The 172,486-nt window shown below is 43.5% G+C and carries 160 protein-coding genes, 6 pseudogenes and 1 riboswitch; of the genes and pseudogenes, 126 read left to right on the forward strand and 40 right to left on the reverse strand.

The window, feature by feature from the left end; translation table 11 throughout:
- The 17 genes and pseudogenes from ACHBIF_RS02395 to ACHBIF_RS02475 form a co-directional block, all read left to right on the forward strand.
- A pseudogene (locus ACHBIF_RS02395) lies at positions 1 to 82 on the forward strand (IS6 family transposase); the annotation flags it as partial.
- A 77-nt stretch (positions 83 to 159) separates the two neighbouring features.
- Entirely contained in the window at positions 160 to 450 is a 291-nt protein-coding gene (locus ACHBIF_RS02400; RefSeq protein ID WP_050573140.1) for a PadR family transcriptional regulator, read from the forward strand.
- Positions 440 to 937, forward strand: coding sequence for a DUF2812 domain-containing protein (locus ACHBIF_RS02405; protein WP_029187636.1), 498 nt, complete (start codon positions 440 to 442; stop codon positions 935 to 937). Before ACHBIF_RS02400 ends, ACHBIF_RS02405 begins: the two co-directional genes overlap by 11 nt.
- 266 nt (positions 938 to 1,203) lie before the next feature.
- A complete protein-coding gene (gene hrcA, locus ACHBIF_RS02410; protein WP_105106491.1) occupies positions 1,204 to 2,238 on the forward strand; it encodes a heat-inducible transcriptional repressor HrcA in 1,035 nt (344 codons plus the stop codon).
- A 12-nt stretch (positions 2,239 to 2,250) separates the two neighbouring features.
- Positions 2,251 to 2,763, forward strand: coding sequence for a nucleotide exchange factor GrpE (grpE, locus tag ACHBIF_RS02415; RefSeq protein ID WP_002937516.1), 513 nt, complete (start codon positions 2,251 to 2,253; stop codon positions 2,761 to 2,763).
- A complete protein-coding gene (locus ACHBIF_RS02420; RefSeq protein ID WP_238719219.1) occupies positions 2,764 to 3,195 on the forward strand; it encodes a GNAT family N-acetyltransferase in 432 nt (143 codons plus the stop codon).
- 224 nt (positions 3,196 to 3,419) lie between these two features.
- Positions 3,420 to 5,243 (forward strand): molecular chaperone DnaK, encoded by a 1,824-nt coding sequence (gene dnaK, locus ACHBIF_RS02425; RefSeq protein ID WP_394718421.1) that lies wholly within the window; start codon positions 3,420 to 3,422, stop codon positions 5,241 to 5,243.
- 452 nt (positions 5,244 to 5,695) lie between these two features.
- Entirely contained in the window at positions 5,696 to 6,826 is a 1,131-nt protein-coding gene (gene dnaJ / locus ACHBIF_RS02430; RefSeq protein WP_172079324.1) for a molecular chaperone DnaJ, read from the forward strand.
- Positions 6,827 to 7,048: 222 nt separating this feature from the next.
- On the forward strand, positions 7,049 to 7,876 hold the full coding sequence (locus tag ACHBIF_RS02435) for a lipoate--protein ligase family protein (protein ID WP_394718423.1): 828 nt from the start codon (positions 7,049 to 7,051) through the stop codon (positions 7,874 to 7,876).
- Between the two features lie 66 nt (positions 7,877 to 7,942).
- Positions 7,943 to 9,391 carry an amidase gene (locus tag ACHBIF_RS02440; RefSeq protein ID WP_394718427.1) on the forward strand — a complete coding sequence of 483 codons (1,449 nt, stop codon included), beginning with the start codon at positions 7,943 to 7,945 and terminating at the stop codon, positions 9,389 to 9,391.
- Positions 9,392 to 9,515: 124 nt separating this feature from the next.
- Positions 9,516 to 10,391, forward strand: coding sequence for a transporter substrate-binding domain-containing protein (locus ACHBIF_RS02445; protein WP_394718429.1), 876 nt, complete (start codon positions 9,516 to 9,518; stop codon positions 10,389 to 10,391).
- Positions 10,392 to 10,482: 91 nt separating this feature from the next.
- Positions 10,483 to 11,154: an amino acid ABC transporter permease gene (locus ACHBIF_RS02450; protein ID WP_105123055.1), complete on the forward strand. Its 672-nt coding sequence runs from the start codon at positions 10,483 to 10,485 to the stop codon at positions 11,152 to 11,154.
- Positions 11,155 to 11,323: 169 nt separating this feature from the next.
- Positions 11,324 to 13,201, forward strand: coding sequence for an Eco57I restriction-modification methylase domain-containing protein (locus tag ACHBIF_RS02455; RefSeq protein ID WP_394718432.1), 1,878 nt, complete (start codon positions 11,324 to 11,326; stop codon positions 13,199 to 13,201).
- On the forward strand, positions 13,201 to 14,505 hold the full coding sequence (locus ACHBIF_RS02460; RefSeq protein ID WP_394718434.1) for an AbiH family protein: 1,305 nt from the start codon (positions 13,201 to 13,203) through the stop codon (positions 14,503 to 14,505). Before ACHBIF_RS02455 ends, ACHBIF_RS02460 begins: the two co-directional genes overlap by 1 nt.
- A gap of 19 nt (positions 14,506 to 14,524) precedes the next feature.
- Positions 14,525 to 17,785 carry a DEAD/DEAH box helicase family protein gene (locus ACHBIF_RS02465; RefSeq protein ID WP_394718436.1) on the forward strand — a complete coding sequence of 1,087 codons (3,261 nt, stop codon included), beginning with the start codon at positions 14,525 to 14,527 and terminating at the stop codon, positions 17,783 to 17,785.
- An 82-nt stretch (positions 17,786 to 17,867) separates the two neighbouring features.
- Entirely contained in the window at positions 17,868 to 18,410 is a 543-nt protein-coding gene (locus ACHBIF_RS02470; protein WP_153048448.1) for a hypothetical protein, read from the forward strand.
- 19 nt (positions 18,411 to 18,429) lie between these two features.
- Positions 18,430 to 20,121 carry a hypothetical protein gene (locus ACHBIF_RS02475; protein WP_394718439.1) on the forward strand — a complete coding sequence of 564 codons (1,692 nt, stop codon included), beginning with the start codon at positions 18,430 to 18,432 and terminating at the stop codon, positions 20,119 to 20,121.
- Positions 20,122 to 20,249: 128 nt separating this feature from the next.
- Here the strand turns inward: ACHBIF_RS02475 and ACHBIF_RS02480 are convergent, their stop codons facing one another.
- Together ACHBIF_RS02480 and ACHBIF_RS02485 are read right to left on the reverse strand one after the other, a co-directional pair.
- Positions 20,250 to 22,118: a heavy metal translocating P-type ATPase gene (locus ACHBIF_RS02480; protein WP_394718441.1), complete on the reverse strand. Its 1,869-nt coding sequence runs from the start codon at positions 22,116 to 22,118 to the stop codon at positions 20,250 to 20,252.
- Positions 22,119 to 22,268: 150 nt separating this feature from the next.
- Complete coding sequence (locus ACHBIF_RS02485; protein WP_158455813.1) at positions 22,269 to 22,730, reverse strand: Fur family transcriptional regulator; 462 nt, start codon at positions 22,728 to 22,730, stop codon at positions 22,269 to 22,271.
- Between the two features lie 225 nt (positions 22,731 to 22,955).
- On the opposite strand from ACHBIF_RS02485, the gene truA reads away from it, so the two are divergent.
- The 11 genes from truA (at position 22,956) to ACHBIF_RS02540 (ending at position 31,726) form a co-directional block, all read left to right on the forward strand.
- Positions 22,956 to 23,705 (forward strand): tRNA pseudouridine(38-40) synthase TruA, encoded by a 750-nt coding sequence (gene truA / locus ACHBIF_RS02490; protein ID WP_105123586.1) that lies wholly within the window; start codon positions 22,956 to 22,958, stop codon positions 23,703 to 23,705.
- On the forward strand, positions 23,695 to 24,456 hold the full coding sequence (locus ACHBIF_RS02495) for a bifunctional hydroxymethylpyrimidine kinase/phosphomethylpyrimidine kinase (RefSeq protein ID WP_394718444.1): 762 nt from the start codon (positions 23,695 to 23,697) through the stop codon (positions 24,454 to 24,456). Before truA ends, ACHBIF_RS02495 begins: the two co-directional genes overlap by 11 nt.
- Complete coding sequence (locus tag ACHBIF_RS02500) at positions 24,446 to 24,931, forward strand: ECF transporter S component (protein ID WP_394718446.1); 486 nt, start codon at positions 24,446 to 24,448, stop codon at positions 24,929 to 24,931. The genes ACHBIF_RS02495 and ACHBIF_RS02500 overlap by 11 nt, the downstream gene beginning before the upstream one ends.
- On the forward strand, positions 24,912 to 25,475 hold the full coding sequence (locus ACHBIF_RS02505; RefSeq protein ID WP_024406459.1) for a TIGR01440 family protein: 564 nt from the start codon (positions 24,912 to 24,914) through the stop codon (positions 25,473 to 25,475). Before ACHBIF_RS02500 ends, ACHBIF_RS02505 begins: the two co-directional genes overlap by 20 nt.
- Positions 25,476 to 25,583: 108 nt before the next feature.
- The gene (locus ACHBIF_RS02510) at positions 25,584 to 26,012 is read left to right on the forward strand and encodes an Rrf2 family transcriptional regulator (protein WP_172066956.1); all 429 of its coding nucleotides are present in this window, start codon (positions 25,584 to 25,586) and stop codon (positions 26,010 to 26,012) included.
- A gap of 76 nt (positions 26,013 to 26,088) precedes the next feature.
- Positions 26,089 to 27,090 (forward strand): NADP-dependent oxidoreductase, encoded by a 1,002-nt coding sequence (locus tag ACHBIF_RS02515; RefSeq protein WP_105111371.1) that lies wholly within the window; start codon positions 26,089 to 26,091, stop codon positions 27,088 to 27,090.
- Positions 27,091 to 27,101: 11 nt separating this feature from the next.
- Positions 27,102 to 27,938, forward strand: coding sequence for an alpha/beta fold hydrolase (locus ACHBIF_RS02520; protein ID WP_394718449.1), 837 nt, complete (start codon positions 27,102 to 27,104; stop codon positions 27,936 to 27,938).
- 134 nt (positions 27,939 to 28,072) lie between these two features.
- Positions 28,073 to 28,672, forward strand: coding sequence for a DUF1349 domain-containing protein (locus ACHBIF_RS02525; protein WP_394718451.1), 600 nt, complete (start codon positions 28,073 to 28,075; stop codon positions 28,670 to 28,672).
- Positions 28,673 to 28,787: 115 nt separating this feature from the next.
- A complete protein-coding gene (tig, locus tag ACHBIF_RS02530) occupies positions 28,788 to 30,071 on the forward strand; it encodes a trigger factor (protein ID WP_394718453.1) in 1,284 nt (427 codons plus the stop codon).
- Between the two features lie 164 nt (positions 30,072 to 30,235).
- Positions 30,236 to 31,366, forward strand: coding sequence for an ABC transporter ATP-binding protein (locus ACHBIF_RS02535; RefSeq protein ID WP_105111367.1), 1,131 nt, complete (start codon positions 30,236 to 30,238; stop codon positions 31,364 to 31,366).
- 141 nt (positions 31,367 to 31,507) lie between these two features.
- On the forward strand, positions 31,508 to 31,726 hold the full coding sequence (locus ACHBIF_RS02540; RefSeq protein WP_172003929.1) for a hypothetical protein: 219 nt from the start codon (positions 31,508 to 31,510) through the stop codon (positions 31,724 to 31,726).
- Here the strand turns inward: ACHBIF_RS02540 and ACHBIF_RS02545 are convergent.
- Together ACHBIF_RS02545 and ACHBIF_RS02550 are read right to left on the reverse strand one after the other, a co-directional pair.
- Positions 31,723 to 32,691 (reverse strand): aromatic acid exporter family protein, encoded by a 969-nt coding sequence (locus tag ACHBIF_RS02545; protein ID WP_394718456.1) that lies wholly within the window; start codon positions 32,689 to 32,691, stop codon positions 31,723 to 31,725. The genes ACHBIF_RS02540 and ACHBIF_RS02545 overlap by 4 nt on opposite strands.
- 75 nt (positions 32,692 to 32,766) lie before the next feature.
- Complete coding sequence (locus ACHBIF_RS02550; RefSeq protein ID WP_105111365.1) at positions 32,767 to 33,156, reverse strand: DUF1761 domain-containing protein; 390 nt, start codon at positions 33,154 to 33,156, stop codon at positions 32,767 to 32,769.
- Between the two features lie 146 nt (positions 33,157 to 33,302).
- Between ACHBIF_RS02550 and rlmB the strand changes: the two genes are divergently transcribed.
- The 6 genes from rlmB to rpsI all read left to right on the forward strand — a co-directional run bounded on the left by rlmB (position 33,303) and on the right by rpsI (position 37,403).
- Positions 33,303 to 34,031, forward strand: coding sequence for a 23S rRNA (guanosine(2251)-2'-O)-methyltransferase RlmB (gene rlmB / locus ACHBIF_RS02555; protein WP_394718459.1), 729 nt, complete (start codon positions 33,303 to 33,305; stop codon positions 34,029 to 34,031).
- Positions 34,031 to 34,552, forward strand: a complete 522-nt coding sequence (locus ACHBIF_RS02560; RefSeq protein WP_394718461.1) for an NYN domain-containing protein — start codon at positions 34,031 to 34,033, stop codon at positions 34,550 to 34,552. The genes rlmB and ACHBIF_RS02560 overlap by 1 nt, the downstream gene beginning before the upstream one ends.
- On the forward strand, positions 34,549 to 35,412 hold the full coding sequence (locus tag ACHBIF_RS02565) for a DegV family protein (protein WP_394718463.1): 864 nt from the start codon (positions 34,549 to 34,551) through the stop codon (positions 35,410 to 35,412). The genes ACHBIF_RS02560 and ACHBIF_RS02565 overlap by 4 nt, the downstream gene beginning before the upstream one ends.
- A 54-nt stretch (positions 35,413 to 35,466) precedes the next feature.
- Positions 35,467 to 36,360 carry a haloacid dehalogenase-like hydrolase gene (locus tag ACHBIF_RS02570; RefSeq protein WP_394718465.1) on the forward strand — a complete coding sequence of 298 codons (894 nt, stop codon included), beginning with the start codon at positions 35,467 to 35,469 and terminating at the stop codon, positions 36,358 to 36,360.
- Positions 36,361 to 36,544: 184 nt separating this feature from the next.
- Complete coding sequence (rplM, locus tag ACHBIF_RS02575) at positions 36,545 to 36,991, forward strand: 50S ribosomal protein L13 (RefSeq protein WP_002876943.1); 447 nt, start codon at positions 36,545 to 36,547, stop codon at positions 36,989 to 36,991.
- Between the two features lie 19 nt (positions 36,992 to 37,010).
- Positions 37,011 to 37,403: a 30S ribosomal protein S9 gene (gene rpsI, locus ACHBIF_RS02580; RefSeq protein ID WP_002942223.1), complete on the forward strand. Its 393-nt coding sequence runs from the start codon at positions 37,011 to 37,013 to the stop codon at positions 37,401 to 37,403.
- Between the two features lie 106 nt (positions 37,404 to 37,509).
- Here the strand turns inward: rpsI and xerC are convergent, their stop codons facing one another.
- Complete coding sequence (gene xerC, locus ACHBIF_RS02585; RefSeq protein WP_394718471.1) at positions 37,510 to 38,727, reverse strand: tyrosine recombinase XerC; 1,218 nt, start codon at positions 38,725 to 38,727, stop codon at positions 37,510 to 37,512.
- A 65-nt stretch (positions 38,728 to 38,792) separates the two neighbouring features.
- Positions 38,793 to 39,056, reverse strand: a complete 264-nt coding sequence (locus tag ACHBIF_RS02590; RefSeq protein ID WP_172096281.1) for a helix-turn-helix domain-containing protein — start codon at positions 39,054 to 39,056, stop codon at positions 38,793 to 38,795.
- A gap of 569 nt (positions 39,057 to 39,625) precedes the next feature.
- Here ACHBIF_RS02590 and ACHBIF_RS02595 point away from each other — a divergent pair.
- Positions 39,626 to 40,075: a hypothetical protein gene (locus ACHBIF_RS02595; protein WP_394718474.1), complete on the forward strand. Its 450-nt coding sequence runs from the start codon at positions 39,626 to 39,628 to the stop codon at positions 40,073 to 40,075.
- Positions 40,076 to 40,415: 340 nt separating this feature from the next.
- On the opposite strand, the gene ACHBIF_RS02600 is transcribed toward ACHBIF_RS02595, so the two are convergent.
- The 3 genes and pseudogenes from ACHBIF_RS02600 to ACHBIF_RS02610 all read right to left on the reverse strand — a co-directional run.
- Positions 40,416 to 40,823 carry a type II toxin-antitoxin system death-on-curing family toxin gene (locus ACHBIF_RS02600; RefSeq protein WP_394718476.1) on the reverse strand — a complete coding sequence of 136 codons (408 nt, stop codon included), beginning with the start codon at positions 40,821 to 40,823 and terminating at the stop codon, positions 40,416 to 40,418.
- The gene (locus ACHBIF_RS02605) at positions 40,820 to 41,041 is read right to left on the reverse strand and encodes an AbrB/MazE/SpoVT family DNA-binding domain-containing protein (protein WP_024377377.1); all 222 of its coding nucleotides are present in this window, start codon (positions 41,039 to 41,041) and stop codon (positions 40,820 to 40,822) included. The genes ACHBIF_RS02600 and ACHBIF_RS02605 overlap by 4 nt, the downstream gene beginning before the upstream one ends.
- A gap of 150 nt (positions 41,042 to 41,191) precedes the next feature.
- Positions 41,192 to 41,347: pseudogene (locus ACHBIF_RS02610) on the reverse strand (site-specific integrase); the annotation flags it as partial.
- 280 nt (positions 41,348 to 41,627) lie between these two features.
- Here ACHBIF_RS02610 and ACHBIF_RS02615 point away from each other — a divergent pair.
- The 6 genes from ACHBIF_RS02615 to ACHBIF_RS02640 all read left to right on the forward strand — a co-directional run bounded on the left by ACHBIF_RS02615 (position 41,628) and on the right by ACHBIF_RS02640 (position 47,193).
- Positions 41,628 to 41,834 (forward strand): histidine phosphatase family protein, encoded by a 207-nt coding sequence (locus ACHBIF_RS02615; RefSeq protein ID WP_394718478.1) that lies wholly within the window; start codon positions 41,628 to 41,630, stop codon positions 41,832 to 41,834.
- Positions 41,835 to 41,848: 14 nt separating this feature from the next.
- A complete protein-coding gene (locus ACHBIF_RS02620) occupies positions 41,849 to 43,285 on the forward strand; it encodes a 6-phospho-beta-glucosidase (protein ID WP_394718480.1) in 1,437 nt (478 codons plus the stop codon).
- Between the two features lie 87 nt (positions 43,286 to 43,372).
- A complete protein-coding gene (locus tag ACHBIF_RS02625) occupies positions 43,373 to 44,362 on the forward strand; it encodes a lipoate--protein ligase (protein WP_105110864.1) in 990 nt (329 codons plus the stop codon).
- A gap of 149 nt (positions 44,363 to 44,511) precedes the next feature.
- Positions 44,512 to 45,360: an S-adenosyl-l-methionine hydroxide adenosyltransferase family protein gene (locus tag ACHBIF_RS02630; RefSeq protein WP_105110865.1), complete on the forward strand. Its 849-nt coding sequence runs from the start codon at positions 44,512 to 44,514 to the stop codon at positions 45,358 to 45,360.
- A 24-nt stretch (positions 45,361 to 45,384) separates the two neighbouring features.
- Positions 45,385 to 45,936: an ECF-type riboflavin transporter substrate-binding protein gene (locus ACHBIF_RS02635; protein WP_105110866.1), complete on the forward strand. Its 552-nt coding sequence runs from the start codon at positions 45,385 to 45,387 to the stop codon at positions 45,934 to 45,936.
- 273 nt (positions 45,937 to 46,209) lie between these two features.
- A complete protein-coding gene (locus ACHBIF_RS02640) occupies positions 46,210 to 47,193 on the forward strand; it encodes a rhodanese-related sulfurtransferase (protein ID WP_105110867.1) in 984 nt (327 codons plus the stop codon).
- Positions 47,194 to 47,297: 104 nt separating this feature from the next.
- Here the strand turns inward: ACHBIF_RS02640 and ACHBIF_RS02645 are convergent.
- From ACHBIF_RS02645 to ACHBIF_RS02670, 6 genes and pseudogenes are all read right to left on the reverse strand, one after another.
- Positions 47,298 to 47,631, reverse strand: a pseudogene (locus ACHBIF_RS02645) (transposase); the annotation flags it as partial.
- A 238-nt stretch (positions 47,632 to 47,869) separates the two neighbouring features.
- Positions 47,870 to 48,205, reverse strand: a complete 336-nt coding sequence (locus ACHBIF_RS02650; RefSeq protein WP_394718484.1) for a hypothetical protein — start codon at positions 48,203 to 48,205, stop codon at positions 47,870 to 47,872.
- A gap of 4 nt (positions 48,206 to 48,209) precedes the next feature.
- Complete coding sequence (locus ACHBIF_RS02655; RefSeq protein WP_394718486.1) at positions 48,210 to 48,536, reverse strand: hypothetical protein; 327 nt, start codon at positions 48,534 to 48,536, stop codon at positions 48,210 to 48,212.
- Positions 48,533 to 49,636, reverse strand: coding sequence for a DUF3278 domain-containing protein (locus ACHBIF_RS02660; protein WP_394718488.1), 1,104 nt, complete (start codon positions 49,634 to 49,636; stop codon positions 48,533 to 48,535). The genes ACHBIF_RS02655 and ACHBIF_RS02660 overlap by 4 nt, the downstream gene beginning before the upstream one ends.
- 11 nt (positions 49,637 to 49,647) lie before the next feature.
- Positions 49,648 to 49,866 (reverse strand): hypothetical protein, encoded by a 219-nt coding sequence (locus ACHBIF_RS02665; RefSeq protein ID WP_172021249.1) that lies wholly within the window; start codon positions 49,864 to 49,866, stop codon positions 49,648 to 49,650.
- A gap of 15 nt (positions 49,867 to 49,881) precedes the next feature.
- On the reverse strand, positions 49,882 to 50,070 hold the full coding sequence (locus tag ACHBIF_RS02670; RefSeq protein WP_105122471.1) for a helix-turn-helix transcriptional regulator: 189 nt from the start codon (positions 50,068 to 50,070) through the stop codon (positions 49,882 to 49,884).
- Positions 50,071 to 50,277: 207 nt separating this feature from the next.
- Between ACHBIF_RS02670 and rsmH the strand changes: the two genes are divergently transcribed.
- From rsmH to ACHBIF_RS02765, 19 genes are all read left to right on the forward strand, one after another.
- Entirely contained in the window at positions 50,278 to 51,228 is a 951-nt protein-coding gene (gene rsmH / locus ACHBIF_RS02675) for a 16S rRNA (cytosine(1402)-N(4))-methyltransferase RsmH (RefSeq protein ID WP_394718491.1), read from the forward strand.
- 10 nt (positions 51,229 to 51,238) lie between these two features.
- Positions 51,239 to 51,562, forward strand: a complete 324-nt coding sequence (ftsL, locus tag ACHBIF_RS02680; RefSeq protein WP_105110874.1) for a cell division protein FtsL — start codon at positions 51,239 to 51,241, stop codon at positions 51,560 to 51,562.
- The gene (pbp2X, locus tag ACHBIF_RS02685; RefSeq protein WP_394718493.1) at positions 51,562 to 53,811 is read left to right on the forward strand and encodes a penicillin-binding protein PBP2X; all 2,250 of its coding nucleotides are present in this window, start codon (positions 51,562 to 51,564) and stop codon (positions 53,809 to 53,811) included. The genes ftsL and pbp2X overlap by 1 nt, the downstream gene beginning before the upstream one ends.
- 1 nt (position 53,812) lies before the next feature.
- On the forward strand, positions 53,813 to 54,811 hold the full coding sequence (gene mraY / locus ACHBIF_RS02690; protein WP_394718495.1) for a phospho-N-acetylmuramoyl-pentapeptide-transferase: 999 nt from the start codon (positions 53,813 to 53,815) through the stop codon (positions 54,809 to 54,811).
- Positions 54,812 to 54,979: 168 nt separating this feature from the next.
- Entirely contained in the window at positions 54,980 to 56,557 is a 1,578-nt protein-coding gene (locus ACHBIF_RS02695; protein WP_172063914.1) for an ABC transporter substrate-binding protein, read from the forward strand.
- 291 nt (positions 56,558 to 56,848) lie between these two features.
- On the forward strand, positions 56,849 to 57,808 hold the full coding sequence (locus ACHBIF_RS02700) for an ABC transporter permease (RefSeq protein WP_394718498.1): 960 nt from the start codon (positions 56,849 to 56,851) through the stop codon (positions 57,806 to 57,808).
- Entirely contained in the window at positions 57,808 to 58,641 is an 834-nt protein-coding gene (locus ACHBIF_RS02705; protein ID WP_125266020.1) for an ABC transporter permease, read from the forward strand. The genes ACHBIF_RS02700 and ACHBIF_RS02705 overlap by 1 nt, the downstream gene beginning before the upstream one ends.
- Positions 58,641 to 59,501 (forward strand): ABC transporter ATP-binding protein, encoded by an 861-nt coding sequence (locus ACHBIF_RS02710; protein WP_105110880.1) that lies wholly within the window; start codon positions 58,641 to 58,643, stop codon positions 59,499 to 59,501. The genes ACHBIF_RS02705 and ACHBIF_RS02710 overlap by 1 nt, the downstream gene beginning before the upstream one ends.
- On the forward strand, positions 59,494 to 60,375 hold the full coding sequence (locus tag ACHBIF_RS02715) for an ATP-binding cassette domain-containing protein (protein WP_105110881.1): 882 nt from the start codon (positions 59,494 to 59,496) through the stop codon (positions 60,373 to 60,375). Before ACHBIF_RS02710 ends, ACHBIF_RS02715 begins: the two co-directional genes overlap by 8 nt.
- 85 nt (positions 60,376 to 60,460) lie before the next feature.
- Positions 60,461 to 61,150 carry a gamma-glutamyl-gamma-aminobutyrate hydrolase family protein gene (locus ACHBIF_RS02720; RefSeq protein ID WP_105122479.1) on the forward strand — a complete coding sequence of 230 codons (690 nt, stop codon included), beginning with the start codon at positions 60,461 to 60,463 and terminating at the stop codon, positions 61,148 to 61,150.
- 173 nt (positions 61,151 to 61,323) lie between these two features.
- Complete coding sequence (locus tag ACHBIF_RS02725) at positions 61,324 to 62,205, forward strand: MetQ/NlpA family ABC transporter substrate-binding protein (RefSeq protein ID WP_105122480.1); 882 nt, start codon at positions 61,324 to 61,326, stop codon at positions 62,203 to 62,205.
- Positions 62,206 to 62,278: 73 nt separating this feature from the next.
- Entirely contained in the window at positions 62,279 to 63,658 is a 1,380-nt protein-coding gene (locus ACHBIF_RS02730) for a M20/M25/M40 family metallo-hydrolase (protein WP_105160330.1), read from the forward strand.
- The gene (locus ACHBIF_RS02735) at positions 63,651 to 64,712 is read left to right on the forward strand and encodes a methionine ABC transporter ATP-binding protein (RefSeq protein WP_105110885.1); all 1,062 of its coding nucleotides are present in this window, start codon (positions 63,651 to 63,653) and stop codon (positions 64,710 to 64,712) included. Before ACHBIF_RS02730 ends, ACHBIF_RS02735 begins: the two co-directional genes overlap by 8 nt.
- Position 64,713: 1 nt before the next feature.
- Complete coding sequence (locus tag ACHBIF_RS02740; RefSeq protein WP_105110886.1) at positions 64,714 to 65,406, forward strand: methionine ABC transporter permease; 693 nt, start codon at positions 64,714 to 64,716, stop codon at positions 65,404 to 65,406.
- Positions 65,407 to 65,487: 81 nt separating this feature from the next.
- Complete coding sequence (locus ACHBIF_RS02745; protein WP_172010069.1) at positions 65,488 to 66,573, forward strand: iron-containing alcohol dehydrogenase; 1,086 nt, start codon at positions 65,488 to 65,490, stop codon at positions 66,571 to 66,573.
- Complete coding sequence (locus tag ACHBIF_RS02750) at positions 66,566 to 67,507, forward strand: L-lactate dehydrogenase (protein ID WP_394718504.1); 942 nt, start codon at positions 66,566 to 66,568, stop codon at positions 67,505 to 67,507. The genes ACHBIF_RS02745 and ACHBIF_RS02750 overlap by 8 nt, the downstream gene beginning before the upstream one ends.
- Positions 67,508 to 68,096: 589 nt before the next feature.
- On the forward strand, positions 68,097 to 69,014 hold the full coding sequence (glyQ, locus tag ACHBIF_RS02755) for a glycine--tRNA ligase subunit alpha (RefSeq protein ID WP_394718506.1): 918 nt from the start codon (positions 68,097 to 68,099) through the stop codon (positions 69,012 to 69,014).
- On the forward strand, positions 69,014 to 71,050 hold the full coding sequence (gene glyS / locus ACHBIF_RS02760; protein WP_394718508.1) for a glycine--tRNA ligase subunit beta: 2,037 nt from the start codon (positions 69,014 to 69,016) through the stop codon (positions 71,048 to 71,050). Before glyQ ends, glyS begins: the two co-directional genes overlap by 1 nt.
- 9 nt (positions 71,051 to 71,059) lie before the next feature.
- A complete protein-coding gene (locus ACHBIF_RS02765; RefSeq protein ID WP_044681104.1) occupies positions 71,060 to 71,317 on the forward strand; it encodes a DUF896 family protein in 258 nt (85 codons plus the stop codon).
- 38 nt (positions 71,318 to 71,355) lie between these two features.
- Here the strand turns inward: ACHBIF_RS02765 and ACHBIF_RS02770 are convergent, their stop codons facing one another.
- From ACHBIF_RS02770 to recX, 3 genes are all read right to left on the reverse strand, one after another.
- Positions 71,356 to 71,673: a DUF960 domain-containing protein gene (locus ACHBIF_RS02770; RefSeq protein ID WP_105122486.1), complete on the reverse strand. Its 318-nt coding sequence runs from the start codon at positions 71,671 to 71,673 to the stop codon at positions 71,356 to 71,358.
- A gap of 60 nt (positions 71,674 to 71,733) precedes the next feature.
- Positions 71,734 to 72,267, reverse strand: a complete 534-nt coding sequence (locus tag ACHBIF_RS02775; RefSeq protein ID WP_105110663.1) for a DUF402 domain-containing protein — start codon at positions 72,265 to 72,267, stop codon at positions 71,734 to 71,736.
- Between the two features lie 76 nt (positions 72,268 to 72,343).
- Positions 72,344 to 73,120 (reverse strand): recombination regulator RecX, encoded by a 777-nt coding sequence (recX, locus tag ACHBIF_RS02780; protein ID WP_394718511.1) that lies wholly within the window; start codon positions 73,118 to 73,120, stop codon positions 72,344 to 72,346.
- A 37-nt stretch (positions 73,121 to 73,157) separates the two neighbouring features.
- Between recX and rlmD the strand changes: the two are divergent.
- The 6 genes and pseudogenes from rlmD to ACHBIF_RS02810 form a co-directional block, all read left to right on the forward strand.
- Positions 73,158 to 74,507, forward strand: a pseudogene (gene rlmD, locus ACHBIF_RS02785) (23S rRNA (uracil(1939)-C(5))-methyltransferase RlmD); the annotation flags it as partial.
- 317 nt (positions 74,508 to 74,824) lie between these two features.
- Positions 74,825 to 75,016 (forward strand): LytTR family transcriptional regulator DNA-binding domain-containing protein, encoded by a 192-nt coding sequence (locus ACHBIF_RS02790; protein WP_394718513.1) that lies wholly within the window; start codon positions 74,825 to 74,827, stop codon positions 75,014 to 75,016.
- A gap of 763 nt (positions 75,017 to 75,779) precedes the next feature.
- The gene (locus tag ACHBIF_RS02795) at positions 75,780 to 83,243 is read left to right on the forward strand and encodes a MucBP domain-containing protein (protein ID WP_394718515.1); all 7,464 of its coding nucleotides are present in this window, start codon (positions 75,780 to 75,782) and stop codon (positions 83,241 to 83,243) included.
- 309 nt (positions 83,244 to 83,552) lie between these two features.
- Positions 83,553 to 83,739, forward strand: a pseudogene (locus ACHBIF_RS02800) (hypothetical protein).
- Between the two features lie 37 nt (positions 83,740 to 83,776).
- Positions 83,777 to 84,973 (forward strand): recombinase family protein, encoded by a 1,197-nt coding sequence (locus ACHBIF_RS02805; RefSeq protein ID WP_394718517.1) that lies wholly within the window; start codon positions 83,777 to 83,779, stop codon positions 84,971 to 84,973.
- A 152-nt stretch (positions 84,974 to 85,125) separates the two neighbouring features.
- Complete coding sequence (locus tag ACHBIF_RS02810) at positions 85,126 to 85,857, forward strand: GntR family transcriptional regulator (RefSeq protein ID WP_105110672.1); 732 nt, start codon at positions 85,126 to 85,128, stop codon at positions 85,855 to 85,857.
- Positions 85,858 to 85,980: 123 nt separating this feature from the next.
- Here the strand turns inward: ACHBIF_RS02810 and ACHBIF_RS02815 are convergent, their stop codons facing one another.
- Positions 85,981 to 86,280: a DUF3270 family protein gene (locus ACHBIF_RS02815; RefSeq protein WP_105110673.1), complete on the reverse strand. Its 300-nt coding sequence runs from the start codon at positions 86,278 to 86,280 to the stop codon at positions 85,981 to 85,983.
- A 158-nt stretch (positions 86,281 to 86,438) separates the two neighbouring features.
- Between ACHBIF_RS02815 and ACHBIF_RS02820 the strand changes: the two genes are divergently transcribed.
- The gene (locus ACHBIF_RS02820) at positions 86,439 to 87,368 is read left to right on the forward strand and encodes a peptidase U32 family protein (protein WP_394718520.1); all 930 of its coding nucleotides are present in this window, start codon (positions 86,439 to 86,441) and stop codon (positions 87,366 to 87,368) included.
- Between the two features lie 512 nt (positions 87,369 to 87,880).
- On the forward strand, positions 87,881 to 89,167 hold the full coding sequence (locus ACHBIF_RS02825; protein WP_105123072.1) for a U32 family peptidase: 1,287 nt from the start codon (positions 87,881 to 87,883) through the stop codon (positions 89,165 to 89,167).
- Positions 89,168 to 89,185: 18 nt separating this feature from the next.
- Here ACHBIF_RS02825 and ACHBIF_RS02830 read toward each other — a convergent pair whose 3' ends face one another.
- Positions 89,186 to 89,506, reverse strand: a complete 321-nt coding sequence (locus ACHBIF_RS02830) for a hypothetical protein (protein WP_105123073.1) — start codon at positions 89,504 to 89,506, stop codon at positions 89,186 to 89,188.
- Between the two features lie 92 nt (positions 89,507 to 89,598).
- Between ACHBIF_RS02830 and ACHBIF_RS02835 the strand changes: the two genes are divergently transcribed.
- Positions 89,599 to 89,814, forward strand: coding sequence for a YdbC family protein (locus tag ACHBIF_RS02835; protein WP_105110677.1), 216 nt, complete (start codon positions 89,599 to 89,601; stop codon positions 89,812 to 89,814).
- Positions 89,815 to 89,824: 10 nt separating this feature from the next.
- Here the strand turns inward: ACHBIF_RS02835 and ACHBIF_RS02840 are convergent, their stop codons facing one another.
- The gene (locus ACHBIF_RS02840) at positions 89,825 to 90,364 is read right to left on the reverse strand and encodes a biotin transporter BioY (RefSeq protein ID WP_394718523.1); all 540 of its coding nucleotides are present in this window, start codon (positions 90,362 to 90,364) and stop codon (positions 89,825 to 89,827) included.
- Positions 90,365 to 90,572: 208 nt separating this feature from the next.
- Between ACHBIF_RS02840 and ACHBIF_RS02845 the strand changes: the two genes are divergently transcribed.
- On the forward strand, positions 90,573 to 91,310 hold the full coding sequence (locus ACHBIF_RS02845; protein ID WP_105160538.1) for a cyclase family protein: 738 nt from the start codon (positions 90,573 to 90,575) through the stop codon (positions 91,308 to 91,310).
- Between the two features lie 46 nt (positions 91,311 to 91,356).
- Here the strand turns inward: ACHBIF_RS02845 and gorA are convergent, their stop codons facing one another.
- Positions 91,357 to 92,706 (reverse strand): glutathione-disulfide reductase, encoded by a 1,350-nt coding sequence (gene gorA, locus ACHBIF_RS02850; RefSeq protein WP_125266571.1) that lies wholly within the window; start codon positions 92,704 to 92,706, stop codon positions 91,357 to 91,359.
- 286 nt (positions 92,707 to 92,992) lie between these two features.
- Here gorA and ACHBIF_RS02855 point away from each other — a divergent pair, with 286 nt between their 5' ends.
- The 5 genes from ACHBIF_RS02855 (at position 92,993) to ACHBIF_RS02875 (ending at position 97,943) form a co-directional block, all read left to right on the forward strand.
- On the forward strand, positions 92,993 to 94,159 hold the full coding sequence (locus ACHBIF_RS02855) for an efflux RND transporter periplasmic adaptor subunit (protein WP_172022494.1): 1,167 nt from the start codon (positions 92,993 to 92,995) through the stop codon (positions 94,157 to 94,159).
- Positions 94,140 to 94,835: an ABC transporter ATP-binding protein gene (locus tag ACHBIF_RS02860; protein ID WP_105110682.1), complete on the forward strand. Its 696-nt coding sequence runs from the start codon at positions 94,140 to 94,142 to the stop codon at positions 94,833 to 94,835. The genes ACHBIF_RS02855 and ACHBIF_RS02860 overlap by 20 nt, the downstream gene beginning before the upstream one ends.
- Positions 94,835 to 96,085 (forward strand): ABC transporter permease, encoded by a 1,251-nt coding sequence (locus ACHBIF_RS02865; RefSeq protein ID WP_394718526.1) that lies wholly within the window; start codon positions 94,835 to 94,837, stop codon positions 96,083 to 96,085. Before ACHBIF_RS02860 ends, ACHBIF_RS02865 begins: the two co-directional genes overlap by 1 nt.
- Before the next feature lie 111 nt (positions 96,086 to 96,196).
- Positions 96,197 to 97,255 carry an LLM class flavin-dependent oxidoreductase gene (locus tag ACHBIF_RS02870; protein ID WP_394718528.1) on the forward strand — a complete coding sequence of 353 codons (1,059 nt, stop codon included), beginning with the start codon at positions 96,197 to 96,199 and terminating at the stop codon, positions 97,253 to 97,255.
- Between the two features lie 103 nt (positions 97,256 to 97,358).
- A complete protein-coding gene (locus tag ACHBIF_RS02875; protein WP_394718530.1) occupies positions 97,359 to 97,943 on the forward strand; it encodes a 3'-5' exonuclease in 585 nt (194 codons plus the stop codon).
- Positions 97,944 to 98,120: 177 nt separating this feature from the next.
- On the opposite strand, the gene lysS is transcribed toward ACHBIF_RS02875, so the two are convergent.
- From lysS to ACHBIF_RS02905, 6 genes are all read right to left on the reverse strand, one after another.
- On the reverse strand, positions 98,121 to 99,611 hold the full coding sequence (lysS, locus tag ACHBIF_RS02880; protein WP_172062272.1) for a lysine--tRNA ligase: 1,491 nt from the start codon (positions 99,609 to 99,611) through the stop codon (positions 98,121 to 98,123).
- Between the two features lie 89 nt (positions 99,612 to 99,700).
- Complete coding sequence (locus tag ACHBIF_RS02885; protein WP_105110687.1) at positions 99,701 to 100,324, reverse strand: histidine phosphatase family protein; 624 nt, start codon at positions 100,322 to 100,324, stop codon at positions 99,701 to 99,703.
- Position 100,325: 1 nt separating this feature from the next.
- Positions 100,326 to 100,805 carry an aminoacyl-tRNA deacylase gene (locus tag ACHBIF_RS02890; protein ID WP_172022504.1) on the reverse strand — a complete coding sequence of 160 codons (480 nt, stop codon included), beginning with the start codon at positions 100,803 to 100,805 and terminating at the stop codon, positions 100,326 to 100,328.
- A gap of 11 nt (positions 100,806 to 100,816) precedes the next feature.
- Complete coding sequence (locus ACHBIF_RS02895) at positions 100,817 to 101,659, reverse strand: DUF368 domain-containing protein (protein WP_105160546.1); 843 nt, start codon at positions 101,657 to 101,659, stop codon at positions 100,817 to 100,819.
- Between the two features lie 83 nt (positions 101,660 to 101,742).
- A complete protein-coding gene (thiT, locus tag ACHBIF_RS02900; protein WP_394718533.1) occupies positions 101,743 to 102,300 on the reverse strand; it encodes an energy-coupled thiamine transporter ThiT in 558 nt (185 codons plus the stop codon).
- A 48-nt stretch (positions 102,301 to 102,348) separates the two neighbouring features.
- Positions 102,349 to 102,444: riboswitch (TPP riboswitch) on the reverse strand.
- A 9-nt stretch (positions 102,445 to 102,453) separates the two neighbouring features.
- Positions 102,454 to 103,299, reverse strand: a complete 846-nt coding sequence (locus ACHBIF_RS02905; protein WP_172009361.1) for a GH25 family lysozyme — start codon at positions 103,297 to 103,299, stop codon at positions 102,454 to 102,456.
- A 222-nt stretch (positions 103,300 to 103,521) separates the two neighbouring features.
- Here ACHBIF_RS02905 and ACHBIF_RS02910 point away from each other — a divergent pair, with 222 nt between their 5' ends.
- The 8 genes from ACHBIF_RS02910 to tpiA all read left to right on the forward strand — a co-directional run bounded on the left by ACHBIF_RS02910 (position 103,522) and on the right by tpiA (position 112,413).
- The gene (locus ACHBIF_RS02910; RefSeq protein WP_394718536.1) at positions 103,522 to 104,010 is read left to right on the forward strand and encodes a hypothetical protein; all 489 of its coding nucleotides are present in this window, start codon (positions 103,522 to 103,524) and stop codon (positions 104,008 to 104,010) included.
- Positions 104,007 to 104,399, forward strand: a complete 393-nt coding sequence (locus tag ACHBIF_RS02915) for a DUF4430 domain-containing protein (protein WP_105123088.1) — start codon at positions 104,007 to 104,009, stop codon at positions 104,397 to 104,399. The genes ACHBIF_RS02910 and ACHBIF_RS02915 overlap by 4 nt, the downstream gene beginning before the upstream one ends.
- 270 nt (positions 104,400 to 104,669) lie before the next feature.
- The gene (locus ACHBIF_RS02920) at positions 104,670 to 105,902 is read left to right on the forward strand and encodes an FtsW/RodA/SpoVE family cell cycle protein (protein ID WP_394718539.1); all 1,233 of its coding nucleotides are present in this window, start codon (positions 104,670 to 104,672) and stop codon (positions 105,900 to 105,902) included.
- A gap of 8 nt (positions 105,903 to 105,910) precedes the next feature.
- The gene (gene ppc, locus ACHBIF_RS02925; protein ID WP_394718541.1) at positions 105,911 to 108,607 is read left to right on the forward strand and encodes a phosphoenolpyruvate carboxylase; all 2,697 of its coding nucleotides are present in this window, start codon (positions 105,911 to 105,913) and stop codon (positions 108,605 to 108,607) included.
- Positions 108,608 to 108,729: 122 nt separating this feature from the next.
- Complete coding sequence (locus ACHBIF_RS02930; RefSeq protein WP_172009373.1) at positions 108,730 to 109,227, forward strand: sigma-70 family RNA polymerase sigma factor; 498 nt, start codon at positions 108,730 to 108,732, stop codon at positions 109,225 to 109,227.
- Positions 109,214 to 110,167, forward strand: coding sequence for an anti sigma factor C-terminal domain-containing protein (locus ACHBIF_RS02935; RefSeq protein WP_394718543.1), 954 nt, complete (start codon positions 109,214 to 109,216; stop codon positions 110,165 to 110,167). The genes ACHBIF_RS02930 and ACHBIF_RS02935 overlap by 14 nt, the downstream gene beginning before the upstream one ends.
- A gap of 123 nt (positions 110,168 to 110,290) precedes the next feature.
- Positions 110,291 to 111,487: an elongation factor Tu gene (gene tuf / locus ACHBIF_RS02940; RefSeq protein WP_012775011.1), complete on the forward strand. Its 1,197-nt coding sequence runs from the start codon at positions 110,291 to 110,293 to the stop codon at positions 111,485 to 111,487.
- A gap of 173 nt (positions 111,488 to 111,660) precedes the next feature.
- Positions 111,661 to 112,413, forward strand: coding sequence for a triose-phosphate isomerase (tpiA, locus tag ACHBIF_RS02945; protein WP_105161087.1), 753 nt, complete (start codon positions 111,661 to 111,663; stop codon positions 112,411 to 112,413).
- A 53-nt stretch (positions 112,414 to 112,466) separates the two neighbouring features.
- Here the strand turns inward: tpiA and ACHBIF_RS02950 are convergent, their stop codons facing one another.
- The 7 genes from ACHBIF_RS02950 to ACHBIF_RS02980 are packed head-to-tail and all read right to left on the reverse strand — an operon-like array spanning position 112,467 to position 121,191.
- Positions 112,467 to 114,107 (reverse strand): polysaccharide biosynthesis protein, encoded by a 1,641-nt coding sequence (locus ACHBIF_RS02950; RefSeq protein ID WP_105123093.1) that lies wholly within the window; start codon positions 114,105 to 114,107, stop codon positions 112,467 to 112,469.
- 28 nt (positions 114,108 to 114,135) lie between these two features.
- The gene (locus ACHBIF_RS02955; protein ID WP_394718550.1) at positions 114,136 to 115,368 is read right to left on the reverse strand and encodes a peptidoglycan bridge formation glycyltransferase FemA/FemB family protein; all 1,233 of its coding nucleotides are present in this window, start codon (positions 115,366 to 115,368) and stop codon (positions 114,136 to 114,138) included.
- Between the two features lie 19 nt (positions 115,369 to 115,387).
- Positions 115,388 to 116,617 (reverse strand): aminoacyltransferase, encoded by a 1,230-nt coding sequence (locus ACHBIF_RS02960; RefSeq protein WP_394718552.1) that lies wholly within the window; start codon positions 116,615 to 116,617, stop codon positions 115,388 to 115,390.
- Positions 116,618 to 116,626: 9 nt separating this feature from the next.
- On the reverse strand, positions 116,627 to 117,862 hold the full coding sequence (locus tag ACHBIF_RS02965) for an aminoacyltransferase (RefSeq protein WP_105123096.1): 1,236 nt from the start codon (positions 117,860 to 117,862) through the stop codon (positions 116,627 to 116,629).
- Entirely contained in the window at positions 117,862 to 119,079 is a 1,218-nt protein-coding gene (locus ACHBIF_RS02970; protein WP_394718555.1) for an aminoacyltransferase, read from the reverse strand. Before ACHBIF_RS02970 ends, ACHBIF_RS02965 begins: the two co-directional genes overlap by 1 nt.
- Entirely contained in the window at positions 119,079 to 119,888 is an 810-nt protein-coding gene (gene yidA / locus ACHBIF_RS02975; RefSeq protein ID WP_105123098.1) for a sugar-phosphatase, read from the reverse strand. The genes ACHBIF_RS02970 and yidA overlap by 1 nt, the downstream gene beginning before the upstream one ends.
- Positions 119,878 to 121,191 (reverse strand): HD domain-containing protein, encoded by a 1,314-nt coding sequence (locus ACHBIF_RS02980; RefSeq protein WP_394718557.1) that lies wholly within the window; start codon positions 121,189 to 121,191, stop codon positions 119,878 to 119,880. The genes yidA and ACHBIF_RS02980 overlap by 11 nt, the downstream gene beginning before the upstream one ends.
- Positions 121,192 to 121,291: 100 nt before the next feature.
- Between ACHBIF_RS02980 and ACHBIF_RS02985 the strand changes: the two genes are divergently transcribed.
- The 9 genes from ACHBIF_RS02985 (at position 121,292) to ftsX (ending at position 130,675) form a co-directional block, all read left to right on the forward strand.
- Positions 121,292 to 122,209, forward strand: a complete 918-nt coding sequence (locus ACHBIF_RS02985) for a sulfite exporter TauE/SafE family protein (RefSeq protein ID WP_105161094.1) — start codon at positions 121,292 to 121,294, stop codon at positions 122,207 to 122,209.
- Entirely contained in the window at positions 122,187 to 122,573 is a 387-nt protein-coding gene (locus ACHBIF_RS02990) for a DUF1934 family protein (protein ID WP_172079544.1), read from the forward strand. Before ACHBIF_RS02985 ends, ACHBIF_RS02990 begins: the two co-directional genes overlap by 23 nt.
- Positions 122,574 to 122,784: 211 nt before the next feature.
- Positions 122,785 to 125,469, forward strand: coding sequence for an HAD-IC family P-type ATPase (locus tag ACHBIF_RS02995; RefSeq protein ID WP_172067585.1), 2,685 nt, complete (start codon positions 122,785 to 122,787; stop codon positions 125,467 to 125,469).
- Positions 125,470 to 125,560: 91 nt separating this feature from the next.
- On the forward strand, positions 125,561 to 125,974 hold the full coding sequence (locus ACHBIF_RS03000) for a TM2 domain-containing protein (RefSeq protein WP_105110300.1): 414 nt from the start codon (positions 125,561 to 125,563) through the stop codon (positions 125,972 to 125,974).
- Between the two features lie 187 nt (positions 125,975 to 126,161).
- The gene (locus tag ACHBIF_RS03005; RefSeq protein WP_172022525.1) at positions 126,162 to 126,653 is read left to right on the forward strand and encodes a VanZ family protein; all 492 of its coding nucleotides are present in this window, start codon (positions 126,162 to 126,164) and stop codon (positions 126,651 to 126,653) included.
- 38 nt (positions 126,654 to 126,691) lie between these two features.
- Entirely contained in the window at positions 126,692 to 127,819 is a 1,128-nt protein-coding gene (gene queG / locus ACHBIF_RS03010) for a tRNA epoxyqueuosine(34) reductase QueG (protein WP_105161084.1), read from the forward strand.
- 35 nt (positions 127,820 to 127,854) lie between these two features.
- Positions 127,855 to 128,950 (forward strand): peptide chain release factor 2 gene (gene prfB, locus ACHBIF_RS03015; protein WP_105110303.1). Its coding sequence is split into 2 segments (ribosomal slippage): positions 127,855 to 127,926 and positions 127,928 to 128,950, totalling 1,095 coding nucleotides; the frame shifts between segments, so codons are not numbered across the junction.
- A gap of 125 nt (positions 128,951 to 129,075) precedes the next feature.
- On the forward strand, positions 129,076 to 129,753 hold the full coding sequence (gene ftsE, locus ACHBIF_RS03020) for a cell division ATP-binding protein FtsE (protein WP_105110314.1): 678 nt from the start codon (positions 129,076 to 129,078) through the stop codon (positions 129,751 to 129,753).
- Positions 129,746 to 130,675 carry a permease-like cell division protein FtsX gene (gene ftsX, locus ACHBIF_RS03025; RefSeq protein ID WP_105110304.1) on the forward strand — a complete coding sequence of 310 codons (930 nt, stop codon included), beginning with the start codon at positions 129,746 to 129,748 and terminating at the stop codon, positions 130,673 to 130,675. The genes ftsE and ftsX overlap by 8 nt, the downstream gene beginning before the upstream one ends.
- Before the next feature lie 44 nt (positions 130,676 to 130,719).
- Here ftsX and ACHBIF_RS03030 read toward each other — a convergent pair whose 3' ends face one another.
- On the reverse strand, positions 130,720 to 131,355 hold the full coding sequence (locus ACHBIF_RS03030; RefSeq protein ID WP_105123105.1) for an MBL fold metallo-hydrolase: 636 nt from the start codon (positions 131,353 to 131,355) through the stop codon (positions 130,720 to 130,722).
- A gap of 103 nt (positions 131,356 to 131,458) precedes the next feature.
- Here ACHBIF_RS03030 and ACHBIF_RS03035 point away from each other — a divergent pair, with 103 nt between their 5' ends.
- The 4 genes from ACHBIF_RS03035 to proC all read left to right on the forward strand — a co-directional run bounded on the left by ACHBIF_RS03035 (position 131,459) and on the right by proC (position 137,295).
- Positions 131,459 to 133,921 (forward strand): bifunctional DnaQ family exonuclease/ATP-dependent helicase, encoded by a 2,463-nt coding sequence (locus ACHBIF_RS03035; RefSeq protein WP_394718562.1) that lies wholly within the window; start codon positions 131,459 to 131,461, stop codon positions 133,919 to 133,921.
- 93 nt (positions 133,922 to 134,014) lie between these two features.
- On the forward strand, positions 134,015 to 135,091 hold the full coding sequence (gene proB, locus ACHBIF_RS03040; protein ID WP_394718564.1) for a glutamate 5-kinase: 1,077 nt from the start codon (positions 134,015 to 134,017) through the stop codon (positions 135,089 to 135,091).
- A gap of 170 nt (positions 135,092 to 135,261) precedes the next feature.
- Positions 135,262 to 136,500 (forward strand): glutamate-5-semialdehyde dehydrogenase, encoded by a 1,239-nt coding sequence (locus ACHBIF_RS03045; protein WP_394718566.1) that lies wholly within the window; start codon positions 135,262 to 135,264, stop codon positions 136,498 to 136,500.
- 9 nt (positions 136,501 to 136,509) lie between these two features.
- Positions 136,510 to 137,295 (forward strand): pyrroline-5-carboxylate reductase, encoded by a 786-nt coding sequence (proC, locus tag ACHBIF_RS03050; protein WP_394718568.1) that lies wholly within the window; start codon positions 136,510 to 136,512, stop codon positions 137,293 to 137,295.
- A gap of 319 nt (positions 137,296 to 137,614) precedes the next feature.
- Here the strand turns inward: proC and ACHBIF_RS03055 are convergent.
- Positions 137,615 to 137,872, reverse strand: a pseudogene (locus tag ACHBIF_RS03055) (TetR/AcrR family transcriptional regulator); the annotation flags it as partial.
- Between the two features lie 131 nt (positions 137,873 to 138,003).
- On the opposite strand from ACHBIF_RS03055, the gene ACHBIF_RS03060 reads away from it, so the two are divergent.
- Complete coding sequence (locus ACHBIF_RS03060) at positions 138,004 to 138,849, forward strand: DegV family protein (RefSeq protein WP_394718570.1); 846 nt, start codon at positions 138,004 to 138,006, stop codon at positions 138,847 to 138,849.
- Positions 138,850 to 138,974: 125 nt separating this feature from the next.
- On the opposite strand, the gene ACHBIF_RS03065 is transcribed toward ACHBIF_RS03060, so the two are convergent.
- Entirely contained in the window at positions 138,975 to 140,225 is a 1,251-nt protein-coding gene (locus ACHBIF_RS03065) for a PLP-dependent aminotransferase family protein (protein WP_394718573.1), read from the reverse strand.
- A gap of 110 nt (positions 140,226 to 140,335) precedes the next feature.
- Here ACHBIF_RS03065 and yaaA point away from each other — a divergent pair, with 110 nt between their 5' ends.
- From yaaA to ACHBIF_RS03140, 15 genes are all read left to right on the forward strand, one after another.
- Entirely contained in the window at positions 140,336 to 141,067 is a 732-nt protein-coding gene (gene yaaA / locus ACHBIF_RS03070; RefSeq protein ID WP_394718575.1) for a peroxide stress protein YaaA, read from the forward strand.
- Between the two features lie 122 nt (positions 141,068 to 141,189).
- On the forward strand, positions 141,190 to 142,632 hold the full coding sequence (locus ACHBIF_RS03075) for an LCP family protein (protein WP_394718577.1): 1,443 nt from the start codon (positions 141,190 to 141,192) through the stop codon (positions 142,630 to 142,632).
- A gap of 1 nt (position 142,633) precedes the next feature.
- Positions 142,634 to 143,362: a CpsB/CapC family capsule biosynthesis tyrosine phosphatase gene (locus ACHBIF_RS03080; protein WP_394718579.1), complete on the forward strand. Its 729-nt coding sequence runs from the start codon at positions 142,634 to 142,636 to the stop codon at positions 143,360 to 143,362.
- Between the two features lie 15 nt (positions 143,363 to 143,377).
- Positions 143,378 to 144,067 (forward strand): YveK family protein, encoded by a 690-nt coding sequence (locus tag ACHBIF_RS03085; protein ID WP_394718581.1) that lies wholly within the window; start codon positions 143,378 to 143,380, stop codon positions 144,065 to 144,067.
- A 9-nt stretch (positions 144,068 to 144,076) separates the two neighbouring features.
- The gene (locus tag ACHBIF_RS03090; RefSeq protein ID WP_394718583.1) at positions 144,077 to 144,778 is read left to right on the forward strand and encodes a tyrosine-protein kinase; all 702 of its coding nucleotides are present in this window, start codon (positions 144,077 to 144,079) and stop codon (positions 144,776 to 144,778) included.
- A 26-nt stretch (positions 144,779 to 144,804) separates the two neighbouring features.
- Positions 144,805 to 146,601 carry a polysaccharide biosynthesis protein gene (locus ACHBIF_RS03095; RefSeq protein WP_394718585.1) on the forward strand — a complete coding sequence of 599 codons (1,797 nt, stop codon included), beginning with the start codon at positions 144,805 to 144,807 and terminating at the stop codon, positions 146,599 to 146,601.
- Positions 146,602 to 147,110: 509 nt separating this feature from the next.
- Positions 147,111 to 147,713 carry a sugar transferase gene (locus ACHBIF_RS03100; protein WP_394718587.1) on the forward strand — a complete coding sequence of 201 codons (603 nt, stop codon included), beginning with the start codon at positions 147,111 to 147,113 and terminating at the stop codon, positions 147,711 to 147,713.
- Positions 147,714 to 148,559, forward strand: a complete 846-nt coding sequence (locus ACHBIF_RS03105) for an NAD-dependent epimerase/dehydratase family protein (RefSeq protein WP_394718589.1) — start codon at positions 147,714 to 147,716, stop codon at positions 148,557 to 148,559.
- 24 nt (positions 148,560 to 148,583) lie between these two features.
- A complete protein-coding gene (locus ACHBIF_RS03110; RefSeq protein WP_394718591.1) occupies positions 148,584 to 149,738 on the forward strand; it encodes a CDP-glycerol glycerophosphotransferase family protein in 1,155 nt (384 codons plus the stop codon).
- A 13-nt stretch (positions 149,739 to 149,751) separates the two neighbouring features.
- A complete protein-coding gene (locus ACHBIF_RS03115) occupies positions 149,752 to 150,750 on the forward strand; it encodes a stealth family protein (protein WP_394718593.1) in 999 nt (332 codons plus the stop codon).
- The gene (locus ACHBIF_RS03120) at positions 150,722 to 152,155 is read left to right on the forward strand and encodes an O-antigen polysaccharide polymerase Wzy family protein (protein WP_394718595.1); all 1,434 of its coding nucleotides are present in this window, start codon (positions 150,722 to 150,724) and stop codon (positions 152,153 to 152,155) included. The genes ACHBIF_RS03115 and ACHBIF_RS03120 overlap by 29 nt, the downstream gene beginning before the upstream one ends.
- Positions 152,156 to 153,619: a lipopolysaccharide biosynthesis protein gene (locus tag ACHBIF_RS03125; protein WP_394718597.1), complete on the forward strand. Its 1,464-nt coding sequence runs from the start codon at positions 152,156 to 152,158 to the stop codon at positions 153,617 to 153,619. It abuts the gene before it with no gap.
- A gap of 1 nt (position 153,620) precedes the next feature.
- A complete protein-coding gene (locus tag ACHBIF_RS03130; RefSeq protein WP_394718599.1) occupies positions 153,621 to 154,697 on the forward strand; it encodes a pyridoxal-phosphate-dependent aminotransferase family protein in 1,077 nt (358 codons plus the stop codon).
- The gene (locus ACHBIF_RS03135; protein WP_394718601.1) at positions 154,697 to 155,407 is read left to right on the forward strand and encodes an NTP transferase domain-containing protein; all 711 of its coding nucleotides are present in this window, start codon (positions 154,697 to 154,699) and stop codon (positions 155,405 to 155,407) included. Before ACHBIF_RS03130 ends, ACHBIF_RS03135 begins: the two co-directional genes overlap by 1 nt.
- Before the next feature lie 3 nt (positions 155,408 to 155,410).
- Positions 155,411 to 155,959: an acyltransferase gene (locus ACHBIF_RS03140; protein ID WP_394718603.1), complete on the forward strand. Its 549-nt coding sequence runs from the start codon at positions 155,411 to 155,413 to the stop codon at positions 155,957 to 155,959.
- A gap of 60 nt (positions 155,960 to 156,019) precedes the next feature.
- Here ACHBIF_RS03140 and ACHBIF_RS03145 read toward each other — a convergent pair whose 3' ends face one another.
- Positions 156,020 to 157,345, reverse strand: a complete 1,326-nt coding sequence (locus ACHBIF_RS03145; protein ID WP_394718605.1) for an ISL3 family transposase — start codon at positions 157,343 to 157,345, stop codon at positions 156,020 to 156,022.
- 238 nt (positions 157,346 to 157,583) lie between these two features.
- On the opposite strand from ACHBIF_RS03145, the gene ACHBIF_RS03150 reads away from it, so the two are divergent.
- From ACHBIF_RS03150 to ACHBIF_RS03170, 5 genes are all read left to right on the forward strand, one after another.
- The gene (locus tag ACHBIF_RS03150) at positions 157,584 to 159,077 is read left to right on the forward strand and encodes a nucleotide sugar dehydrogenase (RefSeq protein ID WP_394718607.1); all 1,494 of its coding nucleotides are present in this window, start codon (positions 157,584 to 157,586) and stop codon (positions 159,075 to 159,077) included.
- A gap of 227 nt (positions 159,078 to 159,304) precedes the next feature.
- Positions 159,305 to 161,125, forward strand: a complete 1,821-nt coding sequence (gene mltG, locus ACHBIF_RS03155) for an endolytic transglycosylase MltG (protein WP_394718609.1) — start codon at positions 159,305 to 159,307, stop codon at positions 161,123 to 161,125.
- Between the two features lie 74 nt (positions 161,126 to 161,199).
- Positions 161,200 to 161,682 carry a transcription elongation factor GreA gene (gene greA / locus ACHBIF_RS03160; RefSeq protein WP_105111151.1) on the forward strand — a complete coding sequence of 161 codons (483 nt, stop codon included), beginning with the start codon at positions 161,200 to 161,202 and terminating at the stop codon, positions 161,680 to 161,682.
- A gap of 117 nt (positions 161,683 to 161,799) precedes the next feature.
- A complete protein-coding gene (locus ACHBIF_RS03165) occupies positions 161,800 to 164,148 on the forward strand; it encodes a DNA translocase FtsK (protein ID WP_394718611.1) in 2,349 nt (782 codons plus the stop codon).
- Positions 164,148 to 164,534, forward strand: a complete 387-nt coding sequence (locus tag ACHBIF_RS03170) for a VOC family protein (RefSeq protein ID WP_394718613.1) — start codon at positions 164,148 to 164,150, stop codon at positions 164,532 to 164,534. The genes ACHBIF_RS03165 and ACHBIF_RS03170 overlap by 1 nt, the downstream gene beginning before the upstream one ends.
- Positions 164,535 to 164,571: 37 nt before the next feature.
- Here the strand turns inward: ACHBIF_RS03170 and ACHBIF_RS03175 are convergent, their stop codons facing one another.
- Positions 164,572 to 164,925: a DUF3397 family protein gene (locus tag ACHBIF_RS03175; protein ID WP_105111148.1), complete on the reverse strand. Its 354-nt coding sequence runs from the start codon at positions 164,923 to 164,925 to the stop codon at positions 164,572 to 164,574.
- Positions 164,926 to 165,080: 155 nt separating this feature from the next.
- On the opposite strand from ACHBIF_RS03175, the gene rplK reads away from it, so the two are divergent.
- The 9 genes from rplK to ACHBIF_RS03220 all read left to right on the forward strand — a co-directional run bounded on the left by rplK (position 165,081) and on the right by ACHBIF_RS03220 (position 172,189).
- Positions 165,081 to 165,506 (forward strand): 50S ribosomal protein L11, encoded by a 426-nt coding sequence (gene rplK, locus ACHBIF_RS03180; RefSeq protein WP_105116783.1) that lies wholly within the window; start codon positions 165,081 to 165,083, stop codon positions 165,504 to 165,506.
- A gap of 40 nt (positions 165,507 to 165,546) precedes the next feature.
- A complete protein-coding gene (gene rplA, locus ACHBIF_RS03185; RefSeq protein WP_004194879.1) occupies positions 165,547 to 166,236 on the forward strand; it encodes a 50S ribosomal protein L1 in 690 nt (229 codons plus the stop codon).
- 93 nt (positions 166,237 to 166,329) lie between these two features.
- Positions 166,330 to 166,617, forward strand: a complete 288-nt coding sequence (locus tag ACHBIF_RS03190; RefSeq protein WP_172021506.1) for a hypothetical protein — start codon at positions 166,330 to 166,332, stop codon at positions 166,615 to 166,617.
- A gap of 11 nt (positions 166,618 to 166,628) precedes the next feature.
- Positions 166,629 to 167,417, forward strand: a complete 789-nt coding sequence (gene yghU / locus ACHBIF_RS03195; protein ID WP_394718621.1) for a glutathione-dependent disulfide-bond oxidoreductase — start codon at positions 166,629 to 166,631, stop codon at positions 167,415 to 167,417.
- A 104-nt stretch (positions 167,418 to 167,521) separates the two neighbouring features.
- A complete protein-coding gene (gene pyrH / locus ACHBIF_RS03200; protein ID WP_161943050.1) occupies positions 167,522 to 168,253 on the forward strand; it encodes a UMP kinase in 732 nt (243 codons plus the stop codon).
- Between the two features lie 23 nt (positions 168,254 to 168,276).
- Positions 168,277 to 168,834, forward strand: a complete 558-nt coding sequence (gene frr / locus ACHBIF_RS03205) for a ribosome recycling factor (RefSeq protein ID WP_172079572.1) — start codon at positions 168,277 to 168,279, stop codon at positions 168,832 to 168,834.
- A 161-nt stretch (positions 168,835 to 168,995) separates the two neighbouring features.
- Complete coding sequence (gene cvfB / locus ACHBIF_RS03210; protein ID WP_105161049.1) at positions 168,996 to 169,850, forward strand: RNA-binding virulence regulatory protein CvfB; 855 nt, start codon at positions 168,996 to 168,998, stop codon at positions 169,848 to 169,850.
- A gap of 10 nt (positions 169,851 to 169,860) precedes the next feature.
- A complete protein-coding gene (locus ACHBIF_RS03215) occupies positions 169,861 to 170,781 on the forward strand; it encodes a 2-dehydropantoate 2-reductase (protein ID WP_105161048.1) in 921 nt (306 codons plus the stop codon).
- A 58-nt stretch (positions 170,782 to 170,839) separates the two neighbouring features.
- Positions 170,840 to 172,189 carry a DUF1958 domain-containing protein gene (locus tag ACHBIF_RS03220; protein ID WP_394718626.1) on the forward strand — a complete coding sequence of 450 codons (1,350 nt, stop codon included), beginning with the start codon at positions 170,840 to 170,842 and terminating at the stop codon, positions 172,187 to 172,189.
- Positions 172,190 to 172,486 lie beyond the last annotated feature (297 nt).

The raw sequence follows: 172,486 nt of genomic DNA on the forward strand, positions 1-172,486 counted from the left end.
TAAGAAAACCCGAAAAGAAGGCACTCTCTTCGGGTTTTCGGTCTGTACTGAAATCAAGGTATTATTGGGAATCCCAGCTTAAATCATAGATACCGTAAGGGATTTTATTCTTTATTTAAAACTTTGCAACAGAACCAGTTAAAACGTGTCTATGTTCCCATGACAGAAACAGCCTTCTATATTCTCTTTCATTTACAGAAAGAACGACATGGTTACGATATTACACAGAAGACTAAGGAAGTCACGGCAGGGCAAGTCGTGATTAGCCCTGGAACCATGTACGGCACCCTGTCGAAAATGGAAAAGGACGGCTTGATTCGGTTTGTCAGGGAAGAAGATAAGCGGAAGTTTTATCGGATAACAGAAACAGGTCGAGAAATCCTAGACATAGAATTGGCTCGGATTGAACGGCTCTATCGAAATAGCAAGGGAGAAAATGATGGAGACTAGGACAGAGTTCAAGGTATTTTTTATCACAGATTTCAGTCAGCAAGCAGACTATCTCAGTGAGATGCATCAGCAAGGGTGGAAACTAGTTAAGATTAGCTGGCTCTTGTTTTATCATTTTGAAAAATGCCTGCCAGAAGGGGTTGTGTATCAGGTTGATTTCAAGAAAGCAAAAAATAAAGATAGAGAAAACTATCTGCATATGTACGAGGAATATGGATGGGAGTTTGTCGTATCCTGCCAAAATTTCAATATTTTTAGGAAACCTGCGAAGATGGGAGAGCTTGAATTATATGGTGATAGAGAAAATAAAGTGGAGTTTGTGAAAACAATCTTCCAAAGACGCTATTTGCCATCTTTGGGACTGTACGGCATTCTACTGGGAACAAGTTTGCGTTCGCGTCCAGGTTTTGTCTTAGGTATTTCTATCATTTATATTCCGCTTTTATTATTACTAGGCATCCGTTTTTATCGTATGGTAAAAGAGTAACTAGGTCCTCAGACTGATTTTTAGCACTCTAAGCAAAAGAGTGCTAATTTTTTGGTTTTTTCTCTTGACAATCCATTTTTTCGGCGTATAATGGGAGTATATAGGTTAGCACTCGACATCATAGAGTGCTAACGCTCTTCGAAAATCAACACTAACCGTTGTCAGCTTGCCTTTGTGAACCACAGTTCTACATTCGGCCTCGCTTCCTAGGCTACTGTCGATTTTCATTGAGCGTAACTAAAACAGTGTTCATGAAAGGAGCGAAGATGATTACCCAACGTCAAAATGATATTTTGAATCTGATTGTTGAATTGTTTACGCGCCATCATGAGCCAGTTGGTTCTAAGGCCTTACAGGAAATGATTGCTTCTAGCTCTGCTACCATTCGCAATGACATGGCCAAGCTAGAGCAACTGGGCTTGCTAGAAAAGGCTCACACTTCAAGTGGTCGGATGCCCAGTCGGGCTGGTTTTCAATACTTTGTCAACCACTCGCTTAATCTGGAACATATCGATGAAGAAGATGTTTATCAAGTGGTCAAGGCCTTCGACTTTGAAGCCTTCAAGCTGGAGGACATCTTGGAGCGGGCAAGTCAGGTCCTAGCGGATTTGACAGGCTACACCTCGGTCATTTTAGATGTGGAGCCGACCAGTCAGCAGCTGACTTCCTTTGACATCGTGCAACTCAGTAGCCACGATGCTCTGGCAGTCTTGACTCTGGACCAGTCCAAACCTGTCACTGTCCAGTTTGCCATTCCCAAGAACTTTTTGACCAGGGACTTGGAGGTGTTCAAACGATTAGTTGATGAGCGCTTCGTTGGGCAGACGGTCTTGGCAATCCATTACAAGCTGCGGACGGAGATTCCCCAGGTAGTGCAACGTTACTTCACCACGACGGACAATGTCTTGGATTTGATGGATTATATCTTTTCCAATCTTTTCCAAGAATCAGTCTTCATCAGTGGAAAAGTCGCCTCTCTGACTTACGGCAATCTGGCCACCTATCAACTCTTGGATAGCCCACAGTTATTAGCCCCAGAGTTGCGGCAAGGCTTGGCGCCAAACCAGCAGACTAGTATTTCCGTGGCGGAACACAGCGATCCGGCCCTTGCAGATGTGACGGTCATTCATCATCGCTTTCCTATCCCCTATCGGGGCATGGCTCAGATGAGTTTGCTCGGTCCAGTTGACATGGACTACCGTAGGCAGATGAGTTTGATTAACATCATCAGCCGCGTCCTATTTATGAAATTAACAGATTACTACCGATATCTAAGTAGTAATCATTATGAGGTAAATTAGAAGGAGAATGCTTTGTCAGAAGAAATCAAAAACGAAGAAATCGTAGAAGAGGTTGAAACAACAGAAGAAGTTGTGGAAACGCCTGAAAAGTCAGAATTGGATTTGGCAAACGAGCGTGCAGAGGAATTTGAAAACAAGTACCTCCGTGCCCATGCTGAAATGCAAAATATCCAACGTCGTGCCAACGAGGAACGCCAAACCATTCAACGTTACCGTTCGCAAGACTTGGCCAAGAAAATCTTGCCGAGCTTGGATAACTTGGAACGTGCCCTTCAAGTCGAAGGTCTGACAGAAGATGTCAAAAAAGGTTTGGAAATGGTACAGGAAAGCTTGATTCAAGCCCTCAAAGAAGAAGGGGTGGAAGAAGTCGCAACAGATGTCTTTGACCCAAATCTTCACATGGCTATTCAAACTGTTCCAGCCACAGACGACTGCCCAGCAGAACACATCGCTCAAGTCTTCCAAAAAGGCTACAAGTTGCATGAACGTCTGTTGAGACCGGCTATGGTAGTGGTGTCAGAATAAATGATAGAGCTACGCGAAATCAGCGATGAAAATTTTCACGATTGCTTACATCTAGATTCTGGCTTATCTAACGAAGATTATGTCGATTCAGTTGAGTTTTCATTGGCAGAAGCTTGGAGCCTTCGACCATTCTCACATCCGAAAGCTATTTATAATGAAGGTGAATTGATAGGCTACGTTTCGCTTTACTGCAAAGACAGCAATGGTGAAATCATCAATTTCTTAATTGATAAGTATCATCAAGGAAAAGGATTTGGCAGAAAAGCAGCTGAAGTCTGCATAGACTATCTGAGCATAGAGCACAGCCTAGCTCAAATTTCTCTACCAGTTCATAAAGAACATTTGGAAGCTAGAAATTTCTGGAAGAAATTAGGCTTTCAAGAATCAAACAACATTGAAGATGACTATATCTTCATGCGTCGAACAACCTGACCGAAATGTCGTTAAACTATGAAATTGTAAACAAAGACAGGCCTTAGGCTTGTAGGCTGGCGAACATCGTGAGCCCATTTGATACTCTCCGCCGTGGCGGTAGATACGCAAAGTTTGAGACAATTGGCTCAAACTTTAGTCAAAGAGACCGCAAAAGCGGGCTCTGACGGCGTCGCCACTTAAGGAGAGTATCACTAAAAGAAATAAAAAAAGAGGTAAATCATATGTCTAAAATTATCGGTATTGACTTAGGTACAACTAACTCAGCAGTTGCAGTTCTTGAAGGAACTGAATCAAAAATTATCGCAAACCCAGAAGGGAACCGTACAACTCCGTCTGTTGTATCTTTCAAAAATGGTGAAATCATCGTTGGTGACGCGGCAAAACGCCAAGCAGTGACTAACCCAGATACCATCATCTCTATCAAATCAAAAATGGGAACTTCTGAAAAAGTTTCAGCAAACGGCAAAGAATACACACCACAAGAAATCTCAGCAATGATCCTTCAATACTTGAAAGGCTACGCTGAAGAATACCTTGGTGAAAAAGTAACCAAAGCCGTTATCACTGTTCCTGCTTACTTCAACGATGCTCAACGTCAAGCAACAAAAGACGCTGGTAAAATCGCAGGTCTTGAAGTAGAACGTATCGTCAACGAACCAACTGCAGCAGCCCTTGCTTACGGTTTGGACAAGACTGACAAAGACGAGAAAATCTTGGTATTCGACCTTGGTGGTGGTACTTTCGACGTATCTATCCTTGAACTTGGTGACGGTGTCTTTGACGTACTTGCTACAGCCGGTGACAACAAGCTCGGTGGTGACGACTTTGACCAAAAGATTATCGACCACATGGTAGCAGAGTTCAAAAAAGAAAATGGTATCGACTTGTCAGCTGACAAGATGGCTCTTCAACGTTTGAAAGATGCTGCTGAAAAAGCGAAGAAAGACCTTTCGGGTGTGACTTCAACTCAAATTAGCTTGCCGTTCATCACAGCAGGTGCAGCGGGACCTCTTCACTTGGAAATGACTCTTACTCGTGCTAAGTTTGATGAATTGACATACGACCTTGTAGAACGTACAAAAGTTCCTGTTCGTCAAGCTCTTTCTGATGCAGGTCTCAGCTTGTCAGAAATCGACGAAGTTATCCTTGTTGGTGGTTCAACTCGTATTCCAGCCGTTGTAGAAGCTGTAAAAGCTGAAACTGGTAAAGAGCCAAACAAATCAGTTAACCCTGATGAAGTTGTTGCCATGGGTGCGGCTATCCAAGGTGGTGTCATCACTGGTGATGTCAAAGATGTTGTCCTTCTTGACGTAACACCATTGTCACTTGGTATCGAAACAATGGGTGGCGTATTTACAAAACTCATCGACCGTAACACAACTATCCCAACTTCTAAATCACAAGTCTTCTCAACTGCGGCGGACAACCAGCCAGCTGTTGACATCCACGTGCTTCAAGGTGAGCGTCCAATGGCAGCAGACAACAAGACTCTTGGTCGCTTCCAATTGACAGACATCCCTGCAGCACCTCGTGGTATTCCACAAATCGAAGTAACATTCGACATCGACAAGAACGGTATCGTTTCTGTAAAAGCCAAAGACCTTGGTACGCAAAAAGAACAAACCATCGTTATCCAATCGAACTCAGGTTTGACAGATGAGGAAATCGACCGCATGATGAAAGATGCAGAAGCAAACGCTGAAGCAGATAAGAAACGTAAGGAAGAAGTGGACCTTCGTAACGATGTTGACCAAGCAATTTTTGCGACTGAGAAAACGCTGAAAGAAACGGAAGGCAAAGGCTTCGACACAGAACGTGACCAAGCCCAAGCAGCCCTTGATGAGTTGAAAGCAGCCCAAGAAGCGAACAACTTGGACGACATGAAGGCTAAACTTGAAAACCTCAACGAAAAAGCCCAAGCCCTTGCAGTGAAACTCTATGAGCAAGCCGCAGCAGCACAACAAGCAGCCGCAGGCCAAGAAGGTGCCCAAACAGTTAACAACGCAGGCGATGATGTTGTAGATGGCGAGTTTACTGAAAAGTAAAATAGTCCTGTGGACTATTTTAGCCTGGGAGCCAGAAATGAGCAACGAGCGGTTGGACTGGGAGACCTTTTTATCCTGACTTCTTGAAAAATAGTAGGAAGTAGGTTAAGGTTCTTAGCTCGCACTCAGTTCTAATCTCCCCGAGAATAGAAATCATTATTAAGTCAAAATTCCAATCACAGAGGTTGCAACCCAGCCTCTGTTTTTGGGTAATGTGCGTCAGCAAGAGCGACCAGGGGTCGCTAAAACGATAGTTACCGCCGCTGTGGTATTTCGGGAAGTTTCAATACCTTAGGCTTGAAACTTAGCTAGAGAGATTTTTGAGACTTAGGGAAGAGGTTTTATTGGCAACAAAGTTGACAATAAGAAACCTCTAGCCATAAGCGAGGAAAAGCTCACAGCGTCCCCGCAGCCTAAGGCAACTATCAAAAATAAAAGATAAGGTATCTTATATGAACAATACAGAATACTACGATCGTCTCGGCGTCTCTAAGGATGCTTCTCAGGACGAAATTAAAAAAGCTTATCGGAAGCTTTCAAAAAAATATCACCCAGACATTAACAAGGATGCTGGTGCGGAAGATAAATATAAGGAAGTTCAAGAGGCCTACGAGACCTTGAGCGATCCTCAAAAACGTGCCTCTTATGACCAATTTGGTGCGGCTGGAGCCAATGGTGGCTTCGGCGGTGGCGGATTTGGTGGCTTTGACGGTGCTGGTTTCGGCGGTTTCGAGGATATCTTCTCTAGTTTCTTCGGTGGTGGAACTGCTCAACGTAATCCCAATGCACCTCGTCAGGGAGATGATTTGCAGTACCGTGTCAATTTGAAATTTGAAGAGGCTATTTTCGGTGCTGAAAAAGAAGTTTCCTACAACCGTGAGGCAACTTGTCGTACCTGTACTGGTTCGGGTGCCAAACCTGGGACCAGTCCTGTAACTTGTGGACGCTGTCATGGCTCTGGTGTTATCAATGTTGATACACAGACACCACTTGGAACCATGCGCCGTCAGATGACCTGTGATGTCTGTCACGGTCGTGGCAAGCAGATTAAGGATCCGTGTACGACCTGTCGTGGAACTGGTCATGAGAAACAGGCTCACACTGTTACGGTCAAGGTTCCTGCAGGTGTCGAAACTGGTCAGCGTATCCGTCTGGCTGGTCAAGGTGAAGCAGGATTTAACGGAGGCCCTTATGGAGATCTCTATGTAGTCGTTCAAGTCGAGGCATCGGATAAATTTGAGCGTGAAGGTACGACTATCCTTTACAAATTGGACCTCAACTTTGTTCAAGCTGCACTAGGTGACACCGTCCATGTGCCAACGGTTCATGGTGATGTGGATATGGTTATTCCGGAAGGGACCCAGACAGGCAAGACCTTCCGTCTTAAAGGCAAGGGTGCGCCAAGTATCCGCGGGGGTGCCATGGGTGACCAGTATGTCACTGTCAATGTAGTGACACCAACAGGGCTCAATGACCGCCAGAAAGCAGCTTTAAAAGACTTTGCGGTAGCAGGTAATATCAATGTGCATCCGCAGAAAAAAGGTTTTTTCGACAAGGTCAAGGACGCTTTTGAAGATTTATAAGAGAGATTGGATTGGCACTGCCAGTCCTTTTTCTGTATCATACCCAATGAAAATCAAACTGTGAAAGCCAATCAACCACTGTGTTAAAGTGTTTTTACTGTTCAAATAATGTGATGTTGGATGTTATATCAAACCTCTTTTTCTATATCAGTATTTTTTTCAAATAGTTCCAATAGTCTTATGGTAAAATAAGAGCATTAGTAGAAATGAAAAGGATGACGGATGGACAAGTGGTTGACTGGTCTTGAGCTAAAAAAATACCAGGATCGTTCGGGTCTGGCAGGGAGTAAGCAGGGCCCCTTGGTCTGGACAGAAGTCTTTTTGCGCGAGGTCAATCAACAGCCCCAGCAAGGCATTCTGCACTACTGGCCCATGGATACGACGGTCATATTGGGCATGATGGACAGTCAGGTGCCGGACTTGGCGGCCGGTCTGGCTCATATTAAACAGGCTGGCTACAGCCCTATTATCCGTAGTCTGGGTGGTTTGGCAGTGGTGGCTGACCAAGGCGTACTCAATCTGACCTTGATTTTGCCGAATGCTCAAGGGCATCAGGTTAACCTCCACAAAAGCTATCAGGTCATGGTGGACTTGATTAGCCAGTCTTTGGCGGATTTTCCAGTTCAAGTGGAGAGTGGCGAAATAGCGACTTCCTACTGCCCGGGCACCCATGATTTGTCTATCCAGGGGCGGAAGTTTGCTGGTTTGGCCCAGCGGGTCTATAAGCAGGCCATTGCTATTTCAGCCTATATCAGTGTTCATGGCAATCAAGCAGAACGAGGCCAGCTGGTGGCTGATTTTTACCAGGCGAGTAGTGGTGGCCAACCGATACCAGACCGCTATCCCCAGGTCAATCCTGCCTCAATGGCCAATCTCTCAGACCTGGTTGGTCGTGAATTGACAGTCGAGGATATGCAGAAGCGAATTGAGGTCGTCCTAGAGAGAAATGGTGCTAGGCTTTCAAACTATTATCCTTCATCGGACAATATGGCTGACTTTATGGACCTGGGACGAGGAATTAAGGAGTTTCAGGGGAAGTATGGCATATAGTCGAATCAAGTTTTGCCCTCAGGCTAGCTAGCAGCTCTGCTATTTACAAAAGAGAAAGGTGTAGATATGGAATGGATGGATGCGACAGCTCAGGCTCAGGCTGTCAATGGCGGACAGGTTTCGGCCAAGGAACTGGTTCAAGAGGCTATCGAGAAGATAGAGGTGCTAAATCCGCAGTTTAATGCGGTGGTCTACACCCAGTATGACCAGGCTCTAGCTGAGGCAGAAGAGCAAGGTTTTTTGGGTAAACCTTTTGCTGGGGTTCCTTTGCTGTTAAAGGATTTAGGGCAAAATGAAAAGGGGCATCCCTCTTCGGCGGGTTCTAGATTGTTTCAGGGTCATTCGGTCGGCCATACGGATAGGTATGTGCAAGCTCTCAAGGACCTGGGTTTTATTATTCTGGGTCGGACCAATACTCCGGAGTTTGGCTTTAAAAATATCTCGGATGCTCTGGTCCATGGTCCGGTCAATCTCCCATCAGATGTCAAGCGCAATGCTGGCGGTTCAAGCGGAGGAGCAGCTGCAGCCATGGCTTCTGGAATGGTTAGCATTGCGGCAGCATCGGACGGTGGTGGTTCCATTCGGATTCCCGCGTCCTTCAATAGTTTGATTGGTCTCAAGCCCAGTCGTGGGCGCATTCCTGTCGGACCCAAGTCTTTCCGAGGTTGGCAGGGGGCTTCTAGCAACTTTGCCTTGACCAAGTCCGTGCGGGACACCAAGCGGCTACTTTATCATTTTCAAACCTATCAGGTTGAGGCGCCTTTTCCCTTGGCAACCCTGTCGGAAGAGTCGATTTTCAGTTCTCTTAATCGCTCTTTGAAAATTGCCTTTACCTGTCAGTCCCCTATTGGTAGCAAGGTTAGTCTGGAAGCGCAGACGGCGGTTCTTCAGCTGGTCGACCACCTTCTAGGGATGGGGCATCAAGTGGAGGAATTACAGAGACAACCCTTGGACGGGAGTGAAGTGATGCAGTCCTATTATATTATGAATAGCGTAGAGACTGCTCAGATGTTTGATGAAATTGAAACGGCTTTTGGACGCCCAATGACTCTGGATGACATGGAGCCCATGACCTGGGCCATTTATCAGAGCGGTCAAACCATACCGGCCAAGCTTTATTCTAAGGTTTTACAGGATTGGGACCGCTACAGTGCCATTATGCAGGAATTTCACCAGACCTACGACATTCTCCTGACTCCCACGGTGGCAGATGTGGCTCCTCTTCATGGTCAATTTCAGCCGTCTGTTGATTTAGAAACCCGCCTCAAGCAGACCCAGGAATATTCAATGGCTGCTCAGCAGGACTTGATCTGGGAGATGTTTGCGGACAGTCTCGCTCTTACTCCCTTTACGCAACAGGCCAATATTACAGGCCAACCATCCATTAGCTTGCCGACGCATGTTACCAAAGAAGGCCTACCGATAGGGGTCCAATTGACAGCAGCTAAGGGCCGAGAAGATATCCTTTTACAGCTAGCCCAGGACTTGGAAGATGCTCATTTGTTTAGAATGTAAATGGCTACAAAAAACGGTACCAAATTCTTGCCAAATCTTTTTCAAAATGTTACCCTATTAAAGTTGGTGGGTTAACACCAAAAATAAAGAAAAAGGAAGTTTGTCACTTCCAGAGGAGATTGACATGTTGAAAAAATTGTTGGCATCAGCCTTTCTTGTATCTACATTAACGCTGGCAGCTTGCTCAAGCAACGCTTCTAAGACAGAAGAAGCAGCTGCAGAACCAACCAAATGGGAACAAGTCAAGGAAGCAGGTGTCTTGAAAGTTGCGACCCCAGGTACGCTTTTCCCAACGTCATACTACAATGACAAGAAGGAATTGGTTGGTTATGAAGTCGATATGATGAAGGAAATCGGCAAGCGCTTGGATCTCGAAATTGAATTCCAAGAAATCGGTGTAGCAGAAGCTCTGACATCAGTAGACTCAGGCAAGGTAGATGTTTCAGTAAACAACCTGCAGCCAACAGCTGAGCGTAAGGAAAAATACAACCTCTCTGAGGCTTACAAGTATTCTGTATCTGGTATGATTGTCCGTGAAGATGGCTCATCAAACATCACCGCAAAAGACCTTTCAGACTGGAAGGGTAAAAAAGCTGGTGGTGGTGCTGGTACAACCTTCATGAAGATTGCTGAAAAGCAAGGCGCAGAGCCAGTTATCTACGATAACGTAACCAACGATGTTTACCTTCGCGATGTATCCACTGGTCGTACAGACTTTATTCCAAATGACTACTTCACACAAGTGGTCGCAGTTAAGATGATTACTGCAAAATTCCCAGATATTAAAGTGAAGATGGGTGATGTTCGTTACAATCCAAACGAATCTGTGATTGTCATGAGCAAGGAGGATGACAGCTTGAAGCAAGAGTTGGATAAGGTCATCAAAGAAATGAAAGATGACGGTAGCTTGAAGGCTATCTCAGAAAAACACTATGCTGGTCAAGACTTGACCAAACCTGCTGAAGGTGCAGATGAGTTGCCAGTAGTAGACGTTGACTAAACATCAGAAAGGTTGGAAGTGATTCCTACCTTTTTATCTAGTAAAGAAAGGACGGGTGTTGACCTGGTCGGCGCCTCCAAGGTATTTCTCTATGTCTATCAATTGGCAGGCTGTTTTTGATCCAAAACTAGCTTTTGAGGCTATTCCGCTTATTCTAGAGGGCTTGCCCTATACATTGGCTCTCTCTCTTATCGGCTTTGCCCTAGGGACCTTTTGTGGCTTTTTTGTAGCCTTGATGCGTATGTCTAAACTTGCCGTCCTCCGCTGGTTGGCTATGGCTCATATTTCCCTCATGCGGGGTATTCCGCTTATGGTCTTGCTTTTCTTTATCTATTTTGGTCTGCCCTTTATGGGCATTCAGCTGGATGCGATATCAGCGTCCATCATTGCCTTTACTTCCATGTCATCGGCCTACATCTCGGAAATCATCCGTTCTTCCCTGTCGGCTATTGATAAGGGTCAATGGGAGGCGGCACGCAGTCTGGGCCTCAAGACCAATGTTATCTACCGCAAGATTATCATTCCTCAGGCCTTCCGCATTGCCCTACCGCCTTTGAGCAATGTTCTGTTGGACATGGTAAAAAGTACCTCGCTGACAGCCATGATTACAGTGCCTGAAATTTTCAACAAGGCCAAAATCGTCGGCGGTGCTAAGTCAGACTACATGACTGTCTATATCTGCGTAGCCTTGATTTATTGGGTCATTTGTACACTCTATGCTGTGGGGCAGTTACGCTTGGAAAAACGTCTGGCTACTTATTAAAAAAAGAAAAAGCCCTGAAAAGAACCTCCTTATATTGTTCATATAAGGAGGTTCTTTTCAACCCAATGCTTTTTTTTTTATTTTTTATTTTTTACACTCCTCTGAAAACGATTTTATTACTTGTAAAGAAATGGTATAATAGAAGTTAAATAAAGAGAAAAGGTGCCTTATGACGACCATAGATATTAGCGAAGAAACATTAGCGAGAGAGTCCTCTGGTCTTCTTAGGACCCTCTTGAAAGATCGAACGACCAACAAGTCCATTGTTTGGGCTACACATTCCTATGAGTTGCTGGGAAAAGGGTTCGGTGCTTATGACCGAATCACTCCTACTAGAGTGACGGGTCCCTATGCCAACCTCATCCAGCCACGTTCAGAAAAGTCCAAGTACGAGCAAAAAGACCGCACCAAGGTCCGAGCAGAGGTGTTTACCCCAACTTGGTTGGTCAGACAGCAGATTGATGCCGTGGACCAAGACTTCCAAGATCTAGACCTAGAGGCCTACCTCAACCTCAAATGGTTGGAAATCACCTGCGGGGAAGCCCCTTACATGGTCTCCCGCTACGATACGGTGACTGGACAGGCCCTCGACCTTGAGGAGCGGGTCGGTTTTTTGGACCGCAAGCTCCACCGTCTATCTGAGGAAGTCCATGAGGAAGAAGTCTGGTTCCAAGGGGCGGTGACCGCCTACCAGAACGCCTATGGTTATGAGTATCAAGGAGATTCCCTGCTCTTGGCGCGTGAAAACCTCCTAGCCAGCTTCATCGACTACTATCAAGCCAAGTTTTACCAGGAACCCAGCCCCAGCCAGAAACAGACCATTACCCAGATTATTTCCTACAATGTCCTGCAGATGGACGGCCTGACCTACACCAGCCCCTACTCCGAGCAAGCTAAGGAAGCCGTTCAGCTCAGCCTTTTTGAGGAAATAGCAGAGCAGACCAGCCAGCCACAAAAGGCACAGATCAAAGATTGGAAAACAAATGAGTTGATAGATTTTGAGCGTCTATCACAAGGAGAAAGCCCTATGAAATTTGATGTTGTCATTGGAAACCCACCGTATCAGGAAGAAGGTGGAGCTAGAGATGAACCAATATATCATTATTTTATTGAAGAGTCGTATAAAATTGGAAATAAGGCTTTATTGATTACACCAGCACGATTTTTGTTTAATGCTGGACAGACACCTAAAAATTGGAATAACAAAATGCTGAACGATGAACAAGTAAAAGTTGTGAAGTATTGGTTAAAAAGTAATGAGGTATTTTCTGCGACAGATATAAAAGGTGGAGTTGCCATAACCTATAGAGATTCTGAAAATACCTTTGGGAAAATTGGGACATTTACAGTTTTTGAAACATTGAATAGCATTGTTCGGAAAGGTGAAAACAGAAGTGATTTCTCACCTTTTTCAGAAATAGTTTATCCACAAGGAATTTATAGATTCTCAAATAAATTTTTTGAAGACTTTCCTGAGGCAGAGCAACTACAAGGTAAAGGTACAAAGAATAAAATTGTATCCAAATCATTTACAAATTTCAATTTTGCCTTTTTTAATAATGTTGAGAACGAAGATGAGTATGTAAAGATTTTAGGTCGTTCAGGTACGGAAAGAACATATAAGTTTATAAAAAAAGAGTACATAGATTTTCCAGAACCTTTTATAAACTATAATATATTTGTTCCTGAAGCAAATGGTAGCGGAGCTTTAGGAGAAGTGTTAAGTACACCCCTAATCGGGGAACCCCTAATCGGGCATACTGATACCTTCTTAACTATTGGCAATGTAACAACAGAATTTGAAGCAAATGCCTTATTAAAATACATTAAGAGTAAGTTTGCGAGAGCATTATTAGGTGTTTTAAAAATTACTCAGCATAACTCCCGCTCCACTTGGGCAAAAGTTCCTCTCCAAGACTTTACGTCAAGCTCGGACATCGACTGGTCCCAGTCGGTGGCGGAGATTGACGCCCAGTTGTATAAAAAATATGGTCTTTCTCAGAAAGAGATTGACTTTATTGAATCCAAAGTTAGGGAGATGGACTGATGACAGACAATCAGCAAGTAGCCACTGAATTATTTGTGGTTGGGAATGGTCTGGATTTACAATGTGGTCTCGAAACGACATATGAAAACTTTTTAAAATATGCTTTTTCGCAGAAAAAAAGTGAGCTATCTATCGATACAGAAGAAATTGATTTGAGTATTGTAGCTGATAGGTTCGAGAATAGATTTGATTTTTATAGCACTAATTGGTTTGAGCATAGTGAAAAAGAAGTTTATTCGTTTGTAAATATTTGGTACCAAATTTTTCTACATGAAAAAATGTTGGAAAATCGAAATTGGTCAAATGTTGAAAGTATGATTGCTCATTATTTGAAAGAAGAACATCTCATTTATAATATTGCAAGTGTCATTAAGTACAAGAAAAGAAAATTAGTTTCCCTTGGAAAGCAAACGGTTTACAGAGTTCAAAATATGAAGGGGAGTCAGACTAACTTTATTGCAAAATTAGCATATGTGTTGGTTAAAAAAGATTTGACTTTACTACAACTTCCAGAAACGGAATCTTATCAAAAGATTCAAGAAATCTATGATAATGTTGTTGAATATGAATTAGAGGATATTCAGTCTTTAGTTGCAGATGTTTTGCTACATGAATTAAATGAATTGGAATATGACTTTCAATGCTTTTTACGATATAGATTGTCTGTAACTCCAAATTATGATGAAAAAATAAACAGTCTTTTGAGAAGGATGGTTGACCCAGAAAAGGAAATATTTACTGCTGTCCCAATTCCTTATCATTTACTTAGTTTTAATTACTCATCACTTTGGTCTCAAATGTTTCGGCCTACATTCTCTCCAGTAAAATTTTTGGACGTACATGGTAAAATTCCAGATGATGAAGGTTTGAGGTTCTCAAATATTATTTTTGGTGTGGACCATTCATTGTTTCAAGCTAGTGAATTGGAATATCGATTCACAAAGACATATCGTACATTAAAATCCTATACACAAGGTTTTGAAAAAATAGGTGAGGGTCGTGATATTTATACAAAAGATATTCAAACTATTAAGTTCTATGGTCATTCTCTAGCAGAAGCGGATTATGCCTATTTTCAGCAGTTGTTTGATTACTATGATTTATACTCCAATCCAAATCTTAGCTTAATTTTCTTTTATAGTATTTATGATAAAAGCAAAAGTCATGAAATTGAGCATGAACAAATTATGGCGATTTCACGGTTGATTGAGAAATACGGTCAAACTTTAGATAATAAAGATCACGGAAAGAACTTATTAACACGACTGATACAAACTAAACGATTACAAATGATTAAGATTTAATGTAAACAAGAGGTAATCTATGTCCGTTTTGATTAAAACTTCAGAAGAGATTTCTCCAAAAATCTACGCCTATACCACACCCCATGTGACGACCAATGACGGCTGGATCAAGATTGGCTATACCGAGCGTCAGGTGGAGCAGAGGATTAAGGAGCAGACCCATACGGCGGGGATTGAGCCGTCTATTTTGTGGCAGCAAGAGGCTAGGTACATCGAAGAGCCAGACAAGGGCAAGCCCTTCAAAGACCATGACTTCCACCAGTTTTTGAACTTCCATGCCATCGAACGCCGTCCCAAGACCGAGTGGTTTTATTTCAATGGTCAACCAGAAAAGGCCAACCACCTGTTTGACCAGTTTGTCCGTCACGACTATGCAGGCTATCAGCCAGGGGAGCAGGTGGACTACCAGCTCAGACAGGAGCAGGAAGAAGCTGTCCAGCAAACCTTGACCTATATCCAGACCAATCAGGATGCACGCAAGAAAGAGTTTCTCTGGAATGCCAAGCCACGCTTTGGCAAGACCCTGGCCACCTATGACTTGGTCAAGCGACTCAACTGTGACCGAGTCTTGATTGTGACCAACCGCCCAGCCATCGCCAATTCCTGGTTTGATGATTTTCATAAGTTTATCGCGGGATCGACCTCCTATAAGTTTGTTTCGGAGTCGGATTCCCTCAAGGGCAGACCATCCCTATCACGAGAGGACTTCCATAAACTCCTCTTTACCGAGGAAGACGCTAAGGAAATCGCCTTTTTAAGCCTTCAAGATCTGAAAGGGTCCAAATATTTCGGCGGCGCTTATGATAAATTGCAGTGGGTAGCCAAGACCCAGTGGGATCTCTTGGTCATTGATGAGGCCCATGAAGGAGTGGATACGGAAAAAACAGATGTTGCCTTTCACCAAATCCAGCGCAACTTTACCCTCCACTTGTCTGGAACTCCCTTTAAGGCTCTAGCCAAGGGCAAATTTTCGGAAAACCAGATATACAACTGGTCCTATGCGGATGAGCAGGCTGCCAAGCAAGATTGGCTCTCAAGCTCCGAGCAAGAAAATCCCTATGAAAACCTTCCCCAGCTCAACATGTTCACCTACCAGATGTCCAAGATGATCACGGACAGGGTTCGAGATGGTGCGGATTTTGGCAGTGAAACGGTTGATTTTGCCTTTGACTTGAATGAATTTTTTGCGACCAATGAATCAGGCAGCTTTATCCATGAGAGAGAAGTCAAAGAATGGCTGAACACCTTGACCACTAATGAAAAATACCCATTTTCAACTAGAGAGCTCCGTCGGGAAATCAAGCACAGCTTTTGGCTATTAGACCGAGTGGCCTCTGCCAAGGCCTTGAAAGACTTGTTGGAAGACCATCCAACCTTTGACCGGTATAAGATTGTGCTGGCTGCAGGTTCTGTCAGTCAGCGAGAAGCTGAGGATACAGAAGCCAATGGCAAGTCGCTCGATATGGTCAGGAAGGCCATTGCTGAGTATGACTATACCATCACCCTGTCTGTCGGTCAGTTGACGACTGGTGTGACCATTCCAGAGTGGACAGCAGTCTTGATGTTGAGCAATCTTCAATCTCCAGCCCTCTATATGCAGGCTGCCTTTCGTGCCCAAAACCCTTACAGTTGGGTGGAAGGAGACAAGGTTTACCGCAAAGAGCGGGCCTATGTCTTTGATTTTGCTCCTGAACGGACCCTGTCACTCTTTAGTGACTTTGCCAATAACCTCAGTCTAGCGACAGCGGGTGGTGCAGGAATCAGTCAAACTAGAGAAGAAAATATCCGCAACCTGCTCAACTTCTTCCCAGTTATCGCAGAAGATAGGGAAGGCAAGATGGTGGAAATTGACGCTCAGGCAGTCATGACCATTCCAAGCCAGATACGTGCAGCAGAAGTCATCAAGCGTGGCTTTATGTCCAACTTCCTATTTGACAATATCGCAGGTATTTTCCGTGCTAGTCAGCTGGTTTTGGACATCTTGGATGAACTCCCTGTTGAGCAACAAGGGAAAATCAGCCATGCACCGGATACACTTGAATTTCCAGATATTGAGGTGGATGAAGAAGGACAGGTTCAGGTGGCAGAAGATTTGGTTATCAACCGTCAAGAAGTCCTTTTTGGGACAAAAGTTTATGATTTATTAGATACTGTGGAAGAGTTGGTTGACCAGGTAGAAACTGTTGACAAGGCTTTTGTCAAAACTGTTCAGAAAGAAATATCTTCTACCTTGGTGGCAGACATAACTGCTGGCTATGACTTGACTAATCGGGAAAGTAAGCAAATTGAGAAACAGATTCATACGGAGATTGAGACCCTCATCCAGCGTAGCGAAAAAGAATTTGATATTCAGCAGGCTCATCTCGAAAATGAATACCAAGAAGCTTTGAAGGAAACGGTGGATAGTCAGCAAAAAGAGGAACTGGAGCAGGCCTATCAAGTCAAGAAAATAGAAGCGCACCAAGCCCATCAGGCAGAGCTACGGCAACGGCTGGCAGAAAAAGTGCAGGATTTGCCGCATGATCTGGTCAAACAACAGGAAGTCAAACAGCGAGAACGCACCAAGGCTCAGGCTGAGGACGAGATTCGCGGTCACTTACGTGGCTTTGCACGCACCATTCCAAGCTTCATCATGGCTTATGGAGATGAACATCTAACCCTAGCAAACTTCGATAGCTACGTACCAGATGAAGTCTTCATCGAGGTAACGGGCATCAACCTCAACCAATTCCGTTATTTGCGTGATGGTGGACCTGAATTTGCCGGCCATCTCTTTGACCAGCCGACCTTTGATCAGGCCATCCAAGAATTTTTACGGAAAAAAGCAGAGTTGGCAAACTATTTTGAAGATAGGACAGAAGACATCTTTGACTATATTCCACCTCAAAAGACCAACCAAATCTTCACACCGAAGAAGGTGGTTCAGAAAATGGTGGATGAGTTGGAAAAGGAAAATCCTGGTATCTTCGACGACCCATCCAAAAACTTTATTGACCTCTATATGAAATCAGGGCTATATATCACAGAGTTGGTCAAACGCCTCTATAATAGCCAAGGCTTACAAGCAGCCTTTCCAGAAGGGCATGAGCGGCTCAAGCATATCTTGGAAGAGCAAGTTTACGGCTTTGCGCCAACGGCTATTATCCATAAGATCGCTTTGGAGTTCATCTTTGGCACCTTACCTGACACCATTAGCCGGAAAAACTTCTTACAAGTAGATACTGTTCCTTATGCCAAGGAAGGCATGATGCAGGAGTTGATTGATAAATCTTTTGGATAAATTGAAGGAAAACTTGTCATTTTTGGCAAGTTTTTTCAGATAAGGTGCTATACTAAAACTAGGAATGGAGGGTGGATATGTTATGGCAAATTATGTTTATCAACAGGTCATTTGTTCCAAAGATTTTTTTGAAACCTACTTTTTAGATTACTACCCGATAGACGAAAAAAGGATTGATCCACCGTATATTAGTTTTAATAAACTTGTCTGTGTGAAAAATATTGGTGAATATAGGGAACAATTCGGTGAATACATCTATTATGGTTATGGCTTCACTCATAAGATACGGTCAGATGGCTTGATGGTCCTAAAGTTTGCGACAAAACGTGATGTTCCTATCGCTGCGATTAGAGCCGCTATTCAACTGGACCATAGCTTGGAGTGGTATGCGGTTGAAGAAAATTGTATCTATGTTTCTCGTTTTTATTGGAATCATGGTGTCCAAGAAGAGATTTATTTACTAGATGATGATGATGACTTTGGAAGATGGGTAGAGGCTAGATATGAGTTTGAAGAAGCACTGGCCGACTCAGATCATATTGTCTGGTATTATTTATTGGAGAATAAGAATAACTGGCTCGACAGGGCTACCTTGCTTGACCTACCGAGATATTATGAGGAGTGATTTGTGAGAGGAGAATATCATGTGGACAAAGAGAATAGGGTACATTACCGAACCTGGGAAATTGGTTGATTATTTCTTATCTGTTGGACAGTTTCATGATTATTTGATTGGTTCTTTTTCCTATGATAGTCAGTCAGCTAGTCTACGTTTAACCATTGAGGAGGATTGTTTAGCAGAAAGTCCTTCTAATGCGCCAGCCTTGGTTTGGGATTTGGAATGCCAGGGAGTGACAGATTTTAGAATGCAAGACATGGAGGGACTTTCGAGGTGGTGGATTTATGAAGTTTTATATGATGGCACTACTTGTCAATTTCAGCTTGTAAATGGCTATTTTTCCTTCTCGGCAGAAAGTTTTAAGTTGGGAATTCCCCATAAACCGACTACAGTAGGGCATCCAGCCATTACTCGTTTGCAGTATGATTATTTCTTGCAAGAATTTGAGGCGGGGATGAATGTTGATGAGACTGCTTTTCGTTTTGAGACAGATAATCAGGATACTCTTCGATATATTGGATATTCAGGAAATGAAGCTCCCTACTGGGCAGGTTTGTCAGATCTACCAGATGGAGGTAGATTTAATACAGCTCAGGAGCTCTTTGAGGCAAAAATCTATGATGGTCAATCTCTCAAGGAGAGATGGAGTGAGGTCAAGATTTATAGTATTCTTTCTTTGCCTTTGGATGACTGGTTGAGTTGTGTACCGCATTCTGTTGAAACGCATGTGTATGAACCGGAGGATGACTATGGTCTCTATATCAATGGTGTTGAATTAGATGGTTTTATCGATGAGGATGGGAAGCCTTGTCCATCTTGTGGTATAGCCCCATGTTATTTAGATGATTATGACGAACATTTTTGTCCTTATTGCAATAGCTGGATGACGGAGGACTGGTGGGATAGAGATGAGGTACACTACTTTGAAAAACGACCTCTTGAGCCGGCTCTCTTATGGAAACCGAATAAAATGCTACGATTTTGCCAGGTACAATTTTCAGTTGACGGCAAACCCTATACCTACTATTGTCCTGACCAAACGATAGAAAGGGGAGACTGGGTGGAAGTTTTAGTTGGCAAGCAAGCTATAAAAAAAGCTGTTCCAGTAGTGGCTATCATTACCGCGCCAGCAGACCGTCCTCCCTATCCTCTCAACAAGATAAAAACTGTGCTTGGTAAGTCAAGAGAGTGGTCGGAAATAATTGCCGAAAAACTGGAGAATTTACTAACTCACGGCTATATCTGTGATCTATCGGAAGAAAAAATCCCAGCCGATTCATCGGTAGCTTACGACCTCTTGAAAACTCCGATCGGCAATTTCTGGTTGGAATTTAATGGTCAGCCCATAAAAATGTCCATTATAGCTCGGTATCCAAATCTTGAGGATACGTACTTTGTGGAAGGAAGTTATCATCTGAAACCTTTTGCGCCGGATTTTGTTGATTTTAAGAGTTTATCGATTTGTACAGATATTGACTTTAGAACTGGCAGATTGATTGACAACTTAGGCGGTGAACATCAATACGGGAACAATTGGCAAGTTGGGGATTACGATATTGGAGTTGTCGCGCACCCATACTCATACGATGAAGCTGAAGTAGATGAAAACATGTTAGGAATTCCCTATTTTCGTGAATGGATAGAAGACTATCAGCATCTAACTTGCTTTTCGGTTGCTTGGAAATACTATGCTTCCGATGAGGATTTATCCATCTAGTTCAATGTCTAACTGAATGAAGCACCTTCTGTATGAGCTAGGCTAGGTTGTAAATCTCTATTCATTTCAATAATAAAAGTATTTTTCCATATCAATAAAGAAACCGCCAACTATATGGCGGTTTGAAGCTATTTAAAATACAAGAGTCTCAACCCGTTCAAAATCACCAAAATCGTTGATCCTTCGTGGCCCACCACACCGAGTGGCAGGTTGATAGACTGGAAGAGGTTGGAGATGATAAGAAGGGCAATGACAGATAGAGCAAAGATGATGTTCTGCTTGATGATGCCCCGCATTTTCTTAGAGAGACGAATAGAGTAAGGAATTCTCGTCAGGTCTTCCATGAGTACGATGTCAGCTGACTCCATAGCGATGTCCGTTCCGCTTCCCATAGCATAGCTGACATTGGCTTGAGCCAGGGCGGGAGCGTCGTTGATGCCGTCTCCGACCATGCCGACAGACGCAAACTCGGTTTGTAATTCTTGGATAACAGCAGCCTTATCCGTCGGCAGACAGTTGGCAATCACACGGTCAATACCGACCTGACTCGCCACGTAACGAGCCGTCTTTTCTTGGTCGCCCGTCAAGAGAATTGGCGTCACTCCCATTTCTTTCAACTGGGCCATTAGCTGCTTGCTCTCAGGTTTCAAACTATCTTCCACCATGAAGATCGCTGCCAGCACATCATTTTGGCTAACATAGACCAGGGTTTTCCCAGTACTTTCCGCCTCATCAATTTGTGCCAGCAGGTCAGTAGACAGAGGACTCACCAGGCTGTCTACCACAAATCCCGCCTTACCGATTTTCCAGCTGTCGCCCTCATAGCTTGCCACCAAGCCTTTTCCGGTCACATCTTCTAGGCTTTGGAGGGCAATAGCAGAGCTGTCAGCCGTATAGGTCATCAGAGCCTGAGCGATGGGATGGCTAGATTGTTTTTCAACTGCCTGAACAACTTCCTTGATCAGTTTTTCATCGCCAAGATAGGTTACACCTACAACTTCAGGTTTACCAATGGTTAGGGTACCCGTCTTGTCAAAGACGATGGCTTCTAAGTTGGCGATCTTATCCGCAATGTCACCGCCCTTGATAATCATGCCCTTGCCTGCCGCACGGCTGATGGCAGAAAGGGTAGCCGGTGAAGAAGAAGCTACAAGTGCACATGGAGAAGCAATGGTCAAGAGAATCATGCCACGATAGAAGGCGGTCAACCAGTCCCAGCCCAGTGCAAAATGAGCAAGGAGGATGAAGAGAGGCACCACAAGCAAGACAACTTTCACATAGGTATCTTCCATGTTTTCAATGAAAGTCGCTGTTTTTGATTTGGATTCTTGGGCATTTTCGACCATCTGGACGATTTTATCGAAGAGGGCATCGCCTTTTTCAGCTGTTACTTGAACAGTCACAGTTGGACCTTGGTTAATAGTGCCGCCGATAACAGCCGCACCAGCTACTTTTTCCGCAGGGAGCGGCTCGCCTGTAATCATGGATTCGTCAAAGATAGATTGTGGGCTGATGAGGGTCGCATCCAGTGGGACCGTGTCGCCCTTGCGAACTTGCAGGAGGTCGCCGATGCGGATGGCTGCAGTGTCTAAGACAGTGATGTCACCATTTTCCTCGATTTTGCGAGCCGTTGGAGGGGTCATGTTCATCAAAGCTGCGATAGCGTTCTTGCTTTTTTCCATAGCCAATTCTTCCAGAGTAGAAGAAAGGGAGAAGATAAAGATGAGTAGGGCTCCCTCCATCCAGTAGCCGATCAGGCCAGAGCCGATAGCAGCCAAGATCATGAGCAGGTCAACAGACAGGTGCTTGTCGAAAATCAGCTCAGTCAGACCTTCCTTGGCTGACTGGTAGCCCCCGATAACAAAGGCTGAAATGAAGAGGATGGGTGCCCATCCCTGTCCAGTCTGAAACAGAAGGATACCCATTAGAATGAGCACCAAGCAGAGAGCGGTTGTGATGATGTGGCTGTATTGTTTGAGGTTGGTTACGAGTGTCATAGTTTATCATTTCCTTATTTAGAATTATTATCATTTAGTTAAATTAATTATAACAGTTCTAAAAAGAATGTCAAGTCTTTTTAGAATAATTCTAAATAAGAATGTTCTGACAATTCAAAGGAAAAATAAAAAAAGCGACAAAGTCGCTTTCTAGCTATTCAGTTGACATTCGGGACAGACACCGTAAATGGACAGGACTTCTTTGGTAATCTTATAGCCAGTTTGTTCATGGGCTTCGCGCTTGAGACTTGGAATTTCCACGTCCATGAAATCGGTGATTTTTCCGCATTTTTCACAAATAACATTGAGGTGTTCATGCCCCATAAAGTCATAGTAGGTCGTCGTGTCATTTGCTCGTTTAAGTTCGGTGATAAAGCCTTCTTCCAAGAGAACCTTGAGGTTATTGTAAACCGTTGCCAAACTCATATTAGGGTAGTTGGGCAGGAGGTCCTTGTAAATCATTTCGGCACTTGGGTGGTCGTCGCTTTCGATTAGATAGGCAACGACAGCTTTTCTTGTTTCGGTAATCCGAATGCCTTTTTCTTTCAAATGCTGGATCACATGGTCAAAGCTTGTTTGATTCTCCGAGTTTAAGTGAGAATGTAGTTCCATTCCTGCCTCCTTTCTTAGTCGGTAGTGGGATACCACCATTCCATCTGTGCTGTACTCTTGCTAGATGGGGGAAGCGGTATGTATTAGAATAGTTCTAATTAGTTTCTTTCACATTATAGCCCTTTTTAGAAAAACTGTCAATCGTCGGTGGTTGAAAAACTGTGCTAGGACAGTTTGCGCTTTCTAGGCTTGTATTTGCAAGTTTGCTTGTGCTACAATCAGACCATGACACGATATAAAGCAATTATTTCCTACGACGGACATGATTTTTCTGGTTTTCAGCGCCAGCCTCATGCTCGTACAGTTCAGGAAGAAATCGAAAAAACATTAGTAAGATTGAATAGTGGTCAGCCAGTAACTGTTCATGGTGCAGGTCGGACAGATGCAGGTGTACACGCCTACGGTCAGGTCATTCATTTTGACTTGGCTGGCAGTAGAGATGCTGAGAAGCTCCGCTTTGCCCTGGATACCCAAACACCTGAAGATATTGATGTGGTCCAGGTGGAGCAGGTTGCGGATGATTTTCATTGCCGCTATGCCAAGCACAGCAAGACCTATGAGTTTTTGGTGGACATTGGCCGACCCAAGAATCCCATGATGCGCCACTATGCGACCTTCTATCCCTATGATTTGGACTTGGGCTTGATAGAAGAAGCTATCCAGGATCTGGTGGGGACCCATGACTTTACAGGCTTTACGGCATCAGGGACTTCAGTCGAGGACAAGGTGCGGACCATCACGGCGGCGACAATGGAGTATGACCAGCGGCGCCAGTTCTTGATTTTTACCTTTTCAGGTAACGGCTTTTTGTACAAGCAGATGAGAAATATGGTGGGGACTCTGCTGAAAATTGGCAATGGTCGCATGCCTGTGGGGCAAATCAAGCGGATTTTGGCAGAAAAAAATCGAGATTTGGCGGGACCAACTGCGGCGGGAAATGGACTCTATCTAAAGGAGATTATCTATGAAGACTAAGTATATTTTAGCACTTTCAGGCAATGATATTTTCAGCGGTGGCGGTCTCCATGCAGACTTGACCACCTACACTGTCCATGGCCTGCATGGTTTTGTGGCGGTGACCTGCTTGACAGCTATGACGGAAAAAGGTTTTGAGGTTATTCCGACAGATACAGCGGTGTTTGCCCAGCAGTTGGCTAGTTTGAAGGATGTGCCCTTTTCAGCTATTAAGATCGGCTTGCTTCCGACTGTGGAAATAGCAGAGCAGGCTTTGGAGTTTATCAAGGCCCATCAGGATATTCCAGTGGTTTTTGATCCGGTCTTGGTCTGCAAGGAAACGCATGATACAGAGGTTAGCCAGCTGAGGGATGAACTCTTAAAATTCCTTCCCTATATCAGCATCATTACGCCAAATCTGGCAGAAGCTCAGCTATTGCTCCAAAAAGACATCCAAACGGTGGAAGAGATGGAGCAGGCTGCGGTGGCGCTTTGTAACTTGGGTGCCAAGTCGGTGGTCATCAAGGGGGGCAACCGCTTGGGAAGTTCACAGGCCGTGGATGTTTACTATGACGGGCAGGAAGTGGTCGTTCTGCAGTCGCCCCTGCTTTCAGAGAACAATGTGGGAGCGGGCTGTACCTTTGCGTCCAGCATTGCCAGTCAGCTCTTGCTAGGTCAGGACTCTTTGGAGGCGGTCCGACTGTCCAAGGACTTTGTTCATGCAGCCATCTTAAAATCAGATCAATATGGGGTAATTCAGTATGAGAAATAAAAAGACGCAAGAACTGGTATTGCTGGCTATTTTAACCGCCTTGAGTTTGGTATTAGCCTTTGTTCATGTGCCAACTGCAACTGGTTTTGTGACACTTTTGGATGTTGGGGTGTATTTTACAGCCTTTTACTTGGGTAAGAAAGAAGGAGCCATTGTTGGCGGACTGTCAGGGCTTCTGATTGATTTCTTGTTGGGCTATCCCCAGTGGGCTTTCTTGAGCTTGCTTTTCCACGGAGCTCAGGGCTATTTTGCAGGATGGACAGGCAAGAAACGTTTGATTGGAATTGTTCTTGCCAGCCTTTCCATGATTGATGGTTACTTTGTGGCATCTAGTTTCATGTATAATGTAGCTGACGCTGTTACAAGTCTGATGAGTAATACTCTGCAAAACACAGTTGGTTTGGTGCTAGGTTATATCTTGGCTCAGGCAATAGAAAGAATTGGTGCAGTAAATCATGTCATTAAAGGAAATTAAAGACCAAACTAAGCAAGTTGTCGAAGAGATTTTAGAACTCAGCAATCTTCAAAAGGGTCAGATTTTTGTGCTAGGTTTGTCTTCTAGTGAGGTCATTGGTGGGCATATTGGCAAAAATTCCAGTCTGGAAGTTGGAGAGGCCGTTGTCGAAACGATTCTGGATATTTTGACTCCCAAGGGCATTTACCTAGCTGTCCAAGGCTGTGAACATCTCAATCGTGCCTTGGTAGTGGAGCGGGAATTGGCTATCCAGAAAGATTTGGAAATGGTCAATGTATTGCCCACCCTTCATGCAGGAGGCTCTGGACAGTTGGCAGCCTTCAAGTATATGAAGGATCCGGTCGAAGTGGAATTTATCACGGCTCAGGCTGGTGTGGACATCGGCGATACGGCTATCGGTATGCACATCAAGCACGTCCAAGTGCCAATTAGACCGAGCTTGCGTGAGATCGGCCAGGCCCATGTTACAGCTCTTGCCAGCCGTCCTAAACTGATCGGCGGTGCCCGTGCAGCTTATCTGGAAGATCAAATACGGAAAAATTAATCACAGCCAGAAGGTTGTGATTTTTTTGAATACAAAATCCTTGCCAAGTAGATTTCTTTTTGCTAAACTTGTTCTTGTGGTTGATACAAGTTCAAAGGGAGGATTTCCATGGATACCAAATTTTCAGTAGCTTTGCATATCTTGACCATGATTAGCGAGAGTAGTGATGTCATGACGTCGCAGGCCTTGGCAACCAGTGTCGGTACCAATGCCAGTTATATCCGCAAGGTCATCGCTCTCTTGAAGAATGCAGGCATCATACAGTCCCATCAGGGCAAGGCTGGCTATGAGTTGAGCAAGGATCCGTCGGACATCAGCCTCCTGGACATCTACTATGCCACCCAGGAAGTCACGCATATCCAGCTCTTTCAGCAGCACCAACACGCCAATCAATCCTGCCCAGTTGGTCGGCACATTGCAGGAGCTGTTCAGCCAATCTTTGCGACCATTGAGCAGGATTTACAGGATAGATTATCCCAAGAGAGCTTGGCCCAGGTCATTGCCAACTTGTATCAAGAGGCAAAAAAATCCAACTGACTTTCACAAGTCAGTTTCTATTTCGCGCAACTTAGACTTGTATCAGATACAAGTCTGTAAATAAAAGGAGTAAACCATGAAAGCAGCACAACACACATCTTATAACAAAGACAATATCGCACTCAACCTAACAGACATTGCTAAACCGAACATCAAACCAGACCAGGTCCTTATCAAAGTGACCGCAGCAGGTGTCAATCCTTTGGACAACATGATTTCTCGTGGAGATGTCAAGATGATTGTCCCTTACAAATTGCCACAAACAGCGGGCAATGAGGTCGTTGGCTTGGTGGAAGAAGTCGGCTCAAGCGTGACCAATTTTGCAGTTGGTGACCGTGTCTTTGGTCGTCTTCCTCTCGACAATATCGGTGCCTTTGCCGAGTATGTAGCGGTGGAGGCTGCTGCACTTGCTAAAGTTCCTGCCTATCTGACGGATGTGGAAGCGGCTGCCGTTCCCCTGACTGCCCTGACCATTATGCAGGCATTGGACCTCATGGGTGCAGAGGCTGGCAAGACCATTTTCATCTCAGGTGGTACAGGCGGTGTCGGTGGTATGGCCATTCCCATTGCCAAAGCCAAGGGTTTGACGGTCATTACCAACGGTGATGGGGCAAATGCAGAGCGGGTATTGGCGTTGGGTGCCGACCAGTTTATCGACTACAAGACAGAAGATTACACTAAAACCCTCTCCCAAATCGACTATGTACTGGACACACTTGGTGGTGCAGAAACCGAAAAACAAATGTCGATTATGAAAAAAGGCGGTCAGTTGGTTTCCCTCCGTGCTATGCCAAATGGCGAATTTGCCAAACGCATGAACCTACCAAAATGGAAACAATTCCTCTTTGGTTTGGTTGGTCGCAAATTTGACAAGATGGCGGAAAGCTACGGTGTGCACTACCATTTCATCTTCGTAGAAAGCAATGGTCAACAGTTGCAAGAGGTAGCAGACATTTTCAGCAAGTTAGAAATCAAACCGTCTATCGATACCGTTTATCCATTTGAAGAAGTCAATGCAGCCTTGGACAAGGTAGCCAACGGTCGCTCACGTGGAAAAACTGTCCTCAGTTTTAAATAGTAGGAATACTTATGTCTTATATCACAACTAAAAATCAATACATTACTGTCGCTGGCAATCAGATTGCCTACCGTGAACTAGGCAAGGGCAAGTCTAAACTGCCCTTGGTCATGTTAGTCCACTTGGCCGCAACCTTGGATAACTGGGATCCAAAATTGCTGGATTTACTGGCTGAAAAAGAGCATGTCATTGTTGTTGATTTGCCTGGCGTCGGAGCCAGTCAAGGAAAGGTAGCTCCTACGATTCCAGGAATGGCAGAGCAGGCTCATGCTATTATCAAGGCCTTGGGGCATACGAAAATTAACCTGCTCGGTCTTTCTATGGGTGGTTTTATCGCCCAAGAAATCGTTCGTCTTGATAGCCAAATGGTTAACCGCTTGATTCTAGCTGGAACAGGTCCTCGTGGCGGTGTTGAAGTGGATAAGGTGACAGGAAAAACCTTCCGCTATATGCTGAAGGCTGGTCTAGAGCGTGTGGATCCAAAACGCTACATCTTCTACAACCACGATAAAGCAGGACTCCTAGAAGCTGAAAAAGTTTTGGGTCGTATGGGAGAAAGAAAAGCTGAGTATGCAGACAAGGACATGAATGTCCCAGGATTTTTAACACAGCTGAAGGCAATCAAACGCTGGGGTAGAGATCCTCAAGACGATATGACCTTTATCACGCAACCAACGCTGATCGTCAACGGTGACAAGGATATGCAAGTTCCGACTGAGAACTCTTATATCATGCATGAGAAAATCAAAAACAGTCAACTCATCATCTATCCCAATGCAGGTCACGGGTCTATCTTCCAAAATGCAGATGACTTTTCAACAGCCTTGATAGACTTTTTGGAGGAATAGTCCCTATTACTCTTGCATATACAAGGCCTGCAAAGTCCCCAAAATCACCTTAGCCTGCTCTTGAAAGAGTTGATTGAGTTACTTGTCTTCCTTATCTTTTGTCTGTATAATAATCTAAAACGAAAGGAAATCAAATGAACACAAAAGATTTTTACTGGGTACGAGAACCGGAAAACTACCAGATTTCAGACAAGGAAATCAGAATCACAACCCAAGCCCATACGGACTTGTGGCAGAAGACCTACTACCATTTTGTCAATGACAATGCTCCTCTGCTCTTGATGGACACGGAGGAAGAGTATTTTTCCTTTACGGTTAAGACGGATTTTTCCAATAGCCATACTCGTTTTGACCAGTGTGGTGTAGTGGTCTATCAGGATTCGGAAAACTGGATTAAGGGCTCGATTGAGTATGAAAATGAAGATTTTCAGCATTTGGGCAGCGTTGTAACCAATCAGGGCTTTTCAGACTGGGCGACCCAGGAAATTCCTGCTTCTGTCAAGTCAATCTACTACCGTTTGAGCCGACGGGGCAGTGATTTTTGCATTGAAAACTCCAAAGACGGTATCCATTTTGAGCAGATGCGAATCTGCCACTTACATGAAGGTAATGGTAAAATCCATTTTGGTATCTATGCGTGCTCGCCAGAAGATTCTTCTTTTGAAGCGGTCTTTTCCGAACTGAGCTTGACTGACTGCAAGTGGCAGGCTCATGATGGACAACAACCAGATTAGAAGATTAGCTTCCAGCTCTGCCAATTCCCCAAAACTCAATCATAAAATCGTTGAAATCCTTGTCAATTGTGTTATAATGAAGAGTATGCAATAAAATTTTAAGGAGAATGACAGAATGTCTGTATCATTTGAAGCAAAAGAAACAAACCGCGGTGTATTGACTTTCACAATCGGTCAAGATGCGATTAAACCAGAATTGGACCGCGTTTTCAACAAAGTTAAGAAAGATATCAATCTTCCAGGTTTCCGTAAAGGTCACTTGCCACGTGCCGTTTTCAACCAAAAATTTGGTGAAGAAGCACTTTACCAAGATGTAGTAAATGCTCTCTTGCCAGCAGCTTATGAAGCAGCTGTTGCTGAAGCAGGTCTTGAAGTTGTTGCACAACCAAAAATCGACGTTGTATCTATGGAAAAAGGCCAAGACTGGACAATCACTGCTGAAGTTGTGACAAAACCTGAAGTAAAATTGGGTGACTACAAAAACTTGGCAGTTTCAGTAGAAGCAACTAAAGAAGTATCTGACGAAGAAGTAGATGCAAAAATCGAACGCGAACGCAACAACTTGGCTGAATTGGTTATCAAAGAAGGCCCAGCAGCTGAAGGCGACACAGTTGTGATCGACTTTGTAGGTTCAATCGATGGCGTTGAATTTGACGGCGGTAAAGGCGAGAACTTCTCACTTGGACTTGGTTCAGGTCAATTCATCCCAGGTTTCGAAGCACAATTGGTAGGCCACGCAGCTGGTGAAGAAGTAAACGTTGAAGTGACTTTCCCAGAAGACTATCAAGCAGCTGACCTTGCTGGTAAACCAGCCCTCTTCGTGACAAAAATCCACGAAGTAAAAGCAAAAGAAGTTCCAGCTTTGGATGACGAATTGGCAAAAGACATCGACGAAGAAGTAGAAACACTTGATGAGTTGAAAGCTAAGTACCGTAAAGAATTGGAAGCAGCAAAAGAAGTTGCCTTTGACGATGCAGTTGAATCAGCAGCTCTTGAATTGGCTGTAGAAAACGCTGAAATTGTTGAATTGCCAGAAGAAATGATTCACGAAGAAGTTCACCGTGCAATCAATGAATTCTTGGGTGGTATGCAACAACAAGGTATCTCACCAGATATGTACTTCCAAATCACTGGTACAACTCGTGATGACCTTCATAAACAATACGAAGCTGACGCTGAAAAACGTACTAAGACAAACTTGGTTGTTGAAGCAGTAGCTAAAGCAGAAGGATTCGAAGCAACTGACGCTGAAATCGAGAAAGAAATCGAAGACTTGGCAGCAACTTACAATATGGAAGTGGCACAAGTTCGTAGCTTGCTTTCACCAGAAATGCTCAAACACGACATCGCTGTGAAGAAAGCTGTAGAAGTAATTACAAGTACAGCAACTGTAAAATAGGATTGACATGAACAAAGGTTGGGCAATTTTCCCAGCCTTTTTTCAATGCGAAGGATTTTTGGTAGAGTTGCACAAAAACGTTTTGCTATTTTTGTATACCTTGACCTAGTTTCTACAAACGCTTTCATTTACAATATAACTATCAAAGAAAGAGAGGATTGAACATGGTTCAATTAAATTTAAAAAACATTTACAAAAAATACCCAAACAGCGAGCATTATTCTGTTGAAGACTTCAACTTGGACATCAAGGACAAGGAATTTATCGTATTCGTAGGTCCTTCAGGATGTGGTAAGTCTACAACCCTACGTATGATTGCTGGTTTGGAAGACATCACAGAAGGGGAAGCTTACATTGACGGCGTGTTGATGAACGATGTGGCACCTAAAGATCGTGATATTGCCATGGTATTCCAGAACTATGCTCTTTATCCACACATGACTGTATTTGACAACATGGCCTTTGGTTTGAAATTGCGTAAGTACAGCAAGGACGAAATCAAAAAACGTGTGGAAGAAGCGGCACAAATCCTTGGATTGACAGAATTCTTGGAACGCAAACCAGCTGACCTTTCAGGAGGACAACGCCAACGTGTTGCCATGGGGCGTGCCATCGTTCGTGATGCAAAAGTATTCTTGATGGATGAACCTTTGTCAAACTTGGATGCCAAACTGCGTGTTTCCATGCGTACAGAGATTGCCAAAATCCACCGCCGTATCGGTGCGACAACTATCTACGTAACCCACGACCAAACAGAAGCTATGACCTTGGCTGACCGTATCGTTATCATGTCTGCAACTAAAAACCCAGCAGGTACAGGTACAATCGGTCGTATCGAGCAAATTGGTAGCCCAGAAGAGCTCTACAACCGCCCAGTTAACAAGTTTGTTGCTAGCTTCATCGGTAGCCCTGCTATGAACTTCTTCACAGTTACGCTTCAAGATGGCGTTCTTGTTGGAGATGGTTTCAAAGTGGATCTTCCAGAAGGACGTCGCAAACACTTGGAAGAAAAAGGCTACAATGGCAAATCATTTACCCTCGGTATCCGTCCAGAAGACATCAAGGCTTCTCAGTTGGAATTAGACACATACCCTTCTTCTATCGTGGAAGCAGAAGTGGTGGTATCTGAGCTTCTCGGTGCAGAAACTATGCTTTACTCTAAAGTCGGTAGCACAGAGTTTGTATCTCGCGTTGATGCGCGTGATTACCACAACCCAGGCGAAACTGTTCGCTTGACCTTCAACCTTAACAAGGCTCACTTCTTCGATGATGAAACAAGCAAGGCGATTGTCTAACCTTTCTAAAATCGTTCATAAAACACCTGACCGCTAGATGAAAATCTGGCGGTTTTTTTGGGGGTTAAGAACGCATAAATACTTGTTTTTTTATTAAATTTTATATAATAAATATAGCAAACACTTACAGGAGGTCCCCTTATGAAGAAGCTACTGAGAAAAATTCGTATAACGGCTCTTTATATTTTGCTTTACAATCTCATTTTAATCCTCTCCATTTGGCTAGGAAAGGTATCTTCCAAGGAAGAATTTATGATTGCAGTCGCAGGGAATGCGGTCATGATGGGCCTATCTTTCGTGCATTTGCACAACCAAGTGTCGGATGAATTTCATGGGAAAATAGAAGAACCGTCAGTTTAAACCGACGGTTCTTGGTCTTTATAAACTTCGTAAAAATCAACCTTGAGTTGGATAAAGTGTTCCATGTCGTGGAGAAGTTGGAAGAGGGTGGCCCTGGTTTCAAATTCTTCCCGTGTCTGAGGAAGAGGCCTATCGCGGAACATGGCGTGAAAGAGCTCGATGTCGAGCAGGAGGTCCTGGGCAGAATTTTCCCGACTCAGTTGCTGGGCGGTTCGTTCAAAGAGGCTGGCCAAAATAATATTTTCCCGGCTATCCAGGAAGCATTTATTGATGGTCTTGGCCATGGTGCGTAGGATTTTGCTTTGGGCAGCCCGCATTTCAAAATAATGGACCTGGTAGTTGGTCTGCTGGAAGAGCTGGTTGTGGCGGTCTAGGTAGACGACTTTCAGGGCCTCATTCAAGGTCTGATCCAGCTGCGTAATCAATTCTGCCTCGTTTCGCCCGTCTCCCTGGAGCAGGAAGGCCTCAAAACGCAGGAGAATCTGCTTGAGCAAGTCCTCAACCTGAACATGATAGGCTTGAATCTGCTGGTCCTGCGAGGGCATGTAGACATTGGAAATCAGGGCATTCCCTGCTCCAATCAGAAAAAGCGCCAGCTCATTTCCCAAAAAAGCGGGAGAAAGATTGGTCTCCAGCATAAGGTGGGTGACGAGGACGGTCGCAGGCGCAATGCCTGCCTCCCAGCGGAAGCGATAGGCCAAGGGAACGTAGATGGCCAGGTAGATGCTGAGGGTCCAAATCTCAAAGCCCAGCAGGGAGAAGGTCGCGGTCGCGACAGTCAGGGCTAGTAGGGTGGAGTAAAAGCGGTTGCGGGCCATTTTGAAGCTGGACTTGCGGGTGTCCAAGATGCTGAGGATGGCGATAATCCCAGCCGACGTCGCATAGGACAAGCCCAGCGCTGTCGCTAGGTAAACGGCTAGGACGGTGGCAAATATCAGTTTGATAGTGCGGAGGGAGATTGACATGATAGCTCCTTTGGTCTTGTTCTCTTTCTATTGTACCACAAAACAAAACCCTCCTAAAGCTAGGAGGGGGAATGGTTATGCAAATAGAGCTAGGACACCAACTACCAAGTAGCAGACCAATTTGTAGCTTTCATTGATAAGGATGAGCTGGATAGAGCGTTGCTCAAATAAATAATTTTTAAGCGATGAAATGATAGCGAATACGCCCATGCCACCTGCTGCATGAAGTGGTGATACGCCAAGTGTTTGGATGTAAATCATTAACAAGACCGCAAAGATGACCTCGATAATGACAGACAGCATCATTTCTTTTTGTCCATTTTTACCAGCCTGACGATCAGCCTCAATCTTTTTCATATCAATGCCAGAGGCTTTAATCCAAGCGTCGCGGAAAATCAAACCATACCACAAACCACCAATAGCAAAGGCTACAAGCCCTGCAACAATACCTAAAATAATCGACATAGGTTCTCCTTAATAGTTCCGCTTGTACGGACAATTTTTGAGATAAGGATACCACAGGGAGATGGGAAAGTCAAGATTAGAAAATAAATCGATAGTCAAAAGTGACTTTGACCTTTTTTGTGGGCAATCTATGCTATAATGGCAATATGGAAACAAATGACATCGTATATGGCGTGCACGCCGTTGTGGAGAGTTTGGAGGCCAACACTGGCAACAAGCTCTACATCCAGGACGACATGCGCGGTAAAAATGTAGAAAAAATTAAAAATCTGGCAGCAGAAAAGAAGGTGTCCATTTCTTGGATGCCCAAAAAGACCCTGTCTGACATGACAGAAGGTGCGGTCCACCAAGGCTTTGTCCTGCGGGTGTCTGAGTTTGCCTATGCGGAACTTTCGACTATTTTGGACATAGCAGAGCAGCAAGACAATCCCCTCATTCTCATCTTGGATGGTCTGACAGACCCCCACAACTTTGGCTCGATTTTACGGACCGCAGACGCTACTCAGGTATCTGGAATTATCATTCCCAAGCATCGTGCCGTTGGCGTGACGCCGGTTGTGGCCAAGACGTCGACAGGTGCGGTGGCCCATGTCCCAATCGCCCGAGTGACCAATCTTAGTCAAACCCTTGATAAGCTCAAGGAGGCTGGTTTCTGGGTATTTGGTACCGATATGAACGGAACTCCAAGCCACAAGTGGAATACAGCTGGTAAGTTGGCGCTGATTATTGGCAACGAAGGCAAGGGGATTTCGCCCAATATCAAAAAACAGGTGGACGAGATGATTACCATTCCCATGAAAGGGCATGTCCAGTCACTCAATGCCAGCGTGGCAGCCGCTGTTCTCATGTATGAAGTGTTTCGGAAGAAAATCTGATGAAGGAAAAAGTGCTCATTGTCGATGGCTACAATATGATTGCCTTCTGGCAGTCCACCAAGCAGGATTTTAAGAAGGGAAATCTGGATGCAGCTAGGACGTATTTACTGAGGACCTTGTCCCATTACGCAGCCTTTGAACATTTAGAAATTATCTGTGTCTTTGACGCCCAACATGTGCCCGGCCTTCGACAGACCTATGATGAATACAGGCTGACGGTGATTTTCACTGAGGAAGAGGAAACAGCTGACAGCTATATTGAGCGTTTGAGTGCAGAGCTTAATAGCGACCGGTGCAGGCAGGTTTCGGCGGCAACCAGCGACCTCAATGAACAGTGGGTGGTTTTCTCGCAAGGTGCCCTGCGTGTTTCTGCGCGTGAGTTGGAGGAGAGAACCAGGGTTATCAAGAAGGACTTGGACAAGTTTGTGGATCAGGTAGGGCTTTACACCCCGCGCCTCAATCCTTGGTCAGATGGGAATTTTCAAGCCTTAAAAGAAATGATGGAGGAAATGAAAGAATGACATTTATAATTGTAACCGATTCGACATCGGATTTGCCAGTTAGCTGGCTTCAAGAAAATGATGTAACCGTGCTTGGTTTGACCATAAACCTTGACGGAGTAACCTATGAAACTGTTGGGGCAAACCGTTTGACCTCCGCAGCTCTGTTGGAGAAAATGGCAACAGGCGGTCTACCGACAACCAGTCAGGTCAATGTTGGTCAGTTTGAAGAAGTATTTGAGGCGGCAGCCAAGGAAGGCAAAGAGGCACTCTACCTAGCCTTTTCATCAGTACTTTCAGGGACCTACCAGAGCAGTATTATTGCACGCGATATGGTTTTGGATGCCTATCCTGATGCTGTCATTGAAATTGTCGATACCAAGGCTGCTTCTATTGGCGAGGGCTACTTGGTTATGCAAGCGGCTCAAGCGCGAGCTGCGGGCAAGTCCTTAGCTGAAACCAAGGCGCTCATCGAGGACTTGATTCCTCGCTTACGGACCTATCTCTTGGTCGATGACCTCAATCACTTGGTGCGTGGTGGCCGCCTGTCTAAGGCAGCAGCTCTCATTGGTGGGCTGGTCAACATCAAACCTCTCCTGGCCCTTAATGCCGAAGGTAAGCTAGAGGCAGTCGCTAAGTTGCGTGGTCGTAAAAAAGGTGTCCGTGAGATGTTGGACCGTACCCTGACTGATTTGGATCATTCAACGGTCATGGTCGCTTACACAGGTGATTTGGCAGCAGCTCAGGACATTCAGTCTACCCTTTTGGAAAATGACCAGGTAACCGATGTTATCTTGACCGAGTTGGGACCTATTATTGCTACCCATACAGGTACAGGTTCCCTAGCCATTCTGTCTATTTCTACCGAGAAGAGAGCCTAGTATCAGCTCTCTTTTTACCAGTTATGGAATAAAACGCTTACAAGGAGAATGCATATGAAACGTTTACTATCTGCCTATGCCAGCGAGATTGCTCAGATGACTCCTGCCCAGCTCAAGCAGGCTATTTTGGCCAGCGAAGGCCGGACTGTTCTGGGGGAAACGGTCGTTACGGCTGCCCCGCTGGTTGCGGGTGTTTCCAATGCCGAGATGATGGCAGCTTTTAGCTGTGATTTGCTGGTGCTCAATGAATTGGATATTTTTTCTCCCCAGATTGTCGGTTTTTATGATTGCGACAATCCCATTGCAGAGCTGAAACGATTGACAGGTCGGCCCATTGGGATTAACTTAGAGCCAGTTGATGAGGAGCAGGATTTACTTGAAGAACGCATTTCCCTCTCCGCAGGTCGTCTGGTCAGTCCAGACAGTCTTATAAGGGCAGAGGAGCTGGGCGTAGACTTCATCATGCTAACTGGAAATCCAGCTACGGGGGTATCCTTGTCGGCTATCCGCTCTGCCATTTCCCTAGCAAAAGAGCACTTCAAGGGGCTAGTTTTTGCTGGGAAAATGCACGGTGCTGGTCTGGGAGAGTCGGTTGTGGATAGACAAGCTCTGCTGGATTTTGTGGACTTGGGGGCTGACGGTGTCCTCATTCCTGCGGTCGGAACAGTACCGGGTGTGCGAGAGGAGCTGGTCGCGCCTATTGTCGAGAAAATCAAGGCCAAGGGTGGCTTGGTTATAGCGACCATTGGGACCAGTCAAGAGAGTGCGGATCCGCAGACCGTGCGAGAATTTGGGCTTAGTAACAAGCGAGTCGGTGCGGACATTCATCATATCGGAGACGGCGGTTTTGGCCGTATGCCGGACCCTGAAAACATCCTTGCCCTATCGCTGGCTGTCCGTGGCAAGCGCCATACTTACTTTAAGATGGGACAATCTGTGAGACGATAAAACGCGGTTTAAAAAGTGAAAAAAGTAAAGTAAAATATCTTGACGCCGACTGCTAGATTTGATACAATGGTAGACGGTATTGTTTACCCCATTTGAAAGGCCCCGGAACCTTCCAAATACCTTCGATGGGACGGAACACCCATCGCCCTGTAAACAAATATTACGAATTCGTATAGGAGAAATCATGAACAAAACAACTTTCATGGCTAAACCAGGCCAAGTTGAACGCAAATGGTACGTAGTAGACGCTACTGATGTACCTCTTGGACGTCTTTCTGCAGTAGTTGCTAGCGTACTTCGCGGAAAAAACAAACCAACTTTCACACCCCACACTGATACTGGTGACTTCGTTATCGTTATCAATGCTGAAAAAGTGAAATTGACTGGTAAAAAAGCGACTGACAAGATTTACTACACTCACTCAAACCACCCAGGCGGATTGAAATCAATCTCAGCTGGTGAATTGCGTTCTAAAAACGCTGTTCGTTTGATTGAAAAATCAGTTAAAGGTATGCTTCCACACAACACTTTGGGTCGTGCACAAGGCATGAAGTTGAAAGTGTTTGTAGGCGCTGAGCACACTCACGCTGCACAACAACCAGAAGTACTTGATATTTCAGGTCTTATCTAAGGGAAAGGACGTAATCTAAATGGCACAAGCACAATACACAGGTACTGGTCGTCGTAAAAACGCGGTTGCACGCGTACGTTTGGTCCCAGGTACTGGTAAAATCACAGTTAACAAAAAAGATGTAGAAGAGTACATCCCACACGCTGACCTTCGTTTGGTTATCAACCAACCATTCGCAGTAACTTCAACACAAGGTTCATACGACGTTTTCGTTAACGTGAACGGTGGTGGTTACGGTGGTCAATCAGGTGCGATCCGTCACGGTATCGCGCGTGCGTTGCTTCAAGTTGACCCAGATTTCCGCGATTCATTGAAACGCGCTGGCCTACTTACACGTGACGCTCGTATGGTTGAACGTAAGAAACCAGGTCTTAAGAAAGCTCGTAAAGCTAGCCAGTTCTCAAAACGTTAATTATCAGCGATATATCAACGTTTCAAAGCACTCAAGAGTTTACCTCAGGGGTGCTTTTTTCGTGTTTTTTTGAAAAGTTCACCTCAAAATTTACCTTATTTTTACCTCATTGTTTCAGAGAGCTTAAGGCAAATTCTCCGACTGCCATTGGAATGACAGTAGAAGTATTGACATAAATTTGAGTTGTAGTGGTATCGCTGTGGGTTAGAGCCTCTGAAATAGCTTCTAAGCTCATACCTGCTTGTTTAGCAAGTGTTGCACCAGTATGCCGTAATTTATGAGGTGTAGCGTGTGTCAAATATGGGTGACGATTTTTAACTGTTCTCATCTTATTGTTAAGATAATCTGCATGCAGAGGTTTATTTATGTTTCCTTTGGTATCTATATATGTGAAGACGAACTGTTCAGGATTCGTAATGATTCCAAACTTTGCAAGTTCGTACCTTTGTTGTTTTTTCCAACTACGGAGAAGTTGAAGTAAGTCAGCTGAAATAGCAAAGATTGTTTTCTTGTTCCCTTTGGTTGATTTCGTATCACCATATCTGTCTAGTGCCTGGAGTAGCAGAATTTGAGATTTTTCGAAGTCAATGTGTTTCCATTGAAGAGCGTAGCTCTCGGATTTTCGGTCTCCCAAAAAGAAGGTAAGATAAAACAGAACATAGTCTTTAAGCGAAATTTTTCCGATAGCCAAGTCATCTTGGAAAGCCGAGAACCACTCTTGTAGTTGTTCCTGTGTAAGGTAGAGGTCTTCATCTCTCTTTGCTTCCGCTAATTGGATTTTCTTGGTTGCTTTGATACGACGCAATGTTTTGGCAATTTTATTTGATTCTATATATTCTAATTCCTCTGCCCAATCAAATATGGAAATTACATAACTTCTCAAGGTCTTGAAATTAGCGTATTCATTAGCTTTAGCAGTCATCAAGTTTAGAATAACTTGCTTGTTCTGATTGAGAAATTGAATAGTGTAATTACCTAACATAGGTAAAATATGTTTTCTGAAACAAGTTTTTGTATTGGCTATAGTTGACCTGCTTGGGGGCTTTGTAGTTGAAGTGGTCTGTCCTGCTTTATAATACTCCCACCAGACATTTTCGTAAAAATCTTTGAATAGAATGTCTCCGTTACCAAGCCCTGTAAACTCGTTGTTCTCAATCTGATTGATTTTTGTTAAAAGGTCTATCTCTGCTTGTCGTGCCTCCTTTTTTGTCTTAAAACGCTTATCAAAGTAATTATTGTTCACGATTCCGAGAGGCATTCGTGCTTCAGTTGGAATATATACCTTTAAGCGATATGTTCCATTTTTTGTCTTAGTGATAGTCATGATATTCTCCTTTATGTCGAACCAGAAAATATCATGACCATTATAAAACAAAAATGTTGATATTTCTAGTTTTGCGAAAGTAGCCATGCGTCGATGGCTTGTTTGTTGAAACGAACTGTTTTTCCGATCTTAATAGATGGAAGCCCTTTGCGAATCCATTCGTCCAACGTGTTATTTGAAATCCCGAGATACTCGCATGCTTGTTTTTTGTTTAAATACGAACTGCCAATATTTCGATGATGAATTTGTTTTTCAATTTCTGATGTAATTAAACTTGAAATTAATATCTGAATTTGTTTGATTTGTTCATCAGGTAAGATAACTTGCATGTTTACCCTCTTCCTATTGGTTAAATTTGACATTAGTCATTATTCCACATTGCTGACTAAAAATGGATGATTTTTAGAAATGTATAGATTAATCGTCTGTTTTGTCTTCAATTTAGGAAGACAATTTTTTAAAGAAATGTTGTAGTATCAAGGATTTTGAGGTTTTGGAAAGTTGTATAATCATATTAAAAACCGTTAAATAATTATTATAAATTCAACAATCGATTCAAAATTAATTCATATAAATCAATTTTATAATGATGTTTTCGACGCAATTTATTGTTCAATGAATATATTTCATTTCTGAATTCTTTTGAAAAAGTTGGGATCTGTACAATATGTAATTCATTCGTGTTGTAATTCTTATGACAACCCAATCTATTGTTTCTCGCGAAATCAAGTGCATCAAACATCAATCGTAAAATGATTAATACATTCCATGTCACCATCTCTGCTAAATAAAAAGCTTCGGGATTTATATTTAATTCTTTAAGCTATCTATTTCTTATAAAATAGAAGGTAAGTCGAAAGTAAAAGCTTCATTCAATGGTGCGGAGAAGGAAATCGAGGTGCCTAGAATCAGGATATATGAAAATTCAGGAACAATAAAGTCTACCTATATGCTTACACCGTATGTTAAAGAAAATAATTTAAGTATAGATACTATAGATGGTGGTTATTTTTCGTTTAATGCAGTACATATACATTTAAACGAAAATACTAACTTTTTTAAACTAAATAATTTACATCATGAGAATTACATATTTCCTAAATCATTTATTTCAAATAACCCAAATGAAAACCAATCTCATTTTATCTTTTGTCTATTCGAGGGAGTAGATGGTTCATATAAACTATTATTACTTGTCTATTTAAAAAATATAGTCGAGAATTATTATCTTGAAGTAATTGATAGAGTAGATGCTCTAAATAAAAATTCAAAAGATTTGCAACAGTATTATGACCAGTTTAAAAAATGTGAACAATATCTTTCTGAAAATAAAATAATTATCTCTTAAGCTCAATGTAAATAGACTTCTTTAGTGAATATTATAAAAATGATACTCAGAGAAAGTAAACGAACATATGGCTGCATCACTAACGGAACTTATTAGTGATGGTCTCCTAGAAATCCTAGAATTACCTGAACTCTGATTTAGTTTGGCTGAGTCTAAGTAAAAATGACTGCAATCAATGTTGATAAATGATTGCAGTCAGAATACTATTAGTAATAAGAATACAGTAGAATACAGTAGAATACAGTAGAATACAGTAGAATACAGTAGAATACAGTAGAATACAGTAGAATACAGTAGAATATAGAAAAGTGGCTATCAACTTCGGTCGATAACCACTTTTCTATTTTTTGTATACTCGATTTTCTTCTTTCAAGAACTGGATAATGTTATCTTTTAATTCCTCGAAGTCACCTTGAAACGTAGCAATATCAATCGTTTTTTCCAGTCCATCGTTGAAGGAAAGATTGGATTGATAACCATTCATTGCTAGAAACATATGTAAAGCAAGTACGGCAGTTCGCTTGTTGGCGTTCTTGAATGGGTGTTTCTTAATTAGGTTTATCCAGATAATGGCAGCTTTACTATAAATGTCGGGATAAAGTACTTTTCCAAAAATCTCTTGTTTTGGCTGCTCAACAATCATCTGCAGGCTGTTTGGATCAGCTATCCCAACGGGCTCCTTTGGGGAATATTTTCCAATAACCATAACATTGATTTTGATAATGTCTTCAGCGGATAGGTATTTCATTTATCTACCAGCTCTTTCAATAATTCATCGTATTGGCTCATAGCTTTTTCTAACTCTTTGTCAAAGTCAAATGTTGGCTCAGCTTTACGGATGATGACATTATTTCCTGAAGTGACGAATTCGATTTCTTCACCAATTTCTGCACCAAGCGCTTCTTTAATGGCGTTTGGAATAGTAATAACAGTACTGTTACCTGTTTTGCGTAATAAAACATTCATCGGATATACCTCCTGTATTTGTAAATACATTATACATGATATATACAAAAATTAAAAGTGAATACTTCTATTTGACACATTTTCTAGAATCAAGATAAGGTAAACTTTTGTATTTTCTGGTTCGATTTTGCTTATTTTGCTTGAAAATTTATGCAGTGTTGCATGTCTCAACTTATGTCGATTCTCCACAGACCTCATTTTATTGTTAAGATAATCAATATGTACGGGTTTATTTACATCACCTTTTGTGTCTATATGAGTAAAAAGATATTGTTCAGGGGTTTGCATAATGTTGAATTGTGCTAACATTTTTATTCTGTTAGTAATGAAATATTGTAAATTATTTATCATCATCAAATCCTCCAATAAACAAAAAAGTAATATCTATTACTTGAAACAAAAAAGGCAAAATTGTGTCAAGAAAATGATTTCATCGGGAAATACTCTTTATATCAATTGTTACCAAAATTTAGGGAATGAAGTGCTGTGTCACGGCCTTGTCATTTACCTAGCTTTTGGTACAATAGAATGAAAAGAGAAAGGAGCAAGTTATGAAAAATATCTTTCCATTGACATTGGAGGCATTATGGAAGAAGCGGATAATCAATCCGTTTTAGTAGTTAGCCATGGAGCTGCCATTGCCCAATTTTTCAGACAGGTATTGACAGATTTTCCGCGAGTACGGATGCGGAATTGTGCCATACTGACTTTTACTTATGAAGACGGTCACTACGATTTGCAAAGCATTGTGGATCCCGTTAACAAAGAAACTCTTTATCAAAAAGAAGGATAGGAAAAGGAGAAAAGATGACAAGAAAAGTATTTCCAAAGGGATTTTTATGGGGTGGTGCTACAGCTGCCAACCAATGTGAGGGTGCCTACGATGCGGATGGCCGTGGTCTTGCCAATGTAGATGTGGTGCCAATCGGACCAGACCGTGGACCAATTATCACAGGTCGCAAAAAAATGTTTGACTTTGAGGATGGTTATTTCTATCCGGCTAAAGAGTCTATCGACATGTACCATCATTTCAAGGAAGATATTGCCCTCTTCGGCGAAATGGGCTTTAAGACTTATCGTCTTTCTATCGCTTGGACACGGATTTTCCCTAAGGGAGATGAGTTAGAGCCAAATGAAAAAGGCTTGCAGTTCTACGAAGAACTCTTCAAGGAATGTCACAAATACGGGATTGAGCCTTTGGTGACCATTACTCACTTTGACTGTCCGATGCATTTGATTGAGCACTATGGTGGCTGGCGCAATCGCAAGATGCTGGAATTCTACGAGCGTCTTTGCCGGACTCTCTTCACTCGCTATAAGGGCTTGGTTAAATATTGGTTGACCTTTAATGAAATCAACATGATTCTTCATGCGCCATTTATGGGTGCAGGACTTTACTTTGAAGAAGGTGAAAATGTAGAAGAGGTCAAATACCAAGCGGCCCACCATGAGTTAGTGGCTTCAGCTATTGCGACCAAGCTTGCCCATGAAATCGACCCAGAAAACAAGGTCGGCTGTATGTTGGCGGCGGGTCAATATTATCCAAATACTTGTCATCCGCGCGATGTCTGGGCGGCTATCAACCAGGATCGTGAAAATTATTTCTTCATTGATGTACAAGCGCGTGGGGAATACCCAAATTATGCCAAGAAGCATTTTGAACGCGAAAACTTGAATATCGTGATGACAGAGGAAGATTTGACCCTTTTGAAAGAGCATACAGTTGATTTCATTTCCTTCTCTTATTATTCAAGCCGTGTGGCATCTGGTGACCCAAAAGTCAATGAAAAGACAGCTGGTAACATCTTTGCCTCTATCAAAAACCCATATCTGGATGCCTCAGAGTGGGGCTGGCAGATTGACCCACTTGGCTTCCGTATCACGATCAACTCTATCTGGGATCGCTATCAGAAGCCAATGTTCGTTGTTGAAAATGGTCTGGGCGCTGTAGATACGCCGGATGAAAACGGCTATGTGGCAGACGACTACCGGATTGATTACCTACGCAAGCACGTTGAAGCCATGCGTGATGCCATTGTTGAGGACGGCGTAGAATTGTTGGGCTACACAACCTGGGGCTGTATTGACCTGGTGTCTGCAGGTACCGGTGAGATGAAAAAACGCTACGGCTTTATATACGTAGATCGTGACAATGAAGGTAATGGAACACTCAAGCGTTCTAAGAAAAAATCATTCGACTGGTACAAGAAGGTTATCGCCAGCAACGGTGCCGATATTGATTAATATAAAACAAGCCTCGCGCTTGTTTTTTGTTATCGTTTCCAATATAATAAAAGGTGGTTAACAATTTATAAAATCAAGGAGTCTAGCATGAAATACATTGTAAATAACAGTAACAATCCTGCTTACAATATCGCTCTCGAAGCCTATGCCTTCAAGGAATTGACCGATATTGATGAAATCTTTATTCTCTGGATCAATGAGCCTGCCATTATCATCGGTAAGCATCAGAATGCTATTCAAGAAATTAACAAAGAGTACACAGATGAAAACGGCATTCACGTTGTTCGTCGTTTGTCAGGTGGTGGCGCGGTATACCACGACCTCAACAACCTCAACTACACCATTATTTCCAATAAGTCTGAAGAAGGTGCTTTTGACTTCAAAACCTTCTCCAAACCTGTGATTGACACGCTGGCAACTCTGGGTGTTGAGGCTAATTTCACAGGACGTAACGACCTTGAGATTGATGGGAAGAAAATCTGTGGAAATGCCCAAGCCTATGCTAAAGGTCGTATGATGCACCACGGCTGTCTCCTCTTTGACGTGGATATGACCGTCCTTGCCAATGCGCTCAAAGTTTCCAAGGACAAGATTGAGTCTAAAGGGGTTAAATCTGTCCGTGCGCGTGTGACCAATATCAATGATGAATTACCAGAAAAAATGACTGTTCTGGAGTTCAAGGATGCCATCCTCAACCAAATGAAGAAGGAATATCCAGATATGGACGAGTATGTCCTGACTGACGAGGACTTGGCTCGTATCCAAGAAATCCATGATACCCAATTTGGTACTTGGGACTGGAATTTCGGTCAAACGCCTGAGTACACTGTGGAGCGCAACGTTCGCTACCCAGCAGGTAAAATCACAACCTATGTGAAAACGGAGAAATCTGTTATCGAAAATATCAAGATTTATGGTGACTTCTTTGGTATCGGAGATGTTTCGGATATTGAGAAATTGCTGATTGGTACACGCTACGAATATGCGGACGTCCTTGCCAAGTTGCAAGAAATCGATACCACGCATTACTTCTCACGCATGACGACAGAAGAAGTGGCTAAGGCTATTGTAGCCTAAGGAATAAGGAACTTGGGTGTATTTTTAATCAGACACTCAGGCTCCTTTTCTTGTTATAGTTAAAACTTATAACAGAGCTTAGAAATTACCTATTGGATTCTTGAAGCGTTTTTTGTTATCCTAGAACAGTATCAAATTTAGGAGAACTTATGTCTAATAATTTACTTGTTTTACAATCGGATTTTGGTCTTGTTGACGGAGCGGTTTCAGCCATGATTGGTGTAGCTCTCCAGGAATCACGTGACCTTGTGGTTCACAATTTGACCCACGATATCACCCCTTACAATATTTTTGAGGGCTCTTACCGCCTCTTCCAGACAGTGGAATACTGGCCAGAAGGCACTACTTTTGTATCGGTTGTTGATCCAGGTGTTGGCTCCAAGCGTAAGAGCGTGGTGGCATTGACCGAGCAAAATCACTATATCGTTACCCCTGACAACGGTACTCTGTCTTTCATCAAGAAGCACGTTGGTATCAAGGCAGTACGCGAGATTTCTGAAGTGGCCAATCGCAGAGCTAATACCGAGCATTCCTATACTTTCCATGGTCGTGATGTCTATGCTTATACCGGTGCTAAGTTGGCATCTGGGCATATCACTTTTGAAGAAGTGGGGCCAGAACTGCGAGTAGAAGACGTTGTTGAAATTCCAACCGTTCCAACAGAACTTGGACAAGACTTTGTCAAGGGCGCCATCGACATTCTCGATGTTCGCTTCGGTTCTCTCTGGACCTCGATTACCCGTGAGGAGTTCTATACCCTCAACCCGCAGTTTGAAGACCGCTTTGAGGTGACCATTTACAACAACGATATGCTGGTCTACCAAAACCAAGTGACCTATGGCAAGTCCTTTGCGGATGTCCGCATTGGTCAGCCACTCTTGTATATCAATTCCCTCTACCGTGTTGGTCTTGCTATCAACCAGGGTTCATTTGCCAAAGCCTACAACGTTGGTGTCGGTCAAAACTGGCATATTGAAATCAAACGCATTGTTAACTAAACATATTTTTTAAGGAGATTTAGGATGAAAAATAATTCTATCAAAACAGTTGTCGCAACCGGTATTGGTGCAGCCCTCTTTGTGGTAATTGGGATTTTAATCAGCATTCCGACACTTGTTGTACCAAATACTTCGATTCAGCTTCAGTATGCTGTCCAATCCCTCTTTTCTGTTATCTTTGGTCCAGTTGTTGGTTTCTTGGTCGGCTTTATCGGTCATGCTTTCAAGGATTCATTGCAGTATGGTTCACCATGGTGGTCATGGGTTTTGGCATCAGGTGTATTTGGTTTAGTGCTTGGTTTTGCCAAAAATCGTCTTCGTGTCCAAGAGGGAATTTTCGAGAAAAAAGATATTCTTTCCTTCAACATTTTCCAAATTATTGCTAACGTAGTAGCTTGGGGAGTAGTTGCACCTGTTTTGGATATCCTGGTTTATAGCGAGCCTGCAAATAAGGTTTTTGCGCAAGGCTTGGTTGCTGGTATTGTGAATGGCCTGACAGTGGCTATCGCAGGAACAATTTTGGTGGCTGTTTATACCAAATCACAAACTCAAACTGGAAGTTTGTCAAAAGATTAAGAAATGTGCCTGAGAAGAGATTCTCAGGTATTTTTCTGTTATAGCTTCAAACCATAATAACATGCAAATAGTCCTACCATCGGAGCAGTTTGGGAAATTGCAGGCATTGAGGGAAGAATTGTCAGACCAATAGTTCAATCAAGATTTTTGTATTTCTGCCGGATTCGGGGTATAATTTTACAGACTGTGTTATTGAAAAATAGCAGAGCTTCGAGCTGGTCAAATCGCTTGATTAGCGCTAATCTATTGCAAAGATTAAAGGAGAATCACACCATGTCAAAAGACATTCGCGTATTGCTATATTATAAATATGTTCCAATCGAAAATGCGGAAGCTTATGCAGCTGAGCACTTGGAATTCTGTAAATCGATTGGTCTCAAGGGTCGTATCTTGATTGCTGATGAGGGCATCAACGGTACTGTTTCTGGTGACTATGAAACAACTCAAAAGTACATGGATTATGTCCATGCTAACCCGCTTTTCAGCGACCTTTGGTTTAAAATTGATGAAGAAAATGAACAAGCATTCAAGAAAATGCACGTTCGCTATAAGAAAGAAATCGTACATTTGGGTCTAGAAGACAATAACTTCGATAGTGATATTGACCCGCTTGAAACAACAGGTGCTTACTTGTCACCAAAAGAATTTAAAGAGGCGCTTCTGGACGAAGATACTGTTGTTTTGGATACCCGTAACGACTATGAGTATGACCTAGGTCATTTCCGTGGCGCAATCCGTCCTGACATTCGCAACTTCCGTGAATTGCCACAATGGGTCCGTGACAACAAGGAAAAATTTATGGACAAGCGTGTCGTGGTTTACTGTACAGGTGGCGTCCGCTGTGAGAAATTCTCTGGCTGGATGGTTCGTGAAGGTTACAAGGATGTCGGTCAGCTCCACGGTGGTATCGCAACCTATGGTAAAGACCCAGAGGTTCGTGGCGAATTGTGGGATGGTAAGATGTACGTATTTGACGAGCGTATTGCAGTTGATGTCAACCATGTAGACCCAGTTGTTGTTGGTAAGGACTGGTTTGATGGCACACCATGTGAACGCTATGTCAACTGTGGTAACCCATTCTGTAACCGCCGTACCCTCATGTCAGAAGAAAATGAGCATAAGTATGTTCGTGGATGTTCTGCAGAATGCCGTGCCCATGAGCGCAACCGTTACATCTCTGAAAACGGCTTGACCCGCGAAGAATGGGCAGCACGTTTGGAGGTAATTGGTGAGAGCTTGGCACCAGTGCATGCTTAATTATATGTAGGAGTTTGGAGAAATCCGAGCTCCTTTTTTTCTGCCATTTTCTGGAACTTTACACTTAATACTCATACTCAACTAAAATCAAAAATAGCCAAACTCTAATCTCTACGTACAATTGATTTGAGTTGGGAAGGAGATAGGTTTTGAATAACCTCTTGAAGTTTATCAATAACCTCATTCAAGCTTCTAAATATCTTATTCTTGAAACCACGTTTGCGGATTTCGGCTCAGACTTGCTCATAGGGTTCAACTCTGGTGTGTAAGGTGGAATAAAGGTAAATGCTATATTCTCAGGGATATTCAATGTCTGAGATTTATGTCAGACGGCATTGTCCATGACTAGAATAATGTAGTCATCAGATAAGCTTCTGACAATTGGTCTAGAAATTCATTCATCCAATCACTATTACAACCACATGCTAAATGGACAAAGCCCACTGATTTTGCGCTAGCTGTTAGGCTCTGGTTTTCTGAGTAAAGAATGAGAGCCTGAATTTTTCTGTGATGTGGAATATTTGTCTTGTCTCTGAGGGCTTATTTTAATTCGTGAACTTGAGTGGGGGTGAGTTTGTTTGTCATAATACCATTAAGCCGATATTTTTGATTTTTGTTAAGTGTAAGAAATAATTGTCCGAAGACAAAGAAAAAGTTCGAGCTTGTACATCTCGAACTAGGTTCTTTTGAAAATTGACGGCAGTAAAAGTAGTAGTAACCAGACCAGGGAGGCTAGGAGCAGTAGCAGGTCAACATGCCCCGTAGCATAGCCCACTGCCAGGGTTGAAAGGATTCCCAATGCAGCGATAAGACGAAGAATACTGTTGTGTCTGTATAGAACCTGCCCCACTGAGGACTTGGTCTCCACTAAATGGAGAGTAAAGATAGGAATAGACAGGATGAACAATATTATCATGGGTTTGGGCTGATTGGTCAGAAAGCCATCAATGAGCAGACCAGTAATGATCAGGTAGTCTATGGCGAAGAGAAGGAGGGGTGTTTTCGATTTCATGTGTCTACTCCTTTTTGGTAATAAGGTAGACGAGGTAGAGTCCCATTGCCAATGGGAACAGGAGTCCGATTGGCTTGACCTTTTCTAGCCAGACCCCAATACCAAATACCAGAAGCAAGGCTAGCAGAGCGACGGCGATTTGGAGGAGGTAGTAGGCAATATCTTCTTGACTAGGTGACACACGCAGGCTAATGGTGATAGGGACGGTGAGGAGGCTAGGAGAGGCAAAGGGCTCTGGGGCCCAATAGGAGACCAGGCAAATGCTGGCAACGAAGATATAAATGATGCAGTATAGAATGGACTGTCGTTTAGTTGATAGGTGATTCTTCATTTTTTCCTCCTCTCCATTTTCCGTTGGTTTTCTTGGTCTTCCAGTCGTTTGACATAGTTGGTAGCAGAGATGACAATGCTTGCAAATAGTCCCATAAAACCAGCGTAGAAGAGGTTTTTAGGTTGGAAGAGAGTTTCGAGGACAGGACCATTGCTGTCAAACAAGTCTGAGACACTAGAAAAAATCAAGCTGAATAGGCTGACACCAATTCCCCAACGCAAGGGGTGGCGATAGGGTCGGGCTTGCTCCTCTGGACTGATTTCTTCAGGGTCGAATTGACCAAAATCACGGTTGAGCATCTGGACGCTGAGCACAGCGATGAGAATAAAGAGAATGGCACCGAGCAGGATAGGATACCAGGTTGCAACCTCGGTTGTAAAGCGAACAGCTAGTATAAAAGCGACAGCATTGCTTATCAAAAGAAACCAGCTTAGATAGACAAAAGCAAGACCGCCAATTTCATCAGCCTGTTCCCGCCGGCATTCATCCAAGGGACCTCGCACACCGTAGAAATGTTTGATGAGCTTGGTCATCCAGGGTTTTTCTTTTTTGGAAATAGCAGAGCTACTAGTTAGATTTTGAGCTTGTTTCTGGCGATAAACTAACTGAATGTGAGTCACAATCCCCACGAAGATACCGCCTAAACAAGCTGCGAAGAAAAAGCGAGGAGTGGTCAGATTGCTTATGAAGTCCATGTCTTTGTCCATCCAGGCCCCGAAAAAGGCATTCCAGAGATACATGACCAGAGTGAAATATACAGCGAATTTCACACTAGCCCACTTGAGGCCACGTACCTCTTTCTCCGACAAATCCTCCCTATCTAGTGCAGTCAGCTGGCTGCGATAGCTTTGGAGAGCCAGATAGCTCTGAAGTCCTAGCAAGATGATTTCTAAAAAGACTGGGTAGCCGTAGCCAACCTGCTCCGGAAATCGTTCGGACAAGGAGAGAGCCAGAAGAAGAGTAAACAGGAGTCCGATGAAGAGGAAGATGAAGGCCATATTGCCCAATCTCATGGCCTCTTTGCGGCGAAATTCATCCAGCGGACCTGCGATGCCGTAAAATCGTTTGATGAGCTTGTTTTGAAAAGTTTCCTTGTTCATAGCCTGTCTCCTTAGTTGAGATTATACCGTTTGATGAGGTAGGGTGTGATGTGATGAGTCGCTAGGAAGTAGACCAATCCCATAATGGCAACCTGAAGCCAACTGGTCGGTTTACTTGCTTGAGCAAGGAAATGGTCCAAGCTATAATCAGCGATATTCCAAATGGCCATCAGAAGAAGGAAGAGAATGGTTGAGAGGCTAGAGCGTACGATAGTTCTTTTGTTTTTCATAGTATTCTCCTTTCTTTAATCAATCCAAAAAAGGCTGTTGAGGTCGGTCTGTAGGATCTTGGCTAGGTTGATGCAGAGGTCCAGCGAGGGGTTGTATTTGTCATTTTCAATCATGTTAATGGTTTGACGTGAGACTCCGATAGCCTTGGCTAATTCTAGCTGGGACAGGCCGAGTTCCGTTCGGAAGGATTTGACACGATTCATATGACCTCCTATCTTATGTCACATATATGCGACATCTCTGTATAAAATTTTTTGAGGATGTCTCCTCCATTTTTGTCAAATATATCTGACATATTTCCTAATGTTATTATAAGAAAATCTTAAAGAGATGTCAACTATAATTGACATATTTTTTGTAAAAAGTTTGCAACATGGTTTAAGCTGATTTTATGGTACAATAGATAAGATATGACCAAGGAATTTAATCACACGACGGTTCTCTTGCATGAGACCATCGACATGCTAGACATCAAACCAAATGGAATTTATGTGGATGCGACACTGGGTGGGGCAGGGCATAGCGAGTACCTGCTAAGCCAGCTGACAGAAGGTGGGCATCTTTATGCCTTTGACCAGGATCAGACGGCCATTGACCATGCCCACATCCGACTGGCTCCCTATATTGAAAAGGGACAGGTGACCTTTATCAAGGATAATTTCCGCAATCTAAGGGCGCGTTTGGCTGAGATGGGTGTGACGGAGATTGATGGGATTTGCTATGATTTGGGTGTTTCCAGTCCCCAGTTGGATGAGCGAGAGCGTGGTTTTTCCTATAAACAAGATGCACCGCTGGACATGCGGATGAACCGAGAAGGGCATTTGACGGCCTATGATGTGGTCAATAGCTATGACTACCATGACCTGGTGCGGATTTTCTTTAAATATGGTGAGGATAAATTTTCCAAGCAGATTGCTCGTAAGATTGAACAGGCGCGTGCGGTCAAGCCGATTGAAACAACGACTGAGTTAGCAGAGCTGATCAAATCTGCCAAACCAGCCAAGGAACTCAAGAAGAAGGGACATCCTGCCAAGCAGATTTTCCAAGCTATTCGGATTGAGGTCAACGATGAGTTGGGAGCGGCAGACGAGTCTATTCAGCAGGCCATCGATTTGCTGGCGGTGGGAGGACGGATTTCGGTCATTACCTTCCATTCTCTGGAGGATCGCCTAACCAAGCAATTGTTCAAAGAGGCTTCGACAATTGATGTTCCCAAAGGCTTACCCTTTATCCCAGATGATTTGAAGGCACCACTTGAATTGGTCATAAGAAAGCCAATCTTGCCAAGTCAAGAAGAATTAGACAGTAACAACCGTGCGCATTCAGCCAAACTGCGTGTTGCTAAGAAAGTACATAAATAGGAGAGAGTCTATGTTGCAAGAAAAACGTAGAGAAACGACCATGCGTCTGATTAGTGAAAAAATCAAAACCTTTAACCGCGTTGAAAAGGCTTTTTATGCTAGCCTGGTATTTACAGCGCTGTTCTTGGCTATTGGGGTTATTTTCATCCAGACCAAGCTCTTGCAGGTGCAGGGCGAAATGGCACGGGTCAATCAGCAAATCAACTCCAAGCAGGTCGAAATTGACGATACTAAGCAGGCTATCCAGGAATTGACGCGCTCGGGTCGATTGATGGAAATTGCTGAAAAAGAAGGATTGACCTTAAACAATAATAACGTAGGGGTTGCCGAATAATGCAGACGAGACGAAAGAAATTATTACGGTACATATTGAAACAACGCTACCGGCCTTCGCAGAACCGGCGTAGGGTCGGTCAGAACCTGATTTTACTCAGTATTTTTACCTTTTTGGTTTTCCTTATCAACTTTGCTATCATTATTGGGACCGACTCCAAGTTCGGAGTGGATTTGTCAGTGGCCGCTAGTCGTGTGCACCAGCAAGAGGTAACAGTTCAAGCAAGGCGTGGGACCATCTATGATCGACTGGGCTTCCCAATCGCAGAAGATTCGACCACCTATACGGTCTATGCAGTCGTTGATAAGAATTATGTATCAGCTTCCAATGAGATTTTATATGTAGAGTCGAGCCAATTCTCCAAGGTGGCTTCTATTTTTAAAAATCTTCTAGATATTGATGAGGAGTATGCTCTCAAGCAGTTGAAGCAGCCAGAATTGAGCCACATTTACTTTGGTGCTAAGGGGAAAAATATTTCCTACAATACCATGATGACCATTAGTCAGGAAATGGAAGCGGCCGGCATCAAGGGCATTAAGTTTAACATGAGCCCTGGTCGAATGTATCCAAATGGGAATTTTGCCTCAATTTTCCTTGGATTGGCGACGCCTGACGAAAATGAAGATGGAAGTTATAGCTTGAGCGGCAAGACAGGCATGGAATACTACCTCAATAGCATTCTCGCAGGTCAAGATGGCAAGATTATCTACGAGAAAGATAACAAGGGCCGGATTCTGCCTGGAACAGAGGACATCAGGGTTCGGCCAGTAGATGGCCAAGATGTTTATACGACTCTATCTGCTGATTTGCAACGTTCGCTAGAAACCAACATGGATATTTTCTTTGATAAGACAAAGGGAAAATATGCCAGTGCAACCTTGGTATCAGCCAAAACTGGTGAGATTTTAGCGGTCACGCAACGACCAAGCTATGATGCGGATACAAAAGAAGGGTTAGCTGATAAAGATTTGCTCCAGTACTCCCTTCTGTATCAGGCCACTATGGAGCCAGGTTCGACCATGAAGGTCATGACCTTGGCATCAGCAATCGATAGCAATGTCTTTGATCCTAATCAGATGTATGTCAATAATGGCTATACCATTGCGGATGCAACGGTTAACGACTGGACGGTCAATGGGGGAGAGTCTGCTGTTTCCCTCAATATGGCCCAGGCATTTGCCCTATCCAGTAACGTCGGGATGATCATGTTGGAACAAAAAATGGGCAATGAGAAATGGTTGGATTACCTAGCCAAGTTCCGTTTTGGCTATCCGACACGTTTTGGAATGGGGTCTGAAAGTGCAGGCCTCCTGCCGGGCGACAACATCGTAACCATTACCATGTCTTCATTCGGTCAGGGTATTTCAGCGACTCAGGTCCAGATGTTGCGGGCCTTCTCGGCTATTGGTAATGACGGAACCATGTTGCAACCCAAGTTCATCTCAGGCTTGTATGATCCAAATTCCGATTCGGTGCGTATTGCCAAACCTGAAGTGGTTGGCCATCCTGTATCTGAAAAAGCAGCTTCAGATACACGGGATTACATGATCACAGTTGGGACTGATCCAGTTTTTGGTACGCTCTATAACAAGTGGACTATGTCTCCTGTTATTCAGGTTAATGGTTATGATGTGGCAGTAAAATCAGGTACTGCCCAGATTGCCAAGGAAGATGGAACGGGTTACATTGATGGTCGATACCTTCAGTCAGTCGTAGCCATGGTTCCAGCTGAGGATCCAGAATTTATTATGTATGCAACCGTGAGAGAGCCAGAATCCTATACTGGAATGGAGTGGGAGGATATATTTAATCCAATACTGAAAGAGGCTATGTTATTGAAAGATAATTTAAACTTGGATAATGTTGCTCCTTCATTGCAGTTTGTGGAAAATGAAACAGAATTTAAGTTACCAGATGTTATTGGTCAAGGCCCAGGCACAACTGCTGAGGAATTGCGTCGTTATTTAATTCAGCCAGTTATTGTAGGGAATGGTTCCGAAATAAAGAAAGTATCTGTAGATGTCGGAACAAATCTTTCTTCAAACCAGCAAATTCTCTTGCTGACAGATTCAGTAGAGGATATGCCAGATTTATATGGTTTGACAAAAGAAAATATGGATATTCTTGCAGAATGGCTAGGTCTTGAAGTCGTCTATAAGGGAGAGGGAAGTCTGGTTGTGGACCAGAATGTTGCCTTTGGTCGAGAGCTGAAGAAAACCAAGAGATTAACAATTACATTAGGAGATTAACATGCAATTTGCACTCATTTCGAGTCTGGTAGCCTTTCTAGCAACGCTACTTTTGATTCCAAGATTTATCGTTTTTTATCAAAAGAAACGCATTGAAGGGCAACAGATGCACGAGGATGTGAAACAGCATCAATTTAAGGCGGGAACCCCTACCATGGGAGGAACTGTCTTTCTGGTGACAGCCATTGTAACGAGTCTGATTTTTGCCTCTATCAGCAACCTGTTAACTGGTGGATTACTAGCCATTCTATTCATCCTGTTTCTCTATGGCCTGGTCGGATTTTTGGATGATTTTTTGAAAATCTTCCGCAAAATCAATGAGGGTCTCAACCCCAAGCAAAAGTTAGCTCTGCAAATACTTGGTGGACTGGTGTTCTACTTTGTCCATGTCAATGCTACTGGGGGAGGTGAACTGAATGTCTTTGGTTACCTGCTTGACCTAGGCCCCTTCTACATTGCCTTTGTCCTTTTCTGGTTGGTCGGCTTCTCAAATGCGGTCAACCTGACAGATGGTATTGATGGCCTAGCTTCGATTTCGGTCGTGATTAGCTTGGCAGCCTATTCCATCATTGCTTTTATCAATAGGCAGTTCGACATTTTACTGGTCTGCCTGACCATGATTGGTAGTCTGCTTGGCTTCTTTGTCTACAACCGAAAACCCGCAAAAATCTTTATGGGGGATGTCGGTTCGCTAGCACTGGGTGGCATGCTAGCTACGATTTCAATCGCTCTGCGTGTGGAATGGACCCTGCTCCTCATCGGCTTTGTTTATGTCCTTGAAACGTCATCCGTTATGCTACAGGTGTCCTATTTCAAATACAGCAAGAAAAAGTTTGGAGAAGGTCGTCGGATTTTCCGCATGACTCCTTTCCACCATCACTTGGAACTAGGCGGTTTATCTGGCAAATCCGAAAAATGGAGCGAATGGAAGGTGGACTTCTTCCTTTGGGGTCTTGGCCTTGGAATGAGTCTATTGACACTTGCAATTTTATATCTATAAATAACAAATACTCTCAGTCTTGGACATGTAGCTTCTAGGACGGAGAGTTTTTTTCTTTGAAGATAATCTGTATAGATAAATTTTAAGTCTTCATAAATTTTATATATTGGTCAAGCCAGTTGATTCTTGGTAAACTAGTACTACTTTTGTAAAATGGAGGAAAATGACATGAAAAAGAAATGGCTTACTGGCCTCTTATCAACTGTAGCAGTTTTGACCTTGGCGGCTTGCGCCAATGGCGGAGCGTCCAATACAGGCTCTAGCTCAAAAGCTGCATCATCAGCAGATACGGAAACCTTTACCTATGCTATCGACGGCGACCCAAGTTCGACCAACCCGCTTAACACCAGCGACCGTTGGGGCTTGACCTTGACCAACTTTATCTACTCTCCATTGATTCGTATCGAGGCAGACGGCAGCTATGTCAATGAATTGGCAGAATCTTACGAGATTGCAGAAGACGGTCTTAGCATCACGGTTAAACTCCGTCAGGATGTTAAATGGTCAGACGGCGAAGCCTTTAACGCAGATGATGTTGTCTTTACTTACAATGAAAAAGTGAAGAAAGAAAATGGTGGTTCAGACGGCCTTTATATCAACGACCAACCTGTGACGGTTGAGAAGGTAGATGACTATACGGTCAAATTCGTCCTTCCAGCAGTGTCTGCACCTGCCTTGGACAATATCGTAGCAGAGACCTACATTATCCCAGAGCACATCTTTAAAGATGAGGCAGACCTGTCTGTTAACCAATTGAAGGCAACCCCTGTCGGTACAGGACCTTACAAATTTGTAGAGTACAAGAATGGTGAGTATATCAAGTTGGAAGCCAACGAGAACTACTACAAGGGTGAGGCAGAAATCGACAATCTGGTCCTTCGTATTATCGAAAGCCCAGATACGACTAAGGTTGCTCTTCAAACAGGTGAAGTAGATGCAGCCTTTGTTCTTCCAGCGGTTATCAAGGACTTGGACAAAGATACACTTGAAACCTATGCTTATAGTGAAAACCGTGTTGGCTACCTGGGTCTCAATACGACGACTGAAGAGTTGAAGGATGTCAAGGTCCGCAAAGCTATTCTCTTTGCACTAAACAAGGATGAATTCAACCAGGCAGCTTACTTGGATAAGGAATACTATGAGACACCTTATTCCTTCCTTCCAGTTGCCAACCCATACAAGACAGATGATGTTGAAAAATATGAGCAAAATGTTGAGAAGGCTAAAGAGCTCTTGGCTGAAGCAGGTGTCAGCAATCTGACCCTCAACCTGGGTTACAACTCATCTGACGCAGCACAAACCCTACAAGCAACCTTGATCCAACAGCAATTGGCTGCTATCGGTGTAACGGTTGAATTGGCTGGTGGCGATTCATCTGCCCTCTTCACAGAATTGCGCAAGGAAGGCTCAACAGCCTACAATCTCTTCCTGGGTGGCTACATCATGGGGAATGACCCAGACCAATATGCTCGTCTCTTCAAGTCAGGTGGAGCGTCTAACTACTTCAAATTGACTTCACCAGAAATTGACGGCTACTTTGCAGAAGGCGCGGTTGAGCTGGATAAGGCTAAGCGTGAAGAAATCTATGACAATTTGCAGAAAGAATTGGCTGACCAAGCGGCTATCTACCCAATTGTGGACAACAAGAAAATCTTGGCTGTTAACAAGCGTGTGAAAAATGTCGAAGAGGCTGGTTTGGTTCCAATCTTTACCTTTGAAGATCCGTCTAAATTGACGATTGAATAAGGGAGTCTTTTGTTCAACAAGACGAATGGGCCTGACTAATCTTAGTCAGCCCATTCAAACAATAGTGGGAAGTTAGGTCCGAACTTTATAAGAACCTGTATTCACAAGTAAAGTACATTTGGATAGGAAATAGTTTTTTGCACATCAAGGCCGTTTTTCTAGAAATACTGACAGTATTTCTAGAAAAACGAACGCTGAGTAGCATAAAAATAGCCCTAGCTAAAGGTGCCGAGCTGTGAATATAGGTTCTAGGGTTTTGGCAGGCTCCCTTTTCGTGTTTTTGGAGGAACTATGTTTCGTTATATTGTAAAGAGGATTTTGCAGGCCATTCCTCTCTTATTACTCATTTCCTTTATCGTCTTTTCCCTGATTCAATTGGCCCCCTTTGATGTGATTGATTCCATGACAACGCCCAATATGGATCAGGAGCAAATTGACCTGCTCAAGGAACGGTATGGGCTCAACCAACCTTTCTTGGTTCAGTACGGCATCTGGCTAAAGGGCCTCTTGACAGGGGACCTTGGTTTTTCTCTGATGACCCAGCATTCAATTGGGGCGGATTTGGCGGAGAAAATTCCTAATACCATTTCGCTGGTCTTGCCTTCTTACTTGACTGCCCTAGTCTTGGCAGTGGCCTTGGGTTTGATTTCAGCCTCCCAGCAAGGGAAGTGGGTTGATAAGGTTATCGATGCCTTTGCCTCTATCGGGATTGCCATGCCGACCTTCTGGTTTGCCATGATTTTGATTTATCTCTTTGGTTATAAGTGGCGCCTCTTTCCTTTTATCGGTATGTATACCCTGGGTAAGGAAGGGGATTTTCTGGATTTTCTCTCCCATTTCGCCCTGCCCTATCTGACCTTGACCATGGCTTTCCTGCCAGAATTAATTCGTTTCATCCGGGCATCAGCCATTGTGGAGGTGGACAAGGACTATGTGACCGTACAAGAGGCTTTTAAGGCTAAAAAATCAGAAATCTTCGGCAAGCATGTGGCACGAAATGTCTTGATTCCTGTAGCCACCCAGGTGGGGATGGCCCTACCTATGTTGGTGACGGGAGCTATCATTACCGAAACCATTTTTGCCTGGCCGGGAGTGGGACCTTATCTGACAGCAGCAACCAAGGCCCTGGACTATCCGGTGATTATGGCGGTTATGCTCCTGTCTGCCAGCCTTGTCATCCTGGGCAATCTCCTGTCGGATGTCTTGTATGCCCTAGTGGATCCCCGTGTCTGGAAAGGAGGAGAAAACTAATGTTGATACTCAAACAATTGAAGGCAACACTCAAAGAATCTCCCCTCTATCTCTTTTCAGTCATCTTTATCCTCTTTTTGGTAGTCCTATCTCTCTTGGCCCCCCTTATCCCTATCGATCCCAATCTGACGGATGTGACGCAGATGAACCAGGGACCGAGTGCGGAGCATTGGTTTGGAACGGACCAGGTCGGGCGTGACTACTTTATCCGCGTTATCTACGGTGGACGGATTTCCCTTTTAGTCGGTCTCATGGCCATGGTCGCCTCGGTGACAATCGGCAGCCTGGTCGGGATAACGGCTGGTTATCTTGGCGGAAAATGGGACAATGTCATCATGCGGATTGTTGAAGTTCTGTCTTCTATTCCCTGGCTGGTTTTGGTCATCGTGCTCAGCGTCTTCTTGAAACCTGGCTTGTCAACCATTATCATTGTTATTGGTGGCTTTTCTTGGATGAGCATTGCCCGAATTTTACGGGCCGAGACCATGAAAGCCAAGGTGGCAGACTATGTTGGCTATGCAGCCTTTATCGGTGTTAAAAAGCGGAAAATCATCTGTCGCCATATTTTACCAGCAATCCTCCCAACCTTGATAGTAACGGCATCGACCAGCATTTCGTCGGCCATTATGACGGAGTCTGCCCTCAGTTTCTTGGGAATGGGGATCCAGCAACCGCTGGCTTCTTGGGGAAGTCTCCTGCAAAATGCCCAGTCAACCTTGCAGAGTGCTCCACATATGGCAATCCTGCCGGGACTTTTTATCCTTCTGACCATTTATTCCTTTAACAATATCGGTGACTTGATTCGTGATTGCCTAGAAAGAGAGGTCTACTAATGACAGAGAATTTGATTAGCTTAAACAATCTGACCATTACCAATCAGAAACGGACCTCTCAAATGGTCTTGGTGGACGGTATTGACCTCAGCATTCCCAAGGGAAAAATCGTCGGTATCGTTGGCGAGTCGGGTTCTGGAAAGAGCTTGACCATGAAGTCTCTGATGGGGATTTTGCCCAAAGGTTTGGAGGCAAGTTATAGCAGCTTTGAGATGAACGGACAGGCTGTTGACAACCCAAAAGCTCTGCCCTTGTCCATGATTTTCCAGGATCCTATGACCTCTCTTAATCCCTTGCGGACCATTGGTTTTCATCTGAGGGAAGTAGTGCGTCGTTTCCAGCCAGGTTTGAGCAAGGACCAGGTGGAAACAGAAATATTATCGATTCTAGAAAAGGTTGGTATTGCGGATCCAGCTTTACGTCTCAAGCAATTTCCCTTTGAGTTTTCAGGTGGTATGCGGCAGCGGATTGTCATTGCTATGGCTTTATTAGCCAAACCCGAGCTCTTGATTGCGGATGAGCCGACAACGGCCTTGGATGTGACTATTCAGGCTCAGATTTTGGCCCTGCTCAATGAGTTGCAGGAGTCCTTTGGCTTGACCATTGCCATTGTCAGTCATGATTTCAGTGTGATTGCTGGCATTTGTGACCAGGTCTATGTTATGCGTCAGGGCAAGGTGGTAGAGAAGGCTAATGTGGAGACCATTTTCGCTGAACCGCAGCATGCTTATACCCAGGCCCTGCTCAAGGCGGCCCGTTTGGAAACCTTTGACGGCAGCTTGCCAGTAGATAGTCCGACCAGTCAGTTGGTTGAGGTCGGTCCGGACCATTGGGTAAGAAAGGAGCAAGCAGATGCCTAAAGATATTATGGTAGAAGTTGCTGGTGTCAGCAAGACCTATCGGAAAAAATCCTGGTTGGGTCAAGAACAGGTGGTTCAGGCCCTGAAAGATATTGACCTGTCCATTTTCAAGGGGGAAACCCTGGGCTTGGTAGGTGAGTCAGGTAGTGGGAAATCAACCCTGTCCAAGATTATTTTGGGACTGGAAACAGCCAGCCAAGGGGACATTCGTTTTCCAAGCCTATCGGATCAGGAGCTGAAAAAACAGGCCTTGCAGGTCATTTACCAAGATCCCTATTCGTCTCTCAATCCCTACCTATCAGCCTTGGAATTGGTCAAGGAACCCCTCTACGCCCTGCCCAAGGAAGAGGCGGAAAGCAAGGCCTTGGCTATTCTGGAGCGGGTGGGAATCAGTGGGGATGCGGTCCACAAGCGTCCCAAATCCTTTTCAGGTGGTCAACGTCAGCGGATTGGGATTGCACGGGCGGTCGTCTCGCAGCCTCAGTTTGTGGTCTGTGATGAGCCAACATCAGCCTTGGATGTTTCCATACAGGCGACCATTTTGGATTTGCTACGGGGCTTGCAGGATGAATTTGGTTTGACCTATCTCTTCATCTCACACGATTTGACCTTGGTGCGGCACTTTGCAGATCGGATTGCTGTCATGTATAAGGGTAGTCTGGTTGAACTGGGTTCTGCGTCAGCTATTTTCCAAAATCCCCAGCACGCCTATACCCGCTATCTGCTAAAGTCCAATCTGAGTTTGGATCCAGCTCAGGCCCGGCAGGAATTGGCTGATTTGGCAAAGAATAAGCAGAGCCACGACTTTGTCACTCAAGGTCAGTGGTTAGAGGTGGAGGAGGGACATTTTGTCCTTTCAATCCCTGATAAATAAAATTTATAACGAGATTGAAAATCTATATTAGACGATGTTTCTTGCTCGTGATAGAATAATAAAAAATTGATAGAGAGGATTTCCTATGAAGAAGGTTGTGATTGGTATTTCGGGTAATGAGCAAGAATTTCCAAGCAAATCGGGTCGTCATTATGTGACGGTGGCGCGTGAATTATCAGACGGTGTGCGCCAGGCTGGTGGCTTGCCAATCGTGATTCCTATGGGAAATCCGGATTCGGCCAAGGATTACATTGACATGGTGGACAAGTTGATTTTATCTGGTGGTCAGCATGTAGACCCTAGCCTGTATGGCCAGGAAAAAGAGATTGACAGTGACGATTATTTGTTGGCGCGTGATGAGTTTGAATTGGCCTTGATTAAGGAGGCACTTCGTCAGGGCAAACCGATTTTTGCAGTCTGCCGTGGGATGCAGTTGCTCAATGTGGCCCTGGGTGGTAGTCTGGAGCAGTCCTTGGAGGACCATTGGCAGAATGATTGGGCAGGAACCTCTCACCAGCTAGAAGTCGAGGCCCATAGCCGTGTCAGCCACCTCTTTGCTCAAGGTAGTCAAATCAATTCCTTCCACTACCAGCGAATCAAGGAATTGGCACCTGGTTTAGTAGCAACAGGACGTGATCCACGAGATGGGACCATTGAGGCTTATGAAAGCAAGGGCAAGCAGGCCCTCTTTGGCCTTCAGTGGCACCCAGAGTTCTTGTTTGAGGATTGCCGTCAACACAGAGAACTTTTCCAATACATTGTTGATCGATTTTAAGTTAACCAGCTGCTCGTAAGAGTGGTTGGTTTTTGCATGTTTTCAAAAGCTATAGTGAAACTGGGTTTTGATATAGTTAAAACTTATAACTATCTATAAAAAATACCAATTGGTCAGATTTCATTTTCTGTGTTAAGATAAATACAGTTCAAAAATTAAGGAGATTACTTTCTATGAAACTTAAAAAATTATTTACCTTTGCAGCAACAGCTGCCCTATCCATTGCGACACTTGCAGCATGTGCTCCAGCATCTGAATCAGGTTCAACTTCTTCAGATGCAGCGGAAACAACCTTGAAGGTTGGTATCATGACGCGCAACACTTACACGACTGATGTTTGGAACAAGGTTACGGAAAATGCTGCCAAAGAAGGTGTGAAGTTGGAGTTCACAGAATTCACAGACTATTCACAACCAAACAAGGCCTTGGCTGAGGGCGATGTGGATGTCAATGCCTTCCAACACATTTTCTTCTTGGATAACTGGAACACAGAAAATGGTGAAAACTTGCAGGTTGCGGGCTACACTCTTTACAGCCCAATTCGTTTCTACTCAGGTATCGCAGACGGTAAAGACAAGTATGCAGATGTCGAAGACCTTCCAGAAGGTGCTGAAATCGCAATTCCTAACGACCCAACAAACGGTAGCCGTGCCCTCTTCTTGCTTGAGTCACTTGGCTTGATCAAATTGGAAGTGAAAGACGGTGACTTGGCATCACTTGCTGATATTACTGAAAATCCAAAAAATATCAAAATCACTGAATTGGATGCTAGCCAAACAGCTCGTTCATTGGAATCAGTTGACGGGGCAGTTATCAACAATAACTACGCTCAAGAAGCAGGTATCGATACAGACACTGCCTTGTATATCGAGGAAAAAGGTCCAAATACAAAAGTTTGGTACAATGTCATCGCTGCTCAAGACAAGTGGGAAGAGTCAGACAAGGCTGACGCTATCAAAGCCCTTGTCAAAGCATACAACACTGATGAAGTTGGTAAGTTGATTGAGGACGGCTCTAAGAAAACAGATTTCCCAATCTGGAACGAAGTAGAATAAAAAGAATTAAACAACAGGATAGAGGCTGGGAGACCCCCAGCTTCTCTTCCTATTTTTGGAGGAGGTAGAAAAAATGGGACAGACAAATGAGCAGGCACAAATCGCAGCCTTCCAGGAAGACAAGATTGTCCAGGAGGGGATTGGGCATCTGAGAAAACTGATTAGTATGAAATCTATCTTTGCCCAGCAGATTGGTCTTTTGGAGGTTGCTACTTACCTCAAGAATTTGTTTGAAAGTGCAGGGGCAGAGGTTATCTTGGACCAGTCTCATACGGCTCCTTTTGTCATGGCTCGTTTTGCAGCGACGGTGCCCAATGCCAAGACCCTGATTTTCTACAACCACTATGACACAGTGCCGGCTGATAGTGACCAGATTTGGCTCAAGGGGCAACCCTTTGAACTGACAATGGACGAGACCCACATGTATGGCCGCGGGGTGGATGACGACAAGGGGCATATCACGGCTCGCCTATCCGCCCTTCAGAGCTATCAGGCTAAGCACGACGGTCAACTACCGGTCAATGTTATTTTCATCATGGAAGGTGCTGAAGAGTCGGCGTCGGTTGATTTGGATAAGTATTTGGTCAAGTACAAGGACCAGTTATCAGGTGCAGACCTGCTCATCTGGGAACAAGGTCACCGAAATGCCCTCAATCAGCTAGAAATCGCTGGTGGAAACAAGGGAATCGTGACTTTCGATGTCTCTGTCCAATCGGCAGAGCTGGACATTCATTCGTCCTATGGCGGAGTGATTGACTCCGCTAGCTGGTATCTCTTGTCCGGCCTCCAATCCCTCCGAAGTCCAGATGGTCGTGTCCTGGTGGATGGTCTCTATGACCAGGTTCAGGAGCCGAATGAGCAGGAGTTAGCCTTGGTAGAGGAGTTCGCCCTGACCAGTCCTGAAAATCTTACGGAGATTTACAGCTTGACCCTGCCAACACTCTTGGAAGAGCGAAAAGCATTTTTGAAACGCCTTTATTTTGAACCGTCCATTACCATTGAGGGTCTTTCTACAGGCTATCTGGGCCAGGGAGTCAAGACCATTATTCCAGCCCAGGCTTCTGCCAAGATGGAGATTCGTCTGGTACCGGATTTGGATCCTCAGGATGTGCTGGACAAGGTCCGTCAACAGCTGGTGAAGAATGGCTTTGACAGGGTTCAGGTCGATTTCACCCTAGGCATTAAGAGCTACCGTAGCGACATGACTGCGCCAGCCATTGCCAAAGTTATCGAGTTAGCTAAAAAGTTGACGGTTGACGGGGTTTCGGTGCTGCCAACCTCGCCGGGGACAGGCCCTATGCATACAGTCTTTCATGCCCTGCAGGTGCCAATTGCTGGATTTGGACTGGGCAATGCCAATAGCCGAGACCATGCGGGCGATGAAAATGTAAAAATTGCTGACTATTATAGTCATGTTCAACTAATTGAGGAGTTAATAGCAAGTTATGAGTAAGGAAATGATTAAGCTAGATAATATCGATGTGACCTTTCATCAGAAAAAGCGCACGATTGAGGCGGTTAAGGATGTAACCATCCATATTAACCAAGGCGATATTTATGGAATTGTCGGCTATTCTGGGGCGGGGAAATCAACCCTGGTCCGTGTTATCAACCTCTTGCAGGTGCCGACAGCAGGTAAAATCACTATTGATGAAGATGTGATTTTTGAAGGTGATAAGGTTACGTTGACACCAGCCCAACTGCGAATCAAACGCCGTGAAATTGGGATGATTTTCCAGCATTTCAATCTGATGGCCCAGATGACTGCTGCGGAAAATGTGGCTTTTGCCCTCAAGCATTCTGGCTTGACCAAGGAAGAAAAGGCAGCCAAGGTTGCCAAGCTCTTGGACCTGGTTGGTTTGGCGGACCGAGCAGAAAACTATCCGTCTCAACTTTCAGGTGGCCAAAAGCAGCGGGTCGCTATTGCGCGTGCCCTTGCCAATGATCCCAAAATCTTGATTTCTGACGAGTCAACCTCTGCCTTGGACCCTAAAACAACCAAGCAGATTCTGGCTCTCTTGCAAGAACTCAATGAGAAATTGGGCTTGACCATTGTCATGATTACCCATGAGATGCAGATTGTCAAAGACATTTGCAACCGGGTGGCGGTGATGCAGGATGGTCAGTTGATTGAGGAAGGATCTGTTCTTGAGATTTTCTCACATCCTAAGCAGGAATTGACCCAGGACTTTATCAAAACAGCAACAGGAATCGATGAAGCACTGGTCAAAATTTACCAGCAGGGGATTGTGCAAAATCTGCCGGAAGACAGTCTTCTGGTCCAACTCAAGTATTCGGGTGCCAGCACGGATACGGCTATTGTCAATGATTTGTATAAGATGTACCAGGTGACATCCAATATTCTTTATGGAAATATTGAGATTTTGGACCACACGCCAGTGGGTGAGCTAGTCGTTATCTTATCAGGTGAGCCTGCCCAATTGCACCATGCCTTGGAGGCTGTGGCAGAGGCACAGGTAGAAGTGACTGTTTTGAAGGGAGCGTAAGATGAATCAGTGGATTGAAACAACATTTGAAAATGTGATAAAAATGGGCTGGGATACGCCTTACGGTTGGTTGCCAGCCATTCAGGCGACCATTTATATGACCTTCTGGTCCTTTATCTTTGGAGGCCTTTTGGGCTTGGTCGGAGGTCTTCTTTTGGTATTGACAGGCCCTCGTGGCATTTTGGAAAACAAGTATGCGTTCTGGATTTTGGACAAGGTGGCCTCTCTTTTTCGGGCGGTTCCCTTTATCATCCTTTTGGCTGTCCTCAACCCTGTAACCCGTGCGATTGTAGGAACAGGTATCGGTCTCAAAGCTGCCTTGGTCCCTCTGTCCCTGTCTGTATTTCCATTCTATGCCCGTCAGGTTCAGGTTGTCTTGTCAGAGTTGGACCGGGGTGTGATTGAGGCAGCCCAGTCAGTAGGAGCCACTATTCCTGATATTATCAAGGTTTACCTACGCGAAGGTCTGCCAGACTTGATTCGTGTAACAACCCTGACTCTGATTTCCCTGGTTGGTTACACCGCTATGGCAGGTGCCATTGGTTCCGGTGGCCTAGGTAACGTCGCTATTTCCTATGGTTATAACCGTTCGGATGATGATGTTACCTTGGTTGCGACACTCCTCATCTTGATCATGATCTTCTTCATCCAGTTTGTCGGAGATTTTGTGACCAAGAAAATCAACCATCGTTAATAGACAGAAAACAAAGATGTCGGCTAATGGTTGATATATCTTTGTTTTTTTCATATCATAAATAAAAAAGAGGTGAATAGTATGGAATTTGAAAAATTAGTGCGGGGTGAGCCGGGGCAATATGTGGCATCCAGCGGTGCCATTAAAGAATTGCCAGCAAGATTGGTAATCTTCAAGCAGCCGGTCATTGTGACAGGGCAGAAATCCTATGCGGCCTTTGTTAAACACGGTGGCAATCAACCCAATTGGCCGGTGCTCTTCTATGACCAGACAGCCAGTCATGAAGATATGAATCGCTTGGCAGAAAAGGCTAAAAGTCTAGGTGCAGATGTCTTGATTGGCGTAGGTGGCGGCAAGGTCATGGATACGACCAAGGGGATAGCCGACCGTCTGGGTATTGAGGCGGTTTTTGTACCGACCCTGGTTTCTACCTGTGCCTGCTCGACCCCGCTCTTGGTGGCCTATCATCCAGACCATACCTTCAAGTCTATTGATTACTGCCAACGGTCGGGTTTTATGACGGTGGTGGATTATGACCTGCTATTGGATTCGCCACGGGAGTTTTTCATTTCAGGCATTTCGGATACCCTGGCTAAATGGTATGAGCTGGAGGCGATTCACAGAGGGAAAAATCGTGCGGACCTGCCTGCCCTTGTTCAACTGGCGCTAGCGACAGCCAAGGTCTCGCTGGATATTTTACTTCAGGACACGGAGACAGCTGTTGCGGATTTTGACCAGAACAAACTCAGTCCAGCCTTTCAGCGGATTGTGGATACGACCTTTGCCATTGCGGCTAATGTCGGCTGTCAAACCAGCGACTATGTATCGGGGGCTCACGCTCTTCATAATGGATTGACCCTGCTCCATGAAACCCACAGCATTGCCCACGGACTCAAGGTTTCTTATGGGATTTTGGTGCAATTATGCCTGACGGGTGACAGGGATGAGGTCAGAAAACTCCTGCCTTTTTACCAAAAGAACGGCTATATCTATTCTTGGAAACAGCTGGATGTGACGGAGGATAGGGCAGCTGCTATGCAAAAGGTGGCTGAGTTTGCGACCTCTAGCAAGGAAAGCTACATCAATATTGATCAGAATATTCAAACTCAGGATGTGGTTAAGGCCATGTTGACCTTGGAAAGTCTGGTGGAGGAAGTCTATGGCTAGAAAAATCGGTATCATAGGTCTGGGCCATGTCGGAGCCACCCTCCTGCATGATTTGGTGGCAGGCAATCTCTTTGACGACTATGTCCTGATTGACAAGAATGAAGAGAAACTTGCGGCAGATATTCTGGATATGGAGGATCGTGTGGCCAATACGGGGCAGTCTGCCACTTTCATTGCCAATGATTACAGTGCTCTATCGGACGCAGATATTATCGTGTCGAGCCTTGGGAAAATCAGTCTCCAGGCCAATGCGACCAATAGCCGCTTTGCGGAACTGCCTTTCACTAGTCAAGAGGTCAAGGAAGTCTCGAGCAAGTTGGTTGCTTCAGGTTTTTCTGGTATTTTGATTGTCATTACGAATCCCGTCGATGTCATCAGTCAGCTCTATCAGACCTATACTGGTTTTCCTCGCAATCGGGTGATTGGCACGGGTACCTTGCTGGATACGGCGCGGATGAAGCGTGCAGTGGGGCGGCGGTTTGGACTCTCTCCGATAGCCATCTCAGGCTACAATCTGGGTGAGCATGGCAATTCTCAATTCACTGCATGGAGCCAGGTGGTGGTGGCGGGTCAGCCTATTCAGGCACTTTTGCACCAGAAAGAGCTGGACCAGCTGGCAGAGGAGGCGCGCATGGGCGGACACACCATCTTTTTCGGCAAGGGCTATACCAATTTTGCCATCGCAGCGGCGGCCAAACGCTTGGTTGAGGCGGTTTTGGGCAATAGCAGAGCAGTGCTACCGGTTTCTCATTACCAGCAAGAGTACGGGGTTTATCTAGGTTATCCAGTAGTCATCGGCAGAGCGGGCATTGTAGACAGGGTGCGACTAGACTTGACCCAGGAGGAATGTGACCTCCTAGCAGCATCTGCAAAGCAAATCAGTAGTCGAGTAGAGATTGCCCAGACAGGAGACTGGGATAGCTTGAGTTTGTGATATGGTAGTAGACAAAGCCCAGCAAATCTGCTATACTATTCAACAAGAAAGAAGGTTGTTTCAGCATCTTTGTTTAGCGAGCTTGGGAGAGTGAGAGCCGAGCCGGGGTGGAAATAATTGGCGCTTTCAGTGAAAAATTATATAAAATGAAGTAATAAATCAGGGTGGAACCGCGTTCTCAACGCCCCTATGTCGCAAGGCATGGGGGAGAGAAGGTGGTTCTTTTTCGCACCTGTACATCTTTCGGTTTATCTTTTACTACGTCGACGAATGATGAAACTCCGTTTCTTCATTACCAACCTCAAACAATTGTTATTGTTTGAGCTCGCTTTGCCGTACTCCAGTACAGCCTGCAGCTCGTTGTCTAGTACTAAAAGCAAACTAAAAGATGGTATTTAAAGAAAGAGGATTTTATGTCAAAAAAACTTACCTTTCACAGCGTCAGTGGCATCGTCTCCTTTCAGCCGAATTGCCACACGCTCATCGCTATGGCGACTGAGCTAGACGCTGTACTAGTTCGCCTTTCCTAGCAGTATCGGCTAGGAAGGCTCACGTCGCAAGATTATTTAAAATAGAAAGAAGGAAAAATATGTCAAAAAAGCTTACTTTTCAAGAAATTATCTTGACCTTACAACAATTTTGGAATGAGCAGGGGTGCTTGCTCATGCAGGCTTATGATACGGAAAAAGGTGCGGGTACCATGAGTCCCTACACTTTCTTGCGTGCTATCGGTCCTGAGCCTTGGAATGCGGCTTATGTGGAGCCATCTCGTCGCCCTGCGGACGGTCGTTACGGGGAAAACCCAAACCGTCTCTACCAACACCACCAATTCCAAGTAGTTATGAAACCATCTCCATCTAATATCCAAGAACTCTACTTGGAGTCTTTGGAGCGTTTGGGCATCAATCCTTTGGAACACGACATTCGTTTCGTTGAGGATAACTGGGAAAACCCGTCAACAGGCTCAGCTGGTCTGGGCTGGGAAGTTTGGTTGGACGGTATGGAAATCACGCAGTTTACCTATTTCCAACAGGTTGGTGGTTTGGCGACAGGCCCAGTCACAGCCGAAGTAACTTATGGTTTGGAGCGTCTGGCTTCTTACATTCAAGAGGTTGACTCCGTTTACGATATCGAGTGGGCAGACGGTGTCAAATACGGTGAAATCTTTATCCAGCCAGAGTATGAGCATTCAAAATACTCCTTTGAAGTATCAGATCAGGATATGCTCCTTGAAAACTTCACTAAGTTTGAGAAAGAAGCAGAGCGGGCTTTGGAAGAAGGCTTGGTTCATCCAGCATTTGACTATGTACTCAAATGCTCTCATACCTTTAACCTGTTGGATGCCCGTGGTGCCGTGTCTGTAACTGAGCGTGCAGGCTACATTGCCCGTATCCGTAAGCTTGCCCGTGTCGTTGCCAAAACCTTTGTGGCAGAGCGGAAGAAACTTGGCTTCCCACTTTTGGATGAAGCAACACGAGCAGAATTGTTGAAGGAGGACGCAGAATAATGACAAAGAATTTACTTGTTGAACTTGGCTTGGAAGAAATCCCTGCCTACATCGTAACCCCAGCCATGCACCAGTTGCGTGACCGCATGGCGACTTTTTTGACAGATAATCGCTTGGCCTTTGACAGCATTGATGTCTTTTCAACGCCACGCCGTTTGGCTGTTCGTGTGCGAGGTTTGGCGGACCAGCAGACAGACTTGACGGAAGATTTCAAGGGTCCTGCTAAGAAGATTGCCTTGGATGCAGACGGAAACTTCACTAAAGCTGCAGAAGGCTTTGTCCGTGGCAAAGGCTTGACGACAGCTGACATCGAATTCCGCGAGATCAAGGGCGAAGAGTATGTCTATGTGACCAAGCATGAGGCGGGTCAGCCAGCTAAGGCAGTTTTGGCGGGCATTCCAGAGGTCTTGAAGGCTATGACCTTCCCTGTCAGCATGAACTGGGCATCCAATAAATTCGCCTACATCCGTCCTGTCCACACCTTGACCGTTCTCTTGGACGATGAAGCATTGGATATGGATTTCTTGGACATTACGTCTGGTCGCATCAGCCGTGGTCATCGTTTCCTTGGAAATGAAACAGAGATTGCAAGTGCAGATTCTTACGAGGCAGACTTGCGTGCACAGTTTGTTATCACTGATCCCGCAGAGCGTCAAAATATGATTGTCGAACAAATCAAGGCTATCGAGGACAAACACAAGGTGACAGTCGAAATTGATGAAGATTTGCTTAATGAAGTTCTCAACTTGGTCGAATACCCAACTGCCTTCATGGGTTCTTTTGACACCAAATACCTGGAAGTGCCAGAGGAAGTTTTGGTCACTTCTATGAAAAACCACCAACGTTACTTCGTGGTGCGTGATAAATCTGGCAAACTCTTGCCAAACTTCATCTCTGTCCGCAACGGTAACGATCAGCACCTTGACAATGTCATCAAAGGAAATGAAAAAGTCTTGGTGGCTCGTTTGGAAGATGGCGAATTCTTCTGGCGTGAAGACCAAAAGCTCAAGATTGCTGACTTGGTGGAACGCCTCAAAGTCGTGACCTTCCATGAAAAAATCGGTTCTCTCTACGAGCACATGGCACGCACCAAAGTTATCGCAGAAAAACTGGCTGACTTGGCTGGCTTGTCTGCGGATGAAAAAGCAGATGTGGCGCGTGCTGCGGACATCTACAAGTTTGACCTCTTGACAGGCATGGTGGGTGAGTTTGATGAATTGCAAGGGATTATGGGTGAGAAGTACGCTCTTCTTACAGGGGAAAAACCTGCGGTGGCAGCAGCAATCCGTGAGCACTACTTGCCAAACTCAGCAGAAGGCGAATTGCCTGAAAGCAAGGTCGGTGCGGTCTTGGCACTGGCTGACAAATTCGATACCCTCCTATCTTTCTTCTCAGTAGGCTTGATTCCTTCTGGCTCAAACGACCCTTACGCTCTTCGTCGTGCAACACAGGGTATCGTGCGGATCTTGGAAGCGTTTGGTTGGGAAATTCCATTGGATCAGCTGATTGCGGAGCTCTACAGCTTGAATTTTGCTAGCTTGACTTATGACAACCAGCCAGCTGTTATGGACTTTATCCGTGCCCGTGTAGAGAAAATGATGGATAAGGCTATTCCGAAAGACATCCGTGAGGCTGTACTGGCCAGCTCAACCTTTGTCGTTAGACTGCAACTGGCAGCCAGCTCTGCTATTTTCCAAAAATCAAAAGAGGCTGACTACAAGGAAGCCGTGGAAAACTTGTCACGGGTCTTCAACTTGGCTGAAAAGGCGGAGGCGACTGTCATTGACGAGGGCCTCTTTGAAAACGACCAGGAGAAAGCCCTTGCTGCAGCAGTGGCTGGCTTGGAGTTGACGGAAGACATGGCAGGCAACTTGGACAAGCTCTTTGCTCTCAGCCCAGTCATCGCGGCCTTCTTCGACAATACCATGGTTATGGCAGATGACGCAGCGGTCAAAGCCAACCGCTTGGCTCTCTTGAAAACCTTGGCAGATAAGGCTTCAGCAGTAGCTGTTTTCAATCTCTTGAATAGTAAGTAGGAGGTATTCATGGAACAAGCAAAAATCGATCGCATTAACGAATTGGCCCGCAAGAAAAAGGCGGAAGGCTTGACAGAGGAGGAGTTGCAGGAACAAGCAGCTCTTCGTGAGGAGTACATCGAGGGCTACCGCCGTAGCGTGCGTGCCCATGTGGAAGGTATCAAGGTCGTCGATGAGGACGGTAACGATGTGACCCCTGAAAAACTCCGCCAAGTCCAACGTGAGAAAGGCTTGCACGGACGTAGTTTGGATGATCCTAATTCCTAAGACAAAGAAAAGGCTTGAGTTTCGGCTCAAGTCTTTTGCTATATATAATTCAATTCCTTCGGCAGGGCGACGGTTTCTTGCCCCTCTTTATCGAATACCAATACTGTTGACGGGAAGAAGGGGTCGAATTTGTTTTGGAAATCAATGGTGAGAACCTCTTTATAGCCTTCCTGTGAAAAGGTAATGCTGAGTTTGCCCTTGCGATTTTTCAGGGAGAAGCGCAGAACCTTTTTCAAAGGCAGGACTCCTTTTAAATAATTATCAATGATAAACCAAAAATGGTCGATCACTTCGCCAGGAAGGGAAGTGACAACGCCGAAGCTGGCATAGCGCCCTTTTGTCTCTTGAAATGCCATAGTGACCTCCTCTCAGGTAAGAAAAAAGCCTGAAAAACAGGATTTTCTTTATAAATGACTTTATCGATTTCGCAGTTCTAAATAGCGTTTGTACCAAATATTGACATAGGCTGGAGAGAAGGGACCACGCTGATTGTTGATCCAGTCTACCAGGATTTTGACATTTTCCTTCAAGATATAGTCAATATCTGTCGAATAATTCATTGATTTCCGGTGGCGCTCGTACTCATCTACATCCAGCAATCGCTTTTCTCCATCCGCAAAGACTTTTACGTCTAGGTCATAGTCGATGTACTTCAAAGCCTCATTGTCTAGGACATAGGGGCTGGCAAGGTTGCAGTAGTAAGAAACCCCGTTCTCTCGAATCATGGCGATGATATTGAACCAATATTTTTTATGGAAATAGACAATAGCAGGTTCTCTTGTCACCCAACGTCGACCATCATTTTCAGTGACTAATGTATGATTATTGACTCCAATGATGGCATTTTCTGTTGTTTTTAGTACCATGGTGTCACGCCAGGCGCGATGAATTTCACCATCATGTTTATAACTTTGAATTGTAATAAAGTCGCCTTCTTTTGGTAATTTCACCTTGTTACCAACTTTCTACTATTACAATTTATCTTGACTATTATATCATATTTTTGGCACTTGGGCGAAATTTTTGTCATAGATAGTCGCGTAAAGCCGAACGAATGTCGCCGTAATCATAGCCTTTTCGGGCCAGGGCTTGGGTCAGACGTTGTTGAAGCTCATAGCCTTCATATTTTCGGCTATATTTGCGGTATTGCTTGTTCAGTTCTTTTTCTAACAAATCGGCTTCTGCCTCTTCATCACTGTCCAAGTCCAAGTTAGCTACCACGCTTTTGACCAGTTCATAGGAGAATCCCTTAGTCACCAGTCCTTGGGCAATCTTATCCTGCAGGGCGCGGAGAGGCAATTTGTGACCATATTTTCGTACAATCTTGTCTCCAACCTTTGCCGCTAGCTCAGAAAAGTCTGTATCAGTCAGTGCCTGGTCAATCAGGGATTTTTCAAGACCCTTGAGCTGCAATTTTTGCCGAAGGACAGCTGGCCCCTTGTCCCCGTTCAAGCTATTCTGCCGAACATAAGTTTCCGCATAGGCTAGGTCGTTGACCCAGTTTTCCTCCTCTAGATTGCGCAAAATTGCTGGGATGGTGTTCTCATCAACTTCGTACTTTCGCAGATAGTCAGCCACTTCCTTCTTGGTCCGCTGCTTAAAGGAAATAAAATAAAGAGCCAGGTTTTTCCCATAAGAAAATTGGGCAAAGTCCCGAATCTCCGCCAACTCCTGTTCAGAAATTTCCTTGTCCTTGGTCAGCATAAAGCGTACAATGGTGTCCTCAGTGATATAGAGCTTATCTGAACTATCCAGCTCCAGCAAATAGAGCCTTTTTTTCTTTTCAATCTTTGTTACTCTCATTCTTTCATTATACAGGAATTTTCGGTAAAATAGAAACATGAATCTACAAGTAAACCAACGAATTCCTCTAAAAATCAAGCGCATGGGCATTAACGGCGAAGGTATCGGTTTTTACCAGAAAACTCTCGTTTTTGTCCCTGGCGCTCTCAAGGGAGAAGAGATTTATTGTCAAATTACCGATGTCAAGCGGAATTTTGTCCAGGCCAAGCTTCTGAAAATCAATAAAGAGTCCAAGTTTCGTGTCCAGCCAGCCTGCGAGATTTACCAGGCCTGTGGTGGTTGCCAGATTATGCACCTCCGCTATGACAAGCAGCTGGACTTCAAACAAGATTTGCTGCTACAAGCCCTGAAAAAATTCAAACCAGCAGGCTATGAACATTTTGACATCCGTCCGACCATCGGCATGGACCAGCCCACCCACTACCGAGCAAAACTGCAGTTCCAGACCCGCTCCTTTAAGGGCAAGGTGACTGCTGGGCTCTACGCAGAAGGTAGCCACCGCTTGATTGGGATTACAGATTGTCTAGTCCAAGATGAAGAAACCCAGACCATTATCAATGCCGTGTCAGACTTACTGACCAAGCATCGGATTCCTATCTACAATGAACGAAGAGAGCAGGGGATTCGGACTGTGATGGTGCGTCGTGCAAGACAGACAGGGCAGGTTCAATTAATTTTTGTGACTTCCTGTCAGGTGAATTTGACGCGATTGATTGAGCAATTGACGAAGCAATTTCCTGCCATTGTCACCGTTGCTCTCAACTGGAACCAGTCCAAATCCAGCGAGATTTACGGGGAACGGACGGAGATTTTATGGGGACAAGAAGCCATTTCCGAGGCTGTTTTGGACTATGAATTTTCACTGTCACCTCGGGCATTTTACCAATTGAACCCGCAACAGACAGAGGTTCTCTATGGTGAGGCTGTTAGGGCCTTGGACTTAAAGGGCGATGAAAACTTGATTGATGCATACTGTGGAGTAGGGACTATCGGTTTTGCCTTTGCAAGAAAGGTTCAGTCGGTTCGGGGAATGGACATCATACCAGAAGCAATCGTGGATGCAAAGGTCAACGCCAAGAGAATGGGCTTAACCAATACCCACTATGAGGCGGGCAAGGCAGAAGATATTATTCCAAAATGGTATGAGGAAGGCTACCGGGCAGATGCCTTGGTGGTAGATCCGCCTCGAACAGGTCTGGATGATAAGTTGCTGGACACCATTTTACACTACAAGCCAGCTAAGATGGTCTATGTTTCCTGCAACGTGTCGACACTGGCACGGGATTTGGCAAAATTGGCCAAGGTTTATGATGTAGAATACATCCAGTCAGTCGATATGTTCCCACATACTGCACGGACAGAGGCGGTTGTGAAATTGTCCAAACGAGATATCAACCATCATATTGATCTTGAAATCAATGAAGAAGATCTCAAAGATATTTCTGTTAAGAAGGATGCCACTTATTCAGAAATCAAAGATTATGTCTTTAGAAAATTTGAATTAAAAGTATCTACCCTTAACATTGCACAAGTAAAAAGGAAACTTGGGATAATCGAGCGAGAGAACTATAATCACTCTAAGAAAGAAAATCAAAGAGTTCCAAATTGTCCGCCCAAAAAAGAACAAGCTATCATTGATGCGTTAAGTTGGTTTGGAATGATTGAGTAATTACAGAGACTGGTGTTTTTGAATTTTATGGTACCTTGAAAGATTTAGAAGATAAGTTAAAATTGAACTTTTTTAGGTGTCATCGTAAATTCCTTGTCAATATTGATAAAATTCAAGGACTAAATTTATCAGAACGTCTAATAGTATTTACAAATGAGGGTGTTGGGACTATTTCTTTTTCAAGATACAAACAGAAGGAATTAAATAAACTATGGAGAAGAGGATAATTATCTGAAAATCGAATTTTTAATTGGTTTGGTCGGGTACGTTTTTCCATTGTCTATTCCTTTCTATCGGGGTCTTAGGGCTCTCCCTAACAAGTAAAATATAACAAAAAAAGCAGAGCCAAAGGCGTCTGCTTTTTTCGTTAATTTTATCGTAAGTGGGTACCCACTTACTGTGCTTGCTACAAGAGCTAAATATTGTAGAGCGGAAAGCTTAATTATATCCTAATTCTATCATATTTTACTCCAAGATGATATTTTTTATTTATTAGATTTAGAATAATTATAAGTTATTTGACTTTATACTTGAAAAAATTGGGGGGGGGGGGTGGTATAATTTAGTTGATATTCTTATACTAAGTTTAGTTAATAAATATTCATTTATAGATGTGGTAAATGATAATAGAAATGTTCAATATTAAATATGGATAGAGCCTTTCTATTTACTCCCCAAATTTATTAAATGTGATGACTGATCAATCCTATTACTAGTATCATGTAAGATTATAAACTAAAAATAGTATATGTATGTCGAGATTAGCTATGTGAGTTGTTGTTTAAGAACATATAGGACCAATTGGACTATTACTTATCTAACATCCTAAAAGAAATGTTTTAAATCTGTCCTCCCTAAAATGATTTATTATTCTATTTCAAAGATAGTAATTTTTCCAATTCTCTTTATTAAATTTGATTTTAGAGATAAGGGAAAGTGGTTTTTATTATGACAATTTACATAGCAATTTACATTATTAGGAGGCGTTTCATGCGCAAAAATAATAAAAAATCATTTAACTGGTATGGAATGAGACAACATTTCTCGATTCGTAAATACCACTTTGGAGCAGCTAGCGTATTGCTTGGTATGTCCTTGGCACTCGGTGTAGGCGGACAAGCAGTAAAAGCGGAAGAAACAGTTGCTTCATCAGAAGCGTTAGCTTCTACAACAGCGACATCTTCAACACAGGCTAGCTCAGAAGTTGTGCCAGCTACAAGTGTTGAGACAGCAGCTACAGAAACAGTAGCGTCAACGACACCAGCAGCTACAACAACAGAAGTAGCCGCTACAGAACGTACAGCAACTATCAACTATATCGTTCAGTACCTTCTTGAAGATGGTACTCTTGTTGAGGCAGTTGTGAAGTCAGCGACAGTTACAACCACAGATGTGACTGCAAAAACAACTGTTGAAGTAGTAGCAGAATTGCCAGAAGGCTACGAATTAGCAACTGATCAAGCTTCTGCAGTATCACAAGAAGTGACTGAAGGTGCTGAAAATGTTGTAACTGTTAAAGTTGTTAAGAAAGCAGAAGTAGCAGCAACGACAACTGAGGCTCCAGCAGTAACTACTACAGCTACTGAAACAGCAGCACCTGCAACGACAACTGAAGCTGCAACAGACGCTACAGAAGTATCAGTACCTGTGACTGCTGAAGAAGCGAAAGTTGTCCTTGAGCAAGTTACTTCAGAAGCAGAGGTATTGGCTAACGAAGCAGAACGACTTGTAGCAGCATCGGATAGTGACAACACTGCATTGAAAGCAGCTGCTGCAGCAACGAAATTGTCTGCGACAGAAGCTACTACAGTCTTGAAAGACTCATTAGCAACTCTTGATCAAGTAAACGCTCAAATCGATGCAGTTCGTACAAACGTAGAAGCGCTTGCTTTGGAATTGCGTAAATTCTTGGGAACAGATGATATTGAAATCGCATTGAATACCTCGCTTTCAGATTTGGGTGTGGGTCAAGGAACAGGTGTTCTTGTTGAAACAGGCACAACTGCGACACCTTCAATGGAAGATCCGAATGGAGCTGGTGTTAAACCGCACACTCTTCGAAGTGGAGTTGCAGCAACTGATCAAACAGGGTGGTACACTTTTGAAGCCTATGATTTCCTTGCTTACAATGAAAATCAGCCAGCGATTTATATTAATGGTGCACCGATTGATGCGTATATTCGTTTTTCATTGGATAAGAATGCAAATACTTCTACAATATTAGCGGAATTAGTAAGTACTACAAGCGGTCAAGTATTAGAAACTCATACACTTGATCAAGGAGCAAGTGCAACTCTCACATATCCTCAAACAGTTAATTCTAATAATGAAACTGTTACTATTACTTACGATGCTACCACGGCAACTGAAGGCAGTACACAAGGTATGATGGTCCTTAAAGGTACTAAAGATGGCAAAGTAGTAGACTATAATTATACGATTGTTCCTGATTATCAAATCAATACAACCAGATATGTTGTGGAAGATGGTACAGTATTAGCGACATATAGTCTTCAAACCATTTCAGGTCAACCAGTTACTCCTTCTGGACAGCGTGAATTTAGTGGTTATGCTTATAAGAGTACTACAAAAGAAGTTGTGCAAGGAGGTTTACCAGCCGGAACTGTTTATATGGCTGGTAAAGTTGACGAAAAAACAGTTCATTATAAAGCTATTCGAAAAGTAAGTTCAGACACTCAGATTGTAACTGAATACTATTTCTTAGATCCGACCTATACTGGTACAGTAGATTGGGAAGGTACCGATACTACAGGATTTATCAAACTTGTTGAAACTAGTCCGTTAACTTATACAGATGGTAAGACTTATGACTATAACAAAAACCCAAAAATCTATGCTCCTTATACAAACGATGATGCCTCTGGCTATATGGTATTCAAAGAAAGTCCAGTCAATGAACAGGGGTCTAAATATCGTGTTGTAGCACAATGGTCAGGTTCTGGCGAAGCTGGTAAGTACGGTAGGATTTTTATTGGTACCCAGGTTTATACACATGCTCAAGCCTCAGGTGACCCTGAGTTTAAATGGAGAGGTGTAAACGATAAGTTTGATAATTTAGGCTATGTTCCATTTGGAATTCAACAGAATTTGAGAAATGCCACAATTGCGACTGCGTTCGAAACGACTCACATCTACACACCAGTTCCACAAGAAGCGATCATCCGCTACCAAGTTGAAGGTGCGGCAGATTTCTTGGAAGATTCAGGTACCTTGACAGGTAACCCAGGTACAGACATCACTTACTCAACAGAAGATACCATTAACAAGTATAAGAAATTGGGTTATGAGCTTGTATCTGACAACTTCACAACAGCTGCTGGTCAAGACTACGACTATGATTCAGATAAGTTGCAAGAATTCCTTGTTGTTATTAAGCCACGTGTTGTTGATGTTCCTAAGACTGTTGTACCAGGTCAACCAGTAGATCCAACAGATCCAAATTCACCAGTATGGCCTGCAGGTGTAGATAATCTGACACTTACTGAAGAAGTAACAAGAACCATTACTTATGTCAATGAAGCTAATGAGGAAGTAGCAGCTACCTTCACTGATAAGGTAACCTTTACGCGTACTGCTCAGGTCAACTTGGTAACAGGTGATGTTACTTATAGTGACTGGACTGCGGTTAAAGAGGACGATGTTCTTGATGGAAACAAATTGCCGGAAGTACCAGGCTATACAGCTACAACTGCAACCAAGGATGGAGTGGATGTAACACCTGAGTCAACAACTGTCAATGCACAGGTTAAGGCTGACAGTGCGGATATCGTTGAAAAAGTTGTGTACGTTCAAGATACACAAACTGCTAAGATCACTATCTCAACTGTAGATGCAAATGGTGCAAATAAAACAGAATATGCTTCTGTTACAGAAACTGGTAAGGCAACAGAGCAAATCGCAACTCAAACAGTAGAAGAAAAACTTCTTGAGTTGAAACGCAAAGGGTATGATGTAGAGACTAAGGTAACAGACACCTTCCTTGATTCAGCGAAGACGTTCGATAATGTGAAAGATACAGCTGACCAACCATCTCAATCATATGAAATCGTTGTAAAAGAGCGTGTGGTTGATATTCCTAAAGATGTTGTTCCAGGTCAACCAGTTGATCCAACAGATCCAAATTCACCAATATGGCCTGATTCTGTTAAGGACTTAGTAACAACTGAAGAAGTAACTCGTACGATTGAGTATTATTACGAAGGTGAAACGACTCCATTTGGCTCAGTTGAAGAGTCGAAAGATTTCACTCGTACAGCATCTATCAACTTGGTAACGGGTGAAATCACCTACGGTGCTTGGACTCCAGCTCAAGAATTCCCAGCTGTACCTTCAGAATTGATTGATGGGTATATCGTTGATATTAAAGAAGTTCCTACAGCGACAGTAAATGCTGAGGATGCAGATATCAAAGTGGTTGTTACCTACAAAAAACTTGGTTCATGGAAACCAGAACTTCCTGCGGGTGAAACTCCAGTACCACCGATCACTTATCCAAATGATCCAAATGGAGATCCTACTATTCCTGGCCAACCTACACCAACTCCAGGTATTCCTGAAATCCCAGGCTATGTACCAGTCGGTCCAGACGGAAATGAACTTCCGAAGGATCCAAACACTGGTCAATACATACCACCAGTACCAGTGGATCCAACTGTAGATACACCAATTCGTTATGTGAAGCAGGAACAGCAAGCGACAATCACATTTGTCAACGTGACGGATCCAGCTAATCCAGTGACACTTGTAACCATTCCATTGGACGGTGTAACGGGAGATCAATTTGGTTATGATACAGATACACTCGTAGCTTCATACGAAAAAGCTGGTTATACAGTTACGAATAAAGATAACTATTCGAAAGATGGTGTCTACTCACCAGATCCAACTGCACATGATGCATTTGTATTTGAAGTAGTTCAACGTGTAGAAGTTGTTGATCCAAACGATCCGAATACGCCAACTCCAAAACCAGGTGAGCCAGTAGATCCAACAAATCCAAACTCACCAGTATGGCCAGAAACTGTTAAGGATTTAGTTACAACTGAAGAAGTTACTCGTATTATCTCTTATGTAGATAACCAAGGAAACACTGTCTTCGCATCTGTAACTGAAACTAAGACATTTACGCGTACTGCGGAAATCAACTTGGTAACAGGTGTGATTACTTACGGTGAATGGACAGTAGCTCAAACCTTACCTGAAGTGAAATCACCAGACAAAGAGAATCACCTTGTAAGTATCCCAGTTGTAGGTGCCCAAGAAGTTACTGCCGTAGATCCAGATATCCATGTTCAAGTTGTCTATACTCCACTTGGTTCATGGGTACCAGTTGTACCTCCAGGCTACCCTGAAGTACCAGAGATTGTCTACCCAGTAGATCCAAATGATCCTACTAAGCCAGGTACGGATGTTCCAACCGTTCCATATGTTCCAGGTATCGTGCCTACGATTCCAAATCCAGATAATCCAAATGAAACCATTCCATTGCAGCCAGTTGATCCGAACGATCCAACGAAAGGCTATGAGGTTCCACCTGTACCAGAAGATCCAAGTCAAGATACTCCAATCACTTACGAATTGGCAGATCAAACAGCGACTGTTAACTATGTAGATGAGAAAGGCAATCCATTAGCGACTTCAGGTGAATTGACAGGTAAATCTGGAGAAGTAATCAACTACAGTACTACTCCAACTATTGAGGAACTTCTCAAGAAGGGTTATGAACTCGTTTCAGACGGCTTCCCAGCTGGAGCTACTTATGATAAGGACCCTTCAGTTCCTCAAATTTTCACAGTAGTCCTCAAGGAGAGAGTAGTACCAATCGATCCAACAGATCCAAACACACCAACTCCAAAACCAGGTGAGCCAGTAGATCCAACTGATCCGAACTCTCCAGTATGGCCTGACACTGTCAAAGACTTAGTAACTACCGAAGAAGTAACCCGGACCATCTCTTATGTAGATAACACTGGTAAGACTGTCTTCGAAACGGTTACTGAAACTAAGAAGTTCACCCGTACTGCTGACATCAACCTTATAACAGGCGAAATCACTTACGGCGAATGGACTCCAACTCAAACCTTTGAAGATGTAACTTCACCAAGCCTAGCAAACCACTTAGTAGATACTCCAGTGGTGAAAGGTCAAGATGTGAACGCAACAGATCCAGACATCAATGTCACTGTTGTCTACACTCCATTAGGTTCATGGGTACCAGTTGTACCTCCAGGATTCCCTGATGTACCTTCCACTGTTTACCCAGTAGACCCATCTGACCCAACCAAACCTGGTACAGAAGTTCCGACCGTTCCTCATATCCCAGGAACCACACCGGTAACTCCAGACCCAGAAAATCCTGGCAAGTTCATTCCGTTAACTCCAGTAGACCCAGAAGATCCAAACAAGGGTTATATCGTACCAAACGTACCAACTGACCCAACCAAGGATACTCCAATCGTTTACGTGGAAGACAACAAGCAATTAGCTTCTGTCACTATCGTGGATGAATCTACCGGTCAAACCATCTCTACCTTCTTCGAACAAGGCAAACCAGGCTTCACAGTAGGTATCAACACTGCTGACAAACTTGCAGAATTAGCCAAAGCTGGTTACACCGTAACAAGCGATGAATACAATGATTCTGATAAGGTTTACGATAAAGACGACAATGTGGATCAATCTTGGACTATCAAGGTAACTCCACGTATCGAACCAGTAGATCCAACGAACCCACCAAAACCAGGTGAACCAGTTGACCCAACTGACCCTAACTCTCCAGTATGGCCTGACTCTGTGAAAGACCTTGTAACAACTCAAGAAGTAGTTCGTACTATCACTTATGTGAACGAAGCCGGTGAAACGGTAGCTACTGAAGTGGTTCAAAAGGTGAACTTCACACGTACTGCCCAAGTAAATCTTGTAACAGGCGAAATCACTTATGGTGAATGGACTCCTGCTCAAGAATTACCAGCAGTATCTTCTCCAGTGGTTGCAGGTTACTACACTGAAACTCCATTGGTAGACCCAACTACTGTAAATGCAGAAGATGCAGATGTGACTGTGACGGTTGTCTATAAGAAACTTGGAAACTGGATTCCAAATGTTCCAGGTGAGCAAGTACCTCCAATTCCATATCCAAACGATCCTGAGAACCCTGGTGTTCCTGGAGAACCTGATGTGGTGATCCCTTATGTTCCTGGTTATACTCCTGAAGATCCAAATGGCAACCCACTTACTCCAGTGGACCCAGAAGATCCATCTAAGGGCTATATCCCTCCAACACCGGAAAATCCAGGTGTGGATACCTCAATCACCTATGTAGCGGATGATCAAAAAGCGATTGTCAACTATGTAGATGAAAATGGCAACCCACTAGCAACCTCTGGAACCTTAACAGGTAAGTCTGGTGAGACAATCGACTACACAACCACTCCAACCATTGAAGATTTAATCAAACAAGGTTACGAGTTAGTAGAAGATGGCTTCCCAACAGGTGCAACCTACGATAAGGACAAATCGGTTGACCAAGTCTTCACGGTAACCCTCAAGGCTAAGGTAGTTCCTGTGGATCCAACTGATCCAAACACGCCAACTCCTAAACCTGGTGAACCAGTAGACCCGACTGATCCTAACTCACCAGTATGGCCTGACTCTGTGAAGGACCTTGTTACAACTCAAGAAGTTGTTCGGACTATCACTTATGTCAACGAAGCAGGTGAAACGGTAGCTACTGAAGTGGTTCAAAAGGTATCCTTCACACGGACAGCTAAGGTGAACCTTGTAACAGGTGAAATCACTTACGGTGATTGGACTCCTGCACAAGAATTACCAGCAGTATCTTCTCCAGTGGTTGCAGGTTACTACACTGAAACTCCGTTAGTCGATGCAACCACAGTTAACTCAGAAGATGCAGATGTGACTGTGACGGTTGTCTATAAGAAACTTGGAAACTGGGTTCCAAATGTTCCAGGTGAACAAGTACCGCCAATTCCATATCCAAACCATCCAACAGATCCATCTAAACCAGGTGTTCCAACTACACCAGTAGTTCCGGTTGTTCCTGGTTATGTACCAGTTGGACCAGACGGAAATGAATTGCCGAAGGATCCAAATGGAAACTACATCCCACCAGTTCCAACAAATCCTGGTGTAGACACTCCAATTACCTATATCCCAGTTAAACCTGGTACACCAGTAGTTCCACCTGTTACCCCTCCAGCGAAACCAGATCGTCCAGTTTCACCAGAAACACCGGAAGTTCCGGCTCGTCCAGAGGTTCCAGCAAAACCAGCTCAACCAGCTAGTCCTGCAGGACCAGTCGTTGACCAATTGCCAAATACAGGTGAGTCAAACTCTACAGCTGCAACAGCAATCGGTGCAAGCATGCTTCTTGCAGCACTCGCACTTGCAGGTAAACGCCGTCGCCAAGAGTAAGAGCATCTAGCATTCTCTTAGAAGATTTGGTCTAGAAGAACTTCTCCATCTGGAGAAACACGTTTCATGAATGTCCTCCCAAACAATTTCAAGAACAGATAAATAGACCTAGCTCTGGCAAGAAAGCTTAAGACCACCCGCAAAACTGCGGTGGTCAGCCTGAAGACAAAGTCCTTAGAATTGATTTTCTAAGGGCTTTTCTTCGTATTTAGGAGTATAATATATGGCAACCGCCCAATAACGGAGTATCTTTTCAGCTTCCCTATTCTCCAGTATACTGTTAGAGAAAACAGAACTGGAGGATTTATTATGTCTCAGCCCATCGTCCCATTGACTGTTCCCCAATCTCGCCGCTTTGAAAAGAAAAGCAGAAACGATATTCTGATGAAAATTCGTCTCGGAAAAAACGGAAGTTACATTCTTCCAATCTATCAATCAGGAAGTAATGGAAACAATCTTGGATAAGGTACTGCATTATGACCATTCGACTCAGTGATTTAGGTCAAGTCTACTTGGTTTGCGGGAAAACGGATATGCGTCAAGGAATTGATTCCCTTGTTAATGGTCAATTGCAAGTAAATCAAGAAGAAGCTGAATCAGTAAAAATAATCTTTGATCTATTTGCTAACAGTGATATGGGCACTATAGCAATTGCCAAGCATTTAGCAAACCTAGACATAAAGAAACCAATTCGACACAATAGTACGCTTCCATATTTTTCATCAAGTGGCATTGCAAGAATCTTAGACAATCCAGTTTACAATGGAAAAATTGCTTTTGGACGGCGTGAAAGCACTCGAGATAAAATTTCTGGTGAAACGAAAGTCAAACAGTCTGAAAATTATATTCTAACAGATGGAGTCCATGAAGCTATTATTGACGATGAGACTTGGAATAAAGTGAGGAAAAAACGAGAAGCTAATGCCCATAAGTATAAACGTGAGAACCCGAATAAGGGCGATTCTATCTATATATTTTCGGGGCTGATAAAATGTCCATTATGCAATGCTGGGCTTTATGGAAATAAAAGTATCAAGCGAAATAAAAATAAGAAAGATGAATACTATAAAAACTATTACTACTATGCTTGTAAACATAGAAAACATGTAGATGGTCATAAGTGCACATTTAATAAACAGCTTAAAACAGGAAATTTAGACCATGAAGTATTATCAATTATTAGTAAATTAGTTTCTAGACCTGGATTTGCAAAAAAACTTCAAGAAAAAATTAATATTCAGGTTGATACAAGTAGGATAGATAGTGAAATTGAACAATATAAGAGTCTCTTTCGCCAGCTCAATGCAATCAAATTGAATTTAATCCAACAGATTGACTCCTTAAATTTTGAAGATCCTCATTTTCAGCAGAAGTCAATTGATTTAGATATGAGGTTAAATACTATTTATGATAAATTAGCAGATGTAGAAACACTAATTGAGACAAGTGAATCTAAACGAGAGGTAATCCTAAAGGATAAAATGACCGCTGATAATATTTATAAAATATTGGTCAATTTTGCATCATTTATGGATGTCATGGAAGATATCGACAAGAAGCGATTGTGTCAGATGTTGATTGAAAAAGTTGAGATTTATGATGAAAAAAATGAGGCAGGACGTTGGGTAAAAGCCATTCATTTCAAGCTTCCAATCATTGAGGAAGACTTAAAAATTAGTTTGGACAATAGTACACCGGTTGAGGCGGTGGTTAAGTTAGTGAGGAAATGAGTCTATTACTGGCAGTCGCGGATGATTTACCGACATTTTTCTTGAAATTTTCCTAAAAAATAAAAAGTAGGGAAAATCTCTATAAATTCTTGATTTCCGAACGTTTTTTTACTATACTAATAGTGGTTATAACCAATGGAAGAGGTGATAATATGGTTACCGAAGCAGGTGACAAACCGCTATATTTACAATTGGTAGACGAATTGGAAATGAAGATTCGGAATACCATGGAGCCGAATGATAAATTATCTTCTGAGCGCGAGTTAACTCATATTCATGGGGTGAGTAGGATTACAGTCCGCCTGGCAATTCAAGAATTGGAAAGAAGGGGACTTGTTTATAAAAAACATGGTAAGGGAACCTATGTTTCAGAGATAAGAGAGCCTGCTGTTGATCTGTCCTCTGCCTATAGTTTTACAGAGCAGATGCGGAAAATCGGCAAGGTTCCAAAGACCCAGATTTTGTCGTTGCTTGAGAAAAATGCGTCCGAGTATCTGGCCAAGCAGCTGCAAATCGACATCAACGAGCCCATCGTTGAATTAGAACGGATTCGCCTAGCTGATAATGTTCCAATGATGCTGGAAAAGACTTATATTCCAGCTGAAGTTGTACCTGGAATGACTGAAGAGCGCCTTAATCACATGCCGCTCTATGAAATATTTGCTGAAGATTACAATCAAACCATTCGGCTGGCAGAAGAAGAATTTTATGCCAGTATTGCACTAGACCATGAGGCCAAGGTCCTGGGCATTAAAAACAATAGTCCTGTTCTTCATATCACTCGGAAGACCTACAATCAAAAAAATAAGATTATTGAGTTTACCTTTAGTATTGCACGGGCAGACCAGTTCAGATATAAGATTAGCCACGTCCGTCAAGAGTAGTGGATTTCTACATCAAGGCTATTGAATCAATATTAGTTTTTTAACGAAGACAGCGAGCTAGGACAGGATTACTGCCCTGGCTTTTTTGCAAGAAAAAGAGGGCTTTGAGCCCTCAGGTGATGTTTACGAGAATAATCGTTTAAATATTTTATTTGATGAGTATTTGAGCAGCTGCATGCCAATAAAACCACTTGGAATAGCCAAGCAGAAGGACAGGAAGGCAGGGATGTTCAGCGAAAGATACACGTAAGTTGCTAGAACCGTCAAAATACTAAAAACAACAATATTCACAAAAAATAATAATTCATTGATTCGTGGAAGACTGGATTCTCTTGCTTGGTACGCTTGATAAGGGGCCTGTTTCTCTTTCGGGATATACTCTTCAGTGGGGATTTGGTCAGGCCGATATTGTCTAAGTGCCATATCGTCTCCTTTATTTTGCTTTTCAAGAATACCATAAAATTGAGTGGAAACTGTAACAAGATTATTACAATATTGTTACAAAGAAATTAGAAAAGTCTGAAGATTAAAATTCAGGTCCGCTTCCTTTTTTAGAAAATCTTTGTGATATAATGAACATTATGAAAAATATTATTATAACAGCAACAGCTGAAAGCATTGAACAGGTCAAAGAACTGTTAGCAGCAGGTGTTGACCGTATTTATGTTGGTGAGGCAGACCATGCCCTCCGAATTCCGACCAATTTTTCCTATGATGAGCTTCGCCAAATAGCAGAGCTGGTTCACGAGGCAGGCAAGGAATTGACTGTCGCAGCCAACGCTCTCATGCACCAAGATATGATGGACAATATCAAGCCTTTTATGGAATTGATGAAAGAAATCAAGGTCGATTATCTGGTCGTTGGGGATGCAGGTGTTTTTTATATCAATAAGCGGGACGGCTACAATTTCAAGCTTATTTACGACACATCTGTCTTTGTAACATCCAGCCGACAAATCAATTTCTGGAAGGACCACGGCGCTGTCGAGGCTGTCTTAGCAAGAGAAATCCCATCGGCAGAACTCTTTGATATTTCGGAAAATCTGGAAATTCCTGCGGAAATATTGGTTTACGGTGCCTCTGTTATCCACCATTCCAAGCGGACCTTGCTCAAAAACTACTATAACTTCACTAAGGCGGATGAGACGGATTTGTCCAAGGAACGTGGACTTTTCTTGGCAGAACCTGCAGATCCAGAAAGTCATTATTCCATTTTTGAGGATAAACACGGAACGCATATTTTTATTAACAATGATATCGACATGATGACCAAGTTGACAGAGCTTTATGAACATGGCTACCGAAATTGGAAGTTGGATGGTATTTTTTGTCCAGGTCAGAACTTCGTCGAGATTGCCAAATTATTCGTCCAAGCGCGTGATTTATTGGAAAAAGGAGAATTCACCTACGACCAAGCCTTTCTCTTGGACGAACAAGTATGCAAGTTCCACCCAAGCCAACGCGGTTTGGACACCGGATTTTACGAATTTGACCGGAACAAGGTGAGGTAATAAAACAGTCCGGGGGACTGTTTCAGAACGTAGACAAACTAGCTTTTGTATAAATAAACTTAGTAGCTCCGCTAAGAAGAAATAAAAATTTGATTTATTTTGCAAGCGGAGCGAGCCCTAAGCCGGGACTTTCCGCTGTGATGAAAATGCTTGAAACGTTGTCGTTTCAAGCATTCGGAGCCTGTGAGACCTTAGGCTCAAAGGCTAGGTATGGAATTCCGAAGGAAGTCGCTACCGTCCGACATCACCTCAGGAAAGTCTGAAAAGAGACTTTGTCTACAAACTCAAACAGTCCGGGGGACTGTTTTATCCCGAGCCTAGAAATAGAGAAGCGAGGCCAGTCCGGGGGACTGTTTTATCCCGAGCCTAGAAATAGAGAAGCGAGGCCAGTCCGGGGGACTGTTTTATCCCGAGCCTGTCAATGGGAAAGCCCGGTCCAGAGGGTTGTTTTAGTCATCGCCAATTCTTAGATTTTATCTTAATTCTATCCTGCAAATAGAAAGAGGAATATTATGTCAAAAGCATTAAAGCGTCCTGAGGTCTTGTCACCTGCTGGGACATTGGAGAAATTGAAGGTTGCCATTGATTATGGTGCCGATGCTGTCTTTGTTGGCGGTCAGGCCTACGGTCTGCGTAGCCGGGCTGGGAACTTTACTATGGACGAGATGCGGGAAGGAATTGAATACGCCCACGCCCGTGGTGCCAAGGTCTATGTTGCGGCTAACATGGTGACCCATGAAGGGAATGAAGAAGGAGCGGGAGCCTGGTTCCGTGAACTGCGGGATATGGGCTTGGATGCGGTTATCGTGTCTGACCCAGCCCTCATCGTCATCTGTGCCACTGAAGCGCCGGGACTTGAAATCCATCTGTCCACCCAGGCTTCATCGACCAACTATGAAACCTTCGAGTTCTGGAAGGAATTGGGCTTAACCCGCGTTGTTTTAGCCCGTGAAGTGACCATGGAAGAGGTAGCTGAAATCCGTAAACGGACAGATGTTGAAATCGAAGCCTTTGTCCACGGTGCCATGTGTATCTCCTACTCAGGACGTTGCGTCCTCTCCAACCACATGAGCAAACGTGACGCCAACCGTGGCGGATGTTCCCAGTCTTGCCGTTGGAAGTACAATCTCTATGACCTCCCATTTGGTGAAGAGCGTCGTTCGATTAAGGGGGAAATACCAGAGGAGTTCTCCATGTCTGCGGTGGATATGTGTATGATCGACCATATTCCAGACATGATTGAAAATGGGGTTGATAGCCTAAAAATCGAAGGCCGGATGAAATCTGTCCACTACGTGTCAACCGTAACCAACTGCTATAAGGCTGCGGTCGATGCCTATCTAGAAAGTCCAGAAAAGTTTGAAGCGATCAAACAAGACCTGATTGACGAGTTGTGGAAAGTAGCCCAGCGTGAACTGGCAACTGGTTTTTACTACAATCCACCAACTGAAAACGAGCAATTGTTTGGTGCCCGCCGTAAAATTCCAGAATACAAATTTATCGCTGAAGTAGTGGCCTTTGACAAGGAAACCATGACAGCAACTATTCGTCAGCGCAATGTTATCAACGAAGGAGACCAAGTTGAGTTCTACGGGCCAGGTTTCCGTCATTTTGAGACGACCATTCAAGGCCTGCATGATTCCAATGGAGATAAGATTGACCGTGCCAATAAACCTATGGAACTGCTGACTATTAAGCTAGACCGTGAAATCTATCCAGGCGATATGATCCGCGCCTGCAAGTCAGGGCTCATCAATCTCTATCAAGAGGACGGCAAGGCTGTTACTATTCGTGCATAAGAAAAAGGCTGGAGAAATTCAGCCTTTTGATAATTGTGATTTTTTGATGTTTTCTGGAACCAGAGAGATTTTTTTAATCTCATCAATCCGAATGATACTGGTCACGCGACGTTTGAAATTTTTCATAATCAAGCGTTGTCGTTCCTTGTCATACTTGACAATGTCCCCGGTAAAGCTACGTTCACCATAAATAACATGGATAGCAGCCTTCTTTTGAATGGCCAGCTCAAGATACTCTTGAATCTCTTCTCTGGTTGCAGGCTCCATAGGCTTTGGTTGGGATCTGTAAACCAGAAAATCATTGATACGGTCGAAAATGGATTCCAAAAACCTCTTCATGGCAATATCCTTTCAAACTTGCTATAATCATCTTATACAATTTTTATAAAAATGACAAGTGTTTGCGAATAAATAAGTGAAGGAGGTAACAAATGGCAGAATTTACATTTGAAATCGAAGAAAAACTCTTGGTCCTATCTGAGAATGACAAGGGCTGGACCAAGGAGCTTAACCGTGTGTCCTTTAACGGGGCACCAGCCAAATATGACATCCGCACTTGGAGTCCCGACCATACCAAGATGGGCAAGGGCATTACCCTCAGCAATGAAGAATTTCAAGTCATGCTGGATGCATTTACCAATAAGTAAGATGAGGAGCCTAAGCGATTAGGTTCCTTTTTCTCATAACTGGTTGGAGGAGTTTGTGTGCCACTGTGGCGAGGGAAATTTTTGCTAAATCAGGCAGGATGAAGGGCAGGACTGTCCAGCCAAGAGTATCTGTCCAGCTAGCACCGCTGACCAGTTTGAATACTAAACATCCCAGTCCAAAGCAAGTAGCGGTTCCCAGCAGACAAGCCAGAAAGACCTGGAGTGGAGATCTATTATTTGTCGTCAAGCTGGATGTGATAGCCGCGTAGGCCAAAAAGCCCCAGAGAAATCCAGCAGTCGGTCCGAAAAGATTGGCCACTCCACCTGACAATCCTGCGAATATAGGCAGTCCAATGGCACCCAAGGTCAGATAAATTCCGACACTTGCCAGGGCCAGTTTCCTTGGGTAGAGGCAGGCAATCAGGGCGATAGCCAGGGTTTGGAGAGTAAAGGGAACAGGACCAATGGGAAGGCTGATTTGTGAAAGAGCTGCAATGAGGGCCGCACCGATTGCAGTGTAGACCAAATGGAGAGTTGATTCTTGTTTCATGAGATGGTTATCCTTTTATAATAATTGGTTAACAAAATTATAGTTTGATTTTCAAAGGAAGTCAATCCATTGACTATCAGCTGTCACAGTTATAGGAAAAATCTATAGCTATTCATAAAAAAGTTATATAAGTAAAAAACTATGTTTTTTAAGTAGACTGATCCATTCTCATGCTACAATGGATAAAAATAAGAAAGCGAGATATCCTATGTCAGAATTATTAGCTATTTACCGTACCTTAAAAGCCAAAAAATGGGTGGATTTGACCCATCAAATCAATGAAAATAGTCCTCATTTCCCTGCCCTGCCTGCCTTGGAGAAGAAGACCTTGTTTGACCACAAGGACGGATTTTTCGTAGAGCAGTTCACGGTCGTTGGCCAGTATGGTACCCATATCGACCCGCCTGTTCACTTTGTGGAGGGGGCTCGTTATTTGGACGAGATTGACTTGAAAGATTTGCTCCTGCCTCTTTATGTTATCGATAAGTCGCAGGCAGTTGCAGCAAATCCAGATTACCAAATCACCAAGCAGGATATTTTGGATTTTGAAGAGGAACATGGTCCTATTGCAGAGGAGTCCTTTGTTGCCTTCCGCTCAGACTGGTCTAAACGCTGGCCAAGCCAGGATGCCATCCGTAATTTGGATGAAAATGGAGTGCAACATACCCCAGGTTGGAGCCATGATGCCTTGGAGTATCTGATTGAGGAACGCAAGGTCAAGGCCGTTGGTCATGAGACCCTGGATACAGACTCAGGAGTGTCAGCAGCAGAGAATGGTGGTAGCCTTCCAGAGGAATACTATCTTCTGTCAAAAGACATTTACCAGGTAGAAGTCCTCAACAATCTTGATCAGGTTCCAGCGACGGGGAGCTTGATTTCCATCGCCTTTCCACATTGGGAAAAGGGCTCGGGTTCACCAGTTAGAGCCATTGCTATTTTGCCATAAGATGATAAAACGCCCAGATGAAAGTCTGAGCGTTTTTATGAAATTTCTATCGCATGGTGACAAATTCTTCTGAGCCAGTTGGGTGGATGGCCACAACGGCGTCAAATTGTTCCTTGCTAGCTCCCATTTTGATAGCAACTGAGAAACCTTGGATCATCTCGTCGACACCGTAGCCGATACCGTGGAGGCCGACCACTCGTTCTTCAGGACCAACGGTGACTAGTTTCATCTTGGTCAGCTGGCGGTTGTCTGCCATGGCTGTGTACATAGAGGTAAAGGCTGAAGTGTAGCACTTGACTTGGTCCGCACCGTATTGAACAAGGGCCTGGTCTTCTGTTAATCCGACCGTACCGATAGCTGGGTGGGAGAAGACAACAGTTGGAATGTCTGTGTAGTCCATTTTGGCATCTGTTTTACCGTTGAATAAGCGTTCCGATAGGAGCCGTCCAGCCTTGATAGCAACGGGTGTCAACTCTTTTTCACCCGTCACGTCGCCCAAGGCATAGATGCCAGGAACCACTGTTTCTTGGTATTGGTTGACTTCGATGTGGCCCGATTTTGTTAGTGTCACACCAGCAGCTTCTAGGTTAAGCTGGTTGGTATTTGGCTTGCGCCCAACAGCCCAGAGAACCTGGTCAGTAATGTGGGAAGTGCCGTCCTCAAAGAAGATTTGGATTTTTCCTTCTGGCGTTTTCTCCAGCTTGCTTGGCGTTTTATGGGTGTGAAGTGGGAGCTTAGTCCGCTCCATCTCTTCCATGAGGGCATCCGTAATGTAGGTATCGAAGTTACGCAATGGGCGGTCGCCGCGGACAAAGAGCTGGGCATCCACTCCCAAACCGTGTAGGACGCCAGCCACCTCAACGGCAATATAGCCAGCGCCGATAACAGCGACAGACTCTGGCAATTCTTCCCAGGCAAAGAAGTCGTCGGACACGACACCCAATTCAGCACCTGGAATGGCGGGAATAACTGGAAGACCACCAGTAGCGATGACAATGTGTTTGGCTTTGATTCGCTCACCATTGACCTCGACCGTATGGCTATCTACAAATTTAGCAAAACCTTGAATGACCTCAACCTGATTGTTTTTGAAGGTATTGCCATAAGAGGAACGAGAACGCTCGATATAGGCCTCACGGTTCTGACGCAGGGTTGCGAAGTCGAAGTGAACGTCCTGGCTGGTGAAGCCGTATTCTGGTCCATAAGTGTGAATGGCTTCAGCTACTTGAGAACCGTACCACATGATTTTTTTAGGAACACAGCCTAGATTGACACAGGTTCCACCGATATAGCTGCCTTCAATAACGGCAGCCTTGGCACCATACATAGCCGCTCGATTCATAGTGGCAATACCACCACTTCCTCCACCAATGCTGATAATATCAAATTCTCTCATTTTCTTCCTCCAAAGATTTCTTGACTACATTCTACCCTTTTTTTATCTTTCAATCAAAAATCCGCTACGTCTATCGTGAAACCTTATTTAGGTTTTTCTTACTATTGTTTTGTAAAAATACTGGCCATACCTGCATGATTGATAGAAGCTATTTCTTACAAAAATGTAAGTGGGATAATTGACAAAAATGTTATAAAATTAGTATGGAAAACACTTGCAAAAAACGATGTATAGGTGTATTATCTTTATAAGACAATTATTTTTGTAACATGTAAAGGAGACAGATATGTTTAAGTCCAAAAAAGCAAAAATTGCCCTTTTTTCTGGTCTTGGGGTTGCATCGGTAGCCCTGGTCGGTGGGGCCTTGCTCTTCTCTAATGCCTTAGGTGGTTCAGGTAGCGCAGGTGAAGACTTTACATTACCCATGACCTACAGGGTGGTTCAGGAAGGTTCGATTGCTTCGTCGACCTTGTTGACGGGGACAGTGGCTGCGGGTGAAGAGCAGTTTGTCTATTATGACCCCTCTAAAGGCGATATCAGTGAATTTTACGTTGAACAGGGGAGCCAGGTAGAGGCTGGAACGGCCCTGCTTCGCTATGATGCTTATGAATTGCAGACGGCTCTTGATTCGGCTGTGCGTGGACGGGATAAGATTGGACGTCAAATATATGAGGTACAAAATGGTGGTCAGACCTTGCCAACAACAGGTGACCCAGCCTTGGATGGAGAAGCAGCGGCCTCTGCCCAACGTTCCATTGATTTGCAATTGGCGGATTTGAATGATGCCTATGCGGATGCCCAAGCGGCGGTAGACAAGGCATGGACGGCCGTCAATGAAGCGACCGTTGCCAGCACCGTATCAGGTACAGTTGTTGAGGTCAATAAGTCTGTTTCTAAGAGCTCGACCAATAGCCAGACAGTCATTCACATCGTCAACCAAAATAGCCTGCAGGTGACAGGTCAGCTTACAGAATATGATTTGGCCAATATCAAGGTTGACCAAGAAGTGAAATTAAGCACTAAAGTCTATCCAGAACAGACCTGGACTGGTAAAATTTCCTATATTTCAAACTATCCAGCCAATGATCAAACTGCGGCAGCAGTACCGGGTGGCGGCGGATCTGGCGGTGGTGCCAAGTATCCTTTCAAGGTGACTTTGACTAGCGATATCGGCGACCTCAAGCAAGGTTTCACTGTCAATATGGAAGTTGTCAACACCAGCAAAAATATCTTGGTCCCTGTGACAGCTGTTGTCTATGAGGATGATAAGACCTTTGTTTGGACATTGGTAGATGGTAAGGCTAAAAAAGTAGAGGTGACTCTGGGTAATGCAGATGCTCTTAACCAGGAAGTGATCAAGGGCTTGTCTGTTGGTGACCATGTCATTGTCCTCCCAGATTTTGACTTACAAGAGGGTCAAGAGGTAGAAGCCGATGAAGAACCAGCTAATTAAACTCACACAAATCAACAAATCCTATAAAAACGGCGACCAGGAGTTGCGAGTTCTCAAGGATATTGATTTGGAAGTCGAAGAGGGAGAATTTCTAGCCATTATGGGACCGTCCGGGTCTGGTAAATCCACTCTCATGAACATTATTGGTTTGCTGGACAGGTCTAGTTCTGGCAACTATTGGCTAGAAGGCGAGGAAGTCAGCCAGTTATCGGAGAAAAAGTTGGCCCAGGTCCGCAATGACCAAATCGGTTTTGTCTTCCAACAATTCTTCCTCCTTGCCAAGCTCAACGCCTTGCAGAATGTGGAGTTACCCCTGATTTATGCAGGAGTACCGTCCAACCAACGTAAGAAAAAGGCCAAACGTTATCTAGAAAAAGTTGAATTGGCAGAACGTATGGACCACCTGCCGTCGGAATTGTCTGGAGGTCAAAAGCAACGGGTGGCTATTGCGCGTGCCTTGGTCAATAGCCCAGCCATTATCTTGGCGGATGAGCCGACGGGGGCCCTGGATACCAAGACTGGCCAGCAGATTATGGAGCTTTTGACTGAGCTCAATAATGAAGGCAAGACCATTATCATGGTCACCCACGAGCCAGAGATTGCCGCCTATGCCAAGCGGAAAATAGTTCTTCGGGACGGGATTATCACTGAGGATAGAAGAAGGGAGGAGGCTTAATGGAAAATTGGAAATTTGCCTTAAAATCAATCCTAGCCCACAAGATGCGCTCCCTCCTCACCATGCTGGGAATCATTATCGGTGTGGCTGCTGTTGTTATCATCATGGCTCTAGGTGAAGGCCTACAGAAATCCATGGAGAAGGCCCTGGCTGGTGAGCAAAATAATGTCTCTGTCCATTTTTCTCCTTATGTAAATTTAGAAGAGGTTTCGTCGGGTTTATTTAATGCTGGCTTCACTGGGGAAATGTCTATGGAAGAAGAGCCTGACTTGACCCATAGCATGTTGCAAGGACTTCTGGAAATTGACGGTTTAAGCAACTACTATATCAATTTGAGTAATATGGGAACAATAGAAGCCGGTAACAAATCAGCTGATAATGTGACCATCAATGGGGTCAGCCATTCCTATTTTGATGTCAAAAATCTAGAAATTTTGGCAGGACGCAAGTTCACTCCTAATGACTATAGTCGCTTTGCTCGCATTATCATGCTGGATGTCAATCTGGCTGAAAAACTGTTTGGCTCCATGGAAGCCTCCCTCAACCAGACGGTTTCTCTCAATGGCAATGCCTATCTAGTTATCGGTGTTTACAAGGAGCCCAATGCTGGTACGGCCATGTTTGGGATGAACTCAGGCGGTAATGCCATTATGGCCAATACCCAGGTTGCTGCAGAGATGGGCATGAAAGAAAATTCTGGACTCTATATCTATGTCGAAGACGTGACTAGGGCTACAGAGGTTGGTCAGGCTGCCGCGGACTATCTGACTAGGGTTTCTGGTCTGAAAGAGGCTCGCTATGAGATTTTTGACATGTCTGCCATGATTGAAAGTTTCAAGAGTGAGCTAGGTATTGTGACCACCTTTATAGGTGCGGTTGCAGGCATCTCCCTCTTGGTCGGCGGTATCGGCGTGATGAACATTATGCTGGTATCCGTGACCGAGCGGACACGGGAAATCGGTCTGCGGAAGGCATTGGGAGCGACTCGTGGCAATGTCTTGAGTCAGTTCTTGATTGAGGCTATGGTTTTGACCACTCTGGGCGGTGCCATCGGTCTCTTAATCGCCCAAACGACTGTCGTTTTGCTCAATATCAGCAAGGTCATGGGTGAGGGTATGTCCGCCGTCATCTCTATCCCAGTGGTTCTGGGGAGTCTCGCCTTCTCAGCCCTGGTTGGTATCATCTTCGGTGTCCTCCCAGCAAATAAGGCTTCTAAATTGGATCCAATTGAAGCACTGCGATATGAATAACATTCAAAACGATTAGGTTTTTCCTAGTCGTTTTTCTGTGAGCAAACGGCTTGACATTGTCACTAGTTAAAGATAAAATAAGGACATCATTCAGATTAAAGGAGTAACATCATGGTAGAATTAGGTATTTCAACATTTGGCGAAATAACTCCACTAGAAAAAACAGGCGAAACATACAGCCACGACGAGCGGATCCGTCAGCTGGTTAAAGAGATTGAGCTAGCAGATGCGGTGGGGCTTGATGTTTATGGGATTGGGGAGCATCACCGAGAAGATTTTGCGGTTTCTGCACCTGAGATTGTGCTGGCTGCTGGTGCCGTCAATACCAAGCATATCAAGCTAACATCAGCAGTTTCTATCCTTTCCTCCATGGACCCTGTACGACTTTATCAGCAGTACACCACCATTGATGCTTTGTCAAATGGCAGAGCGGAAATCATGGCGGGTCGAGGTTCCTTTACGGAGTCATTCCCCTTGTTTGGCTATGATCTCCATGACTATGAAGAACTCTTCGATGAAAAGTTGGATATGCTTCTGGAAATCAACAAGGAAACCAATCTCAAGTGGGATGGGCATTTCACTCAGTCTGTCGATAATAAACCAGTCTATCCACGTCCAGTTCAGGAAGATTTTCCCATTTGGGTGGCAACTGGGGGCAATGTAGAATCCACCATCAAGATTGCTAAGAAGGGCTTGCCTATCGTTTATGCTGTCATTGGTGCAGGTGCCCATCGCTTTAAACCTTTAGTCGATGCCTATCGCAAGGTTGCTCGCAACTCAGGTCATGATCCAGAGAAAACGAAAGTTGCAGCTCATTCTTGGAGTTGGATTGCAGACGACCATGACAAGGCTGTGGAAGAATACTATCATCCAACCAAAGTAATTACGGACAATATTGCCAAAGACCGCCCACATTGGAGCGAGATGACCAAGGCGCAATATCTCTACTCCCTGACAGACGAAGGGGCAACCATCGTCGGAGATCCAAAACGAGTTGCTGAAAAAATCATCAAGACCATTGAAATGCTTGACTTGGACCGTTTCTTTCTCCATCTCCCAATCGGCTCTATGCCACATGAAGATGTCCTCCGTGCCATCGAACTCTACGGAAAAGAAGTCGCGCCAATTGTCCGAGAATATTTTGCTAAAAAAGAAGAAGCTGAAAAGTAAATTTGCCCTCACTGAAAGGCTGGTATTCGCCAGCCTTTTTATCTGTCTATTTTAGTAAAAAATGGTGTATAATAGATGCAGAAATAGATGTGTGAGGGTGAAAATGGAAAATTTACAGGAATATGTAGCGTTTGATTTGGAATTTAATGCGGCCAACGGTGCCTATCAGCTGATCCAGCTGTCGGCAGTTAAGTTTGTCAACCATGAGGAAGTGGACCAGTTCGACAGCTATGTTTACACAGATGTTCCCCTCCAGTCCTTTATCAACGGTTTGACAGGTATCACCGTAGAGAAGATTAAAACTGCCCCTAAAATAGAGACAGTTTTAGCAGATTTTCAGGCCTTTGTGGGACAAGCAGCCCTCATCGGTTACAATGCTATGAAGTCTGATCTACCTATTCTGGCAGAAAATGGTCTGGATTTGAAGGGCCAGTACCAGGTTGACCTCTATGAAGAGGCCTTGGAGCGTCGGTCAACAGACTTAAACAGTATCGTCAATCTCAAGCTGACCTCAGTGGCGGACTATCTGGGTGTCAAGGGACGAGGGCACAATAGCCTTGAAGATGCTCGTATGACCGCCCAGGTGTATGAGAAATTTTTAGAGTTTGATGAAAACCAACAGATGCTAGGTCAGCAGGAAGTCGTGACCAACAATCCCTTTGCCGGACTAGGAAATTTGTTTGATTAGAAGAGAAAATGAGCTACAGCAATGAAACTGTAACTCATTTTTTTTGATTTTCTAATTGGAATTGGTGTGAAGCTATAAATTTGCGTTCAGCTAGAGCATATTTCATATTAGGGAGTCCAATAGTCCAGTGGACTATTGGAATTGATATGAGTCCCTAAAACTGCATTCATCTCAAACTTACTTCATAGTAGGGAATAGGAGCACATCTCGAATAGTAGTAGTATCTGTCAAGAGCATGCAGAGGCGGTCGATTCCGATTCCAAGTCCACCTGTTGGTGGCATACCGTATTCGAGGGCTTCGATATAGTCGTAGTCCACGCCTGTTGCTTCGTCATCACCCAATTCTTTGGCTTTAGCTTGGGCTTCGAAGCGTTCCAATTGATCGATTGGGTCGTTCAATTCTGTAAAGGCATTTCCGTATTCCTTTGTCATGATGAAGAGCTCAAAGCGGTCTGTGAAGCGTGGGTCTTCATCGTTTTTCTTAGCTAGTGGTGACACGGCTACTGGGTGACCGTAGACAAATGTCGGCTGGATGAGAGTAGCTTCCACGTATTCCTCAAAGAAGGCGTTGATGATGTGACCAACCTCAGTATAGTGTTTTTCCACAGGGACCTTGTGTTCAGCTGCTACAGCTTTTGCCTCTTCAAAGGTCATGTCCGTCCAGAAGTCAACTCCAGTCTGTTCCTTGATGGCGTCCACCATGTGGATACGTTTAAATGGCTCGTTGAGCTTGATTTCTGTTTCTTGGTAAATGACAGGCTCATCGCCCTTGACAGCCTTGGTCACGTGCTGGATAATGCCCTCGGTCAAGTCCATGATGTCTTGGTAGTCAGCATAGGCCTGGTAGACCTCAATGGAAGTAAACTCAGGGTTGTGAGTTGCGTCCATACCCTCGTTACGGAAGATGCGGCCGATTTCATAGACACGCTCCATACCACCGACAATGAGGCGTTTGAGGTGGAGTTCTGTCGCGATACGAAGCACCATGTCAATATTTTGGGCATTGTGGTGGGTGATGAATGGACGGGCAGCAGCACCACCAGCTTCATTGTGAAGGACAGGTGTTTCCACCTCCAAGAAACCAAGTCCGTCAAGGTAACGGCGGATTTCTGAGATGATTTTTGAGCGGGTCACAAAGCGGTCAAAGCTTTCACGGTTGGTAATCAAGTCCAAATAACGCTTGCGGTAGCGGGTTTCGATGTCTGTCAAACCGTGGAATTTTTCTGGCAATGGGCGGAGCGCCTTAGACAGATGGGTCAGCTTGCGAGCGTGGATAGACAATTCGCCCACGTTTGTTTTGAAGACGTCGCCCTCAACACCGACAAAGTCACCCAAGTCAGCTTTTTTGAAGATTTCGTAATTTTCTTCGCCAACATCATCCTTACGGACATAAATTTGAATTTGCCCTTCACGGTCTTGGATATGAGCAAAGCCAGCCTTACCCTTACCGCGTTTGGTCATGATACGACCAGCGATAATAGCCGTTTGACCCAGCTCTTCCAATTCTTCTTTTGATTTGTCTTCGTATTGTTCCTTCAACTGAGCAGAATCAGCAGAGCGTTCAAATCGCTTACCGAAGGGGTCAATGCCCTGTTCTGCAAGAGCTGTCATTTTCTCACGACGGACAAGTTGTTGGTCATTCAATTCTTCAAAATGTTCAGTAGACATAAAATTTTCATTCCTCCAAAGTCTGTTCCTTCTATTCTATCATAGAAGAGGTAAAAAATCAGCAAAAAAGAAAGCAGGAAACTGCTTTCTTAGTGAGATTTATAGCGAGTATCATTCCAAACCAGCTCGGTAAAGTGTTCAAAGTCTGTCGTTTCCAAAATGGAAATGGAAGCATTATCCAAACCACCGCGGTGACGGAGCTGGGCGGGTGTAAATCCGAGCAGCCGGTGGATGGAAGCGGTTAGGATAGCTCCGTGGCTGACAATTAAGACCCTATCCATGTCCTGTCTTTTTAATGATTGGATAAAATCCACCATCCGTTGAGTAACTTGATGGACACTTTCTGCTTCAAATAGGTCATTGTCAAAAAGGGCTAGATTATGTTTGAGTGCCCAGGCTTGTTTGGGGTAGATGGCACGAAAAATTGCCATCTTGCTTCCTTCTAACGTTCCAAAATTCCATTCACGTAATTGTTGCGTGATTAGAACGGTTTGGCAATGGTGATTGGCTTTGGCAATTTCTACGGCAGTGCTATGTGCGCGCTGCAAATCACTAGAATAAATAGCATCAAAGGGGATTTCAGCAAGGTATTTGCCTAGTTTTTCTAAATCCTGATAAGATTCAGGCAAGAGAGCCGAATCTCCAGAATAACCCTGAAATCGACCTTCCAGATTCCACTCGGTCTTGCCGTGGCGGATAAAGTAAATCCTCATGCTAGTCTCCCTCGGTCAAATCGGAAAAACTAGCCTTGACAAAATCAGCCAGGACCTGACTATCAATGCCGATGGAACGGCCCACTTCACCAGCAGAGACAATCATGTAGCCCGTTTCCAGTGCTGACTGGTCTATGTAGATAGGAAAATTGTGCTTTTGCCGGATACCGACAGGGTTGTTGGCACCGTGGACATAGCCGGTCGTCTTTTCCAGATCCTTTTGTGGAATCATGGTGACCTTCTTGTTGCCAGAGACCTTGGCCAATTTCTTTTCGGACAGGTGCTCGGTAATGGGAACAATTCCGATAATGGGCCCTGTCTTATCACCTTTTAGGGCCAGGGTTTTGTAGATTTGTTCCATTTGGATACCTTCAGGTACCTTGCCTTCAAGGGCATTGATGAACAGACTGTCGTGGGCAATTTTGGCCTTGTCCAGAATCTGGTCGACCAAGGTTTTCTTGATTTTTTCTTTCTTTGCCATAGGATGACCTCCTACTTGTATTTTTCCTCGAGTTTGCTCATCCAAAGGCCAAGCCAGGCACCAAGAACAAAGAGGACAAGGGCAGCAAGCCAGGTTCCGATGCCAGCTCCAGCATAGGAAATGGCTTCCTCATTGCCAGCTTGTGGGATAAGGATGAGAATGGTAGATGAAGCGACGATACCGATGATAAAGTGGTAAACGCGGGAGTGGTAGACCTTGAGAGCATGGTCCATGGCTTTAGAAAATGCCACCATAGCTAGGGCCCCACCGATAGCGATAGGCAGAAAAGTGCCAAGCAGGTCCAGGGACTTGAATCCATTGAGCATAGGCGCGTAAATCCCTAAAATCAAAAGCAAGTTAGACGGGCTGAGCCCAGGTACCAAAATCCCCAGAGCAATCAGAGCACCAGCCAAGACAAAACTAGCAAAGCTAGCTGGCAGGGTTCCGACCAAACTGTTCAAATTGTAGAGCAAAAGACCAGAGATGATAAAGGTTGCAACCAGCCAAATCCAGTCAATGCTGTCACGCTGGCTCTTTTGAGTAGATTCCTTGAGCAGGCTAGGAATGGTTCCTACAATGGCACCGGCAAAGGCCCAGAGAACGGGTACCTGGAAGTGCTTGAGCAGGAATTCAACCGGAAAGGAGAAGAGGGCAATACCCAAAATTCCCCCGATTCCAACAGGGATAAAATAGAGCAAATTTTCCTTGAAATCCTTGCGAATATTGGCTAAAAAGCTGATGAGCCGCTCATAGATGCCCAAAATCGCAGCCAATACACCACCAGAAACACCGGGCAAAATAAATCCAAGGGCGATAATCATTCCCTTGATAATTCTTGAAATCCAAGATGACATAAATTCCTCCAAAATTATGTAATGGACCCATTATAGCACATAGACCGAATTTCGTCGAAAAAAGCCTGCCAAAACGGACAGACTTAGGATGATTTTACCTTAAAGAAGGCAGGTCTTGATTTGTAGAGAACAATCAACAGACCTGCTGCAATCAGGGTCGATGGCAGAATATAGCTGATATTGTATTGAAGAGAGTAGAGCCAGACAGGCATACCAGGTGTAGCGTAGTCAGCATAGAAGATGATTCCGGCCAGGAAGTTGGCTAGGAAACGAATGCTGCCTCCAAGTAGACTGGCTAGTCCAATCCAGCTGATTGCACTTGTGCTGGTCTTACTGGCTTTAAAAGGTCTTGTAAATAGCCCTGCTAATCCAATTCCAGCATAGGATAGGGCGTAATCCAGAAAGACCTGGAAGGGATTGAGGAAGTAGCCGCCGTAGAAGAGTTGGATGGTACCGACAATTCCACCTGTAAGCAAACCAGCCGTTAGGCCATGTCGAAGGGCAACCAAGAGAATTGGAAGCATTACAAGTGAGACTGAGCCACCTTGCGGCATAGTGAAGAGCGGTAGTTTGTCAAAGACCAGGGCAATGGCAGAGAAGATGGCTACTTCAGCCAGGGTACGTAATTTAGTATGGGACATAAAAAACCTCCTTTATGGTTGCAATGAAAGGAGGGTTGGCTTTTTATGATATCCATAAAACACAATCCCTACGCTAGTCTTACCTAGATCAGGTTCGAGGATTTCGCAGATGCGATCTCAGCCGAAGCACTCCTTTGTGAAATTATTTAGTTGTTACTCAGGAACGGTAAAGAGCTTTTGATAGACCTCGTTAGGGTCTTTTAAGCTAGTGATGATGTTGAGGTCCAGATGGTATTTAAAGCCATTCAAGTAACCTCGTGAAGTATATTGGTGAAGGTCGTAGGGCAAATCAGTGTTGGGAGCGGCATTGTAGTAACCCGAGTCCGTCCCATAGGTTGGAATCCACAGGGCATCAAACTTATCTACTGTGATGCTATGTTCATCCATAAAATAGGTGCCAATATAGAGTCCAATATTTTTAGCACCAAGGTCTACCAACTCCTGTCTAAAAGCCTCGACGCCGGCATCCATATCGCCCATGGTCTTTTCCTCAACGTCCATCCAATAGAAGGTTGGCTTGTAAGGCGAAGACAGCTTGTAGAAGGATTGGGCTTCTTTTTTCATGGCTTCTATAGAATTTCCTGTCACATAAGCATAGACAGCGATGGGAACTCCCCGCTTTTGAAATTCTTCAATATGCTGCTTATAGGACTTGTCAATTCCATTTTTATCGGTGGCAGAGTTTTCTTTCTTTGTATGGGAACCACTCTGAATCCGGATAATAGCTCCAGAAATCTGTTCGCTGAGCGTATCGTAGTCGATATCCTCAGGTCGTTGCCATGCGGAAACGTCAATGATTGGCTTCATTTCTAAAGCATTCTCTATGACATAGGTAGAGCTTGCGCTTGTGATCTTCTTTGCTTCTTTTTCTATTTGGGCTTCTTGAATTGCTGCCGCCCGTTTTTCAGCTTGGATAGCCATGGTCCGGGTCAGGAGAATCAAAGAAGTGAATAGAGCAAAGAAAACAATCACAATGATAGGTTTGATTCTTTTTCTCATCTTTTTCATTTTAACTCAAAGATCTGGAAAAATCAAAAAAAATAGTCTCATTTATGCAGGAAATAGCTAACTTTCATCCGCTTGACATATCCTGGCTATTGGGGTATGCTACTAATGGATATAAGAACCTGTCATTAGAGGACGGAACCTTTCTCCGTTGCGAGTTTGTCCAACAAGTTTCTTGCATGAGAATACAGGTCCTAAAAATGAAGTAGGAGTTGCATGACTGCCCAGAAAATTAGTAGAATTGCTATCTTAGCCAGCCTTTGCATAGCACTTCGATTTGCCTTTTTTCCTTTTGCTAATATCAAGCCCATTACAGCTATATTTTTAGTCGCCAGCCTTTTTTTGCCCATGGCAGATGCTTTCTTCATCATGGCTTTGACCATGGTTGGGACGGCTATTTATATGGGGTTTGGGATAGTTGTTTTGTGGCAGATTCTCAGTTTTGCAGCTATCATGCTAGTGTGGAAATGGGTATGGTCCGGCCTGCGGTTGAGCTCTTGGAATTCAGTCCTCATACCTATGTTGTTAGCTGCTGTAGTCACCTTTCTATATGGATTGGTCATTAGTCTTCTGTCAGCCCTACAATTTGGGGTCAATCCATGGGTCTATTGGCTAAATGGCTTAAGTTTTGATGTGGCCCATGCAGTATCAACTGCCTTATTTTACCCAATTATTGACGGGATTTTTCGGAGGTTTATAAAATGAAACGGTTACTAAGAATTTGTGTTAGTGTCCTATCTGTCTTGGTTTTGCTAGGGTGTTCGACAACGAGTAACCAGCCTACAGCTAGCAGTCAGGTAGAGGAAACCAGTCAGCTACTTGAGGCCACTTTGAGGATTACGACTGATGGTCAGAATTCTACCGAAAATGTCCGATTTGAAGCTGGTGATTCTGTCATGGATGTCCTGGAAGAGTACTACGATATCGAGGAAGAAAACGGCATGGTTACGGTCATCGACGGAAAAAGTCAGGATCCAGCCAGCAATACCTACTGGATGTATAAGGTCAATGGTAGCTTGGCAGAAAAAGGTGCTGCAGAACAAATTCTACAAGAAGGCGACGATGTTGAATTCTACCTTGAAAGCTTTCAATAAACTCAAATAGCTAGAGCACTTAAACAAACTAGGTCAGAGGATTGCCTCTGGCTTTTTATATGCTTTGAAAAACAAATTATAGTTGTGAAAATGGTCAATTGACATTCCTGATTTTGCAGAGAAATAGGCCGGTATATTTTATTAAAATTGAGTGAACAGAATAATGTTCCTTATTTTTGAATCTGCTTGGCTATTCTCTCGTTTTTTGATGAAACTATGCTATAATAGAAATAATATACAGCATAGAGCTTGTTTTTTATAGGAGGACCAATGAAGATTGATAAACGGCATTTGCTGAACTATTCTATTCTCTTGCCCTATCTGATTCTTTCAGTGATTGGCTTGATTATTGTCTATTCAACAACCAGTGCCCTACAAATACAAAAGGGCGGAAATCCTTTTAGCATGGTCATTAGCCAGGGACTTTTCTGGATTCTGAGTTTGGTAGCCATGTCTATCATCTACCGGATGAAATTGACGGTCCTGAAGAAGAGGGGGCTGATTCGCTTATTTCTCCTCTTGGAAGTAGCCATGTTGGTCGCGTCGCATTTCTTTGATCCGGTCAATGGTGCCCACGGTTGGATTCGCTTGGGACCGGGGGGGATCATCGGTCTCCAACCGGCGGAATACTTGAAATTATTGATTGTCTGGTACCTGGCGGCACGATTTTCCGCTATGCAGAGGGATATCCAGGTCTATGATTACCAGGCCTTGATTAAGGGAAGCTGGATGCCCAAGGCCTTTAATGATTGGCGGATTGTCAGCCTGTTTTTCCTGGGGTTGGTAGCCAGCCTACCCGATTTGGGGAATGCTACGATTGTAGTTTTGATTATTTTGGTCATGGTAACGGTCAGTGGTGTGGCTTATCGCTGGTTCTCAACAGTCCTGCTGGGCTTGGTCCTGGGAGCAACCATTTTGTTGGGCTCCATTCGGATTTTAGGGGTTGATTTGGTGGCACGGATTCCCGTCTTTGGCTATATTGCCCGTCGCTTCTCAGCCTACTTCAATCCCTTTGAAAACGCGACAGAATCAGGTTTGCAGCTGACCAATTCTTACTACGCCATGAGTAATGGCGGTTGGCTGGGCAGAGGCTTGGGAAATTCTATTGAGAAAAATGGCTATCTGCCAGAAGCCCATACAGACTTTGTCTTTTCCATTGTCATCGAAGAATTAGGCTTTGTCGGAGCCTCCCTGATTCTCGCCCTCTTATTCTTTTTGATATTGAGAATTATTGTGGTGGGTATCCGGGCTAGACGCCCCTTCAATTCCATGATGGCTTTGGGAGTAGCAGGGATGATGCTGATTCAGACCTTTGTCAATGTCGGTGGTATTTCCGGCTTGATTCCCGCTACGGGAGTGACCTTCCCCTTCCTATCACAAGGAGGGAATAGCTTGTTGGTTATTTCTATAGGAATTGCCTTTGTTTTAAATATTGATGCAAATGAAAAACGGGAGCTCTGGGAAGAGGAAATAGAGCAGACTATGGCTAAAACAGAAAGTTAGGGAGAAATATGAAAATTCAGAAGTTAGAAAACTACAACAACAAGGATGCTATCAAGGAAGAAGTTGCTATCCTAACCACTATCCTTGAAGAGGTAGCTGGGCAGATGATGTCTGCAGAGATCTTTCAGAAAATTTTGGAGCTTTCTCAGCTCTCGCATGAGGATGACTACCAAGCCTTGATTGATATTATCGGCCAGTTAAATAATGACGAATTGGCTGTGATTTCTCGCTATTTCGCTATCTTACCTCTCTTGATTAACATCTCTGAAGATGTGGACTTGGCCTATGAAATCAACCATCAAAATAATATTGGTCATGATTATCTAGGAAAAATTTCCACAACAATTGATATGGTGTCCAAACATGAAGATGCGGCTGAAATCCTTGAAAAACTCAATGTCGTTCCTGTCTTGACGGCCCACCCAACTCAGGTTCAACGCCAGTCCATGCTGGATTTGACCAAGCATATCCACGAATTGCTCCGTCGTTACCGCGATGTCAAATTGGGCTTGATGAACCGGACCAAGTGGGAAGACCAACTGCGTCTTTATATCGAAATCATCATGCAGACGGATATGACGCGGGAGAAGAAACTCAAGGTTACCAATGAAATTACCAATGTCATGGAGTATTACAATTCCTCCTTCATTAAGGCAGTGACCAAGCTCCAAGGGGAGTACAAGCGTCTGGCTGCCGAGAAGGGCATTGAGTTGGATAATCCGCGTCCTATTACCATGGGTATGTGGATTGGTGGTGATCGTGACGGAAACCCATTTGTGACGGCCGAAACCTTGAAATTATCAGCCCTGACCCAGTGCCAAGTGATTATGAACTATTACGATGAGCAGCTTTACAAGCTCTACCGTAATTTCTCACTGTCGACCACTATTGTCAAGGTCAGTCCGGCAGTTCAGCAATTGGCTGATTTGTCACAGGATCAGTCTGTCTATCGTGAAAACGAACCCTACCGCCGTGCCTTCCATTATATCCAGATGAAGTTGGCAAACACGCGTGATTACCTCGTGCACAACAAACCAGCTGATGATCGCTATGAAAACGTTGCTGCTTTCAAGGCTGACCTGCTGGCTATCAAGAAATCCCTGAAAGAAAATAAAACAGCGGCACTGATTAAGGGAGATTTGACAGAGATCTTAGAAGCGATTGAAGCCTTCGGCTTCTACTTGGCCAGCATCGACATGCGCCAGGATTCATCTATCTTAGAAGCAAGTGTAGCAGAGCTCCTAGCATCTGCACGGATCGTTGAAGATTATTCAAGCCTGTCAGAAGAGGCTAAGTGCCATGTGCTCCTCAAACAATTGGAAACAGACCCACGCATCCTGTCAGCAACCCATGTAGCCAAGTCAGAGCAGTTGGAAAAAGAGTTGGCAATCTTTGCTACAGCGCGTGAACTCAAGGATAAGCTAGGTGAAGAGGTCATCAAACAGCACATCATTTCCCACTCAGAGAGCGTATCAGACTTGCTAGAATTGGCAGTCTTGCTCAAGGAGGTTGGTCTGGTTGATGTCGACAAGGCCCGTGTTCAGATTGTTCCACTCTTTGAAACCATTGAAGATTTGGACAATGCTGCTGCTACCATGCGAGATTATCTGAAATTAGACCTGGCCAAACGCTGGATTGCTGGCAATAAATATTACCAGGAAATCATGTTGGGCTATTCGGATTCCAATAAAGACGGTGGTTATCTGTCATCAGGCTGGACCCTCTACAAGGCCCAGAATGAATTGACCCAAATCGGTCAAGAAAATGGTGTCAAGATTACCTTCTTCCATGGCCGCGGTGGTACGGTTGGTCGTGGTGGTGGTCCATCATATGATGCCATTACCTCCCAGCCATTCGGTTCTATCAAAGACCGTATCCGTTTGACCGAGCAGGGCGAGGTGATTGGTAATAAATATGGTAACAAGGACGCAGCTTACTACAATCTGGAAATGCTGGTGTCTGCAACGCTGGATCGTATGGTAACGCAGATGATTACGGATCCGGATGAAATTGGTAGTTACCGTGAAACCATGGATGAGATTGTGGCGGATAGCTATACTATTTACCGCGACCTGGTCTTCAATAATCCTCGTTTCTACGATTACTTCTTTGCCGCGACGCCAATCCGTGAGATTTCCAGTTTGAATATCGGTTCTCGTCCAGCAGCCCGTAAGACCATTACTGAAATCGGTGGGCTCCGTGCCATTCCTTGGGTATTCTCGTGGTCACAAAACCGTGTCATGCTGCCAGGTTGGTATGGTGTTGGTTCTAGTTTCAAACGCTATATTGACAAGGCGCCTGAAAATCTAGCTAAACTACAAAAAATGTACGAGAGCTGGCCTTTCTTCCGTTCACTCTTGTCAAATGTAGACATGGTCTTATCTAAATCCAACATGAACATCGCCTTTGAATACGCCAAAATGTGTGAGACAGAGGAAGTTCGCAATATCTTCCATACCATTTTAGATGAGTGGCAGCTGACTAAAGACATGATTTTGTCTATTGAGCAACATGAAGAGTTGCTAGACGAACTGCCTTTCCTCAAGGCCAGTCTGGACTACCGCATGCCTTACTTCAATATTCTTAACTATATCCAAATCGAGCTCATTAACCGCCTCCGTCGTGGGGAGCTCAGCAAGGAGCAGGAAAGCCTGATTCACATCACCATTAACGGTGTGGCGACAGGCCTCCGAAATTCAGGATAAGAGACGAAAACAACTTCTGCGGAGGTTGTTTTTTGCTTGTCAAAAAATATATAATGGATATAGAAAAGTTGTGTAACCGATTGCAGATTCATTCGTTATATTAGTGAAGGGAGGGGAGCAGTATCAAACTAGATGATTATGAAAAAGAAGTCATTGCTATAGCTGAGGAAATTTCCTACTATCTGCAACAGTCAGGCGCCAATCCTGCAGATAGCCAGGATATTGCCCAGGATGTTCTGGTCAAAATTCTCACCTCCGATATTGTCCTTCCTTTCGAGAAACTCAGGGCCTGGCTCTATCGATCGGCTGTCCGAGCTTACATTGACAAATACAGGCGGGACAAACATTATCATGACATCTTACAGAAGGAATTTTTCCACCAAAATGGTTGGACAAAATTTGACGACAGGTCTTATGAGCCGCTCTATCGGGCAATAGCAGAGCTGCCGAGCAAGTATCAGCTAGTCTTGGACCTCTACTATTTTCAGGAGATGACAACCAAGGAGATTGCCAAAATTTTAGGTCAATCTCAAGGCTTAGTTAAAATCAATCTCCACAGAGGGCGGAAACAATTGGCCAAGACCTTGACAGAAAAGGGGTATCACTATGAAGACTTTTGAAATTGTAACCAAGAAGAGTAGAAGGAAACACCTGCTAAAAACAATCAGCTTATCCCTGCTCATTGGTTTTGTTTTTCTTTTTATTGGTTCTTGGATGGTTAAAATGATTTACGGTGCACGCATTAATAGCGAGCGAGAACGGTACAATTTGCTGACAGAAATCGCCTATCCCAACATTCGCCATGATGGGATAAAAATACAAGAAACGGGATTTTTTTCAGGTAAAATCTACTATAATTTGAGCAAGGATATAGCTGGTGTCCCTATTTCTTTTGGCCAAAGGGAAGTCTACTTTACCCTCTTTAGTATGCACTATGACCCTACTCAGAACTCCCCAGGGGCTAGTTTTGATTTTCTCTATGATTATTCAAGCAATACCAAGCTTCCCACCTTTACGGAATGGGGAGAAAAGGAACAGCTCAAATATCTTAAGGACATGGACGGTCAGCTGGTTGAAGTAGCCATCACATTTGACAAAAAATACAGCTTGGGTCAGATCAAGCAGATGATTCCAGAAAATCTTAAGCAAAATTGGTACTGGATTGGAACCAGTCACAGGGACCGTACCTTGGTGACTCCGGATGAGCTGTTCGGCTTCAAAGAGCAGAGTCTGAGAAGTTTTCCAGCTGATATTCCAGCAGAACACCAGGTGGAGTTCAAATCTGGCATCCAAATGATGAAGGAATATATTGAACTCTCCAAAAAAGATAAGGGAAGTTTTGACCGAGCTCCTCTAAATGATGTAGAAGACTATATTGCTAAATTCGGCGATACAGACTTCACTAAGCAGGAGGAAATTGACAAGCTAGAATTTGCTGGTGTCATCCTGACAGGACCGGCAGAAAACTTTGTTTCCTTAGAAAATCAAACTTGGATAGCATCCTCAAGCATCGGTGCTTCCATCAAAAATCAGCCCTATTATCAGCTCTACATGGAATAAATCACAAAAAAAATAGAAAATGCTTGCATTTCTGCTACAATTTGATAGAATAGTAAGGTAAAGTTAGACCGTATTGCCTACTGTCTATCTATAAAATATATTTTATTGGAGGCTTTTACCAAAATGGCAAAAGAAAAATACGATCGTAGTAAACCCCACGTTAACATTGGTACAATTGGACACGTTGACCACGGTAAAACTACTTTGACTGCAGCTATCACAACTGTATTGGCACGTCGCTTGCCTTCATCAGTTAACCAACCTAAAGACTATGCGTCTATCGATGCTGCTCCAGAAGAGCGCGAGCGCGGTATCACTATCAACACTGCACACGTTGAGTACGAAACTGAAAAACGTCACTATGCTCACATCGACGCTCCAGGACACGCGGACTACGTTAAAAACATGATCACTGGTGCTGCTCAGATGGACGGTGCGATCCTTGTAGTAGCTTCAACTGACGGTCCAATGCCACAAACTCGTGAGCACATCCTTCTTTCACGTCAGGTTGGTGTTAAACACCTTATCGTCTTCATGAACAAAGTTGACTTGGTTGACGATGAAGAATTGCTTGAGTTGGTTGAAATGGAAATCCGTGACCTTCTTTCAGAATACGATTTCCCAGGTGATGATCTTCCAGTTATCCAAGGTTCAGCTCTTAAAGCTCTTGAAGGTGACTCTAAGTACGAAGACATCGTTATGGAATTGATGAACACTGTTGATGAGTACATTCCAGAACCAGAACGCGACACTGACAAACCATTGTTGCTTCCAGTCGAGGACGTATTCTCAATTACTGGTCGTGGTACTGTAGCTTCAGGACGTATCGACCGTGGTACAGTTCGTGTCAACGACGAGATCGAAATCGTTGGTCTTCAAGAAGAAAAATCTAAAGCAGTTGTTACTGGTGTTGAAATGTTCCGTAAACAACTTGACGAAGGTCTTGCCGGCGATAACGTTGGTGTGCTTCTTCGTGGTGTACAACGTGACGAAATCGAACGTGGTCAAGTTATCTCTAAACCAGGTTCTATCAACCCACACACTAAATTCAAAGGTGAAGTTTACATCCTTACTAAAGAAGAAGGTGGACGTCACACTCCATTCTTCGACAACTACCGTCCACAGTTCTACTTCCGTACAACTGACGTAACTGGTTCAATCAAATTGCCAGAAGGTACTGAAATGGTAATGCCTGGTGATAACGTAACTATCGACGTTGAATTGATCCACCCAATCGCCGTTGAACAAGGTACTACTTTCTCTATCCGTGAAGGTGGACGTACTGTTGGTTCAGGTATGGTTACAGAAATCGAAGCTTAATTCGATTACGTTCCCAGATATAACAATTATAGTCAGACAACTTAATTGTAAACTCTCTGTCTCTGGCAGGGAGTTTTTCTGTATGCTTTCATAAAAGGCATGAAATACTTTAATCTTCCATGACTTTGTGATATAATGAACCTTGTACAATAAAAATAGAAGAGGTATGTGAAATGTCACGTAAACCAATCATTGCCGGTAACTGGAAAATGAACAAAAATCCTCAAGAAGCACAAGCTTTCGTTGAGGCGATTGCAGGTAAATTGCCTGCTGGCGATAAAATCGAAGCAGCTATCGCAGCTCCAGCTGTTGATTTGAACGCTCTTTTGTGGTTCGCTAAGAATTCTGAATTGAAAGTTGCTGCTCAAAACTGCTACTTTGAAGATGCTGGTGCCTTCACTGGTGAAACATCTCCAAAAGTATTGGCTGAAATGGGTGTTAACTATGTGGTTATTGGTCACTCAGAACGTCGTGATTACTTCCATGAAACAGATGAAGACATCAACAAGAAAGCACACGCTATCTTCCGTAATGGTTTGACACCAATCATCTGCTGTGGCGAGTCACTTGAAACATACGAAGCTGGTAAAGCAGTTGAATTTGTAGGTGCTCAAGTTTCTGCAGCTTTGAAAGACTTGACTGCTGAACAGGTAGCATCACTTGTGATTGCTTATGAGCCAATCTGGGCAATCGGTACTGGTAAATCAGCTACTAAAGACGATGCACAAAATATGTGTAAAGCAGTTCGTGACGTTGTTGCTGCTGACTTCGGTCAAGAAGTGGCTGACAAGGTTCGTGTTCAATATGGTGGTTCTGTAAACCCATCAAACGTTGCTGAATACATGGCGTGTCCAGACGTTGACGGTGCCCTCGTTGGTGGTGCGTCACTTGAAGCGGAAAGCTTCTTAGCATTATTAAATTTTTAATAAAATAAAAAATAGGATTTCCTACGACGTGATGGTGGGAAATCCTATTTTTATTATTTGGGTGTAATGTTGAATTTTCTTCGTAGAGAATTTGCCTTCGTCCCAAGAATATCATCAAGAATCTGTGATCTTAGAGTTAGGTAGCCGTAAGTAAGAACACCAATACCAGATAAGAGCACTAGTTTAATCAACATGGTTAGTTTTCCAGTACCGATTAGGAATAAATCCAGACCAATTCTCCCAAGGAAGACAAGTGTTCCCATTAGGATTGTGGCAAATAGAACTTGGATAAGGTGTTTTATGAGTAGGCTTTGATCAAGTCCCACCAACTGGTGGATACGGCGATACATAAGAATGATGGCGGTTAAGGTAGCCAAACTAGTTGCTGCAAGTGGACCATTTGAATGAAATAGGTAGATGAATGGAATCTGTAAAATAAGTTTTACGATGAAACCAATAAGGAAGTAACTAATCGCTCGTTTGCCTTCGAAAAATGCTAATAGAGTTGGTGATAAAAGTCCATACACGGATAAGAATAATGTCTGAATTAGTGCATGGTTGAATAATTGCAGGGCGATCGATTCCGGTTGGGAATAGAAAATAGTATACAGTTCATTTGAAAGGAGCAGGGCACCAGTAAGAGCTGGGATGATGAATAGATTCATCAATTTTATATTGTGTTGCAATAAACTAGCAGAAGCTTCGTGATCTTTTTTCAAGAAATTAGCTGTTAAAAGTGGGATGCTAATACCACCTATTGAATTGACAATTGAAATTAAAATCATGACAATTTTATTGGGATTGGCCGACATATAGGAGTAGAGAACCATTAACCGTTTGACATCAAAGTTTGTTACGGATTCCATCACTCGTATATAGGTCATTTGATCAATCAACTGGTAGGCTTGGATAGCAGATCCGATAATGATAAATGGAATAGCTTCTTTAAAGGTTTCAATTACTAAGGATGTAACATCAATTTCCAATGTAGACGTTTTTGGTTTTTTTAGAAGGTGAAAAAGTCCTTCTTTTTTTAGGAAATAAAGCAATACGATAACACTGGCGACCATACCAATAAATGCTGCCAATGTTGATTGCATAACTGCAACTTTATAGTCTCCATTGCCCACCTGCATAATCATATATGTGGTCAGTAACATCCAGATGACGCGAATAATTTGTTCCCAAATTTGACTAAGTGCATTTGGTTTCAAATTGGCATAGCCCTGAAATATCCCACGAATCGTTGACATTGCTGGGAATACAAGGACTGAAAGGCATAGACTATGGAGAATTGGAACTAAATCGTGCCCGAGTCCCATACCTTCAGATAATAGTGGAGAAGTGAAGTACATCAAGGTGGAAAAGAAGAGGCCAGAGACAACCATTAGTTTCAAAAAGCCATTTATCAATGCTGCAATTGTTTCGGTTTGATTCTGTACGCTGTAGCGTGCAATTTGTTTAGAAAGGGCGACATTGATACCAGATGTTGAAAAAAGTAGGATGGTTGCATAAATATTATAACCCATAGAAAAGAGGGCATTGGCTTCATTTGCAAATTGGCCCATCCAATAATACCATGGAATAATATAAAGTGCTCCAAGTAATCTACTGATGAAATCACTGATAGTGGACCAAAATGTTCCACGTAGCATTTGATCTTTTTGTGTAAGCTGATTTTGTGTTTGTGTCATGTGTTTCTCAATTTTTTCTACTAAGAAGTTACGAGCGTCGCAAAAATTTTTTGATCAATTGATAGAACTGATACTTATAAGGTCTTGGAAGGTAGGTAAAAACGCCAGGAGTTCTCATGATATAGCCATTAAAATTCTGTTTAAAGCGAAGGACGCCGTCTTTTCCATCAAACTGACCGCTAAAACAGAGAAAATTATATGTATATATTCCTTTGGTTATTGCTTTCTTCATAACATACTCTTGCAAAAGTGTAGGAGCAGGGAATGAGCTGAATTCTGGATAGGATCCCCCATGAAGATAGTAAGCTTCTTTATCAAGATATACGAATAATCCAGCGGATAGGTAAGTTTCTTGATTGCCATATCGTTCTACCAGCCTCTCCGCTTCACTTAATTTTTTTTGCTGGGCTTCTATTTGTATTTGGAGAGTGTTTAATCTAGTTTTTAACTTTGATTTGTCAGGGGTCTCACTCAGCTGGGCTTCCACTGGTTTGATTTCAGCTTGCAATTGGTTTATAATTTCTGAAATTTTTTCTTTGTATTCTTGGAAATTAATAGTTGTTACAAGAAAATCAGCTCCCTCTTCTCCCCAAGTATCGAAAATAACTTTATAATATTCGAGATCCTTATCCTCGAATCCTTGACGTTTAGAAGTAGCGGATGTAATGGTATGAAATAAATCAAGTTCATCTCTTGAGATGCTTTTTATTTTAATACCTAGCTCATGCCCCTTTTTAGCTTGTCGAATACCATTTTTACTAAAGGATGCTGTAAGTGTATCAACAGTTACAGCAGATAGATCTTTCAGATAGTACCAGTCTCCACTATCAAATCCCACTTGTAATCCTTGATGTTGATAGCCCAAATCAATTAAATCCTTGATGATTAGATCTCGTGGTTCGCAGGTTGGATTGCCATAACTATCAAAAGTTTGATAAGTTGTAAAGGGTTTTACTACTAGCTCGAGTACATTAAGTTTTTTGGCAAATTGTTTCAATTCCTGAAAGAAGTCTTTCAAATAACGAGGATCGGTAAAGACTGGACCGTTGTGTAATTCCATATGAAGCCCCCCTGCAATAGTGCTACTAAATAGAACACCGGAAACTTTCACATCTCCCTCAACCTCATAACCTACAATCTTGACGTCGTAGCCTCTTTTTGCTAAGTGGCGAGCCATTTGAGGAGATTGTTCATAGAATTGACGATTCGCTTTTTTGATATGTTCCTGGAACAATTCGTCAGTTATTAGCTCTAAAGACATAGGAGTCCTCCTAGATTTATCAATATCGACCTAAAACTTTCTTGACAACTTGAATGAGACTGTGCTTAAGTGGATTTGGATAGTACATGAATACTCCGGGTGTACGTTTAATATAGCCGTTAAAATTCTGCTTAAATCGTAGCACACCATCGCTTCCATCAAACTGTCCACTTATCCCTAAGAAGTTATAGGACTGGCATCCGCGCTTGATAGCTTCAAGCATTACATGTTCTTGAAGTATTGCTGGCGCATAGAATTTATTAAATTCAGGATAGGAACCACTATTGAGATAGTAGGCTTCCTTTTTTAGGTAGACAAAAAGGCTTGCACAAAGTGGGACATCTTGTTGCCCATATTTTTCTATCATGTTTCGTGCTTCTTCTTTACGGATTTCAAATGTTTCATACTGACTCTTGAGTTCGCGTAATTGATTTTGCTTTTTTTCTGAAGTTGGATTTTGGAGCAGGTCAACTTGGAGTTGATCAATCTTACCTGATAGTCCCTCTTGTTCTCGAGCCAAATTGTCTAAATAGTTCTTGAAATTCAAGCTAGCGACAAGAAACTCTGCCTTATCACCGAAACTATCATATAGGTACTCATAATATTCTAACGGTTTGTCATTAAAATCTCGTCTATCGGAAGTTGCAACTGTTATTTTTTGGAAAAGTGCCAATTGATCCCGCTCTAACTTACGGATGGAGATGCCAAATGTTTTAGCTTTCTTTATGAGTGGCTTCCCTTTCTTACTAAAAGATTGAAATAGATTTTCTTGAGTTAGACCGGTCAGATCTTTGATGTAGTACCAATCCCCTGTAGAATAGCCGACATGTAATCCTTGATGATGGTATCCAATAGAGGTTAATTGGTCAATGATGGTATGATTGATGTCCGTAGTTGGATTGCCATTGGTATCAAATTCCTGTAGGGATTGGTAGGGTTTTACCTTGAGTTCAATAGCCTGCATTTTTTTTGCGAAGTGTTGTAATCCCTTATAAAAATCCTGAAGATAGGTTTCATCAGTACAAATAGGTCCATTGTGAAGTTCCATATGGAGTCCACCAGCAATTGGAGTGCTAAATAAGATAGCGGATACTTTCAAATCTCCTTCTACTTCATAACCTAGGATGGTCACTTCATAGCCCCGCTTTTTTAACAGACTGGCCATTTCTGGAGATTGCTCAAAAAGTTGGGATTTTGCTTGATCAATGTGGGCTTGAAATTCTTGTTCAGTGATTACTCTTAATGTCATATATTTCCTTTATTTTCTGCCTAAAATAGTTTTTAAGGAGCGAATGAGTTTATATTTTATAGGATGTGGGTAGTAACGAAAGGTTCCCATTTTTCGTACGATTGTCCCATTAAAGTTTTGTTTGAAACGGAGAACGCCGTCGCTACCGTCAAATTCTCCACGAATGCCTAAAAGGTTGTAGAAAGGGATATTTTTATCTAGGGCTTTTCGCATAGCGAATTCTTGAAGGGCAACAGGGGCATAAAAAGCATTGAATTCTGTCAATGAACCGCTGAAGAGATAGACAAGTTCATGGTCGGTATAGACGAAAAGGCTGGCTGCTAGATCGATATCAGCTTCGCCATACTGGTCAATCCATTTCAAGGCTTCTTCTTTGCGGGTTTCAAAGCTCATTACCTGGCTGGTCAACTCGCGGTGCTCGTTTTGTTTTTTTCTAGAATTTGAATTCTTATCTAGTTCTTCTTGGACAGCATCCAATTTTTGTTGGACCTGCTTTTGGCTATCTTCCAAGTGTTGGAGATAGACGCGGAAGTTAATGCTAGCCATAGTGAAGGCAGCCTTTTCGCCAAAGGCATCGAAAAAGTCTTGGTAATAGTCTAGAGATTTATCTGGATATTCTCTTCTTTCTGAGGTGGCGGAAGTGATGGCTTTGAATCGTTCCAGTTGGTCTCTGTCCAACTCACGGATCGTTAGTCCAAAACTATTGGTTTTCTTGACGAGTGTTTTTCCTTTCTTACTAAAGGACGCAAACAAGCTATCTTGAGTCAAGGTTGACAGGTCTTTTACATAGTGCCAGTCTGGTTCTCCTCCTGGATAACCTGTCAAAAGTCCGTCGTGTAAGAATCCGTTGTCGGTCAAGTCTTTGATACGATCTGGCTGTTCAGGCCCAGTAGCCTTTCCGTCGCTGTCAAAGGTTTGGTAGCTGTCATAGGGTTTGACTAAGACTTGCAAGGCACCGCGTTCTTTGGCATAGGTTTTGAGCAAGCGGTAGAAGTGGTGCAAGTATGCCGGGTCTTGGCAAACAGGTCCAGAATTAATTTCCAGATGGAGGCCACCGGTCATCGGAATTGCATAGATAATAGCAGATACAAGAGTTTGCCCTTTGTCAGTCAGGCCGATATAGCGAACATCCATGCCACGTCTTCTTAGGAGTTCAGCCATCTCCTCCGTTTGCATGAATGAACGCTGTGAAACTTGATTGGCATGTTTCTGATAATCTACTAAATTCAGTTCAATTAGCTGCATTAGTGTCGGTTCCTTAATTGTTTTCGGATTGTATAGACGGTGGTTGTTAATTTGTAGAGGAAGCGATTTACTGGGACGGTAAATTCCCCAAGATACTCTTCAATGAGAGGGTTGAATTTTGATTTAAAACTAAAGAGCCCACCATCTAGTTGGTTTTCAATCCCTCCCATATTTTGCCATGAGGCACCGCGATTAAACGCCTGTCTTGCTGTTTCATACCAAGTCAGAATGGCAGGTTGGTAACGGCGGTATTCTTCATCCATTCCAGCATAGAGATTGTCAGAAGTTGGGCCAAAATCAACTGAAAGTGTTGCAGCAAGAGAGGCAAGGTGATGCCCCTCAGCTAATTTCTTTTCCAGGAAAGCCAGTTCTTCTAATGTTTTTTCTGTATCTTCACTATTTTGGGATCGCTTACCTGGCTTAGTCTTTTCTGTAAATTTAAGAGCTTCCTGTGTCAATTTCTCTTTTTGAGCAAGGAGTGTGCTATAACGTTTATCTAAATCCAACTGCGTAATGGTTATAAAGGAATGTTCTGGATAGGTTGTCAGTATTTTTTCATAATAGGCTTTATCTCTCAAAGAGATTGATTTGCGTTTCTCAGTTTTTTTCATGAGTGCAGCAAATTCATCTAGCCATTCGACGCCCCCAACTTGAACTACAAGTCCTTTATTCAAGGATGTGCGAATGGTTTGGCGTGTGCTTTTCGACAGAGTTTCGTCGGAAAAGTAGTCCCTGTGGATATTAGCTTGAAAACGGGGTTGGATACTTTGTGCCATATCCTGAGTCCGTCCTGTCCATTCAGCACCTGCCTTGTGGAGAATGGCTAGTTGTGCAAGGGTTGTAGGGTTTTCTTCAACTTCATGTCCAATTTTGTACTGTTTGAGTAGGAGGGCTGGGTCAAATTTAATGAAGAGGGCTCGCTTGATTTTGCCGAATTTTTTTAGAGAAGCAAGGACAAATTGAACCAAGTCTTGGTTTGAGTAGTCCATAATCGGACCACGTGGAATATAGAGCATGCTAAAGCCAGCAGGTAAGGGGCGGATTAGGACAGAAGCAACGGCCACTAAACTGTCATCTTGGTAGAATCCCAAGCGCTCATTCCCCCAGTTGTCCTTAATCTTTGCCCAGGAGCTGCTTTGCAGGAGGTTGACCTGTTCATGGATTTTTACAAATTGGTCGTGTTCCTCGGCGGAGATGCCGATTTTATATGTAAACATTAGTCTAATACCCACTCTCTAAGGGCGTAGGCAACGCCCGATTCGTCATTTGATTTGGTAATGTACTTGGCGATTTTTTTTAATTCGGAATTGCCATTTTCCATGACAACAGGACTGCCAACCACCTCTAGCATAGAGCGGTCGTTTTCCTGGTCGCCGATGGCCATGGTCTGATCCATAGTCAGGCCTAATTTAGCAGCCAGCTGAATAATGGCCTGGCCCTTATTGACTGTCTTAGGTGTGATTTCTAAGTAAAATGGGGCTGATTTTGCGACATTGTACTTATCAGTCAGGTTGCTAGGTAGTTGTGGAATAGCAGCATCTAGTACTTCAGCCTCATCGACCATCATGCATTTGATGATTTCCTTGCCCACCATTTCCTCTGAGGTTCTATAAAAGACCGGCGAGCTCACCAACATGGCCTCATAGACAGTGTACTTGCCGATATTGCGGTTAGCAGTGTACATGCCTTCCTTGGTGCTTGCATGCATAGGCAAGTTGAGCTTGCGGGCAGCCAGTTCAATATCCAAATAATCATCGTATGAAAGCGTGTCTTTGACAATATCTTCGCCGGTAGCTGCATCCTGGACTAAGCCACCGTTGAAGGTGATTACGTAATCACCAGCCTCTGTCAGGTTGAGCTGGTCTAGGATTGCACGGACACCAGAAATAGGTCGTCCTGTGGCGATAACAATTTTGACACCTGCTTTTTTAGCATCCTGAATAGCCTGGAAGACCTCAGGTGTGATTTCGTGTTGGCTGTTTAAGAGGGTGCCGTCGATGTCGATAGCAACTAGTTTAATGGTCATGTTGGTCTCCAATTACAAATTGATCATTGTGAACATGGCTGATAAATGCCGCTGTTTGCTGGGAGAAAATCCCAGACTCATCCAGCATTTCCTTGGGGAAATAGAAACGGCTGTCGCCATGAATGGTTCCAGATAGGGCAGCGACGATAGGAGAGAGGGCAGATAGTTCTACCAAAATCTCATCCTTGCGGTGGATTTCAATCTGGGTCCGTTTTTTCTCGGCATTGGGCCTGTAGATATCGTAAGGCAGGTCAAAATTATGGTGGATAGCTGTATAGTATTCGGGGTCAAAGCCGACATCGGCCACCAGGCTGCGAAGAGAGTCTAATTGAGCCTCTTGCTCGGCCTTAAAGGTAATGGACTTGAAGACCTTACGATTGATATAGCGCTGGGCCAGGTCCGACAAAATGCGGTCTGGTCCGTCAACCCAAGACTGGAAGTAGGTATTCATAACCCCGTCGTCCAAGGACAAGTAGTCTGCTAGGGTAATGCGATGTTCGAAAAATGGCAGCAGTCGTGGTGAGGTTCTGGCAAAGAAATCCTGCTCGCTAGTATAGAGCAATTTAGCACGGTTGAGCAGGTTTTGCAGCAGGACCTCCATAGAGCGGCTGGCTGGGTGGAAGTAGACCTGCATATACATCTGGTAACGGCTGAGGACATAGTCTTCCACCGCATGCATCCCCGACTCCTTAAAGGCAATGCCATTTTCAGTCGGACGAATAACTCGGAGAATGCGGGTCAAATCGAATTCCCCATAGTTGGTGCCTGTAAAGTAGGAATCCCGAAGGAGGTAGTCCATTCTGTCCACATCAATCTGGCTGGAAATCAACTGGACCACCTGTTTATTGGGATAGGTATGGTTAATGACGCTGGCGACTTTATCTGGAAAATCAGGGGATACCTGCCTCAGAATGCTGTTTATTTCTGTTTCTGGACTGCTAATGATGGAGCAGGTCATTTCCTCATGGTCGGTATCAAAGAGGCGCTCAAAAGTGTGGGAATAAGCCCCGTGGCCCACATCATGCAAGAGAGCAGCCACCATGGTCAGGAGAGAATCAGACGAGTCCCAGAGTTCGGCATACTTGTCTTCAAATTTTTGGGTAATCCGTCTGGCAATTTCATAGGCACCGAGACAGTGGGAAAAACGGCTGTGCTCACCACCATGGAAGGTATAGGAAGTGGTTCCCAATTGCTTGATGCGGCGCAGTCGTTGAAATTCTTTGCTGTTAATTAGTTTGTAGATAAGTTCATGGTCCACATGGACGTAGTTATGAACCGGATCACGAAAAACTTTTTCAATCATAACCTTCATTATAGCAAAAAAATAGATTTTTTTCTTCAATTTGAGGCACTACAAGGATATTGAGATGTACCCCGGTGCAGTTTTTGAGTATAATGGAGGAATGACAGATCAACTTATTTTGCGTGCCATTCAGTTCTTGCTGATGGGCTTGATTATTTACATACTTTATTTGATTTTTTCCCATATCTGCAAGCATAAAATATCCATAACAGACCGCTTTTGGACAGGGTTTGGTATTGGCTTTGTGACGGACTTGTTGGATACCTTGGGTATTGGAACCTTTGCGACGACCACCAGTCTCCTCAAGGCGACCAAAATCATCCAGGACGACCGGAAAATTCCAGCAACTATGACTACGGCCCACATTATTCCAATTTTGATAGAGGCCTTAATTTTCATCACTATTGTTGAGGTGGAAATGACCACCCTAGTACCTCTCGCGATAGCAGCCTTTGCAGGAGCCTCGGTTGGTGCACGGGTGAGTCAAGATTGGGATACCCGCAAGGTTCAGCGTGTCTTGGGGATTTTGTTGCTAGTGGCGGCGGGCATCATGGTCTATCGTATGATAACTAATCCTGGTGCTGACCTAGATAACGCCGTTCGTGGTTTGACGGGCTGGAAATTGTTGGTCGGCATCATCTTTGACTTTTTCATTGGCATGTTGCTTAGCATGGGCCTTGGAAATTATGCACCGGAATTGATTTTCTTTTCCCTGATGGGTATCAGTCCAGCAGTAGCTCTGCCTGTTATGATGCTCAATGCGGCAGTCATGTTATCAGCAGGTGCACGACAATTTATTCAGTCTGGTCGTGTCAATTGGCCAGGCGTTCCAGGAATTATCCTGGGAGGAGTGCTTGGCGTTCTGACAGCGGCCTTCTTCCTGTCCAATCTCGATATAAATAAGCTGAAAGTGCTGGTTGTTTTCATCGCAGCCTATACAGGCCTCATGTTGCTCCGCTCATCCTTTATCAAAAATGCCAAACAGGAGAAAGTATATGCAGATTCGCTTGAGAAATGAAATTGACCTGGACGGTCAGCTAGAAGTGGTAGACCAGGTCTTTCCGGTAGATGTCAAGGAAAAAGACGGTTCCCTCTATCTGCTCTATACCAATGACGAGAAGGAAAAAGTAGCGATTAAATGTGGTGAGGCCGAGCTAACCATGACGCGCTTTTCCAATCCCAAGTCCATTATGCGCTTTCTGGCGGATGGTGAGGCTGTCGTGACCATTCCCACGCCCATGGGTATCCAGCATTTTGTGACCCATACCAAAGGATACCAGCTGGATAGGGAAAATCAATCGGTTTTACTGGCTTACGATTTGAAGGGACTAGAGAACCAACAACTCTTTGCTTCCTATCAAATGGAAATTTCTTGGAAATAAAACGTTTTCAAGTGTAAATCTATTTGACCTGTCAAAAAATTTTGGTATAATAGAGGACAAATCGAGGGAGTAGCTAACGGACTTGTCCGTGATAGTGTCGTCAATCCGAAAATCGTTTCCGGCACTATCTTAAATAGCGAGACTTGTTTTAATAAAACAGGTCTCTTTTTTATTTCTTTAAGTAAAAAGGGGATCGAAAAGGAGAAAAACAGTGTCAAAAGAACAAAAACGCGATTTGTTTTATACGCAAAGCGAAGAGCAAGTATTGTCTAGCTTAGGTTCATCCTTGGACGGTTTGACCAGCGACGAAGCTGGTAAGCGTCTGGGAGAATATGGTCGTAACGAATTGGATGAGGGTGAAAAACGTACCCTTCTGGCTAAATTCCTAGACCAGTTCAAGGACTTGATGATTATCATCTTGATCGGTGCAGCCATTCTTACAGTTATCACTGAAGGTTCACACGGTTTGACAGATGCCATCATCATCTTGGCCGTAGTTATCCTCAACGCAGCCTTCGGTGTTTACCAAGAAGGTCAAGCTGAGGCAGCCATCGAAGCTCTTAAAAACATGTCTAGCCCAGTGGCGCGTGTCCTTCGCGACAACCATGTCACTGAGGTGGATTCAAAAGAATTGGTTCCAGGTGATATCGTCTTGCTCGAAGCAGGTGATGTCGTTCCAGCCGATATGCGTCTCTTGGAGGCTAACTCCCTCAAAATCGAAGAAGCCGCTCTTACTGGTGAATCTGTTCCTGTTGATAAGGACTTGAGTGCTGAATTGGCAGAAGATGCGCCAATCGGTGACCGTGTCAACATGGCCTACCAAAACTCAAACGTGACCTACGGTCGCGGTCTTGGTGTGGTAACCAACACAGGTATGTTTACTGAGGTTGGTCACATTGCGGGCATGCTGGCAAATGCAGATGAGACAGATACACCATTGAAACAGAACCTGCACCAATTGTCTAAGGTCTTGACCTACGCCGTTTTGATTATTGCAGTTATCACCATGTTGGTATCTGTATTTGTCCGTGGTGAAGGTATCTTGCCAGCCCTTATGACATCCGTTGCCCTTGCGGTTGCGGCGATTCCAGAAGGTTTGCCAGCTATTGTTACTGTTGTCCTCTCGCTTGGTACCCAAGTATTGGCTAAACGGAATTCTATTATCCGTAAGTTGCCAGCGGTTGAAACACTTGGTTCAACTGAAATTATCGCTTCCGATAAGACTGGTACCTTGACCATGAACCAAATGACGGTTGAGAAAGTCTATACAAACGGTCAATTGGTGGATGCTAAAGAAGCTTTGGATGCTAGTAATACAACGCTTCGTGTTATGAACTTCGCCAACGATACAAAGGTTGACCCAACTGGTAAATTGATTGGTGACCCAACTGAAACAGCTCTTGTTCAATTTGGTTTGGACAAATCCTTCGATGTTCGTGAAGTTTTGGCTAGCGAGCCACGTGTAGCTGAATTGCCATTTGACTCAACACGTAAATTGATGTCTACCATTCACCAACAAGCTGCAGGCAATTTCTTTGTAGCGGTAAAAGGTGCACCAGATCAGTTGCTCAAACGTGTGACTCAGATCGAAGAAAACGGCACTATCCGTCCGATTACAGATGCGGACAAGGATGCTATTCTTGCAACCAACAAATCACTTGCTAAGCAAGCTCTTCGTGTCCTCATGATGGCTTACAAGTATGTGGATGCTATCCCAGAATTGGAATCTGAAATTGTGGAAAATGACCTTGTCTTCTCAGGTTTGGTGGGTATGATTGACCCTGAGCGTCCAGAAGCAGCTGAAGCTGTTCGTGTCGCTAAGGAAGCGGGTATCCGTCCAATCATGATTACAGGTGACCACCAAGATACAGCTGAGGCTATTGCCAAGCGTCTTGGTATCATTGATGAAAACGATACAGAGGACCACGTATTTACAGGTGCTGAGCTCAACGAATTGACAGACGAAGAGTTCCAAAAAGTCTTCAAGCAATATTCAGTTTATGCGCGTGTGTCTCCAGAGCACAAGGTTCGTATCGTTAAGGCTTGGCAGAATGACGGTAAGGTTGTTGCCATGACTGGTGACGGTGTAAACGATGCACCATCGCTTAAGACAGCCGACATCGGTATCGGTATGGGTATCACAGGTACGGAAGTTTCAAAAGGTGCCTCTGATATGGTCCTTGCAGATGATAACTTTGCAACTATCATCGTAGCGGTTGAAGAAGGGCGTAAAGTCTTCTCAAACATCCAAAAAACGATTCAGTATCTTTTGTCAGCTAACACTGCTGAGGTATTGTGTATCTTCCTTGCAACCCTCTTTGGTTGGGATGTATTAGAGCCAGTTCATCTCCTTTGGATTAACTTGGTAACCGATACCCTTCCAGCTATCGCTCTTGGTGTCGAGCCTGCTGAGCCAGGTGTTATGCAGCACAAACCTCGTGGACGTAACTCAAGCTTTTTCTCAGGTGGTGTCTTGAGTTCTATCGTCTACCAGGGTATTCTTCAAACAGTACTTGTCTTGGGAGTTTACGGTTATGCTCTTCTCTACCCAGAGCACAGCACCTACGCTGAAATCCACGCAGATGCTCTTACTATGTCTTACTTGACGCTTGGTTTGATCCAGTTGGTACATGCCTTCAACGTTAAGTCTGTTTACCAATCTATCTTTACCGTTGGTCCATTTAAGAATAAACTCTTTAACTGGTCTATCGTAGCTGCCTTCTTGCTCTTGATGGCAACTTTGGTAATTCCAGGATTCAATACCTTCTTCAAGGTTTCAATCTTGACACCAACTCAATGGTTGGTAGCAATTATTGGTTCAGGACTCATGGTTGTCGTTGTTGAAATTGTCAAATTTGTACAACGTAAAATGGGCTTGGATGAAAAAGCAATCTGATTTGAATAGAATGAGCTAACTCAGGAAACTGGGTTAGTTTTTTTGTTGAAGTTGGCATAAGGGAGTGGTAAACTAGAGGAAAGGAGTTTTTATGAATTACCCACAAACCTATGTTTTGAACAACAGCTCGTCTTTCCCTAGTGAAAAATTGCCCCTCTTGCAGCAGGAACTGGCTGGTCTTGACGATTCAGCTCTCAATGCTTTGATGATGGTACCCTTGAAGAATCCTCTGGTGGCTCTCTTGTTGGCTATTTTCTTTGGTGAATTGGGAGTGGACCGTTTTTATGTTGGAAATAAGGAATTAGGATTTCTCAAGCTGGCTGCCATGGGCATTACCTTTGTCCTTATGTTTGTCTTGATTGGTTTTCTACTTTTGCCTTTGATTTACCTCTGGAAACTAATCGACTGCTTTTTGATTATGAAGGCTTGTAAGGAGGCCAATTACCAGCGTCTGATGAAACAGATTTATGAATTTAAGGCCTTTCAAGAAGGGCATCATATTTAGCGAAACTCGGTCTGACCGGGTTTTCTTTCTTTACAGGTGTGGAAAGTTTGAGCTGATTTTGTCACAGAAGTGTCATTTTTGAACCTTCTATTTGTGGTATAATGATAGAGCTTGTGTTCAAAGATGGACACTTTTATATCAGTTAACGGTGAACTCGGGTTTGATATGTAGCTTGAAGGGAGGAGTCATGATGACAAGAAAGATAGCACGAATTTCTTTTATTATCTATCTGCTGGTGCTGATTTGGATCATCGTTTTTAAGATGGATTTGTCCACTTTGTACGGTCGCTATGGCTATGCCAGTCTCAATCTCATTCCTTTTGCTGGGACGGCTGTTTATAATGGTGTTCTGGATTATCCAGAAATCATTTTTAATATTGCCAGCTTTATTCCCTTTGGGTTCTACATGGAAATAATCTTTCGGAAGGCCGAGTGGGAGCGAAATTTAGCTGTCATTCTGCTGGCCAGTCTGGGCTTTGAAGTGGTGCAATACCTGCTCCTGTTGGGGGTGGCAGACATCACGGACCTGCTGGCAAATGGTCTGGGCGGAGCCATTGGGATTAACCTCATGTACCAGGCGACGGCTGTTTGGCGGGAAAAGGCCTACTGGAGAATGACTATTTTTGCTGGCCTGGCTACAATTTTCTTCATTCTTTTAACTTATTTTTATATCTACTAGCTTGAAAAGCATATACTAAATTTGTTACAATAGACATAATGACAATCAAAGAAGAAATTATCAAATTGTCCCAAGAAATTGGCATTTCTAAAATTGGCTTCACCACAGCGGATGATTTTGATTATTTGGAAAAATCCCTGAGGGCTGGAGTCGAAGAGGGGCGAACAACAGGTTTTGAGCATAAGAATATTGAGGAACGGATTCGGCCAAGATTAAGTTTAGAATCCGCCAAGACCATTATCTCCATTGCTGTAGCCTATCCACGTCACTTGCCGGTCAAGCCGGTCAAAACCCAGTACAAGCGCGGTAAGATTACGCCCAATTCTTGGGGCTTGGATTATCATTATATTCTCCAAGATAAGTTGGAGCGCTTGGCTCGTGGCATCGAACAACTGACTGAGGGCTTGGAATACAAGGCCATGGTAGATACGGGCGCCCTTGTTGATACGGCTGTAGCCAGACGGGCAGGTATTGGCTTTATCGGCAAAAACGGCTTGGTCATCTCCAAGGAATTTGGTTCCTATATGTTTCTTGGGGAATTAGTGACCAATCTGGACATTGAACCCGACCACCCAGTTGATTATGACTGTGGTGATTGCAACCGCTGCGTTGAGGCCTGTCCGACCTCCTGCCTGATTGGAGATTCGACCATGGATGCGCGACGATGTCTGTCCTATCAAACTCAGGACAAGGGCATGATGGACTTGGAATTTCGCAAGAAAATCAAGACCGTTATCTACGGTTGCGATATTTGCCAGATTTGTTGTCCTTACAACAAGGGAATTTCCAGTCCCCCTGTAGTAGAAGTGGATCCCGATTTGGCTGAGCCGGAGTTAATTCCCTTTCTGGACTTGTCCAATGGGCAATTCAAGGAAAAATTTGGCATGATTGCAGGCTCTTGGCGGGGGAAAAATATTCTCCAGCGCAATGCTATTATTGCACTGGCCAATGCCAATGACCGCTCTGCCATTCCCAAACTGATTGAAATCATAGATAAGAAGCAAAATCCGATCCACATGGCGACAGCGATTTGGGCTCTGAGCCAGCTGGTTAAGCAACCCAATCAGGAGCTGGTAGACTTTATCGCAAGTCTGACTTCTGATCATGAGGATGTGCGTGCGGAGCAGGCTGCTTTCTTAGAACTGGTGAAATCTAGGCAACTATGATATAATGAAAAGATAAAATTTTGAACGAGGTACTTATGGATACAGCAGAAATTCGCCAAAAGCTGGAAGAGCTTGGCAACAAATTAACATCATTTAGGAGGTCTCTTTGACTTAGAAGGTCTGGAAGAAGAGATTGCCATTCTTGAGAATAAGATGACGGAGCCAGATTTTTGGAATGATAATTTGGCGGCTCAGAAAACTTCTCAAGAATTAAACGAACTGAAAAATACCTATGGAAATTTCCATCAGATGATTGACCTCTACGACGAGGCTGAAATTCTCTTGGATTTCCTAGCGGAGGATGAGTCGGTTCGTGAAGAATTGGTTGAAAAATTGGCGGAGCTAGACAAGCTCATGACCAGCTACGAGATGACCTTGCTCCTGTCTGAGCCTTATGACCACAACAATGCCATCTTGGAAATCCATCCGGGCTCTGGTGGAACAGAAGCACAGGATTGGGGTGAGATGCTCTTGCGCATGTATCAGCGTTATGGCAATGCCAAAGGTTTTACAGTCGAAACGCTGGATTATCAAGCGGGTGACGAGGCTGGTATCAAGTCTGTGACGCTTAGTTTCACAGGACCAAATGCCTACGGGTTGCTTAAGTCAGAAATGGGTGTCCACCGTTTGGTGCGGATTTCTCCCTTTGACTCAGCCAAGCGTCGCCATACCTCCTTCACGTCTGTTGAAGTCATGCCTGAGTTGGACGATACTATTGAAATTGAAATCCGTGATGATGAAGTCAAGATGGATACCTTCCGCTCGGGTGGTGCCGGTGGTCAGAACGTCAACAAGGTGTCGACCGGTGTGCGTTTGACCCACATTCCGACAGGAATTGTGACCCAATCAACCGTGGATCGTACCCAGTATGGCAACCGTGACCGGGCTATGAAACTCCTGCAGGCTAAATTGTATCAATTGGAGCAGGAGAAGAAGGCGGCAGAAGTCGACTCGCTCAAGGGTGACAAGAAAGAAATCACTTGGGGAAGCCAAATCCGCTCCTACGTCTTTACGCCTTATACTATGGTCAAAGACCATCGGACGGGTTTTGAAGTGGCTCAAGTCGATAAGGTCATGGATGGAGACATTGAAGGTTTCATCGATGCCTATCTCAAATGGCGGATTAGCTAAGAATACAGAAAGGACTGTCACAGACAGGAAATTCTATGGGAATTTTTAAAAAGAAAAATAGAAGAAATGCGAGTGGTCGCTATCTAGACTCAGATCAGCCGGCCGCTCCAAGACGTATTATTGAAATGAAGGACGTTACCAAGAAATATAGTAACGGAACGACTGCTCTTCGCGGTGTGTCCATCAATGTCGATGCGGGCGAGTTTGCCTACATCGTTGGACCATCAGGAGCAGGGAAGTCTACCTTCATCAAACTCCTCTACCGTGAAGAAAAATTGGATAAAGGTAGCTTGACGGTTGGGAATTTCAACCTTGCTAAGATCAAGAAAAAGGATGTTCCCCTCCTCCGCCGTAGTGTGGGAGTTGTCTTCCAGGACTACAAGCTCTTGCCTAAGAAAACGGTCTATGAGAATATCGCCTATGCCATGGAAGTTATCGGTGAAAAACCGCGAAACATCAAAAAACGTGTCATGGAAGTCTTGGACCTGGTGGGACTTAAGCACAAGATCCGTACCTTCCCGAATGAGCTTTCAGGTGGTGAGCAGCAGCGGATTGCCATTGCGCGTGCCATTGTCAACAATCCCAAAGTCTTGATTGCGGATGAGCCGACAGGTAACTTGGACCCGGAAAATTCATGGGAAATCATGAGCTTGCTGGAGCGCATCAATCTGCAGGGGACAACGGTTCTCATGGCTACCCACAACAGCCAGATTGTAAACACTCTCCGTCATCGCGTTATTGCGATTGAGGATGGCCGAGTGGTTCGTGACGAAGCGGAAGGAGACTACGGATACGATGATTAGACGATTTTTTAGACATCTATGGGAGTCGCTCAAGAGTCTCAAACGAAATGGTTGGATGACGGTTGCGGCGATTTCTTCTGTGGCCATTACCCTGACCTTGGTGGGAATCTTTGCTTCTGTGATTATCAATACCGCTAAGTTGGCTTCGGATTTGGAAAACAATGTCCGCATCAATGTATTCTTGCGGGCCAATTCGACAGACCAGGCTGAAACCATTGTAGATGACGAAGGTAAGACAGTTGCCAATCCTAACTTCAAGGCTGTTTACAATAAAATCACAGCCCTGCCAAACGTTGAGACGGTGACTTATTCTAGCAAGGATGAGCAGTTGCAGAAGTTGACAGCGACCTTGGGTGATACCTGGAATCTCTTCCAGGGGGATGCCAATCCGCTCTATGATGCCTATATCATTGATACGACTGAGCCACAATATGTCAAGTCTGTGGCGGCTGAAATTGCTAAAATTGACGGTGTGACAGAGGTTCGAGATGGAGAGGTTGAGACGGAGCGTATCTTTAAGTTGGCTGGGATGGTTCGGACCTGGGGTCTGGCTGCAGCAGCCTTGCTTCTCTTTACAGCAATTTTCTTGATTTCCAATACCATTCGGATTACCATCATTTCCCGCAGTCGTGAAATTCAGATTATGCGACTGGTTGGAGCGAAAAATTCCTACATCCGTGGTCCTTTCCTCTGGGAGGGAGCTTGGGTAGGTTTGCTGGGAGCGGCTCTTCCAGCAGCTCTGGTCTATTTCCTCTATCAAATGGTTTACAAATCCGTGAATGCGAGCTTGGCTAGTCAAGACCTATCCCTACTTCCGGTTGATATCTTTGTTCCCATCATGGTGGGAGCGCTGGTTGTCATCGGTGTGTTGATTGGTTCAATCGGATCGGTTATCTCAATGAACCGCTATTTAAAAATTTAAGAATACTAAAAATCCTAAGAAGTTTGGCTTCCTAGGATTTTTGCTTATCTAAAAAAGGGATTGAAATTTTTCTCGTGGGCAACGGTAGTGTTTTGACCGTGGCCTGGATGGACTGTGTAGTGGTTGGGGAGGGTGAAAATATGCTCCTGGATGCCGGCGATCAAATCATCAAAATTGCTGGTTGGAAGGTCTGTGCGGCCGATGTTTTCCCGGAAGAGGGCGTCGCCGGTGACAACAGCTTTGACTTCAGGAAAAATGAAAGAAACACCGCCAATCGAGTGGCCAGGCGTAGGAACAACCTTGAAATGAAATCCGTCAAGCTGGTAGTCTTCCTGATATTGGAAAACTTGCTCTGCGGGCTTGCAGATGACATTTTCTATATCATCGTGACGGGGTAGACCAGACAGGTTCATCTCCGGAGTATAGAGCCAACTAGCCTCGCTTTCGGCCACATAAACGGGTGGAAAACCGTAGGTCTCACGCAGGATGTCTAGACTTAGGATGTGGTCATAGTGGGTGTGGGTAAGCAGGATGGCTGTGATAGGCTTGCCAATTTTTTCGATAGTGGCCTGGATTTTATTCCAATCGCTGCCTGGATCGACCACCAGCAGATGGCTATCGTTTTCGATATAATAAGTGTTTTGGGTGGCAACTTGATTGACAGATTTGTGGATTTTCATGGGGGCTCGCTTTCTCTCCTTATTCTATCTAATAGTCTAACAGAAAATGGGGCATCCTTCATGGATTTTGTTTTTCATGGCCTATCTATGCTATAATGTTTTTATGAAAGAGACGAAATCAAGCAATCGGTATACTGTTGTTGATTTGGAAGCAACGGGTACGGGTATTGAGGCTAAAATTATTCAAATAGGAATTGTCATTGTTGAAAATGGTCAGATTGTCGAAACTTTTTCAACGGACATCAATCCCTATGAGCCCCTGGATGAACATATTGTCGATTTGACGGGGATTACGGACAAGCAATTGTCCCAGGCACCCAGTCTGGGACAGGTGGCCGGTCAGATTTATGAATTGCTGGCTGATGCTATTTTTGTCGCCCACAATGTGACCTTTGATGCCAATTTGCTGGCGGAAGCCTTGTTTTTTGAGGGTTATGAACTCCGCACACCGCGGGTAGACACTGTCGAGTTATCCCAGGTCTTTTTCCCTACCATTGACAAGTACAGCTTGGGCAATCTTTCTGATAAATTGGACCTGGGTTTGGATCAGGCCCATACGGCCTTGGCAGATGCTACTGCGACAGCCAACTTGCTCTTGAAAATCCAGGAAAAAATCCTCTCCCTGCCCAAATCCATGGTGGAACAACTAGTGCAGTTATCTGATTGCCTGCTCTACGAGTCTCGCTTAGTCATTGAGGAATTGCTACCACAGCTGTCGGAGCAGGTCTCGTTAGACCTGGTTTACTGCCACGGCTTGTTTTTGCAAGGATCTATTGAAGTTCCGGTTTCGCGCAAGTTTTCGGATGATTTTGTGACCAATCTGGGACTGCTGGGTCTCTATGAGCGGAAAAAGCAAACGGCCTTTGCAGGCTTGGTTGAGGAACGATTAAGTGATGAACAACAGGTTCATTTTATCCAGGCCCAGGCTGGTCTTGGGAAGACCTACGGTTATCTCTTGCCGCTCCTGGCTAAAACTGACCAAAAATTACTGGTCTCCGTGCCAACCAAGCTCTTGCAGGAACAGATTATGTCCAAGGAAGGCAAGCGCTTAGCAGAAGTTTTTCACATTTCTATTAGTTCCCTCAAGGCACCCCAGCATTTTATTAAGCTAGACAACTATTGGCAGACCCTGCAACGCCAGGATGACAACCGTCTGGTCAATCAGTTTAAAATGCAGGTCCTGGTCTGGCTCAGTGAGACGCAGACAGGGGACTTGGACGAGCTCAAGCAGAAACAGCGTTACCAGGCCTATTTTGATGAAATTGCCCATGATGGCAAGTTGTCGGAGGATAGCCTTTTTTGGGACCAGGATTTCTGGAGAAAGGTGCAGAGAAGGGCTGTAGACAGTAGGCTCTTAATCACCAACCACGCCTATTTTTTGAGCCATCTTAAGGACCAGGACCCCTTGATGAACCAGCGCCTGGTGGTCATTGATGAAGCGCAAAAATTGCTATTGGCAGCGGAGAATTTGGCCACTGGGCAGGTCAATATGACCCAGCTTTTGCAAACCCTGCAGAGCAAGAAAGACAGGACCAGCAACCTGCTGGACCAGCGCTTGTATGAATCCTGCCAATTTGAGCTGCAGCATCTGATGACAGATTTCCGCAAGCAGGCTGACCGCGAAATCACTCGGACAGACTTGGACCAGTTGCGTCAGAATCTGCTGGAGTTGCAGGATTACGATTTGCAGGAATTGACGGATTTGTTGACCTACTATGAGCGTTTTTGGCTGGAAGACCATCGCCTGGCCGACAAGCGACTGACCTACCTGCGTGGGACCAAGGAGGATTTGCTAGATGTCAGTAGCTACCTGCCCCAGGGTAAGACTTTCTGTATCAGTGCCACACTGGACATTAGTAGTAAGGTCAACCTGGCGGATTTGCTGGGCTTTCAGGAAGTCACGTTTGACCGTCTCCCTCATCAACTGACCACCAACCAGCAGATTATCGTTCCCCGTGGGCTGCCGGATATTCAGAGCCTGACCAAGGAGGAGCATGCTGGATTTATTGCCGAGCGTTTGGGGGAAATAGCAGAGCTGGGACGACCGATATTGGTTCTCTTTACATCTATTTCCCTGCTCTTGGAGGTAGCGGATCTATTGGAAGAGGCAGGATTGTCCTATCTAGCCCAGCATAAACATGGGACAGATGCCAGTTTAAAACGACGATTTGAACGGGGAGAATGTCAAATTCTTCTGGGAACGGGCATCTTCTGGGAAGGTGCAGATTTTGCCGACCAGGACCAGATGATTCAAGTCATTCCCCGCCTGCCGTTTGAAAATCCCAAGGATTCCTTTGTTCAAAAGGTAAATAGGAAACTGATTCAAGAGGGGAAAAATCCTTTTTATGATTACCATTTACCTATGATGATGATAAAGCTCAAGCAGGCTATTGGTCGGACCAATCGCTATGACCGCCAAGAATCTGCTGTCCTTCTCCTTGATAATCGCCTCCAGACCAAGCAATATGGGCAACAGGTTATTGATTTTCTAGAGCAGGACTACCCGGTAGAAGGGGTGCAAGAGACGGCAATCATGGATGCCCTGAGCTATTTTTTCAGTGAGTGAGCCGAAAGGCTCTTTTCTTCTAACATGAACATAGAAAATTCATGCAAACTATGGTATAATTTTTCAAATATACTCATTTTGAAAGAGATTGCTATGACAGAAAAAACGATTGTATTTAAGGTAGGAACCAGCTCTCTGACCCAAGCAAATGGCAGTTTGGACCGCATTAAGATTGCTCGGATTACCAATCAGCTAGCTCAGTTGCACCAGAAGGGTTACCAGATTGTGCTGGTGACCTCAGGCTCTATTGCTGCTGGTTTTCGGAGATTGGGCTTTGACAAGCGACCGACCAAAATTGCGGAGAAGCAAGCTTCTGCGGCCGTTGGACAGGGCTTGCTGATTGAGGAATATACGCAGAATCTGATGAAAGACGGGATTGTGTCAGCTCAGATTTTGCTGACTCAGGATGATTTTGCGGATGCCAGACGCTATCAAAATGCCTCTCAGGCCTTGCAGGTCTTGCTCAAACAGCGTGCTATTCCCATTATCAATGAAAATGATACCATTGCCATTGAGGAGATTAAGGTAGGGGACAATGATACCCTGTCTGCCCAGGTCGCTTCCCTCTTGAAAGCAGACCTCTTGGTGCTTTTGACGGATGTGGATGGACTTTACACGGCCAATCCTAACAGCGATCCGACTGCCCAGCACTTGCCTGAAATCAAGGAAATTACGGAAGATTTATTTGCCATGGCAGCAGGAGCTGGCTCGTCCAACGGAACGGGTGGCATGACCACCAAATTGCAGGCGGCACAGATTGCGACCAAGTCAGGCGTACCTGTCTTTATCTGCTCATCCAAGGAGGATACAGCCCTTTTGCAAGCCGTCACTCAAGCCAACCGTGGCACTCTCTTTTTAGCTGACGATCACGCCATGAACCAACGCAAGCAGTGGATGGCCTTCTACGCTCGGATAGATGCAGCAGTTGAGGTGGATGCTGGTGCGGTTGAGGCTATGTTGCATCAAGGCCGCAGTTTGTTGGCTGCTGGTGTCAAAGCCCTGGAAGGTGACTTTGAAGTAGGACAGGTTGTGGAAGTTTACAGTCAGGCAGACCACCGTTTGATTGGTAAAGGACGGGTCAAGCTGTCCTCCAAGGACTTGCAGGACCAGTTGGCAAATGGCAGAGCGGAAGGAGTATTGATTCACCGCAATGATTGGGTTAGCTTATAGTCGTTCAGTTTATCTTTTATTACTTCGACGCATGAGGAAACGTCGTTTCCTTATTTCCAACTTCAAACACTCCACCGGATTGTTTGAACTCGCTTTGCCGTACCCTGGTACAGCCTGCAGCTCGTTGCCTAGTACTAAAAGCAAACTGAAAGACTAAATAGGAGAAAAATATGACCACAACACAAGCATTATTAGACAGTTTATTGGCCCACAAGGCTTCTATCAATCTAGCGACAACAGAACAAAAAAACCAGGCCCTATCTGCCATGGCAGACCAGTTGGTTGCCCAGACTGAGGCAATTTTAGCAGGTAATGCCATTGACATGGAACATGCCCAAGGCAAGATTAGCCAAGTTATGCAAGACCGATTGCTCCTGACAGCAGAGCGGATTGAAGCCATGGCAGATGGTATTCGGGCCTTGATTGGCTTGCCAGATCCTGTCGGATTAGTCTTGGAAGAATCCACTCGGGCAGATGGGTTGAAGATTAGTAAGAAGTCTATTCCCTTTGGCTTGGTGGGAATGATTTACGAAAGCCGTCCAAATGTGACCTCAGATGCTGCAGCCTTGGCAATCAAGAGTGGTAATGCGGTCATCTTGCGTGGTGGCAAGGAAGCTTTTCATTCGGCCCAGGCTATTGTCACAGCCCTCAAGGCAGGTTTGGAAGAAGTTGGCCTATCACCTAAGGTCATCGAGTTAGTCCAAGATACCAGCCGTGCCTCTGCGACCGAGTTGATGACTGCCAAAGGCAAGATTGACCTCTTGGTGCCACGTGGCGGTGCAGGACTTATTCAAGCCGTAGTAGAAAATGCGACTGTGCCAGTTATAGAAACAGGCACAGGTATCTGCCATGTCTATGTGGACAAGGATGCGGACTTGGACAAGGCCTTGCGGATTGTGGCCAATGCCAAAACCAGTCGTCCCTCAGTCTGCAATGCGGCGGAAGTCTTGTTGGTTCACGAAGCAATTGCCAGTCAATTCTTGCCTCGTTTGGAAGAAGCTCTTTCTGGTCAGGTGGAGTTGCGTGCAGACAGTCAGGCTCAGGCTCTTCTTAACCAATCCACACCGGCAGGTGAGCAGGATTTTGACACGGAATTTCTGGACTATGTCATGGCGGTCAAGGTCGTTTTAAGTGTAGAAGAGGCTATCAGCCATATCGCCCAGCATTCAACAGGGCACAGCGAGGCGATTGTGACGGAAAACAGCCAGACGGCAGACTTGTTCACACTCTACGTGGACTCGGCGGCTGTTTATGTCAATGCCTCAACTCGCTTTACTGATGGTGGCGAGTTTGGTCTGGGCTGTGAGTTGGGAATTTCTACACAGAAGATGCACGCCCGTGGTCCAATGGGCCTGCGTGAGATGACCACCTACAAGTACATCATCACAGGCGACGGTCACATTCGTTAGGAGGACAGGATGAAGATTGGATTTATCGGACTGGGCAATATGGGAGCGGCCTTGGCACAAGCAGTCAGCCAGCAAGCAGACACCCAACTCCTCCTCAGTAATCACAACCAAGCAAAGGCCCTGGCTCTACAAACTCAGCTAGGCGGTCAGCTCTTATCTAATGAAGAAATAGCAGAGCAGGCCGAGATTATTTTCCTTGGGGTCAAGCCTCACCTGATTCAGTCAGTCTTGTCAGGCCTACAGGACCAGATTAGCCAGAATCCGTCGGCCATTTGGATTTCCATGGCAGCGGGTGTGACCCTTGACAGCCTGGCAGCATTTGTGTCGGCAGACAAACTCATCCGTATCATGCCCAATACACCGGTCGCTATCGGCCAAGGCATGACAACCTATAGCGTGGTCAATCAAGAACTCGCTCCGCTATTGGAACAAATCCTTGAAAAATCAGGTAAGGTCCAGCAGGTGCCAGAGAGCTTGATTGACGCAGCGACGGCTATCGCAGGCTGCGGACCAGCCTTTGTCTATCAGATGATTGAGGCTTTGACCGATGCCGGTGTGCAAAACGGGCTAACAGCTCAAGATGCCAAGGTTTTGGCGGCCCAAACTCTAGCTGGAACTGCTCAAATGGTATTATCCAGCGACAAGCATCCGGCTCAGCTCCGACAAGAAGTGACCTCGCCAGGAGGCTCGACTATCGCAGGCGTGGTAGCTCTTGAAAAAGAAGGCTTCCGTTACGCCATTATTAAGGCAGTCGCCGCCGCCCTCAAAAAGACTAGAAAATTAGGCAAAAAATAGATTAGATATAGAAAATTTTTGGTTGCAACGTATTTTTCAGTCCTAAGACCGATGGAAACGGTTGGCAGTTGGGGTATACTATAGTCAATCCTAAATATTTTTCATAATCTCCTTAAAAACTTGGCTAATTGGTCAAGTTTTTTTGCGTTTGAGAGAAAGAAAAAACGAGACATTAATCTCGTTTGGTCTTGTCTTTGATCCATTGACTGACATTGGAAAAGGTTTTGCTTTGTTCTGCCTTGCGTTTTTGTTCTTGGACAAAATCTGCAAAACTTTGTTTGACGCCATCTTTTTGAACCTTATCTTGCAAATCATGCCATTTCTTTTTAAGGTTGCTGGAAGTCCGTTCGTAGTAGATTTCCAAAATTTCTTCCTTGGATTTGTAGTTGCGGTAGAAGGCATTGCGAGATACGCCAGCTTTTTTCACCAATTCAGAAATGGAAATCTGTTTTAAGTCTTTTTTTTCCATTAAAAAGAGTAGGGCAGTTTCAATCGACTCTCGTGTCAACTGATTCATCTCCTGGTTGGCCTTGGTCAGGTTTTTCAATGACCGTGGCGAAATCTTACACTCTGACATAAGGATCCTCCTTGTGACATCTGAAAGTAAATGCTTTCAGATGGTCTCCATTCATGATATAATTGTAAGGAAAGATACTTTGCTTGTCAAATAAAAATCGCTGAAAAAAGTAAGAATATAAGGAAAAAAACATGAAAAAATGGAAAATTGTTGCAGACTCTGGGTGTGATTACCGTCAACTGGACCAGTTGGCGCCGGATACGGAGTTTGTCAGTGTTCCCCTGAGTATTCAGATAGGGGACCAGACCTTTGTTGATGATGCGAGTCTAGATATTGATCAGATGGTCTCTGTCATGCAGTCAACTTCTGAGGCAGCGACATCTGCCTGTCCTAGCACTCAGGCCTATGAGGAGGCTTTTTCAGGTGCAAAAAATGTTATCGTTGTGACGATTACCGGTGGTTTGTCTGGCTCCTTTAATGCGGCTCGTGTTGCCCGTGATATGTATTTGGAAGAACATCCAGATGCCAAGATTCATTTGATCGACAGTCTTTCAGCTGGAGGCGAGATGGACTTATTGGTGGATGAAATTAACCGTTTGATTGGCACAGGTTTGGAATTTTCAGAGCTAGTGGATGCTATTATGTCCTACCAGGAGCGTTCAAAACTGCTATTTGTTTTGGCTAAGGTCGACAATCTGGTGAAAAATGGTCGACTGAGTAAACTAGTAGGTGCTGTCGTTGGTCTCCTCAATATCCGTATGGTGGGAGAAGCTAGTAGCGAGGGCAAGTTGGAATTGCTCCAAAAGGCTCGTGGCCACAAAAAATCGGTCACCGCAGCTTGGGAAGAAATGAAAAAGGCTGGCTATAAGGGCGGACGCATCATTATGGCTCATCGTAATAACGATAAGTTCTTCCAACAATTTTCGGATTTGGTTAAGGAAACCTATCCAGAAGCCAGTATCGAAGAAGTTGCGACTTCCGGCCTTTGCTCTTTCTATGCAGAAGAGGGCGGCCTCTTGATGGGGTATGAGAGATAGAAGCACTGGACAATATGTGTAGGTGGTTAAGCAGGAGGGAGTGCATCTTACTTGCCGGCTCATTGCTAACTGGATTTCCTTGATGGAAAGGTAGGAAGCTATCCTTTAAAATAAGAATAAAGAGCTTAGTCCTTGTAGAAGGTGCTAAGCTCTTTTAATGTGTCTTCAAGATGTGGCTGGAGACGGAGGAGAAGATAGGCAAAGGTACCGTTACGGATAAGCTGGTATCGTCCTTCAAGTCTTGCAGTTCTCGGATTATCTGGAAATTGAACGATTAACTGGTCACGCACTACCTGATAGGGATAAGCAATAGGATATTTTTTAATCAAATCGTGTAGTTGAACTTCTTCATTTAAGGACTGCTCCCGCAGCTGCTGCGTGTTACGAGTGAACATCCCATTATCGATATACAAAGAAAGTGCCTTTTGCATAATCAGGTTGGTATCGTAGTCTATCAATCCTTTATAGGTTAAAAAAGCATCGAGGAGAAGGGGAGGCAGGCTAACGGCACCTATCCGTAGAGCTGGAAATAAGGTTGGTGAGAATGACTTGATATAGACGACAAAGTCGTTCTTGTCAAGGTAATGTAAGGGTAGTTGACGGTTTCCATCAAAATCAGCCAAGTAGTCATCTTCGATGAGATAGACCTGATAGCGCTTGGCAAGTTGAACGATCCTCTCCATGGTTTTTCTATCGTAGCTTGTCCCCAGTGGGTTATGCAAACGTGGAATGGTATAGAAAAATTTTATCGTTCCGGTCTGAAAAAGACTTTCCAATCGGTCCAAGTCAATCCCTTCCATACTGCGTTGAATGGTCAGGTAAGGCAGGCCTTGTTGGCGAATCAATTCCTCCATTCGAGAATAAGTAGGAGACTCGATGAGGATATGGGTTCGATTGGGACCAAAATCCATTTGGCTCAGGATATAGAGGGCTTGTTGACTTCCAGCAGTGATGACCAATTGGTCTTTTCGGCTATAGACATGGTAGTCCATTAGGAGCAGTTGAACAGATGTGATTAATTCTGTCAAACCGGCCTGCTGATGGTAATAATTGAAGAGGTAATTTTCACGGCCAATCAAACTTTGGTGTAAACAAATACGGAAGTCCTCATAAGGCAGTTCTTCAAAATCAGTCAGATCCAGATCAATGGGCTCTTCTAAAATGTCGCGGTCATCCAAAACATAGTAGCCACTTTTTTCGACCGCATAAATCTTGTTTTGATACTTGAGTTCCTGCATAGCCTTTTGAACAGTATCCTTGCTGCACTCGTACTGCAGACTTAATTGGCGAATGGAGGGTAGTTTTTCTCCCCGCTTATAGTCTTGTCGTTCGATTCCGTCTAGAATGTCTTGAATGATTTGCTTATATTTCTCCATAAACTGTCCCCCTACAGATCTATGGTCCTAGTATAGTATAAAACTGTTCTGTGAACAAGTGGCGCGTGTTTTCAAGTGTCTACCCTTACCATTCGTGGTATACTAGAAATATGAAAATCATACTTCCAAATGCAAAAGAACTCAATACCACAATTGATAACCATCCCTTTCAGCCCTTGGACCCAACCAGTTTAGCGGTCGCTCAAACCTGTAGCCAATTCCAGCAGGAAGAATTAGCTTCCTTTTATAAAATCTCTCATGACCGTGCTGGATTGGAGTTGGATCGCTGGAAGCGGATTGAAGCTAAGCAAGCTAAAACCTATCCAGCCTGGTTGTTGTACGACGGATTGATGTACCGGTATATGGACCGAAGAGACCTGACAATAGATGAGGAGGTCTATCTAAAAAAACATGTCCTCCTAGCTACAGCCTTGTATGGGCTCATCAGCCCGGACCACCTTATTTCTCCCCATCGGCTTGATTTTCAAGCAGGGATCAAAGTGGAAGGGAAATCCCTCAAGCAATACTGGCGGCCGGCCTTTGACAAAGTCGTTGAAGAAGAAGACTGGATCCTATCCCTCGCTTCTTCTGAATTTGAACAGGTATTTTCTCCCCAGATTCAGAAAAAACTAGTCCGGGTGACCTTTATGGAGGAAAAGGATGGCAAACGAAGGGTACACTCAACCATTTCAAAAAAGGGCAGAGGACGCCTTGTTTCTGTGATGGCCAAGGAAGGGATTACTGAATTGGAAGCTCTTCAACAGGTTACCGTTGATGGATTTTCTTATCAGGCAGAACTTTCCGATCAATTGAATCTTGTTTTTGTCAGAAAGACCAATTGAAAACCATTACATGTGTGTTTTGTAACAAAAATGTTAACTTAGGGCAGTAATTTGTTAGAAGAGGCACAGAACTTGTGATATAATAGTAATGTTACAGTTTTGAATGAAAGGGTTAAATTACCATGAGTCGAACAAAAACATCATCCCGAAGAAACCAGCTGCATTGGGCAAACCTAACCTTGCTCATCCTCTACACAGGAGCAGTTGGTTTCCTACTGTATCAAGTGTTTCGGTATGACATTCTTGCCTTTCGCAATCTCAACCTGGTCCTGGCTGGGTTGGCCATTATCTTGGGACTTGTTTGTTTGTTCCTTATTTTAGGAAAAAGAGCTAAAGTAGTGACCGCATTCCTGCTTATTCTAGGCCTTGTCGTTAGTTCTGTCGGTCTCTATGGAGTCCAGAGTATCGTCAACCTTTCGAACAAGTTGAATTCAAACGCCACCTATTCTGAATATGAGATGAGTGTTCTGGTTCCTGCAGATAGCCAGGTCTCGGATATCAGTCAAGTGACAGAATTGTTGGCGCCTACCGGAAATGACGGCGACAATATCCAAGCCTTGTTGGACAACCTGTCTCTGACAAAAAAACTATCTCTGACACCAACTAAAACGGATTCCTATCTGGATGCTTATCAGAAGATGCTTGCTGGTGAGAGTCAGGCCATGGTCTTGAACGGAGTATTTGCAGATATCCTGTCTGCGGAAGACCCAGACTTTGACACCAAGGTCAAAAAGATCTACAGTTTCACCTTGACAAAAAAGGTTGAAACAGCAGTCAACCAACCGACTGGTGATGTCTTGAACATCTATATCAGCGGCATTGACACCTATGGGCCAATCTCGACCGTTTCCCGTTCGGATGTCAATATCATCATGACCATCAATCAGGTAACCAAGCAGGTACTCTTAACCACCACCCCTCGTGATAGCTATGTTGCGATTGCAGATGGTGGGCAAAATCAAAAAGACAAATTGACCCACGCAGGGATTTACGGGGTAGAAGCCTCCATGCATACCTTGGAAAATCTTTATGACATCGATATCCATTACTATGCGCGTGTGAACTTTACCTCCTTCCTAAAATTAATTGACCTCGTAGGTGGGGTGGATGTCGTCAACGACCAGGCTTTTACCAAAGGAAGTCATGATTTCCCTGTCGGAACCATCCATTTGGATTCCGAAAAAGCTTTAATGTTTGTACGCGAACGCTATTCGCTACAGGGCGGTGACAATGACCGTGGAAAAAACCAGGAGAAAGTCATTGCGGCTCTCATTCAAAAATTAAGCAGACCCGAAAATTTAACCAATTACCAATCCATCATCAACAACCTACAAGATTCAATCCAGACCAATATGAGTTTGGAAACCATGATGAAATTGGTCAATACCCAGATGGAAAGCAGTAGCAGTTACACAGTTCAATCCCAAGCCTTGCAAGGTACTGGAAGCACAGGTCTCTTGCCCTCATATGCAATGCCAGGTTATCAATTGTATATGATGGAGGTCAATCCAGAAAGCCTCAACCAAATGAAAGCAGCTATGCAGGCAGTCATGTCAGGAGAATAGGATGTTAGATATTCATTCACATATCATATTTGGTGTGGACGATGGTCCAAAAACTGCAGAAGAAAGTTTGGAGCTCTTAAAGCTCAGCTATCAACAAGGGGTGCGCGGTATCGTAGCCACCTCTCATCGCCGAAAAGGCATGTTTGAAACGCCAGAAGAGACAATCTTTAAGCACTTTAAAGAAGTTCAAGCACTGGCAAAAACCATCTCGGACGATTTGTTTCTCTTTTATGGGGCGGAAATTTATTTCACGGATGGTGTAATTGAAAAGTTGGAACGAAAAGAACTACCGACCTATGGAAATTCTAGCAGCGTCTTGATTGAATTTAGCGGGTCAACTAGCTACAAAAAAATTCAGGAAGCTGTGCGTGACATCTTGCGGTTGGGCTTGACTCCCATTCTCGCCCATATCGAACGTTACGATGCTTTGGCGGGTGAAGGTGGAAAAGTTGCAGATCTCATCGCCATGGGGGCCTACATGCAGATCAATAGTACTAGTGTCTTGAAACCCAAACTATTTGGAGATCGGCACAAAACCTATAAACAACGGGCCCAATACTTCTTAGACAACGAACTGGTGCACTTTGTGGCAAGTGACATGCACAATACAAGCAGTCGGCCACCCTATATGGACCAGGCCTTCCAACTCATTGAGAAAGAGTACGGACACGACCGTGCCAAGGCCTTGTTTATAGAAAATCCAATTGCCCTTATGCAAAATAAACTTTAAACTTTAGGAGACAGTATGAACAACCAAGAATCGAATGTTATGGAAATTGACGTTCTGTATCTATTGAAAAATCTATGGCGGAAGAAGTTTTTAATCCTTCTGAGTGCCCTGTTGGGTGTATCCGTGACATTTGCCTACTCCGTTTTTGTTGCGACACCTCAGTATGACAGTACCACTCGAATCTACGTGGTCAATAAGGTGGCAGATGGTGGTCAAAACTTGACGGCTCAAGAACTCCAAGCGGGTACCTATCTGGTAAAAGACTATAAGGAAATCATCCTTTCTCAGGATGTATTATCAAAGGTTACTGAGGAGTTAAACCTTGATGAGGAATTGGCTAACAAAGTTTCTGTTAGTATCCCTGTTGATACCCGTATCGTGTCGATCACAGTGCGAGATGCAGATCCAAATGAAGCGGCTCGTATCGCCAATGGACTTCGTGCAGAAGCAGCACAAAAAATTATCGATGTGACAAAGGTTAGCGATGTGACAACCTTGGAAGAAGCACGCCCGGCTGAGCATCCTTCAACACCAAACACCAAGCGCAATATTGTCCTAGGCTTCCTGGTTGGTGCTTTTCTAGCAGTGGCCTTGGTTCTGGTGAAAGAAGTCTTGGATGACCGCATCAAACGCCCAGAGGACATTGAAGAAAATATGGGCTTACCATTGCTTGGTGTAGTACCAGATGTAGCCAAATTGAAATAGGAGAGAATCATGGCAGTATTAGAAACGTCTAGAAATAAAAAAGTATTATTAAAAAAGACGGAAGAGTATTTCAATGCAATCCGTACCAACATCCAGTTGAGTGGAGAGAATATCAAGGTAGTGGCCATTACGTCTGTCCAATCCAATGAAGGAAAGTCAACCACTTCAGCCAGTTTAGCGGCGGCCTATGCGCGTGCGGGCTATAAGACTGTATTGGTGGATGCCGATATCCGTAATTCCGTCATGTCTGGCTTCTTTAAGCCAAAAACTAAGATTACGGGCTTGACGGACTATTTGGCAGGAACGACGGACCTTTCCCAAGGTCTCTGTGATACAGACATTCCAAATCTGACTGTCATCGAGGCAGGGAAGATATCGCCAAACCCCACAGCCCTCTTGCAAAGCAAGAATTTCGAAAACCTCCTTGCGACCCTCCGTCGTTATTTCGACTATGTCATCGTCGACTGTGCCCCGCTTGGGATGGTCATTGATGCAGCCATCATTGCTCAAAAGTGTGATGCTGTTTTGACAGTGGCAGAAGCTGGAAAAATCAAACGGAAAGCTCTACAAAAAGTCAAAGAGCAACTCGAGCAAACAGGGACTCTATTCCTTGGCGTTATCTTAAATAAATTTGACACCAAGTTGGAAAAATACGGTTCATACGGTGCTTACGGTGCCTATGGAAATTATGGAAACTACGGAAAGAAATAGACCTAATCAATCGGTAATTTAGAGATATGTCACGATCAGTAAAACGAATCATTTTATTGGGATTCGATCTCATGTCGATTGCCCTATCCTTTGTATTGAGTATGCTCTTTTTAGGGGTTATTATAGACTTGCCGAATGAACAGCTGAAAGTTGGATTTGTTCTAGTGACCATTGTCTACCTAGCCCTATCTATTTACTTGAAGGTCTTTTCACTTATTACACGCTACACTGACTATGAGTCACTCTTTAAGATTGGATTAAGCGTAGCGATGGCCTATGGCTTTCTCTTGCTCTCATCCTTCTTCCTTTGGCAAACGTTCTCCTATCGCTTTATTCTCACTTCAAGTATTTTGACCTTTGTCTTCATGGTGGTACCCCGTCTAACTTGGCGTGCCATCCATGATAGAAAGTCTAAGTCCAAGTCAAATACACGAAGGCCAGTTCGTACTCTGGTTGTTGGTGCTGGTGATGGAGGACAGCTTTTCATCAATACCGTTATCGAGCGCAAGTTGGATTTTGATTTGGTAGGTATTGTGGATGCGGATCCAAGTAAGTTCAATAGCTATATTCGCAATGTCAAGGTAATCGGAAATCGCACGGACATACCAGCTTTGGTCAAGGATTTGGAGATTGAGCAAGTCACCATCGCCATTCCATCATTACCCGGTAAAGAGCGAGAATCCTTAGTCGAAATCTGTAATTCAGTGAACGTTAAGGTCAATTCCATGCCTAGTATAGAGGACATCATTGCGGGCAATATTTCAGTTAGCTCCCTCAAGGAGATTGATATTGCAGATCTGTTGGGCCGCCCTGAAGTGGTCTTGGATCAGGAAAAATTACGCAGTTATTTCAAGGATAAGACGGTCTTGGTTACTGGAGCCGGAGGTTCTATCGGTTCGGAGCTGTGTAGACAGGTGGCACGGTTCAAGCCGGATCGTCTGATTTTGGTCGGTCACGGGGAAAATTCGATCTATCTGATTCATCGGGAGATGGTGAGTCTCTATGGAGAAGAAATAGAACTCATTCCTGTCATAGCTGATATCCAAGACAGAGACTTGATGTTCTCGGTCATGAAGGAATTCCAGCCCCACGTTGTCTATCATGCAGCGGCACATAAGCATGTTCCACTGATGGAGTTCAATCCACATGAAGCGGTCAAAAACAATATTTTTGGGACCAAGAATGTGGCAGAGGCTGCAAAAGAAGCAGGCGTTGACAAATTTGTCATGGTGTCAACGGACAAGGCGGTCAATCCACCCAATGTTATGGGAGCGACCAAACGTGTGGCTGAAATGATTGTAACCGGCTTGAATGGAGACAGTAAGACCCAGTTTGTAGCAGTCCGATTTGGGAATGTACTCGGAAGCCGGGGTAGTGTGGTACCGCTCTTCAAGGAACAAATCAAGAACGGTGGACCAGTGACGGTCACGGACTACCGCATGACCCGCTACTTTATGACCATTCCGGAGGCCAGTCGATTGGTCATCCAGGCTGGCTACATGGCCAATGGTGGTGAGGTCTTTGTCCTGGACATGGGTGAGCCTGTACACATCTTGGACTTGGCCCGTAAGGTCATCAAACTCAGTGGACACACAGAAGAAGAGATTCAGATAGTAGAGACTGGGATTCGTCCTGGTGAAAAGCTCTACGAGGAGCTTTTATCAACAGAAGAGCGTATCAGTGAACAAGTTCATGAAAAGATCTTCGTTGGTCGAGTGACCAATCAGGATAAGGAACGAGTCCAAGACTTTATCGATCGCCTATTGTCCCTAGATAAGGTTGAATTGAAAAATGTCTTGATTGACTTCGCACGACAAGATTAAGAAAGTAAAAGTTATTTTTACTTTCCTAGAGTTTAAATGGGATTTAAATTCTAGGAAGGTTGAAATGCTTTCATGAAGTAAGATATGTTAGGTCATAGATTATGGAGAGAATAAGATAACAGAGTCGAAGGTAGTCTTTACCATAAGGTGTAGATAGAGCTGGCTTTCAATTCAAACCAGTTAAAGGTGGTCAACTGAAGAATGACCAGACACGGTATATCTATGAGACTAATACGATTGGTTTTGAGGATAGTCTTCACTTTCATGTACGTTTTGAACCTATCCACTCTCTTCAAGATTGTAGTGGTCGAGTGGAACGACTGATCCTGTTTAAGGAAGGTCTCAAGCATGGGCATGTTCCTTTAATCATTGGAGATGAGATGAAGTATGTTCCTATCGTGACTAAGTTGAGTAGGGAGAGCAGAATGGCTACTTGCTGGAAACCTGTCTGACGGCACAAGATTGATGTAATCAGTATTTTGAGTATTTTAGGATTAAGGGAGATTAGGATGTATCCAATTTTAAAAAGAGTTAGTGACATGGTCATTTCGGGACTTGCAATTGTTGTATTAAGTCCTGTGTTTTTGTTGATTGCAGTTGCTATTAAACTGGATTCAAAAGGACCTGTTTTATTTAAACAAAAACGTGTTGGAAAAAACAAAACTCACTTCATGATTTATAAGTTTCGTTCGATGTATGTAGATGCTCCAAGTGATATGCCAACCCACTTACTGAAAGAACCAACAGCTATGATTACAAAAGTGGGAGGCTTCTTGAGAAAAACAAGTTTAGATGAATTACCTCAGTTATTCAATATTTTTAAAGGAGAGATGTCAATTATCGGCCCAAGGCCAGCCCTTTGGAATCAATATGACCTGATTGAAGAACGCGATAAATATGGTGCAAATGATATTCGACCAGGATTGACAGGATGGGCTCAAATCAATGGGCGAGATGAGCTTGAGATTGATATCAAGGCAAAACTTGATGGAGAGTATGTTAAACGAATGAATTTATGGTTTGACATCAAGAGCTTTTTTGGAACATTTGTAAGTGTTTTAAAAAGTGATGGTGTTGTTGAAGGTGGAACGGGTCAAAAGAAAGGCAAGTAGATGAAGAAAGTATTGATTACAGGTGCTAATTCATATATTGGTACTTCCCTTGAAAAATGGCTTAAGGAATCTAAAAATATGTATCATGTAGATACTTTGGATATGGTTGACCCTAGCTGGATAAATACTGATTTTTCAATATATGATAGTATTTTTCATGTTGCGGCAATTGTTCATCAGAATGAAAAGAAAATAGATAAACAATTGTATGATGAAGTAAATCGAGACTTACCTGTAAGGTTAGCTGAAAAAGCAAAAAATGCTGGGGTAAGACAATTTATTTTTTTAAGTAGCATGAGCGTGTATGGAAATAAGGAAGAGTATATTACAAGGGTAACAGAAGAAAAACCATCTACGTATTATGGTAAGAGTAAATTGGCAGCAGAAAAAGGACTTAAAAAACTAGAAACATCTACCTTCAAGATAGTTATCTTGAGACCTCCTATGGTTTATGGACCAAAAGCTACTGGAAATTACACCAGATTATCAAAATTGGCAAAAATTACCCTAGTTTTTCCAAAAATAGAAAATCAAAGAAGTATGATTTACATCGATAATCTTCTTGAATTTGTAAAAAAAACCATTGATTTAGAACTTTCAGGTCTTTATTTTCCGCAAAATAAAGAATATGTGAACACTTCAAGTCTAGTTAAAACTATTAGAAGCGTTCATCAGAAAAATACTTTTCTGACTTCTTTTTTCAATCCCTTAATTAGGAGATTGAAATCTGTTAATCAGATTAAAAAGTTATTTGGTAATTTAACGTATGATGTGCAACTTTCTCAATATGAATTTGATTACCAAGTTGTTGATTTTAAAACGTCCATTATTTTGTCAGAAAAGTAGATTTTTATGTGTAAATGAGGAATTATGAAAAAGAAAATTGATTATATGTTGAAACATAGCTATGTTCTTTTATATTTATATAGAGTTGTTTTTTCAACATTATTTAGGTTTTTGGGGGTGTTTGTGAAGACGAATGATAAATTGGTTTTGTTCTCGGCACATTCAAGAAAGTATAATGATAGTCCAAGGGTGATTTATGAAGCAATGATTGAAGATTCTTCGTTTAGCGATTATCAACTAGTATGGGCTGTTGATGATATTTATAAAAACCATATACCTGGAAATCACTTAGAAGTAAAAACAGATACTTTCGAATATTTTTTGACTTGTTTAAGGGCTAAGTATTGGATTACCAGTGTCAATATTGAGAGAGGTCTTTCGTTTAAAAAGAAAAATACAATTTTTCTAAATACCTGGCATGGTATAGCTATCAATAAAATGGGAAATGATGTAGGTACACGTAACGATTTTGACTGGTCTAACACAAACTATGTGTGTTATAGTAATGATAGTGAAATTGATATTTACCGAAAGGCCTTTAATACTCGTGATTCAGCGATGATTCCATCAGGTTTACCGAGAAATGATGAGTTGTATACTGCTTCGGCTGAAAAAGTTGCAGAAATAAAAAATCGGCTTGGTATTCCGTTAGATAAAAAAGTTATATTGTATGCCCCAACTTGGCGTGATAGTAACGATTTAGGTGACAATTATGAGTTGACTCCACCAATTGATTGGAAGAAATGGGAGAATGAGTTGAAAGATGATTATGTGTTGCTGTTGAGGACGCATTCTTATACAACAAAACTAATGGATGTCACTTTCAATGATTTTTTGCTCAATTATACTGATTATCCTAAGATTAATGATTTGCTGATAATTACAGATATTTTAATATCAGATTATTCAAGTATACAGTTAGATTATTGTATTTTGGAAAAACCAATGTTTTGTTTTGGCTATGATTATGAAGAATATGCACAAATTCGTGGGTTCTATTACGATTTAGAAAAAGAGATACCAAATGGTGTTGTCCGAACAGAAGATGATTTACTATCTCGTATTGTCCATATTAACTTTGATGAGCAAATAGAAAAAACTAGAATGTTTAAATCGAAGCATGTTCAGTATGGAGGAGATGCAACAAATACATGTATTGATTTGCTATTTAAGAAATAATAAAGGGTTTAATATGAATAAAATTGATTTTGTAATTCCATGGGTTGATGGTTATGATGAAGTTTGGCAAAAAGATCGTCTAAAGTACTCTGACAAGATATTTATTGATAATGACTATCGTGATTGGGGATTACTCAAGTATTGGTTTAGAGCAATTGAAAAAAATGCTCCATGGGTTAATAAAATTTATTTTATAACATATGGGCATTTACCTGATTTTTTAAATATTGATCATCCTAAACTTGTTATCGTAAAACATGAGGATTATATTCCAAAGGAATATCTACCCACTTTCTCTTCTCATGTCATAGAACTCAATTTACATAGAATTAATGATTTATCTGAAAAATTCGTGTATTTTAATGATGACTTTTTCTTGTTGAATGAGGTAAAGCCAGCTGATTTTTTTGTCAATGACTTGCCAAGGGAATGTGCAATCCAAAATCCTGTTGCACCTGCTAGATATGACGCAATTTCAAGTTTGTTGATTAATAATACAAGTATCATTAATCAACATTTTAAAAAGCATCAAGTCATAAAATCAAATCTTTTTTCTTGGTTTAACTATCGCTATGGCTTATTAAACCTACTAAATTTAATTTTTATTCCATGGGGACGATTTGTTGGCTTCTACGAGCATCATTTACATACTTCCTTTTTAAAATCTACCTTTGAAGAAATTTGGAATAAAGAAACGGAACTTTTACATAACACTAGTTTAAATAGAGTTAGAAATTTTAAGACAGACGTAAACCAGTGGTTGGTAAAAGATTGGCAGGTTGCTAGTAATCGTTTTTTTCCACGTAGTGTGAATTTTGGACGTAGATTCTTAGTTGAAAACGAATATGATGCACAGAAAGTTCATCAGTTTGTCAAAACTTCTAAAAAGAAAATAGTGTGTGTTAATGATCATGTAAAAGATGTAACAGAAGAGGAATTTGATAAGATTATTGCAATCATAAAGGAAGGGTTTAAAGCAAAATATGCAGAAAAATCTAGTTTTGAAAAATAGTTTTATTTTACTTTCAGCTTTGATGATTGTAGAAATGATATTAGTTATTACTGCTTATGTTAATCAATCAGAAAATCTTTATGTATATGCTATTGTTACGATGTGGGGAATTGGAATTATTTATTGTCTCTTAGATATTTATAATAGAGTATTCTTTTTTATTTACCTTTTGGCTTTTTTTAATTTTTTAATTGGAAGAAGTCTTTTAATAATTCTTGGTATTTTCAAGGAACCCTATCGTTTTACTCTCCAAGAGAGCATTTCAGGACAACAAATAGTATTATTTAGTTTAATTGTTTTAGTTTCATCCTATATTCTACTAGGTAAATCGATATCTAGGAATATGCAAATTATGAATGCAGATAGTGTTAGTATACAAAAAGTTCGCTTAGCTAGTAAAGTGTTATTTTTATCAACTTTTGTATTTTTAGTTATTTCTGTTTTAGGAACAATATTTTATGTTATTCAAAATGGTTATGCCAGTATATATGTTGATGTTGAGGCGAAAGTTCCAACAATCATAAAAAAAATAGGAGACATAGCGCCATTTGCTTTCTATCTATTTTTAGGAACATTACCTACCAAAAAAGAAGTCAGGCTTCCATTGATGTTATATACTATTTATTTAATTTTAACATTAGGAACAGGGGCTCGATTTGAATTTGTTATTGGTATTTTATCAATATTGACTTATTTTATTCTTAGGAATAGTTTGGCTAAGTCTGAGTCTGAAAAATGGATTCGTAAAAGAAGTTTAAAATATTATGTTATATTGGGATTCATTATCATTGCTATGCTATCAGCTTATAATAATCTTCGCTTTAATGAGTCAGTTGAGACAACGAGTCCAATTCAATTAATAACGAAGTTTAGCTTTGATCAAGGTATTAGCATTAATATACCTAAAAGGATTTTTAAATATAGTAACTATATACCCACAGATAGATTTTATTCGTTAGACTCAACAATATCGTTTTTTAATAAAAATATTGGTAGTAAATTATTTGGAACGATATATTATAGCGGTGCTAGCGTTGAAAAGGCAATTAACGGGAATAGTTTATCAGATGTTTTATCATATATTTTGTACAAATCTCAATATCTTTTGGGAATCGGAGGAGGTTCCAGTTATATTGCAGAAGTATATTTGGATTTTGGTTGGCTCGGATTATTTATTATTAACATAATTTATTCGTTTTTATTTGTTAAGCTAGAAGATTTTTCATTAAAATCTCCTTATAAATTTTTAATTGCCTTTGTTATATTTATGGCATTTTTACGTACACCAAGGGGAAGGACAGATGGTGTTATTCTAAAGATATTTGACCCAATGTTATGGATTAGTTTGATAATCATATATTTTATAACTAAATATATGATCAAAGTAAAGAGGGTAAGAAAATAGATGTATAAAATAGAAAATACAGTTGATGATAACGTAATTAGTTCGTCAGTTAAGTGGGCTTCATTAGCAGAAATAGTTTCTAAATTGATTGGTCCAATTACAACGATGATTCTAGCTCGTTTGCTAACTCCTGAAGATTTTGGTGTCATTGCATCTATTACAATGCTATTAAGTTTCTGTGATATTTTTACAGATTCGGGTTTTTCTAAATATGTAATCCACCATCATTTTGATGATAGTAAAGAGGAAAATGACGTATTTAACGTTTCATTTTGGAGTAATTTTATATTATCAGTTCTGATTTATACTATAATTTTTGTTTTTTCTGGATCAGTAAGTCGATTGCTTTTCGGAAGTTCAAAGGAATTATTGCTTAGAATCGCTGGTCTTAATATAATTATTACAAGTTTTTCTGCTATTCAGAATGCTCTTATTAAAAAGCGTTTTAAGTTTAAAATACATTTTTATGTACGTGTGCTCTACACTCTAGTTCCATTGTTTATCACTTTACCTCTTGCCTTCACTTTAAAATCGTATTGGGCTGTCTGTATTGGGAACTTATTAAATGCGTTGATTAATTCGGCTGTCTTATTATATTTTTCTGACTGGCGACCAACGTTTTCTTATCCTGTTGAAACTTTGAAAAAAATATATAGTTTTTGTTTTTGGTCAATGTGTGAAGGGATTGTATATTGGATGATAATCTGGGTTGATACCTTCTTTGTATCAATTTATTTCTCAACTTATCAATTAGGTCTATTTAAAAACCCTTCAAATATGGTCATTTCAATCATGTCCATCATAAGTGCGACTATTATGTCTGTTGTATTTACAACTCTGTCATCTCTTAGAAATAAACCTGATTATTTTGAAGATACATACTCACTAATTGCAAAGTTAGCAGCCTATATAGTATTTCCAATGTCCGCTGGAATGTTTTTATTTAGAAAAACGATTGTATCGATCCTTTTTGGTAGCAGTTGGCTTCCATCGGCCGATGTATTAGGAATTATCGCTATTTATTACGGATTAAATATTGTATTTATTTTGATAAACGGTGAGACATTTAAGGCACTTGGAAAGCCAAAAATTTTGTTTATATCACAGGTTGCTCAATTAATTGCTATTTTAGTATTTTGTTTTGCTGGTGCACAATTCGGTTTTCATACTTTTTTAGTCACGCGTCTTTTAGTTGTTTTTGTACAGATTTTGTTGACAATGTTCTTTGTTCGTAAAGTGCACTCTAGGTTAAATTTCAGGATGATTCAATCTGTTTTGCATCCAATTGTCGCGACATTCTTTTTGATTATCGAAATCTATTTGATGAAGCTAGTTGTAGTAAGTAATCTCGGAATGGACATTATTTTAATACTGATATCTATAATAGCTTACATTGGATTTATTTACATTATATTTAAAAAAGATTTTTGGGAACTTTATAATTTTTTTAGAAAGAGGGCATAATATGTTAAACTTTTCAGTTGGTCCAGTTATGATGGACTCAGAAACAAAGCAATTAGGTGCAGAGGAAGTACCCTATTTCCGAACAGATGACTTTTCCCGTATCATGTTGGAAAATGAAACTATGGTGAGGAGTCTTGCATTAGCTAATGATCAAGTAAGATTGATTACATTGACTGGTTCAGGAACATTAGCCATGGATGCGACTATTTTAAATTGCTTTACTAAAGAAGATAAATTGCTTATCATCAATGGTGGTAGTTTTGGTACACGATTTTGTGAAATTGCTGACTGCTATGGAATTCCTTACGAGGCAATTAATTTGCAATTTGGTGAGTCAGTAACGCTAGACCATTTTGAAAATATTGATCTTGCAACGTTTACTGGCTTAGTTGTCAATGCAGACGAAACGTCATCTGGTGTTTTGTACGATATTGAGATGCTTGGTAATCTATGTAAGAAAAACAATTTGTTCTTTGTGGTAGATGCGATTAGCGCTTTTTTAGCTGATGAAATTCGATTTGATGAGTTTAATATTGATATCTTAATTACTGGTTCTCAAAAGGCTCTGGCTTTGCCACCAGGTCTCTCTCTAATTTTATGTTCTGAAAAGGCTCAAGAGCGGATTAATCATAATGAAAGTCCAACTTACTATCAAAATTTAAAACGGGCTCTGAAAGATGGGGAGCGTGGTCAAACACCATTTACTCCGGCAGTTGGAATCATTTTACAGTTACACGATAAATTGAAACGAATCTCAAAAGTTGGAATTGAAAAACAAATTCAACAGTCTAATGATTTGGCAAAATATTTCCGAGATCGTATTGCGAAATATAATTTTGAATTTATTACAGATTCAAAATCAAATGCTGTCACAGCACTGCGAGTTCCTGTTGGAGTGTCTGCAAGACAAATATTTAAAGAATTAGAGAGCCGATTTAATATTTGGGTTTGTCCCAATGGCGGTGCCTTGAGTGATGAAGTGTTTCGTGTAGGACACATTGGACATTTGACAAAAGGCGACTATGATACACTCTTTAGTGCATTAGAACAGTTACAAAAAGAAGGGATTATTAAGTAATGAAAATTATTTTACTCGCTGCCGGTCGTGGAACTCGAATTAGTCGCTATATTCAAGACAGACCGAAATGTACGGTTAATTTAACGGAAAATCAAACATTGATTGAATATACAATCTCTATGTTTAATCATTACGGTTTCCATGATATTTCAATTATTCTTGGTTATCGGCAACATGCTATTCGTGAAGTGTTGAAAAATTATGATGTGAAGTTTTATTACAACCCCTTCTATGATGTGACGAATAGTATCGCTTCCCTTTGGTTTGCACAGGAAGAACTTGATGATGATTTGTTTATCATGAATGCGGATGTATTTTTAGATACTAACACGTTAGACAAGATTTTGGAAGAGAAAAAGTCACCAGTTCTTTTTTCTGATGAATCACGAAAAGAAGAGGCTGACTATAAATTCTACTATGAATCGGATACGTTGATGCGCTATGGTAAAGACCTGACTGTTGAGGAGACTACGGGTGAATATATTGGAGCTGCAATCATTCGTAAAGAGTTTTTACCTAAGTTCAAAGAGAAACTTTTAGACAAGATTAATCGTCAGGAACATGGTCAATGGTGGGAAGAAATTTTGTATTCTATGACAGAGAAAGAACCAATCTATGTTTCGCCTGTTACTGGGAATTTTTGGGCAGAAGTCGACTATGTAGAAGATTATGAAAATATTTTAGAATTTGTACGTAATAAAAAAGGATAATAAATGGCGAAGAATTTTTTATTCACAAAGATTAGAGTTGCTTTAATTAAAAGTGCAATAAAGCGTACTGATTATTTAGTGAAGCATGGCATTTTTCAAAGTGTTGGAGAACATTTCTTTTTTCAACCACGGATTATTCCACAAGATGCAAAATTGATTAAGTTTGGTAATAATGTTGTGGTAGCAGCGGGTGTAAAATTTATTAATCATGATGTCATTCATAAAATGTTAAACCACCTTCCCAACAATTCTCATAAGTTTACTAAAAAATATTCTTGCATAGAAATTTGTGATAATGTTTTTATTGGCGCTAATGTGATCATCATGGGCGACGTTAAAATTGGTTCGAATGTCATTGTTGCTGCAGGTGCTATTGTAACGAAAGATATTCCTGATAATTCAATTGTTGCAGGAGTACCAGCCAAAGTCATTGGGGATTTTGATAGTTATTTGCAGAAAACTATGGATGAAGAACGCATTGCTACAATTGGTGACTATGAGGAAGCTGATGTATATCAATGTTGGAAACGATTTAATGATGAGCATTTATAGGAATGTTGATGTAAAATAGTAACCGCCCGATAGTGAATTATATTAAAAACTTCCAAAGTCTTAATTGACTCTGGAAGTTTTTGATAAGAAAATCTGGCTCTTTGTCAACTGTAGTGGGTAGATGAAAAGGTAACACCTAGAGAGGACGATATGCGTTCTCTCTTTTTGTATATTCAAAGCAATATATATTTTGTTTTTTAAGTTCGTAAAGTTCCTAAATCCGAACGCTTGCCTCTTGATATCTTTGATGAGTTTATTGGTCGCTTCCAGTTTAGCGTTGGAATATGGAAGCTCCATGATGTTCGTGATGTACGTTTTATACTTTAGAAATGTCTTAAAAACAGTCCTAAAGGTTGGATTGACAAGATTCAGATTGTCCTCTAGAAGATCGAAGAAATGTTTCAAGTTCTTCTCTTGGAAATGGAAGAGGAGGATCTGATAGAGTTCGTAATAGAATTTCAGTTCCACAGAGAAATTCAATGTCTTCTGGATAACCTCTCTCGGTGTTACTGTTTGCCCAAAAGTTCGGGAATAGAAGCTATTCAGAGACAGTTTACGGCTATCTTTTTGGAGAATACGCCAGTGATTTTTCATGGATCGATAAGGTAGGGAACGCGTATCGAAAGTCTTCATAATATCAATTCTAGTCGTCATCATAGCACGGCTCAGGTGTTGGATAATGTGAAATCTATCAAGGACAATTTTCGCATTTGGAAATAACTGTTTGATGATAGGAATATAGCTACCCGACATGTCCACTGTTACGACCTCGACAGTTTCTCTGACCGCCCTAGGATACTTGTAGAAATAGTTCTTGATGGTGGTTTGGCGGTTGTTGTCAAGAATGGTCACAATCGATCTCGTCTCAAAATCCTGAGCAATAAAGGCGAGTTTTCCCTTGTTCCGACTAAATTCATCCCAGCTTAAGACTTTTGGTAATTTCATAAAATCATTCTCAAATTGAAATTGAGCCAGTTTCCTCTGGACGACCGACACGGAGATATGTAGTCTCCTAGCGATGGCTATATTGGTCATGTTTTCTGTATAGAGTTGTGTGACTTTCTCCCAAATAGGTTGGGAAATCTGACAGTTTTTCTTGACTAGGGGTGTCTCAGATACAGTCACTTTTTGGCAAGATTTGCATTGAAACCGTCGTTTCTTAAGCAGAAGGAGGGTCGGAAAGCCCTGACAATCCAAAATCGGAATCTTTGACGACTTTTGAAAATCGTACTTGATACACTTCCCTTGGCAATGAGGACAGCTAGGGCTGTCATAATCCAGCCTTGCTCGAATTTCCAGATGGGTCTGATGTTTTAAAACGAAGAGAATTTTGATGTTTTTGTCTTTGATTCCGATTAGTTCTGTGGTATGATGAAGTAGTTCCATATGAGTCTTTCTAATGTGAGTGTGGTTGCTTTTCATTATAGGTCATATGGGATTTTTTGTATACACTCAAAAAGGCTACATAATCTCTACAGTGGATTTACCCACTACAGTAATTATAGAGCCTTTTTTGTTATTATATATATCTATTTAGATAGTCCGATATCTCCGGAACTGATAAATTGATTTTAAAAACAACAAACGTTATACTATGAAGACATCAATCATCGAGGTAAAAATAATGAACACAATATCTTTTTCACAATCTGCTTTGTCAGAAGTTGTGTTGGAAAAACGCAAAAATAAAGGATTATCCCAGCAGGGATTGGCTGATGTAACCAGCATCAACCGCGCCATGATCAGTCGGATTGAGAAGGGGAATTACCTTCCATCTATCCCTCAAATAGAAAGATTGGCACAAGTCTTGGAATTTGATCTTGCATCCCTATTTGTAACAAATAGCAACACTTCTTCAGAAATGAGAGTTGAAAAAACCAATATTGCTGTTGCAGGTACCGGATATGTTGGTCTGTCCAATGCCGTTCTCTTGGCGCAACACCATCGAGTTGTTGCGGTCGATGTGATTCCTGAAAAAGTTGATTTGATCAATGCTAGGAAATCACCGATTCAGGACGACTACATTGAGCAGTACTTGGCGGAAAAGGACCTGGACCTGGTTGCGACCTTGGATGCCGAAACAGCCTACAAAGAAGCCGAAATTGTCATCATTGCTGCACCGACCAACTATGATAGCGCGGAGAATTATTTTGATACCAGTCATGTGGAGGCAGTCATTGAGATGGTCATGAAGGTCAATCCTCAAGCCCTAATGGTCATCAAGTCCACCATTCCTGTTGGCTTTACACAGTCGGTTCGTAAGAAGTTTGGTACCGAGAACATTCTTTTCAGTCCAGAATTTTTACGGGAATCCAAAGCCTTGTATGACAATCTCTATCCTTCACGGATTATTGTTTCCTATGAACACGATGATGCTCCAGAGACCATTGCGGCTGCTAAAAAAGTTGCGATGCTCTTACAAGAAGGAGCTCTGAAAGACCAGATTGAGGTCCTGTATATGGGTGCAACTGAAGCAGAAGCAGTTAAGCTCTTTGCCAATACCTATCTGGCTCTGCGTGTTTCATATTTCAATGAGTTGGATACCTACGCAGAGATGAAGGGCTTGAACTCCGAATCCATCATCCGCGGGATTGGCTTGGATCCTCGGATTGGAGACCATTACAACAATCCTTCCTTTGGCTATGGGGGCTACTGCCTGCCTAAAGACACCAAACAACTCTTAGCAAACTATGATAAGGTGCCTCAGAATATGATGACTGCCATCGTGGAATCCAACCGTACTCGTAAGGATTTCATTGCCGATCAAGTCTTGAAATTGGCAGGCTATTACGACTATTCAGGCCATGATCAATTTCATCAGGAAGTGGAGAAAGAGATTACGATTGGCATTTACCGCTTGACCATGAAGAGCAATTCGGATAATTTCCGTCAGAGTTCGATACAAGGGGTGATGAAGCGCTTGAAGGCCAAGGGGGCTAAGGTCATAATATTTGAACCGACCTTGGAAAATGGTTCGACCTTCTTTGGCTCCAAAGTTGTCAACAACTTAAAGAAATTTAAGGAAGTGAGCCAGGCGATTGTGGCCAACCGTTATGATGTCAATTTGGATGATGTGACAGACAAAGTCTATACACGGGATATTTTTAGACGGGATTAAGGGAATTCCTGTCTCCTCAACGTGTGCTATGGGAATCCCGCAAAACGCTCAGTTGTCACTAATAACTTGGAGAATTGAATGAAATAATGATAAAAAAACGTTGCATGTTATCAGAAAATGGTTGCATGCATTTTTTCATACAATGTCGTGTTAATGGCTTTAAATTCCTTGATTTTGTAATTTTTTTAAGATATAATAAAGGGTAATTGTGTGAAAGGAGTAGTATTGTGCCAAAGGATTTTGAAGATAAAGACACACAATCTGCTAGTTTTCGTGATCAGATATTAAGAGAACTAGAGGAATTGAAATCAAAACGCCAAAACACAGATTCGGACCTTCCGAGTAGACAGGATATTGTTGAATCCTTACAAGAATCTACAGAGAAGAAGCAAGCAACTCCAACGCATCTGCCTTTGACAGAAGCCTTGGAACAAACAAAAGAAACAGCGCCACAAACCATTCGGATTAACAAGATTGCTTTTGAGGACGAGGTTGGCCTTGAAGAAACAAAGGTTATACCAAAGATTGCAGAAGATTTGCTTCCGAAAGCGGTTGAAGTGGATTTGTCGGTCAAGGAAGAGGAAGTTGAACAGCCTCCAATCGCGCCAGAATTTTCTCAAGAAGAGGGGAACGAGACAGTAGAACCTCCATTGGAAGATACGGTCGAGCGCAGTCTGCAACAGTTGCGGACCATTGCGGCTGGAATGGATTATCCGGAAATAGCCGAAGAAGAGCCACTTCCTCAAACTGAACCGATGATTTTACCTCCATTGGAAGATGAGCCGGTATTTACAAGAGATGAGGTAGAGGTTGCTCCTGCAGTAACTCCTCAACCTGAACCAGTGACTCCTGTTGTTGAAAAGGAAGAACCTTTGGCAAGAAGACGCGGTGCGACCAAGCAAGTTAAGAAGAAACAAGATAAAACAGCTAAGAAAATTGTCGGGACCATTGTTTCCTTGGTTGCCTTGGCCCTAGTGGCTACCTTGGTTGCTGGTTTCTTCTATGTCAAGTCAAGCTTAGAACCAGTCAATGTGGAAGCTTCAGAGACTATTCAAGTGGAAATTCCAGAAGGTTCTTCTACTAGTCAAATCGGTCAAATTCTTTTAGAAAATAAGCTGATTAAGAATGCGACAGTCTTTAACTACTTCTCTAAATTAAAGAGCTATAATAGCTTCCAGAGTGGTTTCTATAATTTGAACCAGGCCATGTCTGTAGAAGATCTGGCTAAGAAGTTGCAAGAGGGTGGAACTCCAGTCGCTGAAAAACCTGCATCAGGTAAAATCCTGGTTATTGAGGGGTACACCATTGAGCAGATTGCTCAAGCGATTACCCAAAATAGTGCTTCAGAGGATGAAAAAACGGAATCTCCATTTAGCTCGGATGCCTTTATGGCAACGGTTCAGGACCCAGCTTTCATCACGCGAATGACAGAGACTTATCCAGACCTCTTTGCAAGCCTGCCTGCAGCGGATAGTGGTGTCAAGTATCAGTTGGAAGGGTATCTCTTTCCAGCTACTTATGAGTATTACGAAGACACGACTATTGAGCAATTGGTAGAAGATATGATTGCGGCGACCAATACTGCCTTGAAACCATACTATGCGGAGCTTCCAAACAAGGGATTGGATGTGAATTCAGTATTGACCATGGCTTCACTGGTTGAAAAGGAAGGTTCTACAGACGAGGACCGTCGGAATATCGCAAGTACTTTCTACAATCGTATGAACATCGGCATGCCATTGCAGTCTAACATCGCTGTTTTGTATGCAATGGGCAAACTGGGTGAGAAGACAACCTTGGCTGAGGATGCAGGAATCGACACTGCGATTGATTCACCTTATAACAACTACGTACACCTAGGTCTAATGCCTGGTCCTGTAGGAAGTCCAAGTTTAGCAGCTATTCAGGCGACCATCAATCCAAACCAGACAGACTATCTCTACTTTGTAGCAGATGTGACGACTGGAGAAGTGTATTTTACCGCTTCATTTGACGAGCACAATCAAAACGTTGAAACACACGTAAATAGCAAATTAAATAATCAATAAGGTTGAGGCAAAATTATGTGGATTTTCCGCATAATTTTGTTTTCATCCCTGACAAACATGAAAAGGAAGTAAAAATGGCAGAAAAAACCTATCCAATGACCTTGGAAGAAAAGGAATTGTTGGAAAAAGAATTAGAAGAACTGAAGTTGGTCCGTCGTCCGGAGATTGTGGAGCGTATTAAAATCGCCCGTTCTTACGGAGACCTTTCGGAAAACTCTGAATACGAAGCAGCTAAAGATGAGCAGGCTTTTGTAGAGGGTCAAATTTCAACTATCGAGAACAAGATTCGGTATGCGGAAATTGTCAATAGCGATGCTGTTGCAGCAGATGAAGTGGCTATCGGTAAGACAGTTACTGTTCAAGAAATCGGTGAAACAGACGAGGAAGTGTATCACATCGTTGGTGCTGCTGGTGCGGATGCCTTTGCCAATAAGATTTCAAATGAAAGTCCTATCGGTCACGCCTTGATTGGTAAGAAGACTGGAGAGGTGGCTCTGATTGAGACACCAGCTGGAAGCTACCAGGTGAAAATCTTGAATGTTGAAAAGACAAAATAAAAGTGCGGGGAGAGTCGAAAGATTCTCTCTTTCTCGTCTCGTCAGTACCTGCATTTCTAGCCTGAATTCGGACTAAAAATATGGTAAAATAAAGAGATTGAGAAAGTTGAGGTTGTAATGAAACAAGCAAATAAAAAAGGAAAGAAAACAAGGCGGCCGACCAAGGCTGAAATAGCCCAACAAGACAGGGTCAAAAAAATCTTGATTCGGATTTTTGGCGTCTTATTCGTTATATTGACAGCTAGTCGGCTGGGTGCCTTTGGTGTGACGGCCTACAATGTCTTCCGCCTGCTATTTGGTAGCCTATCCTATCTAGTCCTGGCAGGACTTCTAGTCTACTTTGTCTTCCCCCAATTTTGGCAGCGCAGAGAAGGGATGATTTCGGGCTTTTACCTGATTGTGGCCGGTCTCCTGATAGGCTTTCAGGCCTATTTGGATGTTTCTTACAGTGGGTCGGACCTCTTTACCTATAGTTTGCGGCTGAGTTTGAATGAGCTGTCGCGTTTTCAGGTCAAGGAGTTTCTGGGTGGAGGCCTGCTGGGTAGCGCCTTCTATATGCCCATTGCCTTCCTATTTTCTAATCTAGGCTCCTTTTTCATCGGTCTTCTATTGATTGCCTTTGGTATTTTCTTTATGAGTCCATGGTCTGTCTACGATGTGGCCGATGGCCTGGCAGTTCTCAAGGATAAGATGACGGAGGGCCAGTTAAAAAGGGCAGAGCTTCGGGAGTTGAAGCGGGCCGAGCGAGAAGAAAAACGCCAGCTAGAATTGGCTCGCTTGGAGGAAGAGCGTCTGCGTTTGGAGGAAGAAGAATCATTAGCCTTGGATAGGCCAGTCGATTTGGAAACGGGTGAAATTCTAGACGCGGAACCAGTTCAAGTGCCCATTATTTCAGAATACGATCATTTAGAAGAGGTAGAAGATGAATTTCCAGTTATGCTGGTTGAGGATGAGGAAGCACAGGCAAGCGCTGACCTTCCAGAAGAAGTGGATGATGTCGAAGTTCAAATCGACTTCAAACCCAAGCTCAAGCAACGCTTGGCTTACAAATTGCCGTCCATTGACCTCTTTGCGCCAATCAAGGCCAAAAGCCAGTCCAATGAAAAACGTCTGGTCCGACAGAACATTAAGATTTTAGAAGACACCTTTGCCAGCTTTGGTATCAAGGTGGTCGTGGAGCGGGCAGAAATCGGACCGTCGGTCACCCGTTATGAATTAAAACCCGCTGTCGGTGTCCGCGTCAATCGGATTTCCAATTTGGCGGATGATTTGGCTCTGGCTCTAGCTGCCAAAGATGTCCGTATTGAGGCGCCAATTCCGGGCAAATCCTTGGTCGGTATCGAGGTACCCAATTCCGAAGTGGCTATGGTGCCCTTCCGTGAACTTTGGGAACAATCTAAGACGGATGCTAACAAACTCTTGGAAATTCCGCTTGGAAAAGCAGTCAATGGCTCTGTCAAATCCTTTGACCTTGCCAAAATGCCTCACTTGCTGGTAGCAGGATCGACCGGTTCTGGTAAATCTGTCGCGGTCAACGGTATTATTTCTTCTATTTTGATGAAGGCCAGTCCTGACCAAGTCAAGTTTATGATGATTGACCCCAAAATGGTTGAATTGTCGGTCTATAATGATATTCCCCACCTGCTCATCCCTGTTGTGACCAATCCTCGTAAGGCAGCGCGCGCCCTGCAAAAGGTGGTGGACGAGATGGAGAAACGCTACGAACTCTTCAGTCATATCGGCGTCCGTAACCTTGAAGGCTACAATGCCAAGGTTGAGGAATTTAACAGCCGTTCCGAGGAAAAACAAATTCCCCTACCTTTGATTGTCGTCATCGTGGACGAGTTGGCTGACCTGATGATGGTCGCCAGCAAGGAAGTGGAGGATGCCATTATCCGTCTGGGGCAAAAAGCTCGTGCGGCGGGCATTCACATGATTTTAGCGACCCAGCGTCCATCTGTTGATGTTATTTCAGGTCTGATCAAGGCCAATGTGCCGTCTCGTGTGGCTTTTGCGGTCGCATCGGGCACGGATTCGCGGACCATTTTGGGAGAAAATGGCGCCGAAAAACTCCTTGGTCGCGGGGACATGCTCTTCCATCCTATTGGCGAGTCGGCTCCAATTCGCTTACAAGGCTCCTTTATCTCGGACGATGATGTCGAGCGGATTGTCAGCTTTGTCAAGGCCCAGGCCGATGCCGAATACGACGAGTCCTTTGATCCGGGCGAAGTAGCAGAAGGCGATGGTGGATTCGATGACAATGGCGGAGCTTCTGAGGGTGACCCTCTCTTCAATGAGGCGCGTGCCCTCGTCATCGAAACGCAAAAGGCTTCCGCATCTATGATCCAGCGCCGCCTATCGGTCGGTTTTAACCGCGCAACCCGTTTGATGGAAGAATTAGAGGCAGCTGGCGTCATCGGTCCAGCCGAAGGGACTAAACCTAGAAAAGTATTGGAGACACAGTAATGACCTTTGAAACGGTGCACCACATTGCCATTATCGGCAGTAATTATGACAAAACTAGAGAATTTTATGTGGACAAATTGGGCTTTGAACAGCTGGATGAGCATATTCGCCCAGAAAAAAATGACATTCTTTTCAATGTCAGAAAGGGCAATCTGGTCTTGGAAATCTTTATCAAGCCAGACGCCCCCTTGCGCCCCAAAATGCCTCAACCAGAATACACAGGCCTGCGGCATTTAGCTTTTAAGGTCGCAGATGTCGAGGCCTGTCTGGCGGAGTTTGACCGCTTGGACATTCCCCACGAAGCCCTACGATATGACGATTTTGATGGCAAGAAGATGGCCTTCTTCTTTGACCCAGATGGTCTACCATTAGAAATTCATGAATAGAAAAAATCCCTTCTGATAATTTCTCAGGAGGGATTGCTTATTTTTGGGTAAAGATGGCGACGAGAAGACCGATGTACATGAGAAAGATCAGGAGAAAACCAGCCCTCCAGTAAACCTTGAAAAAACGCTTGTAGTCTAATTCTCTTTTTTTATAGAGAGTGCCAGTTAGCAGAATCAGCAAGAGCAGAGAAAGAGCTAGCAGTAGGTGGGGTAGCAGGCTGCTGTAGTAGAGCTTATCTGTTAGGATGATAAATTCAAAAGCGAACATAGGAAAAGCCAGGTCTGCAAAGTTCCAACCCCTCTTATTTAACTTTAATAATTTGACAAATAGAATTGAAATAATCAGCGTAACAATTGGATAAACAACCGCTGCAATTTTCAGTAATAACATACTTATATTCTATTAAAAAAATAAAAAAAAGTAAACATAAAGCTTGCATTTTTCCTGAAATCGTGTATAATAAAAAGGTATGTGTAAATGCGCATATTTGTGGGAGGTAAAAATCTTTAATTACCGCCAAAACCACAATAGGAGGATTTTATATCATGGCTAAAAAAGTCGAAAAACTCGTAAAACTTCAGATTCCTGCAGGTAAAGCTACTCCAGCTCCACCAGTCGGACCAGCACTTGGTCAAGCAGGTATCAATATCATGGGATTCACTAAAGAGTTCAACGCTCGTACAGCTGACCAAGCTGGTTTGATTATCCCAGTCGTTATCTCTGTGTATGAAGATAAATCATTCACTTTCGTGACTAAAACACCACCAGCTGCTGTTCTTTTGAAAAAAGCTGCAGGTGTTGAAAAAGGTTCAGGTACACCAAACAAAACTAAAGTTGCAACAGTTACTCGTGCACAAGTACAAGAAATTGCTGAAACTAAAATGCCTGACTTGAACGCTGCATCTCTTGAAGCTGCAATGCGTATGATCGAAGGTACTGCTCGTTCTATGGGATTCACTGTTACTGACTAAGTAGCACCCAAGATTATCTGATTACAAGGAGACATATAAAATGGCTAAAAAAAGCAAAAACTTGCGTGCTGCTCTTGAAAAAATCGACAGCACAAAATTGTACAGCGTAGAAGAAGCTGTTGCTCTTGCAAAAGAAACTAACTTCGCTAAATTTGACGCGTCAGTTGAAGTTGCTTACAACTTGAACATCGACGTACGTAAAGCTGATCAACAAATCCGTGGTGCAATGGTATTGCCAAACGGTACTGGTAAAACTTCACGCGTTCTTGTTTTCGCACGTGGTGCTAAAGCAGAAGAAGCAAAAGCTGCTGGTGCAGACTTTGTTGGTGAAGACGACCTCGTTGCTAAAATCAACGGTGGTTGGTTGGACTTCGACGTTGTTATCGCAACTCCAGATATGATGGCAGTTGTTGGACGTCTTGGTCGCGTGCTTGGTCCACGTAACCTCATGCCAAACCCTAAAACTGGTACAGTAACGATGGATGTTGCTAAAGCAGTTGAAGAGTCTAAAGGTGGTAAAATCACTTACCGTGCTGACAAGGCAGGTATCGTACAAGCTCTTATCGGTAAAGTATCATTTGACGCTGACAAACTCGTTGAAAACTTCAAAGCATTCCACGATGTAATGGCTAAAGCTAAACCAGCTACAGCTAAAGGTACTTACATGACTTCAGTATCAATCACTACAACACAAGGTGTTGGTATCAAAGTTGATCCAAACTCATTGTAATGAGTAGAGGGACTGTCTTCGGGCAGTCTTTTTCTGTTTGAAAATACCTGAATTTTAGTGTATAATATGTCCAGGCATATCAAGGAGGTTAGTATGAGAAAAGCAAATTCTGACGAATTTTACAGCCATTTATCTGCTGTTTACAATTTAGAAGAAGGTATTATTACGGATGTCTTGCGTGAGAAGATTGTGGAGTTTGCGCAGAAATTAGACAAGTCGGATAATCTCTATCTCTTGGCAGATCAACTCTCTGTTTTTGTCAATGCAGAAGTGACTGCTCTGACCTGGCGGGCGCCCAAGGAACTGGTTGAATTGGCCCTCTATATCCAGGATTTGCAAGTAAGCTACAATCGCTATGTCATGGGTTTAAACAGCCTATAGGAGGAAATAGAATGACAGATTATGTGAAACCACAGGTATGGAAGTGGGAAGATGAAAATGACAATCGGACTGGTAACCGTCCTAGCGCAGGTAGCCGTTTTGAGCAAACCTTGCCCAAAGGCGACAAGCCCTTGCAGGTTTACTCACTTGGAACACCCAATGGCATCAAGGTGGCTATCATGCTGGAAGAACTCAAGGAATTGGGGATATCGGATGCGGCTTATGACCTGTTCTTGATTGAAATTGGCAAAGGCGACCAGTTTGGTTCAGATTTTGTAGACATCAATCCAAACTCAAAAATTCCTGCCATGGTGGATTATTCAGGGGCAGATCCTGTCCGTGTCTTTGAGTCTTCTCATATTTTGCTCTATTTGGCTGAGAAATTTGATGCCTTCTTGCCAAGGGACTGGGCAGGTCGCACGGAAGTCCTCAATTGGCTCTTCTGGCAGACTGGTGCAGCACCCTTTGTTGGTGGTGGCTTTGGACATTTCTATCACTACGCGCCAACTGCCCAGGAATATCCGATTAACCGCTATGCCATGGAAACCAAGCGTCAACTAGATGTGTTAGACCAGCTCTTGGCGACCCGTCCCTATATTGCTGGCGACGAATACACTATTACGGATATTGCCATCTGGTCTTGGTATGGTCGTCTGGCTCAGGGCAATCTCTATCCAGGTTCCAAGGAATTTTTAGATGTTGCTAGCTATCAGAACCTCAATCAGTGGGTGGAGAAAATTGCTAAGCGTCCAGCAGTTGCGCGGGGCTTGGCAGTGGAGTACAAAAAATTGGATGCATAAATTTTAGAAGGGGATTCGTTTGGAAATCTCCGTTTTCTCAGATATTTTTCTATAAAAATCCCCGATTTTATGATAAAATACTAAGGATGAAATAGAGGAGAGAGATGATGAAACCTAAATACGAACGTATTCTAATCAAACTATCTGGAGAGGCCTTGGCTGGTGAACGTGGTGTCGGAATTGACATCAAGACAGTTCAGGAAATGGCCAAGGAAATCCAGGAAGTGGCTGAGTCTGGTGTGCAGATTGCCCTTGTAATCGGTGGTGGGAACCTCTGGCGTGGGGAGCCTGCTGCAGAAGCTGGTATGGATCGTGTACAAGCAGATTATACAGGGATGTTGGGAACAGTTATGAATGCCCTGGTGATGGCGGATTCCCTCAAGCAGCTTGGTGTGGATACTCGTGTGCAAACAGCTATTTCTATGCAGTCTGTGGCAGAGCCTTATATTCGCGGTCGTGCTCTCCGTCATTTGGAAAAAGGTCGTATCGTTATCTTTGGTGCTGGTATCGGCTCACCGTATTTCTCAACCGATACGACGGCTGCTCTTCGTGCAGCAGAAATCGAAGCAGATGCCATTCTCATGGCTAAAAATGGGGTCGACGGTGTTTACAATGCAGACCCTCGTAAGGATGCCAATGCGGTTAAGTTCAATGAATTGACCCACCGTGAAGTTATCCATCGTGGTCTTAAAATCATGGATGCCACAGCATCAACTCTTTCAATGGACAATGACATCGACCTGGTTGTCTTTAACATGAATGAGCCAGGCAATATCAAACGTGTTGTTTTCGGTGAGCCAATCGGTACAACCGTTTCTAACAAAGAAGAAAAATAAAAACAAAAAGAAAAGGATATTTTATGTCGAAAGAAATTATTGCCAAAGCGCAAGAGCGTATGAATCAATCTCACCAGAGCTTGGCGCGTGAATTTAGCCATATCCGTGCAGGTCGTGCCAATGCTAGTCTCCTGGACCGTATCTCTGTGGATTACTACGGAGCGCCAACACCGCTCAACCAGTTAGCTGGTATCACAGTGCCAGAGGCGCGTGTTCTTCTTATCACACCGTTTGATAAGTCTATCTTGAAAGATATCGAACGTGCCTTGAATGCGTCTGACCTTGGCTTGACACCACAATCTGATGGTACAGTTATCCGCTTGGTTATCCCTGCATTGACAGAGGAAACACGTAAGAACTTGGCAAAAGACGTGAAAAAAGTGGGCGAGAACTCAAAAATAGCTATCCGTAACATCCGTCGTGACGCTATGGACGAGGCCAAAAAAGCTGAGAAGGCCAAAGAAATCACGGAAGATGATTTGAAGACGCTTGAAAAAGACATCCAAAAAGTCACTGACGATGCGATTAAGACCATCGACAAGATGACAGCTGACAAGGAAAAAGAACTCTTAGAAGTTTAACCAGCACAAGGGGAATGGGAGGACAAAGATCTACAGAATCCTTGTCTTTCCTTCCTTTTTGCTAGCTTTGCATGATTGTTTTCCTAGAGATTTGTCTAAAGAGTAAGCAGCAGAGCATCCAAAAATGCAGGCGCCCAATGGTTGCCTAGAAAGAAATAGCTATGAATGATTTACTAGCTCACTATATTGTCGGATTAGTGACCGACCAAAATGACCAGTTTTACTTCATCCAAAAGGATGGCAAGACCTTTGCCCTGTCCAAGGAAGAAGGGGATTTTCAGCTGGGTCAATCTGTCAAGGGCTTTGCCTACACAGATATGAAGCAGAAATTGCGCTTGACGACCAAGGAAGTGGGAGCAACCCGCGATACCTTTGGCTGGGGAACGGTAACAGAAGTGAGGAAGGACTTGGGTGTCTTTGTTGATACGGGCTTGCCGGACAAGGAAGTGGTTGTGTCCTTGGACATCCTTCCTGACATCAAGGAACTCTGGCCCAAGAAAGGCGACCAGCTCTATGTTAAGTTGGACGTTGACAAGAAAGACCGAATTTGGGCTTTACCTGCCTTTCAAGAGGAATTTCAAAAGATGGCAGGTCCTGCTTATGACAATATGCAAAACCAGACCCTCAAGGCTATTGTCTACCGCTTGAAACTCAATGGGACCTTTGTTTACTTGCCAGACAACAATATGCTGGGTTTTATTCATCCTAGCGAGCGTTATGCGGAGCCACGTTTGGGCCAGGTCCTGGAGGCCCGTGTCATCGGCTATCGGGCTGTTGACCGGACCCTCAATCTGTCGCTCAAACCACGCTCATTTGAGATGTTGGAAAATGATGCCCAGATGATTTTGACTTATCTGGAAAGCAATGGCGGCTTTATGACCTTGAATGACAAGTCTGCTCCGGAAGACATCAAGGCCACCTTTGGCATTTCCAAGGGGCAATTCAAAAAAGCCCTGGGTGGGCTGATGAAAGCCGGTAAAATCAAGCAAGATGCGATTGGGACAGAATTGATTTAGGAGACGAATCATGCGTGTATATATTGCTGGTAGTGGAGCCATGGGTTGCCGTTTTGGTTATTCTCTGTCTAAGACTGATCATGAGGTGATTTTGCTGGACAATTGGGAGGACCATATTCAGGCTATCCGTGAAAATGGCCTCAAGGTGACGGGGGATTTTGACGAGACGGTCAAGCTGCCGATTATGAAACCGACTGAGGCTGTGGAAGTGGCGGATTTGATTATCCTCTTGACCAAGGCAGACCAGTTACCAAAAATGTTGCAGGATATTAAGGGGATTATCGGTGAACAGACCAAGGTACTCAGTCTTTTGAATGGGTTGGGTCATGCGACCACCATGCGCCGCTATGTGCCAGATGAGTCGATCATGGTTGGAGTGACCATTTGGTTGGCTGGGCTCAAGGGGCCAGGTCATGCTCATCTGGAGGGACCAGGATCCATTTTCCTGCAAAATATGTCTGGGGACGGTCAGGCTGTTGCCCACATCGTGGACATGTTTAACCAAGCGGGACTCAATGCGACCTATGATGAGAATGTGATTGAATCTATTTGGCGCAAGGCCTGTGTCAATGGGGTCATGAATCCGACCTGTACCATTATGGACTGTACCATTGGGGAACTTTTTGGAACGGAAGGTGGACTCAATCTGGTTCAGGGGATTTTCAAGGAATTTATCGCTGTGGCGCGTGCGGAAGTAGGGAATATCGATGAAGAGGGGATTTGGAAGTACATCATGGAAACTTCTAAAAAGGCCTCACATCATTATCCGTCCATGCATCAGGACTTAATCCAACATGGTCGCAAGACGGAGATTGACTATCTGAATGGAGCGGTAGTTTTCAAGGGCAAGCGGGTTGGTATTCCAACGCCTTATTGCCAGATGATGACGGACATGGTTCATGCCAAGGAAGCCATGTTGGGATTGCGTTAGGAGGAAGTGCAGGGGTTGTAGTTATCCTCCGGTTTATCAATAAAAATCAATGGAGATTATAGTGAAAAGATTACTACTTGCTCTACTGTTAATTTGCCTGGTTTGGGGCGGTCCGGTAGTAAAAGCAGATGAATTGATGGATATTGCTAGAGCTTCTGGTTATGAGGTTTATGAGGGCTACAGGCCCAAGTCTTCTATATTGATTGATGGAAATACTGGGGATATTGTTTGGCAAGATAATATTGATGAGTCAAGGGATCCGGCTAGTATGAGTAAGCTCATGACCTTGTATCTGGTCTATGAAGCCATTGGTCAGGGCAAGTTGACAGAAGATACCATTATCAGGGCAACGGAGACTGACCAGGCGATTTCTGCTATCCATGAAATTTCGAACAATCCGATCTATGCTAGTGTTGATTATACAGTTGGTGATTTGATTGCCATGACCTTGGTACCATCTTCCAATGTAGCGACAGTCATGTTGGCCAATTACTTGTCTAACAATGATCCGGATGCTTTTATGGACATGATGAATGCCAAGGCCAAGGAGCTGGGTATGACCAATTCTGTTTGGAACAATCCAGGAGGAGCAGGGGCAAGTGGCTTTAGAGGTTACTATAGTCCCAAGCGTTATGACAATTCGGCTTCCAACCAAACAACAGCGCGTGATATGGCCATTTTGGTCTACCATTTGACCAAAAAATATCCTGCTATTTTGGAATATACGCGCCATCGGGTCATTGTTACGATGGTGGACACTCCCTACCAGCAGGCCTATAATTCCTATAATTATTCTTTACCAGGAAATATCTACGGTTTAGAAGGGGTCACTGGTCTCAAAACCGGTTCCAGTCCTCGTGCGGCCTTCAATATTTCCATGACCATCGATCGAGGCGGGCAAAAGATGATTGCAGTCATTATGGGTGTGGGTACCTGGTCTGATATGAATTCTGATTTCCAGCGCCATGCCTTTGCTAACGCCTTGATTAATAAGGCTTATCAGGACTTTGAATACAAGAAAGTCTTGACAGCTGGTAAACATAGCCAGGACGGAAAGCATTACCAGGTTGAGTCGGACCTATATGCGACTGTCCCCGTTGGAACTAGTCCCAAATTGGTATATAAGGATGGGCAGGTCTATGCGGATAATGGCTTGGATTCGGTCAGTCCCTTGATTCAGGATTCTGTGAAGGCTGAAGATACAGGCGTCTTGGCAACGGTCAATAAGGCCTTGGTCAAAAAGCAATCCGCTGAAGCTGACAATCAAACAAATTTCACCCTAACTTGGATTGGTTCTAGTCTGGTCTTGTTACCACTGGCTCTGGTTTCCTATTTTATTTTTAGGAATGAGCAGAAAAATCGTGCCCAATTTAAGGAAAGACGCAAGAGTCGTTCGAGAAATAAATAGTTTGTTAGAATGTCGATAAACTAAATTCTGGATAAATTAACTGAGTAGCTCTGCTAAGAAAAAAATAAAAATTTAGATTATTTTGCGAGCGGAGCGAGCCCTAAACCAGGACTTTATGCCGTGATGAAAATGCCTGAAACGTTGTCGTTTCAGGTATTCGGAGTATTTGAGACCTTCGGCTCAAAGGAACAGAGGATTTGAGGAACTGCTCAGCAGTTCCCTATTTCCAACCTTTGATAGTCACTCCCCTGACTAAATGAACCGAACTGCGTTCGTTCTATTTCCAACCTCCGAAAG

Source organism: Streptococcus sp. A11 (assembly GCF_043674225.1).
GTDB classification, from domain to species: domain Bacteria; phylum Bacillota; class Bacilli; order Lactobacillales; family Streptococcaceae; genus Streptococcus; species Streptococcus suis_V.

Coding starts and splice junctions, on each gene's coding strand:
- ACHBIF_RS02885 (WP_105110687.1), bottom strand. CDS start 100,324: ATGAGGATTTACTTTATCCGCCACGGCAAGACCGAGTGGAATCTGGAA.
- ACHBIF_RS03035 (WP_394718562.1), top strand. CDS start 131,459: ATGAAAGAGACGAAATCAAGCAATCGGTATACTGTTGTTGATTTGGAA.
- ACHBIF_RS02935 (WP_394718543.1), top strand. CDS start 109,214: ATGAAGACTTTTGAAATTGTAACCAAGAAGAGTAGAAGGAAACACCTG.
- ACHBIF_RS02720 (WP_105122479.1), top strand. CDS start 60,461: ATGAAGAAGGTTGTGATTGGTATTTCGGGTAATGAGCAAGAATTTCCA.
- ACHBIF_RS02860 (WP_105110682.1), top strand. CDS start 94,140: ATGAAGAACCAGCTAATTAAACTCACACAAATCAACAAATCCTATAAA.
- ACHBIF_RS03145 (WP_394718605.1), bottom strand. CDS start 157,345: ATGGAACTACTTCATCATACCACAGAACTAATCGGAATCAAAGACAAA.
- ACHBIF_RS02805 (WP_394718517.1), top strand. CDS start 83,777: ATGCGTCAAGGAATTGATTCCCTTGTTAATGGTCAATTGCAAGTAAAT.
- truA (WP_105123586.1), top strand. CDS start 22,956: ATGACACGATATAAAGCAATTATTTCCTACGACGGACATGATTTTTCT.
- rplA (WP_004194879.1), top strand. CDS start 165,547: ATGGCTAAAAAAAGCAAAAACTTGCGTGCTGCTCTTGAAAAAATCGAC.
- ACHBIF_RS02445 (WP_394718429.1), top strand. CDS start 9,516: ATGTTGAAAAAATTGTTGGCATCAGCCTTTCTTGTATCTACATTAACG.
- ACHBIF_RS02970 (WP_394718555.1), bottom strand. CDS start 119,079: ATGTTTACATATAAAATCGGCATCTCCGCCGAGGAACACGACCAATTT.
- ACHBIF_RS03190 (WP_172021506.1), top strand. CDS start 166,330: ATGAGAAAAGCAAATTCTGACGAATTTTACAGCCATTTATCTGCTGTT.
- ACHBIF_RS02855 (WP_172022494.1), top strand. CDS start 92,993: ATGTTTAAGTCCAAAAAAGCAAAAATTGCCCTTTTTTCTGGTCTTGGG.
- ACHBIF_RS02765 (WP_044681104.1), top strand. CDS start 71,060: ATGGAACAAGCAAAAATCGATCGCATTAACGAATTGGCCCGCAAGAAA.
- ACHBIF_RS02845 (WP_105160538.1), top strand. CDS start 90,573: ATGTCAGAATTATTAGCTATTTACCGTACCTTAAAAGCCAAAAAATGG.
- ACHBIF_RS02565 (WP_394718463.1), top strand. CDS start 34,549: ATGACATTTATAATTGTAACCGATTCGACATCGGATTTGCCAGTTAGC.
- ACHBIF_RS03120 (WP_394718595.1), top strand. CDS start 150,722: ATGCAGAAAAATCTAGTTTTGAAAAATAGTTTTATTTTACTTTCAGCT.
- ACHBIF_RS02815 (WP_105110673.1), bottom strand. CDS start 86,280: ATGGCACTTAGACAATATCGGCCTGACCAAATCCCCACTGAAGAGTAT.
- mraY (WP_394718495.1), top strand. CDS start 53,813: ATGCAATTTGCACTCATTTCGAGTCTGGTAGCCTTTCTAGCAACGCTA.
- ACHBIF_RS03135 (WP_394718601.1), top strand. CDS start 154,697: ATGAAAATTATTTTACTCGCTGCCGGTCGTGGAACTCGAATTAGTCGC.
- ACHBIF_RS02455 (WP_394718432.1), top strand. CDS start 11,324: ATGACGACCATAGATATTAGCGAAGAAACATTAGCGAGAGAGTCCTCT.
- ACHBIF_RS02840 (WP_394718523.1), bottom strand. CDS start 90,364: ATGAAACAAGAATCAACTCTCCATTTGGTCTACACTGCAATCGGTGCG.
- ACHBIF_RS02620 (WP_394718480.1), top strand. CDS start 41,849: ATGACAAGAAAAGTATTTCCAAAGGGATTTTTATGGGGTGGTGCTACA.
- ACHBIF_RS02505 (WP_024406459.1), top strand. CDS start 24,912: ATGTCATTAAAGGAAATTAAAGACCAAACTAAGCAAGTTGTCGAAGAG.
- ACHBIF_RS03005 (WP_172022525.1), top strand. CDS start 126,162: ATGATGACAAGAAAGATAGCACGAATTTCTTTTATTATCTATCTGCTG.
- ACHBIF_RS02920 (WP_394718539.1), top strand. CDS start 104,670: ATGAAGATTGATAAACGGCATTTGCTGAACTATTCTATTCTCTTGCCC.
- cvfB (WP_105161049.1), top strand. CDS start 168,996: ATGAATGATTTACTAGCTCACTATATTGTCGGATTAGTGACCGACCAA.
- ACHBIF_RS02655 (WP_394718486.1), bottom strand. CDS start 48,536: ATGAAGAATCACCTATCAACTAAACGACAGTCCATTCTATACTGCATC.
- ACHBIF_RS02550 (WP_105111365.1), bottom strand. CDS start 33,156: ATGTCGATTATTTTAGGTATTGTTGCAGGGCTTGTAGCCTTTGCTATT.
- ACHBIF_RS02905 (WP_172009361.1), bottom strand. CDS start 103,299: ATGAGAAAAAGAATCAAACCTATCATTGTGATTGTTTTCTTTGCTCTA.
- ACHBIF_RS02725 (WP_105122480.1), top strand. CDS start 61,324: ATGAAACTTAAAAAATTATTTACCTTTGCAGCAACAGCTGCCCTATCC.
- ACHBIF_RS02435 (WP_394718423.1), top strand. CDS start 7,049: ATGGACAAGTGGTTGACTGGTCTTGAGCTAAAAAAATACCAGGATCGT.
- yaaA (WP_394718575.1), top strand. CDS start 140,336: ATGAAAATCATACTTCCAAATGCAAAAGAACTCAATACCACAATTGAT.
- ftsE (WP_105110314.1), top strand. CDS start 129,076: ATGAAGGACGTTACCAAGAAATATAGTAACGGAACGACTGCTCTTCGC.
- yghU (WP_394718621.1), top strand. CDS start 166,629: ATGACAGATTATGTGAAACCACAGGTATGGAAGTGGGAAGATGAAAAT.
- ACHBIF_RS02635 (WP_105110866.1), top strand. CDS start 45,385: ATGAAAAATAATTCTATCAAAACAGTTGTCGCAACCGGTATTGGTGCA.
- ACHBIF_RS02485 (WP_158455813.1), bottom strand. CDS start 22,730: ATGGAACTACATTCTCACTTAAACTCGGAGAATCAAACAAGCTTTGAC.
- ACHBIF_RS02630 (WP_105110865.1), top strand. CDS start 44,512: ATGTCTAATAATTTACTTGTTTTACAATCGGATTTTGGTCTTGTTGAC.
- ACHBIF_RS02405 (WP_029187636.1), top strand. CDS start 440: ATGGAGACTAGGACAGAGTTCAAGGTATTTTTTATCACAGATTTCAGT.
- dnaJ (WP_172079324.1), top strand. CDS start 5,696: ATGAACAATACAGAATACTACGATCGTCTCGGCGTCTCTAAGGATGCT.
- ACHBIF_RS02525 (WP_394718451.1), top strand. CDS start 28,073: ATGAACACAAAAGATTTTTACTGGGTACGAGAACCGGAAAACTACCAG.
- ACHBIF_RS02730 (WP_105160330.1), top strand. CDS start 62,279: ATGGGACAGACAAATGAGCAGGCACAAATCGCAGCCTTCCAGGAAGAC.
- ACHBIF_RS02875 (WP_394718530.1), top strand. CDS start 97,359: ATGGAAAATTTACAGGAATATGTAGCGTTTGATTTGGAATTTAATGCG.
- ppc (WP_394718541.1), top strand. CDS start 105,911: ATGAAAATTCAGAAGTTAGAAAACTACAACAACAAGGATGCTATCAAG.
- frr (WP_172079572.1), top strand. CDS start 168,277: ATGTCGAAAGAAATTATTGCCAAAGCGCAAGAGCGTATGAATCAATCT.
- ACHBIF_RS03075 (WP_394718577.1), top strand. CDS start 141,190: ATGAGTCGAACAAAAACATCATCCCGAAGAAACCAGCTGCATTGGGCA.
- ACHBIF_RS02710 (WP_105110880.1), top strand. CDS start 58,641: ATGACAGAGAATTTGATTAGCTTAAACAATCTGACCATTACCAATCAG.
- ACHBIF_RS02495 (WP_394718444.1), top strand. CDS start 23,695: ATGAAGACTAAGTATATTTTAGCACTTTCAGGCAATGATATTTTCAGC.
- ACHBIF_RS02695 (WP_172063914.1), top strand. CDS start 54,980: ATGAAAAAGAAATGGCTTACTGGCCTCTTATCAACTGTAGCAGTTTTG.
- ACHBIF_RS03090 (WP_394718583.1), top strand. CDS start 144,077: ATGGCAGTATTAGAAACGTCTAGAAATAAAAAAGTATTATTAAAAAAG.
- ACHBIF_RS02520 (WP_394718449.1), top strand. CDS start 27,102: ATGTCTTATATCACAACTAAAAATCAATACATTACTGTCGCTGGCAAT.
- ACHBIF_RS02965 (WP_105123096.1), bottom strand. CDS start 117,862: ATGCAGCTAATTGAACTGAATTTAGTAGATTATCAGAAACATGCCAAT.
- ACHBIF_RS02450 (WP_105123055.1), top strand. CDS start 10,483: ATGTCTATCAATTGGCAGGCTGTTTTTGATCCAAAACTAGCTTTTGAG.
- tpiA (WP_105161087.1), top strand. CDS start 111,661: ATGTCACGTAAACCAATCATTGCCGGTAACTGGAAAATGAACAAAAAT.
- ACHBIF_RS02590 (WP_172096281.1), bottom strand. CDS start 39,056: ATGCAAGTTATCTTACCTGATGAACAAATCAAACAAATTCAGATATTA.
- ACHBIF_RS02540 (WP_172003929.1), top strand. CDS start 31,508: ATGAAGAAGCTACTGAGAAAAATTCGTATAACGGCTCTTTATATTTTG.
- ACHBIF_RS02915 (WP_105123088.1), top strand. CDS start 104,007: ATGAAACGGTTACTAAGAATTTGTGTTAGTGTCCTATCTGTCTTGGTT.
- ACHBIF_RS03095 (WP_394718585.1), top strand. CDS start 144,805: ATGTCACGATCAGTAAAACGAATCATTTTATTGGGATTCGATCTCATG.
- ACHBIF_RS03150 (WP_394718607.1), top strand. CDS start 157,584: ATGAACACAATATCTTTTTCACAATCTGCTTTGTCAGAAGTTGTGTTG.
- pyrH (WP_161943050.1), top strand. CDS start 167,522: ATGATGAAACCTAAATACGAACGTATTCTAATCAAACTATCTGGAGAG.
- gorA (WP_125266571.1), bottom strand. CDS start 92,706: ATGAGAGAATTTGATATTATCAGCATTGGTGGAGGAAGTGGTGGTATT.
- thiT (WP_394718533.1), bottom strand. CDS start 102,300: ATGTCCCATACTAAATTACGTACCCTGGCTGAAGTAGCCATCTTCTCT.
- ACHBIF_RS03140 (WP_394718603.1), top strand. CDS start 155,411: ATGGCGAAGAATTTTTTATTCACAAAGATTAGAGTTGCTTTAATTAAA.
- ACHBIF_RS02715 (WP_105110881.1), top strand. CDS start 59,494: ATGCCTAAAGATATTATGGTAGAAGTTGCTGGTGTCAGCAAGACCTAT.
- ACHBIF_RS02570 (WP_394718465.1), top strand. CDS start 35,467: ATGAAACGTTTACTATCTGCCTATGCCAGCGAGATTGCTCAGATGACT.
- ACHBIF_RS03085 (WP_394718581.1), top strand. CDS start 143,378: ATGAACAACCAAGAATCGAATGTTATGGAAATTGACGTTCTGTATCTA.
- ACHBIF_RS03100 (WP_394718587.1), top strand. CDS start 147,111: ATGTATCCAATTTTAAAAAGAGTTAGTGACATGGTCATTTCGGGACTT.
- proC (WP_394718568.1), top strand. CDS start 136,510: ATGAAGATTGGATTTATCGGACTGGGCAATATGGGAGCGGCCTTGGCA.
- ACHBIF_RS02545 (WP_394718456.1), bottom strand. CDS start 32,691: ATGTCAATCTCCCTCCGCACTATCAAACTGATATTTGCCACCGTCCTA.
- recX (WP_394718511.1), bottom strand. CDS start 73,120: ATGAGAGTAACAAAGATTGAAAAGAAAAAAAGGCTCTATTTGCTGGAG.
- ACHBIF_RS02475 (WP_394718439.1), top strand. CDS start 18,430: ATGTGGACAAAGAGAATAGGGTACATTACCGAACCTGGGAAATTGGTT.
- ACHBIF_RS03080 (WP_394718579.1), top strand. CDS start 142,634: ATGTTAGATATTCATTCACATATCATATTTGGTGTGGACGATGGTCCA.
- ACHBIF_RS02640 (WP_105110867.1), top strand. CDS start 46,210: ATGTCAAAAGACATTCGCGTATTGCTATATTATAAATATGTTCCAATC.
- ACHBIF_RS02910 (WP_394718536.1), top strand. CDS start 103,522: ATGACTGCCCAGAAAATTAGTAGAATTGCTATCTTAGCCAGCCTTTGC.
- ACHBIF_RS02480 (WP_394718441.1), bottom strand. CDS start 22,118: ATGACACTCGTAACCAACCTCAAACAATACAGCCACATCATCACAACC.
- ACHBIF_RS02515 (WP_105111371.1), top strand. CDS start 26,089: ATGAAAGCAGCACAACACACATCTTATAACAAAGACAATATCGCACTC.
- yidA (WP_105123098.1), bottom strand. CDS start 119,888: ATGACCATTAAACTAGTTGCTATCGACATCGACGGCACCCTCTTAAAC.
- queG (WP_105161084.1), top strand. CDS start 126,692: ATGACAATCAAAGAAGAAATTATCAAATTGTCCCAAGAAATTGGCATT.
- ACHBIF_RS02500 (WP_394718446.1), top strand. CDS start 24,446: ATGAGAAATAAAAAGACGCAAGAACTGGTATTGCTGGCTATTTTAACC.
- ACHBIF_RS02960 (WP_394718552.1), bottom strand. CDS start 116,617: ATGACATTAAGAGTAATCACTGAACAAGAATTTCAAGCCCACATTGAT.
- ACHBIF_RS02670 (WP_105122471.1), bottom strand. CDS start 50,070: ATGAATCGTGTCAAATCCTTCCGAACGGAACTCGGCCTGTCCCAGCTA.
- ACHBIF_RS02460 (WP_394718434.1), top strand. CDS start 13,201: ATGACAGACAATCAGCAAGTAGCCACTGAATTATTTGTGGTTGGGAAT.
- ACHBIF_RS02465 (WP_394718436.1), top strand. CDS start 14,525: ATGTCCGTTTTGATTAAAACTTCAGAAGAGATTTCTCCAAAAATCTAC.
- rsmH (WP_394718491.1), top strand. CDS start 50,278: ATGACCAAGGAATTTAATCACACGACGGTTCTCTTGCATGAGACCATC.
- ACHBIF_RS02825 (WP_105123072.1), top strand. CDS start 87,881: ATGTCAAAAGCATTAAAGCGTCCTGAGGTCTTGTCACCTGCTGGGACA.
- ACHBIF_RS02770 (WP_105122486.1), bottom strand. CDS start 71,673: ATGGCATTTCAAGAGACAAAAGGGCGCTATGCCAGCTTCGGCGTTGTC.
- ACHBIF_RS02830 (WP_105123073.1), bottom strand. CDS start 89,506: ATGAAGAGGTTTTTGGAATCCATTTTCGACCGTATCAATGATTTTCTG.
- ACHBIF_RS03110 (WP_394718591.1), top strand. CDS start 148,584: ATGAAAAAGAAAATTGATTATATGTTGAAACATAGCTATGTTCTTTTA.
- ACHBIF_RS02810 (WP_105110672.1), top strand. CDS start 85,126: ATGGTTACCGAAGCAGGTGACAAACCGCTATATTTACAATTGGTAGAC.
- ACHBIF_RS02980 (WP_394718557.1), bottom strand. CDS start 121,191: ATGATTGAAAAAGTTTTTCGTGATCCGGTTCATAACTACGTCCATGTG.
- ACHBIF_RS02470 (WP_153048448.1), top strand. CDS start 17,868: ATGGCAAATTATGTTTATCAACAGGTCATTTGTTCCAAAGATTTTTTT.
- ACHBIF_RS02440 (WP_394718427.1), top strand. CDS start 7,943: ATGGAATGGATGGATGCGACAGCTCAGGCTCAGGCTGTCAATGGCGGA.
- lysS (WP_172062272.1), bottom strand. CDS start 99,611: ATGTCTACTGAACATTTTGAAGAATTGAATGACCAACAACTTGTCCGT.
- dnaK (WP_394718421.1), top strand. CDS start 3,420: ATGTCTAAAATTATCGGTATTGACTTAGGTACAACTAACTCAGCAGTT.
- ACHBIF_RS03060 (WP_394718570.1), top strand. CDS start 138,004: ATGAAAAAATGGAAAATTGTTGCAGACTCTGGGTGTGATTACCGTCAA.
- ACHBIF_RS02560 (WP_394718461.1), top strand. CDS start 34,031: ATGAAGGAAAAAGTGCTCATTGTCGATGGCTACAATATGATTGCCTTC.
- ACHBIF_RS02890 (WP_172022504.1), bottom strand. CDS start 100,805: ATGGCAAAGAAAGAAAAAATCAAGAAAACCTTGGTCGACCAGATTCTG.
- tuf (WP_012775011.1), top strand. CDS start 110,291: ATGGCAAAAGAAAAATACGATCGTAGTAAACCCCACGTTAACATTGGT.
- hrcA (WP_105106491.1), top strand. CDS start 1,204: ATGATTACCCAACGTCAAAATGATATTTTGAATCTGATTGTTGAATTG.
- ACHBIF_RS02955 (WP_394718550.1), bottom strand. CDS start 115,368: ATGTCTTTAGAGCTAATAACTGACGAATTGTTCCAGGAACATATCAAA.
- ACHBIF_RS03030 (WP_105123105.1), bottom strand. CDS start 131,355: ATGAAAATCCACAAATCTGTCAATCAAGTTGCCACCCAAAACACTTAT.
- rpsI (WP_002942223.1), top strand. CDS start 37,011: ATGGCACAAGCACAATACACAGGTACTGGTCGTCGTAAAAACGCGGTT.
- ACHBIF_RS02625 (WP_105110864.1), top strand. CDS start 43,373: ATGAAATACATTGTAAATAACAGTAACAATCCTGCTTACAATATCGCT.
- ACHBIF_RS02985 (WP_105161094.1), top strand. CDS start 121,292: ATGACAGATCAACTTATTTTGCGTGCCATTCAGTTCTTGCTGATGGGC.
- ACHBIF_RS02650 (WP_394718484.1), bottom strand. CDS start 48,205: ATGAAATCGAAAACACCCCTCCTTCTCTTCGCCATAGACTACCTGATC.
- proB (WP_394718564.1), top strand. CDS start 134,015: ATGACAGAAAAAACGATTGTATTTAAGGTAGGAACCAGCTCTCTGACC.
- ACHBIF_RS02660 (WP_394718488.1), bottom strand. CDS start 49,636: ATGAACAAGGAAACTTTTCAAAACAAGCTCATCAAACGATTTTACGGC.
- xerC (WP_394718471.1), bottom strand. CDS start 38,727: ATGACTATCACTAAGACAAAAAATGGAACATATCGCTTAAAGGTATAT.
- ACHBIF_RS02700 (WP_394718498.1), top strand. CDS start 56,849: ATGTTTCGTTATATTGTAAAGAGGATTTTGCAGGCCATTCCTCTCTTA.
- ACHBIF_RS03065 (WP_394718573.1), bottom strand. CDS start 140,225: ATGGAGAAATATAAGCAAATCATTCAAGACATTCTAGACGGAATCGAA.
- ACHBIF_RS02745 (WP_172010069.1), top strand. CDS start 65,488: ATGGAATTTGAAAAATTAGTGCGGGGTGAGCCGGGGCAATATGTGGCA.
- ACHBIF_RS02835 (WP_105110677.1), top strand. CDS start 89,599: ATGGCAGAATTTACATTTGAAATCGAAGAAAAACTCTTGGTCCTATCT.
- glyQ (WP_394718506.1), top strand. CDS start 68,097: ATGTCAAAAAAGCTTACTTTTCAAGAAATTATCTTGACCTTACAACAA.
- ACHBIF_RS03175 (WP_105111148.1), bottom strand. CDS start 164,925: ATGTTATTACTGAAAATTGCAGCGGTTGTTTATCCAATTGTTACGCTG.
- ACHBIF_RS02535 (WP_105111367.1), top strand. CDS start 30,236: ATGGTTCAATTAAATTTAAAAAACATTTACAAAAAATACCCAAACAGC.
- ACHBIF_RS02750 (WP_394718504.1), top strand. CDS start 66,566: ATGGCTAGAAAAATCGGTATCATAGGTCTGGGCCATGTCGGAGCCACC.
- ACHBIF_RS03105 (WP_394718589.1), top strand. CDS start 147,714: ATGAAGAAAGTATTGATTACAGGTGCTAATTCATATATTGGTACTTCC.
- ACHBIF_RS02600 (WP_394718476.1), bottom strand. CDS start 40,823: ATGAAATACCTATCCGCTGAAGACATTATCAAAATCAATGTTATGGTT.
- ACHBIF_RS03170 (WP_394718613.1), top strand. CDS start 164,148: ATGACCTTTGAAACGGTGCACCACATTGCCATTATCGGCAGTAATTAT.
- ACHBIF_RS02665 (WP_172021249.1), bottom strand. CDS start 49,866: ATGAAAAACAAAAGAACTATCGTACGCTCTAGCCTCTCAACCATTCTC.
- ACHBIF_RS03130 (WP_394718599.1), top strand. CDS start 153,621: ATGTTAAACTTTTCAGTTGGTCCAGTTATGATGGACTCAGAAACAAAG.
- ACHBIF_RS03165 (WP_394718611.1), top strand. CDS start 161,800: ATGAAACAAGCAAATAAAAAAGGAAAGAAAACAAGGCGGCCGACCAAG.
- pbp2X (WP_394718493.1), top strand. CDS start 51,562: ATGCAGACGAGACGAAAGAAATTATTACGGTACATATTGAAACAACGC.
- ACHBIF_RS02990 (WP_172079544.1), top strand. CDS start 122,187: ATGCAGATTCGCTTGAGAAATGAAATTGACCTGGACGGTCAGCTAGAA.
- ftsX (WP_105110304.1), top strand. CDS start 129,746: ATGATTAGACGATTTTTTAGACATCTATGGGAGTCGCTCAAGAGTCTC.
- rplM (WP_002876943.1), top strand. CDS start 36,545: ATGAACAAAACAACTTTCATGGCTAAACCAGGCCAAGTTGAACGCAAA.
- ACHBIF_RS02605 (WP_024377377.1), bottom strand. CDS start 41,041: ATGAATGTTTTATTACGCAAAACAGGTAACAGTACTGTTATTACTATT.
- rlmB (WP_394718459.1), top strand. CDS start 33,303: ATGGAAACAAATGACATCGTATATGGCGTGCACGCCGTTGTGGAGAGT.
- ACHBIF_RS02870 (WP_394718528.1), top strand. CDS start 96,197: ATGGTAGAATTAGGTATTTCAACATTTGGCGAAATAACTCCACTAGAA.
- ACHBIF_RS02895 (WP_105160546.1), bottom strand. CDS start 101,659: ATGTCATCTTGGATTTCAAGAATTATCAAGGGAATGATTATCGCCCTT.
- glyS (WP_394718508.1), top strand. CDS start 69,014: ATGACAAAGAATTTACTTGTTGAACTTGGCTTGGAAGAAATCCCTGCC.
- tig (WP_394718453.1), top strand. CDS start 28,788: ATGTCTGTATCATTTGAAGCAAAAGAAACAAACCGCGGTGTATTGACT.
- ACHBIF_RS02400 (WP_050573140.1), top strand. CDS start 160: ATGACAGAAACAGCCTTCTATATTCTCTTTCATTTACAGAAAGAACGA.
- ACHBIF_RS03045 (WP_394718566.1), top strand. CDS start 135,262: ATGACCACAACACAAGCATTATTAGACAGTTTATTGGCCCACAAGGCT.
- ACHBIF_RS02615 (WP_394718478.1), top strand. CDS start 41,628: ATGGAAGAAGCGGATAATCAATCCGTTTTAGTAGTTAGCCATGGAGCT.
- ACHBIF_RS03215 (WP_105161048.1), top strand. CDS start 169,861: ATGCGTGTATATATTGCTGGTAGTGGAGCCATGGGTTGCCGTTTTGGT.
- ACHBIF_RS02795 (WP_394718515.1), top strand. CDS start 75,780: ATGCGCAAAAATAATAAAAAATCATTTAACTGGTATGGAATGAGACAA.
- ACHBIF_RS02420 (WP_238719219.1), top strand. CDS start 2,764: ATGATAGAGCTACGCGAAATCAGCGATGAAAATTTTCACGATTGCTTA.
- ACHBIF_RS03125 (WP_394718597.1), top strand. CDS start 152,156: ATGTATAAAATAGAAAATACAGTTGATGATAACGTAATTAGTTCGTCA.
- rplK (WP_105116783.1), top strand. CDS start 165,081: ATGGCTAAAAAAGTCGAAAAACTCGTAAAACTTCAGATTCCTGCAGGT.
- ftsL (WP_105110874.1), top strand. CDS start 51,239: ATGTTGCAAGAAAAACGTAGAGAAACGACCATGCGTCTGATTAGTGAA.
- ACHBIF_RS02510 (WP_172066956.1), top strand. CDS start 25,584: ATGGATACCAAATTTTCAGTAGCTTTGCATATCTTGACCATGATTAGC.
- ACHBIF_RS02865 (WP_394718526.1), top strand. CDS start 94,835: ATGGAAAATTGGAAATTTGCCTTAAAATCAATCCTAGCCCACAAGATG.
- ACHBIF_RS03115 (WP_394718593.1), top strand. CDS start 149,752: ATGAATAAAATTGATTTTGTAATTCCATGGGTTGATGGTTATGATGAA.
- ACHBIF_RS02705 (WP_125266020.1), top strand. CDS start 57,808: ATGTTGATACTCAAACAATTGAAGGCAACACTCAAAGAATCTCCCCTC.
- ACHBIF_RS02950 (WP_105123093.1), bottom strand. CDS start 114,107: ATGACACAAACACAAAATCAGCTTACACAAAAAGATCAAATGCTACGT.
- ACHBIF_RS02735 (WP_105110885.1), top strand. CDS start 63,651: ATGAGTAAGGAAATGATTAAGCTAGATAATATCGATGTGACCTTTCAT.
- ACHBIF_RS02740 (WP_105110886.1), top strand. CDS start 64,714: ATGAATCAGTGGATTGAAACAACATTTGAAAATGTGATAAAAATGGGC.
- ACHBIF_RS03000 (WP_105110300.1), top strand. CDS start 125,561: ATGAATTACCCACAAACCTATGTTTTGAACAACAGCTCGTCTTTCCCT.
- ACHBIF_RS02820 (WP_394718520.1), top strand. CDS start 86,439: ATGAAAAATATTATTATAACAGCAACAGCTGAAAGCATTGAACAGGTC.
- greA (WP_105111151.1), top strand. CDS start 161,200: ATGGCAGAAAAAACCTATCCAATGACCTTGGAAGAAAAGGAATTGTTG.